Here is a 184,066-nt window from a genome sequence, read left to right on the forward strand (position 1 = left end):
CAATCGGAATCTGGTGCTCTCCGCTCGCGCGGCGTAGCGCCAAACTCGGCGGTCTCCGACAAAGTCGGGGCGGTTCAGCGCGACCAGTTCGGGCATCTGCGTCATCTGCACTTTCTTCGCGGCGAACAGGCCGACCGCGCCGCCGACGACCAGCGCAGCGACAACGTACGGAATGCCTTCGGCCGACACGCGCGGACCGAGTACGGTGGCCAGCACCGCGATGAGCATGCCGATCATGCCAAGCAGGTTGCCGCGGCGTGCGGTTTCGGGATTGGCCAGTCCGCCAAGGCTCAGGATGAAGAGAATCGCCGCGCCGATATAGGAGACGGTAGTCAGGTTGGAAGTCATTGTTGTCGTCCCCTTATTTGCGGAACATCGCCAGCATGCGCCGCGTCACCGCGAAGCCGCCGAACATGTTGACGGCCGTGAGTGCCAACGCGCCCACGGCCAAGCCCAGGATCAGCCCCGACGGCCGGCCGCCTGCGCCTGTGGCCAGTTCGCCCAGCGGCGGTGCGACCTGCACCAGCGCACCGATGGCGATGATCGACGAGATCGCATTGGTCACGCTCATCAGCGGCGTGTGCAGCGACGGCGTGACATTCCAGATCACCATGTAGCCGATGAAGCAGGCCAGTACGAACACCGTGAAGTGCGACAGGAACGTAGCCGGCGCGAACAACCCCACCAGCAGGAATGCGAGTGCACCGATGCCGAACACGACGGCCAGCGACCTCGCCGACATCGGCTCGCTCTGGCCGTGGCCGTTGCTCTTTTTGGGCGCGGCCACTGCCGGCGCGGCTGTCTGAGCCTTGGGGGCGACGGCCGGCTGCTTGATCGGCGGCGGCGGCCAGGTGATGTTGCCTTCCTTGATGACCGTGAGGCCACGGATGGCGTCATCGTCGAAGTCGACGTTGATCGTGCCGTCCTTGGTCTTGCACAGTTCCTCGACCACGCGCAGCAGGTTGTTGCCGTACAACGTGGACGACTGCCGCGCCAGGCGCGAGGCGAGATCCGTGTAGCCGACGATGGTCACGCCGTGGCGCACCACCGCCTCGCCGGGCACGGTCAGTTCGCAGTTGCCGCCCTGCTCTGCTGCCATGTCCACGATCACGCTGCCCGGCTTCATCGACTGCACCATCTCGGCCGTAATGAGCTTCGGAGCAGGCTTGCCGGGAATCAGCGCGGTGGTGATGATGATGTCCGCGTCCTTGGCCTGCTGCGCGTACATCGCGCGCTGCGCTTGCTGGAAGCCCTCGCTCATGACCTTCGCGTAGCCGCCGCCGCCCGATCCTTCCTCGTCGTACTCCACCTTGACGAATTCTCCACCCAGGGACTTGACCTGGTCGGCCACTTCGGCGCGTGTGTCGTTGGCGCGCACAATCGCGCCGAGACTGGCTGCGGTGCCGATGGCAGCCAGGCCCGCCACGCCGGCGCCAGCAATGAAGACCTTGGCAGGCGGGACCTTGCCGGCGGCGGTGACCTGACCGTTCAGGAAGCGGCCGAAAGCATGTGCTGCCTCGATCACCGCGCGGTAGCCGCTGATGCCAGCCATCGAGGTGAGCGCGTCCATCTTCTGCGCGCGTGACAGCGTGCGCGGCAATGAATCAATCGCCAGCACCGTGGCCTGCTTGGCGGCCAGCTGCTGCATTAGCTCGGGGTTTTGGGCCGGCCAGACGAAGCCGATCAGCATGCCGCCCTCGCGCATGAGCGCCACTTCCTCGCTGCTCGGGGCGCGCACCTTGAAAACGATATCGCTGCGAGCCCACAGTTCGGCAGCCGAAGCCACGACCTCGGCACCGGCCGCGCGATAGTCGTCATCGCCAAAGTTCGCACCTGCTCCGGCGGCGCTTTGCACGGCAACCGCGAACCCAAGCTTGATCAGTTTCTCGACCACCTCGGGCACGGTTGCTACACGCCGCTCCCCGGTGGCTGTCTCCTGAGGAATTCCAATCAGTAATGTCATGTTGTCGATTGATGGTAGTGGCCGTCGCAAGCAACTCGGGTCTGCGCTTCAGCTTTTGTTGCAGTAAGGAACACGAACAATGTCGATATGCGAAGTGCCCGCTCGTACTTCGAGGTGTCGGAATTGATCAACGACGATAAAACAGTGTACAAAGTCTGTGGTGCGATGCAGCAATCGCCATTCTAAGGTGGCGTTGGTGTATGTCAATCGTTTGTTCGCGGAAGGCGTTTCTGCGTCGTAAGCGTATCGGCGAACACCCTGCTAGCACGGGCCTGCCGGCGCTTAACTAAGTAAAAACCCGCAGAGAAAAAACGCTCTTGCGGGAAAAGTGAAAATGAATAACAGAATGGCGCGATGCAGCAAAAATGCGAATTGCAATTCGTCTACCCACCGTTTGACGACCTTAAAAACCGATCCGCGCTGATTTCGAGCGCGCTAAAGTTGCCAGCTCTTGCTGGCCGCGTATTTGGTGGCGAAGCTTTTTAATGGCGATTATGGCGTTGCCAATTAGTTGCATTCCCCGGAAGGTAAGCGCACCGGCACCGTCAGCTCGCGAGGCGCGACTGTTTCGTGATCCGCCAACTTCGCGCGTGCGAATCGTGGACCACGCGCCACACACCCTCCGGCCGATGCGCCTTTTGTGCATCTGCATGAAAAATCGCGGCATGTCGGAGACCCGACTTGTGCATTTGCACGATGGCCGCGGACGTCTGCGTCTTTAGCATGACGGCGTACAACATCAGCGAACCAGCCCGTGAAAATTGTCATCGCACCGGACTCCTTCAAGGAAAGCCTTTCCGCGGCGGATGCCGCAAAGTCGATTCAGGAGGAATTCGCGCACGTGTTCCCCACCGCAAGCTTCGTGTGCCTGCCCATTGCGGACGGCGGCGAGGGAACGGTGGAAGCCCTGAAGGGGCCTTTGCGCGCCCGTCTTATCCCGACAAACGTGAGCGATCCGCTGGGCCGCACGGTCAGCGCCGAGTTTGGACTGAACGACAAACACGTGGCGATTCTCGAAATGGCCTCTGCCTGCGGTCTTCATCACGTCGCGGTCGCCGAACGTGATCCGCTGCGGGCGACCAGTCGCGGACTGGGCGAACTCGTGCTGGCTGCACTCGACGAAGGCGCGCGTCACTTCATCGTTGGCCTTGGCGGCAGCGCGACGAACGACTGCGGCGTGGGCTTTCTTCAAGTGCTCGGAGTGCGATTTCTTGACAGCGACGGCCGCGACTTGTCGAGCGGCGCGGGCAGCTTGCACAAGCTCGCACGAATCGATCGAAGCGGCATGGACCCACGCATCGCCGAATGCTCGTTCGATGTTGCGTGCGACGTCGACAATCCGCTGTGCGGACCCACCGGAGCGTCGGCCGTGTTCGGCCCGCAGAAGGGGGCGACGCAGGGCATGATCGCCGGGCTGGAACAGGCGTTAGGGCATGTCGCGGACGTCATGCGCCGCGATCTCGACGTCGATGTGGCGTCGCTCCCCGGTGCCGGCGCAGCGGGAGGCATGGGCGCCGCGATGGTCGGCTTCCTCAACGCGAATCTGAAGCCCGGTTCCGTCATCGTCGCGCAGGCGCTCGGTCTGGAACAGGCCATCGTCGGCGCGGATCTCGTCATTACAGGCGAAGGCTGCGTAGATGGTCAAACATCGCGCGGAAAAGCCCCCGCCGGCGTCGCGCAGATTGCACGCCGTCTGGGCGTTCCAGTGTTTGCGCTGGGAGGCGCCGTCACCGCGAATGCGGACGAACTGGCTGCAATCGGCATTCAGGCAGCGTTTGCATCCGTCCGCCGCGCCTGCTCCTTGAGCGACGCGCTGCAAGAAGCAGGCGCGAATCTGCGTGCAACCGCTCGCAACGTCGCGGAAGTGCTTCGGCTCGGCATGTCGATCAAACGCTAGCGCGTTGCCCAACCGCTCTCCTACTCCTTCAGGAACCCAATCATGCGTTCAACCAAAATCGTCGCCACGCTCGGCCCGGCCAGTTCGACCGAATCGACCATCGAAAACCTCGCCATTGCCGGGGCTGACGTCTTCCGACTCAACTTCAGTCACGGCAGTCACGAAGATCATGCACGACGGCATGCGCTGATTCGCAATGTGGAAGCGCGGCTCGGAAGGCCGATCGGCATTCTCATCGACCTGCAGGGGCCGAAGCTGCGGGTCGGCAAGTTCGCCGAGCGCGCACCGGTGCTACGCCGTGGACATCAATTCGTCTTCGACCGGAACGAGGAGCCGGGTAACGACACGCGCGTCTACCTGCCTCATCCGGAAATTTTCGCCGCGGTATCGGCTGGCGACCGCCTGCTGGTGGACGACGGCAAGATGCAATTCCGCGTGGTCAGCGCGAACAGCGAACAGATCGTCACCAACGTGGAAACGGATGGATGCATTTCGGACCGCAAAGGGGTGAGCGTGCCCGAAGCGCGCCTCAGCATTCCGGCGTTGTCCGAGAAAGACAAGGCGGACCTCGCCTTCGGGCTTGCGCTCGGCGTCGACTGGGTGGCGCTGTCGTTCGTGCAATGCGCCGACGACGTCCTCGAAGCGCGCGCGCTCATCGGCGACCGGGCGGCGATCATCTCGAAGATCGAGAAGCCGCAAGCGCTCGACAACATCGAAGAGATTCTGGGCGCGTCCGATGGCTTGATGGTCGCGCGCGGGGACCTGGGCGTCGAGATGCCGCCCGAAGACGTCCCGGCCGTGCAGAAACGTCTGGTTCAACTGGCCCGGGGAACGGGCAAGCCGGTGATCGTCGCCACGCAGATGCTGGAATCGATGACGGTCGCGAGCACGCCGACGCGCGCGGAAGCGTCCGATGTGGCCACGGCCGTCTACGACGGCGTCGATGCCGTCATGCTTTCCGCCGAATCCGCTTCCGGGCAATACCCGCTCGAAGCGGTGCAGTTCATGTCGCGCATCATCAATAAAACGGAGGCCGACCCGCTGCATCGACGCGCGCTGCAGGCCGGCAGTGCGGGCCCGCTCGCCGACGGCACCGACGCCATCGGTGTGGCGATACAGGCCATCTCGCACACCGTCCCGCTCGGCGTCGCCGTGACCTATACGACGTCGGGCAGCACACCGTTACGCGTGGCGCGCCTTCGACCCAGCGCGTCCATTCTGAGCCTCGGTCCTCGCATCGAGATCGCGCGGCGCCTGTGCCTTGCGTGGGGCGTGATGGCACGCACGAGCGAGGTGGCCGAGACCACGGAAGACATCGTCTCGTTCGCCATCTCGGCGGTTCAGGCCAACTGCCTGAGCGCGTCGGACAAGGCCATTGTCGTGGCGTCCGGTACACCGTTCGGCCTCGCCGGTTCCACGAACAATCTCCGCATCATTTTTCCGGCGGAGATCGAGCGGCTTTCGGCGCAACGGCATGCTATGACCGTTTGAGCCGCGTTCCGCTGCTATCCTCCCAGGGATGAACGGACGAATCGACTCCAGACTGGCGGCGCAGATTGTCGAACAGGCAACGAAGGTGTTGCCCTTCGACGTCAACGTCATGGACGCGAAAGGCTCGGTGGTCGCAAGCACGGACCCGTCGCGCGTCGGTTCGTTTCATCGGGGCGCGCAAATGGTTCTGGGCAGCGCCTGCGAAGTCGAAATCGATCAGGATGCGGCGGAGCGAATTCCGAACACGCGTCCGGGCGTCAACTTGCCGCTGTTCGTCCGCGAAAGGCTCGTGGGCGTGATCGGGCTGACAGGCATGCCCGCCGAGGTGCGTCAGTTCGGCAAGTTGCTCCAGAGCATGGCTCAACTCATCCTCGAGCGTGACGAGTTGACGCTCGAACTGCAGCGCGAGGAACATCATAAGGAAGAGTTCGTTCGTCAGGCAATTCTTGGAAGTTCGCCCCTCTCTTCAGTCGAAGTCGCCGCGTGGGCCGCGCGCATCGGCATCGACCTCGAACTCACACGAAGCGCGTTGATATGCCGGTTCGATCCCGGTCAGTTCGAACCGGGCACGACATTGACCGAACTCGACCGCATCCGCGACAGCATTTCCCGGGAGTGCCCGCACCTCATCGGCACCCGCGTTTCGATGACCGATCTGGCGATATTCGGGTCAGTCGTTGCCGCCCCCTCCGGCCCAGGTCGAACCGAAGAAAGCGCCCGAAGACTGCTGGCGGATGTGCGACTCAAGATACGCGGCATCTGCAAGACATCTTTCGGCCTTGCGCTTGGCATTGCGCTACCCGGTTATGAGGGTCTGCGGCAATCGTGGACCTCGGCGGTCGAGACCTTGCGGATCGGCACCGCCCGCGCACGCTCGCCTGACGAGTATTACTTTTCCTATTACGACCACAGGCTGGCGGTCCTGCTCTGCGGATTGACGGAGACCTGGCGGACCGCCGAATTTTCGCGTCCGCTTGAGTTGCTCCTTGCCACGGAGCGCGATGGCCCGCTTCTGCTCCACACCCTAAAGATCTGGTTTGAGCAGGGCGCCCAACCGAAGCCGACAGCCGAAGCACTCGGAATCCATCGAAACACGCTGGACTATCGCCTGAAGAAGATCAAGGAGGCAACGGGACTGGACTTGTCCCGGGTCGACGACTTCGTGATGGTGTATATCGCGCTTCAACGGATGGGTGAGTGAGATCCGGCGGCGCATGCGGTTCGGGTAACGGGCATTCAACATCGGGGCATTCAACATCGCGCCGATTCGTGGCGTCCGAAGCGTCAGTGCATGTGCCGGACTTGCCGCCACAAGTAGCAGATGGGCCGTGCCGTCTTCAGTTGTAGGTGGAGCAGATCGACCCGCGGAGGTTCGCCCAGTGCGTCGAGATGGCAGTACTCGATCAGGTTGCCCGCATGGTGGCGTGTCGATCCATTGACGAACCACCGCAACCGTCGGTGATGCCGGTCTGCATGATCGCTCCGCATACAGTGGGTGCAGCAGCGATTCCGGACAACACCGGCCTATTTGAGCCAGCTGTCTATAATTCTTACGCAGCAGCAGCGACTTGCCTTTCACAATCTGCCGGCGTCACCATTAAGAAGCAATCCTAATTTCGTGCAAGCTAATGCTATTTATGTAAAACAATGGTTCGTGAGAGAAATCCGAGGTGCCGCGCGGCCAACCTCGCCCGCGACGCTCCCTCGCTCGAAAACTCTTTATCCGACACAAGTCAGTTCTTCAAGCTGATTTTGTACTGTACGCTTGCTTACCGTTCGCATGTCGACCGAACGCGCGGCTGCCGCGATGTGATTGCCAAAGCGGGTGCGTCGCTCTTCTGCGATCCGTTCGATGTCGAAACCGATGACGATCCCGACCGCTGTTTCCGCGCGCTGACTAGGGCATTCGCGGAGCATGACGATATCGTCGCCATTTACAACAGCGGCGCAGGTTCGTCGGGGATCGAGGCCGCGCTGGCTCGCGCGGGTGTGGCGGACAAAGTGGTCTGGGTCACGCACGAAATGTCGGATGACCACAAGGATTACCTCGAGAAAGGCACGCTCGATCTGGTCATCGACCAAGATCCCGATGGACAGGCGATCTCCGCCTTGCAACATATGCTGCATGCCTGCGACGTGCTCGAATACGCACCGCCCAAAGGCGTGACGGAGTTCAGACTCTACGGTTCTGAGAATCTGAGGCGGGAGGCTTACCTGAAGACCTGAAGCGTCACACGTTCGATCTTCCCAACGATCACGAGGTAGCTGAACACGGTGATCAACGCGTTAGCGCCGACAAAGAACAGTGCGCCGGCAAACGATCCGGTGTTCGCCACCACATAGCCGATGACGATCGGCGTCACGATGCCGGCGAGATTGCCGAACAGATTGAAGATCGAACCGCACAGGCCGACGGCTTCCTTCGGCGATGTATCGGCGACGACTGCCCAACCGAGTGCGCCCAGTCCCTTGCCGAAGAACGCCACCGACATCAGCACCATCACGAGCCAGTCCTCCGACACATAATTGCAGCCGATGATGGACATCGACAACAGCATGCCGAGCACGATCGGCAGCTTGCGCGCAAAGCTCAGGGGTTTTCCGCGTTGGATCAGGCCATCGGAGAACACACCGCCCAACATGCCGCCGACGAACCCGCAGATAGCGGGCACGGAGGCCAGAAAGCCCGCCTGCAAGATGGTCATGCCCCGCGCCTGGACCAGATACACCGGAAACCACGTCAGGAAAAAGTACGTCAGCACGCTGATGCAGAACTGCGCCAGATAGACGCCGAGCAGCATGCGGCTGGAAAGCAGTTGCTTGGCGAGCGGCCACGCACGCAATACCGGCCCTTGTTTTGCAGCTTTCGCGCCCGCGTCGCCCTGTCTGATGTGATCCAGTTCCGCACGATTGACCGCTGGATGGTGCGCCGGATCGCGCATGACCTTGAGCCATGCGATGGCGATGACGATCCCCGCAGCACCCATTGTCAGGTACACGTAGCGCCAGCCGAACGCGTGCGTGACCCATGCCATCATCGGCGTGAACACGACCGCCGAAAAATACTGCGATGAGTTGAAGACCGCGGACGCCATGCCCCGCTCGCTGGCGGGAAACCATGCGGATACGACCTTCGCGTTGGCGGGAAAGGCCGGCGCTTCCGCTGCGCCCATGCAGAATCGCAAAAGGAACAACAGGGACACGGCGCTCCCCACTGCGCCCACGATGCCGGCGAAGCTTTGCAGCAGCGTAAAAATCGACCAGAGCAGGATGCTGCCCGCATAGACGCGGCGCGCGCCGAACCGGTCAAGCAACCACCCGCTCGGCAATTGCGAGAGCGTATAGGCCCACGCAAACGCGGAGAACAGATAGCCCATCTCGACCGGGCCAATACCGAAGTCGGCTTTGAGCGCAGTGCCGGTGATGGACAGCGTCGCCCGATCTCCATAGTTGAGCGCCGTTATGGTGAACAGCATCGCAAGCACGAGAAAGCGAACCCGGCTGCGTGATGTCGTGTCGATATGCGTCACGGCGTTATCGTTCATTCCCGTATCCCAAGTCTCGTTGCATCAGAAGCGGTGGCGCAAACCGACGCGTACCACGGCCTGCCGATCATTGTCCGACGGCGATTGATTGGTGATGCTCGCCACAGCCGTGCGATTCCGCGAATCCGTGCCTGACGCCTTCTGATAGATACCGAGCAGATAGACGTCAGTGCGCTTGGAGAGGAAATAGTCGACGCCGGCCATTGCCTGATGGTACGTGGCGCCGTCGTTCACGCCCGCGGCTCCGCTCACCGAGCTTCCTTTCGTATAGTCGTATGCCACGCCGATCAGCAAGTACGGCGTGGCGAAGATACGAAAATTGCCTTCGACGTTATTGAAGTGAACATCGCCCCTGTAGCCATTGGGATTGGGACCCGACGATGTATCGCCCAGCCCGTTGAACGCGATGTTCGAATACGTCACGCCCGCGGTCGCGGGTCCGAACGCATAGGAACCGCCCGCGCTTGCCGCCTGATAGGTGTGCGCCGACAGGAAGCCGCTGAAGATCGGATAGTTGGTGTTGGCCGTCGTCGCCGATGGCGTGCCTGTGGTCGCATTACCGAAGAAGCTGAGATTGGGATTGCGGACATTCAGGTAGCCTACGGCAAGCGCTGCGGGACCATTCGAATAAGCTGCCGCGACTGACCATATCTGGTTGCGCGTCGGATCCCCCGCCACGCCGCCGAGGCTATAAGCCGCCTCGAGGGAGACGCCCTTGAACGTCGCGCTCTTGAACTTGATGGAGTTGTTGGTCCGGTTCGCGTTGTTCAGGTTGTCCACGTCGGCCGGGTGCGCGCCGATGTTGCCCGCCCATTGATTGGACGCTGCAAACGGTCCGACGAGATCGGCATTGGGATCGTATTGCCGGCCGAGGGTGACGGTGCCGTACGGATTGCCGAGTCCCACATAGGCCTGCCGCCCGAAGAGCAGCCCGCCCTGTCCCAGTTTGCCGTTGTTGATGTCGAAGCCGCTCTCCAGCACAAAGATCGCTTTCAGGCCGCCGCCAAGGTCTTCGGTGCCACGCAAACCCCAACGGCTGCCATTCGTCACGCCGCTTTGTAAGGCATATTGATGCTGACCGTTTGCGTTGGTGGTGAAGTTCAGACCTTCATCGATGATCCCGTAAAGCGTCACACTGCTCTGGGCCTGGGCTGCGCTCACGCAGGACGCGAGTGCAACGGCGATCAATATCCGGCGTGGGCCATTCGTGGTCATTCTGTCTCCATGTGCGTATATCGTTATCCTAAATATATTCACGTCTGCGCATCCGATGCAGACGTGAGCTGGCTTACCCGCTTACCTATCAGGCCAGATGGTGTTTTCGAGCGTGAGGCCTTCCTTGAGGCGCCGGATGTTATCCGCAATCGCGCGATAACGGCGATCCAGCAATCCCCGGCTCCAGCCAGAAATGTGGGGTGTCGTGGCTACGTTGGAAAGTCCGACGAACGGAAAGCGCGAAGGTGCAAGCGCGTCGTCCACGGTCTTCGGGTACTGATACCAGACATCGAGCACCGCCGCGCCGATGCGCCGGTCGCGCAGTGCTTCATACAAGGCCTCTTCCTCGACGACTTCACCCCGCGCCACGTTGATGAACAGGCAGGTCGACGGCAAGCGGGCAAGCCGCTCACGATCGAACAGATGCCGGGTCGTATCGTCGAGCGGGCAGCACAGCACCAGAATATCCGCATCCGCAAGAAACGCGTCGATGCGTCCGATCGGTGCTGTCACATTGAAATAAGGCGCCGCGCCGCCGCGCCGGTTGATACCTGTCGTCGCGATGCCGAACGCCTGAGCGCGCTTCGCCACTTCCTGTCCGATATGCCCGGTGCCCACGATCGTCATGCGGCGGCCATACAGCTCGTCGCGAAATTCACGCTGCAGATAGGCTCGTGGCCACGTCGTCTCCGTCAGCGGCAACGGCTTGTGTTGCGCGAAGACATGCGCCAGTGCCGCGTGCAACACGTACTCGGCGATCGGCACTTCATGACAGAAGACATTCGCGCCCACGCACCCGTCCGGCAGGCTGCGCCACGCAATGCCTTCGTAGCCAGCGCCGGGCACATGCACCAGCCTCGCCGTCGTCGCCGAAGCTTCCTCCGACGAGAGATGCGTCGTGACCAGCACATCGGCATTCAGCGCCTCGGGCGTCACGTTCACGATGCCCTGAACATCGAACTCCGAACCCAGCAATTCACCCAGTAGCGCCGCGTGCGGGCTGTGTTGTCTCAGTGCCAGAACTTTCAAGCGGTTCCCCTTTCATTGGACGACAGACGTTCTGTCGCGTGCGATTGCTGAACCTCGACGCCAAGGTCGAGCCGGCGGGTCGGTCCCATCAAAAATGCATACGCTGCAGCCGACACGAGCGCATGCGCGGCGACGAACACCAGCACCCCCGCATAAGAGCCCGTCTTCGCGATGATGTAACCGCTGACGATCGGCGTGACGATTCCACCGATATTCCCGATGGCATTGAACACGCCGCCCGCGAGCCCCGTGATCTGCTTCGGCGCGGTATCCGAGATCACGGCCCAGCCAATCGCCGCAAGTCCTTTGCCGAAAAACGCGAGCGCCATGATTGCGACGATTTGCCATTCCTTGGTCGCGAAGTTGCAGCCGACCATTGTCGCGGCGAGCAACATGCCGGTGATGAACGGCGTCTTTCTTGCGAACGAGATCGACTTTCCGTGCTTCAGAAATGCATCCGAGACGAAGCCGCACGCAAGACCGCCCAGAAAGCCGCAGATCGCGGGTATGGCTGCGACGAAGCCCACTTTCGCCACCGGCATCCCGCGTTCGTGCATCAGATACATCGGAAACCAGGTGATGAAGAAGTAGGTCAGCGCCGCAATCGCGTATTGCCCGATATAGGCGGCGACGAATATACGATTGCTCAAGACCTTCTTCAACATGCGAAAACCGGGTCTTTGCGCGGCTGTCGGCTTCACGCTGTCGAGATCGGTCAGCGCACCGCCTTCAGTAATGAAGTCGAATTCGCCGCGGTTGATGCGCGGATCCTTCTTCGGGTCGTAAATCACCTTTGGCCATACGAGCGCGATCAATACGCCCAGTACGCCCATACTGACGAAAATGTACTGCCAGCCCCAGTGAGCAGCGACGAGTCCCATCAACGGACCGAAGAACGCCACAGCCACGTACTGCGCCGAATTGAAGATGGATGTCGCCGCACCGCGTTCCGCCGACGGAAACCACGCCGCGACAATCCGGTTGTTGGCCGGACAGGCGGCGGATTCCACCAGGCCGAGGAAGAAGCGAATCACGAAGAGCGCGACGAAGGCATTGGCCGGATGAAACATGCCGATGCTCGCTTGCAGCATCGTGAACATCGACCACGACAGCAGGCTCAATCCGTAGATCAGCTTGGAGCCAAAGCGGTCGAGCAGCCACCCCGCCGGTATCTGGCCGAGCACATAGCTCCATCCGAAAGCCGAGAACAGATACCCGAGGCCGATCGGTCCGATGTCGAATGCTTTGGATACAGCCGGACCCGCAATCGACAGCGTCGCGCGATCCGCATAATTCAGCGCCGTCACGATGAACAGCACGCTCAGAATCCAGTAGCGGATTCTGGTCGGCCGGCCATCCTGAATGGACGCTGCGCCTCTTCGGTTCATCGATGTCTCCTTCGTCGCTTATGATCGGCGCGGGTTTAGCGGCCGTTCTGGCTGCGCCAGGTTGCGAACTTGTCGAGTGTTTCCGGCCTGGTCGCCGGATACAGGCCGATGATCGTTTCGCCCGCGTTGACCCGTTCCATCACGAAGTCTTCGAAGGCGGTCATATCCGTGGCTTCCGCCGTGACTTCCTCGACGAGATGCGCCGGAATGACGATCACGCCGTCGTTGTCGCCCACGACGATATCGCCGGGAAACACCGCCGCGCCGCCGCAACCGACAGGCACGTTGATATCGAGCGCTTCATGCAAGGTCAGGTTCGTCGGCGCGGAAGGCCGCGTGTGAAAAGCCGGCATATCGATGCGCGAGATATCGTCGGAGTCGCGGAAGCCGCCATCGGTCACGACACCCGCCACACCACGCTGCATCAGCCGCGTGACGAGAATGCCGCCCGCTGATGCCGCGCGCGGATCGTTACGGCTGTCCATCACGAGCACCGCGCCCGCCGGGCAGATTTCGACGGCCTTGCGCTGCGGATGTTCCGGATTTCGAAACACCTCAATTCCGTTTCGATCCTCGCGTGCCGGGATATAGCGAAGCGTGAACGCCTCGCCGACCATGCTCTTGCTCAGGCGCGCGAGCGGCGTGACGCCCTGAATCACTTGCTGACGCAAGCCACGCTTGTAGAGCGCGGTCGCGAGCGTGGCGGTGCTGATCTTTTCGAGTTGCTGGCGCAATGCGGGTGTAAGAGTCGACATGGAGATAGCCTCGTTCATGAAATAGGGAGTGGGTCGATTCGCGGCCGATCGACCCGGTTACGCTGATTCGCGCAGCGTGGCATCGGCGCGGAGTTTCACTTCCGATCGAAGCGCCGTACCGAGGCCCGGAAGCACCGGCGCCTTGACCATGCCGCGCTCGATCACGGGAAGCTCGGTCACGAGATCGCGATACCAGGTCGACAGCGTGGCGCGCACGACTTCCTGATAGATTGCCGTCGATGCGTGCAGCGCGAGATGGAGTCCGGCCATTAACGTGATCGGCCCGGTGCAGTCGTGCGGCGCCAACGCGCGCCGGTGCGATTCCGCGATCGCCGCGATCTTGCGTGCTTCGGTCAGACCTCCGCACCACGCGAGATCGAGCATGACGACATCGACCGCGTTCGCCGCCATCAGCTCACGAAACTGCGTGGTGCCCGACAATGTCTCGCTGCCGCAGATCGGCACACGCACGCGTGAACGCAGATCGGCGAGCGCTTCGACATCGTGCATTTTGTTGATCGGGTCTTCGACCCAGAAGACGCCGTAGTCTTCCAGCGCGCGGCAGATGCGTTCCGCCGGCAATGCACCCCAGAGGCTATGCAACTCGCACATGACTTCGATGTTGTCGCCCACCGCCTCACGAATCTTCCTGAACGGTTCGAGACCGCGCTTGAGATCAACGAGCGAGATGTTTTGTCCGCCCGTCGCAGCCGCGAAAACATCGAACGGCCAGATTTTCATCGCGCGATAACCTTCTTCGATCAGACTGGTAGCAAGACGGCCTGCGTCCGTGTTGAACGCAAGCTGATCGTCGTAGGGGCCTTGCGGCGCATCTTGTTGGCCGATCACGCGACGCGCTACGTTGTTGCTGTTATACGAATAGCCCGCACACGTGTTGTAAGCCTGAATTTCAAGGCGATTTGCACCGCCCATTGCTTCATGCACGGGAATGCCGTGACGCTTGCCTTTGATGTCCCACAACGCGAGGTCGATGGCGCTCGCCGCACGAATTTCAGCGCTTGCACCCTGGAAGCCGACGTACGGCGTGTGCAGTTGCCGCGAAATCGCTTCGACCTGACGCGCGTCACTGCCGAGAATTTGCGGCGCGATCTGTTCGTGAATGACGGCTTCCACCGCTTGCGCGCCACGGAAGGTTTCGCCGAGGCCCATCAGTCCTTCGTCGGTTTCCACTTCGACCCAGATTAGATTCGGCCGTTCGGCGATACGTATCGTGCGCAGCTTCGTGATTCTGGACATGGCGATGTTGAAGGCTGTTGATGAAGTGTCGCCATGCTCTCAGCGCACGGAAGGATCGTCAAAGAATCGACGCACCTGTATTACAGGGTTAAGATGAGCGCGTTCTTCCAAGAGGTTCTCGTTTATGACCGTCTCTCCCCTCACGGACGCCGCCTATCAAGGCATCCTGGCTTTCATCGATCGAAGCCGCCTGATGCCGGACGACAAACTGCCTGGTGAAAACCCTATGGCGGAAATGCTCGGCGTATCGCGGCCGGTGGTCCGTCAGGCCTTGGCGAGGCTCAGGTCGGAAGGCTGGGTGGTCTCGCGCAAGGGCGCGGGAAACTACGTCGGGCAGCCGCACTTGCGCAGTGCGCCGTTCGGATCCATTCAAAGCGTGGAAGAAGTCCGCGCTTTTCTAGAGTTCCGCTGCGTGATCGAGGGCGAATGCGCTGCATGGGCCGCGCTCAGCAATGACGAGGCCCTGAGAGAGGAAGTCAGCACGCGCCGGCGCCTTCTCGAAGTGGCGATCAATCGCGGCACGGAAAGCATTGAGGAAGACATCGCGTTTCACGAAGCCGTAGCCAAAGCCAGCGGCAACAAGTTCTACCTGATGACGATGGCGGCGATCCGCGATCATCGCCGTATGGCGACGCGCGTAATCCGCGAATTCTCGGTGCAACCGCAACTGAGACGTGTGCGCGATATCCGCAAAGAGCATCTATTGATCGACAAAGCCATCACGAAACGCGATCCCGAAGAGGCGCGGCAAGCAATGGTCGCGCACATCAGAAGCGGCATTTCCCGCTTGTTCGGCGAGTAGCCGCTCCGCATTTGAGCGCACACGTCCGCTTCGCCCGGATGCTTCGACGTCACGCCTAGTACTTTCCCCAGTGCGGCGGCCCACCACGCCCGTGCTTCCCGGCTGACCGCAATTGCCTCACGGCCTTTTAGGACGGCGCGCTTGCCTGCTGCCGTCTGAATTTCCCGGACCTTTCCGTGAGCATCCCGACGGGAAGAACCTGTAATACAGAATGCTCCATTTGTTGACCGGACGCCGCTCAGTTGCGAGCCTTTGCCTGCCTTGTCCCTTGAGAGGCAGCGCTCAAGAGGCCGCCTGTTTTAAATCGACAGAAAAAATTGGGAGACGTGACGTGCTAAATCGAGCCGTGATTCTGATCAGTGTGTGCGCAGGGTACTTCGTGCTCATTGCATGTACCGGGTACTTCGTGCGCCGTCATGCTGCGAATAGCAAGGCCTTCGTCACGGGTGGGAAGCACTTCTCGCCTAAGGTGATCGCCGCTCTTCTGGTGTCCGAGTCGATAGGCACGTCGATCACCGTTGGAACTGCGCAGACAGGATTCGAACGAGGACTGACGGCGGCATGGGTGGTGATCGCGCTGGCGATTGGATTCCTGCTGCTCGGCTGGACGCTCGTTGAGCGCTACCGCAGCACCGGGCTGCACACCATCTCGGCGATTCTCGAACAAAACTACGGCCGCAGTGTCCGATACGGCGCTTCGGTCATGACCATATTCTCGTTGAGCATCGTCACGGTGGCGCTCTACGCAGCAGGCGGCGCGCTGCTCGGGGCCATTCTGGGACTGGGGCACGTGACCGCGACGTTGATCGTAGGTGCGGTGGCCATCTTTTTCGTCACCATCGGCGGATTTCGATCCGTGGTCTACACCAATACGCTGAACGCCATATTGAAGTATGTCGGTGTCGTGCTCGCGCTTGCGTTCGCGCTTTCCGCCTCTGGCGGCTACTCCCGGCTACAGGTCGCGTTGCCTGCGCATATGTTCGACGTGATGGATGTGGGGATATCCAAAATCATTGCCTGGGTTCTTGCGGGCAGCGGTGCGATGTTCGCTTCACAGTATGTGATCCAGGGCGTCGTCACGGTTGCCGATGCGCGAGCCGCCAAGCGCGCCTGCTACTACGCTTCCGCCATGCTGGTTCCGTTCGGCATCGGTGTCGCGCTCATCGGGCTATGCAGCGCGCATCTGTATCCCGGGATCCGTTCGATCGACGCGTTTCCCGCCGTCATCGCGCATATGCCGGCGTTCGCGGCCAGCATTGTCGTGATCGGTCTGGCCGGAGCGCTTTTTGGCGGAATCTCCGCGGCCACTGTTGCATCGAGCACGTTGCTGCTGCGAGACTTCTACGAGCTTCGCCGGGCCGGCACAGTCGATGAAAAGCGCTCGCTCAGATTCATTCGGATCGCCACGATTGTCATGGGCATCCTTCCGCTCATCCTTGCGCTGTTTGCCAGCAAGATCCTCTTGATTGCCTTTCTCGGAAAGGCGCTTCGGGGAACACTCGCGGTGCTGATCGTACTGTGCTTTTACGCGCCAAAGTTCGGTACATCGCGCGGTGCGTTGGCGGGTATCGTTCTGTCGACCGTGTCGACCACTGCCTGGTTCGTCGCCGGAAACCCGTTTGGAATCGACAGTTCGTACTTTGCGTTTGTGAGTCCGCTGGTCACCATGACGGTCAGTCATCTGCACCGCCAGATTGGACAACGACGCCGCCCCCCCACTCAGTCACTCCTCTGATGTCGCGCCGTCGATATTCACGACACTTTGCCTTCGCCTCGTGCTTTGAGGCGATTCTGTTATTGTCAATCATATGAACCGTCGCAACGCTATCCAGCAGCTTAAGACGGCGGCGAGCGAGAGGTTTCGATGAGACCGCGAGTCTGCTCGCGGCAGAAGTAAGACACTGCACGACGTCGAGTCGATGCAGAAATCCGCCACCCATTTCCGCAAAGACATGCCCCTGGAGTTAGCTCTGCTCAGCCAATTCGCAGATTCGCCGAGCACGGAGAATAACCGGGCACGAGCGAAAATCCCGCCCCTCGTCTTCTTCAGGAGCCGGCTCAATGTCCGTGGGCTTGGCATCGTTGCACCGTGCCGTGGCCCGGCGCGTTTTCGGATACCGGGCGCGTTCCGAGGTCCGTAAAGGCGCGGCGCTGACCGTCCGCGGCGCGTCGGGTCGTCTATCAGCAGGTAACGCCGCCTCTCATAGTCGGCGCGCGCATGGTCCGACACCGCGCGACTATTCGCACAGCGGCGCAGATATCGCGTTCTACCGGCGCGATCTCGGCGTCGTGGTTGTCAAGCCCGCTACCGAACCGGATCCTGCTGTGAACCTGGACTGGCGATTTCTCGGTTCAGCCTCGGGGCAGACAACATGTCATTGATTCAGAACGGATTTTAATAAGGGCCAGCCGGCAAACCCTCGTCGCGCTTGGACTGGGCTAACCGGAACTTCGCGCGAAAATCAAGACCACCCCAGCGTGGCCGGATCGAAACCGTTCGACATACCGCCGGCGCAGCCAGCCAGAGAGGCCGCAATCGCAACTGCGAAGATTGAAACTTTCATGATGTGAGCTCCCCGGACCTCGATAGAGGTCCACTCCTCCTAAATGCTTGATTCAATATAGGAGGGTCGATGCATAAGGGAAAGCCCCTAGTCCCGACTAATTTTTATCTATGGTTCGAAGAGTGGAATCGCATCATGACATCTTGCAGGCAGGCGCCTGACCTCGGCGCCATCACGCTCAATTTGCTTCGCGAGTTCCGTGCACGAAACGCGCGTCCGTGTCCCGATGCAATCGCGATTTCTGCACGCGGCCATACGCCAGCAACGAAATGCCGCCGAGAATGACGAGCCCGTCGAACGATAAAGAAGGCCGACCAGAAAGCCCGCGATCGTGCCGCCGCCACCCGCGCCGATGCCGTTGATGATGCCCGACGCCGGACCGATCGCCTGCGGCTCAATCGACGATTGCAGGATCGACCAGATGTTCGGCGTATAGCTGCTCGCATAGAGACCGAGCGCCACCGTGATGAGCCCGAGCTTCGCGTAACCGCTCGATACCAGCGGCAGGAGCATCATCAGCACGCCCGGAATCAGCAGGCCGAGCGCGGCGATCAGCACGCGCTTGCCGGTGCGGTCGCTGATGCGCGACATCGGCAGCGCGAGCAACACGGCGGCGATATACGGCAACGAACTCGCGAACGCCTGCGACATGCCGGTGAAGCCCACCGACTGCACCGCGAGCGGAATCCACAGCGCGACGCCCCAAAACAACATGCCTTGTGTGATATAGCTCACGAGCAACAACAGGAATGCCGGACCGCCGAGCGCCGCGAACGTGAGCTTGTTCGCCGCGCCCGATTGCGCTGGCGGCGTGCGATACGGCGCTTCGCTTTCGGGCTTCAGCTTCGCCATGTAGAGCGGAACGACGATCACCAGGCCGATGCCGCCCATCAGAAAGAACATCGAACGCCAGCCGAACGCATGATAGATCGGCGTCAGCACGATGAAACCGAATGCGAGCGCGAGATATTGTCCGTAATACTGGATGATCGCGTTCGCCTTGGTGCGCTCGTCCGGTGCGAACCACGCCTTCGCGAAGCGCGATTGTTGCGGCCAGTAGACGCCTTCAGCCACGCCGAGAATCAGCCGGCAAGCGAGCAGCACCGGCCTCGCCCCGATTCAACCCGTGCTGGAACTCCGTCCGGGATGACGTGTTCGTGGAGTAATCGCTCAGAATGATGTTAGGGAACAGCCAACGAACGTAGACTCCTCCGTCTTTATCCAGGCCGTTACCGGCCGCGTTCTTTTATAAGTGGACTCCGGGTATTCGGCAGATGACTTTAAGTTAGCCTGAAGTGAGTTCTTGCAGATGTAGATGATTCTTCTTCGGCGAGCCGGGCAAATCATCGGCTCGCTTTCGTTTCGCTAGATTGCGCCTTCTCGTTTGAGAACCTCGTGAGCCGCCTTGAATGCACCGAGTCCACATGGAATGCCCGAGTACGCAGTGGCATGAAGCAACGCGGCCTTGATTTCATCGACTGTAAGACCGTTGTTCAACGCGCCTTTGACATGCAGCTTTAACTCTTCCGTGTGTCCTGTCGCGGTAAGCATCGCTAGATTCATCAGGCTGCGCGTTCGGTTATCGAGCGTGGGATCTCCCCAGGCCCATCCCCACGCCCACGAAGTCGTGGCGCGTTGGAACGACATCATGAAATCGTCGGCTTTCGCCATCGACGCATCCACATATTCGGCGCCCAGCACCGCGCGTCGGATCGGCATGCCCTTCTCGAACAGCGCATCGTCGTCTCTCATTTTGGCTCCATTGAAACGTGGATCTGGATGTTAAGTAGCAGCGGGTTCACTTTCAAGCGCGAGTATGCGAAGGAGCGGCACGTCGCGCGTGAGCATGGCGTTTCGATGCAATCGCGTAGTAGACCAGCGCGGAGATAATCAAACCGATCATCCACGAGACATCGGCGCCACCCGCGATGTTTGCCCACACGCCATGGAAATACTCTTCCATGAAGGGGATCTGAATCGCAATTCCGAAGACATAGACACCGATTGCCTTGAAGTTGAAGGATCCATATGCGCCGCCGGTACTGCTGATGATCTCTTCGACTTGATAGGTCTTATTGTTAATCAGATAGAAGTCGACAAGGTTGATCGCAATCCACGGAGCCAACACGATACGCAGCGCGAAGATTGCATTCAGGAAGATCGAGAGGAAGTTGCTCGACGCCCACAATGCAGTTGCGGTCGAAGCAATCAGCAGCGCCGTCGATACAACGATCCGAACGTTGCGCCCCGGAAGCCATTTCGGGCTGAATGTTTGCGCGGCAGTGATGACGGAGAGCACCGCCCCATAAAGATTCATCCCGTTGTGGCCGATGATGTTAATCAGGAACAGGAAGATCAGGACATGACCGAACGCGCCCGTTTGCGTCTGAATGGCCTGCATCGCGTCGGTGCCCTGCCCCGCGCTCACCGCCACTGCGCCGAATATAAACGCGAAGATCGTACCGAGCGAAGTGCCGAAGTACGTGAACGCGAAGACTTTGCCGAAGCCAGTTGACTTGGGAAGATAGCGCGAGTAATCCGACGTATAAGGTGCAAAGCTGATCTGCCAGATCGCGCACAGTCCGAACATTGCGAACCAGTTGGCGAAATCGAAGTGACCTTGATGAAGCGCCGCCGCGGTCAGGTTCGGAATCAGCAGCGCCATGCCGATGAGAAGCGCGCCTCCCATGAACCATGCGCCCACCTTGTTGAAGCGGTGAATCAGGTTATAGCCCAGGACCCCGATAAGCGTGGAGAGGAGCGCGCCAATGACCGGCGCGATCGATTCGGGCACGACGGGGACTGCCGCATGAAGCGTTTTTCCCGAAAGAATGATGTTCGAGACGAAGAACCCGAGATAGATCAGCGTCGTGAATCCCACCACCAGCAGTGATCCATATCGACCGAATTGTGCGCGGCTTTGAATCATCTGCGCGACGCCGACGAGCGGCCCTTGCGCGGACGTCAGCGCATGAAAAATAGCGCCGAAAAACTGGCCGAGCACGATCGCGAGAATCGCGCTCTTGAGATCCAGGTGAAATACCAGTACGGACGTGGCGCCCGAAATGACGGCCAACGGCGCGACATTCGTGCAAAACCATAAAGTGAAAAGGTCATTCGGCTTGCCGTGTCGATGTTCGGGGCCGACATACTCGATCGAGTCGCTCTCAATCGAAAAAACGGCGTTGTCATCCGCTGAGTCTTTCATGGTGTCTCCATCTACTCATAAATGAATTTGCCAGATTAAAGGCCTTGAAACTTCTGCAAGGCTTCTCCAGCACGTTAAGAATATGATGGCATACCATAGTACGGCGTCCCATCGGCGTTAACCCGCCTGACTTTCTTCATATCATTACAAGCAGGTAACGCTACTTGTTGGCGTTTGGAACGCCGCAGCACTAATAATTCCGCATACCTAATTAAAGCAGCCGGACAAAACGCTTACGCCGCACCTGCGACATGCGAATTGGTATGAATGAATTCAGAAGCCTCAGTGTGCGTTTCAAAGATATGCGCGGCGGCCTGGCGAGACGAAAGTGCATCGCCTAGTTTCATGCGCATGAAGGCGCTCGTGGTGTATCGCGTAGTCGTCGAATAGTATTTGCGCTGTAAGCCGGCGACCATTTCAAAGTACTCGTCGGCGAGCGACTCTTCGAGCCGGAAGCCGTCATAGTTGACGATCAACGCCACTCGCCGTCCCACGCGCGCACACATGCCTTCGAAGACGCGTCGCACGCATTCGATGTCGCCGTCAGCGCGAATCGCCATGCCTTCGAAGTTGGCGAACAGGATGTTGCGATCCTCGTCGTAGGTCAGGCGGTCCGTCAGTTGCAAATCCTGCAGAACCGCGGCGAGCCCCATCGGTTTCGGGCGGTAGATACGCGGGTCCATCACCGCGACGTCGGCGATGAGCGGCCGAAACGCCATGTGCGCCAGCACGTCGCGCTCGACATCGATACCCGGAGCCACTTCGATCAATTGCAGGCCTTCGGGTCGAAGCCTGAACACGCATCGCTCGGTGACGTAATACACCGACTGTCCCTTCGCGGCGGCGAGCGGCCCGCTGAACGTGACTTGCTCGACCGCTTCGACAAACTTGCGGGTCCGCCCTTCGGTGACGATTCGCATTCGGCCGTCTTCGACAGCGGTGACGATTCCTCCGGCGGTGAATGTCCCGGCAAACACGAGCCGGCGAGCGTTCTGACTGATATTGATGAATCCGCCCGACCCCGCAAGACGCGAACCGAAGCGGCTGACATTCACATTGCCCATTCGATCGATTTCGGCCATGCCGAGACACGCGAGATCGAGCCCGCCGCCATCGTAGAAGTCGAACTGCTGATTCTGATGCAGCAAGGCCTGAGTATTGATGCCCGCGCCGAAGTCGAGGCCGCCTTGCGGCATGCCGCCGATCACGCCGGGTTCGGCGGTCAAGGTCAGATGATCGAGCACGCGCTCTTCTGCAGCGACGGCGGCCACCGCTTCGGGCATGCCGATTCCCAGATTGATTACGCCGCCCAGCGGCAACTCGAAGGCGCAGCGCCGCGCGATCAGCTTTCTTTCATCGAGCGCCAGAGCTGGAATCTTGTTCACCGGAACGCGAATCTCGCCCGAATACGCTGCGTTGTAATCGGTGGCGTAAGTCTGCTTGTGAGCCGAGGGCGGCGCCAGCACGACGCAATCGACCAGTACGCCGGGAATGACCACGCTGCGAGCGTCGAGCGAGCCGCTCGATGCAAGGCGTTCCACCTGCACGATGACGAGTCCGTTCGCATTTCGCGCGGCCATTGCGGCGGCCTGAGCGTCGAGCATGAGTGCTTCGCGCTCCATCGTGATGTTGCCTTCGGCGTCGGCAGTCGTGCCGCGAATCAGCGCGACGTTGATCGGAAATGCCTTGTAGAAGAGCCATTCCTCGCCGTCGATCTCCATGACCCGCACGATGTCCTGTGTCGTTCGCGCGTTGATCTTGCCGCCGCTTTGTCGCGGATCGACGAACGTGCCGAGTCCGACCTTCGTCAGCGTACCCGCGCGATGCGCGGCGGAGTCTCGATACAGATGCGAGATCGTACCCAGCGGCAGGTTGTAGGCCTGGATGCGATTGTCGGTGGCGAGTTTCCCGAGCTTCGGCACCAGCGACCAGTGACCGCCGATCGCGCGTTGGACGAGTCCTTCGTGCGCGAGCCGATTCAGTCCGCGTTCCTTGCCGTCACCCGGCGCCGCTGCGAAGACGAGCGTGAGATCGCGCGGTCCTTCGGTTTCGATGAAACGCCGTTCGAGCGACGCAATCAATTCCTCGGGCGTGCCGATGCCTACGAAACCCGAGCAACTCACGACATCGCCATTTCGTATCAATGCAATGGCTTCATCAGCGGTAACGATCTTGTCTTGAATCATGGCAGTCTCGGGTGCGCCGGTTGAGCGTCGGCTAATCGGTTAAAAGATAGTTCTGGATGACATCGATCTGCGCGGGGTCCATCAATGCCGGTGCGTGACCGCAATCGGGAAACTCGACTGCGGCTACCCGGCCCGCGGCAGCGGCCGGCCCGCGTTTGAGCATTGCGTCTACCGTGCTGCGTGCCAACAGGTCGGAGTCTTCGCCGCGCAAGATGAGCACCGGGCATTCGATCTTGTCCCAGATGTGCCACAGGATCACGTCGAGCAGAATCGGTATCGCGAAGCGCAATCCGATGCCCGGATCGAAGTGAAAGCGCAAGCTGCCCGCGCCGTCTTCGACCGCGCTGTGCAGGGCGAGATGACGCCACTGCGCATCGCTCAACTTGCCGAACGGCGCGTGCACTTCACGCAGATGCGCTTCGACTTCTTCGACCGAGCCGAAACGCCACGAACGCGTCAGATAGCTGCCGATCCTGCGCAGCGAAGCAGCCGACACGCGCGCACCGAAGTCGTTGAGCACGAGGCGACGTATCGGCGTGCCGCGTTCCGATGCCACCAGCATGCCGATATGGCCGCCGAGCGACGTGCCGACCCAGTCCACCTGATCGACATCGAGTCGCGCGATGAGCGTCGACATCGCCCGCACATAGGCGCGGTCGGTGTAGTGACTCGGCGCCGCGAGCCATTCGCTGCGTCCGCGTCCGGGCAGGTCGGGCACAATCACGCGCATGTCCTGCGCCGCGAGCGACGCGGCCAAGACATCGAAGTCCCGTCCGTTGCGCGACACGCCATGAACACACACGACCGTTCGATCGGACTTCGACGGTCCCCATTCCGCATACGCGAGCTTGTGGAAACCGCCTCGACCGATGACATCGACCTCTCTGAAGCGCGGCGCCACTGCATCGAAGCGCGGCTCGATCTCACGCATCATCGCGCTCGCGCAACCACTCGACGATGCCTTTGCCCAGCACGCCCTGAGACTTGCCGCTCACGAATACGCCGACATGACCGCCGTCGAGTCCGATCTCACGATAATCGTCGCTGCCTACTGCATCGCCGAGCGCCTGAGTCGTCTTCGGCGGAATGATGTGGTCATCTTTCGCATAGACGTTGAGCACCGGCATGCGAATGTCCTTCAGATCGACCGTACGACCGCCGAGTTTGAATTCGCCACGTATGAGCTCGTTGTTCTTGTAGAGGTTGACGAGCAACTGCTTGGCCGCTTCACCTGGATGATGCGGCCGGTCGGCCAGCCACTTCTCCATACGCAGAAAATTGAGCAGCTTCTTTTCGTCGTCGAAGGTATCGAGCAAGCCTACGTTGTACTTCGACAAGGTCGCGCCCGGCGTCATTTGCGAGAAGACGTGGCTCATCAACTCGCCCGGCAAGTTACCGTTCGCTTCGATCAACTGGTCGATGTCATCCTCGCCCAAGCCGCGCGTCCAGAGGTTCAGCAAGCCGTGATTGACGCGGCCTTCGGCCTGGTCCTGATGGAAGTCCACTGGCGTGATCGTCAGAATCAGGTTTTTGATGCGTTCCGGGTAAAGCGCCGCATAACACAGCGAGAAGACACCGCCTTCGCAAATACCAAGCAGGTTGATCGCCGAGATGCCGTGCTCGCGACAGATGAACTCGATACAGTCGTTCAGATAGACATCAACATAGTCTTCGAACGTGAGCCAGCGATCGCTGCGCGTCGGGCTGCCCCAATCCACGGCATACACGTCGACGCCGAGCGCGAGCAGATTGCGCAGCATCGACCGGTCTTCCTGCAGATCGGTCATCGTGTACCGGCCGATCTGTCCATACGCGACGAGCACCGGCACCCCGAGCGTGCGCTCGGCGGTAGGCTTGTATCGATACAGCGTCGTCTTGTCCTCCCGAAACACCACGTCCTTGTCGGCGGTGGCGATCTCTACGTGCTCGTCCTTGATCCGGTCGAGCATCTGCTGTCCGCGGGCGAGTTTCAGGTTGAAGTCGCTGAATTCGGCGATCGCCCGTGCGGCGGTCGATTTCTTGGTGGCAGCCATACGTTCTCTCAGGAATGGACCGGGCGTGTGGCTTTCGATGCCGCGCGTGTCTTTCGAACCGGCTGCGTCGTCTCTTGTTGCGCCGCGTTGTGTCGTTGCAGCAGGCGAATCTGCCGGCGCAATTCGGTTATCGTGCGCTGCATTTCATCGACCTCGGTGCGCGTCGGAATGTGATACGCCTCGCACCATGATTCGGCGATCGCGCGTTCCTTCAACCGATGATCCGACGCCGCGCGCAACATGCGCGTTTGCGCAGCGACGAATTCATCCGACCGGTGCGCCTCGATCAGCGTTTCGTTCGCGATCTTCAACCAGCGATCAATCAGACCGCGCCAGGTCGATGGCGTACCTTCTTCCGATGACGACATCGACTTCATCAAGCGTTCGAGCGCCGTGTTCCAGGCGCGTTGCACGATGGCCTGATAAGCCAGCACGGCCTGATCGCGCTCTCTCGCCTTCTTCTGCAATTCAGCGATCTTTCGATCGAAGTCCCAAAGCGTTGCGTACTTCGGCCCTTCGATCACGCGCTGCAAACCGGCGTCGAATGCGCCCGCGCCGCTGCCGCTCCATCGCGCAGGGGAGAACATCTCGCCCAGCGCTTGCGGCGTCCACGCGTCGGAGCCGGCGCCGATCTTGACGAAGGAAGTCCACTTTTCGATGGACTCTTTCCACGTTTCCTGCAAGTCCGCGAACTGTTCCTGCATGAGCGGTTTCGCGGTTTCTGCCGCTGAAGGATTCATCGACTTGAAGAACGCTTGCTGCATGGCGTTCCATCCTTCGGTCCAGCCTGCGTTGGCGTCGCTCATTCGAACACCACCACCTGTCGGATCGCGCGGCCTTCGTGCAAGAGATCGAAGCCGTGATTGATCTCGTCGAGCGTCAATCGGCCAGTGAGCAGTTTGTCCACCGGCAAACGGCCTTGCTTGTATAGCTCGATGAAATGAGGAATATCGCGCGACGGAACGCACGTGCCGATATAACTGCCTTTCACGGTGCGCTCTTCAGCCACGAGACTCACCGCGGGCATGGGCCAGCGCGCGGTGGAAGGCGGCAAGCCCGCAGTGACGGTCGATCCGCCGCGGCGCGTGATGTTGTACGCGAGGTCCAGCGCGCGGATCGATCCGGCGAATTCGAAGGCGTATTCGACACCGCCCGAACTCAACTCGCGAATGTGCGCGAGCGCATCCTCGCGGCCTGCATTGACGACATGCGTAGCGCCGAGACTCTTGGCCTGCTCCAGTTTTTCATCCGACAAGTCGATCGCGATGATCTGCCGCGCGCCCGCCGCGTGAGCGCCGATCAGCGCCGCCAGTCCCACGCCGCCCAGGCCGATCACGGCCACCGACGCGCCCACTCGAACCTGCGCCGTGTTCACGACGGCGCCTACGCCCGTGAGCACCGCGCAGCCGAATAACGCCGCTTCGTCGAGCGGCACACTCGGATCGATCTTCACCACGGAGCGGCGCGACACGGTTGCATATTCGGCGAAGACAGAGCAGCCAAGATGATGATTGACGACTTCGCCACTGCGAGTAAGGCGGCGTGAGCCGGAAAGCAGCGTACCTGCGCCGTTTGCCGCGGCACCGGGCTCGCACAGCGCAGGCCGTCCTTCGGCACACGGCGCGCAGTGTCCGCAACTCGGCACGAACACGACGACGACGTGATCGCCTACCTGAAGATCGGTGACACCGGCGCCGAGTTCCTGGACGACGCCAGCGGCTTCATGGCCGAGCGCCATCGGCATCGGACGCGGCCGGTCGCCGTTGATCACCGATAGATCCGAGTGGCAAAGCCCCGCCGCCGCGATCTTGATCGACACTTCGCCCGGTCCGGGCGGAGCAAGCTCGATGTCTTCGATTTTCAGAGGACGGGAAACCGCATAGGGAGCCGTCGCGCCCATAGCCTCCAAAACAGCAGCTTTGATCTTCATTCTGTTAGTTCCATTAGATAGTTACGAGCGCACGGACGAGCTTGAGCCTCACCTCGCTCATCGCATGACGAATGGATCGACGATCGGTTCGTCGGAGGTTCGAATCCAGACGGACTTCGTTCGCGTGTATTCCATCGCCGCATCGAAACCGCCTTCCCGTCCCAGCCCGCTCAAGCCATAACCGCCGAACGGCACGATGGGCGAAACGACGCGATAGGTATTCACCCAGACGATGCCTGCGCGCAGTGCACGCGAGAGCCGATGCGCGCGCGTCAGGTTCGTCGTGAAGACGCCCGATGCAAGTCCATAGCGCGTGTCGTTGGCTATGGCGATGGCTTCCGCTTCGGTATCGAACGTCACGACGCTCAGCACCGGGCCGAACAACTCGTTCGTCACACTCGGCACTTGCGTGTTGGGGCAGTCGACGATCGTGGGCTGGAAATAATAGCCACGGGTTTTATCGGAAGGCTGGCTTCCGCCGGTTGCCACTCGGGCGCCCGCTTCGACGCTATCCTTCAAGACTTTCTGGATATGTTCGAGTTGCCGGCGAGTCGCCAGCGGACCCATTTCCGTGGCCATATCCTGAGGATCGCCGATTCGAATCGCTTCCGCCTTCTCGACAAGCTTCGCCACGAAAGCATCGTGAATGCCGCGTTGAATCACCAGACGCGATCCGGCGACACAGCTTTGCCCGGTCGCCGCAAAAATACCCGCGACGACGGCATTGCATGCGCTTTCGATATCGGCATCGTCGAACACCAGTACCGGCGATTTGCCACCCAGTTCAAGCGACATCGCCGCGAGGTTATCCGCCGAGTTCCGCACGACATGACGCGCCGTTTCGGGTCCACCGGTGAACGCAATCTTCGACACGAGCGGATGGCTCGTGAGCGTGCGTCCGCATTCGTTGCCGAAACCCGTCACGACGTTGACGACGCCTTTCGGGAAGCCCGCTTCGTGGACCAGCCGCGCGAATTCGAGCAATGGAGCGGGACCGTCTTCGGACGCCTTGAGCACGATCGTGCAGCCAGCGGCGAGCGCCGGTCCCACTTTCACCGCCGAAAGAAACAGTTGCGAATTCCACGGCACGATCGCGGCCACCACGCCGACGGGTTCGCGACGCACCGTGACTTCCATATCGGGCTTATCGACGGGAAGCCACGCGCCCTGCATCTTGTCGGCAATGCCCGCGTAATAGCGGTAATACTCCGCGACATAGCCGATCTGCGCTCGCGTCTCGCGAATAAGCTTGCCGGTATCCCGCGTTTCGAGTTCCGCGAGACGAGGCGCATGTTGCGCCACCAGATCCGCGAGGCGATATAGCAGCTTGCCGCGCGCGGTCGCGTTCAGATTCGCCCACGCCGGGTCCATGAAGGCACGGTGCGCCGCCTGCACCGCGCGGTCCACATCGTCCGCGCTGGCGGATGGCATATGCGCCCAGACTTCGCCTGTGGAGGGATCGATGCTATCGAAGTGTTCCTTCGCGTCTTCGAATGCACCATCGATATATTGCTGAAACCGCTGCACCATGTCGGCCGCTCCTGAATTGAAGAATACGATTCGCGTTCGCCTTATCGCGTCTGGAATGCAGGCATAACCTTGTCGATGAACAATTGCAGCGACTTCTTCTTGCGCTCGAAACTCATATGGCTGTCGAGCCAGAAGCTGTACTGGTCATAGCCAAGTTCTTCATAGCTTTTCAACCGCGCGATGACATCGGCTGCTTGGCCGATCACCAGATTCTTTCGAATCGACTCGGCGGAGTATTGCGGGAACATATCGACGTCCGCTTCCGTGAGCTGCTCGATAAAGCCTTGCTCGACAGGACGCTCGTTCTTGAACCACTTGCTGAAGTAGCGATAGAACCGCGCAAGATCTTCGACACCTGCGTCGACTTCCGCCGCATCTTCGCCGACGAACGTGTGCATCAGCATCATCACTTGCGGACGCGGAACATCGGGATGCGCGGCGCAAGCGGCGTTGAAGCGTTCCATGAGGCTCGCGACTTCGGCATCACCCGCAGCGAGCGACGTGACTTGCACGTTGCAGCCGTTGGCCACCGCGAAGGCATGCGAACTCGGATCACGCGCGGCGAGCCACAACGGCGGATACGGCTGCTGAATCGGACGCGGCACCGGCGTGGTCGAAGGCCACGACCAGAATTCACCCTGATGCGCGTAATCGCCCTTGAACAGTTTGCGCAGCGCCGGCACGAGTTCGCGCATGCGCGCGCCAGCGCTCATTGCGTCGAGGCCCGGCAAAAGCCGTTCGTATTCGAATGAGTAAGCGCCTCGCGCGATGCCGATATCGAGCCGCCCGTTACTCGCGACATCGACCATTCCTGCTTCACCGGCAAGCGCGATCGGATGCCAGAAAGGAGCGATAACAGTGCCCGTTCCAAGACGAATCTTGTCCGTCTTCGCGGCGAGATAAGACAGATTGACGAAGGGATTCGGCGCGATCGTGAATTCCATCGCGTGGTGTTCGCCAATCCAGGCCGTCTCGAAGCCGCCGCGCTCGGCGAGCTGCACGAGTTCGGTCATCTGGTCGAACAATTCGCGATGCGACGTCTTGGTGTCGTATCGCTCCATATGCAAAAACAAAGAAAATTTCATCTCGTCTTCTCCACTGATTGTTCACGTCGTGCCCAATCACTCACCTCGTGTCGCGCTCGACTTTCTTTTCCTGATAACTTCGTTCGTCGTTCAATGCTGACGTGCAAGCGATTGCACCGTTCCCGTTTCCGAGTCGCCTACATAGATGCCGAACGCGTCTTCGCTTCGCTCGCGCACATACCGTTGAAGCATCGATTTCACGGCGCTGTCGCGCACTTGGTCCCAGGGAATCTCGTTCAGGGGAATCATGCGAAGCGAGCTGTTTGCCGCGAGGCCGCTGTTATCGAGCACGCGTCCGCGATAGTAGACATGCACGCCGGGTTGATCGCTTTGTCCTTCGAAAACGGCGAAAAGGAAATCCAGATTCGCTTCGAGTCCGAGCTTTGCAAGCACGCCGCGCAAGCTATTCGCGTTGCTGGCCGGTTCGAGCTTCACGCCCGTCGGCAATTCCAGTCCGCGAGGGGTTTCCAGAAGGGCGATGCGATCGTCGTGTTCGAGAATCGCACCGACTTTTGCGGTCGACCCGGCCGCGGTGAGCGCTTCCTGCGTCAGGCTGAAATTGACATACGCGCCGCGACAATAACCAAGCGGCGAAGACGACGTGTGCGTGAACTCCACCACGCGACCGATCAGGATGATGTGATCGCCCGCATCGACGACCTGATGGGTCATGCAATCGAAGCTGGCGGCGGCGCCGGTCATGAGCGGTGCGCCGGTGGTTCGCGCATGCCATTCGACTTGAGCGAACTTGTCGGCGGCCTTAGAAGCGAACACGCCCGATACCGACTTCTGATCTTCCGCCAGCACGCTCACAGCGAAGTGATCGGTCTTCGAAAAGACGGCATGACTCGATGCGGTCTTCGCGATGCAAACGAGAATGAGCGGTGGATCGAGCGATACGGAACTGAAAGAGTTGGCCGTGAAACCTCGCGGCGAACCGTCCTCCTGAATCGTCGTGACCACCGTCACGCCGGTGACGAACGCGCCCAGCGCGCGACGAAACTCCAGCGGGTCCAGCGTCTTTTCAATTGCCGTCTCATTCATGACGCGCTCCTTTAGTTTCTGCGCCGGCTTTGACTTTTTCCGACGAATTCAATAGAAAACAGATCAGTCTTTCGTTCACTTCGTCGGGATCGGTCACGGACATCATGTGTCGCGCACCCGCGATGATCTCGGCTCTTCCACCAGGCGTCACGGCCGCCATCGCCCGCGACATGTCAGGGCTGGAATTGGGATCGCATTCTCCCGTGAGGAAAAGCGCCGGAACCGCCAGCTCGGGCAAACGATGCACATGCACGTCGTCGGAATTCGCGAATAGCCGATACGTGCGCGCATAGCCCACCGGTTGAACCGTCAGAAGCAAGTGACGCAAATCATGCGCTGATTGCTTCAGCGAAGCCGGCACCGGATCGCCGAACCAGCGCGAAATCGTGTCATCGACGCCTGCCATTGCCGTGCCCGAATCCAGCGAATCCGCGCGGCCGACGATTGCAGCGCGTTGTTCAGGGGAGCGGTCATAGACCGCATTGAGCGCGGCAACACTGAGCGTGCGCTCCGAATACGAAAGCGCGAATTCGAGTGCGACCAGCGCGCCCATCGAATGTCCGACGATATGCGCGCGTTCGATATTCAGCGTGTCGAGCAGCGCCCCGACCTGTGCCGCATATTCATCGAGGGCAGGTTGCTCGCTCGGCAGCGAACTGCCGCCGTGACCGAGCATGTCAAAGGCCAGCACCTGAAAATGCCGCGTCAGGAAGTCGATTTGCGGCGCCCACACATGATGATTCATGCCGACGCCATGAATCAGCACGACCGTCTCGCTGGATGCGCCCGCGCGCGATGCATACAGGCTGTAGCAGGTGCCGGCCGTCGTGCCGCCCGAGACGAGGTGGCTTTCCTGCGGCTTCACGATTCCAGCTCCTTGTGATCCTGATAGCGATCGCCGATGCGATGGTGCGGCCGGCCGCCGATCGATGCGCCCAGCGCGATGACGAGTTCGTCCGGCGCGGGCGCATCGACGATCGAGAACTGGACGGTGAGGTAGTGCGAACGCATCCCTTCGTCATGCTTGTGCATGAGCGGAATCGTGATCGGGCAGTTCGGCCCGCCGCGCAGATTGGTGAAGCTCAGATAGCTTTTGGCGCCGACCGCGTTGCGGAAGTGATTTCCGAAACGAAGCGTGTGGATCAGAGCGGACGCGTGTTCGACTTCGCCGGACGTCCCGACGATCGCGGCCTTGCCGTAGCCTTCGACGGCATCGCCCGAACCTGCCGCGCGGATGATTTCCGCCGTCAGCATTTCGCCCAAAGGCGACGCCAGCGCGTGGATCTCCGGCTTGAGATCTTCGACGAATCCACGCCCCGCCCACGGATTCCGAAGAACCGCCGCGACACCGAACATCTTCAACGGGCGCTCGGCGGCCTTCTCTCCTTCGATCCGCGTTTCCTCGCTAAACGTCACCAGCTTGCGCACTTCCAGTTTCATCTCGTTCTCCGAAAAAGCCCGACATCGGCGTTAAGAGCATGAGACGAATAGTACGAAGGCCGCGATCCAAGATATATTATGGTATTCCATAGTACGGCACTCCGATAGAAACATCAGTCGAAACAAGTCAAATGCGGCGCAGGGTATACACGCATGGCCTGCCATAGTATGGAATTCCATAATCAACCACGTTCTTACTTTTCAGAGAAGATCCTCCCTATGAGCCTCATTCGAAAATCGATTCTTCACGTCGAAACCGTTCACGTGGACGGCGACAAAGACGCCTCCAAGCCGCTGAAAATGATCGGCGCCGCCGCCGTCATCAAGAATCCGTGGGCGGGCCGCGGCTATGTCGAGGATCTCTCGCCCGAGATTCGTGAGATCGCGCCGCAACTGAGCGCGTACCTCACCAAACTCATCCTGGACGAAGCCGGTTCCGGCGAGGCCGTCGAAGCATTCGGCAAGAGCGCGATCGTGGGCGTTGACGGCGAACTGGAACACGCGTCCGCGCTGATCCACACGCTGCACTTCGGCAACACGTATCGCAGCGCGGTCGGCGCGAAGTCGTATCTCGCGTTCAACAACACGCGCGGGCCGGCGAATTCACCACTCCTGATCCCGATGATGGACAAGAACGACGAAGGACGCCGCTCGCACTATCTGACGCTCCAGTTCGCCATTCCCGACGCGCCGGCAGCCGATGAACTCGTGATCGCCATCGGCGGCGCGACCGGTGGTCGTCCGCATCACCGCATTGGTGACCGTTATAAAGACCTCGCTGAACTCGGCAATGACGTCAACAATCCTGCAGCTGTCAAGTAAGCGCAGCGCGCACTATCTCGAGCACGGAACCGGCGAGCCGCTGGTTCTGATTCACGGCGTCGGGATGCGGGCGCAGGCGTGGTATCCGCAAATCGATGAGCTCTCGCGCGACTTCCGCGTCATCGCGGTCGATATGCCGGGTCACGGCGGCAGCGACGCGCTCGATGCCCACGCCACGCTGCAAGCGTTCGTGCACTGGGCGATCGAGTTCATCGAAGCGCTCGACGCCGGTCCCGTGAATCTGGCTGGGCATTCGATGGGATCGCTGATCGTCGCGGGCGTCGCTGTCACGCGGCCGAATCTGGTGAAGCGCGTCGCCGTGCTGAACGGCGTGTACCGGCGCACAGCGGAGGCGCGGCAGGCGGTGCTCGATCGCGCGGCCGAGCTTCGGTCGGGAACCATCGACGTGGAAACGCCGTTGCGGCGCTGGTTCAACGACGAAGAAGCGCAGCGAATCTCCGCCCGCAAGGTCGAGTCGTGGCTGAAATCGGTCGGGATCGATGGCTACGCCGCGGCTTACACGGCGTTCGCCAGCGGCGACGAAACCTATGCCGATGGCTGGCGCACGGTCTCCTGCCCCGCGCTCGTCCTGACCGGCGCGGACGATCCGAACTCCACGCCCGCCATGACACGACAAATGGCCCAAGCCGCCCGCAACGGCACGGCCGTGGTGATCGAAGACGAGCGCCACATGGTGAACCTCACCGCGCCGGACAAGGTCAATCGCGCCTTGCGTGCGTGGCTGGATCGCGAACCGCACGAAGAATCGATGCCGTCGGCAGCGTGAGCATCACGCCCGGCGACAGTTCCAAACACACCCGCGAGCTTCGCGACGCTTTCGGGGCCTGTCTGAACGTCGTTGCGAGCGCACTGTCGCTCGTGACGACGGCCACTCGCAGGCTTCACCGCGAATCCGTTCACGTACGCCCGCTTCACTCTTGAAAAGGTTGCACCATGCGTTTTTCGCTTTTCGTTCACATGGAGCGCGTCTCCGACAAGACCACCCAGAAGCAGCTCTACGAAGAGATGGTCGAGCTGTGCCAGATCGCCGACCGTGGCGGCATGCACGCCGTTTGGACCGGCGAGCATCACGGCATGGACTTCACCATCGCGCCGAATCCGTTCCTCAATCTCGTCGATCTCGCCAACAAGACGAAGAACGTGAGGCTCGGCACGGGCACCGTGATCGCGCCGTTCTGGCATCCGATCAAGCTCGCGGGCGAAGCGGCGATGACCGACATCATCACGGACGGGCGGCTCGAACTCGGCATCGCGCGCGGCGCGTATTCGTTCGAATACGAACGGCTCATGCCGGGCCTCGATGCATGGAACGCGGGCCAGCGCATGCGCGAACTGATTCCGGCGGTGAAGAAGCTGTGGGAAGGCGACTACGCCCATGAAGGCGAGTATTGGAATTTCCCGTCGACGACTTCGTCGCCGCTGCCGTTGCAGCAGCCTCATCCGCCGATCTGGGTCGCCGCGCGCGATCCCAACAGCCACGAATTCGCCGTGTCGAACGGCTGCAACGTGCAGGTCACGCCGCTGCATATGGGCGATGAAGAAGTGGAAAAGCTCGTCGGCCACTTCAACGCCGCCTGCGAAAAATACAGCGACATGCCGCGCCCGCAAATCATGCTGCTCCGGCATACCTACGTCGCGAGCAGCGAAGACGACGCGCAAGTTGCAGCCGACGAAGTCAACGTTTTCTACAACTACTTCGGCGCATGGTTCAAGAACGAGCGCCCGGTCAGCCGCGGCATGATCAAGACGCTCAGCCCGGAAGAGATCGCCGCACATCCGTTCTATACGCCGGACGCGATGCGCAAGAACAATGTCATCGGCACGCCCGAAGAGGTCATCGCGCGTCTGAAGGCTTATGAAGCGCTCGGCTTCGACGAGTATTCGTTCTGGATCGACACGGGCATGAGCTTCGAGCGCAAGAAGGCGTCGCTCGAACGCATGATTCGCGACGTGATGCCAGCCTTCGCATGAGGTAACGATTTCATGAACCCCCAATTCCAGCTTTATATCGACGGCCAGTTCGAATCCGGCGCCGCGAGTTTCGGCAGCGTGAACCCGGCGACGGGCGCGGTCTGGGCCGAGATGCCCGAGGCGCGCACCGAACAGGTGAACCGCGCAGTCGATGCAGCGAGCCGCGCATTGAATGACCGCGCGTGGGCGGGCCTGAGCGCATCGGCGCGCGGCAAGCTGCTTCACAAGCTCGCCGATCTCGTCGAGAAAGCCGCGCCGCGTCTGGCGGAAATCGAAACGAACGATACCGGCAAGATCATCCGCGAGACGTCGAGTCAGATCGCTTATGTCGCCGATTATTACCGCTATTACGCGGGCATCGCCGACAAGCTCGAAGGCAGTCACATTCCCGTCGACAAGCCTGACATGCAGGTGTGGCTCGAACGCGAGCCTGTCGGGGTGGTCGCGGCAATCGTGCCGTGGAACAGCCAGTTGTTTCTTTCCGCCGTCAAGGTCGGACCCGCGCTCGCCGCGGGCTGCACGGTGGTGCTGAAGGCCTCCGAAGAAGCGCCCGGCCCGTTGCTCGAATTCGCGAAGTTGATCCACGAAGCGGGCTTTCCCGCGGGCGTGGTCAACGTCGTCACCGGCTTCGGGCCGGAATGCGGCGCGGTATTGAGCAGCCATCCGAAGGTCTCGAAGGTCGCCTTCACCGGCGGACCGGAAACCGCGAAGCATATCGTCGCGAATACGTCGAACAATCTCGCGAAGGTATCCCTCGAACTGGGCGGCAAGTCGCCGTTCATCGTGTTCGCCGATACCGACATCCAGAGCGCGGTGAATGCGCAAGTCGCGGCCATCTTCGCGGCGAGCGGTCAAAGCTGCGTGGCGGGATCGCGTCTGCTGGTCGAGGAATCCGTGAAGGAGCGCTTCCTCGCGATGCTGGTGGAACGCGTCGAGCGCATTCGCGTGGGTTCGCCGAACGAGGTGGACACGGAGTTCGGGCCGCTATGCACGGAACGCCAGCGCAAGAACATCGAATCGGTCGTCGATGCCTCGTTGCGTCAGGGCGCGAAAGTGCTCACGGGCGGCAAGACGCTGGATCGCGACGGCTTCTACTACGCGCCGACGATTCTCGATTGCTCCGGCCTCGATCGGCCGGACTGCATCACGAAGGAACTGTTCGGGCCCGTGCTTTCCGTCGATACGTTCGCCTCCGAAGAAGAAGCGATCGCGAAGGCGAACAGCACGGTTTATGGCCTTGCTGCCGGCATCTTCACGACGAATCTGACGCGCGCGCATCGTGTGTCGAAGCGCATCAGATCGGGCATCGTGTGGATCAACACCTATCGCGTGGTGTCGCCGCTCGCGCCGTTCGGCGGCTTCGGCCTGTCGGGACACGGCCGCGAAGGCGGAATGAGCGCCGCGCTGGAGTACACGACGACGCGAACCGTGTGGCTGCGCACGTCGGATGATCCGATCGACGATCCGTTCGTCATGCGCTGATTCAACCGCGAACTACGGTTACGCCTCGGCGTAGCCGTTCGCCGTCGTGCTTCAACCGAGCAGCGCGGAATGGCGTTGGTCTTCGAGCTTGAACACCGCGACCAGACTTCTGAGATTCTCCGTCTGTTCTTCGAGCGAATGCGCCGCTGCCGCCGCCTGTTCCACGAGCGCCGCGTTCTGTTGCGTCACCTGATCCATCTGGGTGACGGCCAGATTCACCTCTTCGATCCCCTGGCCCTGTGACTCGGACGCCGCCGCGATTTCACCGACGATATCCGACACCTGTCTGATCGCGAGCCGCACCTGAGCAATGGTGTCGCCGACTTCGGCCGCCTGCCGTTCGCCGCTCTGTACCGTTTCGACCGACGCGACGATCAGTTCCTTGATCTCCTTCGCCGCCGTTGCCGAACGCTGCGCGAGGCTGCGAACTTCGCTCGCCACGACCGCGAACCCACGGCCCTGATCGCCGGCGCGCGCTGCTTCGACTGCCGCATTGAGCGCAAGAATGTTCGTCTGGAACGCGATGCCCTCGATCACGCCGGTGATATCGGAAATCTTGCTGGAGCTGTTGCTGATCTGCTGAATGGTTCGAACCATGTTCTGAACAGCTTCGTTGCCGGAATCGGCCATGTCGGACGCGCTCGTGGCGAGCGTATTGGCATGGCGCGCATTCTGGCTGTTCTGTTTAACCGTGTCGGTGAGTTGCGTCATGCTGGCCGCCGTTTCCGCGAGCGAGCTTGCCTGCTCTTCCGTTCGCGCGGACAAATCAAGATTACCGGCGGCGATCTCGCTCGATGCGGTTGCGATGCCGTCCGCGCCGATCCTCACATGGCCGACGAGCCTGGACAGGCTTTGATTCATCGACTTGAGGCTTGCCATCAGTTGCCCGGTTTCGTCCAGCGACGACGCCTCGATGCGCGCCGTCAGATCGCCGTCGGCCACACGGGTGGCGACGCTCACGGCTTGTTTCAGCGGACGGGAAACGATGCGTGCAAGCCAGGTTCCCGCGAGCACCGCGGCGATCGCGGCAATCGCCGATGAAACGAAGATCGTCGTATAGATGCGGGCGCGCAACGCGTCGAGTTCCTGCCGGTTCGCCGCAATCTTTTCCTGCTCGTAGGTCTGAATCCTGTCGACCGAGGCGATCAGCTTCTCCGTGCCGAGATACGAGCCGAAGCGCTCCGTCATCTGCGAAAGATCGCTCACGCTGGCCGAGAACCCATCGACCTTCTTGCGCATCTCGATCAAGGGATTCACGACCGTGTGAAGCCACGCATCGTACTCATCGCTCGCCTTCGCGATGAGCGTCGCGTTGTCTCCGGTCGCATCGGCCGCCTGAATGCCGGAGAGCCGCGTGTGGAAGTCTTTGGCGTGCCCGTCGATCCACGCCTTGTGGCCCGGCTCGCCGTTCAGGTTGTTCGCGAGAACCGCCCAGACGATGTTCAGATAGTCCGCCGTGCCGTCCTTCAGCAGAAGCAACGTGCTTTCCGATGCGGCAATCTCGTTCTGTTTATGGTCGATTGCCTTGATGCTGAAGATGCATATGAAGGCGCTCACCGCGAAGGTGAAAATGACTGCGGCGAATGCAACGCCTATCTTTACCGCGATCGGCAGGTTCTGGATCTTTTTCATGGTCGTCTTTGTCTGGAAGGCGGCTGTCAGGCTTGGCGACAGCCGCCGAGCGAGTTGGATCGCGTTCGCGCCAAATCTGCCCGAACGCGCTTCCTATACGCTTAACGACAAAGAAGATGGTATGCCATAGTATGGTTTACGAATTTTTTTCGCCGACGGTCGCCGGAACCATCGTCAGAACGGCAGCCGCGGCCACGCCCGCCACCGCGAAGGCATAGAAGTTCCACGACAGCGGCGCATTCGCCTGCGCCAGCAAACCGCCGATCAACGGACCGGTGATGGCGCCGAACCGCCCGACACCCAGCGCCCAGCCGATTCCCGTCGCGCGATTGCCCGGCGGGTAGTAGCGCGTGATGTAGGCGCCCAGCAACATCGTGTTGCCTATCGTGCCGATGCCCGCAAGTCCGACGAGCACATAGACCTCCACGATCCCATGCGCGAACGGCAACGCGCACAGACTCGCCGCAGCGAGCAGATACAGCGTGCTCACGACGGGCTTCGAGCCGAGCCGGTCGGCAACCGCTCCGCCGAGCAATGAGCCGACAGCCGCTGTCGAATTGAGTGCAACGAGCAGGCCAAGGCTCGAACCGAGCGGAAAGCCTGCCTTTCGCATCAGTTGCGGCAGCCAGGTGCTCAGGCCGTACAGCAAGAGCAGGCCCATGAACATCGCCAGCCAGAACGCCAGCGTCGCGCGAAGATACGATCTGCCGAAAAGCGCGCGAACGGGCGCGGCCTTGGCCTTCTTGCCTGCATCGAGCGTGGCGACTTGTCCGTGAGTCCATCGGATGCCCAATGTGTCGGCGACGGACTGCGCCTCGCTGACGCGCCCCTTCGACAGCAGGAAATCGATCGATTCCGGCAAGTAACGCGCAACGAACGGCATGACGGCGAGTGGCGCCGCGCCCAGCCAGAACAGCCCTCTCCAGCCATGCGACGGCAGCCACGCAATGGCCAGCAGCGCCACGACGATGCCGCCGATCGAATAGCCGGTGTAGATCAGCGCGTAGTTGAACGAGCGCCGATTCTCCGGCGAATACTCGACGGTAAGCGCCGCCGCCGTCGGCACGACGCCGCCCAGGCCGAGTCCGCCGATCACGCGCGCGATGACGAACCACGCCGGCGTCGGCGCGAGCGCGGCGGCGGCCATCATCGCGGAGAACAGGCCCACGCTGAAAAGCAGCACGGAACGTCGGCCAATCACATCGCTCAGCGTTCCGGCGCCCATCGCGCCGATCATCATGCCCGCCAGCGAGCAGCTCGCAATGGCCCCGAGCTGCAACTGCGACAGCGACCAGTCGGTGCCATGCGTGAGCATCGGCAGCACGGCGCCGTAGATCGCGACGTCGTAGCCTTCCGCGAGAATCATCAGCAAGCAGATTACGACGACGCGAACCGTCACGCGCGACGGTATGCTCGCCGCCGCGCTCGCCTGCTCCATCGCGTGAGCGCTCGAAGACTTCGGATTCGCCTCGCGGGCGTCAGATGGATACAAGTTCATTTCGACACCTTTCCCCGATTTCAAACGGCCATGCACAGGTATTTGATGACGAGATAGTCGTCGATCCCGTAGTGCGATCCTTCACGGCCCAGTCCCGATTGCTTGACGCCGCCGAACGGCGCGACCTCGTTCGAAATGGCGCCCGTGTTGATCCCGACCATGCCGTATTCGAGTTGCTCGGCCACGCGCCAGATGCGCCCGATATCGCGGCTGTAGAAATACGCCGCCAGCCCGAATTCCGTTTCGTTGGCGAGCCGCACGACTTCCTCATCGCTCGAAAAGCGGAAGAGCGGCGAGAGCGGTCCGAACGTTTCTTCCTTGGCGACACACATGTCGATGGTCGCGTTCGCAAGAACGGTCGGCTCGAAGAATCCGTGGCCGAGCGCGTGACGCTTGCCGCCCGCGATGACGTTCGCGCCCTTGCCCACCGCATCGGCGATATGCGCTTCGACCTTCTTCACGGCGGCTTCGTCGATGAGCGGCCCGAGCGTCGCGCCCGTCTCGGTTCCGTGTCCCACCTTCAGCTTGCCGACGGCCTTGACGAGCTTTTCCGCGAACGCGTCGTACACGCGCTCGTGCACGTAGAAGCGGTTCGTGCACACGCACGTCTGCCCGTTGTTGCGATACTTCGATGCCATCGCGCCTTCGACCGCGGCGTCGAGATCGGCGTCGTCGAAAACGATGAACGGCGCGTTGCCGCCGAGTTCGAGCGTGACCTTCTTCACCGTCGGCGCGCTTTGCGCCATCAGCAAACGGCCCACGCCCGTCGATCCGGTGAAGGACAGCTTGCGCACCACCGGGCTGCTCGTGATCGCGCCGCCGATCTCCTTCGGGTCGCCCGTCACGATGTTGAGCACGCCCGCCGGAATGCCGGCGCGCTCGGCGAGCACGGTCATCGCGAGCGCGGAGAAAGGCGTCGATTCTGCCGGCTTGACGACGATCGGGCAGCCCGCCGCAAGCGCAGGGCCGACCTTGCGCGTAATCATCGCGGCCGGAAAATTCCACGGCGTGATCGCAGCGCACACGCCGATCGGCTCCTTCACGACGACGAGCCGCTTGTCGGCCGCGGGCGTGGCGAGCGTATCGCCGGCGACGCGCTTGCCCTCTTCCGCGAACCATTCGATGAACGATGCCGCATAGGCGATCTCGCCCTTCGCTTCCGCGAGCGGCTTGCCTTGCTCGGAAGTCAGGATGAGCGCGAGATCGTCCGTGTTCTCCAGCATCAGTTCGAACCAGCGGCGCATCAGCAGCGCGCGCTCCTTTGCCGTTTTTGCGCGCCAGGCAGGCCACGCTGCATTGGCGGCGTCGATGGCGCGCAGCGTTTCCTGTGCGCCCATCTTCGGCACGCTGCCGAGCGAGCGGCCCGTCGCCGGATCGAACACGTCGAAGGTCGCGTCCGAATCCGCCGTGCACCACTGACCGTCGATAAAAGCCTGGTGACGGAGAAGCGATGCGTCCTTCAGCATGGATTTCAGTTCCACAGTGATTCCTCTACTAAAAATGCGTCGTCGGCTTGCCGCCCGCGCGATCCGCGACGCCTATGACCAAGCGAATCAGAACAGGTGGAAGATGCCCACCCGTCCCATGAGTTGATGATTGTTCGATGAAGCCGTGGCGACCGCGCCTTCGAAGATGTCCGCATTGGTCGCCGCGCCCGCGGCTTTTTGCCAGACGCCCATCGCATAGACCGACGTGCGCTTGGAGAGCGCGTAGGCCGTGGTCAGGCCCACCTGGTGATAAATCGGAATGGCCTGGCTGTAGCCGATGTTGCCGTGCGTGTAGACGTACTGCGCGCCGACATACCAAGCGGGCGTGAGGTTGTAGCGTCCCCATGCTTCATAGTTGTCGAAGCGCACGGTGCCATTGGTGCCGTTCGCGTCGTTGAACTTCGTGTTCGTGTAGTCGATGCCGAGCGTCGCGGCGCCGATCGCATAGTTGAGCGCCGCACCGAATACCTGTTCGTTCGCCGGATTGCCGACGTAGCTGAACGGCCCGGTCGCGCCAATCGCCGCGCCTGTCGTGTTGGCGACGAAGTTTCCATCGGTCAGCAGCAACGCCGGGTTCTTCGCATAGAGATACGCGCCCGCGACATTGAACGGGCCGAACGCGTAGTTCGCCCCCACGCTCCACAAGCCCGTGGTGCCGCGTCCCGGCGCATTGGTGTTCGTGAACGAATAGAGGCCGCCGAAGGTCAGGCCGCCGATCTTCGGGCTCGCGTACTTGACCGAGTTGTCGACGCGAAACGAGTTGTCGGTGTTGTCGATGTCGCCCGCATGCACGAGCGGACCGGCGAGTTGGCCGGGCGCGGTCAGCGGCTGAAGGAAATCGACCACGGAATCGTATTGACGGCCCAGCGTCACCGTGCCCAAGCGCGTGTCCGACAGCCCGACATACGCCTGACGCCCGAAAAGACGCCCGCCTTGCCGGCTCTGTCCGTTTTCGGTACTGAAGCCAGATTCGAGCTTGAAGATAGCGGAGAGGCCGCCGCCGAGTTCCTCGCTGCCCTTCAGTCCCCAGCGGCTGCCGTAGACGCCGTCGTAAGTACCGTCACGCATGCGCCAGAGCGAATGCCCGCCGCTGTTGTTGACATAGTCAATGCCCTCGTCGATCACGCCGTACAGTGTGACGGACGACTGCGCGTACGCATTCGCGGCGAACAATGCGCTCCCTGCCAGCACGCATGCAACGTGCGCCTTGACGAAACCCTTGGCCATGCTCTTCCTCCTCCGAACCGGTTGACTGCTTATGGTTTGATGAACCGTGGTTGTTGCTTCTTGTATGGCATTGCTCTTTGCGGCACGATCGCGCTGTCGCGAACGTCGTGATTGGCTCGCTTCCAGGACGCGTTCGTCTGTCCTTCGCTCAGCAAATCCCGTGCGATTGCCGACACGCGTTCGACGTGCGCTCGCGCAGCATCGCGTGCGTCGAGGGCGTTCCGCGAGCGGATCGCGCCGAGGATCTGGCGCATTTCCTGAACCGCCTGTCGGCCTCGGTCGTCGGAAGCGATCGTCATTGCTCTCAGTCGATTGATCCGGGCGGTCAGCGACTGCACGATTTCCCACGCGACATTCTTCTGTCCGCCGGTGAACATGCGTTCGTAGAACGCGGTCGTGTGATCGCGCACCGCATGATGGTCGTGCGTATCGAAGGCGCGCTGGATCGCATCGAGGCACTTCGCAAGCTCCGCGACGACATCGTCGTCCGCGTATCGCGCGCAAGCCATCGCAGCTTCGCTTTCGAGCAACGCGCGAATTTCGTAGATTTCAGCAGCGGTATCCGCATCCAGAATGGCGACGATCTGCCCTTGATTCGGCTGGGACTCGATCAGCCCTTCCGTTTCAAGATGCCGCAACACCTCGCGCACCACCGTGCGGCTCACGCCGAGTTCCTCGCACAAAGGGCGTTCCACCAGCCGGTCGCCGGGAAGAAAGCGTGCGTCCAGAATGGCCGAACGCATCTTCTCGAGCGCCAGCTCGCGCAGCGTGATGTTGGGCCGCTCGACCTTCAGCGAAGACATCCGGTCGCGCATATCAGGCCTGCGTGAAGAGCCGGACATCGCGAACATCCCAATCGACGAGCGCCTGCGTGCCGATCACGAGACCGCTGTCCCGATGGTCGCCCGCCGGCATACGAATGGAAATCTCCTGCTCCCAGGGCGTCGCAACCGCGTAGTGCATGGCGTCGCCGAGATAGGTGATGTCGCGCACGGTCACGGGCAAGCCCGCGGACGCGTTCGACGCGCCGAGCGCCCGGATGCGGATCTGTTCCGGACGAACCATGAGCGTGCCTTCATCGCCCGCCGTGAGCGACGCGTTGCCGGCAGCGGTTACGGCATGACCGTTGGGAAACACACCGCTCGATTGTTCCGTGCTGCTCGACGTCACGCGAACGGGCAGGAAGTTCGAGTTGCCGATGAAGTTGGCGACGAACTTCGACGCGGGATTGGAATAGAGTTCCTCGCCCGTTCCGCATTGCTCGATGCGTCCCTTGTTGAACACCGCGATGCGATCCGACAGCCGAAGCGCCTCTTCCTGATCGTGCGTCACATACAGAATCGTGACGCCCGTTTCCTGGTGAATGCGGCGCAGTTCGAGCTGAATCTCCTCGCGCAGCTTCTTGTCGAGCGCGGAAAGCGGCTCGTCCATCAAGAGCACGGGCGGGTCGTAAGCGAGCGCGCGCGCAATCGCCACGCGTTGCTGCTGGCCACCGGACATCTGCGCGGGCATGCGATCGCGGAACTCCGAGAGATGCACGAGCGCGAGCATCTCGTCGACTTTCTTCCTGACCTCGGCATCGGGCCGGCGGCGCACGCGCAGCGGAAATGCGACGTTCTCGCCCACCGTCAGATGAGGAAACAGCGTATAGCGCTGAAAAACCATGCCGATGTTGCGCTTGTTCGGTGCGACGGAAAGCAGCGGCTTGCCGTCGAGCAACACGCGCCCTTCGGTCGGCTCCTGAAAGCCTGCGACGATATAGAGCGTCGTGCTCTTGCCCGAACCCGAGGGCCCGAGGAAGGTCATGAATTCGCCGCGCTCGATGTCGAGCGAAACGTTGTCGATGGCAACGACGTCATCGTAGGTCTTGCGCAGGTGCTGGATCTGAAGGAATGTCATGGCGCGTTACCTCACTTCACGGAACGGGGACGGCGCAGCACGGCGGCCGCCAGCATTAAAAAGGTCGTCAGCGCAACGAGCAGCGAGGACGCCGCGGCGACCACGGGCGTCAGGTCCTGACGCAAGGTCGACCAGATCCGCACCGGCAAGGTCTGCAACGTGGGGCTCGACATGAAGATCGACACGACAACCTCATCCCACGAGGCGAGGAACGAGAAGATCGCCGCCGCGAAGATGCCCAGATGAATCGCGGGCAGGGTCACGCGCAGCTTCACTTCAAGCGGCGACGCGCCGCATACGAGCGCGGCATCTTCGAGCGATGTATCGAAGCTCGCGAGCGAATTGCTGATGGAGATGATCGAGAACGGCAGCGCGATGATCAGATGGCCGATCACGAAGCCCGTCGTCGTGCCGTTGAGCCCGACGCGCAGGCTGAACGCATACAGCGCAACCGCGAGCACGACCACGGGCAGCACCATTGGCGTGAGGAAGAAGGCCTGCACGGCGCTGCGTCCGCGAAACTTGCCGCGCACCAGCGCAAGCGATGCAAGCAGCCCGAGCACGACCGACAGCACCGTGACGATCACCGCGAGCTTGGCGCTCGTCAGCAGCGAATCCACCCAGCCGGAGTCGGTGAACAACTGGCGATACCACTCCAGCGTCCAGCCCGGCGCGGGGAAGATCAGCCATTGCGAGTCGCCGAAAGACAGCGCGACGATGAAGAGAATCGGCAGCAGGAGGAAAAGTCCCACCGCGCTGCCAATCGCGATCAACACCCACTTCATCGAGCCGAGACGATCGAAATCGAGCAACATGTCAGCGACCTCCCATGCTGGTGCGCGCGCCGCCGGTGAAGCGCAGTTGCAACGCGAAGAGAGCGAGCGTCACCGCGAGCAGCACGAATGCAGCGGCGCCGGCAAGACCCCAGTTCAACAAACCTTGCACGAGCTGCGCGATGAGTTCGGCCAGCATCATGTACGAGGGTCCGCCGAGCAGCGCGGGGGTCACGAAGTAGCCGAGCGCCATCACGAAGACCATCAGCGCGCCCGACGCGATGCCCGGCGCCGCGAGCGGCACGAGCACGCGCCAGAACGCCTGCCAGCGATTTGCGCCGCACACGGCGGCCGCGCGCAAGGTCGATGCATCGATGCTGCGCAAGGTTGCGTGCAGCGGCATCACGAGGAACGGCAGCATGATGTAGGTCATGCCAACGGTCACGCCCACGAGGTTGTTCACCAGCGCGAGCGGCGGCTCGTTGATGATGTGCAGGAACATCAGCAGACGATTGATCGGCCCGGTCGATTGCAGCAGCACCATCCATGCGAAGGTGCGCGCGAGCAGGTTGGTCCACATGGAGAGCAGCATGATCGAGAACAGCAGCGAGCTGATCCGGCGCGGCGCGATGGCGAGCAGCCACGCGGTCGGAAAGCCGATGACCAGCGTCGCGATCGTCACGACGGTTGCCACGAGGAACGTGTTGCCGAAGACCTTCAGATAGGTCGTCGAGCCGAGCAACTCCGCATAGTTCTGCAAGCCCGGCGTCGGATCGAGAATGCTGCGAAGCAGTAGCGACAACACCGGCAGGACGAAGAAGATCGCGAGCAACAGCAGCGCGGGGGCGAGAAGGCGCATGCTGCGCCAGTCCGGTTTGCGCCGCGCTTTCGCGGCGGGGGGTGCAACGGTACTGAGGACGTTCGGCATGGTGACTCCCAATCCAGGCTGTGTTGCCCGCGATCTCCGCGAATGAGCGGCGACTTACTTCGACTGCCACGCGTACCAGCGCTTCGCGATCGCATCGCGGTTCTGCGCCCAGTACTTCATGTCGAGATTGATCTGCGAGGTCTTGAATTGATCGGGAAGCTGTTTCTGGACATCGGCGGGCATCAATGCCGGCGACTTGATGTTGATCGGCGCGTAATTCGTATCGGTCGCGAACTTGGCCTGAGCCTGAGCGCTGGTCGCGTAGGCGAGGAACTTCATCGCTTCGGCTTTATGCTTCGAGCCCTTGGGAACCACGAGCATGTCGGCCGCGGTCAGGTTCTGATTCCATGAGATGCCCACGGGAACACCCGTCTGAGCGAGAGCATGCAGGCGTCCGTTCCAGAACACGCCCATCGGCGCTTCGCCGGAGGCCAGCAATTGCTGCGACTGCGCGCCGCCGCTCCACCAGACGATGTCGCCCTTGATGGTGTCGAGTTTCTTGAACGCGCGATCGAGATCGAGCGGATAGAGCTTGTTCGCGGGCACGCCGTCCGCCAGCAACGCGATTTCGAGCACGCCCGGCGCGGACCACTTGTAGAGCGTGCGCTTGCCCGGAAACTTCTTCGTGTCGAACAAGTCGCCCCAATTGGCCGGTTGCGCGCTCGCGAACTTGGCCTTGTTATAGCCGAGCACGAACGAGTAGTAGAAGCTGCCGACCGCGGACGGCGTCGCGAAACGCGGGTCCAGCTCGTCCTTCTTCACGACGTTGTAGTCGATCGGCTCGACGAGCCCCGCTTGCTGCGCGGCATAAGCGAAGTCCCCTTCGACATCGACCACATCCCACGTCACGTTGCCGCTTTCGACCATCGCCTTGAGCTTGCCGTAGTCGGTCGGTCCGTCCATCAGCACGTTGATGCCGTTCGCCTGTGCAAAGGGCTGAGCCCAGTCCTTCTGCTGCGACGATTGCGTCGTGCCGCCCCAGCTCGTGAAAACAATCGGTTCAGCGGCTTGCACGAGCGTGCCGAATACGCATGCCGCGCTGGCGGCGATCAAGCTCGCTGCAAAAAGACTCTTTCTCGTGTTCATTGCTGTCTCCTGCCTGATGTGTGAGTGAAGCCGCGTTGTCAGCGGTCTGTTTGTCGTTTACTTGAGCGGCGAGAAATTCGTCGGCCGCATGATCTTGTTTTCCATCTCTTCCATGAGCGCCTGAATCTTCGGCGCGAAGGCCTGCCACGCCGGATCGTTTGCGAGCGCGGCGCGCCTGCGATCGCGTTCGTCGAGCGACGGATAAGCCCAGATATGAACGATCTGGTTAAGCGGCCCGATCTCCGAGAAGAAATAGCCGACGAGGTCCTGCAGATACTTCTTCTGCAACTCGATGCCCTCTTCCTCGACGAGTTTCAGATAGGCCGGAACCGCGCCGGTCTTGATTCGATACGTTCGGATTTCGTAGAACATGGGTTTTCCGTTCAGCGCATGACGAAGGGATTGAGTTTTCGCTCGTGCATTCAGTGCGATGTCGCCAGCGACTGAACCTTGCCCGTCGCGCTGTCGCCCACATAGATGCCGAACGCGTCTTCGCTGCGTTCGCGCACATAGCGTTGGAGCATCGAACGAACGGCGTCGTCGCGGATGCGATCCCACGCGATCTCGCCGAGCGGAACCACACGCACGCGCGACGAGGCCGATGGCAACGCAAGGCCATCGCTGGACACGCGTCCGCGGTAATACACATGCACGCCCGGCGCATGGCCGCTGCTCTCCTCGAACACGGCGAACAGGAAATCCAGATGCGCGTCGAGGCCGAGCTTGGCGAGCACGCCGCGCAAGCTGGTCGCATCGCTCGATGGCTCAAGCTTGATTCCGCACGGCAACTCCAGGCCTTGCGGCGTGTCCAGCAGAACGACGCCGCCATCCAGTTCGAGAATCGCGCCGACTTTGGCACGCGAGCCAGCCGCGGCCAGTGCTTCCTGCGACAGGCTGAAGTTCACATAGGCGCCGCGGCAATAGCCGAGCGGCGACGAAGTCGTATGCGTAAAGTCCACGACGCGGCCGATCAGAATGATGTGATCGCCCGCATCGACGACCTCGTGCGTCCTGCAATCGAAGCTCGCGGCCGCGCCGTTCATCAGCGGTGCGCCGGTCGCGCGCGTGTGCCAGTCGACCTGCGTGAACTTGTCGGCGGCCTTCGACGCGAACACGCCCGACACCGCTTTCTGACCTTCCGCGAGCACGCTCACCGCGAAGTGATCCGTGGCCGAGAACACGGCGTGACTCGACGCCGTCTTGGCGATGCACACGAGAATCAGCGGCGGATCGAGCGACACCGACGTGAACGAATTCGCCGTGAAGCCGCGCGGCGAGCCGTCGGGTTGAATGGTCGTGACGACCGTCACGCCGGTCACGAACGCGCCGAGCGCGCGGCGAAACTCTGCGAGATCGAGCACCTGGCTTTGAATCGTGTCAGTCATGACGTGCTCCTGTATGTGTTGTGTGGATCGGTTGCGCGGCCGCGGCTCGCGTCAGAAAGGCGACGAGCCGCTCGTTGACGCGCTCGGGATCTGTGACGTTCATCATGTGGCGCGCGCCGTCGATGATTTCGGCGCGGCCGTTGCGAGCCGCCGACGCCATCGCTTGCGACATCGACGGGCTGGAATTCGGATCGAATTCGCCGGTCAGGAAAAGCGCGGGCATGTTCAGGCACTCAAGACGGCCGACATGCGCGCCGTCCGAACTCGCGAACAGTCGATACGTGCGCGCGTACCCGACCGGGTCCACGTTCAGCAACAAGGCGCGCAGGTCTTGCGCGGACTGCGCCAAATGCGCGGGCACCGGCTCGCCGAACCAGCGCGCAATGGTTGCATCGACGCCGACGCCGGTTTCGGTCGCATCCAGCGTCGAGGCGCGGTTCATCACGGCGGCGCTTTGTTCCGGCGTGCGATCGTAGACAGCGTTCAGGGCCGCGACGCTCTGCGTGCGAGCCGGAAGCGTGAGCGCGAATTCGAGCGCGACGAGCGCGCCCATCGAATGTCCGACAACGTGCACGCGTTCGATCTTCAGCGCGTCGAGCAGCGCGGAGAGCTGCATTGCGTATTCGGCGAGCGTCGGTTCGGCGCTCGGCAACGCGCTTTCGCCGTGGCCGGGCATGTCGTAGGCGAGGACATCGAAGTACGCGCTGAGGGCGTCGATCTGCGGCGCCCAGACGCTGTGATTCATGCCCACGCCGTGGATCAACACCACGGTCCCAGCACTCTGGCCGGCGCGCGACGCGTACAAGCTGTATCGCGTGCCGCCCGCCACGGCGCCCGCGACGAGGCGGCTTGCTTCCGGCTTCATGCGCCCAGTTCCTTATCGTGTTCCTGCTTCATAGCCTGTCTCCAACGCCGTATCAACCAATGATGGTATGCCATATTATTCTCGAGAACACCGACAGAATATTATGGAATACCATGACACGGTGTTCAGGCCGAATGCAGGCAATAAAAAACCGCCACTCGGGCGGTTTCTTGTCAGACAGATGGTTCTTCGGTCGCGCGATTATTCGGGCTCGCTCGACTGGCTGAGCGCCTCTTGCGCCAGACCCGCAACCCGCCGGATATGTGCGGCGGACGCTTCGAACGCGGCATCGCCGTCGCCTCGTTCTATGGCTTCGAGCAGCGCGTTCATTTCTCGATTCGATTCCTCGCCGCGCCCCGTCGACGATATCGTCAACGCGCGCAGCCGGTTAATCCGCGTGTTCAGTGAGCGCACGACGGACAGAGAGACCGATTTCTGCGCGCCTTCGAAAAGTACGTCGTAGAAAGATTCTGTTTGCGTGAGGACTTCCGCGAAGGCGTTGCGGGCGAAAGCGTCCTCGATCTTGCGGCGAATGCTGCGCAATTTTTCGACAAGTTCGGGCGTCGCGTTCTTGGCGCAGGCGCGGGCCGCATTGGCTTCGAGCAGACCGCGCAACTCATAGATTTCCGAGACCTGCGTTGGATCGAGTCGCGCCACAACCGGTCCTTGGCGCGACACAATATCGACCAGACCTTCGGTTTCGAGATGGCGCAGCACTTCGCGCACGACGGTGCGGCTTACGCCCAGTTCGTCGCACAGCGTCCGCTCGACAAGTCGCGCGCCCGGGCGGAAATAACCCTGCACGATCGCTTCGCGCAGCTTTTCGAGCGTCAGTTCGCGAAGCGTCTTCGCGTTTCGGTCAACTTTGAGATCCGACATTTCAGCCTTTTAACGAATCGAACTGGTATCCCATATTATTGCTCATAAACGCCAGCCAGTCTCATCAAATCGTTGCTGTGAGCCCCTACCTTGAATGAGGCAAGAGGTTCGTCATCGACGGTTTCTCTCGTGTAGTAGAGGTCAAATCGGGCGTGCGCTCGTTAATGATGGGGTATAAACAGGACGGCACGTTGAAATACGCAGGCGTAGATAAAAATAATTCCGTCACCGTTTGCGAGATAAATCCGTCAACTCGCCGACATGATGGAAGACCAGTCCGTTACGTCCCTCTACAATAAGGAAGCAGAAGTCCGCGAAATGAATCTGTCACCGCAATCTAGTCGCAAAGCTGTCAATTGAACAGGCTCACCGTCTCCGCTGCCGCCTTAAGCGTTTTTCGACAGGTGAGCTGAAACAGGAGCGATCGATTAGATAGTTGCGACTCGACGAAGCGCTAGCCTCGACAGCGTTCGAGGAAACAACGTGTGAACTTGCTGCGAAGCCTTGGCTTTAACGGCCGGTGATTTTTCGGAGTCCATCCCGCCTGACAGTACGGAGCAAAGCAATTCCCGCATCGGTAGCGTGCCTCAAGCGATTGGGCGCAGATCCGATACGCGGCTTGCTGAGAGCAACGACGACAGACCGATTCCAAGACGGTTCGATGACCCGGGCATCGCGTTATAGACTCGAGTTGGTGCAGAACGCTGTGATCACACGCTGATCGTCGCGGGCGATAACGAATGCCGCCTGCCTTCGGCGGCGCTGATCGACTTTCTTCGACAGGCGCCGCATCATTCACGGCGCATTGCGTCGATCTGCACGGGCGCGTTCGTACTGGCGGCAGCCGGCTCGCCATGATCGAAAGCGACTTCGGGCTGGAAACGTCGCGCATGGTCGCGCGCAAGCTCGTGCTCTATCAACGGCGCGGGGGCGGCCAGTCGCAGTTCTCGGCGCTCCTGGAGATGGGCGCACGCTCGGATCGCGTGCAGATGGCGCTCACCTACGCGAGCGAAAACCTCGCGAGCGATTTGTCGGTCGAGCGGCTGGCCGAAGCGGCGCGGCTCAGTCCGCGCCAGTTCAGCCGGGTCTTTCGTGAGGAAACGGGGCAATCGCCCGCCAAGGCGGTAGAGCGGCTTCGCGTGGAAGCCGCTCGTCTCATGATGGAGACGACGCGCCATCCGATCGAGGTGGTCGCGAGAGAGACTGGTTTCGGTGACCGTGAACGCATGCGTCAGGCGTTCCTGCGTGCGTTCGGTCAGCCGCCGCAGACCATTCAGCGGGCGTCGGGAGTCACACCGCTTGCGGTCTGATGCACACCAGGTCAGGCTGACTACTGCTCGCCCGGCGTCCACTCCGGGCTATAGCCGCCCAGCGCCGGGTGATACATCTCGTCCCCGGAGTGCTGCGTGAATTCAACGTTGAGTCGGTCTTCGCGCAGGCCGAGAATATCGATGCAATGCGCGCATAGCGCTTTCGCCACTTCCATGCGCAACTCGGGTGGCCGTCCCTTTCTGACGTCCAGCATCATGACCGCGACCGGCACGGGCTCTTCACCGGCTTCTGGAATCCGCCAGACGCCTCCGTCGCCCAGTTCCCGAATCGCGACACTGATTCGCCGGATGTCGACCGACATCAACTGTGCGTAGGTCTCGCTCATCTTCAGCGCCAGGCGCTGCTTGTCTTCCACCGAATAGTGGCCGCATACATCCAGTTGCAAATACGGCATGGTCGTTTCACTCCTCGAAAACCCCGTTCTCGATCGAACGCGGAGCCGTTCCAATGTCGCATGCGCAAGGTTTTCGGCCATGCAACCGAGGTGGCGCCCCATCTATCGATCATGTTTCGGATGCTCAGCGCGGGCGCTTTCAATGCGAAGCCGCAGTTGAAATGTCCTCAAGAAGCCGATCTGCCCAACCGAAAGGGGCCTGAGACGGGTCTCGGCTGCAGCTTCCGTGCGCCGAACAGGTGGCGTGAGTTTGGCGTAACGGCTCGATCATCATTCGTATAACTACATAAATGCCAATCATTGTTACTTATGTAAAGTCACCATGCGAACGACCCCACACTCCACCAATCATCCGAATGTCGCGCCCTGAAAACACGACTACTCCAGCTCCTCAAACAGCCAGTCCTGAAAGCTCTTGACCTTCGGCAAATCCATCGACGACTTCAGCAGGTTCAACGTCTTCCCATTCACGCTCAACCCATCGAATCCGAACGGCGCCACGAGCTTGCCCGTATCGAGTTCCCGCTGCACCAGCAGCAAACTCTCCAGACACACGCCGACCCCCATCAGCCGCCGCACTGATCGCCGTGAACGAGCGATCGAAGCGCGGCCCGCGTGAAATATCGAGCGGCGTCTTTCGATGCATGCGCATCCAGTCGCGCCATCCGACGAGGCAGTTCTCGCTGTGAATCAGCGTGTGATGCTTCAGATCCGCCACCGTGCGAATTGCGTTCGCGCCTTCCATCAGCTTCGGCGAACACAGCGGCACGATGGTCTCCGACGGCAAATCGAGCACCAGCGTGCCCGCCGGCTGCAGCCTGCGCGCGCCGTATCGCAAATCGATATCCACCGATTCGCGCGTCAGATCGACTGGATCATTGGGGGCATGCAGCCGCAAATCGATATCCGGATACCGTGATGAAAAGCGCGCGAGCAGCGGTATCAGCCATTAATACGCGCGACGCCGCGGCGGACAGTCTAACGGCATTGAAGAACGCCACGGCGGCGCCGATGCCCGCGCGCTGGGCCGTTTGCGCGATGCCGCGAGCATGTGTGCCGCCGCAGACCTGCTGACGTAACCGATCAGCAACGTGCGCAAGGAAGCGGCGCTCGCCCTCGGCGAACTCGGCAACATCGATGCGCTGCCGGTGCTCGAAGCCGCCCTGGAGGACCGCAATCCCGAAGTGCGCAAGACCGCACGCATCGCGATTGGGCAAATCGGCGCGCGGTGCGGCTGAGGCGCGCCCAAAGCATCACTCATGGTTTCACTCCGGGTCCGCTCGATTGATCGAATCCAGGTCAAGGGAAAACGACTCCACAACGAAACTTTTCTGCAATGCATTGCGCGCAACGAACGCGATGCAGCAATCGCGCGGCGTCGTCTCTCACCGATGCTGTGCGCGCTGCTATCGGACGTCCCGGTATGAGATCGTCCACTGCGCGGCTTCGAATAGCGACGATTTCGCCTTAGCTTCTGAGGATTCATCGTTTAGCGTTGGCGCATTGGTTGCAGATAATCGACGCTTTCACGAACCTCGCACATGCACCATGCCTTTCGATCGCAATGCTCCCCTGCCTTCGGGTGTCGTCGTCGGCGCTGCGTGGGGCCCCGGCCCCACGGAAAACTACGCGGCGCTCGCCGCTTCCTTTCGCCCCGTATTCGCTCGCATTCGCGAACAGAGCGTGACGCGCGAGCTCGAACGCCGCCTTCCCGCCGACGAGATCGCATGGCTGCGCGACGCGGGCTTCACGTCGTTGCGCGTGCCGCGCGAGCATGGCGGAAAAGGCATCCGGCTCGTCGAATTGTTCGAACTGTTGATCGAACTGTCGGAGGCGGATTCCAACATCACGCAGGCGCTGCGCGCGCATTTCGGCTTCACCGAGCATGCACTGGATAGTCCCGCCGAACGACGCGAGCGATGGCTCGCGCGGCTCGGCAACGGCGAGATCGTCGGCGCAGCGTGGTCCGAGACCGGCGAGGCGCCGCGCAGCCAGTTCGCGACGCGCCTCACGCGCAACGCGAGCGGCTGGCATCTGAACGGCGCGAAGTTCTATACGACGGGGTCGCTCTTCGCCGACTGGATCCACGTCGGCGCAACCGATGCGGACGATGAGGCGGTTTCAGTCACGGTCAAACGTCATACGGACGGCGTGGAAGTGATCGACGACTGGGACGGCATGGGCCAGCGTCTCACCGCGAGCGGCACGAGCCGCTTCAACAACGTGAAGGTCGATGAACGCGAGATCGTCGCGGGCCGCGCGCCGTTTCCCTACTCCGAAGCGTTCTATCAGCTCGTGCATCTGGCGACGCTCGCGGGCATCGGCCGCGCCGTCGCGAGCGATGCCGCCGCGGTTCTCGCCAGCCGCAAGCGCAGCTACAGCAATGCCGTGACCTCACGCGCGCCGGAAGATCCGCAATTGCTGCAGGTCGTCGGCCGCGCCCGCGCACACGCGTGGACGGCCGGCGCGATCGTCGCGCAGGCGGCGCGCGCGCTCGAACGCGCGGTGGCGTCGTTCGACGAGCCGGACGCGCTCGCCATCATCGCGGAGACCGAGATCGAGATCTGGCAGGCGCAGACCGTCGCGTCGCAACTGATTCTCGACGCCAGCGCGAACGTCTTCGACGCACTCGGCGCTTCGGCGACGTTGCGCACTTCGGGACTCGATCGCTACTGGCGCAACGCGCGCACCATCGCGTCGCATAACCCGCGCATCTACAAGGACCGCATCGTCGGCGACTTCGCCGTGAACGGCACGCTGCCGCCGGGGCAATGGCGCATCGGCGTGGCCTGACTTTTTCTTCCTTCGCCACACGCCCTGCCATGAGCAAGAAGCAAATCATTCTGAACGCGTTCAACATGAACTGCGTCGGCCATATCAATCATGGCCTGTGGACCCATCCGCGCGACCGTTCGACGGATTATCGGAAACTCTCCTACTGGACCGATCTCGCGAAGCTGCTGGAGCGCGGCCTGTTCGACGGGCTTTTCATCGCGGATATCGTCGGCGTGTACGACATCTATCGACAATCAGTTGATGTCACGCTGAAGGAGTCGGTGCAATTGCCCGTCAACGATCCGATGATGCTCGTCTCCGCGATGGTGGCCGCCACGCGAAATCTCGGCTTCGGCATCACGGTCAATCTCACGTACGAGGCGCCCTATCTGCTCGCGCGGCGCTTTTCCACCCTCGATCATCTGACCGATGGCCGCATCGGCTGGAACATCGTGACCGGCTATCTCGACAGCGCCGCGCGCGCGATGGGCCACACCGAAATGATCGCGCACGACGAGCGCTACGATCGCGCCGACGAGTATCTCGACGTGCTCTACAAGCTTTGGGAAGGAAGCTGGCAGGACGACGCGGTGCTGCGCGATCGCGAAGGCCGGGTATTCGCCGATCCCTCGAAGGTCCGCAAGCTGAATCATCACGGCCGCTATTACGACGTCGAGGGCTATCACCTGTGCGAGCCGTCGCCGCAGCGTACGCCGGTGCTCTTTCAGGCGGGATCATCGGGACGCGGCCAGGCGTTCGCCGTGCGTCATGCGGAATGCGTGTTTGTGTCGAGCCAGAGCAAGGAAGGCACGCGCAAGCTCGTCGACGCACTGCGCGCACAAGCCGTCGAAGCCGGGCGCGATGCGGGCGATCTGAAGATCATCATGGGCGTCACCGTGGTGGTGGGCCGCACCCAGCGCGAGGCCGAAGAGAAGTTCGCCGAATACGCGCGGTATGCGAGTCCCGAAGCCGGACTCGCGCACTTCGCGGCGGGCAGCGGTATCGACTATTCGACCTACGCGCCCGATGACGAACTCGCGCCGCCCGGCGGTCACAAGGGGCGCGGCATCGAATCGTCGGTGCAGCGCGTGACCGACGGCAAGCGCGGCGTCGCCGTGCGCCATCTGCTCGAACAGATGCAACTGGGCGGACGCTACACGACGATCGTCGGCGATCCGGTTCAGGTGGCCGACGCGCTGCAATCATGGGTCGACGAAGCGGGCATCGACGGCTTCAATCTCACGCGCACGGTAACGCCGGAAAGCTACGAGGATTTCATCGATCTCGTCATTCCCGAACTGCAGTCGCGGGGCATCTACAAGACGTCGTACGCGGAGGGCACGTTGCGCGAGAAGCTCTTCGGCGGCGGCGCGCGGCTCGGGGACCGTCATACGGGCGCCGGTTTCCGCGATCTGTCCGAGCCGGCGCTCAGGCAAGCACCATGAAAACGTCGACGCCACTGCTTCAGATCGATCAGTTGAGCGTGTCCTTCGGCGGGCACGCGGCGGTTCGTCCCTTCGACCTGACGATCGAGCGCGGCGAGATCGTCGCGCTCGTGGGCGAATCCGGCAGCGGAAAATCGACCATCGCCCTCGCGACGATGGGTTTACTGCCCGGCCGCGCGCGCATGCAAGGCGAAATCCGCTTCGAAGGGAAACCGCTCTTCGAGCAAAGCGAGCGTGAGTGGAGCGCGCTGCGCGGCAATCGCATCAGCATGATCTTTCAGGAGCCGATGACTTCGCTGAACCCGCTTCAGCCCATCGGCAAACAGGTCGCCGAAGCGCTGACGCTGCATCGGCCGATGTCCGCGCAGGCCGCGCGCAAGGAAACGCTCGAACTGCTCGAACTCGTGCGCCTGCCCGAGTCGCAGCGCCGCTTCGGGGACTATCCGCATCAACTGTCGGGCGGGCAGCGGCAGCGCGTGATGATCGCCATTGCGGTCGCGTGCCGCCCCGGCCTCCTGATCGCCGACGAACCCACCACCGCGCTCGACGTCACCATCCAGGCGCAGATTCTGGAACTGATCGACCGGCTGCGGCGCGAACTGTCGATGGCCGTGCTGCTCATCACACACGATCTCGGCGTGGTCGGGCGCTGGGCGGATCGCGTGGTCGTGATGAAGGACGGCGCGAAGGTCGAGGAAGCAGCGAACAGGCAGCTCTTCATGCAGCCGTCGCAGCCCTACACACGCGCGTTGCTCGGCGCGTCGCTGCACTTCGGCGCGGGTCTGCATTATCGCGACGCGCGGCTGACCGATACGCCACGCACCGCGCCGATGCGGCCGGAGAGTGCGCAGGCCCGCGTGCTGCTGGAAGCCCGCGACATACGCGTCGACTATCGAGGCGTGCGCGCCGTCGACGGCGTCAGCTTCGAGATTCGCGCGGGCGAGACCGTTGGACTCGTCGGCGAATCGGGATGCGGCAAGTCATCGATTTCGCGTGCGCTGACGCGGCTCGTCGAGCCAGCCGCAGGCAGCATCGTGTTCGACGGCGAGGACATCACCCATCGGGGACGGCGCGCATTGCGGCCGTATCGAAGGCGTGTACAGATGATCTTTCAGGATCCGTACGGCTCGCTCAATCCGCGTCACACGGTCGAGCGCACGCTAGGTCATGCGCTGGCCATCCACGGCGTCTCGAACCGGCGCGAACGGCAGGCCAGGATTCGCCGCATCGTCGATGCCGTGGGCCTGCCTGAATCGGCGCTCAAGCGCTATCCGCACGAGTTCTCCGGCGGGCAGCGGCAGCGCATCGGCATTGCGCGCGCGCTCGTGCTCAGGCCGGAACTCGTCATCTGTGACGAGCCGGTATCCGCGCTCGACGTCTCCATCCAGGCGCAGATTCTCGATCTGCTCGCCGACCTCAAGCACGAACTCGGCCTCGCCTTGCTCTTCATCTCGCATGACCTGTCGGTGGTCCGGTATATCGCCGATCGCGTGCTGGTGATGCGGGCCGGACGCATCGTCGAAAGCGGGGATCACGTCTCCATCTGGACCTCGCCGCAACACACCTACACGCGCGCGCTGATCGACGCGGTGCCGTCATCGCACGCGCCATTCTCATCCCACACAAGGAAAATCGATCGTGACTTTGAAGAGCAAGCCGCAGCCGACCTCAACCTCGCCGCTCCTGTTCCGCGATGATCCGCTGGGCGCCGCGGTGGCCGATCTGAAACGGCGCAGATTGCTCAAGGGTGCGGGCGCGCTGCTCGCGGGGGCCGCGACGCCGTTCGTGTTCACGGGCCACGCGTGGGCCGCGACCGAAACGACGCCGATCACGCTGACCGGCGCGAAACGCGGCGGCACGCTCACGGCGGTCATTCATCCGGAACCGCCGACGCTCGCGTTCTTCGTCAACTCCGCGACGATGATCGGCGCGGTGGCGAGCAAGGTCTTCGATGGTCTCGTGGAGTACGGTCCCGACCTGAAACCGCGCCCGCAACTGGCGGAAAGCTGGAACGTCTCGCCCGACGGTCTCGCGTGGACTTTCAAACTGCGTCGCAACGCGCTGTGGCACGACGGCCAGCCCTTCACTTCCGCCGACGTGAAATTTTCGGCGGAGGAAGTCTGGCTCAAGATCAGCCCGGCATCGCGGCGCGTGCTGCAATACCTGACGAAAATCGAAACGCCGGATGCCCATACGGTCGTCCTGCATCTGTCGAAATCGACGCCCGCGACCTTCGGCATTCTCGATTCGCTCGGCACGCCGATCCTGCCGAAGCATCTCTACGAGAACACGGACATCCGCAACAATCCGTACAACAACAAGCCAGTCGGCACGGGTCCATTCAAGTTCACCGAATGGGCGCGCGGCGACCGCATCGTGCTCGACCGATTCGAGAAATACTGGGCGCCCGGCCAACCGTATCTGGACCGCATCACGTGGAAGATCACGCCGGACGTCTCGGGCCGCGCCACCGCGCTCGAAACCGGCGCGGCGCAATACGGCGAGCGCAACCCGGTGACCTTCGCCGATGCCGACCGGCTCGCGAAGCTGCCCAGTCTCGTCGTCTCGCGCGAAGGCTATAACGGCTACGCGGCGTGGCTCTGGCTCGAACCCAATTTGCGCGATCCGATCCTCGGCAAGCTCGAAGTGCGTCAGGCCATCGCCCATGCGATCAACCGCGACGTGCTCGTCAAGACCGTCTGGGGCGGCTACGCGGTGCCCGCGACGGGGCCGGAGTCGTCGCTGGTGAAGGCGTTCTACACGCCGGATACTCAGCAATATCCCTACGATCCGAAGCGCGCCGAGGCGCTTCTCGACAAGGCCGGCTTTCCGAAGAAAGCGGACGGCTGGCGCTTCAAGATAGATCACGATTTCATTCCCTATGGCGACGACTACCGGCGCACCGGCGAATTCGTGCGCCAGGCGCTGCGGCGCGTGGGCATCGACGTGAATCTGCGCGGACAGGACCTGCCTACATGGATCAAGAACGTCTTCACCGACTACAACTTCCAGCTCATCAGCAGCTGGGGCACGGACGGTCTCGATCCGCAGATCGGCATCGAGCAGCATTACTGGTCGAAGGCGGCGTCGAACGGCACGCCGTGGTTCAACGCGTCCGGTTACGCGAGCCCTGAAATGGACCATGTGATCGAGGCGGCGCAGACGGAGACCGATCCGGCCAAACGGCGCGATCTCTACATCCAGTTGCAGAAGATCGCGCAGCGCGACCTCTCGCTCATCAATCTGTTCGAGTTTCGCTGGTTCGGCGTCTGGTCGAAGAACCTGCGCAACGTAACCGATACCGCCAGCCATTCGCGCTCCAACTTCGCGCGAGTCTGGTTCGACCAGGCGTGATCATCATGCACTTCACTTCAGCGCTCGCTTCGCGCGCGATCGGGCGCAGGCTGATTCAGCTCGCGCTCGTGCTGCTCGGCACCACGGTGCTCAATTTCGTGCTGCTCAAGCTGATGCCCGGCGATCTCGTCGACGTCATCGCGAGCGAGAGCGGCAACGTGTCGCCGCAATACGTCGCGCAGTTGCGCGCGGCATACGGCCTGGATCAGGGCGTCGCGCGGCAGTTGCTGCAATACGTCGAACACGCGATACGGCTCGATCTCGGCTTCTCGTTTCGCTTCGGCGAACCGGTCGCGACGCTGATCTTCGCGCGCCTGCCCGCCACGCTCGCGCTGATCGGCACGGCGCTCGTCGTCTCGGTGATCCTCGGGCTTCTGCTCGGCGTGCTCGCCGCGCGCCGCCCGCACGGTGTCGTCGATACGCTTGTGTCCACGCTCGCGACCATAGGCTATTCCGCGCCCATGTTCTGGACCGCGCTGCTGCTGATCGTGGTCTTCGGCGTGCATCTCGAATGGCTGCCGATCGGCGGTGTCGCCGATACCAACGTCGCGCATCGCGGTGCAGCGTTGCTGCTTGATCATCTGCGCCATCTCGTGCTGCCCGCCGCGACGCTCGTGCTGTATTACGTGGCCATCTTCGCGCGGCTCGCGCGCGCGTCGATGATCGAGACGCTGCAGGAAGACTTCATCCGCACCGCGCGCGCGAAAGGCGGACGGCCGTGGTACGTGACGACGCATCATGCGCTGCGCCATGCGGTGCTGCCCGTGCTCACGATGCTCGGCCTGCAGGGCAGCGCGCTGATCGGCGGCTCGGTCATAGTCGAGACGGTGTTCGGCTGGCCCGGGCTCGGACAACTGTCGTTCGAAGCCATCAAGAGCCGCGACGTCAATCTGCTGGTCGGCGTGCTGCTGCTCTCGGCCTTTCTGGTGGTCCTGCTCAATCTGATCGTCGATCTGCTCTACGGATTCGTCGATCCGCGCACGAGGTCGAACCGATGAAGCTGCTCCATTTCCTGCGTCAGCCGTCCGCGTTCGTCGGCGTGATCCTGCTCGCGCTGGCGCTCGCCGCGGCGCTCTCGGCGAACTGGCTCTTCCCCGGCGATCCGCTCGACATGGTCGCCGCGCCCTATCAATGGCCCGGCGCCGATCACGCGTATCCGCTCGGCACCGATCTGATGGGACGCGACCTGCTCGCCGGGCTGTTCCATGGCGCGCGCGTCTCGCTGTATGTCGGCGGGACGGTCGCGGTCATCGCGCTCGTGCTGGGCGTGCTGATCGGCGGCATTGCGGGCTACTTCGGCGGGCTCATCGAACAGACGCTGATGGCGATCACCGAGTTCTTCCAGACCGTGCCGCCGTTTCTGCTCGCGATCATCCTCGTCGCGATTCTGACGCCGTCGCTCGCGACCATCGTGTTCGCGCTCGGCGTGACGGCGTGGCCGAGCATCGCACGCCTCACGCGCGGCGAGTTCATCGTGCTGCGCGAGCGCGAGTTCGTCCGCGCGAGCGTGGCGCTCGGCGCGAGCGATGCGCATCTGATCTTCATCGAGATCCTGCCCAATGCACTGACGCCAATCCTCGTTTCGACCGCGCTGCTCGTCGCGAACGCAATCCTGTCCGAGGCGGCGCTGTCCTTTCTCGGGCTCGGCGATCCCAACGTGGTGAGCTGGGGCTCGATGGTCGGCACCGGGCGCGAAGCGCTGCGCACCGCGTGGTACATGATCGCGGTGCCCGGCTCGGCGATCGCGCTGACGGTGCTCGCGCTCAATCTGCTGAGCGATGCCCTGCATGCGGCGTTCAATCCGCGTCTGTCGAGAAACCGCCGTGCCGACGCGGCGTCGCGGCTGGAAGCGGCAGAAGGGCTGCGGCCTTGAACGCGACGCCGCGCCCATCCGTGTTACTGCGCCGGTCTGGAGAATCCCGCGAAGCGCTGCTCGATCACGCGCCCGAATTCCGCCGACCGGTACGCGGTCGCGATATCCGTCACATAGGGCTTGTTGAGATCGGCCGTGCGTACCGCGACGAGATTCAGGTAATACGGCGGAATCTTTTCGAGCAACAGCGCATTCGTGAGTTTGAGGCCCGCCGCGAGCGCGAAGTTGCCGTTCACGAAGGCATAGTCGACATCATCCAGCGAGCGCGGCAATTGCGCGGCTTCGAGCGGCACGAGTTTGATCTTGTGCGGATTGGACGCAATATCGCGCTCCGACGACTTCACCGGATCGACGCCCGGCTTGAGCGTCACCCAGCCGAGCTGCTGAAGCAGGATGATCGCGCGCGCCTGATTGGTGACGTCGTTGGGCAGCGACACGGTCGCGCCGTCCCTGAGCTCGTCGAGACGCTTGTGCTTGTGGCTGTACAGACCGATGGGTGCGGTCGGCACCTTCACGAGCTCCGACAGCGCGAGCTTGTGATCCTCCGAGAATTTCTTCAGATACACCTCGTGCTGGAAGGCGTTCGCGTCGAGCGCGCCGTCGGCGAGCGCGAGATTCGGCTGCACGTAGTCGCTGAACTCGATGATCGTCACCTTGTAGCCTTCCTTCTCCAACTGCGGCTTGATACCGTAGCGAATCTGGTCCGCGTAGGGACCGGCCGTTGCGCCGAAGCGGATTTCGGGCTTGTTCGGATCGGCGGCATGGGCAGGCGATGCAAGCACGGTGCTCAACGCGATGGCCAGCACGCCGGCGCGCAATGGATGAAACGTCTTCATTTGGCTCTCCTCTCGCTTCGCGCCCGCGGGCGAGCAAAGCAGTTATCGTCGATGTCGCGCGACAAGCTTACGAATCCGCTCATCAAAGCCAAACCAATGAATCGATCTATGGTTTTCCGGATTGGCGCCAAAGACCGCTGCCGAACGCGGAACACCTATCACCGACAGGAGACATTTCAATGAGCCGCACGCAAGACGCCCCGTGGACCGAGCCGCTGGAAGCGGTGCTGCGCGAATGGGCCCAAACCGCCGCCGCGCGCGACAAAGCCGGCGGCACCGCCTTTCACGAGCGCCGCCTGCTGCGCGAGAGCGGCCTGCTGCGGATGTCGGTGCCGGCGGAGCTCGGCGGCGACGGCGCACCCTGGTCGACGACGCTCGATGTCGTGCGACGCATGGCGCAGGTCGACAGTTCGCTCGCGCATCTGTTCGCGTTTCATCATCTGCAACTCGCGACGATCCGCCTTTTCGGCAGCGCCACGCAGATTCGCCATTGGCTCGGCGAGACCGTCGCGCAGGGCTGGTTCTGGGGCAACGCGCTCAATCCGCTCGACCGCGGCACGCGCGCCCTGCCCGATGGCGCCGGCGGCTATGTCTTCGATGGCCGCAAGAGCTTCTGTTCCGGCGCGCGCGATTCGGATCAACTGCTCGCGTCCGCGTTCGATGGCGACGGGCGTCTGCTCATCGGCGCGACGCCGACGAATCGCGCGGGTATCACCGTGCTCGACGACTGGGACAACATGGGGCAGCGTCAGACCGACAGCGGCACGGTGATCTTCGAGCGCGTGCCCGTCGCGGTGGACGAACTGCTGCTTCATCCCGGACCGCTTTCCAGCCCGTTCGCCACGCTGCGGCCGCTGCTCGCGCAATCGATCCTGTGCCATATCTATCTCGGCATCGGCGAAGGCGCATTGCAGGCGGCGCGCGACGCGACGCTCGCGCAAACGCGGCCGTGGATCGCCTCGCAAGCCGAGCGGCCCGCCGAGGATCCATACGTGATCGCGCACTACGGCGATTTCTGGGTCGCGCTCGAAGGCGCGCGTCTGCTCGTCGAACGCGCGATGCAGGCCTTCGATCGCGCGTGGCAGCGCGGTCTCGCGCTCACCGAAAGCGAGCGCGGCGAAGTGGCCGTGGCAGTCGCTACCTCGAAGGTGGCGGCTGCGCGGGCCGGGCTGGACGTCGCCAATCGCATGTTCGAAGTGACGGGCGCACGCTCGACCACGGCGGCATTGCGTCTCGACCGCTTCTGGCGCAACGTGCGCGTGCATACGCTGCATGATCCGCTCGATTACAAAGTGCGCGAACTGGGAGACTGGGCGCTTAACGGGCGCATCCCGAAGCCGTCGTTCTATTCGTGAGGGAAGCGCTGCGCCATGCGCTTTCGCCGTGGCGCAGCCAGTCAGGTCAGTCGTGCACTTTCGGGAAACCGTGCCGCTCTGCCAGCAACGCGAGAATGCGGCGCGTATCGGTGACGAAGCGCTTGTCGCCGTGCGCTTGCGCATCGGGCGGCGCGGGGTATTCGTCGCCGAGCACGAGCACGGGAAGGCTCTGATGCGCGTCGCTCAGCGCCTCGACCGCCGCCCGGCGCGGACGCTCGAACGGCACGCGACGGATATCGAGCCGTGCATTGCGCGCGGGGTCGCTTGCAAGCAGCCCTTCGATGGGCGCGCCGTCCGGACAGACGAACACTTCGCCCGGGCGCTTCGGATCGGTAAAGCCCGGTTCCAGCAGGATCAGCAAATCGCGTTGGGTCATGGTGTGTGACATGCGTGGTTGAGACGCCGACCAGCGTAGCCATGACGCGCCGCGATTGGAACGAATTTCACCTGATAAGGATATCGATGTCTCGCGCATCACCGATGCGCGAAGAAGCGATTCGACGGCCTCGGCAAGCCGAGATGCTCGCGCAGTGTCGCGCCCTCGTACGCCCGCCGGAAAATGCCGCGCCGCTGCAACTCGGGCACCACCTTGGCGACGAAATCGTCGAGGCCTTCGGGCAGGAATGGAAACATCACGTTGAAGCCGTCGCTGCCCTCTTCGACGAGCCATTGCTCCATCTCATCGGCGATATCCGTCGCGGTTCCGATCATCTGCAAACCGGAATAACCGCCCACGCGCTGCGCCAGTTGACGGACCGTCAGTCCTTCCGTGCGCGCCATGTCGATCACGCGTTCGCGCGCGCTCCGGCTCGCGTTGGTCTCGGGAATCTCGGGCAGCGGGCCGTCGGGATTGAACGACGAGACATCGTGGCCGAGCGCGATGGACAGCGACGCGAAGCCGCTATCGTCGTGCACGAACGTGTCGAGCAACGCGCGCTTCTCCAGCGCCTCATCGCGCGAATCGCCCACGACGACAAACGCGCCCGGCAGGATCTTCAGATGCCCGCGCGCGCGGCCGGCGCGTTCCATGCGGCCTTTGACATCGGCATAGAAACGCTTGCCGGCCGCGAGATTCGGCTGCGCCGTGAAGACCGCGTCGGCGGTTTCGGCGGCGAGCTGCCTGCCCGCTTCCGATGATCCCGCCTGCACCACCACGGGCCACCCCTGCACCGGCCGTGCGATGTTGAGCGGCCCGCGCACCGACAGATAGGGGCCTTTGTGGTCGAGCACGTGCAGCTTGTCCGGATCGAAGAACAGGCCGCTTTGCGTGTCGCGCACGAAGGCGTCATCGGCCCAGCTATCCCAGAGACCCGTGACGACATCGTAGAACTCGCGCGCGCGGCGATAGCGCTCGTCGTGCTCCATGTGTTCGTCACGCCCGAAGTTGAGCGCGGCATCGGGATTCGACGTGGTGACGAGATTCCATCCGGCGCGACCGTCACTCAGATGATCGAGCGAAGCGAAGCGGCGCGCGATGTGATACGGCTCGTCGAACGTGGTCGACGCCGTCGCGACCAGTCCGATACGCTCGGTCACCGATGCGAGCGCGGACAGCAGCGTGAACGGCTCGAACGATGTCGCCGTGTGGCTGCGCTTGAGCGCGTTCACCGGCATGTTCAGCACGGCGAGATGATCGGCCATGAAGAACGCATCGAAGCATCCATTTTCCAGCGTCTGCACGAAGCGCTTCAGGTGCTTGAAGTTGAAGTTGGCGTCGGGATATGCACCGGGATAGCGCCACGCGCCGGTGTGCAGGCTGACCGGGCGCATGAACGCGCCGAGATGGAGTCGTCGGGAGTGTGGCATCGCGTCGGTTGATCGAGAGTAGCGGGTCGCGCCAAGGTACTCCGACTCGTGAAAAGGCGCTCGAATCACCAGGCCTCGCTTCAGGCGCTCCCCGGATCACGCCCCGCGAAGAACTGGTCGTCGGGCACGACGTTGAGCGCGATCGTCAGGCGGTTGGCGTAGTTGAAGAATGCCGAAATTTCCAGCACCTCGGTCACCGCCTGTTGCGTGAACCCGATCGAGCGCAGCTCTTGCAGGTCTTCATCGCGAATGCTGCCCGGGTCGCGCGTTAGTCGCTCCGCGATCGCCGCAAGCGCCGCCTCCTTCACCGAAAGCCGCACATGATGAAAGCCCTGCGCGATGCGCTGCGCGCGCACGGTATCGCCCAGCACATTCGCGAGCGCCTGCGTGTGATTGAACACGCAATAGCTGCACTCATTCGCGGCCGACGTCACCACCGCGATCAACTCGCGCTCCGCCGACGTCAGCTGGCTGCGGTGCGGATCAAACAGATGCTCGTAGAACGTGACGAGCCGATACGCGGTATCGGGATTGATCGACAGCGCCGTGAGCCAGTTCGGTACGAAGCCGTACTGACGGCGAAACTTCGCGTGAATCGACGCGACGTGCGGCGGCAGACGCGTCTCTTCGGGCACGCTGAAACGCGAGACAGGCTCGCGTTGCACGTCGTTATCGTAGGTGTTCAGATGATCCGCGAAGGGATCGGAGGGTGCGATCGTGGACATCTTCGGGCTCTCCTGCGCTTAAGTACGGACCTCAACGTTATCGCAGGCGCCAATGCGCGGTGCGGCTGATTTTTCATAAGCTAATCGGCGTTCGGGCACATCGCGCCGGACGAATTGCAAATCGCAAATCGATATTGGATCGCACGACTGAGTGCTGCGCATAATGGGCTGAAGCTTCTCTTCACTCCTTCCTTGCGAGGCATGCGACATGGCAGAAGTCCTGAGCACGGAGACGCCCGTCATCGGCCGCCTCGACGTTCCGTCGCACGACACACTGAGCGACGATCTCCGGCAACTCGTCGAACAACACGGCGGCGACAACTGGATTCGCGCGCTGTCCCTGAATCCAGCTACCGCGCGCCGCTTCACGCACTATTTCGAAAAGCTCTTCGCCACCGAAGGCCGGCTGCCGATCGACGAGCGCGAATTGATCGCAGTGATCGTGTCGCGCACGAACGGCTGCGGCCTGTGCGCGATCCATCACGCGCATGCACTCGGCGAGGCGCTGGGCGACCGCGTGCAGGCACGGCGCATCGCGCTCGACTATCACCTCGCTGATCTGTCCGCGCGGCAACTCGCGCTGGCCGAGATCGCCGAAACCATCACCACTTCGCCGCGCGCGATCACCGAAAAGCACTTCGATCGCCTGCGCAGGCTCGGCCTCGACGACGCCGATATCCTCGAAGCGATCGAGACCGCATCGTGGTTCAACCATACGAACCGCATTTTCATCGCCGCCGGCGTCGTGCCCGACGAGAAGTATTTCTCGGCGCTGACATGACACCGCACACAGGAGAGCTTCGATGAGCGCCGTACTTGAACCCGTCGTCGCGCCGCCCGCTCCGGGCGACGCATCGCCGCTGTTGTCCGATGCGTTGCTCGAAACCATCGGCAAGCGCGCCGCCGGTTATGACCGTGACAACCAATTCTTCTCGGAAGACCTGCGCGATCTGCACGAGGCCAATTTTCTGCGCGCGAGCGTGCCTGTCGAATTCGGCGGCCTCGGACTCACGCTGCCGCAACTGCTGCGCGAGCAGGCACGGCTCGCAGCCCGCGCGCCATCGACCGCGCTCGCGCTGAACATGCATCTGTACTGGGTCGGCGCGGCGCTGCATCTGTACCGGCGCGGCGACACGTCGGCGCAATGGATTCTCGAAGAAGCGGGCGCGGGCAAGGTGTTCGCCGCGGGCCACGGCGAGCCGGGCAACGATCTCGGTCTCGCGTGGTCGTCGGTGAAGGCGACGCCGTTGCCGGACGGCGGCTATCGCTTCGACGGACGCAAGATCTTCACCTCGCTCGCGCCCGCATGGGACTGGCTCGGCGTGCACGGCATCGACGAGTCGGACCCGCACGCGCCGAAGATCGTGCATGCGTTCATCCGGCGCGACGCGGCGGGGCATCGCACGGTGCAAACCTGGGATGCGCTCGGCCTGCGCGCCACCCGCAGCGACGACACCTGGCTCGAAGGCGTCATCGCGCCGCGTGACAAGGTGATCCGCGTGCTGCCCGCGGGCATTCCGAACGATCCGTTCGTCGACGGCATTCTGGGCGCGGTGCTGCCCGGTCTCGGCGCGGTCTACTACGGCATCGCGAAGCGAGCGTTCGATGTCGCGGTGGAATCGGCGAAGCAGCGGACATCGCCGGCCATCGGCGGCAAGACATACGCGTACAAACCGCTTACGCAGCAGGCGGTCGCGCAGGCGGCCATCGAACTCGCGAGCATCGAGGCGCTGGTCGAGCGCGCGGCACAGCGCTGGTGGTCGGGCTATGAGGAAGACGAACCGTGGATCGCGCACTTGCTCGCGGCGAAGCAGCATGCCGTCGATGGCGCATTGCGCGTGGTGAATCTCGCGCTGAAGATTGCGGGCGCGGCTTCGCTGTCGCGTCACGGCGAGCTCGAACGGCTGTATCGCGATGTGCGTGCCGGCGCGTTTCATCCGCCCAACGCGGATGCGGCGCATGAAGTCATCGGCCAGGCGTGGCTTGGCGTGCTCGGTAAAGTATGAAAGTCGCGGCGCATGGGAGACCATGCGCCGCTTTGTTTCATCGGCGCGCGGAAAGATGCCGCACGACCGAGATGAAGCGATCCACCTCGTCGCAGGTGTTATAGAACGCGAGCGATGGCCGGACCGTCGCTTCGACGCCGAAACGCCGCAGGATCGGCTGTGCGCAATGATGTCCCGAACGCACCGCGATGCCCTCTTCGTTCAACGCCCGACCCACCTCTTCCGGCGCATAGCCTTTCAGCACGAAGGACAGCACGCTCGCCTTGTCGTCCGCCGTGCCGATCAGGCGCACGCCGGGCACCGGCCGCAGCAGGTTCGTCGCATACGCGAGCAGATCGTGCTCATAGCGCCCGACGTTCTCGATGCCGATGCGCGTCACGTAATCGAGCGCCGCGCCGAGTCCGACCGCGTCCGCGATATTGCCGGTGCCCGCCTCGAAGCGGTTCGGCGGTCCCTGAAACACGGTGCGCTCGAACGTCACGTCCTGGATCATGTTGCCGCCGCCTTCCCACGGCGGCATGTCCTCCAGCACTTCGCGCTTGCCGTACACCGCGCCGATACCCGTCGGACCGAAAATCTTGTGGCCCGAGAAGACGAAGAAATCGGCATCGATGCTTTGCACATCGACACGCATGTGCGACACCGACTGCGCGCCATCGACGAGCGCGCGCGCGCCCGCACGATGCGCCATCGCGACGATCTCCTGCACCGGCACGACGGTGCCGAGCGCATTCGACACCTGCGTGACGGACACTATCTTCGTGCGCCCGTTGAGCATGCGCTGATACTCGTTGAGCAGCACCTGCCCCGAATCGTCGACGGGAATCACGCGCAGCTTCGCGCCCTTCTCCGACGCGAGTTGCTGCCACGGCACGATGTTCGCGTGATGTTCGAGATGCGACACGATGATCTCGTCGCCCTCGCCCACGTTCTTCACGCCCCACGACTTCGCGACCAGATTGATGCCTTCGGTCGTGCCGCGCACGAAGATGATCTCTTCCGTCGATCCCGCGTTGAGAAAGCGCCGCACCGTTTCGCGCGCGCCTTCGTAGGCATCGGTCGCGCGGCCCGCGATCGCATGCGCCGCGCGATGGATGTTCGAGTTCTCGTGCGCATAGAAGTACGCGAGCCTGTCAATGACGGCCTGCGGCTTCTGCGTCGTCGCGGCGTTGTCGAACCAGACGAGCTGTTTGCCGTTCACGCGCTCCTGAAGAATCGGGAAGTCGCGGCGGATCGCGCTGACATCGAACGGCGGATGCGCAGAGTTCGCAAACGGCGCCGGCTTGCGCTCGTCTTCGGCGAAGTAATACGGCGTCGTGTTTGTCGTACCTTGACGCTCGACGGCGAGCGAGCGCAGGAAATCGTCGCCGGGCAAGCCGAACGATTCGGCGGTCACGCCCTGTCCCGGTTTCAATGCCTCGCGCTGCACATGCGCGGGTTGACCGCCCTCGTTCAGAAAGTAATAGCCCGACGTAAACGCGCCCGGCGCGAAAGGACGCTCGATCTGCACCGGCTCCGTGCCGAGCGCCGCGCCGCCTATGCGCGGCTCCATCGCGGGCGCGACGGTCTGAACGAGATCCGGAACGGCGTCATGCGAGATCGCGTGCGGCGCGAGCGCGGGCACGCGATTGCCGAGCGCAAGCACATGCAGCGGCGATGAAGGCGCGAGATTCGTCCCCGGCGCGTGGCCTGGCGGAATCGACAGGCCCGGCACGCCGGTGCCCGTGCCGCCAGGCCCCGCGAGCGGCGAGCCCGGCGGCGCGGGATTGCTCACGATGCTCGTCGCGGGCGCGGTGAAGGGCAGCGTCGCCGAAACCGATTCGCCTGCGCCGCTGCCGAGGCTCGCGGCGGCCGGCGTCCCGCTGCCCGGCACGCTCGAGAAGAACTCGTTGGCGAGCCGCGCGAGCGTCGCGAGCGTCGCGACATCGGGCAGGCCCGCGGGCGCATCCGCCTGTGGAAGCGAAGGCACGGCGTGGCGCAACGGGTTATCGGTAGGTGTCGGGATACTCATGGTACTTGGCGACCTCCACGTCATCCAGAACGGCCAGCGCATCATGCGAATGCACCGCGAGCGAGCAATACAGCGAGATCAGGTACGACGCGATCGCGTGATTGTTGATGCCCATGAAGCGCACCGACAATCCCGGACCCTGCTCGCCCGCCACGCCCGGCTGATACAGCCCGACCACACCCTGGCGCTTGTCACCCACGCGCAGCAGCAGGATCTTGGTCTTGCCGTCGGCCACCGGCACCTTGTCCGACGGAATCAGCGGAATGCCGCGCCACGTCAGGAATTGCGAACCGAACAGGCTGACCGTCGGCGGCGGCACGCCACGGCGCGTGCATTCACGACCGAACGCGGCGATCGCGAGCGGATGCGTCAGAAAGAACGCGGGCTCCTTCCAGACTTTCGCAAGCAGCTCGTCGAGGTCGTCGGGCGTCGGCGCGCCGGTCAGCGGAAACACGCGCTGCTCTTCGGCGACATTCGCGAGCAGGCCGTAATCGGGATTGTTGATGAGCTGGCTTTCCTGAAGCTCCTTGATCGTCTCGATCGTCAGGCGCAGCTGTTCCTTCGTCTGATCGTGCGGGCTGCTGTACAGATCGGCCACGCGCGTCTGCACGTCGAGCACGGTGCTCACCGCATTCAGGAAGTACTCGCGCGGCTGCTCTTCGTACGGCACGAAGGTGCGCGGCAGCATGCTTTCGTCTTCGCGTTGCGTGCAAAGCGCGCGCACCGCTTCCGGGTTCTTCACCTGATTCAGACGATAGATGCCCGCCTCGACCGGCACCCACTGCAGCAGATGCGTGAGCCAGCGAGGCGTGATCGTCGAAAGCTGCGGGACTGTCTTGGTGGCGTTGGCTAACTGCCGTGCTGCGTTATCGCCGAGCGCGGTCGGGCCGCCGACTGTTGCGGTCATGAATAGCTCCGGGGTCGATAGAAGAAGAACGGGAATGCTTATGAACGGGCGTCATTATCACGAGGCCGCCAACCCCGTTCAACATGCTATAGCCGTCATCAGGCGGATTCGTCGTGCGGGATGGGCGCGAGAAGACGGGCCATCGGCACGTCGAGCGCTTTCGCGATCTTGTCGACGGTGACGATGGACGCGATGCACGCGCCGCGCTCGATCTCCCCGACATACGACCGGTTCAGGCCCGCGTATTCCGCGAGTTGCTCCTGAGTCCAGCCTTGCGATTCGCGCAGTTCGCGCACCGTGGCGCCGAAGTGGCGCACGAGCGTGCTCATGGCGCGACCTGCTCGATGTGCGCCGCCTGCGCGCGCGTCGCCGCTTCGGCGCTTTGTGTCGAGGCTTGCGTCACCGAAGCGCCCGGCGCGACATCATGCGTGAGCCATACGTTGCCGCCGATCACCGCGCCGCGTCCGAGCGTCACGCGTCCGAGGATCGTCGCGCCCGCATAGATGACGACATCGTCCTCGACGATCGGATGACGCGCGAGCCCTTTCTCCAGATGACCTTGCGCGTCGCGCGGAAAGCGCTTCGCGCCGAGCGTCACCGCCTGATAGATGCGCACGTGATTGCCGATGACGGCCGTCTCGCCGATCACCACCCCCGTGCCATGATCGATGAAAAATCCCGAGCCGATACGCGCGCCCGGATGAATGTCGATGCCGGTTTCCCCATGCGCGAGTTCGGCGACGATGCGTGCGAGCAGCGGTAACCCGAGCCGATAAAGCTCGTGCGCGACGCGTTGATGAATCATCACGAGAATGCCGGGATAGCAGAGCAGCACTTCATCGACGCTGCCCGCCGCCGGATCGCCCTGATAGGCCGCGAGAATGTCGCTGTCGAGCAGGCTGCGAATGCGCGGCAACGTGCTCGCGAACCCACGTACCGCATTGCTCGCGCGTGTTTCGATCGCGTGATCGTCGCGTGGCAGATGACGCGCCTTGTACTGCAGCTCCAGCTTCGCCTGCACGAGCAGGCCCTGAAGCGCGAAGTCGAGCGCGTGGCCGACGTAGAAGTTTTCGCTTTCCTGACGCAGGTCGGGCGGTCCGAGCCGCATCGGAAAGAGCGCGCCTTTCAGCGCGCCGATGATATCGCCGAGCGCCTCGCGCGCGGGAAGCTCGCGGCCGCCCGGTTCGAGCGAGCGCTTCTGCACTTCCCGCCACTGCTGGCGGACCGTCTGAAGCGATTGGACGATGTCGTCGATGTCGAATACAGCCACAGTGCAGTCCTTTCGATGTAATGAGCCCGCTCTAGTCCTGAACCCAGGGCAAGCCGAGATAGCGCCAGCCGTTTTGCGTGCCGCGCCGCTGTTGTTCGTCCAGTTCGCCTTCGAATCCTTCGCTCACGTTGAACGCATGCGTGAAGCCCGCTTTCGTCGCGGCTTCGGCCGCCGCCGCCGAGCGTTTGCCGCTGCGGCACAGCAGCAGCACGACCGCATCCTTGCCGGTCTTCGCTTCCAGTTCGCGAACGAAGCGCGGATTGCGCGTGAGACTCGTGCCCGTCGCCCACGCGACGTGAATGCTTTCGGGCACGTAGCCCACGAACTTGCGCTCTTCGGCCGTGCGCACGTCCACCAGCACGGCGTCGCCGGCTTGCGCGAGCGCCCATGCATCGGCCGGCGATACGCTGCCCGCATAGGGCAATTGCCCCGCCGCGCCCGCTTCGCCCGCCCGTTCCAGCGCGGGATGAATGATGCGTTCCTGTACTTCGTCGGTCATGACGTCTCCGTTTTCTCGATTCATCACAGATGCGGTGGCGTCGACAGCCGCCTTATGAAACCTTGCCGTCTATAGCCATCACGTCCGACTATGCGAGACATCGGCCGAAAGCAGAACCAAGGATTTTTCATTTGCAAATGATGGTTTGCATCGAACCGTGCGCAGTTCGGAAAACGGTATATACGAAGCGCGTGTCGCGTCATTTGTTACGCACAATTCATTCGTAGCCGCGGCACGCAAAGTGCCTATAGTCGAAGGCTTCACCACACCATCCGGCACGCTCCATGAAACCCACGATCCATCGGCGCAAGCTGATTGCAGGCATCGCTTCCTTCCTGTTCGCCGCTGTCGCGCTCGCTCCCGTTTACGCGCAGGCCGAAACCCGCGAAGTGGTCATCGGCTATCAGGACATGGTCGTGCCGTGGCGCTATGCGCAGGCAAGCGGCGCCGTCGAGAAGGCGACGGGCTACAAGGTCACGTATCGCAAGCTCGGTAGTGGCGCGGACGTGATCCGCGCGCTCGCGTCCGGCTCCATTCAGGTCGGCGAAGCAGGATCGAGCCCGATTGCGGCTGGACTTTCGCAAGGCGTCGATCTCTCGCTCTTCTGGATTCTCGACAACATCAACGACGCCGAAGCACTCGTCGCGCGCAACGGCTCCGGCGTGACGAAACTCGCCGATCTGAAGGGCAAGACACTCGGCGTGCCCTATGTGTCGACGTCGCATTTCCATGCGCTCGTCGCGCTGCAGCAGGCGGGGGTCGATCCGTCGACCGTGAAGATCGTCAATCTGCGTCCGCCCGAAGTCGCCGCCGCGTGGGAGCGCGGCAATATCGACGCGACTTATATCTGGGACCCCGTGCTCGCCAAGGTCAAGCAGAACGGCCGTGTGCTGATCACGTCGGGTCAGGTCGCGAACGAATCGGGCAAGGCGACCTTCGACGGCTTCGTCGCCTCGCGCAAGTTCGCGCACGACAATCCCGGGTTTCTGAACGGTCTCGTCAAGGTACTCGCCGAAACCGACGCGCAATACCGCGATCACAAGGCCGACTGGAGCGCCGGTTCGAAGCAGGTTCAGGCGGTCGCGCAGGAGTCGGGCGCGGCTGCCGCCGACGTGCCCGCGAGCCTCGCGCTCTACGCGTTCCCGAACGCGAGCGAACAGGCGTCGCCGACCTGGCTCGGCGGCGGCCAGCAATCCGGCGCGGCGAAGTCGCTCGCCGCGACCGCGCAGTTCCTCAAGCAGCAGGGCACGATCCAGAACGTGCTCGCGGATTACTCGACCGGCGTCGATCCGCGCTTCGCGCTGCAGGCCGCGAAATGACGTCGCTTTCCATCCGCAATCTCGGCGTCACTTACGAAGGGTCGAGCACGCCCGCGTTGAAGGGCGTCGACTTGCAGATCGGCAGTGGCGAGTTCGTGGTGGCGCTCGGCGCGTCGGGATGCGGCAAGACCACGCTGCTCAACTGCCTCGCCGGTTTCCTCGATCCGACCGAGGGCGAAGCCTCGCTCAACGGCGAGCCGATCGTCGGGCCGGGCGCGGAGCGCGGCGTCGTGTTCCAGAAATATGCGTTGATGCCGTGGCTCGACGTGCTCGACAACGTCGCGCTCGGCCTGCGGTTTCGCGGCATGAAGCGCCGCGAGCGGCACGAGATCGCACGCCGCACGCTCGCGCTCGTCGGCCTCGCGCAGCATGAACACGCAAGGGTCTACGCGCTGTCCGGCGGCATGCAGCAGCGCGTGGGCATTGCGCGCGCGCTCGCGAGCGATCCCGAAGTGCTGCTGATGGACGAGCCGATGGGCGCGCTCGACGCCCTCACGCGCGAAACCGTGCAGGAACTGGTGCTCGACGTCTGGGCGCGCACGGGCAAGACGGTGTTCTTCATCACGCACAGTGTGGAGGAGGCGCTTTTCCTCGCGACGCGGCTCGTGTTGATGACGCCCGGTCCGGGGCGCATCGAGGAAGTGCACGAACTGCCCTTCTCGCGCGAATACATCCGAGATCGCGATGCGCGCGCCGTAAAGTCATCGCCTGCGTTCATCGAGTGGCGGGAGCGGTTGACACGCCGCCTGCATCGCACTGAAACGGAGGCGGCATGACTCATCCCGCTCAGGACGCGCGACTGTCGCGCGCCGCGGCACCGCCGCGCATCGCACGACGCGCCGCCCGCGTCAAACGAGGCGCGCGTTATCGGGGCATGCCGGGCGCGGGCCCGACAGCCGCGCCCAGCGTGCTGTGCGTGGCGACGCTCTCCATGCTCTGGTGGGCGGCCACGCATTTTCATTGGCTGCCGCCGCTCTTTCTGCCCTCGCCCGAGGCGGTTTGGCGCGCCTTTATCGACGCCGCGCACGGGCGGCTGCAAGGCGGACTGCCGCTTTCCGAGCATCTGCTGTGGAGCGCGATCCGCGTGTTCGGCGCATTCGCGCTGGCGGTCGTCACGGCGGTGCCGATCGGCATTCTGATGGGCGTGAGCCGCATCGCGCGCGGCGTGCTCGATCCGCCGCTCGAGTTCTATCGGCCGCTGCCGCCGCTCGCGTATCTGCCGCTCGTCGTGATCTGGTTCGGCATCGACGAGACCGCGAAGATCGTCGTCATCTGGCTCGCGTGCTTCGCGCCGATCGCGATGGCCGCACGCGCGGGTGTGCGCAGCGCGAGCGCCGAACAGGTGAACGCGGCGTGGTCGCTCGGCGCGAACTTCAGGCAGATCGTGTGGCATGTGGTGCTGCCCGCCGCGCTGCCCGAAATCCTGACGGGCTTGCGCATTGCGGTCGGCTTCGGCTGGACCACGCTCGTGGCTGCGGAGATGGTCGCCGCGACCGCCGGGCTCGGGCAGATGGTGCTCAATGCGTCGAGCTTTCTGCGCACCGATGTCGTGGTGATGGGCATCGTGCTGATCGGCGCGATCGCGTGGATCTTCGACTTCGGCATGCGCGCGCTGGAGCGGCGGCTCGTGCCGTGGAAAGGAAGGTGATCGCGCCGCGAGACCTCAGCGCGCGGCCACCGTCCGCGCATCGCCGACGAGCGCCGTTCCCGCGCCGCCGCGCACCAGCCCGACGCCCGCCCACAGGTTCGGGCCGATCTCCAGTACGGCGCTGGCCGACCGAATCCATCTTCGCGAAATTCTGCTGCGATTGCGCGATGTCCTGGTCGGTCAGGCGGCTGATCAGGGAATCCGCCGCGGCCCAAGCTTCCTCGTTCGTCTCGCGCACGATCACATGCAGGCGCACACCGAAGCGCACCGTGCGGCCACGGCGCGCAGCGCGCTCGCGCACGTCCGCGAACTTCTTCGCGACGGCGGCGGGTGGCTCGCCCCAGGTCAGATACGTATCGACGTGCTCCGCCGCAATCTCGTGCGCGGCCTCTGACGAGCCGCCGAAATACAACGGCGGATAAGGCTTCTGCACGGGCTCATGGAAGTTCTTCGCGCCTCGGACGCGCACATGCTCGCCGTCGAAATCAATCGATTCGCCCGTGAAGAGCGTGCGCCACACGCGCAGGAATTCATCCGCGTATTCGTAGCGCGCTTCGTGATCGAGAAAGACGCCGTCGGCGGCGAGTTCGGTCGCATCGCCGCCCTGTACGACATTGAGCAGCAGCCGGCCGCCCAGTGCTTCGTCGAGCGTGGCGGCCTTACGCACGGACGCCGTGACGTTTCCGAGCGACGTGCGCAGCGCGACGAGCAGCTTGATGCGGCGCGTGACCGGCGCGAGACTCGCCGCGGTCACCCATGGATCGAGGCAACTGCTGCCGGTCGGAACCAGCAGGCCATCGTAGCCCAGCTCATCGGCGGCGACGGCGATCTGCCGCATGTAAGCGTTGGTCGGTGCGCGGCCGAAATCCGACACGCCCAGGTAGCGTGTGTCGCCCGAGGTGGGCAGGAACCAGAAAACGTCGAGACTCATCATGCACTTCGAAGCAGCGAATCGCGCCGAGTCCAGCGACACGCGCACGACGGGCTAACCATCGAATGCAGCTATGGATAGGCCTGACGTTGCTAAGCCGCGCCCCGGCAAATTCAGAAAGGCGGGAGTTCGACCGGCGGCTGGCACAGATCGACGGCATGACCCATGTTGAAGTACCCGGCCTGGGCGAACAAGGCGATGTATCTGAGCCGCTCGGTGCGGCTCGCATCATCTTTGCCGGGCGTGATCGGGGGCGGCGCATCGCACGCGCATGCGCCCATCGCGCGCCTCGCTTCGCGCAGGAAACGTTGCTCGCCCGACTGGTCGAAGCGGTTGGACAGGATGTGCCAGTAATGCGTCAGGAGTTGCGCCATGACTCGCTACCTTCGAAAAATGATGGCTCTCAATCTAGGCCCGCACGATGCATTTCACAAACGAGTTTTTCTGCGATGCATTGCAGGCGCAAGCAGCTCATGTGCAAGCCCTTGCAGCGCGCCGCACAGCATCAGATAGACGAAGCCGACGAACAGAAATATCTGTGCGGGATAGACCATCAGGCGGTTATTGAGCTGATTGGCGAGGAACGTGAATTCCGGCACGCCGACGATATACGCGAGCGACGTGTCCTTGATAAGCGACACCCATTGATTGACGAACGACGGCATCATCACGCGCACGGCCTGCGGCAGCACGACTTCGCGCAGCGCCTGCCAGCGCGTGAGCCCGAGCGACAGCGACGCCTGCCACTGCCCCTTGCCGATCGACACGATGCCCGCATGCACCGAATGCGAGAGATATGCGCCGCCGATCAGCGCCAGCGCGCACACGACCGTCGCGAGTCCGGGCACGTTCACGTGCAGCAGAATCGGCATCAGAAAGAAGGTCCAGAAGATCAGCATCAGCACGGGAATGGCGCGAAAGAATGCGACGATCGCGGTCAATGCGAGTTGCACAAAGCCGCTCGTCATGGCGAGCGCGATGCCGCCCGCGAGGCCGACGATCGCCGCGAGCAAGGCAGAGGCAACCGAGAGCGCCACCGTCAGCGCAATCCCGCCCAACGGCCCCGAAGGGAACGCGCCGAGCAGGAGATAGCGCAGCGAGGCAAGCCAGTCGAAGTCGGTCATGCATGGCCTCGGTGGAGCGCGTGCACACCGGTACGCTGCCAGACGACCAGCGCCACCTCGATGACAGCGATCGTCAGGACATAGAACGCCGTCGCCGTGCCGAATGCCTGGAACGTCCGGAAGCTCTCGGTATCGATCTGACGCGACATGTAAGAAAGCTCTGCGACCCCGATGGCCATAGTCAGCGACGAGTTCTTCACGACGTTCATGTACTGCCCCGCGAGCGGCGGCGTCGCGATCCGCAACGCCTGCGGAAGGATCACATAGCGCAGCGCAGCGTAACGGCTCATGCCGAGCGCGGCCGCCGCCTGCTCCTGCGCGGCACTCACGCCGCGCATCCCCGCGCGAAACTCCTCGCCGATAAACGCCGTCGTGTAGCACGTCAATCCGACCCAGCCGGCGAACAACTCAAAACTCGGCCAGCGCAACGTGATTGGCCCGAGCGTCGCAGCATGCGGCGTGTTGAGCCACGTCATCCAGTCGGACGGCAGCAAGGCGGCTGCGCCGAAATACCAGAAGAGCAGTTGCACGAGCAGCGGCGAATTGCGAAAGACGAAGACATAGGATGCCGCAACGCGTGCAAGCGCTGCATTTCGCGAAGTGCGCGCGATGGCCAGCACGAAGCCGAGCAGTGTCGCGCAGATCGCCGCGCACATGGAAAGGATCAGCGTGACGACAAGGCCCTGCTCCAGCCACGCGAGATATTTCGGATCGAGCCAGCTATGCATTATCGACAGCGATCAGCCGTTCTTCTGCGGATCGCCGATCTTGAACAGCCGAGGCAGCGGCGCGGCGCTCTTCGGCCCGAACCACTTGTCGTAGATGCGCGTGGCGTCGCCGTCCGTTTCGAGCTTCGTGAGCGTGCCGTTCACGGCATCGAGCAAACGCGTCTCGCCCTTCGGCACACCGACGCCTTCGTAGTCGTTGGAGATGGTGAAGGCGGGAATCTCGTAGCTGGCCTTGTCCGGCACGCGTGCGAGCAGCGCGACCAGTTTCGGCCCGTCCTGCGTGATCGCCTGCACGTTGCCCGTGCGCAGCGCGGCGAACGCGAAAGGCGTGTCGTCATAAGCGACGATAGTCGCGCTCGGGAATTTCGCACGCACCTGCTGTTCGTTGGTCGTGCCCTTGTCCGCGCCGATGCGCAGGCTGTTGAGTTGATCGGGTGACTTCAGCACGCCCTTCTTCGCGATGAACTGCGTGCCCGATGCGAAGTACGGCGTGCTGAAATCGACTTCCTTTTTGCGTTCGTCGGTGATGGTGAAGTTGGCGAAGACAAGATCGACCTTGCCCGACTTCAGGAACGCGATGCGATTGGCCGGATTGGTCGGCTGCACTTCCAGCTTGACGCCGAGACTCTTCGCCACGGCGTGCGCGTAATCGACATCGAGACCGACGATCTGGTTGTCCTTCGGATCGACGAAGCCGAACGGCGGATTGCTGTCGAATGCCGCGACGCGCAGCACGCCCGCCCTTTTGATGTCGTCCAGCCGGTCCGCGTGCGCGCCAGTCGAAGCCACCGCCAGCAGTGCCGCAAGCACCGCGCCCCAGGTCTTGATTTTCATTGATGAGATTCCTTGTTTGTTGCGCCGATGCGCGTCGCGATGCGTCGGCATGATGACGAGGCTCGCACTCTATCGGCGCGGCGGCCCCGACGGAACGAAGTTTTTGTCACGTCGAAAGAAGGCAGCGCGATTTGGCGAGATGCGCGCAGTCGTGCGCTTACGCGTGATCGACTCGAACGTCGATGCATGCGGCGTTCGCCCTTCGATGCAGCTTTCTCAGTGCGCGCGGCTCAGCAGTTCGTAGCTCGCGTCATCCGCCGCACTCGAACGCTGGCCGCGACGCCAGCCAATGACTTGCCGATAACTGCCCGTGAGCGTCGCCGCTCTGTCGACGTTCGCGCCGGATGTCGTCTGAGGCGCGACGTACAGCGCATCTTCGGGGCAGTACAGCTCGCACATGAAGCACGTCTGACAGTCGTCCTGCCGCGCGATGACCGGCGCGCCGTCCGACCGTGCCGATGCATCGAACACATTGGTCGGGCACACGCGCACGCAGATGTCGCAGCCGGTGCAGCGTTCGTTATCGATGAGTTCGATCATGCGGCCACATCCTCCTTCGCTACCTGACGCACCGCGTGGCGCGCGACCCAGACTTCGTCGAGACCGCCGCTCAGCAGACGATGCCGCTGCGCCGCATCCGCCGATGCGTAATCGTGACGGCGCGCCATGCCGCGCGTCTCCGTGCGGGCGAGCGCGCTGCGATACATCCAGCGCGACACGGCGAGCATCGCGGCAGCTTCGCGCGCGCGCACCGCCTGGTTTCGATCCGATACCGCCGCGCCTCGCACGCGATGCCACAGCGTATCGAGGCGCCCGAGCGAGTCTTCGAGCAGATCCGCGCGACGCGTCCAGTTGCGCTGCGTCGGCAGCACCTCGTCCTGCACCGCGCGGATGATCGCGGCGGCATCGACGGGCGCGTTCCCGCCGCCGTCGCGCAAGGCCGCGCCGCCTGCGCGGAGCAGCGCGCGCGGCGTGCGCCGGGCGCGCACCGCGCGGGCGTGATCGCCCGCGCCCGCGCCTGCCCACAGGCCCGACGACATCGCCCATGCGGCGTTGTGGCTGCCGCCGCCCGTGAAGCCGCCGCAGATCAGCTCGCGCGTGGCGGCGTCGCCGGCGGCGTAGAGGCCGGGAACGGAGGTCGCGCAGGTCGCGTCGGTCACGTGCAGGCCGCCCGTGCCGCGCACGGTGCCTTCGAGCCGCAACGTGATCGGGAAATGCTGCGTAAAGGGATCGACGTTCATCCGGTCGAACGGCAGAAAGAAGTTCGGTTGCGAGCGGCGCATCCACGCGCGAATGTCGGCATCGGCGCGGTCGAGGCATGCGAACACCTGCTGCGACTCCAGCGTCTTCGCGATAACCCCGCGTCCGTGCGACGAACCCGCGCCGGGGATCGCCGCGCCGGTTGCATCGTAAAAAGTGGCCCAGTTGTAGAACAGCGATTTCGTCACCGATGAAAACGCCGGCCCCAGACCGTATGCGTTCGAAAACTCCATGCCGGAGAATTCGGCGCCAGCTTCGGCGGCCATCAGATGGCCATCGCCCGTCAGCACGTTGCAGCCGAGCGCGTTGCTCAGGAACGCACAGCCGCCCGTCGCGATGACGACGCTGCCCGCCCGCACGCGCCAGCTCTCGTCCGTCTGCCGATGCACGCCCGCCGCGCCCGCCACCGCGCCGCCCTCGTCGACGAGCAGTTCCAGGGCCGGACTGTGATCGAGAATGCGCACGCCCCCTTCCTTCACGCGCTTGCGCATCAGCCGCATGTACTCGGGGCCCTGCAACGAGGTGCGGCGCGCGTTGCCGGCAGCGTCGATGGGAAACGGATAGCCCCATTCCGCCAGTTGCTCGCAGTTGATGTACGTCTGCTCCAGCACGCGATCCATCCACGCGTGTTCGGCGAGTTCGCCGCCGAGTGCGTAGCGGCTCGCCCTGGCGCGTTCGCGCGCTTCCTTGTCGCGCGGCACATACCAGACGCCGGTGCCCGAGGGCGCCGTCGCGCCCGATGTACCGCAAAAGCCCTTGTCCGCGAGCACCACGCGCGCGCCTGTCGCGGCGGCGCCGAGCGCGGCCCACGTGCCCGCCGGTCCGCCGCCGATCACGAGCACGTCCGCGTTGTCGTGACCTTGTCCACCGGATACGCCAACGCGTTGCGTCATGCCTGCTCCTTCCATGCGGCGAGCCGCTTCTCGGCGAACAACACCGTCTGATTGAAGGCGAGCCCGAGCAACGCCAGCGTGATGATGCCCGCGTACATCTTCGGAATCTCGAAGGTGAATTGCGAATAGTTGACGAGATAGCCGAGGCCCGCCTTCGCCCCGACCATTTCCGCCGCGATGAGCACGAGTATCGAATAGGCGCCCGCGATGCGGATGCCCGTGAACACCGAGGGCACCGACGCGGGCAACACGACCTTGACGAACAATTTCAGCGGCCCGAGGCCCATCGATCGCGCGGAGCGGATCAGCAGCGGATCGACGTTGCGCACGCCGCTCACGGTGTTGAGCACGACGGGCCAGATACACGAATAGACAACCATCGACACCTTCGACGTTTCGCCCATGCCGAGCACGAGCACGAACACCGGCAGCAAGGCGAGCGGCGCGGTATTGCGAAACAGTTCGAGCAGCGGATCGAGCACTTCGGCCAGTGTGCGATACCAGCCGATGAACAAGCCCAGCGGCACGCCGATCGCGACCGCGATGGCGAAGCCGCTCAGCGCGCGCGCCGCGCTGGCGAGCAGATGCAGCCACAACTCGCCCGAGAGCGCCATGTCGTACAACGCGCGAAGCACCACGGAAAACGGCGGCAGAAAAGTCGCATCGACCCAGTTCAGACGCGGCAGCGCTTCCCACAGCGCCACGAACGCCACGATGGCGATGCTCGACCGAACCGCGCGCGGCACGCCCCACGCGAGCCGCGCGGGCGCTGCGATAACCGTACTCATCGATTCTCCTTCGAAGTTGGATCAGGCCGCCTGCGCGACCTGCAAATGTCCCGCGCCGCGACGCGAGCGGATGAGTTGCCAGATCTCGTGCCGCAAGCGCACGAACTCGGGCGTTGCGCGCACGTCCTCGCTCGTATCGTTCTTCGGCACGTTCACCGGCAGCACATGCGTGATGCGCCCGGGCGTCGGCGCCATGACCAGCACGCGCTGACCGAGATAGATGGCTTCGTCGATCGAATGCGTGATGAAGACGATGGTCGTCCCCGTGCGTTTCCAGATGCGCAGCAATTCGTCCTGCAAGGATTCGCGCGTCTGCGCATCGAGTGCGGCGAAGGGTTCGTCCATCAGCAGCACATCGGGTTCGTAAGCGAGCGAACGCGCGATGGCTACGCGCTGCTTCATGCCGCCCGACAATTGATGCGGATAACGGTCGGCGAACTCGTCGAGACCCACGAGTTCCAGAAAGCGCCGCGCCCGCGCATCACGCTCCGCTTTCGCGACGCCCTTCGCTTCCAGGCCAAACGCGACATTGCCGAGCGCAGTCTTCCACGGAAACAGCGCGTACTGCTGAAACACGATGCCACGATCCAGTCCCGGCCCTTCGACCGCGCGGCCGCCGATCAGAATGTCGCCCGAATCCGGCGGCGTCAGTCCCCCGATGAGATCGAGCAGCGTGGTCTTGCCGCATCCGCTCGGGCCTACGAGCGAGACGAACTCGCCCGCCGCCACATGAAAGGAAACGTCATCGAGCACCGCGAAGCGATCTCGCTGATTCACGCGATATCCCTTCGCGACATTGCGCACCTCGATCGATGCACTCATAGCTGCGCCTCCCGATGCATCAGTGGCTGGCCACTGCCTGATTGAACGGATTGAACTGGTTCGAATAGACTGCGTCCGGCGTCACCTGTCTGGGCTTGAGCACGCCGTTCTTCACATACCAGTCGATATAGGTCGTGAAGTCCTCGGACGCGATCACGCCGCCCTTGCTGCCCACGCCCGGCGACTTCCAGTAGTTGACGATCGACGTATCTTCATTGCGATGCCGCGCCTCGACGATCTTCTTCAGGCGTGCGACGACTTCATCGCGCGGCGTCGTGCGCGTCCATTCGATCGCGCGCGCGGTACCGTCGACGAACTTGCGGACCGTGTCCGGGTTCTGCGCAATGAAGCGGTTGGTGAACAGATAGCTCGCATAGCCGTAAGAGCCGAACTGCGCGTAGTCGGTCGTGAGCAGACGCGCGCCGCCATCGGCGATGAGCTTGTCCTTGATGATGTCTTCAAGGAACACGGCATCGAGCTGCTTTTGCTTGAGCAGTTGTGCCAGGTTCACCGGAGGCGCGGGCACGAACGTGACCTTGTCGATATCGGCCTGAGACAGCCCCGACTTCTGCAAATACGCGGTCACGAGATACTGCTGATACGCACCGGGCGTATTGACGCCGATCTTTCTGCCGACAAGATCGCGCGGCCCCTTGATTGCGCTGTCCTGCAAGACGAAGAGACCGCCGTTGGTCTCCTTGTCCGTGCCGACATACGAAATCACCGCCTTCACCGGCGCGTGCGCCGCGATCAGCTTGACGATCGACCCGTTGAACGCGCCGCCGAAATCGACATCGCCTGTCACGGCCGCCTGAATGTCCTGCGGCCCGCTGGTCGTGTTGCCGATCCACTTGAGCTTGATCGGCGCGAGATAACCCAGGTCTTCGGCAAGCTCGGGATACAGGACCTTGCTCGCCCAGCCCTGATAGCGCAATTCGAGCTTCTCGGCCGTTTGCGCGGATACCGCCGTCGCGCTCGCGGCGAACGCGACGACGGGCAACGCTGCATGAATGATTCGCTTGATGACAGTCACGCGCGCGCCTCCAGTTAAAACACGCCGTCGTGTTCGAGCGTGATGCGATGAATCCGCCGCTTCGCCGCGCCGTAATCGCGCGCCGCGTAGTGCTGCACCTGACGGTTGTCCCAGATGGCGACATCGCCCTGCTTCCATTCGAAGCGCGCCTGCACTTCCGGTGTCTTGATCAGGTCGTAGAGATAGTTGAGCAGATTCTGGCTCTGTGTCTTCGAGACGCCGAGAATATGACTCGTGTGTCCTTCGTTGACGAACACGAGCTTGCGCCCGTTCTCGGGATGCGTCTTGATGACGGGAACTTCGATCGGCGGATACTTCTGCGCGGCATCGCGAAAGCGCGCGAGTCCGGCTTCGACGCTGGTTTCTTGCGTGCCTTCGGGAATCTCATAGCCGCTCAGCAGATCCGCCAGCGCGTCCTTTTTCGGCGACGCGACGAACGTGTTCACCGCAGTCAGCTTTTCGAAGTAGTTGGCCAGATCGGGATCGAGCAGGTCGTAGACTGCCGACGACGAGGCCCAGATCGTGTCGCCGCCACCGCCTTCGGGAATCTCCTGCGCATGGAGCACCGTGGCCTTGGGCGGCTGATGCTGCCACGAAACATCGACGTGCCAGTTATCCGTGCCGCCCGAGCGGGTCTTGTCGCCGCCGTGAGCAATGACCTCGATCTCGGGAAAGCCCGAGACGGCTGGCAGATAGACGTTCTTGCGGATCGGATTGCCGAAGATGCGCGCGAGCGCCACGTGCTGTTCGGACGTGAGCACCTGTTCACGAAAAAAAATCACGCCATGATCGACGAGCGCCTGACGCAACGTTTGCCGATTGTCCTCGCTGAGCGGCGCCGCGAGATCGACGTTCTCGATGACTGCGCCGACGAGCGGCTTGTAACGCCGCACGCGCAAATCCTGATGGCCTTCCGTTTGCGACTGCGCCTCCCGATGATCCAGCACCGTGCTCATGAGCTTCTCCGTGGTCGTTGAGTCGTTCAATCAGACCATCGGGTGGCGGTGCTTCGCAACGAAGCTTTACGTGCAAGCGTATGAGCGGATCGCCGAAGACGTTCTTCACGTCTGCACTCCAATGCTTCGTGCAATGCGTTATTTACGCATTTCCAGCGGATGTCCTATGTTTTTAGTTTGCGTCTATCGCAGGCGCACGCCCACATGCCGCTTCAGAAGGCGATTCGCGGACCACAACCTCTGGTCCTCGCTTCACTCGATTCGATCAACCGACTCGGAATCGAAATGACCCGTTTGGTACATTACAAATAAGAATTCGTTCGTTCGACTTCGTTAAGTGCGACCGTAATATCCGGCTTCCTTCGAAACTCATGGTTAATCCCTATCCAAAGGGAGCGAATAAAACGAGTCGCACTCGCCGGCGCCGCTGGCTTATTGGTTGCCCTTCCCGGCATCGTTCAGGCACAGAGTTCCGTCACCTTGTACGGGCTCATCGATGCCGGCATCGCCTATACGAACAATCAACGCGGCGCGTCCAACGTGCAGGCGACGACCGGCAAGCTCAACGGCAGCCGCTGGGGTCTGAAGGGCGTCGAAGATCTCGGCGGTGGTTACAAGGCGCTGTTCACGCTAGAAAACGGCTATCGAGTCAACGATGGCACTCTCGCTCAGGGGGGACGCGAGTTTGGGCGACAAGCGTATGTGGGCGTGGCGAAGACGGGCATCGGAACGCTGACGCTGGGGCGTCAGTACGATCCGAACACGGATCTCGTCGCGCTGTTCGCTGGGCCGGGATTCTGGTCGCCCGCCACACACGTCGGCGATAACGACAATCTGAATCAGACCTTCCGTATCAACAATGCCGTGAAGTTCAAGAGCGATACGATTGCGGGCATCACGGTCGATGCGCTCTATGGGTTTAGCAATCAGGCCAACGGCGGCGGGGGCACGGGCTTCGGCAACAACCGCGCGTGGGGCGTGTCGGGGAGATACGCCAACGGGCCGTTGCAACTCGGCGCGGGCTATCTGCTGCTCAATCATCCGAATGCCGTCTCGAACACGAGCGGTGCGATCGGCGGTGCATCCAGCACCTCCGGCGATGACTACAGCGGCGCGTTCTTCTATGGAGTCAACGGCGGCGTCAGGCGTCAGCAGGTTGGAGTCGCAGGCGGCAACTATGCGTTCGGAACGCTGGCGACGATCGGGTTTGCATGGAGCCACACGCAACTCGACTACAACGACGGCTCGTCGCGCAAATTCAACAACTACGACGTGAATGGGCGCTACAACATTACAGCCGCAACGACGCTGATCGGCGTCTACAGCTTCACCGATGGCCGCGCCAACAGTCAGCCCGGAACCGGCGGCGCGACGCTCAAACCGCGTTGGCACCAATTCACGCTGGGAGTCGACTACGCGTTGTCGAAGCGCACGGACCTCTATCTATCGGGCGTCTATCAGCTCGCGGCGGGCGATGCCTCGACGCGCGTCGGCAACGGCTATCAGAAGATCGCCGCTATCGCCGATGCGGGCACGCCTTCATCGACGAACCGACAAGTGGCGGCGTTCGGCGGCGTGCGCGTGCGCTTCTGAGGGTTGCCGCATCTGTCATAAGCTCGACGCAGCCGTGCTGATAACGATCGAATAATCCATTCGTTTGCACCTTGAAACGGCCGACGTATCGTACTTTCGGTGCTGCGAAGGGAAATATGCGGTACTCGCGGACCTGACAGCAACGGAGCACTGCCAGTGCGCAACGCCTAAGTCGAGGTCCGCTTTCAAATCATCAGGGATAGAGTCATGGCGACAGGTACGGTCAAGTGGTTCAACGATGCTAAAGGATACGGATTTATCACTCCGGACGACGGCACCGATGATCTCTTCGCGCACTTCTCCGAGGTACGCGCCGAAGGGTTTAAAACCCTTCGCGAGAATCAGAAGGTGAATTACGAGGTCAAGCAGGGACCGAAAGGGCGGCAAGCCTCGCAAATTGATCCGCTTTGACACCATGCAAGGTCTATCTTGGCGGCCCGCATTCGGCAATTAACTTTGCATTGGTCGTAAAGCTTTCGCACGCTGTTCGCCGCGATCAGCAGAGAATCGATGCACAACCGCCTACCGGGTGCCATCTGGAGCGAGTCCGTCTCGGCACCGATTCGCGCACCATACAGCAACGCCGCAAGCCGCTTCATTTGACAGCGACCACGGCGTGTTTGAGCGGGCCCCGCGTGCTCATGTGCAATGGAAGATAGAAGGAATTGCAGATGATTTCATATCACAACGGAGCTGCGATTCAGGCGTCCGCAGTCCGCAAGGGCAATCTTTTCATCGCCCGCGCATGCATCCTCGAGGAAGATGGAGAGTCGACTTGTCTTGGCGATCTGGGCGTCTTCGCGAACAAGAAGGGCGCGTGCCAGTTCGCCGTCCGCTGTGCTGCGGCGTTCATCGATGGTGAGCTTATGCCGCTTCCTCCCTGCCGAATGACCGCAGACTCGACAGACAGCCGCCCGCGCCGCCCCACCCGCTTGAACAGGTGACACCCAACGAGTAAAGCACCGGGACCGATGCGCTTCGAAGCGAGGGTCCTTCCGAAGCCGATGCGACAGCCACGCTCGCGAGGGCAATCAACCGGGCAATAACGCTCGATAGCGTTATCAGCCAGGCGCGGTCGCGGGTCGGTACCGCTACGGGTTAAATGGCCGTGCCGCTGCTGCAAAGCCACGGCGCAACGTTGACCGGATATGCATCCAGCCACCTTGCACGAGGCACTGATTGGGCGCGCGCGAGACGGACCGGACTATCAGCCGGCAGGTGTGCTGCGACACGCGGTGCAGTGCCACGCGGCGGCGTCCATTCAGTGAAGGCACTCGTCGAGGACGAACACAACTTCGTTTCGTCCAAACTCCAACGTATCATTTAGTGAGCCGCACATGACACGATCCACCCGACAGTTCGCGCTCGGTGCATTTCTAATGCAGACCGGCCACCATATCGCCGGCTGGCGGCATCCGGATGCCCAGGCCGACGCAGGGAGCAACTTCCGCCACTATGTAGAACTGGCGCGGCTCGCGGAAGCCGCCAAGTTCGACGCAATTTTTCTTGCGGATTCCTCAGGCGTACGCTCCACGCATCTGTCATCGCTTGCACGCACGGCCCGCAGCGACTTTTTCGATCCAGTGACATTGCTTGCTGCGCTCGCCGCGGTGACCGAACGCATCGGCCTGATTGCGACCGTGTCCACGTCGTTTCACGAGCCGTACAATGTGGCTCGCCGCTTCGCCACGCTCGACCAGATTTCCGGCGGGCGCGCCGGTTGGAATCTGGTGACGTCGAGCAGCGCGACCGAAGCGCAGAATTTCAACCGCGAAACGTTGCCCGATCACACCGAACGCTATGAGCGCGCCGCCGAGTTTCACGACGTCGTACTGGGCCTGTGGGACTCGTGGGAAGACGACAGCTTCGTGCGCGACAAGGAGAGCGGCATCTATTTCGACGCGGACAAGCTGCACGTGCTCAAGCATCGCGGCAAGCACTTTCAGGTGCGCGGCCCGCTCAACGTGAATCGTTCGCCGCAAGGGCGTCCGGTGGTCGTACAGGCGGGCGCCTCCGAGGATGGCCGTGCGCTCGCCGCCCGCACCGCAGAAGTGATCTTCGTTGCGCATCAGACCTTCGACGAAGCGAAGGCGTTCTACGCCGATATTAAGGGGCGCCTGCCGGCCTACGGCCGCGATCCCGACGACGTGAAGATCATGCCGGGCATCTTCCCCGTCGTGGGGCGCACGCAGGCGGAAGCCGAAGAGAAATTCGAGGCGCTGCAATCGCGCGTGGATCCGGTGGTCGGCGTTGCGCTGCTGTCGACGGTGATCGGTGGCGTCGATTTGTCGGGCTATGACGTCGACGGTCCGATTCCTGAGCTGCCCGAGACGAACGGACCGAAGAGTCGCCAGCATCTACTCGTCGAACTCGCGCGGCGCGACAGGCTCACGATCCGCCAGCTCTACCAACGCATTGCCGGGGCGCGCGGTCATCAGCAGGTCGTCGGTACGTCGGCGAGCATCGCAGACCAGTTGCAGCAATGGTTCGAGGAAGGCGGCGCGGACGGCTTCAACATCATGGCGCCATGGTTCCCGGGGGGACTCGAAGAATTCATCCAACTGGTGCTGCCCGAACTGCGGCGGCGCGGCCTCTTTCGTACCGACTACATTGGCCGCACGTTGCGCGAGCATCTCGGACTGGAACGTCCGGCGCACGCGAGGGCTGTGCGAGCCTGAATCACCTCATCACCAGTGCTTTCATGATCCCCCGTCCACGTCATTGCGGATACATCGATAGGCAAGACTGGTGAGGCGAAAGCAGAATCGGCTTATCTTTCGCTAGCTGCCTCTGCCTCCACCAGTTGCAGGATTGCGCGAAGGCGCTGTTCGACTGCAGCAAGCCGCTCGACCGGATCCCGGCAGGTCCGATCGACGGCGTGCCCGAAGGCATCACGTCCCATGACCGGCCTGTCGCAATTCAGTCGAATTTGACGTCTGAAAAGTGGCGGACGGCTGCCGCGGAGATGTTTTGTATGTTCGGACCAAGTATGAGGGACCTGCACCTATCGAAGTATCTGCGTGTTTGCTTGTTCGAGATATGGGAAAGCACATAGGGGCAATGCATGGCCATGCGATGAACGGCTCTCACAAATCTTCTGGCGCGACAAGCAAAGCAGAAATCGATCTTTGGGAGCCTGAAACCGATTGCTAAGATCGCCGCTCGCTTTCAACGGATCGCCATAACGACAATGACCCTGCCCCGCTCGATCGCTACCCGCCACGCCGCCATCGCGCTCGCCGTCGCCAGCATTTTCACGCTTGCCTCGTGCGGCTCGTCCAACGATAGTTCACCGACGACCGCACCCGTCGCCGCCGCCAAACGTCCGAACATCCTGTACATCATGGCCGACGATCTCGGCTATTCCGATATCCACGCGTTCGGCGGCGAAATCAACACGCCTAATCTCGATGCGCTCGTCGCATCGGGCCGTATCCTCACGAACCATCACACGGGAACGGTCTGCGCGATCACGCGCGCCATGTTGATCTCGGGCACGGACCACCACCTCGTCGGCGAAGGCACGATGGGCACGCCGACCGACGAACGCAAAGGACTTCCCGGTTACGAAGGCTATCTAAACGACCGCGCGCTCTCCGTCGCGCAGTTGCTGAAGGATGGCGGTTATCACACGTACATGGCGGGCAAGTGGCACATCGGTTCGGGAATCGTCGGCAGTACAACGGGCGGCGGGCAGACGCCGGATCAATGGGGATTCGAGCATAGCTACGCGCTGCTCGGCGGCGCCGCGACGAATCACTTCGCGCATGAACCTGCCGGTTCGAAGAACTATACGGAAGACGGTCAGTACGTTCAGCCAGGACAGCCCGGCCAGCCAGGCGGCACCGGCGGCAGTCCGTCCGTGTTCTATTCGACCGACTTCTATACGCAGAAACTCATCTCCTATATCGATTCAAGCAAGGGCGACGGCAAGCCGTTCTTCGCCTACGCGGCCTACACGTCACCGCACTGGCCTTTGCAGGTGCCCGAGCCTTACCTGCACAACTATGCCGGCAAATACGACGCAGGCTACGACGTGATCCGCAATGCGCGGATCGCACGGCAGAAGGCGCTCGGCATCATCCCCGCGGATTTCAATCCTTATCAGGGCGCGCCGGAGACGCTGAGCTCGTCACCCGCCACGGCGAACAACGCCACCGCGAACGCGAAGTACATCAGCGCTGCGCACAGCGTCGCGCAAGGCTACAGCGACTATGGTCCCGGCACGGTCAACAAGTCGTGGAACAGCTTGTCCGCCGCGGAAAAGAAGGCGCAGGCGCGCTACATGGAAATCTATGCCGGCATGGTCGAGAATCTCGATCACAACATCGGCCTGTTGATCCAGCATCTGAAAGACATCGGCGAATACGACAACACGTTCATCCTGTTTCAGTCGGATAACGGCGCGGAAGGCTGGCCGATCGATTCGGGCGCGGACCCCACCGCCACCGATACCGCGAACGCATCGGATGCGATCTATTCGACGCTCGGCACCGACAACGGTCAGCAGAGCGCGCGGCGTCTGCAATACGGCTTGCGCTGGGCGGAAGTGAGCGCCACGCCGTTTCGCCTGACCAAGGGCTTCTCGGGCGAAGGCGGCGTATCGACACCGCTCATTGCGCATCTGCCCGGACAGACGGCGCAGTTGCCGACCTTGCGCGCCTTCACGCACGTGACCGACAACACCGCGACCTTCCTCGCGCTCGCGCAGATCACGCCGCCGACGCAACCAGCGCCGGCATCGATCAATGCACTCACGGGCGTCGATTCGAACAAGGGCAAGGTGGTCTACAACAACCGCTATGTGTATCCCGTCACAGGACAGTCGCTGCTGCCGATTCTCAAGGGCGATGCGAGCGGCGAAGTGCACACCGCTGCGTTCGGGGACGAAGCCTATGGGCGCGGTTACCTGCGCAGTTCCGATGGCCGCTGGAAGGCGCTCTGGACCGAGCCGCCGACCGGTCCCGTCGACGGTCACTGGCAGCTCTTCGACCTGCAGGCCGATCGCGGCGAGAACAACGACGTGTCGGCGCAGAACCCGTCGGTCATCGACAGTCTCGTGCAGCAGTGGAACAGCTACATGAGCACGGTTGGCGGCGTCGAACCGCTGCGGCCGCGCGGCTACTACTGAGCGTGCGATGAGCAAACGATGGAGATTCATCGGCGGCGCGGGCGCCGTGACGCTCGCGCTGTTCGGAGCGGGCTTCGGCGGTGCGCTCGCCATGCACGCGGAACACGGCTTCGATCCGCGTAATCTCGCGCGCACGCTGGCGCCGCTCGGCTCCGAGCAGCAATGCGAGCGCTATTCCGGGATTCCAGCCAAGTGGCGCGACGATCCGCGCGCCGGCATGGTGCATCTGCGCGGCGGCGAGTTCATCCTCGGCAGCAAGCTGGGTTACGAGGACGAGCGTCCGGCGGGCGATGGCAAGACGAAAGTCGACGGCTTCTGGATCGATCAGACCGATGTGACCAACGCGCAGTTCGCCGCTTTCGTCGGCGCGACGGGTTACGTGACCGAAGCCGAGCGTCAGGGTGGCGCGGTCGTCTTCCATGTCCCGACCCGTGAGGAATTGAATGCTCGCGATCTCGCGTGGTGGTCGTGGGTGAAAGGCGCGTCGTGGAAGCATCCCACCGGATCTTCGAGCACATGGAAAGGCCACGAGAATCAGCCCGTGACCCTGGTCACGCTCGCCGATGCGCTCGCCTACGCGCACTGGCTCGGCCGCGATCTGCCGACCGAGGCCGAATGGGAATACGCGGGCAAGGCCGGTCGCGAAGGCGCGCAGCTCGACACTGCTCCTCGCGATGCGCGCGGCAAGCCATCGGCGAATTACTGGCAAGGCGTGTTTCCGGTGCTCGATTCCGCCGAAGACGGTCATGCGGGTCTCTCGCCGGTAGGTTGCTATGCGGCGAATGATTTCAGGCTGTACGACATGATCGGCAACGCGTGGGAATGGACCAAGGACCCCTACACCGGTCCGCGTCAGCCGCATTCGAACGGCGACACGACGGCGGTGGTTCCCGTGCGCAAACACGACACGGCCATGGTCATCAAGGGCGGCTCGTTCCTGTGCGCGCAGGATTATTGCGTGCGCTACCGGGCGTCGTCGCGCGAGCGGCAGGAAGCGGACTTGCCCGCCTCGCATATCGGCTTTCGCACCGTGCTGAGGGACGGCTGATGCGCGCACGATTTGCCTTGGCCGCGCCGCTTTTGGCGATCTTTCTCGCGACGACGGCGCTTGCCGCGGAGAAGCCGCTTCGCATTGGCGTCGTCCCGGGCGAGGAAGCCACCATCGTCGCACATGTGCGGGAAGTCGCGGCGAAACAGGACTTGCCGCTCGACATCGTCAGTTTCGACGATGCCACGCGCGTCGACGCGGCGCTTGCGAACGGCACGATCGATGCCGCCAGCTTCGAGGACGAAGCCAGCCTCGTCGCCCGCAGCGCGCGCGACGGCTACGCGATCGAAAGCGTCGCCGCGACTGTGACCTTACCGATGGCGTTCTACTCGCGCAAGCTCGCATCGATCGCGTCCTTGCCGCGCGGCGCGATCATCGTCGTTCCTGCCGATGCAGCGGGCACCGCGCGCGCGTTGATCCTCTTGCAGAACTACGCGCTTATCACGCTGAAAGATAATGCGGGCCTTCATCCGACGCTCGCGGACATCATCGGCAATCGCTTCGGTCTGAAGATCCGCCGTGTGGACCGCGCGAAGCTCTACGGCGCGCTCGACACGGCGAGCTTCGTCGCGATGAACGCCGACGATGCCGCGCGCAACAAGCTAAAGCCGGGGCGCGACAGCATCGGTATCGAAGATGCGCGGTCGCCTTATCAGCATGTGCTCGCCGTGCGCACGCGGGACGCGAAGGCGGCGTGGGTCGCGCGACTGATTCGCGTCTATCATTCCGACGACGTCGCGCATTTCATTCTTACGCAGTATCAGGATTCAGTGCGCCGGCCGTGGTGAACACCTACTCGTTCGACTGCACCGCGTGCGGCAAGTGCTGCAACAGTCCACCAGCGATGTCGCTGCGCGAACTGTTCGGGCACCGCGACCTGTTCGTCGGCTGCATCGCGCTCGGGCGCGTTCGGCGCGACGCGAACACGCCACTGCACGCGTTTCCCGTTGATGAAGCGAACACCATCACGATCACGACGCTTGCGCTCGATTACTCGTCGATCGGCCGCTGTCCTGCGCTCGCGGATGACGGACTGTGCAGTCTTCATGTAAAGGGAAAACCGGACCAGTGCATCGCAGTGCCTCTCGATCCGCTCGTCCCCGATCATCTGCAACATGCGGTGCTTGCGCAGCGTTCGACCGGCGCGGGATGGATTGGTGCGCAATGCATCCGTCCTGGCGAGCACGCGGAAGCGATGCTCCTGCGCGGGAACGAAATCGTCGATGAAGAGGCAAAGGCTGCCGTGCAACGCAGACGCGCCGCGATGCTCATCGAGCGCGATTTATGGAGCGCGGCGATATTCAATGATCTGTCGCGCGAGTTCGACCAGCCGCGTCGCATGCTGGCGATGCTTCCCGAATACGGGTATCGCACCATACCGATCGTGCCGGCGCTTCTTGCCATCGGAGTAATGTCAACGGAACTGGCGCAGATTTGCATCGCTTATATCGATGCGCAGAGGTCGCTCATTCAGCGTAACGTGACGCAGGCCATGCAACGCCGCTGCCTAGACGACCGTCCGATGACGCAGACGCTGCGAAGCTTTGCCGATGCGCTGGTGCATGCTCGGGTTCGTCTCGCGGAGTTGCCGCCGCGGGCGGTGAGCGCTCCGCTTGTGAGAAAGGCTGAAGCTTGGCTGCTCGGCTGACGGTCGCCGCGTTCTCTTGGCGATCGGCACGGGCGGCGGAGCCAAAGGCCGAGAAACACTTTAGAGACCAGTTCAAGAAGCCTGTTCTGCCCGTCTGAAAATGATCCAGCAGAGGAGAGAGCAGCCTAGTTTCAAGAACGCTTCGTGACTGTCGGCACGACGCTCGAAGCGAATACGACGACGACGAAAATTGCGGAGCCAGGAGTGAGTTCGTTCGACGACCCACCGATATTTGCCCAGCCCGTTACCGTGTTGACGGCGGCGCTTGGCGATTACCGGTTTGACACCGCGATGGCGTAGTTGCTGACTGTTGGTGTGGTGGATGAGCGTCTCATGTTCGTGTCCGGGTTAGTCGCGGCGTTTGTTGCGGCGTTTGTTGCGCCATTCCCATACCCGGTTATTCACCAATTTGTAAACCACACCGGCCACGACAAGGATCGCAATCACAGCGGTCGTGTCCTCGCACCATATAGAATGGCAGGGATACCCAGCTTGTACTGCCATCGCAGGTTCGGCCAACATCACCAACAGTATAAGAAGCGCCACCAACCGTTTCATGTTCGTCTCCGATCAAGATCCCGGTCCCCGCCAGCTCGTCGGCGAACCCACGAAACGCACAAGTCGTCGTAAATGACCGGCGCTTCCATCCCTGGGCTCATTGTTATGGTGCCCAAGGTTAACCGGTCGCCGAAAATGCTAACCTCCCCCTGAAGGGGTATTTGAACTGGCCTCTTAGCGAGCTGCTCCGATTGCAGCGCACGCGCCACTTTGTCGTGCACCACCTGTGCAGTATCAGTCAGTTGCGACGAGCTGGATTTGAACGTGATCATCATGCAAAGAAGGTTTCCTTGGGGGTCGCGCCGTTTTCGGCTTCGATAGCGCGTAGCCTCGGAGGGCGTCGTCGCGCCGTGCATCCGGCGTGAGCGCCTGCGTCACCGCCCGCTCATCGATGTCCGGCTCTCCCATGACGGGGGCGGCGTGAACCATGTGCGTCAGCCCGAAGACGCACAGGGCCGCGATGAACAGACAGCGTGCCAACGGTGTATGCAAGGAGAAGCGGACAATGTGTGACATACGGCGACCCTCGAAAAGTCTGACCGTCGGGAACCCGTCCTCGTCGTGTTCGCGGACATCGCCCGAGAGTCACCGACTGGAATCCCTGCTTTGATTGCCTCTTCCTGACAAAACGAACGAACCGCGCCTGATTTGAAGAGCTGCGCCGTGGCGCACCATTCGGTTGTGCTCCTTTCTCTTTCACGGCTAACCATCGTGACCGCAGCGCTCCGACCCACTCCTATCCCGGGCAAGTCCGGTCGGATGCGATCGCGTACCGGAGCGTACGTGCTGTGCGGCCGGCACATCCCTGCCGATACGACCATTCGAGCCCGTCGGCGTTTGTGTCCGCACCAGCATCCACCCGCCTTCGGGAAAGGCGTGCGACAAGTCGAGTGGCCGGGACCGTGCGGCATTACGCCGCCAAACATTATCATTTACATTCGGCAATCGAATGACCGTATGCTGACCGAAACCGCCGCCTGAATGTCCGAGTGATACAACAGACGAACGTCTCGTTGTGGCCCGACTCCGGAAGTTGCCGAGCTAAATAGAAAGCCGCCTCAAGATCGCACCTGGCAGGTTGCTCCCGCATGCGCATTTGTCCACGGCTTACGTGGATAAGCATTTAGATAACCCGCAGAACCAAACGCTATGTTCATGATACAAAAAACAAATCGCATAGTGATGCGTGTTGCGGCAACGTAGATGGAATGGTCGCCTCCCGCCATAACGGTCGTCCGCGGCGGCTCTGCTAGCCGGAGCGATTGCGCCTGCTCTTGACCCGACGTCCGACCAACGTCGTTGCTGTTGCACTCGCGAACAAGATGGCAAGAACGATTTGGGCCCTGTTGGCCTATGGTCGAACGTATCAGGCCTCACCCGTACAGTAATCACGCTCGTAGCCTTTTAACCATCCACGGTTGCATAGGTGAATTGAACGACGGCAAGACAGGTTGGACCGCGCAAAGGCAAGCCTGAGACGTTACTCGGACATCAAGTCCGCTTTGTGGATTAGGACCTTTGCGGCGAAATCCATCGGGGCCGGCGGGCACGCCCGCGATCGAGTCCGGATATAAGTCCGCAACCACCCTTCTCGCCGCGCACAATTACCTTGCAAATGAGAGACGACTATATAAGTAGTGTCGTACTTGAGCAAAGTACAGATGTCGCACCGGAGGCGCGTTTCGAGGTCAAGCTGAGCTGGTTTTCGCAACCACGGCAAATCAATGGCGCTCTACGGCAACCGCGTGAGCGTGTCTCGCAGCGTGGTGGCGCGCAAGACGCGGCGCCGCGTCTTGCGGGCTCGCGCCGCACAACAGCATGCAGGCTCGGGCGCGCCTTATATTTTTTCGCGAGATGGGAGGCACGTTACACCTTCGACACGGAACCCGCGTCAGGAATCGGTGAGGACTGTCGGCGCTGCCCTCAGCGCTTGCGTCATCAGGGCCAGCGCCGCCCTGTCGCCCGCCGGATCAGCCTGAATGCGACCGTCGAGCGCCAGTGTCGCCAATCCGTGAACGAGTCCCCAGCAGGCGAGCGCTCCGGCTTCGACCCGGTGCGGCGCCAGCTCTGCCACCCGCCGTACCATCAGCGCATAAGCGCCCTGACACTCCTCATGCGGCAGATTCAGCCCCGCCCCATCCGCGAACATCAGTCGGAACAGCGCCGGATGTGCTCGCGCGAAACCAACATAGGCCAAGCCCTGCGCTGTCAGTGCTTCGCCCGGATCGCCTGCCATGTCGGCGCGCGCGGCGTCCGCCTCCAGCATGGAAAAACCCTTGAGCGCGACGGCGCCCATCAGCGCCGCCTTGTCTTCGAAATGGCGATAGGGCGCCATCGCCGAAACCCCCGCTGCCCGCGCGACTGCACGCAAGCTGACATCGCTCTCGCCTTGTTCGAGCAAGGCCAGCGCGCAATCAACCAGGCGATCACGAAGAGAAGAAACGGAATCGCTCATCGATGTTTACACTGTAATCATTCGGGACTATGCTTACAGCGTAAACATCAGGGAGTCGCCATGCAAGCCTCCGTCACCCGTAGGTCGGTCGACCTCAGCGCCTATCCGGATCTCGTGGTCGTCATTTTGGGCTTTCGCGTTCGCAGGCTGCGGGGGATCGCCGCCGTGCTCGGCATCGGCAAGAGTCTGCGACAGATCGAGGCAAACCCGCCCGCAGGACTATTGTCCAGCGAGCAGTTTCTCTTTGCCCTCAACCATGTCGGTATCCGCCAGTATTGGCGTGATCTCGAATGCCTCGAAGCTTTTACCCGAAGCGAGCCACATTCTCGCTGGTGGCGCGACTTCCTGCGCGACAGCGGGGGCGCGGGCTTCTGGCATGAAAGCTATAGCCGGCAGGGAATGGAAGCGGTCTATATCGACATGCCCGGCCCCGTGGGATTCGACCGCTTCGCGCCGGAGCGCCAGCCGACCGGACCATTCATGAGTGCGCGACAGCGGATGGCGACCAGTTAGACCTGCTCCAGTTCGGACCGAGCACGGACGGAAACGACATGTGCGCGAACTCTGGAGCTGACCATTACCCATCCGCGCCAGCACCATTGCCTTTCATCGCGCGAAACATGGGCAGCGCTTGCGCTCACGATGTCGGTGGTTCACATTGAGACGAAGGATGACTGATCGCCGCTTCCGGAGATTTTCCGGATTCCGGCAGGGAGATGTTTGATGGAGAACGGCAGACCGCCACCACGGCGTGTGTCATATGAGAAAGGGAATCCGTTCGGCGGCTCCGGATGGTTCGGCCGATTGCTGGGCCTGGTATTGAGCGTGATCGTACTCGTGGCGGCCGCGATGCTGTCGTTGGTGCTGCTCGCCGTGCTATTCGGGGTGGGCACGATCGTCGTCGGATATCTCTGGTGGAAGACGCGCGCGTTGCGTCGGCAGATGCGTGCGTTCGGCGACGATGGCCGGACCGTCGACGTCGAGGTCGTCCCCAGGGACTCGCCCGACGATGATCCCGCGAAACGCTGACGATCGATTACGCGCGATTACGCGCGCCTGATCGTCCGCCCCTCTGACATCGCCAAGCCATGCAATCAACTGGCGAGTCGACCGCGAAGTGCGACCATCACATGCACCACGAACCGTCGAACGGTGGAATCAGGTGGCGCAACTGGAACGCAATTGAGATCTCGAACCAGCTCGACGCCGGCTCACCCTTCTCCACCGGCCCCCTGACTTCACGGATCGACTTTCGGAGGTGGTGCGCCCGCCGATCGAATGGAACGCGATTCATCCGGGAAGTCGAGCTTCTCACACCAGGACGAAATCGAAACGCGCCGCCTTTTGAGCGCCGTCGTCATCGATGGTCATCAGCAGTCGGCGATCGAACAAGGAATCGACAGCGTTTCTTCGCTCGTCAGGAAAGTACAGTTGGGTAGTCAAAACCGGCCCCTTGGGCGGTCGCAAAGTGACATGAAAGTGTCGTGTGCGTCCCGGATACAGGCCCGGCACGATGGTCTCGAGACGATAGCGTCCCTCGCTGTCGGTGAATTGGTGGCCGCGCAGGCGGAATCCCTCGACGTCGTACGCTCCGGCGTCGTCAGCGTGCCAGAAATCGAGCAATGCACCGGACACCGCGATGCAGCGTGACGACCAGACGCGGCCACTCAGGACAATCTTCGTTCCGTTGATGCCTGGTTCCAGCAGCGAGACTCGCTGCGGCGAGTGAGGCAGAAAGAACGGCCCCGCCGTTTGCCGTCGGGTCGGTTCGTGGTCATCGGCGCATCCGGGTGTCGCTGAAACTGCATCGTCGACATTTCCGAAAGCCAATAGCAATAACGTGGACGGAACCGTGCATGATCTGCGAAGAAAATCACGCCGTCCCAGGCTCACTCTGCGTGTCTGCATGATCGACACTCCCTGCTTCCCGCTCGATCGGATCGCCGCGCACGCCGCACAGCAATCGAACGCCAACGAGCGCCCTCGTGGCAAACGGTGCCCGCCATCCTGTGCACATATGGTAAGCCGATCTTTCAGATCGGGTGAACAAGATTGGCGAGCGGCCGTGCCACGCGGTTCCCGAGCGTCATTTCAGACGGCGTTCGGTGGTCCCCCACGAGAAGCGGCCCGCCCCGCTGTAGCCAGCGTTCTGCTCGGTTCGACGCCGCTTCTCGCCCGAACGCATCCTACTTCGCCGAAAGCAGATGCGGCAGAAACTGCGGGATGTGCGGGAAAAAGATGATCAACATGAGGTCGATCACGAGCGCGAGAATGAACGGCAGGATGGCGCGCGTCGCCTTCTCCACCGACACGCCGCCGATGGACGCCGCCGTGAACAGGCAGAAGCCGATCGGCGGCAGATTGATGCCGATGGCGGAGTTGATCAGCACGATCACGCCGAACACGATCGGATCGATGTGCATCTGCACGACGAGCGGCAGGAAGACCGGAATCACCACCGCGATGCTCGATATCGTTTCGAGCACGGTGTGCGCCGCGATCAGAAACAGATTGATCAGGATCAGCAGGACGATCGCACTCGTGGTAATGGCGAGAAAGCTGTTCGCCACATGCAACGGAATCTGCGCTTCGATCAGATACCGCCCGAGCACGAACGCGAGTCCGAGCAGGAACGACACGCGCGTGGTATTCACCGACGTGCGCACGAGAATGTCCTTGAAGTGCGACAGCTTGAGCGTGCGGAAGATGAACGCGCTGACCAGCGTCACGTAGGTTGCGGCCACCACACCCGCCTCGACCGGCGTGAAGATGCCGCCGAGAATGCCGCCCAGGATGATGACCGGCGTGAGCAGCGCCCAGAACGCCTCGCGGAATGTCTTCCAGAGCTTGCCCGCATCGAACGGTTCGACGGAACTGTAGCCGTGCCGCACGGCCGTCACATAGTTCACGATCATGAACGATGCCACGACCAGCAGCATCGGAATGATGCCGGCGATGAACATCGTGCCCACCGAGACGTTCGCGGTGTATGCATAGACCAGCATGCTCATCGATACCGGCGAAAGCAGGCCGAGCGATCCCGCCGCCGACTGCAGCGCCACCGCGAACGCACGGTTGTAGCCCTTCTTCACCATGCCCGGGATCATGACCGAACCGATCGCGGCGGTGTCCGCCGTGGCGGAGCCAGAGAGATCGGCGAAGAACATGCTCGCGACGATCGTCACCTGCCCGATGCCGCCGCGCATGAATCCCACCAGCGCCTGCGAAAACTCGATGATGCGCTTCGAGACGCCGCCCGAATCCATGATCGCGCCCGTCAGCATGAAGAACGGAATGGCGAGCAGGCCGACGTTGTTGAGATTGGAGAAGAGCTGCTGCGGAATGACGAGCAGCGGCGTGCCGTTGGCCGACAGCGCAAGCGTCGCCGCGATGCCGATGCAGATGGCCACCGGCACGCCAAGGCCGAGCAGCCCCGCTCCCAAAGCGATTGCCCACATGATGTGATCCTTATCCTAGAGGTGTTCGGATACGCCCTCGACCAGCGCGGCGTCGGCCTGCGCCTGCGGCGCCAGATGCGAGACGACGATGCGCACCAGCGAATGAAACACGAGCAGGCCGCCGCATACCGGAATCGAGAGATAGGGATAGACCATCGAGATCGGGATCGAAGCGGCGGTTTCGGTCCCCATCAGCGCGAGCATGTCGGAGCCCCACATGACGAACACCGCGCCGAGCCCGAGAATCGCGCAGTCCGTGAAGTCCTTGAGCAGCGGCGCGAACGCCGCCGGCACGCGATCCGCGAGCACGCGCACTTCCGGATGCGCGCGCAGTTTCACGCCCGCCGCCGCGCCGAGACACGTGAGCCACACGAACAGATAGGACGCGACCTCATCCGACCACGACAGCGAATCGTGCAGCACGAAGCGGAAGATCACGCCGAGCCCGGCCACGATCACGGCCGCGAGCAACAGGCTGCCGCACACAAAGAGATTGATCTTGAGCACGATGTTGTCCACGAACATCAAGCCGCGCGCGAGCCTTTCCATACGGGTCATCTCCGTCGTCTGAGTTGCGCCTTCCCTGTCGTTCCCGTGCATCATTTCGATGCGACCGCCGAGGCCTGCTTGGCGGCGTTCATCTCCTGATAGAGCGCGGGGCCGTCGGGAATCTTCGCGATCAGTTCCTCACGCGCGGCCTTCGTCGCTTCGGCCCACGGCGCCGTATCGACGACCGTGACCTGAATGCCCTTCTGCTTCATGGTCGCGATGGCCGCGTCGTACTCGCGCTTGTATTCCTGGAGATCGAAATCCGCCGCGATCTTCGCCGACTCCTGGAACGCCTTCTGATCCTCGGGCGAGAGCTTGCTCCATGACGCCTTGCTCATCGCCAGCACGACCGGAAGATAGTTCACGTGCGTCACATAGAAATGCTTGGCGACATCGGAGAACTTGTCCTGCACGAACTGTTCTGGCGATGTGTCCGCACCATCGACGAGACCTTGCGAGAGCGCGAGGAACAACTGGTTGTAGGCGAGCGGCGTCGGATTCGCGCCGAGCGCCTTGTAGCCCGCGATATAACCCGGGCTCTGCATCACGCGCACCTTCAGGTCCTTCATGTCCGCGAGCGAGGTGACGGGCCGCTTGGTCGTGAAGAGATTGCGCTCGCCCACCGCGAGCCACGTGAGTCCGACCATGTTCACGGGCTGCATCATGTCGAGATACTTGCGGCCGAGCGGCCCCTGCAGCACGCGGTTCGCCTCGTCCATGTTCGAGAACAGATACGGCATGTCGAAGATCTGCCACTGCTTGATCGTGTTGTCGATCGGCGCCTGCGCGGAAATCATGAGGTCCTGCGTGCCGGTGCGCAGCGCCTGCGTCATCTGCACTTCGCCGCCCAGTTGCGATTGCGGGAAGAGTTCGATCTTCACGTGTCCGTGCGTGCGCTGCGCGACTTCCTTCGCAAAGACCTGAGCGGTGAGCTGGTAATGATTGTCCGGAGCGAGCGTGTGACCGAGCTTCATCACGATCTCGTCAGCGAAGGCACTCGTCGACGCAGCTACGCACATTGCGGCAACGGCCGCGCTCACGGCCACGCGCAGCATGCGTTGCGCCTTGAAAAGCGAATTCATGTTGTCTCCTTTGCGACATGGACACCGCCTCTCCTGTGCCCTGCTTCATGCGATGCAGGGTCCGGCGGGTTGACGCAAGTATTTGTGATCGCGGCGGCGGTGCGTTAGGACCGCGCTTCGGATTTCTTGGACTTTTTTACGCCCGTGCGGCGCAATCACGTCCGTGCTGCAAAAAAGTCCAAAAGATCGCTCGAACCGTCCTACCGGTCGCATGGAGCCGCTCTTTAAAGTGATTTCCACAGTGATGGCGCGGCACCCAATCGGGCCGCACCGTGTTTACCCCAACCGCTTATCACGAGCTTCGACATGGCCAAACGCCCTCATATGGATTGCTACGCAATCGGCGACACCGCCGATTTCGCCAAGACGGTCTCCGAGTACGACATCTACGGTTTTGCCGGCATCGTCGGCGATTTCTATGCGGTGCATCTGAACGAGGAGTACGCGAAACACACGCGCTTCGAAAAGCGCATCGCGCAAGGATGCCTCTCGGTCGGTTTCCTTTCCACGGTGATGGGCTACATGGCCGCGAAGGCGCCGAGCCCGGGCGCGGTCTCGTATCGCTATGACATCACGTTCAATGCGCCGGTCTTCATTGGCGATACGGTCACCGCGCGCCTCACGCTCGAAGAGAAAGACGAAGAGCGCAACGTGTGTGTGTTCGCCGCCGATGTGACGCGCCAGGACGGCGTCGTCGTCGCATCGGGCAAGACGTATCTGAAAGTGCTGTGATCATGCCGACGAACACGCTTCCCGTTCTCGCCGCGCAATACGGCCCGCTGCGCCTGCTGACGCTCAATCGCGCCGACAAGCTCAACGCGTTCACACCCGAGATGCTCGCAGCGCTCGAGAGCGCGCTCGACGAAGCCGCCGCCGATGACAGCACGCGCATCGTCGCGATCACCGGCAGCGGATCGAAGGCGTTCGCCGCGGGCAACGACATCGAGCGGCTCGCCGCGCTCGACGGCGTCGCCGCGTATCGCGACATGCTGGCGGGGCAGCGCGCGCTGCTGCGCCTGCACGAATACGCGAAGCCGACCATCGCGATGGTCAACGGCTATGCGCTCGGCGGCGGCTTCGAGCTCGCCCTCGCCTGCGACTTCCTGGTGGCGTCGGAGAATGCGAGCTTCGCGTTTCCCGAGATCACGCTCAACACGATGCCCGGCTGGGGCGGCACGCAACTCGCCGTCGCCAGGCTCGGACTCGCGTGCGCAAAGCGCTTCGTGCTGAGCGGACGGCGCTTTTCAGCGCGCGAGTGCGAGCCCTTCGGCTTCATTCACGACGTGGTCGCGCCCGGCGATCTCTTGGACGCCGTGCACGCACTGGCGACCACGCTCGCCGCCTTCGATCCGTTCGCGGTGGAAATGGCCAAGCGCGCGCTGAATCGCGCGAGCGAATTGCCCTTGTCGGCGGGACTCGATCTCGAAGCCGCGCACTACGCGGTCAATTTCTCGAGCGAAGGCGCCCGCGCCGGCTTGCGGCAATTCATGGATCGGCGGCTCGCACGGCGCACGGCCCGAACCGACACGGTTCCGACATCACCATGAGGACGACGATGAACACGCTGCCGCACTGGCTCGGCGAGCAACACACGATGATTCGCGAGGCGGTTCGACGTTTCGCCGAAAAGGAAATCGCGCCGCGCTCGGAGATGCTCTGGGAGCAGGAGGCGTTTCCCTACGACATCTGGAGCCAGGCGGGCGCGCTCGGTTTCACGGGCCTGCCCTATTCCGAGGAATGGGGCGGCGGCGGCGGCGACTGGCTTTCGTTCGTCATCGTGCTGGAAGAGCTCGCTCGCGTGGACTGCGCGGTCGCCAATGCGCTGATGGCGAACTCGACGGTCGCGAGCCTGTTGTCGAACTACGGCACCGCCGCGCAGAAAGATCGCTATCTGCGGCCCATCATGACGGGCGCGCAGATCGGCTCGATCGGACTGTCGGAGCCGGACGCGGGATCGGACGCGGCGAACATCGGCACGCGCGCGGTGTTCGACGGCGAGCGCTGGATCATCGATGGCGCGAAGACCTTCATCAGCAATTCGGGCACGGAGATCGGCGGGCCGGTCGTGATCGCCGCCGTCACCGGCACGCGCGACGACGGCCGCAAGGAAATCTCGAACTTCATCGTGCCGTCGGGTACGCCGGGTTTTCAGACGGGGCGCAAGCTGCGCAAGATCGGCTGGCGCGCATCTATCACGCACGAGCTGTTCTTCGAGCGCTGCGCGATTCCCGCCGATCATCTGCTCGGCGAGCGCGGCGCGGGGCTGCGCCAGACACTTGCGCAGATCAGCACGGGGCGCATTCTCATCGGCGCGCTGGCGCTGGGCATTTTGCAGGGCTCGCTGGAACGCTCGATCGACTACATGAAGACGCGCCACGCATTCGGCCGCCCGATCGCGGAGTTTCAGGGTCTGCAGTTCAAGCTCGCCGACATGGCGACGCACGCGCACGCCGCGCGTCTGATGCTCTACGACGCCGCCGCGCGCAAGGACGCGGGCGAACCCTTCGATGCGCAGGCCTCGCAGGCGAAGCTGTTCGCGTCCGAGCAGGCGATGCACGCCGCGCATCAGGCGCTGCAGATTCACGGCGGCTACGGCGTGATGGCCGAGTTTCCGGTCGCGCGCGCGTTCGGCGACGCGAAGGTGCTCGAGATCGTGGAAGGCACATCCGAAATACAACGCATGATCATCGCGCGCGCGCTGCTCGCGTGAACGCGCGCCGGGATAAAGGGAGGGGGCATGCTGGAAGGCATCAAGGTTCTGAGCTTCACTCATTTTCTGCAAGGTCCCGCAGCCGTGCAGATGCTTGCCGATGTGGGCGCGGACGTCATCAAGATCGAGCCGCCGGGCGGCGCGTTCGAGCGTAGCTGGACGGGCGCGGACGCGTTCGTCGAAGGCGTGAGCGTGTTCTTTCTGCTCGGCAATCGCAATCAGCGCAGCCTGTCGCTCGATCTGCGCGAGGAAGCCGCGCGCGAGATCGTGTGGCGGCTGATCCGCGAAGCGGACGTGCTGATCGAGAACTATCGGCCCGGCGTGCTCGACAAGATGGGTTTCGGTTATGCGCAGGTCCACGAGGTGAATCCGCGGCTCGTGTATTGCTCGTGCACCGGATACGGCTCGTCCGGCCCCTATCTGAAGCGCCCCGGTCAGGACCTGCTGCTTCAGGCGATGAGCGGCATGACGATGCTTTCGGGCGAAGCGGACTCGCCGCCGACGCCGGTCGGCTCGGCCATCGTTGACCAGCATGCGGCGGTGCTCGCGGCATTCGGCGTCGTCGCCGCGTTGCAGGCGCGCGAGCGTACGGGCGTCGGCACGCGCGTCGAGAGCAATCTGCTCAATGCCGCGCTGGATCTGCAGATCGAGCCCTTCACGTATTACATGAACAAAGGTCCTCTCTGGAAGCGCACGCAGCCGCCGACGGGCAGCCGCTTCCATCCCGCGCCTTACGGCGTGTATCGCACGCTCGACGGCTATATCGCGATGTCGCTCACGCCGACGCAGAAGCTCGCCGGCGCGCTGTCCTGCCCCGAGCTGGCCGGATTCACGCATCCGAAGGACAACGTGCGTCGCCGCGACGAGATCAATCACCTCGTCTACGGAGCGCTGAAGACGCGCACGACGGAAGACTGGATGCGCATCTTCGAGGAGCACGACATCTGGTTCGCGCCGGTCAACGACTACGAACAGGTCGAGCGCGATCCGCAGGTGGCGCACAACCAGATGATCATGCAGCTCGATCACGACGAAGCGGGACCGGTGCGCCTGCTCGCGCATCCGGTGCGCTACGACGGCGAGGCGCCGCCGCTGCGCCGGCATCCGCCGCGTCAGGGACAACATACCCGCGAAGTGCTCGCGGAACTGGGATACACGCCGGAACAGATCGACGCCTATGTCGAACGCGGCATTGCATTGACTTCGAGGAGAAGCGCATGAACGCAAATACGCCGAATCTGCCGGGGCTGCTCCGCTTCGACGATGTGGACATCGGCCGCACGCAGACGATCGTGCACACCGTCACGGAAGCCGAGGTGGATGCATTCGGCAGGCTGTCGGGCGATCTGAACCCGCTGCACATGGAAAACGCATTCGCCGAGCGCTCGCCGTTCGGCAGGCGTGTCGTGCATGGGTTGCTGACGGCCGCGCTGGTGTCCGCCGCGCATACCGAACTGACGGGGCCGGGCTTCGCGTATGTCGGCCAGGAGCTGCGCTTTCTCGGTCCCGTCTATATCGGCGATACGGTGACGATCAACGTTTGCGTGGTCGAAAAGAAGCCCGCGAAGCACATCCTCGTGATGGACACGACGGTGCGTAACCAGCAGGGACGCGTCGTGCTGAGCGGCCTGTCCGCGCTGAAGGAGCTTCGTTTCGACAATGCGGTCGTGGCGCGCCCCGCCGCCGCTTAACGCTACGGGTCACGCGATGCATAGTGCAATTGCCAGTTACGGCGCGCACGGGCGCGCGGATACACTCGGGACGATACCCCTCGCGCCGCGGCGCACACGCCATGAGGAAGCCGTTGCACCGCCGGACCGGAGGAAACAGGTGGATACCGCATGTTGCTGCCACGTTCCTGTGATCAGGATCGAAGACTATGAATATGGCTCGCACGTCAAGTCGCCCGATTTTCATCTCGCGCCGATCGAAGCGCTGAAATCGACGCTGCCGTATCCGCATCGGCACGACTTCTATCACATGATGTGGGTAGTCGCGGGCAGCGGCTCGCACGTCATCGATTCGGTGCGCTATGACGTGCGGCCGCATACGCTCTACTTCATGGCGCCGGGCAGCGTGCACGATCTCGATCTGTCGGCGGACACTTTCGGTTATTCGCTGAGCTTCTCTTCCGAGTTCTTCGCGTTTCGCGTGCAGAACCGTCACTCGGAAACGGATGTGCCGGTGTACGACTTCGAGAAACTCGACCCGTGTCTCTTCCTCGGCGATGCGCAAGTACGCGAGCTCGCGCGCGTGATGGACGGCATCCGACAGGAGTATCAGGAAGAGTCGGTGGGCTATACCGACGCGATCTGGGCGTATCTGCACGTCTTTCTGATCAAGGTCGCGCGCATGTGCGACGCCGCCGCCATGCGCGACGCCGGCGCGTCGCGCAGCGTGCTGCTGTCGCGCCGCTTCAAGAGTCTGCTCGACAAGCATTTCCGCTCGGTGAACGAAGCGGCCGACTACGCGCGCCTGCTGAACGTCACAGAACGCGCGCTCAACGAAGCGACGCGCCAGGCGCTGGGAAGCACGGCGCCCAAGCTGATCCGCGAACGCGTGATGCTCGAAGCGAAACGGCTGCTGCTGCACTCGGAAGTGAATATCGCCGAGATCGCCGCGATGCTTTCCTTCGACGATCCCGCCTATTTCAGCCGCTGCTTTCGCAAGCACACGGGACGCTCGCCGATCGACTATCGGCGCAGTCTCGAGAAGCTCCATATCTGACGACGTATCCGCTTTCGGGTCCACCGCTACTCATTCGCGTGCGCGACGCACACGCATACAAGGAGACATCGTGTCGCTATCGAATTCATCGTTGCCCGTCACCGACGAACAGAAGCAGCTCTTCAGTCGCATTCTCGACCGCACGGCGGACAGGGTCGCCGCCGACGAGTTGGGCTTCGGCGTCGAGTTTCCGCAAGTCACCGGTCCCGATGGCGAATGGGTGCGGCTGCCCGCATCGCTGTCGGCGGGATACGACGGCGATGCCTGGAGTCACGGCAACTGGTTCTGCGGCTTCTGGGTCGGGCTGCTGCTGACGTCGCACCTGCATACCGGCGAAGCGCGCTTTCTCGAGTGGGCGCGCGCCCGCATGCGCCTCGTCGAGCAGCGCGCGCACGATCCCAACACGCATGACATCGGCTTCATCTTCGACAGCAGCGCCGTGCCGGGCCATCACGTGACCGGTGACGCGTGGTTCGCGGACATCGCGCTCGCAGCCGCCGACAAGCTGCGCGCACGCCTCGTCACGACACGGGCCGGCGCGTATCTCGCGTCGTGGGGACCGTTGTCCGATCCGCGCGGGCGCAGCGCATCCGCGATCGATACGATGGCGAATCTGTCGCTGCTCTACTGGGCCGCGAACTATGCGGACGACGGCAGCTATCGCCACGCCGCCGACGCGCACGCCGAGATGACCGCGCGCGCATTCGTGCGCAGCGACGACTCGACGTATCACGCCGTCGAATACGCTCTCGAAAGCGGCGCACGCAAGCGCGGCTACACGTTCCAGGGCGCGTTCGACGAGTCCGCGTGGAGCCGCGGTCAGGCATGGGCGATCTACGGTTACGTGAATTCCGCGCGCGAAACGGGCAAGCGTGCGTATCTCGATCTCGCCGAACGTCTCGCCGACTACTACGTGCGCCGTCTCGACGGACGTCACGTGCCGCCATGGGACTTCGACGCGAGCGGCCGCGAGGCCGAGATCAAGGACACGGCGGCGGCGGCCATCGTCGCATCGGCGCTCATCGAAATGGCGCGCGTGCATCCCGATGCGCAATCCGCGCAGAAGTGGGGACGTCACGGGCTCGCGATGCTCGAAGCGCTGTGCCGCGACGAGTTCACGAAGGACGGCCAGCACGGGCTGCTGCATAACTCCTGTTACTCGAAGCCCCATGGCATCGGCGTAGATGGCGCGACGATGTTCGGCGACTTCTTCTTCGTCGAGGCCCTGTGCCGCGTGGTTCATCCGGGAGGCCTGAGACCGCTCGACGCTCCGCATATTCCGCTCGCCTGAACGGTACGATGCCGGGCAGACCAGCCGTATCGCAGATGGCTTTCGCTAAAATCTGACACAATCCTGTTATCCGTCCGCAACAGGAGGCGAGCGTGCCAGGATTACTTCCCGATGTCGACCGAGATGGTCTGCTCGAATATTCGGTCGTCTACACCGACCGATCGATCAATCATATGTCGCAGCTCTTTCAGGGCGTCATGCGCGACATTTCCGATGCCCTGAAAAAAGTGTACAACGCGAAGTCCGCCGTTGTGGTCCCGGGCAGCGGGACTTTCGGTATGGAAGCCGTCGCGCGCCAGTTCGCGACGAACAGAAAATGTCTGATCATCCGCAATGGCTGGTTCAGTTTCCGCTGGTCCCAGATTTTCGACATGGGCGGCATTCCGTCTGAGTCGACGGTGTTGAAGGCGCGTCCCGTCGAGCAAGGGAGGCAGGCGGCCTATGCACCGCCGCCGGTGGAAGAAGTGGTCGCTGCGATCATGAAAAACAAGCCGGATCTGGTTTTCGCGCCGCACGTCGAAACCGCATCCGGGATGATGCTGCCCGATTCCTATTTGCGCGCGGTGGCCGACGCGGTTCATGCCGTCGGCGGAATGTTCGTACTGGATTGCATCGCGTCCGGTACGATCTGGGTCGACATGGAAGCCAGCGGCGTGGATGTGCTGATCAGCGCGCCGCAAAAGGGATGGAGCGCGCCACCCTGTTGTGCGCTGGTCATGCTCGGCCCGCTCGCCCGCGAAAGAATCGAGGCAACCACGAGCACCAGTTTCGCCTGCGATCTTCGCAAATGGCTGCAGATCATGGAAGCCTATGAGAACGGCGGGTTTGCGTACCACGCCACGATGCCCACGGACGGTCTCGCGAAACTGCGCGATGTCGTGAAAGAGACCGAAGCATACGGCTTCGACAAAGTGAGAGCGGAACAGCTTGAACTCGGCAAGCGCATTCGCTCACTCCTGGCTGACAAGGGTTTCTCGAGCGTGGCGGCCGAAGGCTTTGAAGCTCCGGGCGTCGTGGTCTGCTACACGGACGATGATGGAATTCGATCCGGCAAGAAATTCGCCGATGCCGGCTTGCAGATCGCGCCCGGTGTTCCTCTTCAATGCGACGAGCCTGACGATTTCAAGACCTTCCGCATCGGATTGTTCGGTCTGGACAAACTGCATGATGTCGAAAGCGCGGTGACCAGATTCGCCAGGGCACTGGACACGGTTCTTTAGCGCGACTTTCCGGACCACGCGCGCCATTGCGCTGCCTCGCTGCGACATCGGCGAGAGCAGCGCGAAAACTGCCGGACGGGCTATGCGCACATTTCAACCTTAAACGGATTCCGATCCATCCCCCGCGCGTGCGATCTCATTCGTCGCGAACGCCGTACATGTGACCCATTGCCGCCAAGACAGGCGGGCAATATTCAAGCAGAGCCCTCCCCGGCATCCACGCCAACCTGACCGGCCCCTCCCCCCCACGCTCGCGCTGCCCACGCCGTTCTGCCGCCGGACCATCGCGAAACGACACGAATCTCCTGTCCATTACGGTGTCGCGGATTCTGACGTGAACGCGGGTAAACGCCCATTTGAGCGTCCCCTTCGACGCTTTACTGTATCGATACACTAAATCGATACAGTGCTGCGCCCCGTCGCGCCGCGCTGAAGACATCCGCCCGCGCACAGAGCGGCATCCAGGAGACAACACCATGCAATCCATTTCCCGGCGACGCTTCCTCCAGACGGCTTCGGTCGCTTCGCTCGCGGCGGCCGGCGCTGGCTTTCCCGCGATCGTGCGTGCCCAGCCCGCGGCCACGCTGCGGCTTTCGTCCTCGATGCCGCCCAACGAGAACGCCGCGCATTACGTGTGGTATCAGAACCTCGTCGCGAACCTGAAGGCGAGCGTTGGCGATCAGATCCGCATCGACTACTTTCCGAACAACCAACTCGGCAAGGAAAGCGACGTCGTGCAGCAGGTGAAGGTCGGCGCGGTCGACATGATGGTCACCGGCTCGTCGATCTGGGCGACCGTGCTGCCGGAACTCGGCATGCTCGACCTCGGATATGTGTTCGACAGCTTCGACCACGTGGGCCGCGCGATGGACGGCACCGTCGGCAAGTCGTTCGACACGCTGCTGCAACAGCGCGCGGGCTGCTCGGTCGTGACGTGGGGCTATTCGTTCGGCGCGCGCAATGTGTTCACCAAGAAGCCCACGCAATCGCTCGCCGATATCAAGGGCGTGAAACTGCGCGTCCTGCCCACACCCGCTTTCATGGAAACCTTCAAGCTGATGGGCGCGGTGCCCACGCCGATTCCCATCGGCGAGTTGTATATGGCCGCGCAGACGGGCGTCGTCGATGGCTTCGAGCACGATTGCGCGACGGTCCTCGCGAGCAAGTACGACGAAGTCGTGAAATCGTGCTGGCAGACCCAGCACGTGTTCAGTCCGCTGGTCGTCGTGATGGGCCGCCGCGCGCTCGCGAAGATTCCGGAAAATCTGCGCCCCGCATTTCAGAAAGCGGCGCAGGACGCGACCGCGAAGCAGCGCGTCGCCGCCATTCAGACCGCCGCCAGCGCCGAGCAGGAACTGAAGAAGAAAGGCATGACGTTCTATCCGATGTCGAAGGCCGACCGCGACACCGCGCGCGCCGAAATGCAATCGAAGTTGTACGCGAGCTTTGCGAAGCAGTACCCGGCGACCGCGCCGCTTTTCACCGCCATCGCCGCCGCGCGCGGTTAATCGAAGCAATGAGGCAGACACCATGACCACTTTCTCCGCGACGCCCGGACCGGAGGCGCAACTCGCCGCGCCCGGCTTCGGCCATGAGACCGTGCTCGCGCGCGGCCTCGCGCGCCTCATGCACTGGATCGAATACTTCTGCGCGGCCGTGCTCGCAGCCGATGTGATCGTGGTGTTCCTCTCGGTGATCTATCGCTACTTCCTGCACGATCCGTTCGACTGGGCCGAAGAAGTCGCCGGCGCGCTGATGATCGTGCTGGTGTTCTTCGGCGCCGCGACCGTGCTGGGACGCAGCCAGCACGTGGGCGTCGATCTCTTTCGCGGCATGCTGCCCAGGCGCTGGCAAGGCGCGCTCGTGCATGTCGGGCATTGGGTGATTGCGGGCGTCGCGGGGAATCTGTGCGTATCGTCGTGCCTGTTGCTCGTCGACTCCTACGGACAGATGACGCCAAGCGGTCTGCCCGCGTGGATCAACGTGTATCCGCTCGTCATCGGCGGCGTGTTCATGACGATGTTCGCGCTCGCCAATGCGCTCAACGGCGCGCGCAAGACCGTGCTCGGCACGTTGATCGGCTGTGTGCTGCTGGCTGCGATCCTGTTCGGGTGGAACGCGTTCGTGCCGGATCACGCGATCAAGCCCGGCTCCCTGTTGATAGCCGGGTTCATCGGCGGACTCGTGCTCGGCGTGCCGATCGGCTTCGTGCTCGCGTTCTCGGCGCTCCTGTATTTCCTCGCCGAACCTTCCCTGCCGATGCTCGTCTACTCGCAGCAAGTGATGGCCGGCACTGACCACTTCGTGCTGCTCGCCATTCCGTTCTTCGTGCTGGCGGGCTTGCTGATGGAAACCAACGGCATGTCGTCGCGCCTGATCGAACTCCTGCTGCGGATGTTCGGACGCGTGCGCGGCGGCCTAGGCCTCATCACGATCATGGCGACGGCGTTCTTTTCCGGCGTGTCCGGCTCCAAGCTCGCGGATATCGCGGCGGTCGGCGGCGTCGTGATGCCGGCCGTGCGACAGAGCAAGGAAGATCCGAACGAGGCGGCGGCGCTGCTCGCGTGCAGCGCCGTGATGGCGGAAACCATTCCGCCGTGCGTGAACATGATCATCATGGGTTTCGTCGCGAACATTTCCATCGCAGGGCTGTTTCTCGCGGGCGTCGTGCCCGCGGCGGTGCTGGCCGTGGCGCTGGCGGTCGTCGCGGTGATCTTCGGCCGCCGCATCAATCTCGCCGATGCGCTCACGAATCCGCGCGCATGGCCGCCGCTCCTCGGCGGCGCTCTGGTCGCGCTCGTCATGATCACGATGATCGGCAAGGGCGTGACCTCGGGTATCGCGACATCGACGGAAGTATCCGCGTTCGCCGTGGTCTATGCGCTCATCGTGGGGTGGCTGGCGTTTCGCGAGCTCACGCCGAAGTCGGTCGCCCGCGTGTTCGTGCGCTCGGCGTCGATGGCCAGCAGCATTCTGTTCATCGTGGCCGCGGCGTCCAGCGTGTCGTTCGCGCTGACCATCGAGCAGATTCCCGCGCTCGTGTCGGACTCGATGATCGCCTTCGCGCATCAATACGGCCCGACCATGTTCCTGCTGCTGTCCGTGCTCATCATGATCGTGTTCGGCGCCGTGCTGGAAGGCGCGCCCGCGCTCATCATCTTCGGCCCGCTGCTCACGCCGATCGCGACGCAGCTCGGCATCAACCCGCTGCACTTCGGCACGGTGATCGTCGTCGCGATGGGGCTCGGTCTGTTCGCGCCGCCCGTGGGACTGGGGCTTTTCGCGACCTGCGCCATCACCGGCACGGAAATGAAGGCCGTGGCGCGTCCTATGCTCAAATACCTGCTGGTGCTGTTCGTCGCGCTGGTGGTGCTGATTCTGGTGCCATCGTTTTCGTTGTGGTTGCCGACCCGGCTCGGCCTGTAGCCGGCAGATGTAAACCTTATGAGCACCATTCAGGATGTCGCCCGCGAGGCCGGTGTATCCGTGAGCACGGTGTCAAACGTGCTCAACGGCCGCACCGACCAGATGCGCCAGGAAACGCTCGCGCGTGTGCAGGCCGCGATGAGCGCGCTGCAGTATCGGCCGAGCACGCTCGCGCGGCAGTTGAAGACGGGGCAGACGCCGATCATCGGTCTCCTGGTGCCGTCCATCGCCAATCCGATGTACGGCTATATCGCGCGCGAGGTCGAAACCTGCGCGCAGGAGCGTTACGGCTATCGCGTGATGATCGGAAATACGTATCGCGATCCGGCGAAGGAAGCGTCGTTCTTCGAGGACCTGCTGTCGCAGGGCGTGCGGCGCGTGATCGTGATCTCGTCGCTGGCGAACGAGCGTCATCTGGAAACCGCCGTCGAGCGCGGCATGGTCGTGGTGAGCTACGACCGCCGCGCGACCGAAGGCGAAGCCACGCGCGTCGAGCACGTCACGCCTGACAATTTCGAAGCGGCGCGCATCGCGACGCGGCATCTGATCGCGCACGGCCACACACGGCTCGCCTTCGCTACCTTGACAGGGGTGACGATGAGCCGCCGCGACAAGATCAAAGGCTTTTTGTCGGCGGCTGACGATGCGGGCCTGTCGGAAGACGCGCGCGTGCTCGACAGCGGCCCGGTGAACGAATACGGCGATTCGATGATCGCCGAGAACGGCCGCGCGCTGGCGCGTCTGCTCGCGAAGGACGACGCGCGTCCGACCGGCATTGTCGCCGTCAACGATCTGATGGCGCTCGGTCTGATGGCGGGCCTGCGCGAGTGCGGCTTGCGCGTGCCGGAAGACGTGTCGATCGTCGGCATGGACGGTCATTTTCTGGCGGCGATTTCGAATCCCGCGCTGACCACCGTCCAGCTTCCCGTGCCGGCGATGGCTGCGGCGATGGTCGAGCGCGCCATGCGCCCGCACGATGAACCCATGCCCGCATCGGAGCAGGCGCTCTTCACGGATATCACGCTCGTCGAGCGCGAGTCCGTTGCGCGCGCGGGCAAAACGGCGGCGAAAGCGAAGCAAGCCAGAAAGACAGGATAAGGACATGAACAAGGTATTCGTGAGTCATCCCCGGCACATGCTGGACCATTACTTCGGCGCACGCGCGGCGGCGGCGCTCGCGAATTTCGCCGACGTCGCGTACAACGCCGAAGATCGCGAGCTGACGACCGCCGAACTCGCCGACGCCGCGCGCGACGCCGATGTCATCATCGCTTACCGGCAGACGCCCGCGCCGCGCGCGTTGTTCGAGGCGCTGCCGAAGCTGGCGGCCTTCGTGCGTTGCGCGGTGGATATTCGCACCGTCGATGTCGATGCCGCGAGCGAGCTCGGCGTGCTCGTCACGCAGGCGAGCGCGGGCTTCGTGCCGTCCGTGTCCGAGTGGGTGATAGGCGCGATGCTCGATCTCGCGCGCGGCATGACCGCGTATGCGCAGGCGTATCACCGTCACGAGGCGCCCGCGCCGAAGATGGGGCGCGAGTTGCGTAGCAGCACGCTCGGCGTGATCGGCTATGGACAGATTTCGCGCTACCTGTGCGATCTCGCGCTGGCATTCGGCATGCGCGTGCTCGTCTTCGATCCCTACGCTTGCGTCGACGATGCGCGCATGCAGCGCGTCGGCTTCGATCACTTGCTCGCGGAGTCCGACTTCGTCGTGTGCCTCGCGCCCGCGAACGCGCAGACCGCGAATCTCATGAACACGAAAAGCTTCGCCGCGATGAAGGCCGGCGCGTACTTCATCAACGCGGCGCGTGGCGAACTGGTCGACGATGCCGCGTTGCTTGCCGCACTGGACAGCGGTCATCTGGCGGGCTGCGCGCTCGATGTCGGCCGCGCGGGGGATCAGATGCCCGCGCCGGCGCTGGCGGCACATCCGCGCGTGATCGCGGCGCCGCATATCGGCGGGCTGACGCCAGGTGCGATCGAGCATCAATCGATGGAAACGGTCGCGCAGACGCAGGCGCTCTTTCAGGGCCGCATGCCGGTCGGCGCGGTGAATGCTGCGCAGGCATATCGCCTTGCGGGTTTCGACATGCAGGCGGACGCGCGATGAACATCGAAGGCGCTTGCGATTGCCACATTCACGTGTACGAGGAAGGTTATCCGCTGGCGGCGAGCGCGACATTCACGCCGCCGCCGGCGCCTGCATCGGCCTATCGGGACGTGCAGCGGACGTTGGGCTTCTCGCGCGCTATCGTCGTGCAGCCGACAGGATACGGATTCGATAACCGTTGCACGCTCGCGGCCATTGCGCAGCTCGGCGACGGTGCGCGCGGCATCGCGGTCGTGCCGCCCGACATCGGCGATGTCGAACTCCAGCGTCTGCACGATGCCGGCATACGCGGCGTGCGATTCATGATGCTGCCGGGCGGCGTGTTGCCATGGGACGCGCTCGCTGACATGTCGGCGCGCATCGCACCGATGGGCTGGAACATCAATCTTCAGCTCGACGGACATACGCTGCCGCAGCATGAGGCCATGCTCGCGCGCTTGCCTTCGAATCTGGTCATCGATCATCTCGGCAAATTCCTCGCGCCGGTCACGCCGGAAAGCGACGGATTCGCGTCACTGTGCCGCCTGCTGGACGGACCGCGTTGCTGGGTCAAGCTGTCCGCGCCCTATGAAAGCTCGCGCGCCGGCGCACCTGATTTCGACGATGTATCGTGGCTGGTGCGCACGCTCGCCGCGCGCTTTCCCGAGCGCGGCGTATGGGCATCGAACTGGCCGCACCCCAACGTGCAGCCCGTGCCCGACGACACGCGCATGCTCGACTGGGCGATGCGCCTGGTGAACAGCGACGGGATGCGCCACAAGATACTCGTCGATAATCCGGCTGAGTTGTACGGGTTTTAGCCGCGCCTGCAACGACGACTGAGAGCGGTCGGGTTGACCTGATGCGCGGCGACTTCCTGCTAGCCCCTGCTCGAGAACAGATCGGCCACAACCGAGCGCAGCCAGCGATTGCCAGCCTCGTGATGATACTTCGCATGCCAGTGCTGCCGCACTGCGAACTTGTCGACTGGGAAAGGACATGAGTGGACCGCGATGTCATTCACTCTTGCCAACGTCTCCCCGATGTTTCGCGGCAAGGTGGCGATAAGGTCGGTCGACTTGATGATCGATCCCAATCCGAGCATTCCCGGGAGCTCGAGCACGACATCGCGTTCGATGTCCTCGCGCAACAGGGCCTGTTCCAGCAACTGTGCGCCCGTGCCGGCAGCGATGATCACGTGCCCTTCGCTGCGGTATTGCTTCAGAGTCAGCCTGGCCCGGACTCGTGGATGGCCCGGATTGGCGAGGCACACCCAATCCTGCATATACAGTTGTTGCTGGTACATTCCGCTCCCGAGCCACGGCACATGCCCGATCGCCAGGTCAGCCTCGCCGGATTCAAGCGCCCGCTCCGTGTTCCCGTCAATTCTTGCGGCTTCCAGCCGAATGCCCGGCGCCTGGGCTCGCACGTGCGCCAGCATTCTCGGAAGCAGCGTGATGTGACTGGCGTCGGTCATGCAGATACGAAACCGGCGCTTCGCCGTGGCCGGATCGAAGGATATCTCCCACGCCGAGAACCGGCGCAGCGACTCCAGGATTTCCCTGCAAGGTCCGATCAGCGCGTCCGCCTGAGGCGTCGGCGTCATGCCGCCGGGCGTGCGAACGAACAATGGGTCCTGTAGATGCTCACGCAGACGTCCCAGCCAGATGCTGACCGTGGGCTGGCTCTGGCCGAGCTGCTCGGCTGCCCGCGTGACACTGCGCACGTCATATAGCAAGTCGAAGAGCTGCAGCAGCTTGAGATCGGGTAGTTCGGAAGTAGTCATGGCTTTATTGTCGCTCGCAATATTGCCATTGTAGTCATTGCCGCAGCGCGAATTATCAGGCGGCGGCCGACACCGCCGCACGAAGTCCGAGCGAATAACTATCGATGCCGAAACCACAAATCTGCCCCTTCACGATTTCCGCGAACACCGACTTATGGCGAAACGCTTCGCGAGCGTGAATGTTCGACATATGGATCTCGATCACAGGCACGGTCAAAATGGCCAGCGCATCCCGGATGCCGTAGCTGTAGTGAGTCCAGGCGCCGGCATTGATCAGCACGCCGTCGACCTGATCGACGAAAGCCTGATGGATTCGCAGACACATGTCGCCTTCGCTGTTCGTCTGATAACTCTCGACCGTGACGCCCAGACCCTTCCCCAGCGCCTGCAGTTGCGCATCGATGTCCTCGAGCGTCGCCGTTCCGTATTGAACGGGATCTCGCTTGCCGAACATGTTGTGATTGATTCCATGCAACATGAGAAACGTTTTCATCATCTCAACCAGCGTAGTGTTGAAGTGGGATTGCTCGCAGGTGTCAGTCGAGCGGAACAGTAAGGCGGTCGATGACCGCGCGCGTCTGCGGGCGAACGCCTCGCCACCACGCGAACGCTTCGGCCGCCTGCTCGACCAGCATGCCCACGCCGTCGGCAATACCTTGGACGCCCGCATTGCGCGCGAGGCGCAGGAAGGGCGTGAGGCCTTTGCCGTAGGCGAGTTCATAGGCAGTCCCGCGCGCGCCGAAGACGCTCGGCGGAACGGGCGGCAGTTGTCCGGTCAGGCTCGCCGAAGTTGCGTTCACGACGAGATCGAACGGTCCCATCGAATCCAGTTCCGCGTAGCCGCACGCGGTGAGCGTTCCGCCAGCGGCGACCTGTTCGACGAGCGCCTGCGCTTTGTCCACATGCCTGTTCGCTACGACGAGTTGCGCAGGCCGCGCGCCGAGGAACGGCAGCAACGCGCCGCGCACCGCGCCGCCTGCGCCGAGCACGAGCACGCGCTTGCCCGACATCGGCTGATTCAGGTTGACTTCGATGTCGCGCACGAGGCCGACGCCATCGAAGTTCTCGGCGATGACGCGCCCGTCCTCGAACTTCATCGCGTTGACTGCGCCCGCGAGCGCCGCTCTTTCGCTGCGTTCGTCGGCCATTGCGAACGCCTGAAGCTTGAAGGGCGCGGTGATGTTCATGCCCTTGCCGCCCGCCGCGATGAACGCTCTGACCGTATCGGCGAAGGCGTCTGCCGGCTCGACCGGACCTTCGATGGCCACGTAGGTCATATCCTGTCCGGTCTCCTGGGCGAAGAGACCGTGGATCAGCGGAGACTTCGTGTGCCCGATCGGATTGCCGATTACCGCGTACTGGTCGCTCATCACGCGCTCCGTTTCGAAAACAGCACGCCATCGGTCTGCATCGCGTCGATCTCGGCGGCGTCGAAGCCCAGCGACTGCGCGACTTCCTCGTTGTGCTGACCGAGATCGGGCCCGACTTCACGAATCGACGTATCGCAGTCGGAGAAGCGGAACGGCAGATTGGGCAGACGCAGCTTTCCGAAGCGCGGATGCTCCTGCTCGATCACCATGCCACGCGCGACGATCTGCGGATCGGCCACGACCTCGTCGATGCGCTGAACCTTGGCGCAAGGCACGTCGACACTGTCGAGCAGCGAAAGCACTTCAGCGACGGGGCGGCCCGCGACCCACGGCTTCACCACCGAGAGGATTTCCTCGCGGTTGGCGTTGCGTCCGTTCAGGTCATGGAAGCGAGCATCGGCACCGAAGCCGGCCGGGCCGCCGTGCTGCTCGACGAGCGCGGCAAAGCGCTTCCACGAGTCGTCGACCTGAGCGGCGATGACGAGATCGCCGTCGGCTGCGCGGAACACGCCGTACAAGGTCGATGTCGGCATGTCGTGGCCGGTCTGCTCGGGAACGACGCCCTGCATCGTGTAGCACTGCACCGCGTATTCGTGCATGGATACCAGCGTGTCATACAGCGCCATGTCGATATGCTGTCCCCGTCCGCTCTTCACGCGGCCGAGCAGCGCGGCGTTGATCGCGGCGACCGCATGGATGCCGGTGTACATGTCGCCCAGCGAGATGCGCATGAGCGGCGGCGGTTCGCCGGGGTTGCCGATCATCTGCATGATGCCGCTCTTGGCTTCGGCGATCAGGCCGAAGCCCGCGCGATGCGCGTCCGGTCCCGTATGCCCGTATGCCGAAATCGAGCAATAGACGAGGCCCGGGTTGCGCTCGGACAGCGCGGCATAGCCAAGGCCGAGCTTGTCCAGCGCACCCGGCCGATAGTTCTCGATGAACACATCCGCCGAATCGCAAAGACGCTGCATGAACTCCTTGCCGCGCGGATCTTTCATGTTGACGCTCACGCCGCGCTTGCCCATGTTGAGCTGCAGGAAATAGGCGCTTTGCTGGTCGTCCAGAATCGTGGCGTGCTGGCGTCCAGCGTCGCCGCTGCCTGGACGCTCGACCTTGATGACTTCCGCGCCGAGCGCGGCGAGGCATCGGCCGACGTAGGGCCCCGCGAGAAAGTGGCTGTAATCGACGACGCGAATACCTTCGAGAGGACGGGCTTGCATTACTTGGCTCCCGGACGGCGCGGAATCATCAGGCGATGCTCGCCGCGCTGGACGACCTGACCGTCCTGATTGATCAGCTCGGACGGCAACACCACGATGCCCCAGCCCGGCTTGCTCTTGCTCGCCCGCATCGAGCCGACGCGGAACTTCACGTGCAGCACGTCGTTGACCTTGATCGGCAGCAGAAAGTCCCACGTCCAGCCGAGCGACATGCCCGGCAGGAAGCGATAGTCGCTCTGCGTCTTCAGGCCATCGGCGATCGACAATCCGAACAGGCCATGCGCCACGATCGAGCCGAAGTGACTGGCGTTGGCGTATTCCTCGTCCACATGGACCGGCGTGTGATCGCCGGTGAGATCGGCGTAGGCCAGAATGCGTTCTTTCGTGACCGTGTAGTTCGGGCTCACGCATTCATCGCCTTCCTGAGCATCGTCCCAGTATTTTTCGATGATGGTGCTCATGCTCACGCCTCCGCGCGTGGATTGATCGCCAGCGCCTGCGCGACGCACGTGGCCGGTCTGGCCTGAATGAGTTCGACGGCGAGCCCGTCGGGCAGACGCAGCCAGTTGCGTCCTTGCGGCATCTCGGTGACGCCGAACGCCTGCGCGGCTCCGATTGCAGCGTCGAGGTCCTCGCACATCACGCCGAGATGCGCCAGCCGGCCTTCAGGCCCCTCATGGCGTGGTTCGCTGATGAACTGAAGACCGCCCAATGTCCAGTACTGACGCGGCTCCTCGCGCGTGCCGTCGACTTCGCGCATGGTCATCCCGAGCACCTGCTCGAAAAAGCGGATATGCCAGTGGATGTCCTTCACCCAGATGGCGACGTGCTCCAGATAGGCTTTCGGTGCGCTCATGCGGCGGCTCCTGCTTTCTGACGGTCCGTCATCGCGCGTTCGATGCCCTTGATGCAGGCGACGAGCGTCGAGTTCACCGGCGTCGGCACGCCGAGGCGCTCGCCCCAACGCACCACCGCGCCGTTGATGAAGTCGATCTCGGTGACCGAGGACTTTTCGAGGCTTTGCAGCATCGAGGTCTTGAATGCCGGTGAAAGTCCTTCGGCGGCCATGTTCCAGGCGTCTTCGGCGTTCGTGATTGAAAGCGTGACGCCCGCCGCCTTCGCAGCCGCCATCGCTTCCTGGATCGCGGCGAGCGATGTCGCTTTCAGAACCGGCTCGTCGTAGAGTTGCCCGTATGTGAGGCGCGTGATGCCGGTGATCGCGCCCGTCGCGACGTTGATCAACAGCTTGTCCCACATCGTGCCGAGAATGTTATCGCTGACCGTAGTGTTCAGGCCTGCGCTGTTGAATGCCTCTGCGATTGCCTGCACGCGGCTCGTGATCCGGCCATCGAGCTCGCCGATGATCGTGAGTTTTCCGGTGACGCCCGACTGAATATGGCCCGGCGCACGCAGCACGCCGCCGACATACGTCTTGCCGGCGAGCACGCGCTCGCGGCCGACGATCTCGCTGAGCACGTCTTCGTGGCCCAGGCCGTTCTGCAAAGAAAGCACGACCGTTTCAGGGCCGACCAGATCGAGCGCGCCGCGCATCGCCGAATCGGTGTGGAAGGACTTGACCAGCACGATCACGACATCGACTGGCCCGACTTCGGCCGGGTTCATCGTCGCGCGAACCTTGACACGGCGCGTGCCGCGCTCATCGTCGACTTGCAGGCCGTCGCGCGACATGGCTTCGACGTGCGCGGCGAAGCGGTCGACCAGCCACGTCTCATGGCCTCCTTCGGTGAGCGCCGAGCCGATGGCGCAACCCAGCGCACCGGCTCCCAGAAAAGCGATCTTCATATCCGTCTCCTTGAATGGAAACGAAGATACGACTCGCCGCACATGCTGGCAATGCAATGGAATCAATATCGCCATTGCGTTTCGCAATATTGATGCTGATGGGACTGGATATAACTGGCTTGAAAGCCGGAGCCGGACTCGGTTCTGTAGCTCAGTACAGGCGCAAGCCGGCAGGCAGATGAGGTAGCGGTACGCCCGGTCTCACGGAGCCGAGCGGGGTAGAACCGACATCGAAGAGGCGGCGATGCTCGCCAGACGCGACATTCGCATCAGCCGCCGGTGTCGCAGCGGGCGTCGCAGCGCACCGCTCGCTCATTTTTGGTTTGCGGACAGTTCAGTTAATTGCAGCGAAATCACACGCCGCGTGCGAAGGCCGATTGCCGCAACGACTATCGCTGCGGCGACACATCGCGGGGGCCGCCGCGCAACGTCGATAATTCGGCGGCGTTCGTCGCGACTGCGGGCGTCGCATTCGCCGGCTCGATCTCTTCCAGCGTGCGGGCCCGCGTATTCACGCCCAGCACCAGCAACGCCAGAATCTGCAGCACGATCAAACCGATCAGGAAATTCGTGACGCCGAAAATCCCGCCGATGCCGAAGATCGCCACGATTCCGCCCTGTGCGCCGGCCGACGCCAGTCGTCCCACCGCGGCCGAAAGCGACGATCCGCGCATCCGCAGCTCCGTCGGGAAGAGTTCGGGAATATAGACGGCGAACGCAAGCGAAGTGATGCACGCGGAGCACATCATGATCACCGCGCCCGTCGCCATCAATTCGGCGGGCGAGTGCACCATCGGATAGAACGCGGTTGCGACCGCTTCGAGCGCGAGCACGCTGACGATGCTCAGGCGGCGTCCGATCCGGTCCGTCAGCGCCATGCCGATCAGACAACCGATCGGCGTGCCCAGGCCCATGACCGCCGTATAGCCGAGCGTCGACGTGACAGCGACGCCCTGCTTCACGAGAAACGTCGGGAACCAGGCGATCAGACCATAGAGCACCGACATGTTGACCGCCGACATGATCATCGTCAGCACCGTGCGGGACAACAGCGGGCGCCTGAAGAGCGCCGGATAGCCGGGAAGCGGTGCAGCGCGCGCCGGCGCTTCGGCGGCCGGTGGGGCCGTGACGCTCGCGGCGACCGTGTCCCATGCCGGCACGTTGGGAAAGCGCGCTTCGATCGAGCGCAGCATCGCATCGGCTTCGTCGTGACGTCCCTGCGACTCGAGCCAGCGCGGCGATTCGGGCATCGACTTGCGCATGAACCAGATTCCGACCGCGCCGAGGCCGACCAGCGCGAACATCGAACGCCAGCCCAGCGCCGGAATCGCCCAGTAACCGACAATGCCGGTCGCCGTCACCGACAGATTCGTGAGCAGCGCGAGAATCGCGCCGAACCGACCGCGCGCGAGGCTCGGAACAAATTCGCCCAGCGCCGCATAGCCGATGATCAGCTCGGCGCCGAGGCCGACGCCCATCACGAAGCGCAATCCGATCAGGACTGTCATGCTCGGCGCGAATACCGCCGCGATCGATGCGAGTCCGAACACCGCGAGGTTGAACTGATACGCCGTCCGGCGTCCGTATCGGTCGCCGATATAGCCCCCGATCAGCGAACCCAGCCACATGCCGATCAGGGTGCTCGAAATGAAGGCCGCGTTGCTTTGCAGCGTCGACCATCCGCTCTTGACGAGAGTAGCCAGCACACCGCTCTGAAGATAAATGTCGAACGCGTCGAGGAACAGGCCTGCCCCGATCATGCCCACCAGATGCCAATGGAATCGGCCGATCGGCAAACGGTCGAGGCGAGCGCCGGAATGGGCGCGCAGCGAGGGGGATTGGCTCAAGAATCGTCTCCTGTTGGGGCCTTCGGAACCGTGCGGGCGTCTCTCGTGGGATCGCTCTCGATATCGTCCGTGCTCGCGACCGATCAATGAAGCGCGTGATACGGTCAGGCAACGGCAGACGATCCCCGCCCGGTCCGCAGGCCGGGGATTCACGCCATATTAAGCCCGTGAGAAGAAAACTTTTATTGAATAATTTTTAGATTTCACGTCAATTTTTTTGACTTAACGACTCCGCTTCACGGGACGGAAACGCCATGCGGCCCGACTTCACACGGCGTCCGGCGTCGCCGTCCGATCGACGGAGCGCGTTGCCGCGAGCAGGATTTCCTGCAAGGCGCGCAATTGCCGGCTCTCGACGTCCGCCTTGCGAGTGACGAGCGAGAACTGCAGGACCGGCGCGTCACGCAGCGCGATCACCGTGACGGGATAAAGCGTACAAATGGCCGGTTCCATCAACGGAACGAGCGAGATGCCGAGGCCCGCACTGACCAGCGGCGCTATTGCACGGACGCTGTCGAACTCCAGGCTTCCATCCGGCTTTCCGCCGAAGCGCTGATGGATATATTTGGCGGCCATCGCGCCGGAAATCGTGTTGCGGTCATAGCGGATCCATTCGTAGCGCTTGAGCAGCGCGGTCAGCGACCGCTCGCGCTCCTGCGGCGGCACCATCAGCGTGAGCCCGCGCTTGAGCAGCGGCTGCCAGTGCAGGCGGGACACGCCCCGCTCCGGCTGCGCGACGACCGCGGCATCGAGATCTCCCGCCTTGACCGCGTTGGTCAGCTCCGCGCTCTTGCCCCGCCGGGTTTGCAGATGCAGAAGCGGATACCGCGCCCTGAGCCGCTTGAGCAGTTCCGGCAGCACGACCGGCAGCATCGACTCGAGCATGCCGAGCTGCACGTGACCTTCAACCTGAAAGCTGGGCTGACGGCGGAACGCATCGAGCCGCGTGAGCATGCCGCGCAGCAATTCCGACAATTCGTAAGCGGCCGGCAACGGCCTGACTTCCAGACCCGAACGGTCGAACAGTTGTTGTCCGACATACCCCTCGAGCTGCTTCATCTGCATGCTGACGGCGCTCGGTGTCAGATGCAGCGCCTTTGCCGCGCCCGCGAGCGATCCCGTATCCAGCACGGCCTGCAAGGTGTTGAAGGTCTCGATCTTCATCAGAAATTTTGTTGTGATTCGTCAGAAAAACTCCATTTTAGCTTACGTAGTGTTCGCCTATGCTGGGAGGGTGAAGGGATCGAACCCTGCGTACATGAAGCGCGATACGCGCTGTCAACAAGGAGATACGAAGATGGTGGAAGCATCGGTGAAGTCGTCCGCGTCCGCGCCCGGCAGCGCGCATCAGGGTAAGCCCCAAATATGGTACAGCGCCGACCTCGAACGCGATCAGTCGTGGACGCTCAGGATGAGCGACGAAGCCGCGGAAGGATTCGACAAAGCCATGCGCCATGCGAAGGCGCTCGGCAAGCCGCTGCTCGACATGACGTCGGACGACTTTCCGCTCGAAGCCGCTTCCGCCGAAATCCTGCATCGCGCCTTCAGGGCCACGCAGCAACGCTGGGGCATGTGCCTGCTGAAGGGCTTCCCGGTGCATGAATGGTCTGTCGAAGAAGCGAAGCTCGCTTACTGGGGCATCGGCTTGCATGTCGGCGTCGCGCGCACTCAGAACCGCGCCAGCGACGTCATGAACGATGTGCGCGATTCGGGCGCGACCTACAAGTCGAAGAACGGTCGCGGCTACAACACGAACGCGGCGCTCGACTTCCACGCGGACTCCTGCGACGTCGTCGCCCTGCTCTGCCTTCAACCGGCCAAGTCGGGCGGACAGAGCAAGATCACCAGTTCGTTCGCGATGGTCGAAGAGATCCGCAAGCGTCGCCCCGAACTGATCGACGCGCTCAAGGGGCCGGTCCACCACAGCTATCAGGGCACGCAGGCGCCCGGCCGTGCGGGTTTCTACAACTGCCCGGTGATCGGGTCGTTGCCGGATCACTTCGCGCTGCGCGCCAACCGCAAGAACACCAACGCGGCCCAGGCGGATTTTCCGGAAGTGCCGCGCCTCACGCCTGAACTCACCGAAGCGCTCGATCTGCTGGACGAACTCGCCGCCGATCCGCGCCTGTGCTTTTCCATGTGGCTCGAACAGGGCGACCTGCAACTGCTGAACAACTACGTGATGCTGCATTCGCGCACCGAGTTCGAAGATTTCGAAGAGGAAGCGAAGCGCCGCCATCTGCTGCGCCTGTGGATGTCCGTGCCCGATTCGGCGCCGCTGCCGCCCGAATGGGAGTATTACTTCGGCGACGTGCGTCCCGGTTCCGTGCGCGGTGGCGTGCGTGGCAGTTATATCACCGAGGCGTTCGTGCGCTTCGAGAAGCGTCAGGCGGAACGCATGAACATGCCGTTGAAGCCGGGTCTCGACGGTACAGTCCCGGTTCCGACGAACGCAGCGGGAGAAGCACATGTCGCAGCTTGACGAGGCATCGAAATCGCGCGGATGCGGCGCCGGTCTGAAGCGCCGCCTCGCCGCAGGCGAGACCGTGCTGGCGCCAGGCATCTACGATGCGCTCACCGCGCTGACCGCGGAGCAGGCTGGATTCAACGCGCTTTATCTGTCCGGCGGCGCGGTCGCCTATACATCGCTCGGGCGCTCCGACGTCGGCCTGACGACGGCCAAGGAGGCGGTCGACACGTTGTGGCGCATCACCGACCGCGTGCGCACGCCGGTGATCGTCGACGGCGACACCGGCTTCGGCAACGCGCTGAACACGCAGCGCACGGTGCGCGATTTCGAGCGCGCCGGCGCCGCAATGATCCAGCTCGAAGACCAGAGCTTCCCGAAACGTTGCGGGCACCTTGCCGACAAGACGCTGGTGACGTCGGCAGAAATGTGCGGAAAACTGCGCGCGGCGCTCGATGCACGCCATTCGCCGGACACGCTGATTCTCGCGCGCACCGATGCGATCGCAGTCGAAGGATTCGACGCGGCGATGGAGCGCGCCGAAGCGTATCTGGCGTGCGGCGTCGATGCGCTGTTCGTCGAAGCGGTCAACACCACCGAGCAGATGGACATCGTCTGCAAGCGGTTCGGCGAACGCATCCCGCTTCTCGCGAACATGGTGGAAGGCGGCAGGACGCCGGTCCGAAGCGTGGAAGAATTGCGTCGGCGCGGCTATCGCATCGTCATTTTTCCCGGTGGTACGGCGCGATTCGTCGCGCACGGTCTGCAGCGGTACTACGCGAGTCTGCTGGCCAACGGCACGACCGAACCGATGTGGCCGCAGATGCTGACGTTCGACGGTCTGAACGAACTCATCGGCACGCCGGAGCTGCTTGCATCGAGCAAACGCTACGCTTGAATTCGGCGCGGCCACATGCGGTGTGGGCGAAGGCCACTTTGTAAAGCGAGCGGTCGCACATGGCAGCATGTGCGCCGCTTTCTCGCGTCACGGATTGCACTAGATCGTCACCACGATCTTGCCGATCTGATTTCCCGCTTCCATATAGCGATGCGCTTCGGCGATTTCATCGAAGCCGAAAGTCCGGTCGATCACCGGCCGCAGTGCTCCTTCCGACACCCCCCGGCTGCCGAACCGGCGGTGTTCAACGCTTGAATCGGCGGTATGCGCCGAATCGCTACAATGTCGCGGATGAATTTCCCTTCGACAGCGTCGAGCTCGACATGCTGACTTCCCATTTCTGGAGCGGTGACGCCATTCGCAGCCGAAGCGTGAGCGACATCGTGCTATCGGCCACGCTCGACGTGCCCGCGCCGTCCGCGCGCGTGCTGGCGGATTGGCAAAGAGAGACAGCGTCGCGGCTCGAACTGGAGCCGGGTGATGTCGAGGTCATGCCTCTGGCGCGAACGCAGATGCGCTGGCCTGACTACAGGCAGTGCGTGCAGGCGATGTCGGACTGGACGCGCGCGCTCGGACTGTCCAACGTGCTCGCCTCCAGTGACATGGCGCTCATGGCCTGTCGTGGCGCGCATTACCATCACGACGGCGCGCAATATGGCAGCGCCGCCTTCTGCAACCTCTTCCTGAGCGAAGACAGAGGTCTGGACTTGCATTTTCCCCATGCGGGCCATCGCATTCCGCTGAAACGGGGCACGGCTGTGATCTTCGATACCGGCCAGCCTCACGGCGTCATTCAGCGCCGCAGCTCGGGCTTCAATGCGGCCGACTTTCCGCCGGACCAGGATTGCATCCAGATATTCCTGACGTGGGAGCTTCCGATCGAAGACGCTGGTGTAGGACGGGCGCTCGAAGTTTGCTTCGATGTCGCCCGTCAGACCTCGACGCAACTCGACGAACAGCAAGTCTTGCTGGACGGCGCACCCGTCGCCGTGTGCCCTGAATCCGGTGTGCTCAATCGAACCGGTAGAGCTTCGCCGGATTCGTGACGAAAACCATCCGCTGCCGTTCGGGCTTGCCGATCCAGTCAGCGAAGACATCGACCAGATTCGCGTCGTCGGGCTTGGCGCCCTTCACGCTCGGATGCGGCCAGTCCGTTCCCCAGATCATGCGTTCCGGCGCCATGCCGATGAACGCCTTCGCTACGGGCGCGACGTCGTCGAAACCGGGGGCGCCGGTTTTCGTGTCGATGTAGGCGCCCGACAACGTGATCCACGTATTGCCCTTGTCCACAAGGCGCTGCGCGGTTCTGAACGCGTCTGACTTGAGGCCATCGGGCTGCGGAATGTGTCCGATGTGATCGATCACCAAAGGACACGGCAGATTCGCGAGCTTCGTTTCCAGTTCCGGCAAATGCTCGCCGCCGACGACGAGTTCGACGTGCCAGCCAAGCGGCGCGATGCGCGCGGCCAGCGGCGCGAGCATCTCGACCGGCGTCACCGACGACAGGCTGAGATTGAAGCGAATCGCGCGAATGCCGCCCTGGTCGAGCGCGCGCAGTTCGTCGTCCGACACCGTCGTGTCGACGACCGCCACGCCGCGTGCATGCCCGCCGAATTCCTTGATCGCGTTCAGCGTGACGCGGTTATCCGTGCCGTACGTCGAAGGCGTGACGACGACGTTGCGATGCATGCCGAGCCGCTTTTGCAGTTGCCGGTATTGCGCGATGGTCGCGTTCGCCGGGCGCAGCTTCGTGCCGGGCGCGACGGGAAAGCGATCGTCATAGATATGCATATGACAATCGATGGCGCCGTCTGGCAGCCGGAACGCCGGCGATGCGCTGCCGCCCGACCAGGTCTCGTCGGCAAACGCCGTCGCCGGAAGCGCGCCTGCCAGCGTCAGCGCGCCCATCGTTTGAAGGAAGTGTCGTCGGTTCGTCGAACGCATGGCTTACGCGGTCTCCGTCTTGTTTGCATAGCGTCCGGACTGGCCCCGTCCGTTGCGCGTGAGCAGAAGCAGCGTCGCCACGCTGATGAGCGTCAGCACTGCGAGCGGCATCAGCGCCAGCGCGTAGCTGCCTGTCGCTTCCTTGACCCAGCCGTAGACGTTCACCATCAGCCCGCCGCCGAGCAGATTGGCGATCGCGTTGATCGTCGCGAGACCGGCCGCGACGGCGCTGTTCGACAGCATGTCGGTGGCGAGCGCCCAGAACGGGCCCTTGAACGAATACGCGCCGACCAGCACTGCGCAGAGCATGAAGATCGTCGGTACGAGCGAGCCGCTCAGCGAGGTCGCGAAGAGGCCGAGTCCGATCAGCAGCATCGGCACCACCGTATGCCAGCGGCGCTCCTTCACGCGATCCGAACGGCGGCCCCAGTAGACCATCAGCACCGAGGCGACGAGATAAGGAATCGAGTTCAGGAGGCCCGTCTGCATGACGGAAAGACCGAACGACTTCAGCAGTTGCGGCTGCCACACGGAAAGCGTGCTGCCCGCGGCCGATGCGCATGTATCGACGAGTGCGAGACACAGCACATAGCGATTGCGGAACAGTTTGGTCAGCGGCATGTCGAGGATTTTCTTCGGCGCGCGCGTTTCGTTGGCCAGGGCATCGACGAGCCATTTGCGTTCGTCGTCCTTGAGCCACTTCGCGTCCTCCGGCTTGTTCGTCAGCATGAAGAGACACGTGATGCCAAGCAGCACCGTCGGAATGCCTTCGAGCAAAAACAGCCAGTGCCAGCCGCGCAGGCCGCCGATGCCGTCCATCTGCAAGAGCAACGCCGAGATCGGCGAACCGATGAAGCTCGCGGCCGGAATCGCGACCATGAACGTCGCCACGATGCGCGCGCGATACGACGCGGGAATCCAGTACGAGAGATACAGCAGCACGCCCGGGAAAAAGCCCGCTTCGGCCGCGCCGAGCAGGAAGCGCAGGATGTAGAACGTCGTCGCGTCATGCACGAGAGCGGTCGACGCCGAGACGATGCCCCACGTCACCATGATCCGCGCGATCCACACGCGTGCGCCGTATTTCTGCAGCGCGAGATTGCTCGGCACTTCGCAGAAGAAGTACGAAATGAAGAACAGGCTGCTGCCGAACCCGAACACCTTCGCGGACATGCCGAGATCGTGATTCATTTGCAGCGACGCCATGCCGACGTTGCCGCGATCGATGAACGCGAGCAGATAACACACCATCAGGAACGGCACGAGCCGCCATACGACCTTGCGTATGGTCTGCCGCTCGATGTCCGACTTGTCGTTGAAACCGGAACTGACTTGCATGGACGTCTCCCAAACTATTGCGCGTCGGTGCGCTGTTTTCTGAATAATTGAAGTGCGATGACGGACAGGACGCCGGCGGCGAGGACGATCGCCATTGCGCCGAATGTGTGACGGACGCCGAGCGCCTCGGACACCGTGCCGACGAGCAGATAGCCGAAGGGCATGGTTCCGTTGTAGGCCATTCCGTACATGCCGACCAGTCCGCCGCGCACGTGTTCCGGGCATTGCCGCTGGATGGTCGCGTTGGTCGAGGTTGCGGCGAAGGTGAGGCTGAATCCGAGGGCGTAGAAGGCGGGCGTCGCGGCGAAGACCTCGGTGGTCGAGGCGAGCACGGCGAGCGCGGCGACGGCCGTCCACGGCGACCACGCGATGAAGCGCCGCGACGCGCGCGGCCCGAGCGCCGACGACAGCAATGCCGCCGCGCTCAGCGAACCGGCGCCGGCGCACGCGAAGAACACGCCGGTGAAACGCGCCGCGTCGTGATACGCGCGGTCCGACAGCAAAGGCACGAGCGTTTGATAACTGCCCGCAAACAAGCCGATGCACGCGAGCACCGGCAGATAGCGTGCCGAAAACGCATCCGACATCACGTAGCCGACGGCATCGCGCAAGCTGCTGTCCACTCGCGCCGGCCGCGCGCCGGAGGTTTTGATCGAACGCACGCACAGGGCCATGAAGACAAGCGCGAGCGCATAGATCACGAACGACGTTCTCGGTCCGAAACCCGGATACACGAAGCCGGCAATCGTCGGACCGACCATGCGGCCGACGTTATACACCATCGTGTTCATCGCGACGGCGTTCGACGTGTGCCTCGCGTCTTCGAGGCTCGTCAGCAGCAGCACTTGCCGCGCGGGCACTTCGATCGCGCTCGACACGCCGATCGCCAGTGCATGCGCGAGAATCAGCTTCACGCCGAGCAGGCCGAGCAAGGACAAAATGAAGAGACTGCTCGTGAGAAGCAGCGACATCATCAGCACGCACAGCGTCACGCGCCGCGCGTTCGCCGAGCTGACCCGCGATCCGGCGAGCGGCGACACGATCAGTTGCGGCCCGTACAGCAGAAAATTCAGCAACGCGAGAATCGCCGCCGAATCCGACAGGTGGAACACGAGCAGATTCAGCGTGACGTTCTGCGTCCAGCTTCCGAGCACGGAGGCGACCTGTCCGCCGAGATAGCGCCGCAAGGACGCTTCGGTCAGCGCAGGAAACAGCCTGCCGAGGAGACCCGCTTGCGCGACCGTGTTCATGACAGCGCCTTTACGCGCGCGTCCGGCGCAAGCGGACCCTTGCAAGCGGGCGACTGGGAAGCATGGACGATTTGCACGGCGTTTCCTCGTCAGAACTTCTGCCGCATGCCGATGGTGACGCCGGTCTGGTTATAGCCCGGCGCGACCGTGCCGTAACCGTTCACGCCCAGCGCGGAGTTGTCCTTGTTGCGCGCGAAGCCTACGGTTGCATAGAGGTCGGTGCGCTTGGACAGGAAGTAGTCCGCGCACAGCACCGCGAGCCACGGATCGGCGCTCGTCGAATGCACGTCCTGGTAATACGCGGTCGCGGTGAGCTGGAACGCGGGCGTCACCATGTATTGCGCGCCGGCGTAGTACAGATTGGCCGCGTTCGCCTCCGAGCCGTTCGCGACGACGATCGGGTTCACCGGCAGGAAATCGTTCGATGCGCGCAGATAGCGATAGCCGCCGAACGCCTTCACGGCGCCGAAATCGTAGCTCGCGGCCGCCATCGCGCGGCGCTCGGTACCGGTGTTCGTCGCGACCGTGTTGCTGTTGCGCTGCTCGTAGGACACGCTCGCCGCGAACGGACCGGTAGCGTAGGTCAGCGCGCCGCTGAAGAAGCGGCCGGTGATTTCCGCGCCCGGCACTTCGGCGCCGTAGCCCGTGTCATAGCGCGTGCTGTACATCGCCTGCGCGGTGAGCGGACCGAACTTGCCCGTGTACTTCACCGAGTTGTCGATGCGCGCGGCCATCGCGTAGTCGATGGAGAGAATCGAATAACGCGACGATGCGCCCATCGGATCGAACTGGACCGCCTGTTCGTACATCAGCGAGTTCTGGCGGCCGAGCGTGAGTTGCTGGCCCTTGTACGACAGACCGACCCAGGCCTGGCGGCCGAACAGACGCGAGGTCGTGGTCGGATTCGCGCCGAGGCCGCGCGTCGATTGCGCGGTCGTGCCGTCGTTGATGTTGAAACCGTTTTCGAGCGCGAAGATCGCCTTCACTCCGCCGCCCAGGTCCTCGACGCCCTTCAGGCCCCAGCGCGAGCCGGACAGGTTGCCGGACACTTCGCGCGTCTGACCACCGCCCGCCGTGGTGTTGTTGATGTGCTCGATGCCGACATCGGCGATGCCGTACAAAGTGACGCTGCTTTGCGCGTGCGCCGTGCCCGCAGCGAGTGTCATGCCCGCAACTGCGACGGTTCCGAGCACGAAAGTGGAAGTGGCGTTGGCTTTCTTGTGAGCCTTCGTCAAAAGCATGGTGTCTCCAGACAGTGGGTTATAAATTTGGTTTGCTGCGTGATTGCGCGCGATGGAGCGCGCTCATGCTTCGTGCGCGGCAGGCGCTTCGCCCGCGTCCGCGCCCGGATCGCCGAGCCAGGCGATGATCAGCGCGCCGAGCAGCAGCACGCCCGACACAGCGAGCAGCGGCACGCTGAAGCCGCCGGACCACTGCTTGAGCGCGCCGATCATCGACGGTCCGACGAAGCCGCCGAGATTGCCCACCGAGACGATGAGCGCGAGCCCGCCCGCCGCGGCGCGGCCGGTGAGAAAGCCCGAGGGAATGGCCCAGTAGGTCGCCTGAAAAGCCAGAATGCCGCTCACGGTGAAGCACAGCGCGATCAGCTTGATGGCGGGCGCATCGATGAAGGTGCTCGCGCACAGCGCCACGGCCGCGACGACCAGCGCGCCCGCCACGTAGGGAATTCGATTCGCCGCACGATTGGCGACACGCGCCCACCACAGCATCACAACCGCGCCGAGCGCGTAGGGAATCGCCGTGAGCCAGCCGACGACCGTATGCTCGACGCCGAACTGCTTGATGATCTGCGGCATCCACAAGCCGACGCCGAGCGATCCGACGATCCCGCAGAAGTTGATGAACGCGAGCACGAAGACGCGCCAGTTGGTCATTGCATCCCGCAGATTGCTGCCGTGCTTCGCGCCGATGTCGCCCTGCTCCTGCGCGAGACGGCGCGCGAGCGAGGCCTTCTCTTCGTCGGTCAGCCATTTCGCTTTCTCGGGCCGGTCCGCGAGCACGAACAGACACGCGATGCCGAGCAGCACGGCGGGCACGCCTTCGATCAGCAACAACCATTGCCAGCTACGCAAACCATGCAGGCCGCCGAGCTGAAGCAGCGCGCCCGAGATGGGCGAGCCGATCATGTTGGCCACCGGAATGCCGACGAGGAACGCGGCCGTCACCTTGGCGCGCCACTTGCCGGGAAACCAGTGCGTGAAGTACAGGTAGATGCCAGGGGTGAAGCCCGCTTCGGCGAGCCCGAGCAGAAAGCGCGCGGCCGCGAAGCTCTTCGGTCCGACCACGAACGCCGTCAGCATCGAAAACACGCCCCACGTGATCATGATCCGCGCGATCCAGATGCGTGCGCCCACCTTCTGCATGATCAGGTTGCTCGGAATCTCGAACAGAAAGTAGCCGATGAAAAACAGGCCCGCGCCGAAGCCGAACTGCTCGGCGGTCAGGCCCAGCTCCTTGTTCATCGTCAGCGCGGCGAATCCGACGTTGGTGCGGTCGAGATAGCTGATGACGTAGCACACGAAGATGAACGGCAGGATGCGGCGAAAGGCTTTGGCGAGCGTGCGCTCGCTGGCTGCATGGTCTTCGCTCGCGAGATGCGCGGCGTTTTGCGTCTCGCCGCTTCGCCCGGCGTTCGACGCGCTCAATGTCGATGAAACATTCATGATTGCTCCTCCATCGCTGCGGTCAGTGCGCGTCGTGTTGCTTCGCTCGTTGCGGCAGCGGACCGGCGATCTTCATCTCGGCCCGCAGGACCGTGCCGCTGACGGATTCGGTCATGTAGAGCGTCTTCATGTCCGCGCCGCCGAAGCACAGGTTCGTGAGCGACGCGCCGGCCGGGCTCGTGAGAATCTCCACCGGTTCCGCGCGATGATTCAGGACCCATACGCGCCCGAGCCCCGGATTCGCCACGAGCACGCGGCCATCGGCATCGATCGTCAGGCCGTCGGGGCCGCTCGGACCGTAGGACGTGAAGAACTGCCCCACCTTGCTGACCGAGCCATCGGCCTGAAGCGGCACGCGCCACACGCAGTTGCCCCGCGTCATGCCGACGAACAGCACGTTTTCATCGGGCGACAGCACGAGGCCGTTCGGGCTCGGGCAATTGCCGAGCAGCATGTCGAGCCTGCCTTCCGGCGACAGGCGATACACGCGGCCGGTCGGATCGTGCAGACCGCTCTGCCCCTGATCGGTGAAGAAGAGATTGCCCTTCGAATCGAACGTCAGATCGTTCACGCCCTTGAAGCGCTCCGAGTTGCGGCGCTCCAGATACGGCCGCACTTCGCCGCGTTCGATGTCGAGCAGCATCAGGCCGTTGCGGTAATCGGTGATGAGCAGATGCGCATCGTCGAAACGCTTCATGCCGTTGGGCTCGCCGTCGTATTGCACGACGAGCTCCCACTCGCCCGAAGGCGAAATCCGGAACACGCGGCCATGCGGTATGTCGGTGACGAACAGGAAACCCTTCGGGTCCCAGACCGGGCCTTCGAGGAACGAATCCGTCGCCTGGCCGCCGCGATTGGCGCGCGCCCATTCGGTCCGGACCTCGGGCTTGCGGAACTTCTCCGGCATGCGCGTGAAAACGGCGGCCTCGCGCACCTCGGGCGATGTGAGATAGAACATGATCGACCTTCGATTGGAACTGTTGCTTCAGGCCGCGTTGCGGGCGTGCTCTTCGAGCACGGCCAGCACGTTGGCGGCGGCGCCGCGGCCCATGTTCACGTAGGCGGCATCGCTGACGCCGCCGATATGCGGCGACAGAATCGCGTTCGGGATGTTCTGGAACGGATGCGGCGTGGTCATCGGTTCGACGTCGAAGCTGTCGAGACCGGCGGAGTGCAATTGACCGCTGGCGAGTGCGCCGGCGAGCGCGGCTTCGTCGATGAGACCGCCGCGCGCCGTGTTCACGAGAATCGCGCCGCGCTTGAAGCGGGCGAATGCCTGCGCGTCGAGCATCCCGCGGTTCTCAGGCGTCAGCGGGCAGTGCAGCGAGACGATGTCGGAGGCGGCGTACAACTCGTCGAGCGAGACGAGCGTCACGCCCTGCGGCGCTTCCTTCGCGTAGGGGTCGTGAGCGAGCACCGTCATGCCGAACGCGACGCCGACCGCCGCCACGCGACGGCCGATCGCGCCCAGCCCGACGAGCCCGAGCGTGCGGCCATCGAGTTCGACGGACTTGTGCGTGGACTTGTCCCAATGGCCTGCGCGCATGCGCGCATCGAGCTGCGGGACGGAGTTCGCGCAGGCGAGGATCAGCGCCCACGCATGCTCGGCGACCGCCGCGGCGTTCGCGCCGACCGCCGCGCGCACCGCGATGCCGCGCTCGGCGGCGGCCGCCTGATCGATCACGTCGATGCCGCTGCCATGCTTCGAAATCACTTGCAGGTTGCGGCCCGCGTCCATGATGCGCGCGTTGATCTTGCCGTAACGCACGATGATCGCGACCGGATCGTGACGCGCGCTCAACGCGACGAGATCGTCTTCGCTCGGCTGCTTGCCCGCGAACACGACGTCGAATCCGGGGAGCATCTCGAGCGCTTGCGGCGCGAGATCGGCGGCCGTCACGAGAACGACCGGCTTTTGCGAAGTCGTCTGCATTACAGTGCCTCGCCTTCTGCCAGCATGCCGACCGCGCGCAGTTCCTTCTCGACCCACGCCGGACGCACGTCGCCCTTCATGATGCCGGCGATGCGCGCGGTTTCGCCATCGAGCTTCTTCTGCGCCAGATCGATGATGCGCGCCACGTCCTGACGCGGAATCACGACGACGCCGTCCGCATCGCCGACGACGAGATCGCCGGGATTGACCGCCGTGCCGCCGAGCGAGATCGGCGAGTTGACGAGGCCCGCGACGCTCTTGGTCGGGCCGCACGGATTCAGGCCGGCCGAGAAGATCGGATAGTCGCCGTTCGCGAGTTCGTGCGCGTCGCGCACGGCGGCGTCGATGATGATGCCGGCGATGCCGCTCGCCTTCGCTTGCGCCGCCATGATTTCGCCGAGCAGCGCGCAGCTGATGTCGCCCTTGCCGTCGACGACGATCACGTCGCCCGGCTTCGCGATGGCCAGCGCCGCGTGAATCGCCAGGTTATCGCCCTGCCGCACTTCGACGGTGATCGCCGGACCGGCGACTTTCATCTTCGCCGACAGCGGCTTCACGCGGCCGTGCACCGTGCCGCGACGGCCGGCGACGTCGGCCAGGATCGCTGCCTGATATTTGGCGGCGGCTTCGACGAGTTCGGGCGACACGCGCTCGATATTGCGATTGATCGGGTTACCTGCCGGAGTCGTGCTCATGGATCTCACCTCAAGTTGATCGTTGTACTGTGTACAACAGTGGTGTACTAAGTGAAACCACTTTAAAGCACGCGGCGTAGCGAGGCCACTAGCGTTAACCCTTTTACGGTGTACATCGACGTTTTACCCTGTACAATATCGGGTAACTTTGTTCGGGGATGAGTCGAATGGGAAACGACGGAGTCGCGGCGGTAGAGAAGGCTTTATCGCTGCTGGATTGCTTCAGGCCCGGTGCGGAGTCGCTGTCGCTTGCCGCGATGGCGCAGGCGTCCGGCATGCACAAGACAACCGTGTATCGGCTGATGAACTCGCTCGAGCGAATGGGCTACGTCGTGCGCTCGCAGTCGGGCAACTACTCGCTCGGGCATCGCGTGCTGTATCTGGGCAAACTCTTCGAGCAGTCGTTCCAGTTGTCCGCAGTGGTCGAACCGGCGCTGTACGAACTCGCTGCCGCGACGAAGGAAAGCGCATCGTACTACGTGCTCGATAACGGGCAGCGCTTGTGTCTGTTCCGCGCGGAGCCATCGGAAGGGCTGCGCGAAACGCGTCTCGCCGGCACGGCGTTTCCGCTCGACGATACCGCGATCAGCCAGGTCATTCGTTACTGGGGACTCGGCGAGCCGATTTACGATGCGCCGCCCGAGATGCCGCTCTTCACGTCCGGCGCGCGCGACTCGCACACGGCCGCGTTCGCGACGCCGGTTTTCGGCGCCGGCGACAAATTCATGGCCGCGCTCACCCTGTCCGGACCCGCGTCGCGACTGAACGCGGCGCAGGCAACGGGCGAACTGGTCGCGCCTCAGCTCCGGACGGCGGCTGATTTGTCGCGAAGACTCGGCGCGAGCGTGCGGTTCTGCGAAAGCATGTACGGCGTCTGACCGCCCGATCACGCCTTCGATCAGCCGAAGCGCGTCATCGAGAAAGGCGCAAGCACGGATGGCGACTGGCCCAGACATATCGCCTCGGCGAGCAGCCGTCCGGTCGTCGCGGAAGAAGTCAGTCCGAGATGACCGTGACCAAATGCCAGCCAAAGTCCCGGATGCCGTGGGACGGCGCCCAGCACGGGCATCGAGTCGGGCATGCAGGGACGATGGCCCATCCACGTGGTCGAACCGCCCAGCAGATCGAGGGCCGGCAAACCTTTCTTCGCATGCCGCGCCAGGAGAGCGGCGCGGCGCTGATTCGGCTCTCGCACGAGGCCGCCGAACTCGACCGTGCCGGCAATTCGCAAACCCGTGTCCATTGGCGTGATAAAGACCTTGCGATCCGCGAGCACGACGGTGCGCGACAAGCGTGTGCCGCTCTCCGGCACATGCACGTGATATCCGCGCTGCGTTTCGAGCGGCACACGCACCCCGAGCGGCGCGAGCAATTGCGCGGACCACGCACCCGCGGCGATGGCGACGTCGCGCGCGAACAACGGCGCATCGCCGGTTTCGATCCGCCAGCCATCGCCGGACGGACGGATCGCCCTGACGTCGGCGCGCACGATCGACACGCCCGCTTGCGCAACGGTTCGCGCGATCGCGAGCGCGTAGCCGTGCGGATTGGTGACGGAGTGATCGTTCTCGAGGAAAAGGCCGAACGCGTACGCCTTCGAGACATCCGGCTCCATCTCCTCTATTTCCGCACGCGACAGGCGCCTGAGCCGCATTCCGTGCCCCTGCTTGATCGCCCATCCGAGCGCGTCCTTCGCGTACTGCGCCTCCGACGGGTACAGATGCAACTGCCCGTTCGTGCGCAGCTTCGTCGCATAACCGACTTCCGCCGCGAGCTGCCGCTGATCGGTCTCCGCGCTTCGGAAAAACGCGGCGAGCGACGCCGCGATCTCGCGCACGCGCGCTTCGCGCGCGGCGCGTACGAAGCGCCAGAGCCAGTCCGCCGCTTGCGGCAGATAGCCCGGCGGCAGATAGAGCGGGCCGTCGGGATCGCGGATCATCGCAAGCGTGCTTTTCAGGACGCCGGGCATCGCGAGCGGCGCGACGGAGTGAAACGACAGCGCGCCCGCATTGCCCATCGAACATTGCGAAGCGGGTTCGGCCCGATCGATGATCGTCACGCGCCGCCCGTGCTTGCGCAGGTGATGCGCGAGCGCGAGACCGATCACGCCCGCGCCGACGACTGCCACATCGATTGGTTCAGAAGAGGAAGGCATCGAGTTTGGTCGAAAGTCAGACGGTCAGATCCACGGCCTCGCGTTCGCGCGCACGGCGCGTCTATTCCACCCGACGCCGCGTCGAAATGGCCGACGCGGTCGAAATCACCAGATCGGCGAAGCGTCGCTCGTCCCGGTCGGCCTGCCATCGCGATCTCGCCACTGCGATGTTCACGGCGCCGATGCCGCGTCCGTGCGCGTTCGTGATCGCCGCCGCAGTCGAAATGTCGCTGACGAAGTATTCGTCCTCCGTGTGCGCGTAGCCCTGCTTGCGGATCTGCGCGATACGCTCCCTGATCTTGCGCGGCTGGTAGACGGTGGACGCCGTATAGGGCACGAGATTGGTGCGCGAGAGGATGTCGTCGATTTCGCCATCGGCAAGCGTCGCGAGAATCGCGAGTCCCGGGGCCGTGCAGTAAGCGGGCAGGCGCGAGCCGGTGATCACGTGCGCATTGAACACGTTGCGGCTCACGATGCGCAGGACGAACACGATATCCGTATCGTCGAGCACGGTCAGGTTGGTCGCCTCTTCCGTCTCCGAGCCGAGCTGCTGCAGATAAGGCGTCGCGCGGCTCACGAGATCGTTCGACGTGAGATAGTGATAAGTGAAGTCCAGCAGCCGCGGGGAGAGTTCGTACTTGCGGCTGTCGGGGTCCTTGAAGAGATAGCCGAGCGCGGCGAGCGTGTAAGTGAAACGCTGCGTCGCGCTCATGTCGAAGCCGGTGAGCGACGCGATCTCGGAGAGCGACAACTGACGCTTGGTGCCGTCGAAGGCGGTGAGCACCTTCATCGCCTTCTCGACGGACTGCACATACAGCGAAGACGCGCTCGGATCGGCCGCCTCTCCTCGCGCAGAAACCGCGGGGCTCTTGCGCTTGCGCGGAACTTTGGGCTCGTCGCTCATCACTATTTGTCTTTCGGTTCGTTGCGGAATTATCGCATAGCCCTAACAGCCTATCTGTATCCGATAACTAGCCTCCGCGCGCTAGGCGATCCCATGCGTTCTCCACGCTGCGCGGCAGCAGATGCTTCTTGATGCGCTCGCTCGCCGTAAGCTCGAAACTTTCCACCGCGCGGTAATAGCGCGGCAACTGAAAGCTCGCGAGCCGCTCGCGCGCCCACGCATGCAGGGTCGCCCATTCGACCGGCTCGCCCTCGAACTGGACGTTGAGCAGAATATCCTGTTCGCCGATCGGCGACGCCACCCCGATCGCCGCGCTCGCGCGAATCGCCGGATGCGCCGCGAAGATACGCTCGATCTCCCATGCCGACACGTTCTCGCCGCGCACGCGCATGCTGTCCGTCTGCCGGCCGATGAAGAAAAGATCGCCGTCGGCATCGCGCCGGGCGCGGTCGCCCGTGTGCAGCCTGCCGTTGCGCAACGCGGAGCGGGTTGCGTCGGGATTCTTCAGATAGGTCGGCAGGAACGTGCCTTCCACCTTGCTCGTCAGCACGATCTCGCCGGCTTCGCCTTCCTGCACCGGCTGGCCGTTTTCGTCGAGCAGTTCGACGTCGATCCACGGCAGTGCGCGGCCGATCGAGCCGGGCTTGCCGGTGGCGTTCATGGTCGCGAAGCTGGAGCATTCGGTCATGCCGTAGCACTCGCGCAGACGCACCTTGAGGCGTGCCTGGATCGGCTCCCATGCGGACGCGCTCACGCCCGCGCCCCAGGCCACGCGCAGCGTATGCGTGTCGGGCTGCGCGTCGTGCGGGAGTTGCATGAGGATATCGAGCACGCCGCCGAGATAGTGGAGCTGCGTCGCGCCCGCGCGCGCGACCTGCGGCCAGAACTGCGACGCCGAGAAGCGCGGCACCGCGTGCAGCGTCACCGCTTCGAGAAACGGCAGCAGCAGCATCTGCGCCCCGCCGATATGGCACAGCGGCTCCCACAGGAACAGCCGGTCACCGTCGCGGACGTCCGCGACCCGCAGCGCCGCCTCGCTCGCGATACGCATCATGCGATGCGTGAAGACGACGCCCTTCGGCGCGCCGGTCGTGCCCGACGTGTAGATCACGCACAGCGGATCGTGCACGTCGATGCGCGGCGTCGCGAATTCCGTGTTCGTGTCGCTCGCGTCGAACGCGGGCAGACGCAGACGCCGCGACGCGCCACAGTCGATCCGCGCGGTGATGTCGTCGAACTCGTCGTCGATGATGAAAAGCTTCGGCTCGGCGTGTTGCAGAAGGTATTCGAGGCCCGCGGCGCGAAGCTTGGTATTGACCGGCACCCAGACGAGGCCGCTTTGCACCAGCGCGTAGATCAGATGCACGTGCTCCGCGCTGTTGCCGAGCATCACGGCGACCCGGTCGCCCCGCGCGAGTCCGTGCTCCGCGAACCAGCGCTGCAGTTGCGCGATATGCCGCGCGACGTCCTCGCAGGTGATCGCGTGATCGTCGAAATGCGCGACGATGCGCGCGGGAGCGCGGCGCAATCCCGCCGAGAGCAAGGGCGCGCAGTCGAGTTCGTCCTCTGCGTGCCGGTGAGCGAAGTATTCTGAGTAACGATGCATGTCTGAACCGATGGATAGAGCCCGAGGTTTAGCGCGCGCGGCGCTTGAGCCAGGAGGAAACCGCGACGACCAGCGCGATCAGGATGATGAGCGTCGTCGATACCGCCGCGAGCGTCGGCGTGATCGCAAGCTGAATGTCGTCCCACATCTGCTTCGGCAGCGTCGAATTGATGCCGCCGCTCACGAAGATCGCGATGGTCAGGTCGTCGAAGGACACGAGGAACGCGAACAGGAACGCAGCGGTCACGCTCGCCATCAGGAGCGGCAGCACGACCGACGTGATGCGCCGCAGCGGCGAGGCGCCCATCACGCGCGCCGCGTCGTCCAGACGCCAGTCGAACCGCTGGAAGCCCGCGGCGAGCGTCACGACCACGTAAGGAATCGCGAGCACCGTATGGCCGATGACGAGACCGAGATTCGTGCCGGTGAGCCCGAAGCGGCCGAAGAGATAGAGCAGGCCCACGGCCACGACGATGCGCGGCACGATCAGCGGAGCGACGAGCAGCGCGAACATCGGCTTGCTGGCGCGGCGCGGCATGCGCGTCATCGCGAGCGTTGCGCCGAAGCCCAGCAGAAGCGACAGCAGCGCGGTGCCCAGGCCCACTTCGAACGAACGGATGATCGCGCTGTGCCACACCGGCGAATCCATGAACGTGCCGAACCAGCGCAAGCTGAAGGGCTTCGGCGGAAAGGCGATGTAATCGCTCTTCGTGAACGCATACGGAATCACCGAGAGCACGGGCGCGACGAGCATCACCATGATCACGCAGGTGTACAGGCCGAGCGGGCTGGCGGCGCGCGCCGACGGCTCCGCGTGCGTCTTGCGCCGCATCATGAACGGCGCGAACACGCGCCCCGCCGTCATCAGCATGGCGAGCTTGAAACCCTGCGCGCGCGAGCTGCGCGAACGCTCCGTCACTTCGCCGGTGAGCGAGGTCAGGCCGACCATGCGGTCATAGACGAAGAAGATGACGATCGAGCAGATCAGCAGCACGGTGGAGAGCGCGCCGGCGAAGCGCATGTCGAAGAGTTCGAGCACGGACGAAATCACCAGTTGCGCGATCATCGTTTCCTTCGGCGAGCCGAGCAGCGCGGGCACGATGAAGAAGCCGAGGCTCGAAATGAACACGAGCAGCCCTGCCGCCGCCACGCCCGGCGACGACAGCGGCAGGAACACCGTGAAGAAGCTCGTGCTGCGCTCCGCCCCGAGCGTTTCCGCGGCTTGCGCGAGACGGTCGTCGATGCCGCGCATCACGGGGAGCATCGTCATCACGGCGAGCGGCAGCATCGAATGAACCATGCCGATGAGCACGCCCGTCAGCGACGGAATCGTGCCGGTCGTCTCGCGCACGAGGCCGAGCGACAGCGCGATGGTCGAGAGCACGCCGGTCTTCGAAAGCAGCAGCATCCACGCGTAGGTCTTGACGAGATAGCTGGTCCAGAACGGCAGCATGATCCACAGCAGCCAGCGTTCGCGCACGCGCTCCGACAGACGGCTCAGCATGTAGGCAACCGGATAGCCGAGCAGAATGGAAAGCGCCGCCGTCATGAACGAGATGGCGAAGGTGATCCACAAGACCTTGGCGTAGACGGGCGTGCGCGCGATGCGCTCGAACTGGGCAAGGCCGATCTGCCCGTCCGCGCCGACGAGGCCGCCTTGCAGGATCTCCCCGACCGGCACGATGAAGAACACCAGCAGGAAGAGCAGCGTCGGCAGGATGGGCAGGAAGCGCATCAAACGCGCGAGCGCGACGGACCGGCCGCGCCGCGAGCTTGCGTTCTCGCGGTCCGCATGTAGAGCAATGGTCATGACGATTCCTCAGGCGTGCAGCAGCGTCGTGCGATATGGGTCCCACATGAGGCCCACCTTGTCGCCGATGCGCGGCGACAGGCTGCGCTCGCAGCGCACGGTGAGCTCGCTGCCGTCGTTCATCGAGAGCTGCACGCGCGTGTCGCTGCCGAAGAACACGACATCGGAGATCGTGCCGTCGACGAAGCCGGTTTGCGGTTCGACCAGGCGCGGCGCTTCGGGGCGCACGAGCAAGGTGTGGCGCGTGGCGGGCGTAACTGGAGCGCTCATCGGCAGCGGTATGCGGCCGCCGGCCGCGAGCAGGATCGGTTCGCCGCCCGTGCCGCGCGCGTCGTCGAGCTCGCCTTCGAGCAGATTCGAATGGCCGATGAAACCCGCCGCGAAGCGCGTGGCGGGACGATCGTAGAGATCGGCCGGCGTGCCCACCTGCTCGATGCGCGCCTGGTTCATCAGGCAGATGCGGTCGGACAGCGTGAGCGCTTCGTCCTGATCGTGCGTCACGTAGACGAAGGTCGCGCCGAGCTCCTTGTGCAGGCGGCGGATTTCGGCCTGCATGTGCTCGCGCAGCTTCTTGTCGAGTGCGCCGAGCGGTTCGTCCAACAGAATCACCGAGGGGCGGTATGCAAAGCAGCGCGCGAGTGCGATGCGCTGCTGCTGCCCGCCCGACAACTCCTTCGGAAAGCGCTTCGCGTACTCGGTCATACGCACCATCGCGAGCGCGTCGTCGACCGCCGCGCGCACTTCGTCGCGTGACTTGCGGCGCATGCGCAGACCGTACGCGACGTTGTCCCACACGCTCATGTGGGGAAACAGCGCGTAGCTCTGAAACACCATGCCGATGCCGCGCTTGCCCGGCTCGACATGCGTGACGTCGCGCCCGTCGATCTCGATGCGTCCCGCGCTCGGCGCGACGAGCCCGGAGATCATCTGCAGCAGCGTGGTCTTGCCCGAACCCGAGGGACCGAGCAGCGTCAGGAATTCGCCGGCCTGCACGGCGAGGTCCGTCGGTTCCAGCGCGACCGAATCGCCGTAGCGCTTCGCAATGCCGATTGCCTCGAGTTTCGAGCTCATGGTGAGGTCCTTACGAAATGATCCACGAGTTGAACCGCTCGGTGACCTTCTGGCGATTCTCTTCCCACCACTGCGGGCTGGGCAGCTTCATGTCCTTGATGTTCTCCGGAGCCGTCGGCAGCAAGCTCGCGCGCGCCTTGTCGATGAACTCGAAGGACTTCTTGTTGGTCGGGCCATACGCGAGCGTGCGCGTGAGCACGGCCTGGCGCTTCGCGTCGGCGCAGAAGCGCACGAACTGCTTCGCGGCGTCGGCGCGCGGCGTGCCCTTCGGAATGCCCCAGCCTTCGATCGAATACAAGCCCTGATTCCACACGATGTTGACGGGCGCGCCGCTGTCCTTCGCGGCTTGCGCGCGGCCGTTCCACGTCGAGATCATGTCGACGTCGCCGCTCTGGATCGCCTGCATCGCCTGCGCGCCGGAGGTCCACCAGATGCTGATGTGCGGCTTGATCTTGTCGAGGCTCTTGAACGCACGGTCCACGTCGAGCGGATAGAGCTTGTCGAGCGGCACGCCGTCGGCGAGCAGCGCCTGCTCGAGCGTGTCGAGCGGACTGCGGCGCAGGCAGCGCCGGCCCGGGAATTTCTTCACGTCCCAGAAGTCCGCCCACGACTTCGGGCCGTTGTCCTTGAACTTGTCCGCGCGATAGGCGAGCACGGTCGAATACACGTCGACGCCCAGCCAGTTCGGCGTGATCGCCTCGGGCATGATGTCCGGATAATCGCTCGCCTTCAGACCGATCGGTTCGAGCAGGCCCTTCGCCTCCAGATACGGGATGTCGGCGGACAGCGTCAGCGTGGTGACGTCCCACACGTAGTTCTTCGTCTGCACCATCGCGGCGAACTGGGCGACCGGCTGCGACTCGCGCGCCACGCTCACGACCTTGATGCCCGTCGCTTTCTCGAACGGGTCGTAGAAGGCTTCACGATAAGCGGTCGTGTACGGGCCGCCCGGGTCCGACACTACGATCTGCTTCGATTGCGCCCGCGCGGCGATGGGCAGCGCACCGGCCACGGCGAGCGCGCCCGCGCTCTGCAGGATGCGGCGGCGCGCCGGGTTGAAGTCTTGCGTCATGGTTCAGGTCTCCCGCATTGGGGTTGAAAGGAACGGCTCGGCTTCAGCCCGATTTATTTGGCGCGCTTGGCGAAGAACTCTTCCATCATGCGCGCCGGTTCGCCGGAGTCGTAGGCTTCGCGCTGAATGCGCTCCCCTGCCTCGATACAGTCGGCGAAGCCCGCCTCCGTCATCTCGCGGAAACGCTGCTTGTCGAGGCGCATCGCGACGGGCGGCTTGGCGGCGAGTTCGGTGGCGATCTCAAGCGCCTTCTCGAACACCTTGTCCTCGTCGACGAGGTGATGAATCAGCCCGATGCGATGGCACTCCTCCGCATCCATCAGACGGCCGGTGAGCGTGAGCTCGATGGTGCGCGACATGCCGAGCATCGCGTTCATGATCCACGGGCCGGTCGTGCTGGCGATACCCGCGTTGATCTCCGGCTGACCCATGCGCACGCCCGCGTGACCCACGCGGATGTCGCCCAGCAAGGCGACCTGGAAGGCCGAACCCGCCGCGGTGCCGTTGAGCGCCATCACGAGCGGCTTGGAGAGCCCGCGCAGCGCGGCGTAGTAGCGCTGCCACTCCTTGACCCATGCCACGGCGCGCTCGCCGTCGAAATCATGCGCCTCCGAAAGATCCTGCCCGGCCGAGAAAGCCCGGTTGCCGGCGCCCGTCATGATGATCGCGGCGACCTCGTCGTCGGCATTGAAACGGTCCAGCGCCGCGATGATTTTTTCGCGCATCGGCGTGGTCCACGCGTTCAGCCGCTCAGGACGATTCAACGTGATGACCGCGACGCGGCCGTGATTCGAGAACAGGACGTCTTCGCTCATAATTTATCGCATACCGATAGTGGATGGTGTATAGAAATATAGGTTCGTCAAAAATGTGTTGCAAGCGGGTTTACGCGAAGGAGGTGCAACTGGCTTGAAATAAGCGTCTCGCCACGCGTCGAAGCGACGGCGTTTTCGCTGAAAAAAGCCGATGGGAAAGGCGCACGCACGGGCCGGATTCCCCGTGCGCGCATTGCCTTGATGAGAGGTCGGAGCACGCGCCGCGTGAAATGCGGCGGCGCGTCACGCGCGCTGCTTCTGAACGCGCGCCTTGGCGCTTCTGATGGCTTCGTCGAACGACGATTCCGTGGCGACGTGCTGGTTATCGACGCTGACGAGCCAGTGATCCTCCGCCTGGCACCAGCGCACGCGGCGGTCCTGCATGAGCAGCGTGAACCAGGGCCAGACATCGGCATCTTCGGCGTTCGCGCCGGCGGCGGCGACGGCGCGGTCGAAGTCGGTCGTGGTCCTCTTCGGATGCATGGATCGCGAGTCTAGGAAAGACTCCGGCGCCGCGGCCGGTCCGCCACCGAGATCAGTAGTGAGATGAACACGAACAGACAAGTAGACACGGCGGCGATGACCGGAGAAATCTGCGTCGTGGTCTCGTCCCAGAACTGCTTGGGCAGCGTCGTGCTCAATCCACCCGACGAGAACAGCGCGATGGTCAGCTCATCGAACGAGGTGGCGAACGCGAACAGGAACGACGACAGCATGCCCGCGCTCAGGATCGGGAACGTCACGCGCCGCAGCGTCGTGAAGGTGCGTTCGCGACGATCGCGTCCTCGATCAGACCGGCTTCGACGGCTTCTTCGAGCGTCGCCTGCAATGCGGCTTCCATGTCGGCCGCGCCTTGCGTATCCGCCAGCACGACGAGCACATGCCAGTCGTGCGCGCCTTCGAGCGGCGCACGGCGATCCGCCACGTGCTCGACCACGAGTTCCAGTTGCCGCGCGTTCATCAGCTCGAACGCGGACAGGCGAGCGCCGCAATTCGCCTGGAACAAACACCAGCCTGTGCGGCGGCGCGGTTCCCGCCACGGAGGGCGCGGCGCCCGTCGTCATCAGCCTGTCGCGGATGCGTCGGATAGACACGGCAAAATGACGAGCGAATGCCGCTGCGCCGTGGCTATCGTTTCAGATTAGCGCTGTCGCCAGGAGCAAGCATTTTCTTCACGATCAGTGCAAGAGGAATCGTGAAGCAAAAATGCGACATGAATCCGCCGATGATCACTGCGGGGTCCAGATAATTCGGGTGGTTGTCGGAGGCAATCGCAATCGCGACGTGCATGGCTATCCACGCGAATATCGCATAGAACAAGGCCACGAGCGTAGCCTCGAATCCGCGTCGGCGAAAGTACGGCCAGATCAACGCGAACAGCACACCCCAGCCGATCGCGAAGACGAAGTGAATGCCCGTTCCGACGACGTATGCCCAGATTCCAATCGACTCCTGGAACGCCTTGCCGAAGACCAGGCCCGTAGCGTTGCGTGGAATTCCGGCAAGAGGCATCAGGTGCTGCGCGCCGACCCAGACGAGCGCCTCATAAATCCAGATGATGATCGCGCCCGCCAGTCCGCCGGCAGCACCGGCGCGAAGCACCATCTGCAATCGCGATCCTGCATCGGCCAACGAGACCGGGTTCTCGCTGCGTCCACTTCCTGCCACTCCGGCTTTGGTTCCCATGTCCTCTCCTTCATCGAATCGAGTTTCAATGGTCGCGAAGATAGACAGCGCGCCCGCATCGATGAAGAAAGGGTTAACCAGATGGAATCCTGAATGGCGAATCCTTGTGAGCATTGCGCGCCGTTGCGGCTGCGCCGGTCAGTCTTCGCTGGAGGGACGTCGAGCGTCTTCGGGCAGCACTCGAAGGCGCGCCGAAAGTCATACCGAACCAGAATTACCGATAAACAAAACAGATAGCTTTGCGAGGAACTTCGCAACTACGCGACGCGGGAAGGGGCCGACTCTTTCGTTGTGAAACCGTCATCGGCGCCCTCGATCAATCCTGCGCTACGAGGCCGTTTCGACTATAGGCGTCGAACTTGCGGCTGGCCGGGCCGAATGCTCCGCAACCTGTCCGCGCAGCTTGATGAGTGCCAGCACCGTATCGATTGTCGGTGTCGCCTGCCCGACGAGACGCCCCATTTCCTGAACGACGGTGAGGAGCGGATCGATCTCCATCGGACGGTTTGCTTCGAGATCCTGGAGCATCGACGTCTTATGCGCGCCGACGGCGCCCGCGCCATCGATACGCCTTTCGACATCGACACGAAAATGCACGCCAAAGCGATCGGCAATCGCTTTCGCCTCCAGCATCATGGCCTTGGACACGGCCCGCGTGGCGGGGTTACTCGTGATGACATCGAGCGTCGCGTGAGTCAGTGCGCTGATGGGATTGAAGCAGAGATTCCCCCATAGCTTGAGCCAGATTTCATCGCGGATCTTGTCGCGGACAGGTGCATCCAGATCCGCTGCGCTCATGATTTCATGCAACTTCTGGACGCGGTCACTGCGCTCCCCATTGGGTTCGCCGATAGGGAATTTCTTTCCATAGACGTGACGGATCACGCCCGGCGCCACCACCTCCGCCGCCGGGTACACCACGCAACCGATCGCACGCTCCGGCCCGAGCGCGTTCCATTGCGTTCCTCCGGGATCGACGCTTTCGAGCGTCGATCCTTCCAGCGCTCCTCCGTGCTTGTGGAAGTACCAATAGGGAATCCCGTTGACCGCCGTCACGATGGCCGTGTCGGGACCCAGCAAGGTTTGTATCTGACCGACGACGCCCGGCACCGAATGCGCCTTCAACGCGACGATGACGTAATCCTGTTCGCCCAGTTCTCGCGGGTCCGATGCGCATCGAACCTTGACGACGCGCTCCCCGCCATCGATTTGCAGCCGTACTCCGTTCTCCCGCATCGCGGCGAGGTGGGGACCACGCGCGACGAAGCTCACGTCGGCGCCAGCCGACGCCAGTTGCGCGCCAAGATATGCGCCGATCGCACCGGCGCCATAGACACAGATCTTCATCTGTCACTCCCTGTCTCACGTGTCATGAATGCCGATGGCTGAAACACCCTTTCGTTTCAGCCATCGGGGGCGCAAGTCTCAGGCACCCAGATGATTGAGCAGCGCATCGACGCTGCCCTTCGCATCGCCGAACAGCATCCGCGTGTTTTCTTTATAGAAAAGCGGGTTGTCGACACCGGCATAACCCGCGGCCATGCTTCGTTTGGACACGACCACGGTGCGCGCCTTCCACACTTCGAGCACGGGCATGCCGGCGATCGGACTGCCCGGGTCCTCGAGTGCGCCCGGATTCACAATGTCGTTCGCGCCGATCACGAGCACGACGTCCGTGTTGGAAAAGTCTTCGTTGATCTCGTCCATTTCGAGCACGATGTCATAGGGCACCTTTGCCTCAGCAAGCAGCACATTCATGTGCCCCGGCAAGCGGCCCGCCACCGGATGAATGCCGAAGCGCACGTTCACGCCCTGGTTGCGCAGCTTCTTCGTGATCTCGCTGATCGTCGCCTGAGCCTGCGCGACGGCCATGCCGTAGCCCGGCACGATGACGACTTCCGACGCATCGCGCAGCAGCGAGCCGACTTCATCGACCGTCACCGGCGCGATTTCACCTTCGATCGCAGTCGCTGCGGTCGACGTCGCCGTGCCGAACCCTCCGAGAATCACCGAGAGGAACTTGCGGTTCATCGCGCGGCACATGATGTAGCTCAGAATCGCGCCGCTGGACCCGACCAGCGCGCCGGTCACGATCAGCAGATCGTTGCTGAGCATGAAGCCCGTCGCCGCTGCGGCCCAGCCCGAGTAGCTGTTGAGCATCGAGACGACCACCGGCATGTCCGCGCCGCCGATCGCCATCACCAGATGCACGCCGAGCAGCGCGGCGATGGCGGTCATCGTCAGCAGCGAGCTGATGCCGACTTCAGCGTCGGGCGCAGTGAGGAACACGTAGCCGAGCGCAAGGCACGCGAACACGCCGACGAGATTCAGCGTGTGCCGCATCGGCAGCAGCAATGGCTTGCCTCCGACGATGCCCTGCAACTTCAGGAACGCGGCGATCGATCCGGTGAACGTGACCGCGCCGATGAACACGCCGAGGTAAATCTCGCCGTCGTGGACCGCTTGCGCCGCGCCGCCGGACGCCGCTGCTGACGCCGGCGACAGGTAGCTCGCAATGGCGACCAGCACCGCCGCCAGACCCACGAAACTGTGCAGGGCCGCGACGAGCTGCGGCATTTGCGTCATCTCGACGCGTCGCGCCAGCAGCGCGCCGCCCGCTATGCCGATCACCATCAGCACGGCGACGACCGGCAACGCAGCCCCGCCTTTGAGCCATAGGGTCGTGACGATTGCAATGGCCATGCCGGCGACGCCGTAGAGGTTGCCGCGTCGGGCCGTCGATGGATGACTGAGCCCGCGCAGGCTCAGGATGAACAGCACGCTCGCCGCCAGATAGGCGATGCTTCCGATTCCGTTTTGCATGTCGATCTCCTTAGCGCTGGAACATGTTCAACATGCGTTGAGTGACGAGAAAGCCACCGGCGATATTGATCGTCGCGATGAGTATCGCCAGGCCGGCGAGAATCGCGATCAGGGTATCCGGGGTGCCGACCTGCAACAGCGCGCCCGTCACGATGATTCCGCTGACCGCATTGGTCACGCTCATCAGCGGCGTGTGCAAGGCGGGCGTCACGTTCCACACGACCTGGAAGCCGACGAAGACCGCGAGCACGAACACGGTGAAGTGCGCGACGAATGCGGGCGGCGCAACGGCGCCCAGCGCCGCGAGCAATACGGCCGCGATGACGAGTCCGGCGACGCCGATCCATCCTGCGCGCCGCTTCTGTTCGACGCTCACGTGAAGCTCCGTGGCAGGCTTGGCGGCGGGCGGCGCAACCGCGGGCTGGGGCTTCCTGGGCATTGGCCACTTCACCTCGCCGCGCAGAACCACCGTCACTCCGCCGATCACCTCGTCGTCGGTGTTGACCACGATCTCGCCGTTCTTCTGCGGCGTCAGCTCGGTCAGCAGATGGCGCAGATTCGTGCCGTACAACTGGCTCGATTGCGTCGCCATGCGCGATGGAAGATCCGTATAGCCGACGATCGTCACGCCCTCCACGGACGCCGCTTCACCCGGCCGTGTCAGTTCGCAGTTGCCGCCCTGCTCCGCCGCCATGTCGACGATCACGCTGCCGTGGCGCATGCTGCGCACCATGTCGGCGGTGATGAGTTTCGGTGCGGGCTTGCCCGGGATCAGCGCGGTCGTCACGATGATGTCGACCTCCTTCGCCTGCGCGGCGAACAGCGCCATTTCCGCGGCGATGAATTCCGGGCTCATCTCTTTCGCGTAGCCACCGCTGCCGCTGCCGTCCTCCGCATAGTCGAGATCGAGGAACTCCGCGCCCATGCTCTCGACCTGCTGCCGCACCTCGGGCCGCGTATCGAAAGCACGCACAATCGCGCCCATGCTGCGCGCCGCGCCGATCGCCGCCAGTCCCGCGACGCCGGCGCCGATCACCATCACTTTTGCCGGGGCGATCTTGCCCGCCGCCGTGATCTGTCCCATGAAGCCACGGCCGAACTGGTGCGCGGCTTCGATGATCGCGCGATAGCCCGCCATATTGGCCATCGAGCTCAATGCATCGAGCTTTTGCGCGCGCGAGATGCGCGGCACGCAGTCCATCGCGAGCACCGTGACATTGCGTGCGGCGAGGCGCGTCAACAGCGCGGCGTTCTGCGCCGGCCAGACGAAGCTGATCAGCGTCGTTCCTTCGCGCAGCCACTCGACTTCATCGCCCACCGGCGCGATGGAAGGCGCGCGCACCTTGACGACGATGTCCGCGTCCGAATAAAGCGACGCCGTGTCCGGTGCGATATGCGCGCCCGCGGCGCGATAGGCCTCGTCAGCGAATGCGGCGAGCTCGCCCGCGCCGGTTTCGACGGTGACCTCGAAGCCGAGCTTCAGCAGATGTCCGACTACTTCCGGCGTCAACGCGACGCGACGTTCCCCGGGATAGCGCTCCCGTGGCACTGCAATCATCATTGGCATGACTAATTTCCCAATCGACGTTTTGAATTTTTTGAGCGGCATGCGCCTCGAATGCGCTCGAATGCGCTTATCGTGCTTCGGCCGTCGCGAGTACTTCGGACACGCGGTTCGTCAGTCTGCCGATGCCTTCGATCGAAACCTCGACCGTCGCGCCGTCGCGCATCGAACCCACGCCCAGCGAAGTGCCGCATGCGATCACGTCGCCTGGCAGCAAGGTCATGTCGCGGGAAATGCGGCTCACCTGTTCCAGCGGCGAAAACGCCATGTCGGCGAGCGGATAGTTCTGCCGTTCGACCCCGTCGAGTGTCGTTACGACATGGGCGGCTTTCCAGTCGAACCCGGTTGCGATCGCCGGACCGATGCAACCGAACGTGTCGTAGCCTTTCGCGCGACACCATTGCGCGAAGTTCGCGTCTTCGAACAGCAGATCGGCGGCCGTGACGTCGTTCACGCACGTATAGCCGAATATGTAATCGGCGGCTTCCTCGACGCTCACGTTGCTGCATCGCTTTCCGATCACGATGCCGAGTTCGCCTTCATAGACGATCTTGCCGCCGTATGCCACGGGGCGCCGGATCGTGTCGCCCGGTCCCGCGAGAGACGTCGAGGGCTTGATCAGAAACAGCGGATGTGTGGGCAACGCCTTGCCGAGCTTCGCGGAGAGCGCATGAAAGTTGTTCCATAACGCGACGATCCGGCTCGGCACACACGGACTCGTGAGCTGTACCTCTGCGATGTCGAAGGTTCGCCCTGTCTCACGCGGCGAGGCGAACATGTCGCCGTCGTATTCGACCACGCGTGCGCCCTCGAGCAAGCCAAAACCAGTGCGGCCGTTACCCTTGGCCGTCGTGTGCGTATAGCGGATCCACAAGCTCATAATGAAGTTTTCCCGATGTCGCAAAACCGTTCGCGCTGATGCGTGGATCTCGTCCGCACGCACGCAGCCGCCTGCGCCTCGCGTCAGCCCGAAGCTGTCGCGTGGTACGAATAGTTGGTCAGTTCCTGGTCGGTCAGCCGCGAATGCGGGCATCGAGTGAAGCGGCCGGCGGGATGAGTGGCCGCTTCTTTACTCAGCTCCGTCCGTGCGCATCTTTTGGTGCGCGGACGCGAGCTGTTATCTCCTGATTGCTTTTAATTCTGTGAAGCGATGCATGCTCACGCGTTGGCGTTCGCCTCCAGCTCGGCAATGCGCTTGCGCAGCGCACGGTCTTCCTGAAAGCGCGCCGTCTCATCGCGGATGATCGCGACGATGCCCGTCACTTCGCCTTGCGGCGATTGCAGCAGCGCGACAGTGAACGCAATCGACATCGATCGACCGGCCTTATCGACGGCCGGGACCTTGAGCAGATCGTGTCCATAACGCGTCTCGCCGGTCGCCATGGTCTTGTGATAGCCGTCCCAATGACGGCCGCGCAGGCGTTCCGGAATGATCAGATCGAGCGACTGACCCATTGCCTCGCTCTGGGTAAAGCCGAACATGCGCTCCGCCGCGGGATTCCATAGCGTGATCGCTCCGCTCGCATCCGAAATGATCACGGCGTCGCCAATCGCATTGACGAGCTGTTCGTAGTCGATTGTGTGGGTCATAAAGTATTCCGGATCGTGGGGTATGAATCGAAGCTTACACCTCGATCGATCTGTTTCTTATAAGGGGCGCTGCCCGAAGGCAGCGCGCTCCTTTGACTGCAAGACTGCAAGACTGCAAGACTGCAAAACTACAAAACTACAAAACTACAAAACTACGCAACTACAAAACTACGCAACCACGTCAGACAGCGCCCGTTTCCTGCATCTGCGCGACCTGCTCCTTGCTATAGCCCAGCTCGGCCAGCACTTCCGCCGTGTGCTCGCCAAGCAGCGGCGAGCTCTTGATTTCCGGCTTCAGGTCCGAGAACTTGATCGGGCTGCCGACCGTGAGGTACTTGCCGCGCACCTTGTGATCCACTTCGACGATGGAACCGCTCTTGCGCAACGATTCGTCGTTCGCGAGTTCCTTCATGGTCAGCACCGGCGCGCAGGGAATATCGAACTTGCGCAGGATATCGACTGCTTCGTACTTGGTCTTGTCGGCGAGCCATGCTTCGATCTTGCCGAAGATATCGAAGATGTGCGGCTGACGTGCTTCGGCCGTGTTGTAGTCCGGGTCGTCGATCCATTGTTCCTTGCCGATGGCACGGCAGATCGGCGCCCACGCGTGACCCTGAATCGTGAAGTAGATGTAGGCGTTCGGATCGGTTTCCCAGCCCTTGCACTTGAGCACCCAGCCCGGCTGGCCGCCGCCGCCCGCATTGCCGCCACGCGGCACGACGTCGCTGAACGTGCCGTGAGGATACTGCGGATATTCCTCCAGATAGCCCACGCGATCCAGACGTTGCTGATCGCGCAGCTTCACGCGGCACAGATTGAGCACGCTGTCCTGCATCGAAACGGCGACCTTCTGCCCCTTGCCCGTTTGCTGACGGCCGATGATCGCCGTCAGAATGCCGATCGCGAGATGCATGCCGGTGTTGCTGTCGCCGAGCGCCGCCGCGCTGATGGTCGGCGGACCATCCCAGAAGCCCGTCGTCGATGCCGCGCCACCCGCGCATTGTGCGACGTTCTCGTAGACTTTCAGGTCATCGTAGTGATGGCCGTCGCTGAAGCCCTTGACGGACGCCACGATCATCTTCGGGTTCAGCGCCTTGATGTTCTCCCAGGAAAAGCCCATCCGGTCCAGCGCGCCCGGTCCAAAGTTCTCGACCAGCACATCCGATTCCTTGATGAGCTTGGTCAACACTTCCTTGCCTTCGGCCTTTTTCGTGTCGAGCGTCAACGAGCGCTTGTTGCTGTTGAGCATCGTGAAATACAGGGCATCTGCGTCCGGAATGTCGCGCAACTGGTTACGCGTGACGTCGCCCGATCCGGGACGTTCCACCTTGATCACGTCCGCGCCGAACCATGCCAGCATCTGGGTGCATGCGGGACCGGCCTGCACGTGCGTGAAGTCAATGATCTTGATGCCTTCGAGTGGTTTGTTGCTCAAGGGATTCTCCTGGGTGGCTCGTCTTGGTTACTTTTTCGATGCCGCGGTTTGCGGGTTCAGATTCGTCAGGCGACCGCTCTCCGTGCCGGCCGTTTCGTCGATCACTGCGTTGATCAGCGTCGGCTTGCCCGACTTGATCGCTTCTTCCAGTGCATGCGTGAGCTCTTCCGGCGTGGTCGCATGGAAGCCGATGCCGCCGAACGCCTCGATCATCTTGTCGTAGCGCGCGTTCTTCACGAACACGGTCGGCGCGACGTCCTTGCCGCCGGTCGGATTCACATCGGTGCCGCGATACACGCCGTTGTTGTTGAACACGATCGTGCAGACCGGCAAGTCGTATCGGCAGATGGTTTCGAGTTCCATGCCGCTGAAGCCGAAAGCGCTGTCGCCCTCGATCGCGACGACCTGCTTGCCGCTCGTCACCGCCGCGCCGATCGAGAAGCCCATGCCGATGCCCATGATTCCCCACGTGCCCGAATCGAAACGCTTGCGCGGCTCATACATGTCGATGATGCTGCGCGCATAGTCGAGCGTGTTCGCGCCTTCATTGACGACGTTGATGTCCGGGCGCGTCTTCAGCACGTCGCGGATGGCGCGCAGCGCGCTGTGGAAATTCATCGGCGACGGATTCTTCGCGAGCGTCGCCGCCATCTTTTCGAGGTTCTTGTTCTTGCGCTCGTTGATCGCGCCCGTCCATTCGACGGACGGCTTCGGGAAGCCCGCACCGATGCCCGCGACGAGCGCCGACACACACGAGCCGATGTCGCCGATCACCGGTGCGGCGATCGCGACGTTGCTGTCGATTTCCGTCGGCGAGATGTCGATCTGCACGAACTGCTTGGGCGCCGCGCCCCAGGTCTTGCCCTTGCCGTGCGCCAGCAGCCAGTTCAGACGCGCGCCGATCAGCACCACGCAATCCGCTTCCTGCAGCACGAACGAACGCGCCGCCGAAGCCGATTGCGCATGCGTGTCGGGCAGCAGGCCCTTCGCCATCGACATCGGCAGATACGGAATGCCGCTCTTCTCGACCAGCTCGCGAATCTGCGCGTCCGCCTGCGCGTAAGCCGCGCCCTTGCCCAGCAGGATCAGCGGACGCTTCGCTTTCTTGATCACGTCGAGGGCGCGCTGCACCGAGTCCGGCGAGGGCAACTGACGCGGCGCGGCATCGATGACCTTGATGAGCGATTGCTGGCCCTTGAGCGCGTCCATCGTCTGCGACAGCAGCTTGGCGGGCAGATCGAGATACACGCCGCCCGGACGGCCCGACACGGCTGCACGGATCGCACGCGCGATGCCGATGCCGATGTCCTCCGCATGCAGCACGCGGTAGGCAGCCTTTGCATAAGGCTTCGCCGCGTTCAGCTGGTCCATCTCTTCGTAGTCGCCCTGCTGCAGATCGACGATCTCGCGCTCGCTCGAGCCGCTGATGAGGATCATCGGGAAGCAATTCGTGGTCGCGTTGGCAAGCGCGGTCAGGCCGTTCAAAAAGCCGGGCGCCGACACCGTCAGGCAAATGCCCGGCTTCTGCGTCATGTAGCCGGCGATCGCGGCGGCATTGCCCGCATGCTGCTCATGGCGAAAACCGATGAAGCGCATGCCTTCCGCCTGCGCGAGTCGCGCCAGGTCGGTGATAGGAATTCCGACAAGACCGAAGATCGTGTCAATGTCGTTCAGCTTCAGCGCATCGATGACGAGGTGGAAACCGTCGGTCATTTGCGGCGCCTTCACTTCAGCGACTTCCTGTGTTCCTACCTCGAGTACGTCTGCCATTTGTCTCCCCCAGAGGGCCGTTTGTGTTGGTGATATACTAGATACCAGATACCGTATTTGTCAAAACCTATTTTATAGGTAGAAACAAGGAGGCGGCGCGATCTGGCGCGTCGCCAGAGCTTTGTGCGGCGACATCGGCTGAATGGAAACAACGAAGCCTTGCGCCTGTAGACGATCGCGCGGGGCATCGAATGCGATGCAAGCCGGGCGCTCGCCAAACGCGACAAAGGCCGCGGACATCAGTCACGCGGCCTTCGCATTTCTTAAACGGAATCGTGCTGTCGGACGTCTTCAGCGAGCCGACGACTTGCTTGGCGCATCCGTCCAGTCAGCCGGAAAGGACAGGTCGATGGACGTCTGCGGCGAAGTCTGCGTGATCGTGTTCTCTATCCAGCGTCGACGCATTGGCGCGAGTACGAACTTGGCGCACACGCCCGCCGCTATCGATGTAATCGCGGTCGCGATGAACACCGTGTTCCATGAGCCGAACGACGCCAGCACCGAGGCGAGCGGCACCAGCATGGAGGCTGTTCCCTTGGCCGTGTATAGCGTGCCCGCGTTGGCGGCGGCGTATTTGCTGCCGAAGGTGTCCGCGCAGGTCGCCGGGAAGATCGAAAAAATCTCGCCCCAGCACAGGAAGGTCAGCGCCGCGAACAGCATGAACATATAAGGACTCTGCCCGAATTGCATCAACCCGAGCAGCGCGACGCCTTCGCCCAGGAAGATGATGAACATGGTGTTCTCGCGGCCGATCTTGTCCGAGACGAAGCCGCACAGCGGTCGCGTAAAGCCGTTGCACAGGTTGTCGATGGACAGTGTCATCGCGAGCAGCGGCAAGGTCGCGCCGAAGAGACTCACCGGCATGCTGGCGAAGCCGTATTCCTTCGCGATCGGCCCGAACTGCGCGGTGGCGATCACGCCGCCCGCCGCGACCGCTACGAACATCAGATACAGCACCCAGAAGACGGGCGCCCGCACCATCTGCGCGGTCGTGTAGTCGATTTTCGTCGCCACGATGCGCTTGGCCGCGACGATGCCCTTCGGCGGATTCGGACGCACGAGCAAGAGCGCCAGCAGGAAGATGCACACGCCCTGGAAGATGCCGAAGAACATGAACGCATGCTCGTAGCCCGAGCTCTGGATCATGTTGGAGATCGGGATCACGGTCACCGCCGCGCCGGCGCCGAAGCCCGCCGCCGTCAGACCGGCTGCGAGACCGCGCTTGTCCGGGAACCATTTGAGCGCCGTGCCGACGCACGTGCCGTACACGCAACCCGCGCCGATCCCGGCGATCACGGCGGCGGCGTACAGATGCACGAGCGTGGTGGCGTGCGCGTTGATGATCCAGCCGATCGCCGCGCAAATCGCGCCGCCCATCACGACCGGGCGCGGTCCGAATTTGTCGACTAGCCAGCCTTCGACCGGAACGAGCCACGTTTCTGTCACGATGAAAATCGTGAACGCGAGCTGAATCGCCGCTTGCCCCCAATGGTGTTTCGCGTCCATCGGCATGACGAACAGCGTCCATGCGTACTGGAAGTTGGCGACCAGCCCCATGCAGACGATGCCGATCACCAACTGCACCCACCTGTTATGACGACCTCCGTGCGACTGCCCGGCCACTGCCGTATCTGCGCTTGCCATGTCTGTCTCCGTTATGTGTCATTGCGCTCGTTTGGCGCCTGGTGTACTTCAAAAAGCCGATGCGGTGCATCGATGGCGGGTCACTCAGGGGACATGCCCGGTCCCCGCGGCGTGCGCGCGCGGGTGGCGATTCGACGGGGCAGCGGTTTCGCCCGAGCCTTACGACCAGCCGGAAAACACGCGACCATCGTGCGGCAGAAAAACGATAAGAGAAAGTTATAAAAAGTTACGATATAGATTCATGATAATGAATGGATCGAAGCGCGGACGGGTCGTCCATCCGATGGCTTAAGGCTGTCATCAGTCTCGAGCGCTAGTCTTCCGACACACTCTTCGATCGATTCGAAACCGCTTTCAACGAGAGAGACATCGACCGGAAACATGGACACACAACCAGACCCATCCAACCTGTTTTCGGGTCGCGGCACGCTTGCGTCGCGGGTCGCGCTCGGCCGCGCGGCGCGCGAACAGGCGCCGCGAGCGACGCTTGCCGAGTGCAAGATCGGCAAGCGCGATCCGCTCGCGCTGCTCGAGGCATCCAACGTGGGCCGCGTCCCCGAGCTGATTCCCATCCGCTACGGGCGCATGCTGGCGAACCCTTTCGCGTTCTATCGGGGCGCCGCGCCCTTGATGGCCTTCGACCTGTCGCGCTTGCCGCGCACCGATATCGTGGTGCAGCTCGGCGGCGACGCGCATCTGGCGAACTTCGGCCTGTTCGCGAGTCCGGAGCGGCGGATTCTTTTCGGACCGAACGACTTCGACGAGACGCTGCCCGGCCCGTTCGACTGGGACGTGCGCAGGCTCGCTGCTTCGTTCGTGATCGCCGCACGCGAACGCGGCTTCGCAACGGCCGACCAGCGCCGCATTGTCCGGCGTCTGTGCGAGACCTTCCGCGAGCGGATCGCCGCATTCAGCAAAATGGATACGCTCGACGTCTGGTACTACCAGCTCAAGTCGACGACCTTGCTCGCCATTGCCGATTCGGCCGAGGAACGAAGCAAGGAGCTCGCGGTTATCGACAAGGCGCGCTTGCAGTCCTCGCGCTCGGTGATGAGCCACTCGACCGAACTCGTCAACGGCAGGCTGCGCATCAGGGAGCTGCCGCCGCTCGTGTATCACATCCCGCTCTCGAACAAGCGCGAACACAAGCAGTACGACGACATGATCCGCCGCTTCTTCGCCGACTACCGGCTTACGCTCTCCGATGAAAGGCGCGCGCTGTTCGACCGTTACGAACTGGTCGATGTCGCGATTCGCGTCGTCGGGATCGGCTCGGTGGGAACGCGCTGTTACGAAGCGCTCTTCATGGCCGACGGAGAATGCCCGCTCTTCCTGCAACTCAAGGAGGCGCGCGCTTCAGTGCTGGAAGGGTATCTTCCCGCGAGCCGCTTCCCGAATCATGGCCAGCGCGTGGTGACGGGCCAGCGGATGCTGCAATCGGCCAGCGACATCTTCCTGGGCTGGTCCAAGATGCATCACACGGGCAACGACTTCTATGTGAGGCAGTTGCGCGACATGAAAGGCGCGTTCGACTTCACCACGTTCGACGTCGAAGACCTGGCCGAATACGCGGTCTCCTGCGGCAGCGCGCTGGCGCAGTCGATGGCCAAAGCCGGCGATCCCGCGCTGATCGCCGGATACGTCGGCAAGGCGAGGGCCTTCGATGCGGCCATCGAACGCTTCGCTTTGGCTTATGCGGAGCAGAACGAGGCGGACTGGTCCGCGCTCAAGTCGGCCGTCAAGGCGGGGCGAATCCAGGCGACGCGCGAGTGAGCATCGAAAGGTTCGGGCGCGTCGTTTGGGGGGCAAAGATTTCAGCGGCGCGCGCACCGAAGCTATTTCCATACAACCGTGATTCAAAGCTTGACGCCGATTCAGAGAGGTTCATAAAATTCAGAATCTTCACGAATGGGGCGAATGCCTTGGACGCTTGCAGTAGTCGACCTTCGAATCCGTTTTCCGCCTGAGCGACTCACGTCCGCGCCTCATTAACGCCGCCGTTTGTCATCCAGGCAAGCGGTGCGCGCCGTAGTACTTCGCCGTAACTCACCCGTGCACCCCGATTAGCGCCGAACCGCGCGATGCCGTTGCGCTCGCGCCGTCCGGTTTCACCGCCGCCCGGCACGCGGCCGCGTTTGCGCACGCCTTTCGCATCTTTCGCATGGCGTGCGCACGCGGTCCCGCGCCGGACGGCCGCCACGTCACATAAACATTACCTGCCACGGGGTGCATCATGTCCACGCCAACCAACGTTTCGCCGCCCGGCGCGCCGCGCGCCGCCGTACTCGACGAGGCGCACATCGGCGACATTCGCGGCGCGTTCGGCTCGATCGCGCATCACGACACCGCGCCGCGCGGCACCTGGTGGGCGCGTTTGCGCACGCTGCTGGCGATACTCGGGCCCGGCCTCATCGTGATGGTCGGAGACAACGACGCGGGCGCGTTCGGCACCTACACGCAGGCAGGCCAGAATTACGGGACCACGCTGCTCTGGACCATGCTGCTGCTCGTGCCCGTGCTCTACGTCAATCAGGAGATGGTGCTGCGTCTCGGCGCTGTGACCGGCGTCGGCCACGCGCGGCTGATCTTCGAGCGCTTCGGCAGGTTCTGGGGCGCGTTCAGCGTCATCGATCTCTTCCTGCTCAACGCGCTGACCATCGTCACCGAGTTCATCGGGATCACGTTCGTGCTGGACTTCTTCGGCATGCCCAAGGTCGCGGGCGTCTGCATCGCCGCCGCGCTGACGATGGCCGCGGTCAGCACCGGCGACTTCAGGCGCTTCGAGCGCTTCGCGGTGGTGCTGTGCGTGCTGAGCCTGGTGCTCGTGCCGGTGCTCGTCACGATCCATCCGCCGGTCTCGCAGATGACGCGCGATTTCTTCGTGCCGAACTGGCCCGCGCACGCGAAGCTCTCGGATGTGATGCTGCTCGTGATCGGCATCGTGGGCACGACGGTCGCGCCGTGGCAACTCTTCTTCCAGCAGAGCTATGTGATCGACAAGCGCATCACGCCGCGCTTCATGAAGTACGAGAAAGCGGATCTGTGGATCGGCATCGTGTTCGTGCTGATCGGCGCGGTCGCGATGATGAGCTTCACCGCGGCGCTGTTCTCGGGCCGTCCGGAGTTCGGCAATTTCACCGACGCGGGCGGCGTGATCGCCGGCCTCGAAAAATACGCGGGCCGCACAGGAGCCACGCTGTTCGCGGTCGCCCTGCTCGACGCGAGCATCATCGGGGCGGCGGCCGTGTCGCTTTCGACCGCGTACGCGATCGGCGACGTGTTCAAGATTCGCCATTCGCTGCATCGCGGCGTGACGGACGCGAAGGGCTTCTATCTCGTGTACTTCGGGATCGTCGCGCTCGCGGCGGCCATCGTGCTGATCCCGGGCAGCCCGCTCGGCCTGCTGACGGAAGCGGTGCAGACGCTAGCGGGCGTGCTGCTGCCGAGCGCAACCGTGTTCCTGCTCCTGCTGTGCAACGACCGCGCCGTGCTCGGTCCGTGGGTCAATTCGAAGAAGCTGAACCTGTTCACCGGCGCGGTGATATGGGTGCTCGTGATGCTGTCGATCATCCTGACCGCATCCGTGATGTATCCGGATATCAGCGGCGAGACGATGATCGGCGTGCTCGCCGGCGGCACTGTGCTTGCCGTCGTCGGGTTCGCGGGCGCGATGCTGTCGCGCCGCGCCCGCCCGGCGACGCAGGCGCTCATCGACCGCACGCAGCGCGACACATGGCGCATGCCGGCGCTCGACACGCTCGCGCCGCAGCACATGACCCTCGCGACGCGGGTCTGGATGGGCGTGCTGCGCGGCTATCTGGTGATCGCGGTCGGTCTCGTGATCTTCAAGGTGCTGCAGATGACCGTGTTCAAGTAGCGCACGAATTGCGAGTCAGTGAACGGCAATGGCCGCGTTGAAGATCAGCACCATGATCAAGCCCACCACGGCGACGATGGATTGAACCACCGAGATGGTCTTGGTTGCCTCACCCATGGTCATGCCGAAGGACTCCTTGACCATCCAGAAGCCAGCGTGATTCGCATAGTTGAAGAACAGCGAGCCGCAGCCAATGGACAAGGCCAGCAAAGGCAGGTTCAGGCTGGGATCGGCGCCGGCCAACGGTGCGAGCAAGCCAGCCGCGCCCACGATGCCCACGGTAGCGGAGCCGGTGGACACGGAGAGCAGCATGGCGATCAGCCAGCCCAGAATCAGAGGGGGAAAGGCAATCTGCTGCGTCAGATGCACGATGGCGTCGCCCACCTTCGCATCGGTCAGCATTTGCTGGAAGGCCCCGCCCCCCGCGATGATCATGATGATGGAGGCAATGGGCTTGAGACTCTTGCCCAGCGCTTCGCGCAGTTTTTCCGCATCGCCTCCGCGCGCGATGACCAGCGCCACGGCGGCGAACAGCACGCCGAGCAGCATGGCGATCAAGGGATTCCCCAGGAAGCTCGCCACATGCATCGCCGCACTCTTCTTCGGCAACACCATTTCGCATACGGCGTGAACCAGCATCAGGATGGCGGGCAGCAAGGCTGCCAGCACGCCGAGCCCGACGCCGGGCCGGGAACCACTGTCGGCCTTCTCCGCGACGGTGAACTGATCCAGCAGAGCCTGATCGGGCGTGGTGCTCATGCGCGGTGCAATGAAGGCGCCATAGAGCGGGCCGCCCAGAATCATGGCAGGTACGGCGGCGAGAAAGCCATACAGCATGGTGGGGCCCACCGAGGTTTTAAGCGTGGCGATGGCGGTCAGCGGACCAGGATGGGGCGGGACCATGCCATGCATGGCGGCGAGAGCCGAGATCACGGGAACGCCGACGTACACATAAGCCGAGCCTTTGAAACGAGCGTGGCTTTCGAGCTTGCGCGCCACGCTGAATATCAGGGGCAGCATGACCACCAGACCCACTTCGAAAAACATGGGGATGCCCACGATGAATGCGACCAGCGTCATGGCCCACGGGATCATCCTGTCCGAGGCGCGCTTCAGAATCGCTTCGGCGATTTGCTCCGTGATGCCGGCATCGGCAAGAATCTTGCCCAGCATGGCGCCCAGTGCGATCACTATCCCCACCGCACCCAGTGTCTTGCCCGCGCCGTTGATCAGGTGCTTGACGATGCTTTCCGGCTCCATGCCGGTTGCGAAGCCCACGCCGATGGAAACCACGAGCAAGGCAAGAAGCGGATGCATCTTGATGCGCGACACGATGAGCGCGACCAGCACCAGCACGCTGATCAGAGCGGTGAGCAACAGTTGTATATCGAGTGGGGTCATGAACGACTCTTGGGTCTCGGCATTTGTAAAAGAGTCGAAGTTTATTGCATCGGGCTGGGTTGGTGTGGAGCAATCGACGCCGGCACTGACGTGCTCCCGGTCTCACGCGGCGTGAATGAATTTCATTTGAGGGAGGGTCCGTTCCGGGCCGACCCCAATGATCGAATGCTCACGTATCTTGCCGCGCGCAGACGGACAGCCAATCCGCCGGATGCTCGATATGGCGCAGAAACGTGTCGAGCCCGCTTCGCGAGAGCGATACGCTCGCATGGTTCTCGAGCGGATGAAACAGAAAGCTCGTCTCGCCGTTCAGCTCGACATCGATGACCAGTCGCACGCGTCCCGCCGGGTCATTGATGAGCGCCAGCGGGCTCAGAGAACCCGTCCGGATGCCCAGCAGCTCGAAGAGCGTGTCCGCGGACGCGAACGACAACCGTTTGCTGCCGAGTGCCGAAGCGAGCGCGGCAAGATCGAGCGGCTTCGTGGCCGTCGTCACGACGAGGAAGTATTGGTTCTTCTTGTCCTGCAGGAGCAGATTCTTGCAGCGCACGCCCGCCAGCGACAGCGTCAACGTGCCGGACTCGGACATGTTGAGCACCGGGTCGTGTTCCTCGCACGAGAACGGAATGCCCATCTCTTCGAGCAGCTTGAGAACGTCGTCTTTTCCCTGCATGGTGTCGTTCGTGTTCGTTTGCATCGAAAGATCAGGCATCGAAGACCGGATATGACGCGCGGCGAATGGCGTCGATCGTCTCATCCTGAGACAGCAGGCCGGACTCGTCCAGAATCTTCACCAGAGAACGGCCTTCGCTCACGGATTGCCGCGCGAGCTTGCTCACGCGCGCATAGCCGATCTTCGGCACGAGCGCGGTTGCGACCGCCATCGATTCCAGCAGGTGCGCCTCATTGCGCGCGACATCGGCCTCGATTCCCTTCACGCACTTCTCGCCGAAACGCGCAATCCCGTTGGTGAGCAAGGCGATGCTGTCGAACACGCGGGAAGCCACGACCGGCTCGAAGTGGTTGATCTCCAGTTCGCCGTACTGAACCGCCTGCGCGACCGCTACATCGTTGCCGACGACCGCGAAGCTCAGCTGGATCATCGCCATCGGCAGGACCGGATTCACCTTGCCCGGCATGATGGACGAACCCGCCTGCGCTTCCGGCAGCTTCAACTCCCCGAGTCCTCCAACCGGACCCGACGACAGCACGGTCAGATCGGACGCGATCTTCGCCAGCGACACCGCGCACGTGCGCAGTTCGGCCGAGACGCGCGAGAACACATCCATGTTCTGCATCGCGTCGAACGGATTGGCCGGCGCCTGATATTCGACGCCCGTGACGCTGCGCAGATGCGCGTACACCGCCGCGCGATACCCCGCCGGCGCGCCGAAGCCCGTGCCGATCGCCGTGCCGCCGAGCGGCAGCGTGCGAAGCTTGCCGCGCACCGCGGCCAGCTCTTCCGCCAGGCGCGCCGTCAGGGATGCGTAGCCGCCGAAGAGCTGGCCGAGACGCATCGGCTGCGCATCCTGCAGACAGGTGCGGCCGAGATGCAGGACATCGGCGAACTCGATGGCTTTGCCGTCGAAAAGGCTCGCGAGTTTCGTGACCTCCTCGATGAGCGAGCCGAGCATCGCGTACGTGGCGATCTTCAATGCGGCAGGATAGGCATCGTTGGTCGATTGCGAGCGGTTGACATGGTCGTTCGGATGAACGACCTCGTAGTTGCCGGCGGCGTGCCCCAGGATTTGCTGCGCACGATTCGCGATGACCTCGTTGAAGTTCATGTTGGTCGACGTGCCGCCCGAGCCTTCCATCAGATCGACCACGAGCGAGGCATCGAACTTCCCTTCGATCACTTCCCTGCATGCCGCGACGATCGCCTCGCACTGCTCGCCGTTGATAACCTCGTTGTCGCGATTGGCCAGCGCCGCCGCCCATTTGACCTGCGCGAAAGCGTCGCGAAACGCGGAATAATAGGCGATGTTCAACGGCGACACCGTGAGATTCTCGACCCCGCGAACCGTGTTCACGCCGTACAGCCTGTCACCGGGAATGGCGACTTCGCCGACATAGTCACGTTCGATGCGAGCTTCGCTCTGAGCAGTCTTATTCATGGAGATTCCTTCCGCCAACGGTAATGAGTTTTTCAATGTCCCCGCCAAGCGCGGCCAGCCTCGGCAGGAAAGATGTCTCGATGACTTCGCGCGCCGTATCGCACGCGTCATCGAAGAAAGCGTTGTATTCGTCCCGGCGCGCCACGAGGTACAACGAGCGCTCCAGTCCCAGCTTCTCGACCACATGCGCGGCGACGTTGCCCGCATGCGTGACGCCCTGAAGCAAGCACATCGGCGAGGTAATCGCCCAGCCGATGCCTTCCGCCACCATCGATGTCAAAGCATCGGCGTTGTCCAGTTCGAGCCGCGCCGGTGCGCGAATCTCGACGCGCCGAAGGTATCGCTCGATCTGCATGCCCACTTGCGACGTCCGGTTGAACCTCACGATCGGCATGCTGTTGATCAGCGCGCGCATGTCGTCGATGGTCTTCACTGAAATTCCGAGGCCCTTCGGCGTTATCACGAAGTAGCGTTCGGAAAACAGCCGGTAACGCACGACGTCGTTGGCATCGATCAGCGGGTCGCTCGTGACGATCAGATCGAGGTCGCGGCGCAGAAGCGCTTCGCCCTGTTGCGGGCTCAGGCCCGTGCGAATCGACAACTGCGACACCTTGCCGAGCAGCTTCTTCGTGAAGACCGAGCCGCACGTGGACGCGAACGAATCGACCAGTCCGATGCGCAAGTCGGGCTTGATGCCACGTCCCGCTTCGACGACCTGCGCCTTGAGATTGGCGATTTCCTCGCTCAGCACCGCGCCGCGGTTTCTCAGCGCGATGCCGAACGGAGTCAGCGCCATCGGCCGCGTCGCCCGGTTCACCAGCACGACGCCCAGTTCTTCTTCCAGTTGCCGGATGATCTGCGATACGCCCGACTGCGATATGCCCATCCGCGTCGCCGCGGCGGACATGCTGCCCTCCTCCGCGACGGCGACGAAGACCTGCACGGCGTGCATATCGATGGGTTTGTTCGACGGCATGGCGTGTCCTCGAGTGAACGTCAGCATTCTGGTTCAGGCATCCGCCTGCCGTCATGACGCAAGGACATCAGAGGCGCGTCTTTCGGCCCGACGATGCGGAGATCGCGAACGTGGCGTCGTGATGTCCGGCAGCCTCCAGTGCGTTGCCGGCGACGTCGCCCGACTTCAAGTCGGACAGACTCTCGCTGCCGGTCTCGGGCGCCATGAAGTGACAGAAGACGCCGCCGAAGAGCAGCACCGCGACGCACACGCCCAACGCCGCGTGAATGCCCACCTGCTGGACGGCGATCGGCAGCAGGAACGTGCTGATCGCCGAACCGAAGCGGCTGGAAGCAACCGCGAGGCCCACGCCCGAGGCGCGCAGATGCGTCGGGAAAAGCTCGGGTGGATAGACGAATTCGAGGTTCGCGGCCGCCGAGAGAATGCACGCGAAGATGCCGAAGAAGAGCATCGTACCGATGGGGCCGAAGCTCGCGTACGTCAGCACGGCGAGCCCGAGCGCCGCCAGATAAAACGTTCCGAGCAGGAAGGTGCGGCGGGAAATGCGGTCGATCAGCAGCAGGCCGATCACGGCGCCCGCGAGAAGCAGGACGTTGTAGACGAGCCCGCCGACGAACTTGTCCTTCACGTGCAGCGCCTCGAGAACCTTGGGTGCGAAGGTGCCCAGCGCGAAGTAAGGAATGACCTGACAGGTATAGAACACGCAGCCAACCAGCGTGTTCTTGCGCCAGCGCGGCGAAAACAACTGCGACCATGCGCCTTCGCGTTGCTGCGGCGCTGCGGCCGTTGTCGCGAGCGTGACCTCGGAGCCGAATTTGCGACGCACGATGGCAAGCGCTTCCTCGCCGCGCCCGCGCTTCATGAGCCACATCGGCGACTCGGGCACGATCAGGCGGAACGGAAGAATCAGCAGCGCGGGAACGCCGCTCGCCGCCAGCATGATTCGCCATGCATCGGGTCCGATATCGCGCATGGCGAAGCCCGCGAGGTACGCACCGACATAGCCCGCCGCCCACGCCGCCGCCAGCACGCTCAGCAGACGGCCACGGTAACGGCGCGGCGAGTATTCGGTCACGAGAGACTTGCTCACGACGTAGTCGGCACCCAGAATCAGCCCCAGCGCGAGACGCAAAACCAGCAATTGCGCGGGCGAGGTCACGAAATACTGCGCGGCCGAGACGAGCGCGAAGAGCAGCATGTCCCACGCGAAAATCGTCCGGCGGCCGTACTTGTCCGCGATCGGACCCGCCAGCATGCTGCCGAAGAAGAGTCCTGCGAGCGATGCCGCGCCGAGCAGTCCCATCCACAGCGCATCGAGATGCAGCGGCCCGGCCGCCATGCTCACCGCAATGCCGATGATGCCGAGCACGAAGCCATCGCTGAACTGACCGCCGGTGCCGCTGAACGCAACGCCCACATGAAATGGGCGAAGAGGCAAGTCTTCGAGTAATACCTGTTTGCTCACGTCCGTCTCCTGTCTCTGGTACGGCGCTCATGTCGATGCGCCTTGAAAACCAGTGTAGAGCGGTGACTTCAGAAAAACAGCAGCTGGCTTGACAGTATCACTAACTCTAATACTGCTTTCCAGACGGCGTGAAATTGGCCTTCCCGCTTCAGGAACGAAGCATGCGGCGATGCTTGGGTTTCAACCAACGGAGCGCACAATCATGTCTCATCGACTCAAGACAGGCGATCGCGTCACGTGGAACACTCCGCAGGGGATGACGACCGGCACGGTCGTCCGCAGGATCATCAGGGACACGGAGCTGGACGGCGAAATGGTCGCCGCATCGAAGGAAGACCCGCGTTACGAAGTCGAAACCGAGAAGAGCGGCCAGCACGCGGTGCATCGCGCCGACGGTCTGGAGAAGGTGCACAAGCACTGATCCGCGCGGCTTGCCGCGCGTCGCATATGTGACCGGGCTGGCGACAGTTCAGGCGGCGCGCCCGATTATCCGGTCTTCAATCGTCCGGCGACCTTGTACGCGCAGAGGTTGACGCCGGACGGCGTTGCCCGGGTGCTGACGAGTTCGAAGGAGCACGGCCGGGTTCCCTCGGCGAAGAAGCGCTTGCCCGCGCCCAACAGGACCGGATAGACGACCAGCAGGACTGCATCCGCCAGCCCCTGTTCGAGCAGCGTCGAGGTCAGCGTGGAACTGCCCCACACAATCACGTCGGGGCCCGGCTGCGACTTGATGCGGCGAATGCCCTCGAAAGCGTCGGGCCCAACCCACTCGAACGGCCCCCATTCAAGACTTTCCGGACGATGCGTCGCGACATATTTAGTGGCCGCATTCAGGCCATCCGCCATCGGACTGCCCGGCGCTTTCGGCCAGAAGGCCGACCACATATCGTAGGTGCGGCGGCCCAGCAGCAGATCGAAGCGCCCGCCATGCTCGGCGAAGAGCGCATCCCGGCCAGCCGAAGTGCGATAGGGTGCGGTCCAGTCGGCGTGGGGGAAATCGTCTTCGCCGGAGGCCTGGATCACACCGTCCAGCGATATGTGCTCCATGATCCTGAGCTTTCTCATGCGCGTCTCCCGAATGTTTCGTGTGAAGCAACCAGGCTAGCAGGTGAAGAGTCGCTGCGGCATCGGTCGCATCTACATTCACATCTTCGTACAAGAGGTTTCGCGCATTATGCATGCGATGCCGATGCGTTGAAGCGTGGCAGACGCCGCGGGCCCGCAGCCATGCAATCAACTCATGACTTTCATGAAATATTTTCGATTGTCCGCGTCTCCGCACTCTGAATATATTGCCGGTTACCGATTCGCGCGTGCGCGTCGAGCATTCCGACAGAAGCATTCGCGGGCCGTCAACATCTCTATCCGGTGAACTGATGCAGACTCACGATTCCACCGCCGCGAGCGGCGAACAGGACCCGCTTGCAATCGAGTCCGCGCTTCTCGCGGAACTCGGGGCGGAACTCGTCACGACGTCGGCCGATATCGATCCGCGTTACTTCAGCGCGTACAACGAGGCTCCCGGCCGGCGTCCGCTCGCGCTGGTGAGGCCGCGCAGCGTCGGCGACGTATCACGCACGCTCGCGTTGTGCGCGCGGCTTCGGCAGCCGGTCGTGCCTCAGGGCGGACTGACCGGGCTCGCGCGCGGCGGGGTCGCGCTCGGCGGCGAAATCGTGTTGTCGATGGAACGGTTCGCGGGCATCGAGTCGGTCGATGCTGCGGCTGCGACCATCACCGTGCGCGCCGGTACACCGCTGCAAGCCGTTCAGGATGCAGCGGCCGCGGCCGGCTTCACGTTCGGCGTGGATCTCGGCGCGCGCGGCTCGTGCCAGATCGGCGGAACGATCGCGACGAACGCGGGCGGCACGCGCGCCATCCGTTACGGGGTGATGCGCGAGCAGGTGCTCGGCCTCGAAGCGGTGCTTGCGGACGGCACGGTCCTGTCTTCGATGAACCGCATGCTGAAGAACAACGCGGGCTATGACCTCAAGCAGCTCTTCATCGGCAGCGAGGGCACGCTCGGGATCATCACGCGCGCGGTGCTGCGGCTTCGCCCGAAGCTCGGCGCACCCGCGACCGCGATGTGCCGCGTCGCCGGCTACGATGCGGTGCTGCGTCTGTGGGACCGGATGCGCGCGGTGACGGATGTCGTCAGCTTCGAGGCGATGTGGCCGTCGTTCTATCAATACGTCAGCACGCACACGCCCGGCGTCGTGGCGCCATTCGCGGGCGAGGACGGATTCGCGGTGCTGATCGAGTTCGCGACCAGCACGCCGGGTGGCGATGCGGCGCAGACGCTCGAAGCGTGTCTCGCCGACTGCCTCGAAGCCGGGCTGATCGACGATGCCGCGCTCGCGACGTCGGAGCGGCAGGCCCGCGACATGTGGACGCTGCGCGAAGGCCTCGCGATCGATGAGTTGCCGCATCTGGTGAACTTCGACGTGAGCCTGCCGACCGGCGAGCTCGGCGCGTTCGCAGAACGTTGCGAGGCGGCGCTGCGCGCGCGCTGGCCGGACATCGTGTGCGTTTTCTTCGGCCATATCGGCGACGGCAACGTGCATATCGGCGTGTCGCTCGCCGAACTCGACGATGCGCTCGCGGACGAGCTCGACCGCACCGTCTATGAGGTCGTTCAGGAAATGGACGGTTCGATCTCGGCGGAGCACGGGATTGGCGTGCTGAAACGGGCGTATCTCGCATGCACACGCAGCGACGCTGAAATTGCCCTGATGCGCCTGCTCAAGGCGGCGCTCGACCCACAGCGGATCCTGAATCCGGGCAAGGTCCTTTGAGCGACGCCCGGCGCCCTCGCGCGCCCTAGCTGATTTCGGTTTCGCACGAACCGGCGCGCCCCACGAGCAGACGTTCGAGCGCTTTAGCTTCCGCGCATTGTTCGACGCTCACCACGGCATGCGCCAGCGAAGCGGCTGCATCGCTTCCGATCACCCCGGCCGCAAGACTCCGGTACTTCGTCAGCAGTTGCGTATGGTCCAGCGGGCGGCGCGGGTCGCCCAGCGGGACGGTCGCCTGAAGCGAGCGCATCGCGCCGTCGGCGTAAGTGACGGTGACTTCGGGTTCGTCGAGATCGGCGAGTGCTGCATCCGGTTCGAGGACGATCCGCTCGATCATCGACGCGACGCGCCCGTCCGCGCGCGCCCGTTCGACGAACGCCTCGATGCCCGCATGGCCGAACACGAGCGCGGCGGCGAGCGCATAGGGCAAGCTCATTTGCGCCGATGCCAGATTGACCGGCTTGCGGTCGCCGCACATTCCGTGCACGAAGGCGCTGAGTCTGACGCGCACCTGTGTGACGGGACCGCCGCCCGCCAGCTCCATGAGCGCATCCAGCGCCGCATGAATGCTGCGGCAGCACGCATGCGGCTTGATCGAACAGCGCATGATCTTCCAGTTCGCGCCGAGCTCCGCGACGAGCGCATCGGCGTCTGCCGAATCCGCCGCGAACGTGCGCAGAAAACCGCCCCACACGTCCTCGAAAACATGGCTCGCGCCGCTCACGCCCTCCGCCGCGAGCAACGCCGCAGTCAGGCCGCCTTCCGCCGCGCGTCCGGAATGCAGGCGCTTGGTCTGCGACCCATCATGGATGAAGCCCCAGAGTCCTCCCGCGAAGCTCGCCGCGTGTCCGAGCGCCGCACCGACGCCGCGCGCATCGAGTCCGAGCACGCGCGCGCTCGCGGCGGCGGCGCCGAACACGCCGCAGGTCATCGTCGAATGCCAGCCGCGCCCGTTGTGCGCCGAGTAGCCGCCGCACGCTTCGAGCACGCGCCGCGCGATGTCATAGCCGAGCACGATCGCGTGCAGCAACTCCCTGCCGGAAACGGTCCGCCCGACCCGTCCGAGCGCCGCGAAAACCGCCGGCACGACGACCGCGCCCGAGTGATCGCAGCCGCCGGAATCGTCGAGTTCGAGCGCATGCGCCGCGACGCCGTTGATGAACGCGGCATCGCGTGCATGCGTGCGTCGCGATGTGCCCCAGATGACGGCGTCGCCGGTCGAGTCCATCACCGCACGCGCAACGCGCGCCGGCTCCGTGCGCGCGCCCGCGAGCGCCGCGCCGAGCGTATCGAGCAGATGCCGTTTCGCTTTCTCGACGACCTCATGAGGCAGATCGTCGAACGACGAATCCGCGATGAAGTTCGCGAGCCGTTCCGCCAGCAAGTGCTCCCGCATGTTCATACGATGGTGCTCCTGTGACGCTCGAAGATCTCGACCGGATGTCCGGGCTCGTTGGCGCGGCATCGCTCGCGCCACCATGACGCCGCCTGCGCGCCGGTGGCGAACCAGACATCGCCGCGTGCGCGCATGGTCGCGAGCAAGTCCCGCAGCACGCCGATGCGCCCCGCCGTCCCGATGATCTCCGGATGCAGCCGCATCACGAAGCACAGGCCGAAGCGATGAAACGCGTCGAAGTCTCGCGTCCAGTTGCCGAGCACTTCGCGATACGACGCGATGCGCGACTGGCCGGCCGGCACCGGCGGCGCGAGATTGAACGCGAAGTAAGGCTCGTCTTCGAGTTCCGCGTGCAGCGGCAGTTCGATCAGCGGCGCATCGTGATGGTAGTAAGGCAGGTCGTCGCCATGCCACGTCGAAGTCCACGCGATTCCACGCGCATGCAGATGCGCGGCGAAGCCCGGCGCCCAGTTGCCGGTGAACGGTCGAAAGCCCTCGGGCGGGCGGGCCAGGCTTGCGGTGAGCGCCGCATGACCGCTGTCGAAGGCGTGCTTCTGCTGCGCGAGATCGAGTGCATCGAAGTCCTCGCAGGCCTCGCCGCTCATACCGATCTCGTGACCCGCCGCGTCGATGCGCGCAACGAGATCGCGATGCGTACGCACGACCTGTCCGGGCACGAACCAGCTCGAAGGCACGTCGTATTCAGCGAGCGTCGCGAGCAGGCGATCGACGCCGCGCCTTGCGCCATAGCGCCACACGGACAGCGATTTCTCGCGGCCCCCGATATCCGGCGCCTGCGTGCGAATGCCTAGATCGTCGTTGAAATCGACGGTGAGAATCACGGCGCAGCGCGCGCCGCCGGGCCATTTCGCAGCGTTCGTCATGCGCTCGCCTGCCCGCTCGATATCCACCAGTCGGCGACTTCGCTGCCGGTCGCGAACCACACGTCGCCCGTCGCGAGCATGTGATCGATCAAGGCCTCGATGAGCGCGATGCGCCCCGGCTTGCCCGACACCTTCGGATGAAACAGCGTGGTCATGCAGAGTCCCTCGTCATGCGAGCCGTCGAACTCGCGGCGCCAGTTGTCGAGCGTCGTCTCGTAGCTCGCGATACGATCGAGGCCCGCGGGAAAGTCCGGCCTGCGCTGATATGCGAGCGAGGCGTAATCGTCCAGCTCCCAGCGCGCGGGAATTTCGATCAGGCCACTGTTCGCATCGAGCACATAGGGACGGTCGTCGCCGCGCATCGAACTCGAATAGCGCACGCCGAACGTCGCGAGAATGCCGGCGGTCTCGGCGGTCCAGTCGCCCGACGGCGTGCGAAATCCAACCGGACGCACGCCGAGATGCCGCTCGAACAGTTGCATCGATATCTCCATGACTTCGCGCTGGCGCTGCGGCGTGAGCATCCAGAACGCCTCGTGCCGGTAGCCGTGATACGCGACTTCATGACCGCCGCGCACGATCTCGCGGCAGTGCGACGGCCAGTTCTCCATCACCCACGCGGGGATGAAGAACGTCGCGCGCACGCCGCGTTCGCGGAGCACATCGAGAATCCTGCCGAGCGCGCGCCACGGCCCATAGGCGCCCAGCGTGAAGTACGAGGGATTGCGCCAGATCGAGCCATCGAGCATGGCGCCCCCGGTCGGGCCGTCGAGATCGAACGCGAGCGCGACACACGAACGCCTGCCATCGGGCCAGCGCGGCATCGCGTCGATACGAAGCTCAGTTGCTCGCATTGATCAGCGCCTTTTGCACGCCTTGTTCCTGCAGGCCCCACTTGGCGAGAATCTTTTGATAAGTGCCGTCCGCGATCAGCTGATCGAAGGCCTTCGACACTGCGTCGTTGACGGCCGCGTTGTCCTTCGCCATGCCGACGCCCATGTATTGCGACATGAACGGCGCCCCGATCGTCACATAAGCGTTCTGATCGATCTTGTTCTGATACGGCATGGTTTCGCCGCCCTGCACGGCTGCGTCGAGCCGTCCCTGACGCAGTTGCATGCGCGCGTCCGACGAACCATCGGTGCCGACGACCGCGATCGCCTTCTTGCCCGTCTTCACGCAATGCTCGTCGCTCCACAACTTGATGTTCGTCGGGAACGACGTGCGCCGGCTCGAGCCGATCGTCTTGCCGCAGAGCGCATCCATGTTGGGGAAATCGCCCGCGCGCGTCTTCAGCGCATAGAACTGCGGACCGCTCTTCAGATAATCAAGAAAGTTCACCGACGCGCGCCGCTCGGGAATATCCGTCATGCCCGACAAGATAATGTCGACGCGTTTGGTCGCGAGCGCGCTCAGCATCTGATCGAAGCTCGTTTCCTGCCACACCATCTTCACGCCCATCTTCGCGGCGAGCGCTTCGCCGAGATCGATGTCGAAGCCGGTCAGCTTGTCGGTTTCCGGGTCCTTGAATTCGAACGGCGGATAGTTCGGCACCACGGCGGCGACGATTTCCTTCTTGCCGGGCGCGGACGTCTGCGCGGCGGCGACATCGACATGCAGCAGCGCGACGGCGCACGCCAGTGCACAGAGGCTTTGCAAACGAAGAGTGGCTTTCATGAAATGCTCGCTCCGGAATCGATTGTTTGAATGACCTTCAGAAGTTCTCAGGCCAGCACGGCCGAAATGAAATCGCGCGTGCGCGCATGACGCGGTTCGGACAGCACCTGCTCCGGCGGTCCCGCCTCGACGATCTGCCCCTGATCCATGAAAACGACACGATTCGCCACTTCGCGCGCGAAGCCCAGTTCGTGAGTGACGACGATCATCGTGATGCCGCTTTGCGCGAGACCGCGCATCACGGCGAGCACTTCACCGACGAGTTCGGGATCGAGCGCGGACGTGGGTTCGTCGAACAGCAGCAGTTGCGGATGCATCGCGAGCGCGCGCGCGATGGCCACGCGCTGCTGCTGGCCTCCCGACAACTCCACCGGAAACGCATCGCACTTGTGACCGAGCCCGACGCGATCGAGCAGCGCGCGCGCTTCCGCCACGGCTTCCGTGCGCGGCCGCTTGAGCACATGCACCGGGCCTTCGATCACGTTCTCCAGCGCCGTCATGTGCGGGAAGAGATTGAAGCGCTGGAAGACCATCGCGGTCGCGAGACGCTGCCGCGCGATCTCCTTCTCCGAGAGTTCATGGAGCCTGTTGCCCGTCTGCCGGTAACCGAGCAGTTCGCCCTTCACCCGGAGCGAGCCGTCGCTGATGGTTTCGAGCTGATTGATGCAGCGAAGCAAGGTGCTCTTGCCCGAGCCCGAAGGCCCGATGATGCACAGCACTTCGCCCTCGGCGACATCGAGCGTGATGCCCTTCAACGCCTGAAACTCGCCGAACGATTTGCGCACGTCCGATGCGCGCACGACTGGATTCAACCCTGGATTCATGCGTGTCTCCTCACTGACGGCTCGACGCCCGGCCCGCGCCGCGCGCATAGCGCCGCTCGACGCGCGTCTGCAGGAACGAAAGCAACGTGACGACGACGAGATACCAGATCGCCCCGACGATCAGCAGTTCGATCACACGCCCGTTCGCGTAGTAGATGTTCTGCGCGTTGTGCAGCATCTCCGCGTACTGGATCACGCTCGCGAGCGACGTGAGCTTGACCATGCTGACGAGCTCGTTGCCGATGGGTGGAACGATCACGCGCATCGCCTGCGGAAGAATGATGCGGCGCAGTGCCTGAAGGCGCGGCATGCCGATCGACTTCGCCGCTTCGTACTGACCGGTATCGACGGACAGCAGCCCCGCGCGCACCACTTCCGAGGTATATGCCCCCTGATTGATGCCGAGCCCGAGAAGCGCCGCGAGAAACGGCGTCATGACATCGACCGTGCGCAGCGCGAACACGCCGGGAATGCCGATGGTCGGAAACACGAGCGCGAGGTTGAACCACAGGAGCAGTTGCAGAATGACCGGCGTGCCGCGAAAGAGCCAGACGTAGCCTTGCGCGATGGAACTCAGCACCGGATTGCTGGAGAGCCGCATCACCGCCGTGATGACGCCCAGCGCGATGCCCAGTGCCATCGCGAGAATCGTCATGACGATGGTGTTGACGAGGCCCATCAGGATCGTGCGGGCCGTCAGAAAGCGCCCGACCGTCTGCCACTCGATCTGCCCGCGCGCGAAGGCCGCGACGATATACCCGATCACGACGATGATCGCCGCCGACGCCACATAGCGGCCCCAGTACCTGCGGCGCACGCGCTCGAGCGGCGGCTGTTCCGCCGTCATCGAGTGCTGCGCCTGCTCCGCTGCGCTCAACATGTCGGACCTCCGTATTCGTTTGCCCATTCGCTCTGCCGCGCGAGCGCCAGCTTCAGGCGATCGATCTGCTCGACGACGCGCGCCGGCGCCGTGCCGCCGAAGCCGCTGCGTGCATCGACGGCGGCTTCGAGCGTGAGGCGATCGAGCACATCGGCATGAAGACGCGGATCGACCGCTGCGAGCATCTCCGGCGTCACGTCGGACAACTCGATGCCGCGCTCCTCGCACGCCCGCACCAGCGCGCCGGTGATCTCGTGCGCCTCGCTGAACGGAATGCCTTCCAGCGCGAGCCAGTCGGCGACTTCGGTCGCGAGCGTGAAGCCGAGCGGGGCCTGCCTGCGCAATTCATCGACGTTCACGCGCATCGTGCGGATCATGCCGGCCATCGCGGGCAGCGTGAGCGCGAGCGTGTCGATGCCGTCGAACGCGGCGTTCTTGTCTTCGGCGAGATCGCGGTTGTAGGCGAGCGGCAGCGACTTGAGCGTCGCGAGCAAGCCGCTCAGATTGCCGATCAGACGCCCCGCCTTGCCGCGCGTGAGTTCGGCGATATCGGGATTCTTCTTCTGCGGCATGATCGAGCTGCCGGTCGCGTAGCCGTCGTCGAGTTCGACCCAGCGGAACTGGCGCGAGGTCCAGAGGATCACCTCTTCCGAGAGACGCGACAGGTCCACCGCCAGCATGCTGGTCACGAACAGAAATTCCGCGACGTGATCGCGCGCCGCGACGGCGTCGATCGAGTTTTCGCAAGGCGCGTCGTAGCCGAGCTCGCTTGCGGAAAGCGCCGGATTCACGCAGATGGCCGAACCCGCGAGCGCCGCCGCGCCGAGCGGCGAACGCGCGCTGCGCCGGTCCCAGTCGATCAGGCGATCGACGTCGCGATAGAACGCCTGCGCATGCGCCAGCAACTGATGCGCGAACACCACGGGCTGCGCCGGCTGCAGATGCGTGAAGCCCGTGCTGTAGCTGCGCAGATGCGCCTGCGCCTGAGCGACGAGCGCGTCCTGCAGCGCGATCACATCGCGAGCGATCTTGCGCGCCTTGTCCCGCAGGAACAAGCGCAGGTCGTTGGCGGCCTGGTCGTTGCGCGAGCGTCCGGCGCGCAGCTTCGCGCCCGCCGCGCCGAGACGCTCCGTCAGCACGCGCTCGAGGAACGTATGCACGTCCTCGTCGTGCGGCGACGGCGCAAGCCGCCCTTCGACGAATTCGGCGCGCACCTGCTCCATTTCGTCGAGCAGGCTTTGCAGTTCGTCGGCGTTCAGCACACCCGCGCGCCGCAGTTCGCGCGCATGCGCCTTCGAGCCTGCCAGATCATACGGCGCGAGCCTGAAATAGCTTTCCTCGGAGCGCGACAGCGCCTTGAGTTCGGCCGCCGGCGCGGATCTGAAACGTCCGCCCCAAAGCCGTTCGGTACCTTCCGTCACCTTCATGCCTCGTCCTCGTCACGTTGAGTTCACGACGAGCATAGGCCTACAATTTTTTTGTTTGTAGCGAGATTTTGAACCTGCTTTAATGAAATTTTTCTCAGCATCTCGACCGTGAACCTGTCGAACGATCATGCGTAGCCGCCTGCCGCCGCTCAATCCGCTGCGCGCCTTCGAGGCGACCGCGCGCCATGCCACGGTCGCCAAAGCCGCCGAAGAACTGAACGTCACGGCCAGTGCGGTCAGTCATCAGGTGCGCGTGCTGGAGCAATCGCTCGGCGTCGAACTGTTCGTGCGCTCGCGGGCGCGGCTCAAGCTCACGCCGGCGGGCGAAGCGCTGTTGCCCTCGGTGCGCGGCGCGTTCGAGATGATCGCCACGGCGGTCGCGAAGGTGGGCGAGACGGTCGTCGCGGGAGATCTCGTCGTGTCGGCGCCGCTGTCGTTTACCTCGCGCTGGCTCGCGCGGCATATCGGCGACTTTCTGCATCGCTATCCGGCGATCAAGCTGAAGCTGATTCCGTCGAACGACGACAAGGAAATCTATTCGCCTGACGTGGACGTCTGCATCCGCTACGGCGAAGCGCACTGGAAGGATCGCGCGGTCACGCTGATCGAGCATCCGTCGCTCTATCCGGTGGTGAGTCCCGCGTTGATGAACGGCCCGAAGGCGATCCGCTCGCCCGACGACCTGCGCCACTATGCGCTGTTCTGCGAGCACGCCGGTTCATGGATGCGCTGGCTGATGGAGGCCAGGGTGGAGCATCCCGAGCGCATGCGCATTCTGGAGATCGGCAACGCGCATATCGCGGTCGAAGCCGCCCTGCACGGCCAGGGCGTCGCGCTCGGCGACAGCATCTCCGTGCGCGACGATCTCGTCGAGGGCACGCTCGTGCGGCCGTTCAAGGCAACGGTGCCGTCGCGGCATCCGTATCACATCGTGCGGCCGCCGGAGCGCGCGGATTCGCCGCTCGCCTCCGTATTCGTCTTCTGGCTCGAACAGCAACTGAGCGAGTCGGCGTAACCTTCCGCTGCTCGCGCAGGCATTCGATGAGCGGAGAAGAGCGCCGTCGATCCGACGATGCGGAACGAGTGTTGCTGATGTCGCCCGCTATTGCGATTTCATCAGACGCGATCGCACCGGCCGATCGCGACAGTGCGCGAAACCACACAGACATTGCGTACCGGGTGCATTGATTCGCTCCGCCATTAGCGATACTTTTACACCTGTCCTGGTCGTCGAATTCCCGTCAACGAGAGGAGATCCGTTTCGTGAAGAGAGCGTTGGTTGTCTCGTGCATCATCGTCCTGGGCGCGATAGTCGGCGGCTGCGGCAAGAAGGGTTCGGAAAGCGCCACGGCGGCGTCGGGCGCATCAGCGAGTGAAGCGCCGGTTCAGCCGGTGCAGGGCGCGAGCGATGCCGCCGCCGCATCGGGCGCGCAAAAGGCGGGCCCACTCGGCGCGGTCACGAAGAAGGCATTGCCAGCGGAAGCCGCCGACACGCTGCGGCTCATCAAGGCGGGCGGCCCTTATCCCTACGGCGAGGACGGCGTCCTGTTCCGCAACAGCGCGCTCATGCTGCCGGAACATCCGCGCGGCTACTATCGCGCCTACACGGTTCGCACGCCCGGCGCGACGGATCGCGGGCAACGCCGGATCGTATGCGGCGGAGCGCGCAAGCAGATCAAGGACTGCTACTACACCGAGGATTACTACGCCAGCTTCAAACGCATTTCAGAATGAAGACGGGATCGACCGTCGCGCTCAACGCTTGGCATTGAGCCTTCGCCACAGCGTCGTCTTGCTTATGCCGAGCGCCTTGCACACGGCGTCCCGATCGCCGCCGAATGCGGCAAGCGAAGCGCGCACCTGATCGGCTTCCACCGAACGGCTCAGATCGCGAAGCGAGATATCCGCGCTGCTTTCGGATCGGCTCTCGAACAACTCGGGCGCGATCGCTTCCAGTTCGTCCAGGGTCAGCGCGACGGGCCGATCGCCATCGACATCCATGTCCGCGATCTCCACCGCAATGCGCTCGACGATGTTCTGCAACTCCCGAACATTGCCGGGCCACGGATACTGGCCGAGGCCCTGCTCGACCGGCGCGAGCACGCGCGCCGCCGCATCGCGGTCGGGCACGCGCAGCGCGAGCGCGCGGTCGCGCCTGACGGCCTGCATCAGCAGCGCCGTGGCCAACGGCAGAATGTCGCTTGCGCGCGCGCGCAACGGCGGCAGCGCGACGCTCAGAATATTGATGCGATAAAAGAGATCGGCCCGGAACGATCCGTCGGCGACCCCTTCGGCGAGCGAGCGATGGGTCGCGGCAATCACGCGAATATCGACGCGCGTCGGCTCCGTCGATCCGAGGCGGATGACTTCCCGCTCCTGCAGCACGCGCAACAGCCGGCTTTGCAGCGAAGGCGGCATCTCGCCGATTTCGTCGAGAAACAAGGTTCCGCGATGCGCCGCCTCGATCAAGCCGGCCTTGCCGCCCTTGCGCGCTCCGGTGAACGCGCCTTCCTCATAGCCGAACAGTTCGCTTTCCAGCAGCGCTTCGGGAAACGCGCCGCAGTTCATCGCGACGAACGGAAAGTCCTTGCGGCGGCTCAGGCGATGCATGCTCTGCGCAACCATTTCCTTGCCCGTACCGCTTTCGCCGAGGATCAGCACGGTGGCGTCCGATTTGGCGTAACGGCGCACGAGCGCCCTCACCCGCTCGATCGGCTCCGACTCGCCGACCACATCCTCCAGCCGATAGCGCGCGACGAATTCCTGCGCGCCCTGCCGCGATCGCAGCGTGCGATCGAGCCGCTCGACCGCGCGCGATTCCTGGAACGTGAAGATCGTGCCGCCCGAGACGCCGTCGGCGGCCAGCGGTCCGCGATGGATCGCGTAGCTCACGCCGCGCACCGCGCCGAACACGTCGCCGTCGGCGACGGGCAGGACGCCTTCGAGTTCGGGCGCGACATCGAGCAGCCCGTGTCCGACCGCGCGCGATGCGTCGGCGATACCGAGCGCGGCCGCCAGCCGGCGATTGATCGCTTCGATGCGCCCTCCCGCATCGACCGCGACGACGCCATCGCGAAGATGCTGCAGCAGGTTATCCAGCCGATTGCGCCGCGCGACTTCCCGGCGCATCGCTTCGGCGACTTCGAGCGCGGTCTCGAACGCGGCCACGACAGACGTGCGCGAATACAGGAACACCGAGTGCATGCCCGCGTCGGCCGCCAGATCCGCGACGAGACCGGGACCGACCACGACATCCACGCCGCGATCGCGCAGATCCAGCACGAGGTTCTCCGCGTCCTGTGCCGAGCGATACGACTCACAGATCACGTCGATGCCATAGGCGCCGAGGAAGCGGCGGATTTCCGCGGGCGTGTCGCCGTGCGTGACGAGCGCGACGCTCGCGCCTTCGCGCCGCGCCTTGGTGAGCGCGTGCATCACGTCGAATCCGGTCGGGCTGATGACCACGACCGGCACCGACACGCGGCTCTTGAGATAAGCGCCATTGGAGCCGCCCGCCACGACCACGTCCGGCCGCCCGTCGCGTGCGGATTCGATGCTGCTCGCGGCGTCCTCATAGCCGAGCGGGATGACATCGAGTTCGGCGCGGTCGGCATAGGCGCCGGCGATATCGATGAACAACTGCCTGAGCCGGCTGATGCCGACGGCCCAGATGCGCGGGCGAGAAACGGTTTCGATGGGCATGTTCGTGTATGCGGACGAAGCGGAGGAGCGCGTCCAGTATGCGCTTTCGATTTCAGCTTCGAAATATGAAATTTCAGTTGTGAAAGAACGATCGTGCTATGAGAATTTGTTTTCCATTAAAAATCAATTACTTATAAAAATATCCAGCGCTGGCACGCAATCTGCATAGATGTGCGCACTTTTTCAGGAGACAAACGTGAATTCCGAATTCCAGTCCGCACAGACCGCAGGCGCGCGTTTCCGCCAGGCCGTCCGCGAAGAATCCCCGCTTCAGGTCGTAGGAGCAATCACCGCCTACGCTGCGAAGATGGCCGAAGCCGTCGGCTTCAAGGCGCTGTATCTGTCCGGCGGCGGCGTGGCCGCCAATTCGCTCGGCATGCCCGACCTGGGAATCAGCACGATGGAAGACGTGCTGATCGACGCGCGCCGCATCACGGACGCGTCCTCGCTGCCGCTGATGGTCGATATCGACACTGGCTGGGGCGGCGCCTTCAACATCGCGCGCACGGTGCGCTCGTTCATCAAGGCGGGCGTGGCGGCGGTCCATATGGAAGATCAGGTTGGGCAGAAGCGTTGCGGGCATCGTCCGGGCAAGGAAGTCGTGCCGACCGGCGAAATGGTCGATCGCGTGAAAGCCGCCGTCGATGCGCGCACCGACGAATCGTTCGTCATCATGGCGCGCACCGATGCCGCCGCGTCCGAAGGCATCGACGCGGCGATCGAGCGCGCGGTCGCGTATGTCGAAGCGGGCGCGGACATGATCTTCCCCGAAGCAATGAAGACGCTCGACGACTATCGCCGCTTCAAGGCCGCCGTGCGCGTGCCGATCCTCGCGAACCTGACCGAGTTCGGCTCGACGCCGATGTTTACCGTCGACGAACTGAAGGACGCGAACGTGGATATCGCGCTGTATTGCTGCGGCGCGTATCGCGCGATGAACGCGGCGGCGCTGAATTTTTATGAAACCGTGAAGCGCGACGGCACGCAAAAAGCCGCCGTCGAAACGATGCAGACGCGCGCCGATCTGTACAAATACCTCGGCTATCACGCCTACGAAGACAAGCTCGACCAATTGTTCGCAGCTAAGAAATAACCCTTGTTTCAGGAGACGAATCGATGAGCGAAGCAGACAACAGCACCGCATCCGCCGGCGCATTCAAGCCGAAGAAATCCGTCGCGCTGTCGGGCGTGACTGCCGGTAATACCGCGCTGTGCACGGTG

At 63.2% G+C, this 184,066-nt stretch carries 170 protein-coding genes and 7 pseudogenes; 61 read left to right on the top strand and 116 right to left on the bottom strand.

Annotation, left to right across the window (positions count from 1 at the left end; translation table 11 throughout):
* Together AWB79_RS20420 and AWB79_RS20425 are read right to left on the bottom strand one after the other, a co-directional pair.
* On the bottom strand, nucleotides 1-348 hold a 348-nt coding region (locus AWB79_RS20420; protein WP_232470950.1), incomplete at its 3' end, for an NAD(P)(+) transhydrogenase (Re/Si-specific) subunit beta.
* Nucleotides 349-361: 13 nt separating this feature from the next.
* Nucleotides 362-1,963, bottom strand: a complete 1,602-nt coding sequence (locus AWB79_RS20425; RefSeq protein WP_061169264.1) for a Re/Si-specific NAD(P)(+) transhydrogenase subunit alpha — start codon at nucleotides 1,961-1,963, stop codon at nucleotides 362-364.
* 754 nt (nucleotides 1,964-2,717) lie between these two features.
* Between AWB79_RS20425 and AWB79_RS20435 the strand changes: the two genes are divergently transcribed.
* The 4 genes from AWB79_RS20435 (at nucleotide 2,718) to AWB79_RS20450 (ending at nucleotide 7,577) form a co-directional block, all read left to right on the top strand.
* Nucleotides 2,718-3,860, top strand: a complete 1,143-nt coding sequence (locus tag AWB79_RS20435; protein WP_061169266.1) for a glycerate kinase — start codon at nucleotides 2,718-2,720, stop codon at nucleotides 3,858-3,860.
* Between the two features lie 42 nt (nucleotides 3,861-3,902).
* Complete coding sequence (gene pyk, locus AWB79_RS20440) at nucleotides 3,903-5,351, top strand: pyruvate kinase (protein ID WP_061169267.1); 1,449 nt, start codon at nucleotides 3,903-3,905, stop codon at nucleotides 5,349-5,351.
* A gap of 28 nt (nucleotides 5,352-5,379) precedes the next feature.
* Nucleotides 5,380-6,552 carry a sugar diacid recognition domain-containing protein gene (locus AWB79_RS20445; RefSeq protein WP_061169268.1) on the top strand — a complete coding sequence of 391 codons (1,173 nt, stop codon included), beginning with the start codon at nucleotides 5,380-5,382 and terminating at the stop codon, nucleotides 6,550-6,552.
* Between the two features lie 446 nt (nucleotides 6,553-6,998).
* Nucleotides 6,999-7,577, top strand: coding sequence for a substrate-binding domain-containing protein (locus tag AWB79_RS20450; protein WP_082862399.1), 579 nt, complete (start codon nucleotides 6,999-7,001; stop codon nucleotides 7,575-7,577).
* On the opposite strand, the gene AWB79_RS20455 is transcribed toward AWB79_RS20450, so the two are convergent.
* The 6 genes from AWB79_RS20455 to AWB79_RS20480 all read right to left on the bottom strand — a co-directional run bounded on the left by AWB79_RS20455 (nucleotide 7,562) and on the right by AWB79_RS20480 (nucleotide 14,540).
* On the bottom strand, nucleotides 7,562-8,896 hold the full coding sequence (locus AWB79_RS20455) for an MFS transporter (RefSeq protein WP_061169270.1): 1,335 nt from the start codon (nucleotides 8,894-8,896) through the stop codon (nucleotides 7,562-7,564). The genes AWB79_RS20450 and AWB79_RS20455 overlap by 16 nt on opposite strands.
* A 24-nt stretch (nucleotides 8,897-8,920) precedes the next feature.
* Entirely contained in the window at nucleotides 8,921-10,111 is a 1,191-nt protein-coding gene (locus tag AWB79_RS20460) for a porin (RefSeq protein WP_061169271.1), read from the bottom strand.
* 81 nt (nucleotides 10,112-10,192) lie between these two features.
* Nucleotides 10,193-11,140, bottom strand: a complete 948-nt coding sequence (locus tag AWB79_RS20465) for a 2-hydroxyacid dehydrogenase (RefSeq protein WP_082862400.1) — start codon at nucleotides 11,138-11,140, stop codon at nucleotides 10,193-10,195.
* A complete protein-coding gene (locus AWB79_RS20470) occupies nucleotides 11,137-12,528 on the bottom strand; it encodes an MFS transporter (RefSeq protein WP_096031578.1) in 1,392 nt (463 codons plus the stop codon). Before AWB79_RS20470 ends, AWB79_RS20465 begins: the two co-directional genes overlap by 4 nt.
* 35 nt (nucleotides 12,529-12,563) lie before the next feature.
* Nucleotides 12,564-13,283 carry a ribonuclease activity regulator RraA gene (locus AWB79_RS20475; protein ID WP_061169273.1) on the bottom strand — a complete coding sequence of 240 codons (720 nt, stop codon included), beginning with the start codon at nucleotides 13,281-13,283 and terminating at the stop codon, nucleotides 12,564-12,566.
* 57 nt (nucleotides 13,284-13,340) lie between these two features.
* Nucleotides 13,341-14,540, bottom strand: a complete 1,200-nt coding sequence (locus AWB79_RS20480) for a mandelate racemase/muconate lactonizing enzyme family protein (protein ID WP_061169274.1) — start codon at nucleotides 14,538-14,540, stop codon at nucleotides 13,341-13,343.
* Between the two features lie 124 nt (nucleotides 14,541-14,664).
* Between AWB79_RS20480 and AWB79_RS20485 the strand changes: the two genes are divergently transcribed.
* From AWB79_RS20485 to AWB79_RS39585, 3 genes are all read left to right on the top strand, one after another.
* Nucleotides 14,665-15,342: a FadR/GntR family transcriptional regulator gene (locus AWB79_RS20485; RefSeq protein WP_061169275.1), complete on the top strand. Its 678-nt coding sequence runs from the start codon at nucleotides 14,665-14,667 to the stop codon at nucleotides 15,340-15,342.
* Nucleotides 15,343-15,673: 331 nt separating this feature from the next.
* Nucleotides 15,674-17,077: a sodium:solute symporter family protein gene (locus tag AWB79_RS20490; RefSeq protein ID WP_061169276.1), complete on the top strand. Its 1,404-nt coding sequence runs from the start codon at nucleotides 15,674-15,676 to the stop codon at nucleotides 17,075-17,077.
* A gap of 326 nt (nucleotides 17,078-17,403) precedes the next feature.
* A complete protein-coding gene (locus AWB79_RS39585; RefSeq protein WP_157695810.1) occupies nucleotides 17,404-17,724 on the top strand; it encodes a hypothetical protein in 321 nt (106 codons plus the stop codon).
* Between the two features lie 290 nt (nucleotides 17,725-18,014).
* On the opposite strand, the gene AWB79_RS20495 is transcribed toward AWB79_RS39585, so the two are convergent.
* The 13 genes from AWB79_RS20495 to AWB79_RS20555 form a co-directional block, all read right to left on the bottom strand.
* On the bottom strand, nucleotides 18,015-19,010 hold the full coding sequence (locus AWB79_RS20495; RefSeq protein WP_061169277.1) for an MFS transporter: 996 nt from the start codon (nucleotides 19,008-19,010) through the stop codon (nucleotides 18,015-18,017).
* A gap of 261 nt (nucleotides 19,011-19,271) precedes the next feature.
* A complete protein-coding gene (locus AWB79_RS20500; RefSeq protein WP_061169278.1) occupies nucleotides 19,272-19,658 on the bottom strand; it encodes a carboxymuconolactone decarboxylase family protein in 387 nt (128 codons plus the stop codon).
* Nucleotides 19,659-19,710: 52 nt separating this feature from the next.
* Nucleotides 19,711-21,114, bottom strand: a complete 1,404-nt coding sequence (locus AWB79_RS20505; protein ID WP_061169279.1) for a purine-cytosine permease family protein — start codon at nucleotides 21,112-21,114, stop codon at nucleotides 19,711-19,713.
* A 233-nt stretch (nucleotides 21,115-21,347) separates the two neighbouring features.
* Entirely contained in the window at nucleotides 21,348-23,300 is a 1,953-nt protein-coding gene (locus AWB79_RS20510; RefSeq protein ID WP_082862402.1) for an acyl CoA:acetate/3-ketoacid CoA transferase, read from the bottom strand.
* A 31-nt stretch (nucleotides 23,301-23,331) separates the two neighbouring features.
* Nucleotides 23,332-24,234 (bottom strand): alpha/beta fold hydrolase, encoded by a 903-nt coding sequence (locus AWB79_RS20515; protein ID WP_232470951.1) that lies wholly within the window; start codon nucleotides 24,232-24,234, stop codon nucleotides 23,332-23,334.
* The gene (gene phaC / locus AWB79_RS20520) at nucleotides 24,224-25,333 is read right to left on the bottom strand and encodes a class III poly(R)-hydroxyalkanoic acid synthase subunit PhaC (RefSeq protein ID WP_061169280.1); all 1,110 of its coding nucleotides are present in this window, start codon (nucleotides 25,331-25,333) and stop codon (nucleotides 24,224-24,226) included. Before phaC ends, AWB79_RS20515 begins: the two co-directional genes overlap by 11 nt.
* Nucleotides 25,334-25,341: 8 nt before the next feature.
* Nucleotides 25,342-26,139: a poly(R)-hydroxyalkanoic acid synthase subunit PhaE gene (locus AWB79_RS20525; protein WP_061169281.1), complete on the bottom strand. Its 798-nt coding sequence runs from the start codon at nucleotides 26,137-26,139 to the stop codon at nucleotides 25,342-25,344.
* A complete protein-coding gene (locus AWB79_RS20530) occupies nucleotides 26,136-27,263 on the bottom strand; it encodes a zinc-dependent alcohol dehydrogenase family protein (protein ID WP_061169282.1) in 1,128 nt (375 codons plus the stop codon). The genes AWB79_RS20525 and AWB79_RS20530 overlap by 4 nt, the downstream gene beginning before the upstream one ends.
* A 57-nt stretch (nucleotides 27,264-27,320) precedes the next feature.
* Nucleotides 27,321-28,793, bottom strand: coding sequence for an aldehyde dehydrogenase (locus AWB79_RS20535; protein WP_061169283.1), 1,473 nt, complete (start codon nucleotides 28,791-28,793; stop codon nucleotides 27,321-27,323).
* A 41-nt stretch (nucleotides 28,794-28,834) separates the two neighbouring features.
* Nucleotides 28,835-29,878, bottom strand: coding sequence for an LLM class flavin-dependent oxidoreductase (locus AWB79_RS20540; RefSeq protein WP_061169284.1), 1,044 nt, complete (start codon nucleotides 29,876-29,878; stop codon nucleotides 28,835-28,837).
* Nucleotides 29,879-29,968: 90 nt separating this feature from the next.
* Nucleotides 29,969-30,922: a flavin reductase gene (locus tag AWB79_RS20545; RefSeq protein ID WP_061169285.1), complete on the bottom strand. Its 954-nt coding sequence runs from the start codon at nucleotides 30,920-30,922 to the stop codon at nucleotides 29,969-29,971.
* The gene (locus AWB79_RS20550; RefSeq protein WP_061169286.1) at nucleotides 30,915-31,787 is read right to left on the bottom strand and encodes an alpha/beta fold hydrolase; all 873 of its coding nucleotides are present in this window, start codon (nucleotides 31,785-31,787) and stop codon (nucleotides 30,915-30,917) included. The genes AWB79_RS20545 and AWB79_RS20550 overlap by 8 nt, the downstream gene beginning before the upstream one ends.
* Nucleotides 31,784-32,362, bottom strand: a complete 579-nt coding sequence (locus tag AWB79_RS20555) for an amino acid synthesis family protein (RefSeq protein ID WP_061169287.1) — start codon at nucleotides 32,360-32,362, stop codon at nucleotides 31,784-31,786. The genes AWB79_RS20550 and AWB79_RS20555 overlap by 4 nt, the downstream gene beginning before the upstream one ends.
* Nucleotides 32,363-32,581: 219 nt before the next feature.
* Between AWB79_RS20555 and AWB79_RS20560 the strand changes: the two genes are divergently transcribed.
* The 4 genes from AWB79_RS20560 (at nucleotide 32,582) to AWB79_RS20575 (ending at nucleotide 36,658) form a co-directional block, all read left to right on the top strand.
* Complete coding sequence (locus AWB79_RS20560) at nucleotides 32,582-33,184, top strand: amino acid synthesis family protein (RefSeq protein ID WP_061169288.1); 603 nt, start codon at nucleotides 32,582-32,584, stop codon at nucleotides 33,182-33,184.
* Nucleotides 33,153-33,971, top strand: a complete 819-nt coding sequence (locus AWB79_RS20565) for an alpha/beta fold hydrolase (protein WP_061169289.1) — start codon at nucleotides 33,153-33,155, stop codon at nucleotides 33,969-33,971. Before AWB79_RS20560 ends, AWB79_RS20565 begins: the two co-directional genes overlap by 32 nt.
* A gap of 167 nt (nucleotides 33,972-34,138) precedes the next feature.
* Complete coding sequence (locus AWB79_RS20570; RefSeq protein WP_061169290.1) at nucleotides 34,139-35,176, top strand: LLM class flavin-dependent oxidoreductase; 1,038 nt, start codon at nucleotides 34,139-34,141, stop codon at nucleotides 35,174-35,176.
* A 12-nt stretch (nucleotides 35,177-35,188) separates the two neighbouring features.
* Nucleotides 35,189-36,658, top strand: coding sequence for an aldehyde dehydrogenase (locus tag AWB79_RS20575; protein ID WP_061169291.1), 1,470 nt, complete (start codon nucleotides 35,189-35,191; stop codon nucleotides 36,656-36,658).
* Nucleotides 36,659-36,709: 51 nt separating this feature from the next.
* Here AWB79_RS20575 and AWB79_RS40500 read toward each other — a convergent pair whose 3' ends face one another.
* Entirely contained in the window at nucleotides 36,710-38,137 is a 1,428-nt protein-coding gene (locus AWB79_RS40500) for a methyl-accepting chemotaxis protein (RefSeq protein ID WP_269767978.1), read from the bottom strand.
* 1 nt (nucleotide 38,138) lies between these two features.
* On the opposite strand from AWB79_RS40500, the gene AWB79_RS40505 reads away from it, so the two are divergent.
* Nucleotides 38,139-38,420 (top strand): hypothetical protein, encoded by a 282-nt coding sequence (locus AWB79_RS40505; protein WP_157695811.1) that lies wholly within the window; start codon nucleotides 38,139-38,141, stop codon nucleotides 38,418-38,420.
* 6 nt (nucleotides 38,421-38,426) lie between these two features.
* Here AWB79_RS40505 and AWB79_RS20585 read toward each other — a convergent pair whose 3' ends face one another.
* The 12 genes from AWB79_RS20585 to AWB79_RS20640 form a co-directional block, all read right to left on the bottom strand.
* Nucleotides 38,427-39,788: an MFS transporter gene (locus AWB79_RS20585; RefSeq protein ID WP_082862403.1), complete on the bottom strand. Its 1,362-nt coding sequence runs from the start codon at nucleotides 39,786-39,788 to the stop codon at nucleotides 38,427-38,429.
* 20 nt (nucleotides 39,789-39,808) lie between these two features.
* Nucleotides 39,809-41,254, bottom strand: a complete 1,446-nt coding sequence (locus tag AWB79_RS20590) for an NAD-dependent succinate-semialdehyde dehydrogenase (protein WP_198399067.1) — start codon at nucleotides 41,252-41,254, stop codon at nucleotides 39,809-39,811.
* A gap of 87 nt (nucleotides 41,255-41,341) precedes the next feature.
* Complete coding sequence (locus tag AWB79_RS20595; protein ID WP_082862404.1) at nucleotides 41,342-42,502, bottom strand: porin; 1,161 nt, start codon at nucleotides 42,500-42,502, stop codon at nucleotides 41,342-41,344.
* A gap of 29 nt (nucleotides 42,503-42,531) precedes the next feature.
* Nucleotides 42,532-43,317: a GntR family transcriptional regulator gene (locus AWB79_RS20600; protein WP_082862405.1), complete on the bottom strand. Its 786-nt coding sequence runs from the start codon at nucleotides 43,315-43,317 to the stop codon at nucleotides 42,532-42,534.
* Nucleotide 43,318: 1 nt separating this feature from the next.
* Complete coding sequence (locus tag AWB79_RS20605; protein ID WP_061169295.1) at nucleotides 43,319-44,401, bottom strand: ABC transporter ATP-binding protein; 1,083 nt, start codon at nucleotides 44,399-44,401, stop codon at nucleotides 43,319-43,321.
* Between the two features lie 11 nt (nucleotides 44,402-44,412).
* Entirely contained in the window at nucleotides 44,413-45,216 is an 804-nt protein-coding gene (locus AWB79_RS20610) for an ABC transporter permease (RefSeq protein WP_061169296.1), read from the bottom strand.
* 1 nt (nucleotide 45,217) lies between these two features.
* A complete protein-coding gene (locus AWB79_RS20615) occupies nucleotides 45,218-46,102 on the bottom strand; it encodes an ABC transporter permease (RefSeq protein ID WP_061169297.1) in 885 nt (294 codons plus the stop codon).
* 54 nt (nucleotides 46,103-46,156) lie between these two features.
* Nucleotides 46,157-47,188, bottom strand: coding sequence for an ABC transporter substrate-binding protein (locus tag AWB79_RS20620; protein WP_061169298.1), 1,032 nt, complete (start codon nucleotides 47,186-47,188; stop codon nucleotides 46,157-46,159).
* A 57-nt stretch (nucleotides 47,189-47,245) separates the two neighbouring features.
* Nucleotides 47,246-47,560, bottom strand: coding sequence for an NIPSNAP family protein (locus tag AWB79_RS20625; RefSeq protein WP_061152442.1), 315 nt, complete (start codon nucleotides 47,558-47,560; stop codon nucleotides 47,246-47,248).
* A 50-nt stretch (nucleotides 47,561-47,610) separates the two neighbouring features.
* A complete protein-coding gene (locus AWB79_RS20630; RefSeq protein WP_061169299.1) occupies nucleotides 47,611-48,573 on the bottom strand; it encodes a flavin reductase in 963 nt (320 codons plus the stop codon).
* Entirely contained in the window at nucleotides 48,566-49,438 is an 873-nt protein-coding gene (locus AWB79_RS20635) for an alpha/beta fold hydrolase (RefSeq protein WP_061169300.1), read from the bottom strand. Before AWB79_RS20635 ends, AWB79_RS20630 begins: the two co-directional genes overlap by 8 nt.
* A 201-nt stretch (nucleotides 49,439-49,639) precedes the next feature.
* Nucleotides 49,640-50,317 carry a GntR family transcriptional regulator gene (locus AWB79_RS20640; protein ID WP_061169301.1) on the bottom strand — a complete coding sequence of 226 codons (678 nt, stop codon included), beginning with the start codon at nucleotides 50,315-50,317 and terminating at the stop codon, nucleotides 49,640-49,642.
* 714 nt (nucleotides 50,318-51,031) lie between these two features.
* Between AWB79_RS20640 and AWB79_RS20645 the strand changes: the two are divergent.
* Nucleotides 51,032-51,627 (top strand): annotated as a pseudogene (locus AWB79_RS20645) (GlxA family transcriptional regulator); the annotation flags it as partial.
* 20 nt (nucleotides 51,628-51,647) lie between these two features.
* Here AWB79_RS20645 and AWB79_RS20650 read toward each other — a convergent pair.
* Complete coding sequence (locus AWB79_RS20650; protein ID WP_061169302.1) at nucleotides 51,648-52,043, bottom strand: tautomerase family protein; 396 nt, start codon at nucleotides 52,041-52,043, stop codon at nucleotides 51,648-51,650.
* Between the two features lie 391 nt (nucleotides 52,044-52,434).
* Entirely contained in the window at nucleotides 52,435-52,941 is a 507-nt protein-coding gene (locus AWB79_RS20655) for a LysR substrate-binding domain-containing protein (protein WP_074169403.1), read from the bottom strand.
* A gap of 115 nt (nucleotides 52,942-53,056) precedes the next feature.
* Here AWB79_RS20655 and AWB79_RS38365 point away from each other — a divergent pair.
* From AWB79_RS38365 to AWB79_RS20685, 7 genes and pseudogenes are all read left to right on the top strand, one after another.
* Nucleotides 53,057-53,281: pseudogene (locus AWB79_RS38365) on the top strand (HEAT repeat domain-containing protein); the annotation flags it as partial.
* A gap of 310 nt (nucleotides 53,282-53,591) precedes the next feature.
* The gene (locus AWB79_RS20660; protein WP_061169303.1) at nucleotides 53,592-54,836 is read left to right on the top strand and encodes an acyl-CoA dehydrogenase family protein; all 1,245 of its coding nucleotides are present in this window, start codon (nucleotides 53,592-53,594) and stop codon (nucleotides 54,834-54,836) included.
* Between the two features lie 29 nt (nucleotides 54,837-54,865).
* Complete coding sequence (locus AWB79_RS20665) at nucleotides 54,866-56,263, top strand: LLM class flavin-dependent oxidoreductase (RefSeq protein ID WP_061169304.1); 1,398 nt, start codon at nucleotides 54,866-54,868, stop codon at nucleotides 56,261-56,263.
* Nucleotides 56,260-57,960 carry an ABC transporter ATP-binding protein gene (locus AWB79_RS20670; RefSeq protein ID WP_061169305.1) on the top strand — a complete coding sequence of 567 codons (1,701 nt, stop codon included), beginning with the start codon at nucleotides 56,260-56,262 and terminating at the stop codon, nucleotides 57,958-57,960. The genes AWB79_RS20665 and AWB79_RS20670 overlap by 4 nt, the downstream gene beginning before the upstream one ends.
* Nucleotides 57,902-59,617, top strand: coding sequence for an ABC transporter substrate-binding protein (locus AWB79_RS20675; protein ID WP_061169306.1), 1,716 nt, complete (start codon nucleotides 57,902-57,904; stop codon nucleotides 59,615-59,617). Before AWB79_RS20670 ends, AWB79_RS20675 begins: the two co-directional genes overlap by 59 nt.
* Before the next feature lie 5 nt (nucleotides 59,618-59,622).
* The gene (locus AWB79_RS20680) at nucleotides 59,623-60,615 is read left to right on the top strand and encodes an ABC transporter permease (protein WP_061169418.1); all 993 of its coding nucleotides are present in this window, start codon (nucleotides 59,623-59,625) and stop codon (nucleotides 60,613-60,615) included.
* Nucleotides 60,612-61,490 carry an ABC transporter permease gene (locus AWB79_RS20685; protein WP_061169307.1) on the top strand — a complete coding sequence of 293 codons (879 nt, stop codon included), beginning with the start codon at nucleotides 60,612-60,614 and terminating at the stop codon, nucleotides 61,488-61,490. Before AWB79_RS20680 ends, AWB79_RS20685 begins: the two co-directional genes overlap by 4 nt.
* A gap of 23 nt (nucleotides 61,491-61,513) precedes the next feature.
* Here AWB79_RS20685 and AWB79_RS20690 read toward each other — a convergent pair whose 3' ends face one another.
* Nucleotides 61,514-62,326 (bottom strand): MetQ/NlpA family ABC transporter substrate-binding protein, encoded by an 813-nt coding sequence (locus tag AWB79_RS20690; RefSeq protein WP_061169308.1) that lies wholly within the window; start codon nucleotides 62,324-62,326, stop codon nucleotides 61,514-61,516.
* Nucleotides 62,327-62,505: 179 nt separating this feature from the next.
* Between AWB79_RS20690 and AWB79_RS20695 the strand changes: the two genes are divergently transcribed.
* Nucleotides 62,506-63,681, top strand: a complete 1,176-nt coding sequence (locus AWB79_RS20695) for an acyl-CoA dehydrogenase family protein (protein ID WP_061169309.1) — start codon at nucleotides 62,506-62,508, stop codon at nucleotides 63,679-63,681.
* Nucleotides 63,682-63,727: 46 nt separating this feature from the next.
* Here AWB79_RS20695 and AWB79_RS20700 read toward each other — a convergent pair whose 3' ends face one another.
* The 3 genes from AWB79_RS20700 to AWB79_RS20710 form a co-directional block, all read right to left on the bottom strand.
* The gene (locus AWB79_RS20700) at nucleotides 63,728-64,078 is read right to left on the bottom strand and encodes a DUF3088 domain-containing protein (protein WP_061169310.1); all 351 of its coding nucleotides are present in this window, start codon (nucleotides 64,076-64,078) and stop codon (nucleotides 63,728-63,730) included.
* A 98-nt stretch (nucleotides 64,079-64,176) separates the two neighbouring features.
* Nucleotides 64,177-65,508 (bottom strand): LLM class flavin-dependent oxidoreductase, encoded by a 1,332-nt coding sequence (locus tag AWB79_RS20705; RefSeq protein ID WP_061169311.1) that lies wholly within the window; start codon nucleotides 65,506-65,508, stop codon nucleotides 64,177-64,179.
* 80 nt (nucleotides 65,509-65,588) lie between these two features.
* Entirely contained in the window at nucleotides 65,589-66,233 is a 645-nt protein-coding gene (locus AWB79_RS20710; protein WP_061169312.1) for a peroxidase-related enzyme, read from the bottom strand.
* A 208-nt stretch (nucleotides 66,234-66,441) separates the two neighbouring features.
* Here AWB79_RS20710 and AWB79_RS20715 point away from each other — a divergent pair, with 208 nt between their 5' ends.
* Both AWB79_RS20715 and AWB79_RS20720 read left to right on the top strand, forming a co-directional pair.
* Complete coding sequence (locus AWB79_RS20715) at nucleotides 66,442-67,014, top strand: peroxidase-related enzyme (RefSeq protein ID WP_061169313.1); 573 nt, start codon at nucleotides 66,442-66,444, stop codon at nucleotides 67,012-67,014.
* A 22-nt stretch (nucleotides 67,015-67,036) separates the two neighbouring features.
* Nucleotides 67,037-68,239, top strand: a complete 1,203-nt coding sequence (locus tag AWB79_RS20720; RefSeq protein ID WP_061169314.1) for an acyl-CoA dehydrogenase family protein — start codon at nucleotides 67,037-67,039, stop codon at nucleotides 68,237-68,239.
* Between the two features lie 37 nt (nucleotides 68,240-68,276).
* Here AWB79_RS20720 and AWB79_RS20725 read toward each other — a convergent pair whose 3' ends face one another.
* The 5 genes from AWB79_RS20725 to AWB79_RS20745 all read right to left on the bottom strand — a co-directional run bounded on the left by AWB79_RS20725 (nucleotide 68,277) and on the right by AWB79_RS20745 (nucleotide 72,926).
* Complete coding sequence (locus AWB79_RS20725) at nucleotides 68,277-70,250, bottom strand: family 2A encapsulin nanocompartment cargo protein cysteine desulfurase (RefSeq protein ID WP_061169315.1); 1,974 nt, start codon at nucleotides 70,248-70,250, stop codon at nucleotides 68,277-68,279.
* Entirely contained in the window at nucleotides 70,225-71,157 is a 933-nt protein-coding gene (locus AWB79_RS20730) for a family 2A encapsulin nanocompartment shell protein (protein ID WP_061169316.1), read from the bottom strand. The genes AWB79_RS20725 and AWB79_RS20730 overlap by 26 nt, the downstream gene beginning before the upstream one ends.
* 98 nt (nucleotides 71,158-71,255) lie before the next feature.
* Nucleotides 71,256-71,486 carry a helix-turn-helix domain-containing protein gene (locus AWB79_RS20735; RefSeq protein ID WP_061169317.1) on the bottom strand — a complete coding sequence of 77 codons (231 nt, stop codon included), beginning with the start codon at nucleotides 71,484-71,486 and terminating at the stop codon, nucleotides 71,256-71,258.
* Complete coding sequence (gene epsC, locus AWB79_RS20740; protein ID WP_061169318.1) at nucleotides 71,483-72,427, bottom strand: serine O-acetyltransferase EpsC; 945 nt, start codon at nucleotides 72,425-72,427, stop codon at nucleotides 71,483-71,485. The genes AWB79_RS20735 and epsC overlap by 4 nt, the downstream gene beginning before the upstream one ends.
* Before the next feature lie 31 nt (nucleotides 72,428-72,458).
* Entirely contained in the window at nucleotides 72,459-72,926 is a 468-nt protein-coding gene (locus AWB79_RS20745; RefSeq protein ID WP_061169319.1) for a rhodanese-like domain-containing protein, read from the bottom strand.
* Nucleotides 72,927-73,210: 284 nt separating this feature from the next.
* On the opposite strand from AWB79_RS20745, the gene tauA reads away from it, so the two are divergent.
* From tauA to AWB79_RS20760, 3 genes are read left to right on the top strand one after another with little or no spacing between them, the layout of a single operon-like run.
* On the top strand, nucleotides 73,211-74,245 hold the full coding sequence (gene tauA, locus AWB79_RS20750) for a taurine ABC transporter substrate-binding protein (protein WP_061169320.1): 1,035 nt from the start codon (nucleotides 73,211-73,213) through the stop codon (nucleotides 74,243-74,245).
* Nucleotides 74,242-75,021 carry a taurine ABC transporter ATP-binding protein gene (locus tag AWB79_RS20755; protein WP_061169321.1) on the top strand — a complete coding sequence of 260 codons (780 nt, stop codon included), beginning with the start codon at nucleotides 74,242-74,244 and terminating at the stop codon, nucleotides 75,019-75,021. The genes tauA and AWB79_RS20755 overlap by 4 nt, the downstream gene beginning before the upstream one ends.
* Complete coding sequence (locus tag AWB79_RS20760) at nucleotides 75,018-75,893, top strand: ABC transporter permease subunit (protein WP_061169322.1); 876 nt, start codon at nucleotides 75,018-75,020, stop codon at nucleotides 75,891-75,893. The genes AWB79_RS20755 and AWB79_RS20760 overlap by 4 nt, the downstream gene beginning before the upstream one ends.
* Nucleotides 75,894-75,911: 18 nt before the next feature.
* Here the strand turns inward: AWB79_RS20760 and AWB79_RS20765 are convergent.
* The 11 genes and pseudogenes from AWB79_RS20765 to AWB79_RS20820 all read right to left on the bottom strand — a co-directional run.
* Nucleotides 75,912-76,824, bottom strand: a pseudogene (locus tag AWB79_RS20765) (LLM class flavin-dependent oxidoreductase); the annotation flags it as partial.
* 113 nt (nucleotides 76,825-76,937) lie between these two features.
* Nucleotides 76,938-77,198, bottom strand: a complete 261-nt coding sequence (locus AWB79_RS20770; RefSeq protein WP_061169323.1) for a hypothetical protein — start codon at nucleotides 77,196-77,198, stop codon at nucleotides 76,938-76,940.
* A 54-nt stretch (nucleotides 77,199-77,252) separates the two neighbouring features.
* On the bottom strand, nucleotides 77,253-77,948 hold the full coding sequence (locus AWB79_RS20775) for an amino acid ABC transporter permease (RefSeq protein ID WP_061169324.1): 696 nt from the start codon (nucleotides 77,946-77,948) through the stop codon (nucleotides 77,253-77,255).
* On the bottom strand, nucleotides 77,945-78,676 hold the full coding sequence (locus AWB79_RS20780; protein ID WP_061169325.1) for an amino acid ABC transporter permease: 732 nt from the start codon (nucleotides 78,674-78,676) through the stop codon (nucleotides 77,945-77,947). The genes AWB79_RS20775 and AWB79_RS20780 overlap by 4 nt, the downstream gene beginning before the upstream one ends.
* Before the next feature lie 12 nt (nucleotides 78,677-78,688).
* Nucleotides 78,689-79,510, bottom strand: a complete 822-nt coding sequence (locus AWB79_RS20785) for an ABC transporter substrate-binding protein (protein ID WP_061169419.1) — start codon at nucleotides 79,508-79,510, stop codon at nucleotides 78,689-78,691.
* A gap of 216 nt (nucleotides 79,511-79,726) precedes the next feature.
* Nucleotides 79,727-80,050: a 4Fe-4S dicluster domain-containing protein gene (locus AWB79_RS20795; RefSeq protein ID WP_061169327.1), complete on the bottom strand. Its 324-nt coding sequence runs from the start codon at nucleotides 80,048-80,050 to the stop codon at nucleotides 79,727-79,729.
* Nucleotides 80,047-81,663: an FAD-dependent oxidoreductase gene (locus AWB79_RS20800; protein WP_082862406.1), complete on the bottom strand. Its 1,617-nt coding sequence runs from the start codon at nucleotides 81,661-81,663 to the stop codon at nucleotides 80,047-80,049. Before AWB79_RS20800 ends, AWB79_RS20795 begins: the two co-directional genes overlap by 4 nt.
* Nucleotides 81,660-82,451 carry an ABC transporter permease gene (locus AWB79_RS20805; RefSeq protein WP_061169329.1) on the bottom strand — a complete coding sequence of 264 codons (792 nt, stop codon included), beginning with the start codon at nucleotides 82,449-82,451 and terminating at the stop codon, nucleotides 81,660-81,662. The genes AWB79_RS20800 and AWB79_RS20805 overlap by 4 nt, the downstream gene beginning before the upstream one ends.
* A 21-nt stretch (nucleotides 82,452-82,472) precedes the next feature.
* Entirely contained in the window at nucleotides 82,473-83,273 is an 801-nt protein-coding gene (locus tag AWB79_RS20810; protein WP_061169330.1) for an ABC transporter ATP-binding protein, read from the bottom strand.
* A 19-nt stretch (nucleotides 83,274-83,292) separates the two neighbouring features.
* Nucleotides 83,293-84,306, bottom strand: a complete 1,014-nt coding sequence (locus AWB79_RS20815; protein WP_061169331.1) for an ABC transporter substrate-binding protein — start codon at nucleotides 84,304-84,306, stop codon at nucleotides 83,293-83,295.
* Nucleotides 84,307-84,320: 14 nt separating this feature from the next.
* The gene (locus AWB79_RS20820; protein ID WP_061169420.1) at nucleotides 84,321-85,262 is read right to left on the bottom strand and encodes a TauD/TfdA dioxygenase family protein; all 942 of its coding nucleotides are present in this window, start codon (nucleotides 85,260-85,262) and stop codon (nucleotides 84,321-84,323) included.
* A 399-nt stretch (nucleotides 85,263-85,661) separates the two neighbouring features.
* Here AWB79_RS20820 and AWB79_RS20825 point away from each other — a divergent pair, with 399 nt between their 5' ends.
* The 7 genes from AWB79_RS20825 to AWB79_RS20860 all read left to right on the top strand — a co-directional run bounded on the left by AWB79_RS20825 (nucleotide 85,662) and on the right by AWB79_RS20860 (nucleotide 93,822).
* Nucleotides 85,662-86,855 carry a porin gene (locus AWB79_RS20825; protein WP_061169332.1) on the top strand — a complete coding sequence of 398 codons (1,194 nt, stop codon included), beginning with the start codon at nucleotides 85,662-85,664 and terminating at the stop codon, nucleotides 86,853-86,855.
* Nucleotides 86,856-87,062: 207 nt separating this feature from the next.
* Nucleotides 87,063-87,266, top strand: coding sequence for a cold-shock protein (locus tag AWB79_RS20830; protein WP_061169333.1), 204 nt, complete (start codon nucleotides 87,063-87,065; stop codon nucleotides 87,264-87,266).
* A gap of 260 nt (nucleotides 87,267-87,526) precedes the next feature.
* A complete protein-coding gene (locus tag AWB79_RS20835) occupies nucleotides 87,527-87,799 on the top strand; it encodes a hypothetical protein (protein WP_061169334.1) in 273 nt (90 codons plus the stop codon).
* A gap of 393 nt (nucleotides 87,800-88,192) precedes the next feature.
* Complete coding sequence (locus AWB79_RS20840; protein ID WP_061169335.1) at nucleotides 88,193-89,533, top strand: LLM class flavin-dependent oxidoreductase; 1,341 nt, start codon at nucleotides 88,193-88,195, stop codon at nucleotides 89,531-89,533.
* A gap of 512 nt (nucleotides 89,534-90,045) precedes the next feature.
* On the top strand, nucleotides 90,046-91,986 hold the full coding sequence (locus AWB79_RS20850) for an arylsulfatase (RefSeq protein WP_061169337.1): 1,941 nt from the start codon (nucleotides 90,046-90,048) through the stop codon (nucleotides 91,984-91,986).
* A gap of 7 nt (nucleotides 91,987-91,993) precedes the next feature.
* Complete coding sequence (locus tag AWB79_RS20855; protein WP_096031580.1) at nucleotides 91,994-93,034, top strand: formylglycine-generating enzyme family protein; 1,041 nt, start codon at nucleotides 91,994-91,996, stop codon at nucleotides 93,032-93,034.
* Nucleotides 93,034-93,822 carry a MetQ/NlpA family ABC transporter substrate-binding protein gene (locus tag AWB79_RS20860; protein WP_061169338.1) on the top strand — a complete coding sequence of 263 codons (789 nt, stop codon included), beginning with the start codon at nucleotides 93,034-93,036 and terminating at the stop codon, nucleotides 93,820-93,822. Before AWB79_RS20855 ends, AWB79_RS20860 begins: the two co-directional genes overlap by 1 nt.
* On the opposite strand, the gene AWB79_RS39595 is transcribed toward AWB79_RS20860, so the two are convergent.
* Nucleotides 93,795-94,283 (bottom strand): hypothetical protein, encoded by a 489-nt coding sequence (locus AWB79_RS39595; protein ID WP_157695812.1) that lies wholly within the window; start codon nucleotides 94,281-94,283, stop codon nucleotides 93,795-93,797. The genes AWB79_RS20860 and AWB79_RS39595 overlap by 28 nt on opposite strands.
* A 15-nt stretch (nucleotides 94,284-94,298) precedes the next feature.
* On the opposite strand from AWB79_RS39595, the gene AWB79_RS39600 reads away from it, so the two are divergent.
* On the top strand, nucleotides 94,299-94,682 hold the full coding sequence (locus AWB79_RS39600; protein WP_157695813.1) for a hypothetical protein: 384 nt from the start codon (nucleotides 94,299-94,301) through the stop codon (nucleotides 94,680-94,682).
* 72 nt (nucleotides 94,683-94,754) lie between these two features.
* On the opposite strand, the pseudogene AWB79_RS38370 reads toward AWB79_RS39600, so the two are convergent.
* The 3 genes and pseudogenes from AWB79_RS38370 to AWB79_RS20870 form a co-directional block, all read right to left on the bottom strand.
* Nucleotides 94,755-94,982 (bottom strand): annotated as a pseudogene (locus AWB79_RS38370) (transposase); the annotation flags it as partial.
* A gap of 48 nt (nucleotides 94,983-95,030) precedes the next feature.
* Complete coding sequence (locus AWB79_RS39605; RefSeq protein ID WP_157695814.1) at nucleotides 95,031-95,240, bottom strand: hypothetical protein; 210 nt, start codon at nucleotides 95,238-95,240, stop codon at nucleotides 95,031-95,033.
* A gap of 234 nt (nucleotides 95,241-95,474) precedes the next feature.
* A complete protein-coding gene (locus AWB79_RS20870; RefSeq protein ID WP_061169340.1) occupies nucleotides 95,475-95,756 on the bottom strand; it encodes a hypothetical protein in 282 nt (93 codons plus the stop codon).
* 755 nt (nucleotides 95,757-96,511) lie between these two features.
* Here AWB79_RS20870 and AWB79_RS38375 point away from each other — a divergent pair.
* A pseudogene (locus tag AWB79_RS38375) lies at nucleotides 96,512-96,628 on the top strand (IS110 family transposase); the annotation flags it as partial.
* Between the two features lie 503 nt (nucleotides 96,629-97,131).
* On the opposite strand, the gene AWB79_RS20875 reads toward AWB79_RS38375, so the two are convergent.
* Nucleotides 97,132-97,695: a TetR/AcrR family transcriptional regulator gene (locus AWB79_RS20875; protein ID WP_061169341.1), complete on the bottom strand. Its 564-nt coding sequence runs from the start codon at nucleotides 97,693-97,695 to the stop codon at nucleotides 97,132-97,134.
* A 60-nt stretch (nucleotides 97,696-97,755) separates the two neighbouring features.
* Here AWB79_RS20875 and AWB79_RS20880 point away from each other — a divergent pair, with 60 nt between their 5' ends.
* Both AWB79_RS20880 and AWB79_RS20885 read left to right on the top strand, forming a co-directional pair.
* The gene (locus tag AWB79_RS20880) at nucleotides 97,756-98,208 is read left to right on the top strand and encodes a monooxygenase family protein (RefSeq protein WP_061169342.1); all 453 of its coding nucleotides are present in this window, start codon (nucleotides 97,756-97,758) and stop codon (nucleotides 98,206-98,208) included.
* Between the two features lie 210 nt (nucleotides 98,209-98,418).
* Nucleotides 98,419-98,724: a hypothetical protein gene (locus AWB79_RS20885; protein WP_061169343.1), complete on the top strand. Its 306-nt coding sequence runs from the start codon at nucleotides 98,419-98,421 to the stop codon at nucleotides 98,722-98,724.
* A gap of 282 nt (nucleotides 98,725-99,006) precedes the next feature.
* Here the strand turns inward: AWB79_RS20885 and AWB79_RS20890 are convergent, their stop codons facing one another.
* The 4 genes from AWB79_RS20890 to AWB79_RS20905 form a co-directional block, all read right to left on the bottom strand.
* The gene (locus AWB79_RS20890) at nucleotides 99,007-99,603 is read right to left on the bottom strand and encodes a dioxygenase family protein (RefSeq protein ID WP_061169344.1); all 597 of its coding nucleotides are present in this window, start codon (nucleotides 99,601-99,603) and stop codon (nucleotides 99,007-99,009) included.
* Between the two features lie 278 nt (nucleotides 99,604-99,881).
* Nucleotides 99,882-101,153 carry a TRAP transporter large permease gene (locus tag AWB79_RS20895; RefSeq protein ID WP_061169345.1) on the bottom strand — a complete coding sequence of 424 codons (1,272 nt, stop codon included), beginning with the start codon at nucleotides 101,151-101,153 and terminating at the stop codon, nucleotides 99,882-99,884.
* A gap of 15 nt (nucleotides 101,154-101,168) precedes the next feature.
* Nucleotides 101,169-101,702, bottom strand: coding sequence for a TRAP transporter small permease (locus tag AWB79_RS20900; RefSeq protein WP_061169422.1), 534 nt, complete (start codon nucleotides 101,700-101,702; stop codon nucleotides 101,169-101,171).
* Between the two features lie 50 nt (nucleotides 101,703-101,752).
* Nucleotides 101,753-102,784, bottom strand: coding sequence for a TRAP transporter substrate-binding protein (locus AWB79_RS20905; RefSeq protein ID WP_061169346.1), 1,032 nt, complete (start codon nucleotides 102,782-102,784; stop codon nucleotides 101,753-101,755).
* Nucleotides 102,785-103,090: 306 nt separating this feature from the next.
* Here AWB79_RS20905 and AWB79_RS20910 point away from each other — a divergent pair, with 306 nt between their 5' ends.
* The 13 genes from AWB79_RS20910 to AWB79_RS20975 all read left to right on the top strand — a co-directional run bounded on the left by AWB79_RS20910 (nucleotide 103,091) and on the right by AWB79_RS20975 (nucleotide 117,068).
* Entirely contained in the window at nucleotides 103,091-103,516 is a 426-nt protein-coding gene (locus tag AWB79_RS20910) for a MaoC family dehydratase (protein ID WP_063963513.1), read from the top strand.
* A 2-nt stretch (nucleotides 103,517-103,518) separates the two neighbouring features.
* Nucleotides 103,519-104,331, top strand: a complete 813-nt coding sequence (locus AWB79_RS20915) for an enoyl-CoA hydratase/isomerase family protein (protein WP_061169348.1) — start codon at nucleotides 103,519-103,521, stop codon at nucleotides 104,329-104,331.
* Complete coding sequence (locus tag AWB79_RS20920) at nucleotides 104,328-105,494, top strand: acyl-CoA dehydrogenase family protein (protein WP_198399065.1); 1,167 nt, start codon at nucleotides 104,328-104,330, stop codon at nucleotides 105,492-105,494. The genes AWB79_RS20915 and AWB79_RS20920 overlap by 4 nt, the downstream gene beginning before the upstream one ends.
* Before the next feature lie 27 nt (nucleotides 105,495-105,521).
* Nucleotides 105,522-106,715 carry a CaiB/BaiF CoA transferase family protein gene (locus AWB79_RS20925; protein WP_061169350.1) on the top strand — a complete coding sequence of 398 codons (1,194 nt, stop codon included), beginning with the start codon at nucleotides 105,522-105,524 and terminating at the stop codon, nucleotides 106,713-106,715.
* A complete protein-coding gene (locus AWB79_RS20930; RefSeq protein ID WP_061169351.1) occupies nucleotides 106,712-107,185 on the top strand; it encodes a MaoC family dehydratase in 474 nt (157 codons plus the stop codon). The genes AWB79_RS20925 and AWB79_RS20930 overlap by 4 nt, the downstream gene beginning before the upstream one ends.
* 139 nt (nucleotides 107,186-107,324) lie before the next feature.
* Nucleotides 107,325-108,221, top strand: a complete 897-nt coding sequence (locus AWB79_RS20935) for a helix-turn-helix domain-containing protein (RefSeq protein ID WP_061169352.1) — start codon at nucleotides 107,325-107,327, stop codon at nucleotides 108,219-108,221.
* A gap of 70 nt (nucleotides 108,222-108,291) precedes the next feature.
* Nucleotides 108,292-109,512, top strand: coding sequence for an AGE family epimerase/isomerase (locus AWB79_RS20940; RefSeq protein WP_061169353.1), 1,221 nt, complete (start codon nucleotides 108,292-108,294; stop codon nucleotides 109,510-109,512).
* A 92-nt stretch (nucleotides 109,513-109,604) separates the two neighbouring features.
* A complete protein-coding gene (locus AWB79_RS20945) occupies nucleotides 109,605-110,732 on the top strand; it encodes an aminotransferase class V-fold PLP-dependent enzyme (protein ID WP_061169354.1) in 1,128 nt (375 codons plus the stop codon).
* Between the two features lie 476 nt (nucleotides 110,733-111,208).
* Complete coding sequence (locus tag AWB79_RS20955) at nucleotides 111,209-112,240, top strand: TRAP transporter substrate-binding protein (protein ID WP_061169356.1); 1,032 nt, start codon at nucleotides 111,209-111,211, stop codon at nucleotides 112,238-112,240.
* Nucleotides 112,241-112,262: 22 nt separating this feature from the next.
* Nucleotides 112,263-114,158: a TRAP transporter large permease gene (locus AWB79_RS20960; protein ID WP_061169357.1), complete on the top strand. Its 1,896-nt coding sequence runs from the start codon at nucleotides 112,263-112,265 to the stop codon at nucleotides 114,156-114,158.
* 18 nt (nucleotides 114,159-114,176) lie between these two features.
* Nucleotides 114,177-115,256 (top strand): LacI family DNA-binding transcriptional regulator, encoded by a 1,080-nt coding sequence (locus AWB79_RS20965; protein ID WP_061169358.1) that lies wholly within the window; start codon nucleotides 114,177-114,179, stop codon nucleotides 115,254-115,256.
* Nucleotides 115,257-115,260: 4 nt separating this feature from the next.
* On the top strand, nucleotides 115,261-116,268 hold the full coding sequence (locus AWB79_RS20970; protein WP_061169359.1) for a hydroxyacid dehydrogenase: 1,008 nt from the start codon (nucleotides 115,261-115,263) through the stop codon (nucleotides 116,266-116,268).
* Nucleotides 116,265-117,068, top strand: a complete 804-nt coding sequence (locus tag AWB79_RS20975) for an amidohydrolase family protein (protein WP_061169360.1) — start codon at nucleotides 116,265-116,267, stop codon at nucleotides 117,066-117,068. Before AWB79_RS20970 ends, AWB79_RS20975 begins: the two co-directional genes overlap by 4 nt.
* A gap of 59 nt (nucleotides 117,069-117,127) precedes the next feature.
* Here the strand turns inward: AWB79_RS20975 and AWB79_RS20980 are convergent, their stop codons facing one another.
* The 9 genes from AWB79_RS20980 to AWB79_RS21020 form a co-directional block, all read right to left on the bottom strand.
* The gene (locus AWB79_RS20980; protein WP_061169361.1) at nucleotides 117,128-118,033 is read right to left on the bottom strand and encodes a LysR family transcriptional regulator; all 906 of its coding nucleotides are present in this window, start codon (nucleotides 118,031-118,033) and stop codon (nucleotides 117,128-117,130) included.
* 55 nt (nucleotides 118,034-118,088) lie between these two features.
* Nucleotides 118,089-118,526 carry a type II 3-dehydroquinate dehydratase gene (aroQ, locus tag AWB79_RS20985; RefSeq protein ID WP_061169423.1) on the bottom strand — a complete coding sequence of 146 codons (438 nt, stop codon included), beginning with the start codon at nucleotides 118,524-118,526 and terminating at the stop codon, nucleotides 118,089-118,091.
* Between the two features lie 43 nt (nucleotides 118,527-118,569).
* A complete protein-coding gene (gene aroE / locus AWB79_RS20990; protein WP_061169362.1) occupies nucleotides 118,570-119,403 on the bottom strand; it encodes a shikimate dehydrogenase in 834 nt (277 codons plus the stop codon).
* Nucleotides 119,403-120,623 (bottom strand): CaiB/BaiF CoA transferase family protein, encoded by a 1,221-nt coding sequence (locus AWB79_RS20995; protein ID WP_061169363.1) that lies wholly within the window; start codon nucleotides 120,621-120,623, stop codon nucleotides 119,403-119,405. Before AWB79_RS20995 ends, aroE begins: the two co-directional genes overlap by 1 nt.
* Nucleotides 120,623-121,084, bottom strand: a complete 462-nt coding sequence (locus tag AWB79_RS21000; protein ID WP_061169364.1) for a MaoC family dehydratase — start codon at nucleotides 121,082-121,084, stop codon at nucleotides 120,623-120,625. Before AWB79_RS21000 ends, AWB79_RS20995 begins: the two co-directional genes overlap by 1 nt.
* A 2-nt stretch (nucleotides 121,085-121,086) precedes the next feature.
* Complete coding sequence (locus AWB79_RS21005; RefSeq protein WP_061169365.1) at nucleotides 121,087-121,479, bottom strand: VOC family protein; 393 nt, start codon at nucleotides 121,477-121,479, stop codon at nucleotides 121,087-121,089.
* Nucleotides 121,476-122,426 carry a ketopantoate reductase family protein gene (locus AWB79_RS21010; RefSeq protein WP_061169366.1) on the bottom strand — a complete coding sequence of 317 codons (951 nt, stop codon included), beginning with the start codon at nucleotides 122,424-122,426 and terminating at the stop codon, nucleotides 121,476-121,478. The genes AWB79_RS21005 and AWB79_RS21010 overlap by 4 nt, the downstream gene beginning before the upstream one ends.
* A gap of 389 nt (nucleotides 122,427-122,815) precedes the next feature.
* The gene (locus tag AWB79_RS21015) at nucleotides 122,816-124,273 is read right to left on the bottom strand and encodes an MFS transporter (RefSeq protein WP_063963514.1); all 1,458 of its coding nucleotides are present in this window, start codon (nucleotides 124,271-124,273) and stop codon (nucleotides 122,816-122,818) included.
* A gap of 267 nt (nucleotides 124,274-124,540) precedes the next feature.
* Nucleotides 124,541-125,437: a LysR family transcriptional regulator gene (locus AWB79_RS21020; protein WP_061169368.1), complete on the bottom strand. Its 897-nt coding sequence runs from the start codon at nucleotides 125,435-125,437 to the stop codon at nucleotides 124,541-124,543.
* Nucleotides 125,438-125,570: 133 nt separating this feature from the next.
* On the opposite strand from AWB79_RS21020, the gene AWB79_RS21025 reads away from it, so the two are divergent.
* Both AWB79_RS21025 and AWB79_RS21030 read left to right on the top strand, forming a co-directional pair.
* Nucleotides 125,571-126,755, top strand: a complete 1,185-nt coding sequence (locus tag AWB79_RS21025; RefSeq protein ID WP_082862415.1) for a TauD/TfdA family dioxygenase — start codon at nucleotides 125,571-125,573, stop codon at nucleotides 126,753-126,755.
* Nucleotides 126,742-127,638 (top strand): isocitrate lyase/PEP mutase family protein, encoded by an 897-nt coding sequence (locus tag AWB79_RS21030; protein ID WP_061169369.1) that lies wholly within the window; start codon nucleotides 126,742-126,744, stop codon nucleotides 127,636-127,638. Before AWB79_RS21025 ends, AWB79_RS21030 begins: the two co-directional genes overlap by 14 nt.
* 99 nt (nucleotides 127,639-127,737) lie before the next feature.
* On the opposite strand, the pseudogene AWB79_RS40510 reads toward AWB79_RS21030, so the two are convergent.
* Nucleotides 127,738-127,854, bottom strand: a pseudogene (locus AWB79_RS40510) (zinc-binding dehydrogenase); the annotation flags it as partial.
* Nucleotides 127,855-127,961: 107 nt separating this feature from the next.
* Between AWB79_RS40510 and AWB79_RS21035 the strand changes: the two are divergent.
* A complete protein-coding gene (locus AWB79_RS21035) occupies nucleotides 127,962-128,684 on the top strand; it encodes a hypothetical protein (RefSeq protein WP_061169424.1) in 723 nt (240 codons plus the stop codon).
* On the opposite strand, the gene AWB79_RS21040 is transcribed toward AWB79_RS21035, so the two are convergent.
* The 8 genes from AWB79_RS21040 to AWB79_RS21075 all read right to left on the bottom strand — a co-directional run bounded on the left by AWB79_RS21040 (nucleotide 128,650) and on the right by AWB79_RS21075 (nucleotide 137,482).
* Complete coding sequence (locus AWB79_RS21040; RefSeq protein ID WP_061169370.1) at nucleotides 128,650-129,582, bottom strand: amidohydrolase family protein; 933 nt, start codon at nucleotides 129,580-129,582, stop codon at nucleotides 128,650-128,652. The two genes, AWB79_RS21035 and AWB79_RS21040, sit on opposite strands and share 35 nt — an antisense overlap.
* 3 nt (nucleotides 129,583-129,585) lie before the next feature.
* Nucleotides 129,586-130,920, bottom strand: coding sequence for an MFS transporter (locus AWB79_RS21045; protein ID WP_061169371.1), 1,335 nt, complete (start codon nucleotides 130,918-130,920; stop codon nucleotides 129,586-129,588).
* Nucleotides 130,921-130,934: 14 nt separating this feature from the next.
* Nucleotides 130,935-132,170, bottom strand: coding sequence for an MFS transporter (locus AWB79_RS21050; RefSeq protein ID WP_061169372.1), 1,236 nt, complete (start codon nucleotides 132,168-132,170; stop codon nucleotides 130,935-130,937).
* An 89-nt stretch (nucleotides 132,171-132,259) separates the two neighbouring features.
* Complete coding sequence (locus AWB79_RS21055; protein WP_061169373.1) at nucleotides 132,260-133,411, bottom strand: porin; 1,152 nt, start codon at nucleotides 133,409-133,411, stop codon at nucleotides 132,260-132,262.
* Between the two features lie 63 nt (nucleotides 133,412-133,474).
* Nucleotides 133,475-134,854: an MFS transporter gene (locus AWB79_RS21060; RefSeq protein WP_061169374.1), complete on the bottom strand. Its 1,380-nt coding sequence runs from the start codon at nucleotides 134,852-134,854 to the stop codon at nucleotides 133,475-133,477.
* 22 nt (nucleotides 134,855-134,876) lie between these two features.
* A complete protein-coding gene (locus AWB79_RS21065) occupies nucleotides 134,877-135,812 on the bottom strand; it encodes an SMP-30/gluconolactonase/LRE family protein (RefSeq protein WP_061169375.1) in 936 nt (311 codons plus the stop codon).
* Nucleotides 135,813-135,839: 27 nt separating this feature from the next.
* Entirely contained in the window at nucleotides 135,840-136,787 is a 948-nt protein-coding gene (locus tag AWB79_RS21070) for an NAD(P)-dependent oxidoreductase (RefSeq protein ID WP_061169376.1), read from the bottom strand.
* Nucleotides 136,787-137,482, bottom strand: coding sequence for an RraA family protein (locus AWB79_RS21075; RefSeq protein WP_061169377.1), 696 nt, complete (start codon nucleotides 137,480-137,482; stop codon nucleotides 136,787-136,789). Before AWB79_RS21075 ends, AWB79_RS21070 begins: the two co-directional genes overlap by 1 nt.
* A gap of 167 nt (nucleotides 137,483-137,649) precedes the next feature.
* On the opposite strand from AWB79_RS21075, the gene AWB79_RS21080 reads away from it, so the two are divergent.
* Nucleotides 137,650-138,360, top strand: a complete 711-nt coding sequence (locus tag AWB79_RS21080) for an IclR family transcriptional regulator (RefSeq protein ID WP_061169378.1) — start codon at nucleotides 137,650-137,652, stop codon at nucleotides 138,358-138,360.
* A gap of 20 nt (nucleotides 138,361-138,380) precedes the next feature.
* On the opposite strand, the gene AWB79_RS21085 is transcribed toward AWB79_RS21080, so the two are convergent.
* The 19 genes and pseudogenes from AWB79_RS21085 to oxlT all read right to left on the bottom strand — a co-directional run bounded on the left by AWB79_RS21085 (nucleotide 138,381) and on the right by oxlT (nucleotide 159,427).
* The gene (locus AWB79_RS21085) at nucleotides 138,381-139,637 is read right to left on the bottom strand and encodes an NAD(P)/FAD-dependent oxidoreductase (RefSeq protein ID WP_061169379.1); all 1,257 of its coding nucleotides are present in this window, start codon (nucleotides 139,635-139,637) and stop codon (nucleotides 138,381-138,383) included.
* Between the two features lie 61 nt (nucleotides 139,638-139,698).
* A complete protein-coding gene (locus AWB79_RS21090) occupies nucleotides 139,699-140,541 on the bottom strand; it encodes an IclR family transcriptional regulator (RefSeq protein ID WP_061169380.1) in 843 nt (280 codons plus the stop codon).
* Nucleotides 140,542-140,608: 67 nt separating this feature from the next.
* Complete coding sequence (locus AWB79_RS21095; protein ID WP_061169381.1) at nucleotides 140,609-142,147, bottom strand: AMP-binding protein; 1,539 nt, start codon at nucleotides 142,145-142,147, stop codon at nucleotides 140,609-140,611.
* Nucleotides 142,148-142,175: 28 nt separating this feature from the next.
* Nucleotides 142,176-143,957, bottom strand: a complete 1,782-nt coding sequence (locus tag AWB79_RS21100) for an ABC transporter permease subunit (protein ID WP_061169382.1) — start codon at nucleotides 143,955-143,957, stop codon at nucleotides 142,176-142,178.
* A gap of 9 nt (nucleotides 143,958-143,966) precedes the next feature.
* Nucleotides 143,967-145,028, bottom strand: a complete 1,062-nt coding sequence (locus AWB79_RS21105; RefSeq protein ID WP_061169383.1) for an ABC transporter ATP-binding protein — start codon at nucleotides 145,026-145,028, stop codon at nucleotides 143,967-143,969.
* 10 nt (nucleotides 145,029-145,038) lie between these two features.
* Nucleotides 145,039-146,100 carry an ABC transporter substrate-binding protein gene (locus AWB79_RS21110; protein WP_061169384.1) on the bottom strand — a complete coding sequence of 354 codons (1,062 nt, stop codon included), beginning with the start codon at nucleotides 146,098-146,100 and terminating at the stop codon, nucleotides 145,039-145,041.
* A 53-nt stretch (nucleotides 146,101-146,153) separates the two neighbouring features.
* Nucleotides 146,154-146,915, bottom strand: a complete 762-nt coding sequence (locus AWB79_RS21115) for an enoyl-CoA hydratase/isomerase family protein (RefSeq protein ID WP_061169385.1) — start codon at nucleotides 146,913-146,915, stop codon at nucleotides 146,154-146,156.
* A 243-nt stretch (nucleotides 146,916-147,158) separates the two neighbouring features.
* Nucleotides 147,159-147,398 (bottom strand): hypothetical protein, encoded by a 240-nt coding sequence (locus AWB79_RS21120; protein ID WP_061169386.1) that lies wholly within the window; start codon nucleotides 147,396-147,398, stop codon nucleotides 147,159-147,161.
* Between the two features lie 11 nt (nucleotides 147,399-147,409).
* A pseudogene (locus AWB79_RS21125) lies at nucleotides 147,410-147,682 on the bottom strand (ABC transporter permease); the annotation flags it as partial.
* The gene (locus AWB79_RS39610) at nucleotides 147,655-147,876 is read right to left on the bottom strand and encodes a hypothetical protein (RefSeq protein ID WP_061169388.1); all 222 of its coding nucleotides are present in this window, start codon (nucleotides 147,874-147,876) and stop codon (nucleotides 147,655-147,657) included. The gene AWB79_RS39610 and the pseudogene AWB79_RS21125, both read right to left, overlap by 28 nt.
* A gap of 167 nt (nucleotides 147,877-148,043) precedes the next feature.
* A complete protein-coding gene (locus AWB79_RS21135; protein WP_332459671.1) occupies nucleotides 148,044-148,715 on the bottom strand; it encodes a hypothetical protein in 672 nt (223 codons plus the stop codon).
* Between the two features lie 213 nt (nucleotides 148,716-148,928).
* Entirely contained in the window at nucleotides 148,929-149,948 is a 1,020-nt protein-coding gene (locus AWB79_RS21140) for a 2-dehydropantoate 2-reductase (RefSeq protein ID WP_061169389.1), read from the bottom strand.
* Nucleotides 149,949-150,026: 78 nt separating this feature from the next.
* Nucleotides 150,027-151,424, bottom strand: coding sequence for an NAD(P)(+) transhydrogenase (Re/Si-specific) subunit beta (locus tag AWB79_RS21145; RefSeq protein WP_061169390.1), 1,398 nt, complete (start codon nucleotides 151,422-151,424; stop codon nucleotides 150,027-150,029).
* 10 nt (nucleotides 151,425-151,434) lie between these two features.
* Entirely contained in the window at nucleotides 151,435-152,991 is a 1,557-nt protein-coding gene (locus tag AWB79_RS21150; RefSeq protein ID WP_061169391.1) for a Re/Si-specific NAD(P)(+) transhydrogenase subunit alpha, read from the bottom strand.
* 67 nt (nucleotides 152,992-153,058) lie between these two features.
* Nucleotides 153,059-153,868, bottom strand: coding sequence for a fumarylacetoacetate hydrolase family protein (locus AWB79_RS21155; protein WP_061169392.1), 810 nt, complete (start codon nucleotides 153,866-153,868; stop codon nucleotides 153,059-153,061).
* Nucleotides 153,869-154,146: 278 nt separating this feature from the next.
* Nucleotides 154,147-154,578, bottom strand: coding sequence for a PAS domain-containing protein (locus tag AWB79_RS21160; protein WP_061169393.1), 432 nt, complete (start codon nucleotides 154,576-154,578; stop codon nucleotides 154,147-154,149).
* A gap of 181 nt (nucleotides 154,579-154,759) precedes the next feature.
* Nucleotides 154,760-156,013, bottom strand: coding sequence for a formyl-CoA transferase (gene frc, locus AWB79_RS21165; protein WP_061169394.1), 1,254 nt, complete (start codon nucleotides 156,011-156,013; stop codon nucleotides 154,760-154,762).
* A 27-nt stretch (nucleotides 156,014-156,040) separates the two neighbouring features.
* The gene (oxc, locus tag AWB79_RS21170; RefSeq protein ID WP_061169395.1) at nucleotides 156,041-157,783 is read right to left on the bottom strand and encodes an oxalyl-CoA decarboxylase; all 1,743 of its coding nucleotides are present in this window, start codon (nucleotides 157,781-157,783) and stop codon (nucleotides 156,041-156,043) included.
* A gap of 291 nt (nucleotides 157,784-158,074) precedes the next feature.
* Nucleotides 158,075-159,427, bottom strand: a complete 1,353-nt coding sequence (gene oxlT, locus AWB79_RS21175) for an oxalate/formate MFS antiporter (RefSeq protein WP_061169396.1) — start codon at nucleotides 159,425-159,427, stop codon at nucleotides 158,075-158,077.
* Between the two features lie 381 nt (nucleotides 159,428-159,808).
* Between oxlT and AWB79_RS21180 the strand changes: the two genes are divergently transcribed.
* Together AWB79_RS21180 and AWB79_RS21185 are read left to right on the top strand one after the other, a co-directional pair.
* Nucleotides 159,809-161,200 (top strand): DUF2252 domain-containing protein, encoded by a 1,392-nt coding sequence (locus AWB79_RS21180; protein ID WP_082862408.1) that lies wholly within the window; start codon nucleotides 159,809-159,811, stop codon nucleotides 161,198-161,200.
* A gap of 460 nt (nucleotides 161,201-161,660) precedes the next feature.
* On the top strand, nucleotides 161,661-163,304 hold the full coding sequence (locus tag AWB79_RS21185) for an Nramp family divalent metal transporter (RefSeq protein WP_061169398.1): 1,644 nt from the start codon (nucleotides 161,661-161,663) through the stop codon (nucleotides 163,302-163,304).
* Between the two features lie 15 nt (nucleotides 163,305-163,319).
* Here AWB79_RS21185 and AWB79_RS21190 read toward each other — a convergent pair whose 3' ends face one another.
* The 5 genes from AWB79_RS21190 to AWB79_RS21210 all read right to left on the bottom strand — a co-directional run bounded on the left by AWB79_RS21190 (nucleotide 163,320) and on the right by AWB79_RS21210 (nucleotide 169,263).
* Nucleotides 163,320-164,705, bottom strand: a complete 1,386-nt coding sequence (locus AWB79_RS21190; RefSeq protein ID WP_061169399.1) for a GntP family permease — start codon at nucleotides 164,703-164,705, stop codon at nucleotides 163,320-163,322.
* A gap of 169 nt (nucleotides 164,706-164,874) precedes the next feature.
* Nucleotides 164,875-165,402, bottom strand: a complete 528-nt coding sequence (locus AWB79_RS21195; protein WP_157695816.1) for a prolyl-tRNA synthetase associated domain-containing protein — start codon at nucleotides 165,400-165,402, stop codon at nucleotides 164,875-164,877.
* A 7-nt stretch (nucleotides 165,403-165,409) separates the two neighbouring features.
* Nucleotides 165,410-166,822 (bottom strand): aspartate ammonia-lyase, encoded by a 1,413-nt coding sequence (locus tag AWB79_RS21200; RefSeq protein ID WP_061169401.1) that lies wholly within the window; start codon nucleotides 166,820-166,822, stop codon nucleotides 165,410-165,412.
* Nucleotides 166,815-167,798: a LysR family transcriptional regulator gene (locus tag AWB79_RS21205; protein WP_061169402.1), complete on the bottom strand. Its 984-nt coding sequence runs from the start codon at nucleotides 167,796-167,798 to the stop codon at nucleotides 166,815-166,817. The genes AWB79_RS21200 and AWB79_RS21205 overlap by 8 nt, the downstream gene beginning before the upstream one ends.
* A gap of 67 nt (nucleotides 167,799-167,865) precedes the next feature.
* The gene (locus tag AWB79_RS21210) at nucleotides 167,866-169,263 is read right to left on the bottom strand and encodes an MFS transporter (protein ID WP_082862410.1); all 1,398 of its coding nucleotides are present in this window, start codon (nucleotides 169,261-169,263) and stop codon (nucleotides 167,866-167,868) included.
* A gap of 202 nt (nucleotides 169,264-169,465) precedes the next feature.
* On the opposite strand from AWB79_RS21210, the gene AWB79_RS21215 reads away from it, so the two are divergent.
* Entirely contained in the window at nucleotides 169,466-169,684 is a 219-nt protein-coding gene (locus tag AWB79_RS21215) for a hypervirulence associated TUDOR domain-containing protein (protein ID WP_061169403.1), read from the top strand.
* A 65-nt stretch (nucleotides 169,685-169,749) separates the two neighbouring features.
* On the opposite strand, the gene AWB79_RS21220 is transcribed toward AWB79_RS21215, so the two are convergent.
* On the bottom strand, nucleotides 169,750-170,328 hold the full coding sequence (locus tag AWB79_RS21220) for a dihydrofolate reductase family protein (RefSeq protein ID WP_061169404.1): 579 nt from the start codon (nucleotides 170,326-170,328) through the stop codon (nucleotides 169,750-169,752).
* A gap of 311 nt (nucleotides 170,329-170,639) precedes the next feature.
* Here AWB79_RS21220 and AWB79_RS21225 point away from each other — a divergent pair, with 311 nt between their 5' ends.
* On the top strand, nucleotides 170,640-172,055 hold the full coding sequence (locus AWB79_RS21225) for an FAD-binding oxidoreductase (RefSeq protein ID WP_061169405.1): 1,416 nt from the start codon (nucleotides 170,640-170,642) through the stop codon (nucleotides 172,053-172,055).
* A gap of 25 nt (nucleotides 172,056-172,080) precedes the next feature.
* Here the strand turns inward: AWB79_RS21225 and AWB79_RS21230 are convergent, their stop codons facing one another.
* From AWB79_RS21230 to argH, 7 genes are read right to left on the bottom strand one after another with little or no spacing between them, the layout of a single operon-like run.
* Nucleotides 172,081-173,457, bottom strand: a complete 1,377-nt coding sequence (locus AWB79_RS21230; protein WP_061169406.1) for an MmgE/PrpD family protein — start codon at nucleotides 173,455-173,457, stop codon at nucleotides 172,081-172,083.
* The gene (locus AWB79_RS21235; RefSeq protein ID WP_061169407.1) at nucleotides 173,454-174,335 is read right to left on the bottom strand and encodes a polysaccharide deacetylase family protein; all 882 of its coding nucleotides are present in this window, start codon (nucleotides 174,333-174,335) and stop codon (nucleotides 173,454-173,456) included. The genes AWB79_RS21230 and AWB79_RS21235 overlap by 4 nt, the downstream gene beginning before the upstream one ends.
* Complete coding sequence (locus tag AWB79_RS21240; RefSeq protein WP_232470954.1) at nucleotides 174,332-175,189, bottom strand: polysaccharide deacetylase family protein; 858 nt, start codon at nucleotides 175,187-175,189, stop codon at nucleotides 174,332-174,334. Before AWB79_RS21240 ends, AWB79_RS21235 begins: the two co-directional genes overlap by 4 nt.
* A complete protein-coding gene (locus tag AWB79_RS21245; protein WP_061169409.1) occupies nucleotides 175,176-176,012 on the bottom strand; it encodes an ABC transporter substrate-binding protein in 837 nt (278 codons plus the stop codon). Before AWB79_RS21245 ends, AWB79_RS21240 begins: the two co-directional genes overlap by 14 nt.
* Nucleotides 176,013-176,059: 47 nt before the next feature.
* Nucleotides 176,060-176,836 carry an amino acid ABC transporter ATP-binding protein gene (locus AWB79_RS21250; RefSeq protein WP_061169426.1) on the bottom strand — a complete coding sequence of 259 codons (777 nt, stop codon included), beginning with the start codon at nucleotides 176,834-176,836 and terminating at the stop codon, nucleotides 176,060-176,062.
* Nucleotides 176,837-176,846: 10 nt separating this feature from the next.
* A complete protein-coding gene (locus AWB79_RS21255; protein WP_061169410.1) occupies nucleotides 176,847-177,716 on the bottom strand; it encodes an amino acid ABC transporter permease in 870 nt (289 codons plus the stop codon).
* On the bottom strand, nucleotides 177,710-179,143 hold the full coding sequence (gene argH / locus AWB79_RS21260; RefSeq protein WP_198399066.1) for an argininosuccinate lyase: 1,434 nt from the start codon (nucleotides 179,141-179,143) through the stop codon (nucleotides 177,710-177,712). Before argH ends, AWB79_RS21255 begins: the two co-directional genes overlap by 7 nt.
* A 127-nt stretch (nucleotides 179,144-179,270) precedes the next feature.
* Between argH and AWB79_RS21265 the strand changes: the two genes are divergently transcribed.
* Entirely contained in the window at nucleotides 179,271-180,158 is an 888-nt protein-coding gene (locus AWB79_RS21265; RefSeq protein WP_061169411.1) for a LysR substrate-binding domain-containing protein, read from the top strand.
* Nucleotides 180,159-180,406: 248 nt separating this feature from the next.
* Entirely contained in the window at nucleotides 180,407-180,877 is a 471-nt protein-coding gene (locus AWB79_RS21270) for a ribonuclease (protein ID WP_061169412.1), read from the top strand.
* A gap of 21 nt (nucleotides 180,878-180,898) precedes the next feature.
* On the opposite strand, the gene prpR is transcribed toward AWB79_RS21270, so the two are convergent.
* A complete protein-coding gene (gene prpR, locus AWB79_RS21275) occupies nucleotides 180,899-182,845 on the bottom strand; it encodes a propionate catabolism operon regulatory protein PrpR (protein WP_061169413.1) in 1,947 nt (648 codons plus the stop codon).
* A gap of 169 nt (nucleotides 182,846-183,014) precedes the next feature.
* Here prpR and prpB point away from each other — a divergent pair, with 169 nt between their 5' ends.
* Nucleotides 183,015-183,938, top strand: a complete 924-nt coding sequence (gene prpB / locus AWB79_RS21280; protein ID WP_096031582.1) for a methylisocitrate lyase — start codon at nucleotides 183,015-183,017, stop codon at nucleotides 183,936-183,938.
* Nucleotides 183,939-184,066: the final 128 nt, after the last annotated feature.

The sequence above is a fragment of the Caballeronia hypogeia genome, assembly GCF_001544875.2.
Classification (GTDB): domain Bacteria; phylum Pseudomonadota; class Gammaproteobacteria; order Burkholderiales; family Burkholderiaceae; genus Caballeronia; species Caballeronia hypogeia.

What these genes read in the sequence shown, in the direction of transcription:
- AWB79_RS20530 (WP_061169282.1), bottom strand. Translation starts at nt 27,263, where the DNA reads ATGAAGATCAAAGCTGCTGTTTTGGAGGCTATGGGCGCGACGGCTCCC.
- AWB79_RS20455 (WP_061169270.1), bottom strand. Translation starts at nt 8,896, where the DNA reads ATGAACGATAACGCCGTGACGCATATCGACACGACATCACGCAGCCGG.
- AWB79_RS20500 (WP_061169278.1), bottom strand. Translation starts at nt 19,658, where the DNA reads ATGAGAGACGACGATGCGCTGTTCGAGAAGGGCATGCCGATCCGACGC.
- AWB79_RS21020 (WP_061169368.1), bottom strand. Translation starts at nt 125,437, where the DNA reads ATGAAGATCGAGACCTTCAACACCTTGCAGGCCGTGCTGGATACGGGA.
- AWB79_RS20720 (WP_061169314.1), top strand. Translation starts at nt 67,037, where the DNA reads ATGAGCGCCGTACTTGAACCCGTCGTCGCGCCGCCCGCTCCGGGCGAC.
- AWB79_RS39585 (WP_157695810.1), top strand. Translation starts at nt 17,404, where the DNA reads ATGTCCGTGGGCTTGGCATCGTTGCACCGTGCCGTGGCCCGGCGCGTT.
- AWB79_RS21145 (WP_061169390.1), bottom strand. Translation starts at nt 151,424, where the DNA reads ATGCAAAACGGAATCGGAAGCATCGCCTATCTGGCGGCGAGCGTGCTG.
- AWB79_RS20685 (WP_061169307.1), top strand. Translation starts at nt 60,612, where the DNA reads ATGAAGCTGCTCCATTTCCTGCGTCAGCCGTCCGCGTTCGTCGGCGTG.
- AWB79_RS21240 (WP_232470954.1), bottom strand. Translation starts at nt 175,189, where the DNA reads ATGCGAGCAACTGAGCTTCGTATCGACGCGATGCCGCGCTGGCCCGAT.
- AWB79_RS20555 (WP_061169287.1), bottom strand. Translation starts at nt 32,362, where the DNA reads ATGAAACTGGAAGTGCGCAAGCTGGTGACGTTTAGCGAGGAAACGCGG.
- AWB79_RS20595 (WP_082862404.1), bottom strand. Translation starts at nt 42,502, where the DNA reads ATGGCCAAGGGTTTCGTCAAGGCGCACGTTGCATGCGTGCTGGCAGGG.
- AWB79_RS20525 (WP_061169281.1), bottom strand. Translation starts at nt 26,139, where the DNA reads ATGAGCGACGCCAACGCAGGCTGGACCGAAGGATGGAACGCCATGCAG.
- AWB79_RS20925 (WP_061169350.1), top strand. Translation starts at nt 105,522, where the DNA reads ATGCTGGAAGGCATCAAGGTTCTGAGCTTCACTCATTTTCTGCAAGGT.
- AWB79_RS20775 (WP_061169324.1), bottom strand. Translation starts at nt 77,948, where the DNA reads ATGACCGACTTCGACTGGCTTGCCTCGCTGCGCTATCTCCTGCTCGGC.
- prpB (WP_096031582.1), top strand. Translation starts at nt 183,015, where the DNA reads ATGTGCGCACTTTTTCAGGAGACAAACGTGAATTCCGAATTCCAGTCC.
- AWB79_RS20735 (WP_061169317.1), bottom strand. Translation starts at nt 71,486, where the DNA reads ATGAGCACGCTCGTGCGCCACTTCGGCGCCACGGTGCGCGAACTGCGC.
- AWB79_RS20660 (WP_061169303.1), top strand. Translation starts at nt 53,592, where the DNA reads ATGCCTTTCGATCGCAATGCTCCCCTGCCTTCGGGTGTCGTCGTCGGC.
- AWB79_RS20745 (WP_061169319.1), bottom strand. Translation starts at nt 72,926, where the DNA reads ATGACCGACGAAGTACAGGAACGCATCATTCATCCCGCGCTGGAACGG.
- AWB79_RS20905 (WP_061169346.1), bottom strand. Translation starts at nt 102,784, where the DNA reads ATGAATTCGCTTTTCAAGGCGCAACGCATGCTGCGCGTGGCCGTGAGC.
- AWB79_RS20650 (WP_061169302.1), bottom strand. Translation starts at nt 52,043, where the DNA reads ATGCCGTATTTGCAACTGGATGTATGCGGCCACTATTCGGTGGAAGAC.
- AWB79_RS20920 (WP_198399065.1), top strand. Translation starts at nt 104,328, where the DNA reads ATGAGGACGACGATGAACACGCTGCCGCACTGGCTCGGCGAGCAACAC.
- AWB79_RS20605 (WP_061169295.1), bottom strand. Translation starts at nt 44,401, where the DNA reads ATGACATTCCTTCAGATCCAGCACCTGCGCAAGACCTACGATGACGTC.
- AWB79_RS20515 (WP_232470951.1), bottom strand. Translation starts at nt 24,234, where the DNA reads ATGATGCGTGAGATCGAGCCGCGCTTCGATGCAGTGGCGCCGCGCTTC.
- AWB79_RS21195 (WP_157695816.1), bottom strand. Translation starts at nt 165,402, where the DNA reads ATGCAAACGAACACGAACGACACCATGCAGGGAAAAGACGACGTTCTC.
- AWB79_RS20755 (WP_061169321.1), top strand. Translation starts at nt 74,242, where the DNA reads ATGACGTCGCTTTCCATCCGCAATCTCGGCGTCACTTACGAAGGGTCG.
- AWB79_RS21190 (WP_061169399.1), bottom strand. Translation starts at nt 164,705, where the DNA reads ATGACCCCACTCGATATACAACTGTTGCTCACCGCTCTGATCAGCGTG.
- AWB79_RS20470 (WP_096031578.1), bottom strand. Translation starts at nt 12,528, where the DNA reads ATGAACCGAAGAGGCGCAGCGTCCATTCAGGATGGCCGGCCGACCAGA.
- AWB79_RS21090 (WP_061169380.1), bottom strand. Translation starts at nt 140,541, where the DNA reads ATGAGCGACGAGCCCAAAGTTCCGCGCAAGCGCAAGAGCCCCGCGGTT.
- AWB79_RS20955 (WP_061169356.1), top strand. Translation starts at nt 111,209, where the DNA reads ATGCAATCCATTTCCCGGCGACGCTTCCTCCAGACGGCTTCGGTCGCT.
- AWB79_RS21180 (WP_082862408.1), top strand. Translation starts at nt 159,809, where the DNA reads ATGGACACACAACCAGACCCATCCAACCTGTTTTCGGGTCGCGGCACG.
- argH (WP_198399066.1), bottom strand. Translation starts at nt 179,143, where the DNA reads ATGAAGGTGACGGAAGGTACCGAACGGCTTTGGGGCGGACGTTTCAGA.
- AWB79_RS20505 (WP_061169279.1), bottom strand. Translation starts at nt 21,114, where the DNA reads ATGAAAGACTCAGCGGATGACAACGCCGTTTTTTCGATTGAGAGCGAC.
- AWB79_RS20780 (WP_061169325.1), bottom strand. Translation starts at nt 78,676, where the DNA reads ATGCATAGCTGGCTCGATCCGAAATATCTCGCGTGGCTGGAGCAGGGC.
- AWB79_RS21245 (WP_061169409.1), bottom strand. Translation starts at nt 176,012, where the DNA reads ATGAAAGCCACTCTTCGTTTGCAAAGCCTCTGTGCACTGGCGTGCGCC.
- AWB79_RS20890 (WP_061169344.1), bottom strand. Translation starts at nt 99,603, where the DNA reads ATGCAGACACGCAGAGTGAGCCTGGGACGGCGTGATTTTCTTCGCAGA.
- AWB79_RS21205 (WP_061169402.1), bottom strand. Translation starts at nt 167,798, where the DNA reads ATGCCGTCGAACAAACCCATCGATATGCACGCCGTGCAGGTCTTCGTC.
- AWB79_RS21010 (WP_061169366.1), bottom strand. Translation starts at nt 122,426, where the DNA reads ATGAAGATCGCTTTTCTGGGAGCCGGTGCGCTGGGTTGCGCCATCGGC.
- AWB79_RS20450 (WP_082862399.1), top strand. Translation starts at nt 6,999, where the DNA reads ATGGTTCGTGAGAGAAATCCGAGGTGCCGCGCGGCCAACCTCGCCCGC.
- AWB79_RS20870 (WP_061169340.1), bottom strand. Translation starts at nt 95,756, where the DNA reads ATGTCACACATTGTCCGCTTCTCCTTGCATACACCGTTGGCACGCTGT.
- AWB79_RS20930 (WP_061169351.1), top strand. Translation starts at nt 106,712, where the DNA reads ATGAACGCAAATACGCCGAATCTGCCGGGGCTGCTCCGCTTCGACGAT.
- AWB79_RS20770 (WP_061169323.1), bottom strand. Translation starts at nt 77,198, where the DNA reads ATGGCGCAACTCCTGACGCATTACTGGCACATCCTGTCCAACCGCTTC.
- AWB79_RS21215 (WP_061169403.1), top strand. Translation starts at nt 169,466, where the DNA reads ATGTCTCATCGACTCAAGACAGGCGATCGCGTCACGTGGAACACTCCG.
- AWB79_RS20885 (WP_061169343.1), top strand. Translation starts at nt 98,419, where the DNA reads ATGGAGAACGGCAGACCGCCACCACGGCGTGTGTCATATGAGAAAGGG.
- AWB79_RS20855 (WP_096031580.1), top strand. Translation starts at nt 91,994, where the DNA reads ATGAGCAAACGATGGAGATTCATCGGCGGCGCGGGCGCCGTGACGCTC.
- aroE (WP_061169362.1), bottom strand. Translation starts at nt 119,403, where the DNA reads ATGAGCGACCAGTACGCGGTAATCGGCAATCCGATCGGGCACACGAAG.
- AWB79_RS20615 (WP_061169297.1), bottom strand. Translation starts at nt 46,102, where the DNA reads ATGCCGAACGTCCTCAGTACCGTTGCACCCCCCGCCGCGAAAGCGCGG.
- AWB79_RS20875 (WP_061169341.1), bottom strand. Translation starts at nt 97,695, where the DNA reads ATGAGCGATTCCGTTTCTTCTCTTCGTGATCGCCTGGTTGATTGCGCG.
- AWB79_RS20800 (WP_082862406.1), bottom strand. Translation starts at nt 81,663, where the DNA reads ATGACGCAACGCGTTGGCGTATCCGGTGGACAAGGTCACGACAACGCG.
- AWB79_RS21200 (WP_061169401.1), bottom strand. Translation starts at nt 166,822, where the DNA reads ATGAATAAGACTGCTCAGAGCGAAGCTCGCATCGAACGTGACTATGTC.
- AWB79_RS21250 (WP_061169426.1), bottom strand. Translation starts at nt 176,836, where the DNA reads ATGAATCCAGGGTTGAATCCAGTCGTGCGCGCATCGGACGTGCGCAAA.
- AWB79_RS20840 (WP_061169335.1), top strand. Translation starts at nt 88,193, where the DNA reads ATGACACGATCCACCCGACAGTTCGCGCTCGGTGCATTTCTAATGCAG.
- AWB79_RS20835 (WP_061169334.1), top strand. Translation starts at nt 87,527, where the DNA reads ATGATTTCATATCACAACGGAGCTGCGATTCAGGCGTCCGCAGTCCGC.
- AWB79_RS20795 (WP_061169327.1), bottom strand. Translation starts at nt 80,050, where the DNA reads ATGATCGAACTCATCGATAACGAACGCTGCACCGGCTGCGACATCTGC.
- AWB79_RS20725 (WP_061169315.1), bottom strand. Translation starts at nt 70,250, where the DNA reads ATGAGTATCCCGACACCTACCGATAACCCGTTGCGCCACGCCGTGCCT.
- AWB79_RS20900 (WP_061169422.1), bottom strand. Translation starts at nt 101,702, where the DNA reads ATGGAAAGGCTCGCGCGCGGCTTGATGTTCGTGGACAACATCGTGCTC.
- AWB79_RS20565 (WP_061169289.1), top strand. Translation starts at nt 33,153, where the DNA reads ATGACGTCAACAATCCTGCAGCTGTCAAGTAAGCGCAGCGCGCACTAT.
- AWB79_RS20665 (WP_061169304.1), top strand. Translation starts at nt 54,866, where the DNA reads ATGAGCAAGAAGCAAATCATTCTGAACGCGTTCAACATGAACTGCGTC.
- AWB79_RS21185 (WP_061169398.1), top strand. Translation starts at nt 161,661, where the DNA reads ATGTCCACGCCAACCAACGTTTCGCCGCCCGGCGCGCCGCGCGCCGCC.
- AWB79_RS39600 (WP_157695813.1), top strand. Translation starts at nt 94,299, where the DNA reads ATGCTCATCGAGCGCGATTTATGGAGCGCGGCGATATTCAATGATCTG.
- AWB79_RS20860 (WP_061169338.1), top strand. Translation starts at nt 93,034, where the DNA reads ATGCGCGCACGATTTGCCTTGGCCGCGCCGCTTTTGGCGATCTTTCTC.
- aroQ (WP_061169423.1), bottom strand. Translation starts at nt 118,526, where the DNA reads ATGAAAACGTTTCTCATGTTGCATGGAATCAATCACAACATGTTCGGC.
- phaC (WP_061169280.1), bottom strand. Translation starts at nt 25,333, where the DNA reads ATGGCTGCCACCAAGAAATCGACCGCCGCACGGGCGATCGCCGAATTC.
- AWB79_RS20610 (WP_061169296.1), bottom strand. Translation starts at nt 45,216, where the DNA reads ATGTTGCTCGATTTCGATCGTCTCGGCTCGATGAAGTGGGTGTTGATC.
- AWB79_RS20880 (WP_061169342.1), top strand. Translation starts at nt 97,756, where the DNA reads ATGCAAGCCTCCGTCACCCGTAGGTCGGTCGACCTCAGCGCCTATCCG.
- AWB79_RS20560 (WP_061169288.1), top strand. Translation starts at nt 32,582, where the DNA reads ATGAGCCTCATTCGAAAATCGATTCTTCACGTCGAAACCGTTCACGTG.
- AWB79_RS21160 (WP_061169393.1), bottom strand. Translation starts at nt 154,578, where the DNA reads ATGACCCACACAATCGACTACGAACAGCTCGTCAATGCGATTGGCGAC.
- AWB79_RS20480 (WP_061169274.1), bottom strand. Translation starts at nt 14,540, where the DNA reads ATGTCCAGAATCACGAAGCTGCGCACGATACGTATCGCCGAACGGCCG.
- AWB79_RS20960 (WP_061169357.1), top strand. Translation starts at nt 112,263, where the DNA reads ATGACCACTTTCTCCGCGACGCCCGGACCGGAGGCGCAACTCGCCGCG.
- AWB79_RS20760 (WP_061169322.1), top strand. Translation starts at nt 75,018, where the DNA reads ATGACTCATCCCGCTCAGGACGCGCGACTGTCGCGCGCCGCGGCACCG.
- AWB79_RS21255 (WP_061169410.1), bottom strand. Translation starts at nt 177,716, where the DNA reads ATGTTGAGCGCAGCGGAGCAGGCGCAGCACTCGATGACGGCGGAACAG.
- AWB79_RS21085 (WP_061169379.1), bottom strand. Translation starts at nt 139,637, where the DNA reads ATGCCTTCCTCTTCTGAACCAATCGATGTGGCAGTCGTCGGCGCGGGC.
- AWB79_RS21030 (WP_061169369.1), top strand. Translation starts at nt 126,742, where the DNA reads ATGTCGCAGCTTGACGAGGCATCGAAATCGCGCGGATGCGGCGCCGGT.
- AWB79_RS20475 (WP_061169273.1), bottom strand. Translation starts at nt 13,283, where the DNA reads ATGTCGACTCTTACACCCGCATTGCGCCAGCAACTCGAAAAGATCAGC.
- AWB79_RS20695 (WP_061169309.1), top strand. Translation starts at nt 62,506, where the DNA reads ATGAGCCGCACGCAAGACGCCCCGTGGACCGAGCCGCTGGAAGCGGTG.
- prpR (WP_061169413.1), bottom strand. Translation starts at nt 182,845, where the DNA reads ATGCCCATCGAAACCGTTTCTCGCCCGCGCATCTGGGCCGTCGGCATC.
- AWB79_RS20425 (WP_061169264.1), bottom strand. Translation starts at nt 1,963, where the DNA reads ATGACATTACTGATTGGAATTCCTCAGGAGACAGCCACCGGGGAGCGG.
- AWB79_RS20970 (WP_061169359.1), top strand. Translation starts at nt 115,261, where the DNA reads ATGAACAAGGTATTCGTGAGTCATCCCCGGCACATGCTGGACCATTAC.
- AWB79_RS20670 (WP_061169305.1), top strand. Translation starts at nt 56,260, where the DNA reads ATGAAAACGTCGACGCCACTGCTTCAGATCGATCAGTTGAGCGTGTCC.
- tauA (WP_061169320.1), top strand. Translation starts at nt 73,211, where the DNA reads ATGAAACCCACGATCCATCGGCGCAAGCTGATTGCAGGCATCGCTTCC.
- AWB79_RS20640 (WP_061169301.1), bottom strand. Translation starts at nt 50,317, where the DNA reads ATGTCGGATCTCAAAGTTGACCGAAACGCGAAGACGCTTCGCGAACTG.
- AWB79_RS20575 (WP_061169291.1), top strand. Translation starts at nt 35,189, where the DNA reads ATGAACCCCCAATTCCAGCTTTATATCGACGGCCAGTTCGAATCCGGC.
- AWB79_RS21115 (WP_061169385.1), bottom strand. Translation starts at nt 146,915, where the DNA reads ATGAGCGAAGACGTCCTGTTCTCGAATCACGGCCGCGTCGCGGTCATC.
- AWB79_RS21060 (WP_061169374.1), bottom strand. Translation starts at nt 134,854, where the DNA reads ATGAATGTTTCATCGACATTGAGCGCGTCGAACGCCGGGCGAAGCGGC.
- AWB79_RS21035 (WP_061169424.1), top strand. Translation starts at nt 127,962, where the DNA reads ATGCTGACTTCCCATTTCTGGAGCGGTGACGCCATTCGCAGCCGAAGC.
- AWB79_RS20545 (WP_061169285.1), bottom strand. Translation starts at nt 30,922, where the DNA reads ATGAATGAGACGGCAATTGAAAAGACGCTGGACCCGCTGGAGTTTCGT.
- AWB79_RS20690 (WP_061169308.1), bottom strand. Translation starts at nt 62,326, where the DNA reads ATGAAGACGTTTCATCCATTGCGCGCCGGCGTGCTGGCCATCGCGTTG.
- AWB79_RS21150 (WP_061169391.1), bottom strand. Translation starts at nt 152,991, where the DNA reads ATGCCAATGATGATTGCAGTGCCACGGGAGCGCTATCCCGGGGAACGT.
- AWB79_RS20995 (WP_061169363.1), bottom strand. Translation starts at nt 120,623, where the DNA reads ATGCAAGCCCGTCCTCTCGAAGGTATTCGCGTCGTCGATTACAGCCAC.
- pyk (WP_061169267.1), top strand. Translation starts at nt 3,903, where the DNA reads ATGCGTTCAACCAAAATCGTCGCCACGCTCGGCCCGGCCAGTTCGACC.
- AWB79_RS20910 (WP_063963513.1), top strand. Translation starts at nt 103,091, where the DNA reads ATGGCCAAACGCCCTCATATGGATTGCTACGCAATCGGCGACACCGCC.
- AWB79_RS21225 (WP_061169405.1), top strand. Translation starts at nt 170,640, where the DNA reads ATGCAGACTCACGATTCCACCGCCGCGAGCGGCGAACAGGACCCGCTT.
- AWB79_RS21265 (WP_061169411.1), top strand. Translation starts at nt 179,271, where the DNA reads ATGCGTAGCCGCCTGCCGCCGCTCAATCCGCTGCGCGCCTTCGAGGCG.
- AWB79_RS21120 (WP_061169386.1), bottom strand. Translation starts at nt 147,398, where the DNA reads ATGCATCCGAAGAGGACCACGACCGACTTCGACCGCGCCGTCGCCGCC.
- AWB79_RS21070 (WP_061169376.1), bottom strand. Translation starts at nt 136,787, where the DNA reads ATGCAGACGACTTCGCAAAAGCCGGTCGTTCTCGTGACGGCCGCCGAT.
- AWB79_RS20590 (WP_198399067.1), bottom strand. Translation starts at nt 41,254, where the DNA reads ATGCTGAAGGACGCATCGCTTCTCCGTCACCAGGCTTTTATCGACGGT.
- AWB79_RS20830 (WP_061169333.1), top strand. Translation starts at nt 87,063, where the DNA reads ATGGCGACAGGTACGGTCAAGTGGTTCAACGATGCTAAAGGATACGGA.
- AWB79_RS20460 (WP_061169271.1), bottom strand. Translation starts at nt 10,111, where the DNA reads ATGACCACGAATGGCCCACGCCGGATATTGATCGCCGTTGCACTCGCG.
- AWB79_RS21005 (WP_061169365.1), bottom strand. Translation starts at nt 121,479, where the DNA reads ATGAGCGCACCGAAAGCCTATCTGGAGCACGTCGCCATCTGGGTGAAG.
- AWB79_RS21045 (WP_061169371.1), bottom strand. Translation starts at nt 130,920, where the DNA reads ATGCAAGTCAGTTCCGGTTTCAACGACAAGTCGGACATCGAGCGGCAG.
- AWB79_RS20895 (WP_061169345.1), bottom strand. Translation starts at nt 101,153, where the DNA reads ATGTGGGCAATCGCTTTGGGAGCGGGGCTGCTCGGCCTTGGCGTGCCG.
- AWB79_RS20600 (WP_082862405.1), bottom strand. Translation starts at nt 43,317, where the DNA reads ATGCGCGACCGGATGTCTTCGCTGAAGGTCGAGCGGCCCAACATCACG.
- AWB79_RS20820 (WP_061169420.1), bottom strand. Translation starts at nt 85,262, where the DNA reads ATGAGCACGGTGCTGGATCATCGGGAGGCGCAGTCGCAAACGGAAGGC.
- AWB79_RS20630 (WP_061169299.1), bottom strand. Translation starts at nt 48,573, where the DNA reads ATGACTGACACGATTCAAAGCCAGGTGCTCGATCTCGCAGAGTTTCGC.
- AWB79_RS20810 (WP_061169330.1), bottom strand. Translation starts at nt 83,273, where the DNA reads ATGAGTGCATCGATCGAGGTGCGCAATGTCGCGAAGGGATATCGCGTG.
- AWB79_RS20485 (WP_061169275.1), top strand. Translation starts at nt 14,665, where the DNA reads ATGACCGTCTCTCCCCTCACGGACGCCGCCTATCAAGGCATCCTGGCT.
- AWB79_RS20585 (WP_082862403.1), bottom strand. Translation starts at nt 39,788, where the DNA reads ATGAACTTGTATCCATCTGACGCCCGCGAGGCGAATCCGAAGTCTTCG.
- AWB79_RS20730 (WP_061169316.1), bottom strand. Translation starts at nt 71,157, where the DNA reads ATGACCGCAACAGTCGGCGGCCCGACCGCGCTCGGCGATAACGCAGCA.
- AWB79_RS21065 (WP_061169375.1), bottom strand. Translation starts at nt 135,812, where the DNA reads ATGTTCTATCTCACATCGCCCGAGGTGCGCGAGGCCGCCGTTTTCACG.
- AWB79_RS39610 (WP_061169388.1), bottom strand. Translation starts at nt 147,876, where the DNA reads ATGAACGCGCGGCAACTGGAACTCGTGGTCGAGCACGTGGCGGATCGC.
- AWB79_RS20680 (WP_061169418.1), top strand. Translation starts at nt 59,623, where the DNA reads ATGCACTTCACTTCAGCGCTCGCTTCGCGCGCGATCGGGCGCAGGCTG.
- AWB79_RS39605 (WP_157695814.1), bottom strand. Translation starts at nt 95,240, where the DNA reads ATGAAACGGTTGGTGGCGCTTCTTATACTGTTGGTGATGTTGGCCGAA.
- AWB79_RS21100 (WP_061169382.1), bottom strand. Translation starts at nt 143,957, where the DNA reads ATGACCATTGCTCTACATGCGGACCGCGAGAACGCAAGCTCGCGGCGC.
- AWB79_RS20805 (WP_061169329.1), bottom strand. Translation starts at nt 82,451, where the DNA reads ATGAGTACGGTTATCGCAGCGCCCGCGCGGCTCGCGTGGGGCGTGCCG.
- AWB79_RS21080 (WP_061169378.1), top strand. Translation starts at nt 137,650, where the DNA reads ATGGGAAACGACGGAGTCGCGGCGGTAGAGAAGGCTTTATCGCTGCTG.
- AWB79_RS21040 (WP_061169370.1), bottom strand. Translation starts at nt 129,582, where the DNA reads ATGCGTTCGACGAACCGACGACACTTCCTTCAAACGATGGGCGCGCTG.
- AWB79_RS20785 (WP_061169419.1), bottom strand. Translation starts at nt 79,510, where the DNA reads ATGAAAATCAAGACCTGGGGCGCGGTGCTTGCGGCACTGCTGGCGGTG.
- AWB79_RS20705 (WP_061169311.1), bottom strand. Translation starts at nt 65,508, where the DNA reads ATGCCACACTCCCGACGACTCCATCTCGGCGCGTTCATGCGCCCGGTC.
- AWB79_RS20570 (WP_061169290.1), top strand. Translation starts at nt 34,139, where the DNA reads ATGCGTTTTTCGCTTTTCGTTCACATGGAGCGCGTCTCCGACAAGACC.
- AWB79_RS20700 (WP_061169310.1), bottom strand. Translation starts at nt 64,078, where the DNA reads ATGACCCAACGCGATTTGCTGATCCTGCTGGAACCGGGCTTTACCGAT.
- AWB79_RS21095 (WP_061169381.1), bottom strand. Translation starts at nt 142,147, where the DNA reads ATGCATCGTTACTCAGAATACTTCGCTCACCGGCACGCAGAGGACGAA.
- AWB79_RS21055 (WP_061169373.1), bottom strand. Translation starts at nt 133,411, where the DNA reads ATGCTTTTGACGAAGGCTCACAAGAAAGCCAACGCCACTTCCACTTTC.
- AWB79_RS21140 (WP_061169389.1), bottom strand. Translation starts at nt 149,948, where the DNA reads ATGAAGATCTGTGTCTATGGCGCCGGTGCGATCGGCGCATATCTTGGC.
- AWB79_RS20635 (WP_061169300.1), bottom strand. Translation starts at nt 49,438, where the DNA reads ATGAAGCCGGAAGCAAGCCGCCTCGTCGCGGGCGCCGTGGCGGGCGGC.
- oxlT (WP_061169396.1), bottom strand. Translation starts at nt 159,427, where the DNA reads ATGGCAAGCGCAGATACGGCAGTGGCCGGGCAGTCGCACGGAGGTCGT.
- AWB79_RS21105 (WP_061169383.1), bottom strand. Translation starts at nt 145,028, where the DNA reads ATGAGCTCGAAACTCGAGGCAATCGGCATTGCGAAGCGCTACGGCGAT.
- AWB79_RS20975 (WP_061169360.1), top strand. Translation starts at nt 116,265, where the DNA reads ATGAACATCGAAGGCGCTTGCGATTGCCACATTCACGTGTACGAGGAA.
- AWB79_RS21110 (WP_061169384.1), bottom strand. Translation starts at nt 146,100, where the DNA reads ATGACGCAAGACTTCAACCCGGCGCGCCGCCGCATCCTGCAGAGCGCG.
- AWB79_RS21025 (WP_082862415.1), top strand. Translation starts at nt 125,571, where the DNA reads ATGGTGGAAGCATCGGTGAAGTCGTCCGCGTCCGCGCCCGGCAGCGCG.
- AWB79_RS21075 (WP_061169377.1), bottom strand. Translation starts at nt 137,482, where the DNA reads ATGAGCACGACTCCGGCAGGTAACCCGATCAATCGCAATATCGAGCGC.
- AWB79_RS20710 (WP_061169312.1), bottom strand. Translation starts at nt 66,233, where the DNA reads ATGTCCACGATCGCACCCTCCGATCCCTTCGCGGATCATCTGAACACC.
- AWB79_RS21230 (WP_061169406.1), bottom strand. Translation starts at nt 173,457, where the DNA reads ATGAACATGCGGGAGCACTTGCTGGCGGAACGGCTCGCGAACTTCATC.
- AWB79_RS20510 (WP_082862402.1), bottom strand. Translation starts at nt 23,300, where the DNA reads ATGATTCAAGACAAGATCGTTACCGCTGATGAAGCCATTGCATTGATA.
- AWB79_RS21220 (WP_061169404.1), bottom strand. Translation starts at nt 170,328, where the DNA reads ATGAGAAAGCTCAGGATCATGGAGCACATATCGCTGGACGGTGTGATC.
- AWB79_RS20620 (WP_061169298.1), bottom strand. Translation starts at nt 47,188, where the DNA reads ATGAACACGAGAAAGAGTCTTTTTGCAGCGAGCTTGATCGCCGCCAGC.
- AWB79_RS20540 (WP_061169284.1), bottom strand. Translation starts at nt 29,878, where the DNA reads ATGAAATTTTCTTTGTTTTTGCATATGGAGCGATACGACACCAAGACG.
- AWB79_RS20715 (WP_061169313.1), top strand. Translation starts at nt 66,442, where the DNA reads ATGGCAGAAGTCCTGAGCACGGAGACGCCCGTCATCGGCCGCCTCGAC.
- oxc (WP_061169395.1), bottom strand. Translation starts at nt 157,783, where the DNA reads ATGGCAGACGTACTCGAGGTAGGAACACAGGAAGTCGCTGAAGTGAAG.
- AWB79_RS20625 (WP_061152442.1), bottom strand. Translation starts at nt 47,560, where the DNA reads ATGTTCTACGAAATCCGAACGTATCGAATCAAGACCGGCGCGGTTCCG.
- AWB79_RS21135 (WP_332459671.1), bottom strand. Translation starts at nt 148,715, where the DNA reads ATGCTCACAAGGATTCGCCATTCAGGATTCCATCTGGTTAACCCTTTC.
- AWB79_RS20850 (WP_061169337.1), top strand. Translation starts at nt 90,046, where the DNA reads ATGACCCTGCCCCGCTCGATCGCTACCCGCCACGCCGCCATCGCGCTC.
- AWB79_RS20980 (WP_061169361.1), bottom strand. Translation starts at nt 118,033, where the DNA reads ATGACTACTTCCGAACTACCCGATCTCAAGCTGCTGCAGCTCTTCGAC.
- AWB79_RS20965 (WP_061169358.1), top strand. Translation starts at nt 114,177, where the DNA reads ATGAGCACCATTCAGGATGTCGCCCGCGAGGCCGGTGTATCCGTGAGC.
- AWB79_RS21155 (WP_061169392.1), bottom strand. Translation starts at nt 153,868, where the DNA reads ATGAGCTTGTGGATCCGCTATACGCACACGACGGCCAAGGGTAACGGC.
- AWB79_RS20535 (WP_061169283.1), bottom strand. Translation starts at nt 28,793, where the DNA reads ATGGTGCAGCGGTTTCAGCAATATATCGATGGTGCATTCGAAGACGCG.
- AWB79_RS20915 (WP_061169348.1), top strand. Translation starts at nt 103,519, where the DNA reads ATGCCGACGAACACGCTTCCCGTTCTCGCCGCGCAATACGGCCCGCTG.
- AWB79_RS21050 (WP_061169372.1), bottom strand. Translation starts at nt 132,170, where the DNA reads ATGAACACGGTCGCGCAAGCGGGTCTCCTCGGCAGGCTGTTTCCTGCG.
- AWB79_RS20445 (WP_061169268.1), top strand. Translation starts at nt 5,380, where the DNA reads ATGAACGGACGAATCGACTCCAGACTGGCGGCGCAGATTGTCGAACAG.
- AWB79_RS21000 (WP_061169364.1), bottom strand. Translation starts at nt 121,084, where the DNA reads ATGAGCACCATCATCGAAAAATACTGGGACGATGCTCAGGAAGGCGAT.
- AWB79_RS21235 (WP_061169407.1), bottom strand. Translation starts at nt 174,335, where the DNA reads ATGACGAACGCTGCGAAATGGCCCGGCGGCGCGCGCTGCGCCGTGATT.